Raw genomic sequence first — 184,395 nt, forward strand, 5'->3', positions numbered from 1 at the left:
ATGTCCGGCGCGCCTGTAGCGGCACAGGTGTACGATTGCGTGATCGATCCATCAGAAACAGTGGACGTCGCTGGTCAGTCAGGCGGCGTCGTTACAGAAGTCTTTTTTGATCCGGGGGAACAGGTCAAGAAAGGCCAAGTGCTGGCGCGGCTTGAGGCGACGATTCAATATGCAACCGTTCAGATGCTGGAAATTCGAGCCGAGGACACTTCGGAGATCGAAGCCCAGCGAACCCAGTTACAGTTTTTGGAGGGACGCCTAGAACGAACCCAGAAATTGCTGGACCGCGGGGTCGTGTCCAAAGGCGTTTTGGAGGAGATCCAATCCTCTGTAGATGCAAACAGGTCATTGCTGGTTCGGGCTGAACTCGCCCGCCGCGTTGCCTTGGGTGAACTCACAAGAGCAAAAGCCGCTCTTTCTTTGCTGGAGATTCGCAGCCCCATCGACGGAGTCGTCCTAAAGCGACACTACGACGAGGGTGAGTATCTGCCCTTGGAAGGCAGTATTGCAACAATTGTTCAGCTTGATCCTTTGGAAATTGTCTCCTTCTTGCCGGTGCGAGAATACAATTCAGTTCACGTGGGAGAAATTGCACAGGTGGAACCCGCAGCCCCGTTGGACGGAAGCTATCCTGCGGAGATTTCCCGTATTGATCGTGTCTTTGACGTTGCAAGCGGGACATTCGGTTTACAGTTGAAATTGGAAAACCCGGATCTGGAGATCCCGGCCGGGCACCGGTGCAAAGTCACTTTTGGGACTGGATTTCACGTTGAACAGCAAAGCAACTGAGACGATAGATTGATCTCTTCTCGGTCGTACGTGTGACGGCAAGACCCCCTGCAGCATCTGACACACAGGGCTTTACCCGTCGCTGTCGGGTTCAACAGCAAGGCAGTCGTGCGGCGCGATCTTGGGCGGGACTGTCGGCTACCAAGCCCGCACGTGGCCAAATCTATTCCCCTCCGTCGTTGACGGGTTCAGTGATGAAACTGTCTTTCAATGCCAAATCTTCCAACAAAAACCCGGAGGTCTGTTGCGGTCTACAGTCTTGGCCCTCCAGGGATTCAGATCAAGAGAACACGCTGACCATCACCGACAAATAGGTCACAACACCTAAGCATTCTTTTAAACCGGTGAAGATCCTGGCCGCATTTCAAGGTAGGGTATGTATCGTCATCCCGATTGACCGTACATCCTGTTTCTGACAGCGAACAGGTTTGATCACGGCGCTTTTTCTTCGATTTGTTCCGCCAAAGCGCCCTCCCCTGAGGCTTTCAGCTATGTCCAATAATACTGACCAGAAACTGGATCTACAGCTGCTGCGCAGAAGTTATTAAATTGGCTTTCTCTGGCCCTAACAGGAGCCGGACCGGCAATCTCTATTCAAAGCTTTGAGCCTGTCGGACTGCCGATCCAACCTAATCACCTTTCGCCAAATGGATCGGGTGTCATTGTTCAGATCCTGCCGCACCGCATAAGTATTCAAGCTGCGCTGTGCAAACCAGAGTAACGGAAAAAATTAGGTACATCACGGGTGCCCATCCGATATCGTGATGCCCACCCGTCATTCGAATTGGCGGCAAATTTCTTTCAGAATACTCTCCAGATCTCCGACGCTAACCTCCCTGCCCCGCAGTTCTATGCGCATTCCGTCGGCCGACATTTCGGCACTCAGAACGCCGCCGTTCTCCAGTTCCCGGTTTGGCAAACGTGTTATTTTCTGGGGCCGACCTCCGCGTGTCTTGTCACGTGGTATGCTTGCCCGACTGGTCAGCGCCGACTGAATAATATTCCATTCCGCAGTTGGGTCAGCCGCATCACCGTTCCCCAACGCTGCACGCAAATGTGGCTGCGCCCCATCCCGCAATGCTGCCGCCAATTGCAAACCGCCCTTTTCAGTCAATGCAGTCGGATATTTGAGAAGATCGCCCAACGCCTCATGAACTGTGGCAAAGCTTCTCACTTTGGAGCGCTTGGCCTTGGACGCGGCGGCAAACAACACATCCACCGCTGCAGCAACGTCGGGAAATACCCCCTGCCCCGCTGCGAGCACAGCAATGCGACCACGTTCATAGTGCGTCAGGTCTGCGCGCACTTCGTTCTCTTCGACCATGGAAACATACGCCGCTTCGCCGGCATTGCCACTGCGAACAAAGGCGGGAATATCACCAAAGGCACCGATTGATTTCGACAATTCGGTAAAGGCCCGAAGCCGCCGGAACCCTGAAATCAAACCATAGCCGTCGTCGGTTCGGGCAACTTCGATCGGTGCGCGCAAACCATTGGACAAAATTGAACTGCGCAGTTCGTGCATTGCCTCGTCGTCTTCGACCAGACGGTCCCGGCGAATAAAGTCCTGATCAATCTCGGCGACCGGGATCATCTGTGCAACCAGACCTGCCTGATCGGCGTTGCGCCACTTGCTCGCGTCCCCCTGATCCTGAGCCAAAGCAACGCGGTCTGTGACGGACGCCATACCGTTGAGCGACGCAGCCTCTCCTGCGACCTTTGCTATGGGTGGTGCCGCCGCTGTTGCCTCAAACGGATTGAGCGCCGGTTTCGCGGCGAAACCTTCTTCGAGTTCCTGCAGTTCATGTTCGTCTGGGGCTGTCAGCCGTCTGCGTTTAGCCATTGCCTGTATCTCCCATCTGCGCGTCGCGCCACCAACAACCGATTAGCAGTTCCTTGAACTCGGCGTATGTCCGATCAAAGGTCTCCCGACCCCGCACATATGTATCCCGATTAAAATCGCGGTAATCTGCCTCATAAATTCCGTTGACCTGTTCACCGGCCTGACCGACCAGAGCTGTATAATCCTGGCGATACGCATTCATGAAATCGCCGAAATAGGCCTGGATCACATTTGCCATATCGGTTTGCTGGCTAGCATCGAACCGCGTCACAATTGCCCGGACCACATCCCACTCGAACTTGATTTCGGGCAACCCCGCAGCCCGCTGCGCAGCGTTTTCTCCGTCTTCGATGCTGGCAAATGTCGTGTATAGCATGTCAAAGAACCGGCCCGTGGAATCAAATTCCAAAAACGAAGCACCGAGCGGGACCAACAATATGTCGGCCGCGGCCAAAGCGTTGATCGTCAGATATCCAAGAGCGGGCGGCGTATCCAGAAAGACGATGTCATATTGCTCCAGGATGTTTTCATCCTCGAGAAAGTTGGTCAGCCCATCCCAAAGCGGCCAGCTGCGCAATCCCATGCGCCAAACTGGTATCTGGAATTCCGCCCAGTACAGGTTCAATTGGGCCCCAATCAAATCAATATTCGGCCAATGAGTGCTCTGGATCACATCTGAGGGCGTTGTTTTTAGCGCCTCTTGCAGAGTTTCATCCAACGGAATTTCCGGTTGGCCGGCGGCAGCACGAACCTGATTTTCCTGCAATACCGCCTTGGCATAATCCTTGGCCACCAACGGAAAAACTGTTTTCCACTCATCTGCTACTTTGCCGCCCAAAATGGATGTCATTGATCCTTGGGAATCCAAATCAATCACCAGCACCTTGTAGCCGTCCAGCGCCGCCGACATTGCCAAATGTGCCGCGGTTGACGTTTTCCCTACACCGCCTTTGAAGTTTGCGACCGATACAACCTTGGCAGGGAGTCCTTTGGGTCGATAGGGCAGGTATTCTTTTGTGCTGACCCCCTCACTGTCGAAATACTGGCGCAAGGAGAGAACCTCTTCGAGCGTGAACCACTTTGATCCGCCATCTCCTTCACCCTGGGGTAATTCGGGGTTGGACTTCAGGACACGTCTCAAATGTGCTGGGGCAATGGGGATAAGGTATTTGGTGATTTCCCAGGTCGAAAACTTACGTAGTCTCTTTTCTCCGTCCGGCGCGTATCCGCGTCGCGCAAGATCCTCTCGGCCTTTGGCGCAGAACGCGGCGGCTTTTGCGAATCGCTGTGTTCCAATAGGGTCTGGCAATCGGGATGCTGCCGCTTTGGGATCGAGATTCAAGTAGGGCGGTGGGGTAGGGGACGTTGGTTTGCTCATTTTTGCGCCTCGGGTTATGTTCGCCTTTTCAGCGTATGTTTCCGAAACTATAGAACATCGTCTCTTCAATCCAGCACAAGTCTTAGGAAGATGCAGAATTTCGGCTGAGTTGTCGGTTTCGCGACGAAACCAATAGGTTAGAATGAAAGAGAACACGACATAGGTTTATTATCTTTAAGAACTTTAGAATATTTCGGGTCATAAAATGAAATAAATTCAATGCCTTGTAGGTGTTTTAGTACCCACTTACAGGATGAAAGGGTACCGTACACAGGACGAAAGGTACCAGAATACGGGATCAACGGTGCCAAGCAACGGTATTTTCGGTACCGATTCTCAGGATGCTGCCTTGGGCCCCACTTGCGCTCTAATGTGGGCGTTTAGGCTCTAATTCGACTCGGGTCCAGCATTGTGAAGTGCCCCATCTGAGGGGGCACTCAGGCGGTGTGCGTGCATTTCGCCGTCGAAGTGGATATCTGTCTGCCTGGTGCCTTCCTGCAAACGGGTACCTTTGAAACCTGGATAGGGAACCTGCTAGTGATTGATCCGCAGGTACCTATTGGTTAGAATGGGTTCAAAAAGAGCAGGCATACTCAATGGACGATTCACGAATTGACATGGACAAACTGTCGGGCGCACTTCGCCGTGAGACAGTCAAAAAGAACGTAGCCGCAATCCACATCAGTGGGAAGCTGAGCTTGCTGCAACGGAAGTTGTCCAATGTTCTGTTGCTGAACGCCTATGACGCGTTGACCACTGCACAGTCCCATACCATCGATGCCCGAACGCTAGCGACCATTGTTGGGTATAACTCTAATGATTTTGACACTCTGCGTGCCAGCCTACGGGCATTAGCCGAAACCGTAGCGGAGTGGGATATGCTGGACGAACAGGGCAAACAGGAATGGGGGGTCTCTTCGCTGTTGTCTTTTGCAAAGCTCAAGGGCGGCGTATGCGAATATGCCTATTCTCCGGCGTTGGCACAAAAGCTGCATGACCCTAAAATATATGCCCTCATCAATGTGCATATCCAACGCAATTTCAGCTCGGGACATGGGTTGGCGCTTTACGAAAACTGCTATCGATTTGTGCGTACAGGGTCGACTGGCTGGTGGAACCTCGAGACGTTCCGCAAGTTGATGGGGGTCGACGGGTCCAGCTATTATGAAAGCTTCAAGCATTTGAATGCCAAGATTATCAAGCCATCGGTCGCCGAAGTGAACAAGAGCTCTGATATTTTGATCGAACCGGGGTTTCGTAAAAAGGGTAGGGCGGTCACCGACATTCGGTTTCTGGTCCGAGAGAACCCCCAAATGGCAATGTTCCAGATCGACGACGGCGATGGTGTGCGCAATCTCAAGACCTATAAATTGCTGCGGGGGCAGGGGGTGTCGGACCGGTTGGCGCGGCAATGGATTGCGGAACATGGCGAAGATTACGTTCAGGAGAAACTGAACTATATGTCTGGGCAGGACCAGATCAAAAGTTCGGTTGGCTATTTGTCGGCAGCATTGCGTGATGATTATAAGCCGACAACACGGGTCGAACCCACCCAGATCAGCCCGGAAGCCATGGAAGCCCGCATGCTACGAGACGCACAGCGGTCGCGGGAAGATGCTGACTTTGAGGCGCGACAGGCCGAACGGGCGGAACGTGCAAACCAATTGAACATTGTCGAAATGCTGGTTTCGCGGCGAAACCCAACGCAACGAGATGCAGACAAACAATTGTTTATGACGGGCCTGACAGATGACCTTGATCGCGAGAGCTTTCGAAGCCAGGGATGGCGGTCTGGGTTGAATGCAAACGCCATAATTGCCTTTTGGAAAGATCTTGAACCCGAAGCATTTGATGGCGAACCTGAATAGCCCCAGGAATCAAAGGGGGACACTGCGCGTCGATTTGTAGAGAAATGGCGCAGAACACAGAAAGTTGCCCAACGGCAGTCTGCGACGCGCGTTTCGCAAACTCCGCTCCCTGCGTTGTCCAAGGCTGTGCATTTGATCGACTATTAAGAGGGCGGATGTCTGGAATTTCGTTTCACACGGTCTTTAGTTCATTCAAGAACCCATTGACCAACGGACCCTTGGACAAAGAACGTCTGGATGCCTGACCGTGCTGCTGTGGGGTGATCGCATAAAACGAATAGGGCAGGGGCAATCCCACCATGCTGGGCAAAACCACATGATCCCCCATTGGCAAATCGCGAAATAGCCTTTTGGGTATCAGGGCAATCCCGGCGTTATTGAGGACCAGTGCCGATGCCACCGCGGCACCGCCCACGCGCAACCCTTTGCGCATGTCCGGAGTCCTGGCAATGCCTGCAGTGCGAAACCATGCCGCCCATGTCGGAAAGGACGCGTAGTTTTCACCCCAATCGGTATGGATCAGTGCGGAATCCGGAAGCGACTGAAACCCATCCTGGGCAAGGTATTTGTCAGCAAACGAGTGTGTGCACGTTGGAAACACAGTATCGTCAAACAATTGCGTTGTTGCGTGTTGAGGGTAGAGATGGCTTTCGTTCGTCAATCTGATGTCGACCAGGGCCCGTTCCAGATCAATTGGGTCTGCTTCAATCCTCAGCTCGATGCCAACATCGGGACAGGCTCTCCTAAATCTCGCAATGGCGGGTGAAACCCATTGAACTGCCAAAGATTGGATTGTGCTAATAACCAGATTGGACCGGGCCTCGTTTTCAAGAAGATGATCGGAGATGGTCGACAATTCGATCAGCGCCGCAGATACGGATGGATACAGTTGACGCCCAGCATCTGTCAGGTGAAGCGCATTATGAGAGCGCCGGAATAATTTTTTCCCATAATATTCCTCGGCTTTGCGAACCTGCATGCTGACAGCAGGCGGGGACACACCCAATTCCACCGACGCAGCGGTGAAACCGCCCAGCCGCACCGTGGCTTCAAAGGCTTTGAGCGGATTGAGCGGCGGCAGGCGCATCATGGCGCTCCCTTCTTGCATAAGAAAAACTGTGCCTAGTTATAGTATTTGTGGGTTTGAAATGCCAGATCCCAGCGGCCAACCTGTATGCAACGGAGGATGGCATTTATGGCAAAAATGGAAATCGAATATCTGGGAAAGCCAGAGATTGATCGTTTGGCGTTGACCAATGACGAAATCCTCGGCGCTGTTGAGCAAGGGTTGATAGCAGCGGGCCGCGGGCACACAGTGATTGAACCGCGAATGCATTTGACACCTGATCCGGCCTTCAACGGTCATTTCAATGTTTTGCGCGGCTATGTCGAACCCTTGGGGTATGCCGGGGTCAAGGTCGTCGGGGATTTTGTCGACAACTATAAACGGGGTTTGCCGTCCGAGCTGGCGCTGCTGAATTTGTTTTGCCCCAGAACCGGCGCACCTTTGGCCGTGATTGATGCCGCGGGGATCACCGACATGCGCACCGGGGCGCTGACCGCATTGGGTGCCAAATGGCTGGGGCCCCAAAACCCCCGGGTGTTGGGGCATCTGGGTGCGCGGGGAACGTCCTATTGGAATGTAAGATTGCTTGACCACCTGTTTGACTTTGATGAAATTCGGGTTCATTCGCGCCGTCCCGAAAGCCGCAATGCCTTTGGCGAACGGCTCAGTGCTGATCTGGGAAAAAAGGTCGTCGTCACCGAGGATTGGGAAAGCTGCCTATCCGGTGCGGATATCATGATCGAGGCGACACGTTTGAACCAGCCAACCCCGCTATTTGATCGCTCCTGGGTGAAAAAGGGCAGCTTTGTTGTGCCGTATGGCACCATGAGTGCGCTGCCGCTGGATTTTGTCGATGGGTTTGACAAATTCGTCATGGACGATCTGGGGCAGATGCGGGCCGGGCATCTTGGGGCGCTGCGCCCGCATATTGATGCAGGAAAGATCAACGAAGACAGTTTTTACGCCGAAATCGGTGAAATTGCCTGTGGTGCCAAACCTGGGCGGGAATCCGACGATGAAACGATCTTGTTCTGGCACCGGGGCATGTCCACCGGGGACATCGCGTTGGGGGCGCGGATCCTGGACAAGGCACGCGATATGGGCATTGTCCAGAACCTGTTGTATCGCGATGAGTGACCCTGTTCTGCGGCTGGATGGGACTGCGCTGACCGTTGAGGATCTGCATCGGGCGTCGCATAGGGTCCCACGGATCGACCTGGATCCCGATGCGTTACGGGCGATGGCTGCCAGCCATGCGCTGGTACAACAGGCGATCCGCGAAAAGGTGGCCGTCTACGGTGTGACAACTGGGTTGGGTGCGCGATCGACTGAGGTTCTGGATACTGATGCATTGTCCGAATTTTCAGTTCAAACACTTCGGGGTCGAGCGCATGCCATTGGACCAGAAGAACAGCGCGAGGTCATTCGGGCCGGAATGATTGTGCGGCTCAATACGTTGCTATGTGGTCATAGCGGTGCTCGTCCCGAACTGGCGCAGCATCTGGCTGACTGCCTCGAGGCAGATTTGACGCCGGTATGTGGCCAGATTGGGTCTATCGGTGCCGCGGATCTGGTTTTGAATGCAACTGTTGGTTTGGCATTGATTGGCGAAGGCGAAATGCGTCAAGCAAATGGCGAGGTCAGTTCCAGCGCCGAACTCATGCGGGCTCATGGCATCGAGCCCTTTGTTCTTGCGCCGCGAGAAGGGCTGGCATTGGCCAATCATACCGGGTCTGTTGCGGGTGCGGCGGCGCTGGCTCTGTATGAGGCACAAACAGCCTTTGAAGCGGCGCAAACGGCTGTTGCCTTGTCGATGGTGGGGTTTCGCGCCAATCTGGGCCCACTGGATCCAACCATTCTGGCGGTAAAGCCACATCCCGGTCAAATTTCGGTCGCAGCCGGTTTGAGCCACCGATTGGATGGAAGCGCATTGATGGACCCCGCGCAGGCACGCCGATTGCAGGATCCTCTGTGCTTTCGAAATGTCGTGCAGATTCACGGTACGACCCAGACCGCGCTGACCCAGGCCATTGAATGCCTGAGGATTGAGATCAACAGCGCCAGCGACAATCCCGTGGCCCTGGTCGACAGCAGAAAAATCATATCGAGCGGAGCCTTTTTCACGTCCGAAGTTACCAGCGTGATTGAGACCCTAAACCGCAGTATTGTGCCGCTGGTCTTTGCTCAACTGGCCCGGATCAGCAAGCTGTTGAACCCTGTGTTCAGCGATCTTCCCAGTTTTCTGGCCAAACCGAACAGCGCGTCAAATGGCTTTGCACCGATTATGAAACCAGCCGAGGCCCTTGCCAGCGAAATTGCGCATCAGGCTCAACCGGTGCCGATCTGGCCCAGTCTGAATGCCAATGGTGTCGAAGATTGCATGACGGGGTCGCCAACCGCGGTCAAAGCTCTGCGGCAGATCATCGACAGGCTACGACGACTGACGGCAATTGAATTGATGGTGGCTGGCCAAGCTGTGGATCTGCACGGTGTCAACGGCGCATTGTCGCCGGCGTTGATAGATGTATTGACCAATCTGCGTAAAATATCCGAGCCGTTGGGCGCGGATCGTCCTCTTGGACTGGATATCGAGACGATCGCGGAGGCGATAGGTGAGAATGGGTTTGCGGGTGGTGTGATGTCGCGCGGGTAGGGGGCTTTCAGATCCTAACAGCGCAGATCGCTCCGTTTGATTTCGACATTCAGGCCTGCGGCGTCACATCAGGTGGACCTGCTTGTCTTGTGAAAACACAAGGTTATGTACCGCATAAGAGGGGCACACGATCACGTCGTTGACGCCTCAGTCGGCACGATCCTTCGACCATTGATGTAGGTTTTCAGAAATCGCACCCCCTGTGAGCCGGCAGTCAATTCCGAGTAGAGGTGTTATTGACCTTTGGCGTGCATCTCACGTTTGCGGGCCCGGGTAATGCGCGTCGCCTCTTCGGAACCGTCATGGTATGTGCCGAACCACTTGTCCCACGGCATTTCGGCATTGCCATAGTTGCATTCATAATACCGGTGGTGCAGCTGATGGAAAAAGGCTCCGATCAACAAGGCCTGGCGGTTTCTGGCCCATATAGCTTCGTATCCCGAATGTGATGACGCCGCACCCAACATCAGCCAATAGCCTAGGAATACCATGTGTACAGGATGGCTGGGCAGCACGAGCACGATCAGGATTGCGCTGAGATACCCAATGGCCTCGACTGGGTGCATCGACATTCCCGACCAAGGGCCGGTATTGACGTTCCGATGGTGTACCGCATGGACGTATTTGTAGACAGCGGGTTGGTGCAGGGCCAGATGCACAACATAGAAGTGAAAGCTTTGCCAGATCGCAAGAAGCGGGAATAGCGCCAGGAACCAGATCGGATGAGCGGTAAAGGAGAGCGTTGCGATGAAATCGTTGGCATAGCTCCACCGCAGGGCGGTTTCGAAGCCGGACAGGCACGTCGCGCCAAAGACCATAGAGTAATAAATGTTGTCCCAGGTCTGATAGCCGAATTTATACAGCGCGTTCTTGCGCTTCATATAGGGTCGAGGGTCATATTTCAGCAACTTGCCCTGCCCGTCGATCCCGTAGAACCAAAGGTGAAGGCCTCCTGCCACAACCAGCAGCAAGACCCAGTTGCGCACAAAAACCCACGCGACCCAATCAAAGGCAAAAACCATTTGCTCTGGGCCAACCGGTTGCAGCCAGTAGGCAACAACAAAGGCCAGTGCTACATAGATCGAACGATCCGATACCTGCAAATAGTTCTGCCAGACCCATTTTGCCAGCGTTCCGAATTTCGGAGGCCAGTTCCAATAGGGGGCGAAACTGACCGGCAAATTTGGGTGCCAATGCCATTCGCGGCTCATGGGGGCGGAGGTGGTTCGGGTCTTGGTCTTGTCCGTGGATGGGGTGTCGATGCTCGTCATGTCCTGTCCTTTCCTGAAATGGTTGTGGGTTTCAGGTTGGCGGGGGAGGGGGCTCGTATGGGTATTTTCGGGATGCTTTGCCGGTCATGGCCGAGCCTACTGGTGAAACGGGCGACGTTTGTCCAACGCTTCGCGCAGTTTTTCATGTTCGCCCGGTTTCATTGCGACACTGGTGGTGCAGTCCGGGTAGCTGCCGTTCAGAACGGCAGCGCGAAAGGCGGTCAGGCCTTTCATCCGCTCGACTTCCATTGCTGCGCGGGCCGAGGCCATATCAGCAAATGCTCTGGCGTGACGGGGCGCGTTTGGAGTGTCGCCACAGGCATCGTCCTGGAACAGGAAAATCACATCCGCGGCCCCGCCGGATCCGATCGAGTGGGTAATCAGTCTGGTGCGTGGGCTGATCTCGGCAATGGCTTCGTCTGCGACGCATTCCAATTCAACCGCATAGGCGCCTGCATCCTCCAGTCGGCGTAGATCTTCGGCCAGGCTCATCGCTTCATCGGCGGTGCGCCCATACGCGCGTAACCCCCCGATCCTGGTCGATAAGCGGGGCACCAGACCCAGATGCCCCTGAACGGCCAGCCCTTCGTCGGCCAACAGTTCTACGGCCTTCAAACTCCGCATGGTGTAAACCGCGTCGGCTCCGGCCGTAGCGGCGCGGATACCAGCTCGCAGTATATCCTGATGTGTTTCATAGTCGGAGGCCATCAAAGCCGCAGTGGTAAATGTGTTGGGTGCGCCTGCACGCACCTCGGCCAGGTCGTGGTCGACGATCGATAGGTGGTCGATCGCCGCCGCTTCGGCCGCTGCTGCCTCGGTTCGGTTGACGGCAGTTGTCTGCACGAGTTTGCGCAGCCCCTTTCCGGCCACAATGTCCGCTACCGTCAGGTTGCGCGCGGCGGGAACCCCTCCAAAGGTGTAGATCCGTTTCATGGCTGCTACCCTTCGGTCTTATTCAGCGGCTTTCAGGGGACGGCCCTGCGGGATGACTTCGTATCCGGGTTCCTCCGGTTCATCGTCCAGCATTTCCGGCGGAAAACCCGGCGCGCGGATGTCCAGTCCAGTGGCCTCTTCCAGGCGTTTGATGATGTTGGGCGAATAACAGCGTTCGCCAAAACGGTTGATGCCGTCATCAAAGATATCGACCAGCTTGGGTGAGATTTCCAACGGTACATTGTGACGGTCGGCAACCTGCTGGAACAGGCCAGCGTCCTTCTTTACCAAATCCATGGTGAATGAGATGTCTCGGGATCCATTCAGGATCACCTGGCTTTCGGTTTCATGCACAAACGACGTGCCCGAGCTGATCTTCATCGCCTCATAGGTGGTGTTCAGATCCATGCCAGCCGCCTTGGCCGTCACTAGTGCCTCGCAGCAGGTCACCAGGTTGGCAGTGGCCAGATAATTGGTGACTACCTTCAGAACCGAAGCCGACCCGAGGTCGCCGGTATGAAGGATCCGGCGGCCCATTGTTTTCAGAAAGGGGGCGATTTGTTCAAATGTGGCCCGGTCGCACCCGGCAAAAATCGAGATATTTCCAGTGGCTGCCCGGTGGCACCCGCCTGAAACCGGGCAATCTACTGCCGCGCCGCCGCGGCCCATGACCATCGCGCCGAGACGTTTGACTTCTTCTTCGTCGGTGGTGGACATCTCCATCCAGATCTTGCCAGCCGTTACTTCGGGCAGCATCTGCTGCATGACCGCATCGGATGCAGTGGGCGATGGCAGGCAGGTGATAACCGCGTCGCAATCGCGCATCAGCTGCGCCGGACCATCGGCCTGTTTTGCCCCGCGGCTGACAAAATCGGTGACCAGTTCGGGGTTTAGGTCATGAACGGTTAGGTCGATGCCATTGCGGAGCAGCGAACCCGAAAGCTTGCCTCCGACATTACCCAGACCGATAAATCCAACTTTCATACGCCCGTTCCTTGTTCAACTTTGGCCAGACCAGCCAAAGAAGTTTCTGACTGGTCTGTTGATTTACGAAGATTGCAATCTGAAAGTAAAACGAATAAAAAGAGCAAAAATCACCAAAAATAATTGGTTGTAATATGCCCAAGTTCCCCAATCTGATCTGGCTGCGGTCCTTTGAATGCGCTGCACGGCATATGAATTTCACTGCCGCGGCTGCCGAACTGGGCATCACTCAAACAGCCCTGAGCCTGCATGTACGGTCGTTGGAAGCAGAGCTGGGGTGCCAGCTGTTTACCCGCGCTGCGCGCCATCTGACCCTGACCGAGGTAGGACAGGCTTATGCTTTTTCGCTGCGCCGTTCTTTGGGGGATATCGCGCTTTCGACGACGAGCCTGTTTGGGAGCTCCAACGCACAAGTTTTGACAGTCCGAGCTCCGATTTCCACAGCAGCCTTTTGTCTTGCACATAGGTTGCCGGACTTCATGAATTCTCATCCTGGCGTCTCTATTCGAATGGTTTCGAACATTTGGGCCGAATCCGCCGGGCGTGAGAATGTGGATGTCGAGCTGCGTTTGGGGATCGGAGGATGGGATGACGTCCCGGCGCGGAAAATTTCTAAGGAACGGATTGTTCCGATCTCCAGCCGGACCACTGGCTCCAAAACCCTTTCCGTCCAGACATTGCAGCAGGGATCTTTGGTTGCGATCCTGGGATTCGAGGATATGTGGCATCGATATCTGACGGCTTTTGGTCTGCAACCGACGGATGACACACCGCCCTATGCCGTGGATACAACGGTGGCTGCCGTCGACATCGTCGCTGCAGGTGGTGGACATGCCCTGGTGCTGGAACGGTTTGCGGCCTCGGCCATTGCGGCCGGTCGATCAATCTCTATCGTTGGGGATCCGGTCCCGATTGAGCAGAGCCATTTTATTCTCGATGGTTCCATGCCGGACGCAAGTGGCCCAGCGAAACAACTGTTTGAAGCGTGGTTGGAAGCGGAGTTTGCATAGGCCAATGTCCCTTGTCGCCATTTGTGCAATTCGCGCTATTGTGGAATGGAATTGTTGCTGAACATTCATGGAGCATTCTGAAGTGACTGAGCGATTGAAATTTACAGATTCTCGATGGATGGCGCGCCGGCTGAGGGCCGCCAGGGCCTTGTTGGGTGCAACCCGCGAAGAACTTGCCTTGGGTGCAGGTCTGGCAACGAAAATCATTGAAGAAGCCGAAACCGAAGTATCGTTTCCAACAGCGCCGGAATGGTCAAGAATACTCAATCACTTGAATGAAAACGGTGTCCGGGCAACGGAATATGGTGTTGAATTTGATCCTGCCATAGTTGAACGCCCGGAACGTGCCGCTCTTATCTGGTCACCCAAAGTCATCAAGGATCCGTTGTTTCCGGGGTGATATGTTCAGCACCGGGACGACCGCGAACCAATCAGGCCTGATACCCTTCCGGGTTGCGGCTTTGCCAGTTCCAATGGTCGCGGCACATGGTGTCGATGTCACGCCACGCGCGCCATCCGAGCAACTCCAACGCTTTTGACGCGTCTGCAAAGCAGCTGGCCGCATCGCCTGCGCGACGGTTCTGATGTTCTACGGGAATGTCGCGACCCGAGGCGCGGGCAAAGGCATCGACCATCTCCAGAACTGTTGAACAATTGCCTGTGCCAAGATTGACTTCGAACAGCGTCGGGGCCTCCAGCACCTTGAGCGCAGCAATGTGACCCTCTGCCAGATCGACCACATGCAAGTAATCCCTTTCGCCCGTGCCATCGAGCGTTGGGTAATCGTCTCCAAAAACTTTCAGAGATGAACGCAGACCACTGGCAACTTGGGCGATATAGGGCATCAGATTGGTTGGGACACCCTTGGGGTCTTCACCGATTTCGCCGCTACTATGGGCACCGACCGGATTGAAATACCGCAGGATTCCGATGGACCACGACGGATCTGATGCATAGAGGTCCCGTAGAACGTCTTCGATCATCAGTTTGGTCCGCCCATAGGGGTTCAGGGCGCGCAGCGGGTGGTTTTCGGTGATCGGCAGCCACCGGGGATCGCCATAGACCGTCGCCGACGAGCTAAAGACCAACCTGCGAACATTGCAGTCTTCCATAGCATCCAATAGCGAGATCGTCCCAAATACGTTGTTGTTGTAGAAAGACAGCGGGTTCGAGACGGAGTCTCCCACCGCCTTGAGGCCCGCGAAGTGAATGACGCCGCCGCACCTGTGCTCTTGCAATGTCTTGCGTACCAGATTCCCGTCCTGGATATCGCCCCGAACAATATCCAACGTCCGTCCAGCCAGGCGTTGAACCCGGCGCAGCGCTTCGACATGACCGTTTGAAAAATTGTCGTAGACCACAACCTCATATCCCTGCTCCAGCAAGGCGAGACAGGTATGCGCGCCGATGTATCCGGCACCGCCCGTTACAAGGATCTTCATTTGAACCTTACTTCCACCGGCAACCCTTCGACCCAGAATTCAGGTTCTTCATCAAGGGCTACCACCACTTTTATCGCACGTTTTGAACCTTCAAACGGCCCGGCCAGTGCTGCGGGAATGGTCTCTGTAATCTGTGGAGGTTCCTTGACCACTCCGTCATAGCGGACCCGATCCGGAAAAATGACGACGACCGGGTTGCCGACCCTAGCGCGCCCAATACCTTCAGGCTGGAGGAACACATTGACCACTGGCGTATCGTAATTTGATAACTCGATCAGCAGATCGCCTTCGGTGACATATTCGCCTTCTTTGACAAAAATTCGATTTACCACGCCATCTTCGTTCGCGCGGGTATCCAACTGCTGTTGCTGAACTTCGGCGACAGCGATTTCCAGTTCAATAGCGCGGATTTCATCGGCCAGATCATGGGTGTAACGCAGGCTTTCCAGCCGCTCGAGGTCGACAATATGTTGGCGTTCATCATGCGACAGCGCCCGGCGCATTTCATTCAGTTGCATTTGATCGGATAATTTGAACAGGCCCTTGTCCGCCAGCTGCTGATAACGGGCTGCGATCTTGTCCTGCTTGCGGCGGGATTCTTCCAGTCGTTTTGTATAGGCGTCCAACGTGACCCGGAGGCTGGCAATCATTTGGTCCTGATAGGTTGTCAACACTTCAAGGTTGTTGCTCCAATGTTGGATCTTGCGATCGACTTCGGGCGAAGTCAGATCAAGCAGCTTTTGCCCAATCGAAACATTGTCGCCGGGTGCCACAGGGATCGAGGTGACAAATCCCGGGTTCGAGGCGCTCAGTCGAATGGGTTCTGTGGTCAATATACCATCGGCGCGAACCAGGATTTCTTCTTGCAACACCAACCAGCCCCAAATCAGGATCGGGCTGATTACCAGCAGGACCATGAAACGCCAACGCCACCGAAACCCGGCGCGCTTGGGTGCAGCGTAGTTGACTTGAAATCCTTCGTGGTTGGTAGGGTCTGTTTTCTTGACACCGTCGAACCGCACTTCCATCAGAACCTTCGCCCCCGTTTTAGAACCCACCAGGGGGCCATGTTGGATTCCTCGTGTCCGCGTCTGAGCACTTCGTTCAATGTGGCAAACGCGGCGAACACCCGCAGTATAAAGGTATAGAGTGGATAGGCCGGCAACCAAGTCCAGGCGATGCTGTCCTTGGTCATGCGTTCGGATACACCAACCCAGAACACTCCGAACAGCAGCGCTGCAAACACCAAATACATTGAATATTGAAGGGCAAAAATGGCGACTACGAACTCCAGCGGATAGATCGCCAGTATCCAGATATTGAAGGCAACGATCAGCACCGGGAACAGCACGTTTTGCAGCACTCCGTAGACAAAGGTGAACACCAATGTCTTGATGCCCAACAGGCGCGGCGAAAACGCATTCCGATGTTTGCGCAAATACAGGAAAACCAGATCTCCGTCCCAGCGCAGCCTTTGGTTCAGCAGTTGTTTGAAGGTTTCAGGCGCGTCTGTGTGCCCGATTGCGCGCCCGGCAAACGGGATCCGCATATTCGGGTGACGCCCGAAATACTGTTTGATCCGAACCGTCAGGTCCAGGTCCTCGGCTGTATGTGTGTCCCAGCCGCCTATCTGCTTGAGAAATTCACGTCGAAAGGCTCCAAAGGCCCCGGAAATATTGTTCAACAGGTTCCATTCACCCAGTCCGGTCTTTCCGCCTTGAATCGAAATCATGTATTCGAACGCCTGCATCCGGGTCACCAGGCTAACGCGGTCGTTGCGTACCCGCAGCGCACCCCCAACCGCAGGTACATTTGGATCGTCAAATTCGCGAATGATTTCGACCATCATGTTGTTGTCAAAGGATGTGTCGCCATCGGCATTCATGACAATATCTCCGGTGGCCGCGTACAGGCCGGCGTTCAGCGTCGACACCCGTCCACCGCGTTGCCATTTTGGCAATACGACCAACTTGCGCTTGGGGTATCGCTGAACTACGTCTTCACAGTCCAGAGCCGCCTGATAGGTGTCACCATTCTGTACTGCGCCATCAATCACCGCGATGATTTCGATGTTACCGGGATAGGTTTGTTCACACAGGGTCAGGATGGTTTTTATAATTGCGTCCCCTTCGCCGTAGCAGGTTATTATGCAGGACACATCTGGATGAGAGGCCAGAGGTGGCCGTCTGTCGTATCGCCAGCGCCATTTTAACATGCCCGCCAGAACCACCAAGGTCAGTGGTGCCTCGACCAGGATGATCAGCGGCACCAGAATATACAGCATCACCGGATCCGAAACGATGGCACCAAGAATACCCCAGACCGTGTCAAATATGGCTGACAGGTCCAGTGTCATGTTCAATTCGCCTTGTCGGCAAAACGATCCAACCAGCCGCGCGCATCCGGTCCGATCCGGGGCTGGGGCAGTGTTATGGCATCAACGGTCAGTTTGAGCGGGCTGTTCTTTTGGGCTTCGCCAATCGACTTGATCCGCTGCACGAACTCTTTGGTCTGATCCTGACCTTGTTCCGGAAACAGAACCATTATTGTGTTGAGGTCTCGGTAATGCAGAACCGCTGTTTCAGGTAGCAGAGATCCAATCTGGTCGCGCAACGATTGGGTGCGGGCGCGGTCTTGATCGCTGACCTCTGGTTGGTCCTGAATGTCGATCCGGGCCACGACCGAGTTCGAACGCGCCATAGAGTTCAACCAACTGAGTGTCCACAGGAATTGCTCTGGTCCGACGGCTTCGCCAAAGGCGCGTATTTGATCTTCGGGGCTGCGCCCCCTTTCAACAGCGCTTCTCCGGCTGGACCCAGCCCGTAGGAACGAAATGTGTGTGTCTGCAAATCAGCTTGTGCATTGATTGTTCCGCATTCCAAACAGGTTGCTTTGATCCGAGGGTCGTTGAACCTTTCGCCACATCCACAGCAGCGCATGCGTTCGATGGGGCGGTCGTAATCGGTTCCAATGTGTTTCAGGGCGGTGTCGCACTTTGGACAGATCAATCGTTCTGCGCGCCGAAACACGCCCTGTTCGCCAACAAATCCGCAGGTGAAACAATGAATGGCCTGTTCGCGTTTGATGTCCAGCGCATCGCAATAGGGACAACGATCTACATAATTCAGATGAGCGCTGGCGCAGGTTGCACAATTTCGGGTCCTGTCGATGACAGAAATGGGAATGGTCAACTCCCGTTGGCACGCCCGGACCAACCAGGTGTTGGCAGCTTCGCCTCCCAACATGTCGAGAACGGGATAGCGGTAGATTTCAGGCCTGCTCAGATCTATCACCGGCGCAATCATGCGCGTATCAAGATGCCAGAGCCAGCTCAGGACCACGGCTTCGCTGGATTGGTCCTGGAGCAGTGCGTTCTTGTCTTGTCGTGCACGGGCTTTTGTCAGAACCGTAGCCAAATCATCCGGCAGGCCACCATCCGCCAAGGGATGATCTTTTGTGTCCTGAGAGTTCAAGAAAATGGGCGTGGTTTGGTCGTCTGGCGCGGACCTGAGAAGAGCCAAGTCTGTCACACGGGGGTCATCCACGACAATGGCGTCAAACGCTTGCCGCGAAACCGGATCATTCAGGTCACAGGCGTCTAAGGTGGTCACGGAATACTCCGGGCCAAGAACCCAAATCGGCATTGGCCCGAATGTGGAGAATTCCAAAAACTGTCATTAACCAGACCTCGATAACCAAATTTCAGACAAAAATCTTTCTGATTTGATTTCACATAACTTTGAGGCCAAGTGTCAAGCTGCAAGCGCTGATTGGGCAGGTTTGCCCAGAACGGCCTCTTCGACCCGTTTGACCGACGGGGCCGGAACATTGGCCGGAACATCGGTGGGAACCAGAACCAAACTGGCGACCTGTGAGCCCGCGTCCGAGGCGGGAGCGACACGCGCGACAACGCGCCACAGAACGTCGGGGAGGGGGCTGTTGGTGTTGCTCTGAACCCGCAGCAAAGACCCGGTATCCAGAACGGGTGCCATCCCAAAGGGAGCCGGAACCACTGCGCTGTACCCATTGAAGGCACCTGCATCGACGGGTAAAACCCATGTTCCATCGGAAGCCTGAAAGAGGTGGCGAAAGCTGGTGTCTTGAAAGGTCATCTTGTGTCTCCATCTGTTGAACCGGGAGACTGTTTCAGTCGGGTTGTGGGCAGATTGTCTGACCCCGTTGCGTCATCCGGTTAATACAAAGATTGGGAGTGTCCGTCATTTTCGCATGTGATTTATGGACAAGTTCATTCGGCTTCTTGCCAATACGCCATTATCGGGAAAATGCGCGCGAAAGCCGTGACACACACCAACTCTCCCTGTTGGGCTATCGCGCGCGCTCCGGTATTGAGCCGGAGATCTGTTATGGGACATCAAAAGACCAATGGCTATTCACCGGCTGTGCTCGCTCTGCGCGGTGTGAGTGTCACGGGACGCAAAGCGTTTTTGCACAGTGTGATCATTTAGGGGGCCGCATGCGGCTTAGCCGACTGATCGGGCCGCGCACCACCGTATAGGGGAGTGCGCACAGGATAAGTGCTGCCAAGACGGCAATGGTCAATTTGATCGACCCGAAAGAGACATATTGGTAGAGGCAATCCAGGATGATGGCGACAAGAAACACTTTGCCGATTGCCTCCCAGGCACTTTTGATCCGAGTGCGGCGTTGGCCTGGTCGCGACAGCAGGGCCCACAAATAGGGTGGCTCGCCTGTCGCTGCGTCCTTGCGGCCGTCAATCACCGCAAACACCAGCGCCATTGTCGGTTGCAGCAAGAGGCGCAGGTGAAAAGCGCCATCCGAGCGAGCAATCAGACCGTTCAGGATTTCATGTTCCATGTCTCTCTCCCTGTTTAAATTCTGTGGATCAGCCGTTGGCGTTACGCTGTTGACGTTCGCCTTGTTTGCAATTGCGTTTGTCGTTTCCGACCAGCCCGTTGTCCTGGCGGCAGTCCTGGCGATCGAACCGGCGATCCTGGCGATCGTCGCGGCGATCAGTGCGACGGTCCTGGCGGCGATCCATGCCAACGGTCTGGGCCAGTTCATAGCTTTCGAATTGTGCATTGGTCTGAGCGGTGGTGCCGGTATCAGCGAAGGAAGCGGTGGCCAATGTCAAGGCGGTTGCGGCGAAGGCAGTTGCTTTTGCGAAGGTGTAGAACATTTTATTTTCCTCTGGGTGTGTGTTGTGTGTCTGGTTGTGGTGCCTGACACCCTAAAAACTAGGTTTGTTCTACACTCGCCGCTTTTGATGATGGGACGGAGGTGTGCGATTATGGGACATCGAACCTTTTGCTCACACGCGTTCGTGGCGGGCATTTCAAACAGGGATGGCCGTTCTGAAGGGCAGAGGAGCAGGTAATTTCCGGGCTATGGTAACAGGCGGCGGGTGGAGAGCGTTTGCACAATGGGTTGGCCCAAAATCACAAACAACCGACCCAAATTCAAAATTTATCCGTTTGCCGCCTCCCTAAATTGAATGACAGAAGGCGGCCACATCGGACGCCATTGTCAGAAAAGGTTGGACCCATGACAAATACTCGCAAAAACACGCTGCTTTCTTCTCTTGTTGCGGCTCTGGTTTTGGCAATGCCGATGTCGGCCCACGCCAATTATGTTGCTGAAAAAGCCGTCAAGGGTGCTGTTGCCGGGGCTGTCGTAGCGGAAGCCACCGGTGGAGACGCGGCCCAAGGTGCCGCTGCCGGAGCTGCCCTCGGTGCCGTTGCCGGTGCCGTTCAAAAGGACAATTTTGAAGATCACCGTGCCCATCACCAAAACAACGGCCATCGCAAGCACCGCTAAGCGATCCCGAAACACCCGGAACGGGTTCTCCCTTCCAACCGAGGCCAATTTTCCGTTGGCCCTCTGCTTCAAACCCGATTGGCAAATTGCTGGTCGGGTTTGTTGCGGTTTGGGAGCGGGCGACCGACAGAGGTTCAAATGTCCTTCTGATACGCACGCGGGCTTTGGCCGGACCATCGACGAAAGGCTGTGGAGAAGGCTGCGTGATCCCCATAACCAAGGTAAAAGGCGATCTCTGAAATGCTCAGACCGTCCCTGAGGTAGGTTTTGGCCAAATCATATCGCAGGCTTTCAACGATATCCCGGAACGTCAGGTTTTCCGGTTTCAGATGGCGGGTTAGAGTGCGGCGGCTCATGCCGAGATCGGCGGCTACTTCGTCGGCCGTCAGGATTCGACCGGGCAGCTTGGCGATCAGAAGGGCTTCGACCTTTGCTCTTACGCTTTGTCGACGCAACCCTGCCTGTTTCATCTGGGTATCGGCCAAGTCGCTGAGATAGGAAACAAGTTCCGGGTCATGGGTTCGAAGCGGCAGATCCAAAGCACCGGGTTTGAACTGCAACCCGCTATAACTGGATTGGGTTTGGATCGGGCACCCGACCAATTTTTCAAACACGCGCTGGTCACCCCCGAATTCGTGCTGCAAACATAGATGGTCGGGGTGAAATTCGACTCCGGCAATTGCCCGCAACCGGGCAAGCATTCCAAACAGGCGGAATTCCTGGAACCTGTGATGGCGCAGGAGTGCACCGTCCGGCGTTACGATTTCCAGGGTGTCGTGACCGTTCTTGGTCATTAGGCGGAATTCTGTTGATGTGTCCGTCAAACCATAGGCCCGTGTGCCGTTTACAATGGCCTGACGCAGAGTGGCCGAACTGCGTGCGATATAGGCGGTCAACGTGTTGGCCTGACGAAATGCCAGTCCGGCACGCGCAGCAAAAGTAATGTCCCCAGCAGCACGACTGGCTTCTCGCAAAAATGTGGCTTCTTGCTGGGGGGAGAAGTCGGCCTCGGATTGTGTGCCCGGTTCAACTCCGATCCGGCGCAGCAATCTGTTCAGCTCTTCATCACCCAATTCGCGCCCGACAAAGGTGCAGATGTGCAGAATACGTCCGTTTTTTGCGGTACTTTTCCCTGCGTTTCCCTTGGGGATCATTGCGCCCTCGCGTTCCATCTGATGCTCAAACTTTAGGGACTTGTGAATTTGAGACAACCAAAATGTCGAAACCATAAACCAATTCCAACCTGAACAACGCGGAATTTTTCGCAGCTCAAACTTGGCCTGCTCCCCGACTTTTGCGGAAAACATTGTCGCATCCAGCGTTGTAGAAATTGTATGGCAGGACATTTTGGGCTCTTCTTGGCTTGCAACGGCCTGAAAAAGTGTCCGAAACTGCCTTTTACGATGCCGCGACAATGCGCCGGGCCAAATTGTCGGACTTAGGTGTTGTCCTGGGGTCGTGGGTTAAGGCGGAACGTGACATCAGGGCCGTGGCTCTGGTTGCCCTTTGGGGATCGATTTGAACGTGGGCACACCGGGAAAACAGGTTGGGTGTTTCCATCTGGATCTACCCGGGGCCCACCCCCGATTGAATAACGTAGTAAGTTTCTGCGATTGGGCAGCAACGTGAAGTTGGGAGGAGACGGCAACATGACGAACGCAACTTCGGCGATTATTACCGGCGCGGCGTCCGGAATCGGCGCTGCCGTGGCCATGAAACTGGCGCGACCGGGTGCTTGTTTGACCTTGCACACACGTCAGTCGGCCGCTCGCTTGGAAGACGTGGCCCGACAAGCGCGTGCACGCGGCGCTGAGGTGGAAGTTGTTTTGGGCGACCTGTCTGAAATCGGAACCGGGAAGGAAGTGGTAGATGTGCATCAGGCCCGCTTTGGCATGTTGGATGCGTTGATCGCCAATGCAGGTTTTCCGTTGTTCAAATCGCTGGAGGACATGCAGCCCGAGGAAGTCGAGTATGCTTTTCGGGGAAACAGTCAAAGCCTGTTTGAGCTGGCCCAGACAGGTCTGCCATTGCTGCGCAAATCGCAGCATGCGCGGATTGTTGCGGTCAGTAGTTTTACCGCGCATGTGTTTCGCACCGATATGCCGCAATTCCCAGCATCCGCCGCGTCCAAAGGCGCAGTCGAAGTTGCTGCGCGAAGCCTGGCTCTGGCTTTGGCGAAGGATGGGGTTACAGTCAACTGCGTCGTTCCCGGATATATCCGCAAGGATTCCGAAACGTCGGCTGGTTTGGGTCAGGATGCTCTGCGCGAGATTGAAACCCGTATCCCATTGGGCCGCCTGGGCACCCCCGACGATGTGGCCGCGTGTATCTGTTTCCTCACTGGTCAAGGCGCTGCCTATGTAACCGGGCAGGTCTTTCATGTGAATGGTGGATTGATCTGATCCAGGACCTGCTAGGTTGAAAGGGTGTCGCATTGATCGAATCCCGGTCGCCATCCAATGTGGTTTTACGTCGATCCTGCGCTATCTCTTTCGAAACAAGTTGGAATTAAATGATTGTAATTACCCCGGATGCGGATCGGTTCGTTATTGCACCAAGAGGCAATGAACACTGGGCACAGGAGGAATAAAATGACACGGATTTTGATTTTCGTTGGAATGGCAATTGGCGTGGCATTGGTCGTGTTGGCGTTGGTTCCCGAAGAAGAGCCAACCGTTCAGGACAAGCTGGAACAAGCCCGGGAAAACCTCTCTGAAGCGGCAGAATTGGCAAAAGAGGCGGCCGAAGAAAAAGCCGACGCTTTGGCGTCAGAAATTGAAAACAAGGCAGACGAAGCGGCGCAATCCGTTGGTGCAACTCTGGAAGGTTTGCAAAAACAGGCCGAAGATTTTGCAGCTGGAGTCACCACGTCGATGGGGGATCGGTCGGAGGAACTCGCCGATTTTACGCTGCAGTTCGAACAGGCCCTGGCCCAGGGCGGTGCGCTGCATCACACCGGTTTTGACCCGGCAAACGCAAGCAAGACATTGGAACAGATGGGGCTGGACCGCTCCGAGGCGGACCGGTTGTCAGCGTGGCTGGCCGATGTGTATGCGACCCCGGGTAACATCGAAGAGACATTGGACGAGTTGCTTGAAAAACTGAAAGACCTCTGAGGGTAAGCGATTTTGCTGACACAGGCTTTGTCTTGGATGGCCGCACTCGCGTTATGTCACAGTGCACGGACAGATCGAACCCTGTGCCATTACGGCACGAACGATAGAGATCAGTCATTGGGTCTAGTTTGTCGACAATGAGTCGAAACCTGAATGACGCGGCGAAGCCGAATGATATTGATGCGGATATGCTAAGGTACTTTTATTTATCACAGTGAATTTTCGCGGTGATCTCGGTACAATACCGCACGACAATTTGGGTGACATGTACACCCGGTGCAAGAACATCAAAAAGGGAGCGCCCAGAATGGCCGCAAACTTCCATAAGTTATTTCGCCACTGGGCATTTATTCTGCTTGGGTTTATTTTCTTTTGTCTTGTGGCGGTTGTGACGCCTGCGTTGGCAACATCGGATCAATTGTCGGAAAGGGCTTCGGTCAAGGACGTCAGCGCCGAAGATCTGGAATTGTTCGTGGTGCCCATGACCGTCGAAAAATTGGCCGATCTGGCTGTGGTTTGGCAGAACCATGTCTCCAATAGCATCGAAGATTACGTACTTTTGAATCTTGGGATCCAGTCGGCTTCTGATGAACAGGCCAGCGCTCTGCGCGAACAGGTTGCCGACAAGGTTGCCGCCAACGCATTGCGGGAACAGAATTACCAGATTGTGCTGGATGCATGGACCCGCAAGGGCGGCAAACCCGAAGAGATTGCCGTCCATAAAAACTATTTGAAAGCGGTGGATACAGCCGCCCTTCAGGCCAGTGATCCGCGAACGATATTGTCGCTTGGCTGGGACTGGCTGACGTCCAGAGAAGGAGGCTTGGGTATTGTCGTCAAGGTCGTGTTCTTCGTCGTCGCCCTGATGGTTCTGTTGTTTGTCGCCCGTTTTGTTCAACGCTTGACGGAACGCGGTTTAAAGAAGATTCCGTCGATGTCTCGGCTGCTCAGAAACTTTGTGATGATGGTGGTCTATTGGGCCACGATCGCGATTGGTTTGATGGTGGCGCTGGGGATTGCCGGGGTCAATGTGACACCGTTGTTCGCGGTATTTGGCGGGCTCAGCTTTATCTTGGGTTTTGCGTTGCAGGACACTTTGGGGAATTTGGCCAGCGGGTTGATGATCATGGTGTTGAAACCCTTTGACACAGGCGACTTCATCGAAGTTGGTGGTATCGGCGGAACGGTCGATACAATGACGGTCGTGTCGACGCAGATCAGAACTTTTGACAATCAGATCATTGTGGTTCCAAATTCAAAGATCTGGGGCGATGTCATAACCAATGTCAGCGCGGCAGAAACGCGACGGGTGGATCTGGTTTTCGGGATTGCATATACGGACAGCGCGGCTCACGCGATCAAGGTTCTGACGGCCATTGTTGCGGCCGACGAACGGTGTTTGAGTGAACCGGCTGCCGAAATTTTTGTCGGTGAATTGGGTGACAGTTCCGTGAACATCTTTTGCAGGCCCTGGGTGGCGACAGATGATTATTGGGGCGTGTATTGGGGGATCATGGCCAAGGCAAAAGAGCAATTTGACGCCGAAGGCATTTCAATTCCGTTCCCGCAGCGCGATGTACATCTGATCACAACGCCCCAAGAGGCCTAGCGGCAGGGACGAAAACCGGACGCAGCCGAAACAGACTAGCCGCTCGGCGTTCAAAAAACGGGCGGCTTGTTTGACCAGATCTGGGTGCTGGTCTTCAGATCTTCGATATTTGTCGCGCCAACTTGGGCCATCGTCAGGCTGACATCCTGGCTTAGAATGTTCCAAACGGTCCGCAGCCCATCCATCCCTGCAGCGGCAATCGCAAACAGGAGAACCCGCCCCAGGAAGACAAAATCAGCGCCCATTGCATAGGCTTTGACAATATCTTCGCCGGAACGAATACCTGAATCATAAAACAATGGAAAATCCGGGCCTACGGCTGTGCGAATGGCGCGTAGGGCCAGAATAGCGGGCGGCGCGCTATCCAACTGGCGGTTGCCATGACTGGACACTTGAATCGCATCCGCGCCCGCATCCCGCAGACGCAAGGCGTCTTCTGGGTGCAAGACGCCCTTGACCACCAGTTTGCCAGGCCAGGCCGCGCGCAGTGTGTCGAAATAGCTCCAATCCGCGGCGGCACGGCTTTCGGTGCGATCAAAGACATAGTCCGTGCCGTCAAAGTTGGCCATCTTTGGACTGCCTTTGGCCAATGTCGTCAGTGACCAACGGGGATGCAGAGCAAAATCCACAAACTGGCGCGGACCGATGCGAAACGGCATTTTGAACCCGTGGCGCAGTTCGCGTGGACGACGGCCGACTTCGGGGACGTCCAGAGTGAGGACCAGGGTGCCATATCCGGTCCGTTTGGCCCGGTCGACCAGCTTCAGCGTGCCGCTGCCATCGCCGCTGAAGTACAGCTGAAACCATGCCGTGCCCCCTGACGCTTTCAACAGCGTTTCCATGTCTGTGGAGGCCACGGTTGACACGCCATGTGGAACGCGGGTTTCTCGTGCAATCTTTGCCAGCATCAAATCTGCACCGGGCGCGGCGAGATTGCACATCCCCATCGGACTGATGCCAAAGGGGCTGAGGCTCAGCCGGTCAAACAGGGTCACCGACAGATCACGGGTGCTGACATTGCGCAAAACCCGCGGCGTCATGCGGATGTCCTGAAGGGCGCGGCGGTTCAATTCGGCACCGTACTCTGTGCCCGCCGCCCCATCAATATAGTCGAACACCATCCAGGGCAGACGTTTGCGCGCCAGACAGCGCGCATCGGCACAGGAATGGATGCCGGTTCCAAATTGCATTGTCACGGCCTATGCTAGGACGGATTTCATGAATCGATCACGAATGACGACCGGATCCATGGTGATCACGGACACCGGGATATTACCACTTTCACATTTGGCCACGATGATGGTCATCTGATCGCCGTCAATCGCATCCTGGAGCGCCTTGCCGGTCTCCTCGGCCTGAACCTCGACGACATTCTCGCACCCACAGGCCCGTGCCACGGCGGCCAGCGAAGTTTTTTGCCCGGCATAGGTCGGCTGGTCTCCGGTCGAGCCATAGCTGCCGTTGTCGATGATCAGAAGAATGAAATTGTCGGCCACATTGTTTGCAATGGTCGGCAAGGTTCCGAAATTGGTCAGAACCGATCCATCCCCGTCAATCGAGATCACTTTTTTGTCCTGTGCCAGCGCCAAGCCAAAGCCAATTGAAGATGACAGACCCATTGTTCCCAGCATGTAAAAATTGCTCGGCTGGTCGTCGATCATATACAACTCCTGGCTGGGCAGACCGATGTTACAGACCACCAGTTGGTCCCGCAGGAGGGGTGCGATGTCTTTCAAAATATCAGAACGGATCATTGGTCGCCGTAGCCTCCCCAGAAGTTGGCATCGGTCAGGATTGCGACCGGTTTGTTGCACATGAATGTGTATTTGAGGATCATGTCGAGCTCATCCGCGTCCGACTGTTTGTGGAAGTGATATGTGGGGATGTTCATCTGCGCTAACAGCGCCTTGGTATGAATAGCCATTTCCACCTGACAGGCGACGGGTTCGCGCAATTCCCCCCGATAGGAGATCAACATGGGCAGGGGCATCCGATAGTATTGGATCAACGTAGCCAGCGTGTTGATAGTCACCCCAATTGCGGTGTTCTGCATGATGATCGCAGGGCGTTTCCCACCCATCCAGGCTCCGGCACACAGGCCCATGCCTTCGTCTTCTTTGTTGGACGGGATGTGCAGAACACCGGGGCGTTGATCAATTTCATCGATGACACCGGCCAATTGTTTGCAAGGCACGGTGGTGACGAACTGGATGTCATTGGCAACCAGGTCATCAACGATCTTTGTGTTGATAGACAAAAAGGGAGCTCCTTTTGGGAATGAAGTTTCAGCGCAGGACAACGACCGCGCAATGGGCATGGCGGATGATCCGGGCGGCTGTTGTGCCCAGGAAATAGTCGCGTAAACCGGGTTTGTGGGATCCGACGACGATGGCGTCAGCACCGATCGTTGTGGCGTATTCGGTGATCGTACGGCTGGAATGGCCTTTAAGGATCACGGGCTTGACCTCCGGTGCATTGTCAAAACGTGCCCGAAGCGCAATCTTGGCGTCATCATACGCTTTTTGTACCAGCTCCTCGTCCAGATAGGCGCTGACCGATCCGCTGGGTGGTTCATAAACGTGCACGGCAATGATTTCGGCGGTGTCGCCGCCCAATCGCCGCGCGGTTTCCAACGCCTGTGCCGCAATGCCATGTTCAAGCGATAGGGCGAGAATAATCTTGTCATACATCGGTCAGGTCCTTTCCGGCGCGGTTTCGGGTTGCAGCAAGATCTTGGGGGCGGCAACGACCCCATTGCGTATGTCACGGAACGCATTGGCCCCGTCAGAAAGCGGGCGGAATTCAACCCAATCCAGCGGTCCCAGACGTCCGTCAAAGATCGCCTGCGCTGTCTGTGCAAAGTCATGGGCCGTGTAGGTGTAGGTACCGATGAACGTGATTTCCTGCAGCGTCAGGCGGCGGATATCGAGCCCCCCGGCGTCTTCGCCTAACCCGATGTGTCCGATCACTCCGCCAGGGCGCGCACAGGCCGAGGCCGAGGCCCGTGTTGCGGCATAGCCAACGCCGTCTATGACCAGATCAAACAATGTATGATCTGGTGGTTCGGGCACCGCATTCTGGGCGCAATGTTCAACCAGGTGGGCGCGTCGGGCCGGGTTTGGTTCAACAACTGTGACATCACTCACCCCCTGTGCTTTCAGGCTGAGGGCTGCGCCCAGACCAATGGCACCGCCACCCAGAACCAATGCGGTGTCCCGCGTGCCGTTTAGAGCCTCCAGTGCGACGCGTACCGTATGCCACCCGCAGGCGATCGGTTCGGCCAACGCCGCCTGGGCCAGAGGAATGTCGTCCGGGACTGTGATCAGGTTGGTTTCGGGCATGGCGACCAGTTCGGCAAACCCGCCTTCGCGCGGGGGCATCGAGATGATCTGGCGTGTTGGGCACAGGTTGTCGCGTCCTTGGCGGCACGCCGGGCAGGTGCCACAGGTGACCAGAGGATTGATGGTGACGCGATGCCCATCACGCGGGCCACCTTCGATCACACCTGCGGCTTCGTGGCCCAGGATCAGCGGGGCAGGGCGGCGATCATCATGACCCAGATAGGCGTGCATGTCCGACCCGCAGATCCCGACCTGGGCAATGCGGATCAAATGTTCGCCTGTCCCGGCGACCGGGTCAGGCGCATCCACATAGTCCAGGGCCTCGGGCCCGATGTAAACCAATGCTTTCATTTGGCGGTATATCCTCCATCCACCATCAGGGTTTGACCGGTGACATAGGCGCTGGCGTCCGAGCACAGGAACAACAGCGGCCCATCCAGATCCTGGGGGGTGCCATTGCGCCCGATACAGGTCTGCGCCGCATTGCGGTTGGCGCGATTGGGGTCGTCAAACACCGCAGCGGTCAGTTCAGTGGGGAAAAAACCCGGGCCGATGGCATTGGCGGTGATCCCATGGGGAGACCATGCCTCGGCCATGGCGCGTGTCAGCTGGGCAATGCCGGCCTTGGTCGCGCCATAGGCGATGCCACCGGGAAAGGCGCGCGTGGTCTGTAGCGAGGCGAAATTGACGATCCTCCCCCAACCTTTTGCCTTCATCGCGGGAACCAGATGCTGACTCAGGAAAAACGGTGCCGAAAGGTTCAGGTCCATTGTGCGGTCCCAGCCTTCTGGGGTGACATCATCCGCCGCCTGCCGGGTATTGATACCGGCCGCGTGGATCACGATGTCCGGCGGGCCAAAGGGTTTGGCGACCTCTTGCGCCAGATCCCCCAATGCATTGCGGTCCGAGATGTCAAAAACCACAGCGTGGGCGTTGTCACCAATGGTCGCCTGCCAGTCCGACAGGGCAACGGCCCGGCGGGCAACGCCGACAACCTGGGCCCCGGCCTGTGCCAAGACGGTCGCCGCCCGTTGACCCAGACCAGAACTGGCCCCGGTGACACAGGCGACTTTGCCGCGCACAGAAAACAGATCGCGCGGCTCAACCATTGGCGGTCAGATCAAAGGTTTCGTCGGGGAAGTATTTGGCCAGCCGCACATCGGCGGCGCGGGCGTGCCCTTCCATCCCTTCGAGACGGGAAATGCGGGCGGTGGCCTCGGCCACGGGTTTAGAGCCCTCGCGGGTGGCGCGCTGCCAGGTGACGATCTTCATATATTTATGCACCGACAGCCCGCCGGTATAGTTGGCGGCACCAGAGGTCGGCAGCACATGGTTGGTGCCCGCCGCCTTGTCTCCATATGACACAGTGGTTTCTTCGCCCAGAAACAGTGACCCGTAACAGGTCAGGCGGTTCAGCCACCAATCAAGATCTTCGGCCTGAACGGTCAGATGTTCGGGGGCATATTCGTCCGATGTCGCAGCCATTTCTTCACGGTCTGCACAGACGATGACTTCGGCATAATCGCGCCAGGCAGCAAAGGCGTTGTCCCGGTTCACGTCAGGCAGATCATCAATCAACGCAGGAATACGCGCCATGACATCCTGGGCCAATGCGCGATCATTCGTAACCAGCCAGACCGGGGAATTGTACCCGTGTTCCGCCTGACTGACGAGATCGGTCGCAACGATATGCGGATCAGCCGTGCTGTCAGCCAGGATCAGGCTGTCGGTGGGGCCCGCAATCATGTCGATACCGACACGGCCAAACAGAATGCGTTTGGCTTCGGCAACAAACTGGTTGCCGGGGCCAACCAGAATATTGGCTTTGGGCAGACCAAACAGACCAAAGGTCATCGCGGCGACGCCCTGGACCCCCCCCATGGCCATGATCTTGTCCGCGCCACTGATGTGGGCGGCATAGATGATCGCCGGGGCAACCCCAACATCTGGACGAGGCGGCGAACAAGCGGTGATGTGTTTGCACCCGGCCACCTTGGCGGTGGTGACGGTCATGATGGCGCTGGCCACGTGGCTATATCGTCCGCCGGGCGCGTAACAGCCTGCAGCATCCACCGGGATCGCCTTTTGACCAGCAGTCAGGCCTGGGACGACTTCGTATTCGACGTCCGCCACAGTCGACTTCTGCATCTGGGCAAAGCGTTTGACGTTGTCATGGGCAAACTGGATGTCTGTCTTCAACTTTTCCGGAACCAGGGCACAAGCGGCTTCGATCTCTTCGGGTGTCAGCAGTACGTTGCCGTCATAATTGTCGAACTTTGCCGCATATTCCAAGGCCGCGGCGTCCCCACCCGCTTCGATATCAGCCAGAATCTTGACCACAGTGTCATGCACATCCGAGGCATCGGATTTGGATGTCAGCGTAGCCTTCTTTAAGTATTCACGAGCCATTTTATTTTGGTCCTATTTGTAGATATCGGGGAGCAGGGAGGTCGAAATTGCAGGCACATAGGCGATCAGCAAAACAACCATCAACATGAAGAAAACAAAGGGTACGGCACGGGCGGCGATCTTGAGGATAGATTCACCGGTGATACCGGAGACAACAAACAGATTCAGCCCGAGCGGCGGGGTGATAAATCCAACACCCAGCGCGGTGATCATCATAATGCAGAACTGGATCTCGTTCATGCCGATGTTATCGGCCAGTGGCTTCAGGATCGGGGCCAGGATCACGATATTGGGCGTTGTTTCCATGACGCAACCGGCCGCGATCAGAATCCCGATCATCAACAGGATCAGCACATAAGGATCTTCGGTCAGGGATGTAACGGCGGTGACAAACCCCTGGGGCACCCCCATGATAGCCAGCGCTTCGGCCAATGGTGCCGAAAAGGCGATGATGGGCAGGATGATCCCGTTCACTTTGGCCGAACTGATCAGCATTGCCGGGAAGTCGGCCAGCTTTAGCGTACCTAGAATGAAGCCCATGATGATAGTGACGACAACAGCAGTGGCACCGGCTTCGGTTGGTGTCAGACGACCGGAAAAGATGCCGTAAAAGATGATGCCGGGGACGATGAAGGCATACCAATCCGACGCCAGCGCCCGTCGCAGGTTGGCAAACCATTCCCCAAACGTCATGAGCCCGCCGCCCTCGTAGGCGTAGATCCGGTTCATCACGATATTGGTAATCAGAATGGAGACAAGTATGGCCAGACCGGGGATCAATGCGGCCAGAAACAGCGTGGACGCAGAAATACCCAATACGAGACCAATGATGATATAGGCGATTGAAGGCGGGATCAGAATGCCGGTACAGGCCCCCGCGGCCACCAGGGCACAGGCATAGGGGCGGGGGTATCCGCTTTCGACCAACCGGTCGATGGTCATCCGCCCAACAGCCGCAGCACCTGCCGCGTCCGAACCCGAGATCGCGGCAAACATCCCGCAAACCAGAACTGTTGCCGAGCCAAACCCGCCCTTGGCCCAACAGGTCAGTGCTTCGGCCACATTCAGAAACTTGCGGCTGAGCCCGGTTCGCACCAACACGTCGCCGGTCAAAATGAACAGAGGCACCGCAGTCAGCGCAAAGGCATCAATCCCGGCAAACAGGCTCTCGCCCACCAGGCTGAGCGGCAGATCGCCTGACATGATCAGCATCAGGATGGCCGCAGATCCGATTGAAGCCCAAACGGGCACCGCCATCGCAATGAGACCAACGAACAGGATTACCGGCAGATAGAAGTCCCAGCCGAGTTCGACAGTCTGTTGAAGATTATTCCAAAGCATTGTGTGGTTCCTCAATCAAACAGCTTGTCGCCTTCGTAGACAGGGGTACCCTGACGAAGGGATCGGAAATCGCGCAAAAAGGATTGTCCGAGACGAAAAATCATCAGCGCAAACCCCAAGGGGACGGCGGCAAGAAACCAGACTTTGGAAATGCGCAGGCCATCCGTCACAGATCCGAATTTCGCTGAAACCAAAACAGTTTCGAAAGACCAGTAGAGCGCGACCAGAGCGACGGCGAACATCACCAGATCACCAAAGATGTAAACCAATGCTTTGGCTTTGGGTCCGAGATAGTGGAGTAGAACATCAATGCGGATATGTGCGCGTTCCTTGACGGCTGCTGCTGCGCCGATCCATGCCAGATAGATAAAGGAATAGCGGACGATTTCCTCGCCCCAGATCGAAGAGTATGAAAACACCTCGCGGCGCAATACCTCGATGGCCATGGTGATGACCAGCATCACATAGAATACCAGCAGCAACCAACGTTCGGCATTCCGGTCGATTTTTCGTAGGAAATTCATCATGCGCCCCGATGTTCAAGGATTAAGGGAACGGCGTCTTGCCGACCCGAAAACAAGCGAAAAGCGGGTGCCCCAAAGGGCACCCATAGCGCGCGATCTATGCGTCGTGGACGTAGTATTTTCCTTGTGTGCCGGCCGCTTCTTCGAGCTTGGCAAAGGCATCCAGCGATCCCGCCAGCTCTTTCTTGAAGGGTTCCCATTCAGCGCGCTGGTACCCGCCTGCTGACTGCCATTCAGCGAGCTGATCATTGCTGAGCGAATGGAATTCAACACCGGATTTGGCCAGTTCTGACATGGCATAGGCGCGGGCCGATGGTACTTTGGACAGGTTTTGGTGGGCGGTCATTTCCGATCCCCACATCACACCCTCCTGCACGTCTGCGGGCAGGCTGTTGAACCATTCCAGATTGCAGGAATAGACCTGACTGTCTGGCACCGCCTGGGTAAAGGTCACATGGCTGAGAATATCCTTGAACCCAAAGACATACAGCGCGCCTACGGAGGGATCGAGAGCATCGGCAACACCCTGTTTGATCGCGGATGGTGTTTCACCCCAGGCGACGGGGGTCGGGTTTGCACCCACCAGACGATAATACTGTTGCAGCATTTTTGATCCCGGCACGCGGAATTTGACGCCTGACAGATCCGATGGGCTCAGCACGGCCCCGGCACCACCTTTGCGAACCGCGACGACGCGGGGGTCAATGTTGACATAAAACAGCGCTTTGAATCCGGCTGCTTCAACCTTGGGATGGACTTCGGATTTCCAATGATCCGAGTTTACAAGATTGGTAAATCTTTGGTTGGACCCACAGAGGTATGGCATGTTGATCAGGTCAACAGTCGACGCAAAGGGCGCAAAATTCGACAGCGAATGCTGTGCTGCCTGAATGGTGCCACCTTGTACCTTTTGCACCAATCCGCCGCCTGCACCCAATTGACCGCCAGGGGCCAGTTTGACGTAGACTTTGCCGTTCGTAGCATTCTGAATGTTCTCTTTCAGATCCAACTGCATGATTGGATAGCTGCGCGACGCGCCCAACACATAAGCCGTTGCCAATGTCATGATATGGTCGGCGGCTTTCTCGCGGTCGCGTTCTTCCTTGTTGGTTTGCGCGGCGGCTTCGCTGGACCACAGAGTTCCCGCTGCGCCTGCGACCAAGGCGGCCGTAAAGCTGCCGGTTCCGGCCAGTTTCAGAAAGTTCCGGCGTTCGGCCGAGGCAAGTTTTTTGTGGTTTCGGTCCATTTTTTCCTCCCGATGGACAGATTTCAGCGATGCTATTTGTTTGATTTTTTCTCAGCTGCTTCTTTTTGCAGAATGGCCGCTACGAACACGATCGAGGCGGCAAGTAGAACCAGCATTTCGGATACATCGCCCAGGTAACCACCCACTCCCATGGACCCCAAAACCACATTGGCACCGAAAGCGGCAAACAACAGCAAGGCTAGGGTCAGAAGCATTGAATTCTCCGGAGAATTGGGTGGACGTCTGATTCGCACCACTAATGTAAGCGCTTACATGTCTTTCATGCAAGCGCTTACATTAGTGATATCGACCAAGAGCCGGTGTGGTTTCGAAAATGAAGTGCAGGAAAATGAAAAACCGGATAAAGACACATCAATGAACAAAGAAGACTCACCAACGGGCCGGACGCCTACACTGGCCGATGTCGCGCGCGTTGCAGGCGTGTCAACTGCAACCGTGTCCCGTTTCCTGAATTCGCCTGACCGGGTCATCGAAGAAACCCGTAACAGGGTGCGCGCCGCTGTGTCAGAGTTGGGATATGCGCCGAACTTCAATGCCCGTGCACTGGCGGCCAAGCGGACCAATACGATCGGTGCGATTATCCCGACTATGGAAAACGCAATCTTTGCACGAGGGTTGCAAGCGTTTCAGGAAGAGTTGGGACACAACGGAATAACTCTTCTTGTTGCGTCTTCGTCCTACCAGATGAATGTCGAAGAAGAGCAGATCCGCACGATGGTTTCCCGCGGGGCGGATGCCCTATTGCTGATCGGGTATCGGCGCGACCCCGAGATCTATGAATTTCTTCGGCGGCGGGGTGTTCCCGTTGTGACAACTTGGGTGTTTGATCCTGACGCCGGGATTCCGACCGTTGGATTTGACAACTTTCAGGCCATGAAGGCGTTGGCTGACAAAGTGATCAGCCTGGGGCATCGTCGGATCGCCACAATCATGGCCACGACCGAGGGGAATGATCGGGCCAGTGAACGACTAAAGGGCATTGTGGCCGCAATGGCGGATGCCGGACTTCCTGAAACCGATTTGTCGATCATTGAAACGACCTATGGAATTGACGAAGGGGGGGCCGCGTTGGAACAGCTTCTGGCTCTGCCAACCCGCCCATCAGTCGTAATGTGTGGCAACGATGTTTTGGCGGTCGGAGTGATCGCGCGCGCCAAAGAGATGGGGTTGAACGTTCCCGAGGACCTGTCGGTGACAGGGTTTGATGACATCGAAATCGCCAAGATTTCTTCGCCGCCCTTGACCACGGTGCATGTCCCGCACCGGCGAATGGGCAAGGAGGCCGCCAGGATGTTAATCAATCTGGTGGGCTCCAATACAAGACGCGAGAATATCCAGATTGAGACGTCGCTTCAAATGCGGGGTTCGCTGGCTGGATGTGTGAACCGCCCAAGTGTTGCTGATGGTTCTTGATGTCTGTGCAGATTTGGACATCGACCAGGGTATAACCCTTGATCGATACCAGAACTCTGGCAATCGGTCTGGTAACCCAGATCAGCCAAACCCGAATAGCGACGCTTCAAAACGAACGGATATCCTGGGTCTGGCGACCAGGCGTGGTCACAGAGTAAGCCAAGTATGACACATGTCTTCCATGACGCAACAGCCTGGCCAACGTCGACAGAGTCCTAGGCTTTCGACAGAACCAAAGATTTGTGAGGCCAAGTCACGTCTCGGTGTCGCGAATGACAAAGTGTTTGGTCGTGGTTTCGACGACGTCCCAGAACCCTCGAAACCCATCCGGAATCAAAAAGGAGCTGCCCGGTCCAAATTCTGTGCGGGTACCATCCTCGTGGATCAATGCACAAAGGCCGGAGACAATGTAACAGTATTCGTCCTTGTCGGTGAAGACATGCCATGTTCCGGGCGTTGATGTCCAAACGCCTGCGGACACACGCCCATCCGGGCTGGTAAAATGCATACCGATTTCGTGGTGCGGATCTCCGCTGACAACCCGGTCGGGCATATCCGCCAATCGACGTGATGTTTTGACTGCGGGGGCGTCATTCAGGTTGATAACATGGGTGGCCATCAAGAAGGTCCTTTCGAAGTAGTCAGGGCTGCCTTTGTGGGCCGCCCAGTAAAGAATTGCCTGTCCCAGGTGTGCGTTAATGGCCCAAAAGGGTAACGCCCAACAGGACAAACAAGGCAATGAACAGGGTCTCGGCAACGATCAGAGCGATGGCCTGACCGCCAACATCCAGAATGCGTTTTAGCGACGTTTTCATGCCTACAGCGGCAATTGAAATCAGCAACGCCCAACGGCTCAGGCTGGACATGGCATCAACAACCGCAACAGGGATCAATCCTAGCGAATTCAATGTGGCAAAAATCAGAAAGCCAACAACGAACATCGGTAGAATTGGCGGTCGCTTGCCTTCGCTCGCTCCCTCTTCCACGTGTCGCCGTACCAGGATTGAGATGATCAATACCACAGGGGCCAGCATGGCCACTCGGATCAGCTTTACCAGGGTGGCGACTTCGCCGGTTTCATTGGACACGGAAAAGCCGGCTCCAACCACCTGGGCCACATCATGGATGGTTCCGCCCAGAAATACGCCCGACACTTCATCATTGAAATCAAAGGCTTCAGTTAGGATCGGATAGGCGATCATCGCAACTGTCGACAGAACCGTGACGCTCAGAACAGTAAAGATCAGGTTGCGTTCCGAGTGTTCGTTCTTGGGCAACACTGCGGAAATCGCCATTGCGGCCGAAGCGCCACAGATCGCAACCGAACCACCAGTCAAAAGACCAAATCGCCAGCCGCGGCCCAACAGGCGCGCACCCAGCAGGCCGAACAGAATGGTCAGGATCACCCCGGCAACCACCACGGCGATCAACCGTGGACCCAAACCGATCATCAGTTCGACACTGATCCGGGCACCAAGCAGCGCAACACCAAAGCGTAGGACTGTACGGGCGGTGAATTCGATTCCGGCCTTGCAACTGCCGTGCTCTTCTTCGGCCAGGAAGTGGAACGCAATGCCCAATAGCAGTGCCATCAGCATGGCTGGCGCACCATAATGTTCGGACAGGAACTGCGCCGCTGCTGCGACGACAACCGACACCAGAAAGCCATGGCCGTTCAGGTGAGCAAAAGCCTTGAAGCCGGAAAGGGAAAATTTTGACGCTGCTGTCGCCTGCATCTTCTGAAACCTTGAATAGAGGGCGCCCTCCCGTTGGAAATGGGAAGGCGCCGGGAGTACCGGACGAATGTCCGGCAGGGGTGGGAAGAAACCGCTTATTGCGGTTTCATGTCGTTTTTGCTGATACCAGCGACTGCGACGGGTTTTTTCATTGCGTCGCGGCGGAAGGGTTCACCGAGTTCCTGGTTGATCATGGCTTCGATCAGGGTGGTGATGCCTTTTTTCTGGTCTTCGCAGGCCTGGCGCAGGGCGTCGGTCAATTCGTCCATGGTGCGCGCGATCACGCCTTTGAGACCACAGGCATTGGCGATGCCGGCATAAGACACCTGGGTGTCCAACTCGGTGCCGACAAAGTTGTCGTCAAACCACAGGGTCGAGTTGCGCTTTTCCGCGCCCCACTGATAGTTGCGGAACACAACCTGGGTCACGGCGGGCCATTCTTCGCGGCCAATCGCGGTCAGTTCGGTCACGGCGATGCCAAATGCGCCATCCCCCGAGAAGCCGACAACCGGAACGTCCGGGCAGCCGATTTTCGCACCAACAACCGCAGGCAGACCATAGCCACAGGGACCGAACAGGCCCGGGGCCAGGTATTTGCGGCCGTCTTCGAAGCTGGGATAGGCGTTGCCGATGGCACAGTTGTTGCCGATGTCCGAAGAGATGATCGCATCGCCCGGCAGAGCGGCCTGGATCGCCCGCCATGCGCGGCGCGGGGACAGCCAGTCGGGTTTGGCATCGCGGGCGCGCTGGTTCCAGGTGGTGCCTGGATCGTCCTGCTCGCTGTCCATCGACGACAGTTCCTGGGCCCAGGCCGATTTGGTGGTGGCGATCAGGTCCTTGCGCGCGGCGCGGCCTTCGTCACCGGCCGTGTCAGCCAGCTTTTCCAGGATGGTGTTGGCCACGGCCTTGGCGTCGCCCACGATGCCGACGCTGACTTTCTTGGTCAGGCCGATACGGTCGGGGTTGATGTCGACCTGGATGATTTTGGCATCCGTCGGCCAATAGTCGATGCCATAGCCGGGCAGGGTCGAGAACGGGTTCAGACGGGTGCCCAGAGCCAGCACGACGTCCGCCTTGGAGATCAGCTCCATTCCGGCCTTGGAGCCGTTATAGCCCAGCGGACCGGCAAACAGCGGGTGCGACCCGGGGAAGGCGTCGTTGTGCTGATAGCCAACACAGACCGGCGCATCCAGGCGTTCGGCCAGAGCCATCGAGGCCGGGATCGCGCCGCCGATGACAACACCAGCACCGTTCAGGATGACCGGGAATTTGGCACCTGACAGCAGCTCGGCCGCCTGGCTCACGGCATCGGCACCGCCTGCGGGCAGTTCAAAGTCGACAACTGCGGGCAGGTCAATGTCGACCACTTGGGTGAAATAATCGCGCGGCACGTTGATCTGGGCGGGGGCGGAATTGCGTTTCGCCTGCATGATCACGCGGTTCAGGACTTCGGCCATGCGGGTCGGGTCGCGGACCTCTTCCTGATAGCAGACGCAGTCGGCGAACATGCGCATCTGTTCCATTTCCTGGAAACCACCCTGACCCATGGTCTTGTTGGCGGCCTGCGGGGTGACCAGCAGCAGCGGTGTGTGGTTCCAATAGGCGGTTTTGACGGCGGTCACAAAGTTGGTGATGCCGGGGCCGTTCTGGGCGATCATCATCGACATCTTGCCGGTGGCGCGCGTATAGCCATCCGCCATCATCCCACCGGACCCTTCGTGGGCACAATCCCAAAAAGTGATACCCGCAGGCTCAAAAATATCAGAAATCGGCATCATCGCAGAACCGATGATCCCAAAGGCATGTTCAATGCCATGCAGCTGCAACGTTTTGACAAACGCCTCTTCAGTGGTCATTTTCATGTGGGTATTCCTTGGGTGAGTGTTAGACACTTGTGTTTGTTAGAGAACTTCGTCTTTCAGGGCGTACCAGATATACGCAAACCGTTGTCCTAAACGCCGGAAAGGCGTCAACAGACCGTGACTGGGCAAAGGTGAGGTAAAGATCGGCAGCTCAAAGGCCTGGTCACTCTTGTCGCCAGCAACCAGTTGGGCCATGCGGCGCCCGGCCTGGGCCGAATACATCACCCCGTTGCCGCCATATCCCATGGCATAATAGATTTTTTCGCTGGGGTTCGGCTGGAAGATCCTAGGCATCATGTCGTGGCTGACATCGACCCATCCCCACCAGGAATAATCCAGGTTGATGTCTTCGAGCGCCGGGAACTTGCGAGCTAACCCTTTTTTCAACAGCTCCAGATGTTTGCCGTTTTCCGCATCCCGCCCTGTCAGCGCCGATCGGCTGCCGATCTGCACCCGGTTGTCTGGCAGCAGGCGGTAGTAGTGCCGCAGCGTGCGGGTGTCGGTCAGTGGCGATTTCGTCTGGATACCGCATTCTTCGAGTTCGCTATCCGTTAGCGGTCGGGTCACCAACGAATTCGACAGGATCGGCATCAACCGGTGTTTGGTCTTGGTGTTCAGACCGGGTGGGGTGTAGCCTGCGGTGGCGAGAGCGACTGATTTGGCTTTGACGATACCTCCGGGAGTACGCAGGTGATGCACCCCGTTTTTGGTTTCCCAACCCAAAACCGGGCTGGCCGTGTGTATCTTGGCACCCAGACGTCGTGCCATGTTGACATAGCCGAAGGCCAGCTTGCCCGCGTGAATACAGGTGCCATCCGGCTCCCATAGGGCACCAGCAGCCTCCTGATCGCGCACATGGTCTTCATGCAACTCTTCGCGGCTGAGAATGCGCGAACCATAGCCAAAGGTTTTGTTCAGCAGTTCGCATTCGCTTTGCAGCCCTGCCATGATCTTGTCGCGATGGGCGATATAGTAGTGTCCACCCGGCTGCGGATCACAGTCTATATCGTCCTGTGCGATCAGATCTTCGAACATCTCGAAAGCCTCGGAGACTTCGCGATGCATGCCCTTGGCCACATCCACACCCCAACGCTGAATCCATTGGGACCGTTTGAGCCGCCCTGATGAAATCTGGGCCTGACCGCCGTTCCGGGTCGAGCAGCCCCAGGCCACGGTATTGGCTTCGAGTACCACAGCCTGGATTCCGTGTTCCTTTGCCAGATGGATTGCCGTCGACAGCCCGGTGTAGCCCGATCCGATGATGACGACATCGGCCGTCATGTCACCGGACACGGGTCCATCATCCTGAGGCGGAGTGCCAGCGGTTCCGATCCAATAGGTCGGTGCATGGTCACGGTTGTGGCCCGGCCCGGCATCGATGATCGGGTCGTATTTCGGGTCATAGCTGGACTTGGGCCAGTGACGGGGAATGGTAGTGTCAACCATGAGGGGACCTGCCGAAACGTTGGAGGGTGAAGGGGATCAGGCCTTGAACATGGGCCGGGTTTTGCGCAGCGCCTGTTTCACGACCAGCTTGCCGTCGCGAACGGTGAACAGATCGGCGCCTTCGGCCTCGACCCGCATGCCATTGGCATCAGTGCCGGAAAAGGTCCATTCGCTGACGGCCCGGTCGCCGTGAACAAAGTGGCTATGGTGATCCCAATGGGCATCTTTCATGCCAGCCCAAACGCCAGAAAATGCGGCGGCAATGGCTTCGGCCCCTTCGACCTTGTTGCCGTATTTTTCGTCGCCAGCCACGGTGTAGAATACACAGTCATCGGCAAAATGGGTCATCACGCCGTCGATGTCGTGACGGTTGAAGGCGTCAAAAGTGTCGGCCAGATCCTGAGCGGTCAGAGTTTTTGTCATTGTCTTGGTCTTTCTTGGTCAGTTGGATTGCGTGGTGTCTAGATAGGGGACAACCAGTGTTGGAATTTCCGAACGGCGCAGAACGCGTTTGGCGACGCTCCCCAGAAATGTGTGGGAAAAGCCGTGATCATGGGCACCCAGCACAATCAGATCACAGCCAAGTTCCTTGGATCGACGCAGGATTGCCTCGGCTGGGTACCCGTCGATGATCTCGATGGTTTCGACCTGATCCTGTATGTGTCGGTCGGCCTTGGGCATTGCTGCCCAAAAGTTTTTTTGCCGTTCTGTCAGCACCGCTTTGACATGTTCGTGCCGGGCTTTCAGGGCCTCAGCCCGTGATCCGGCGTCGTGCATGAACATCCGCATGGTGATCAGAGCGTCATCGCTGAGCGGTTCAGACACGTGCAGCACATGCAACTTGGCACCGGTGGATTGGGCCAGGGTGGCCGCATGACGCAGCGCGTGGGTTGAATTGCGCGATAGATCGGTTGCAAACAATATGTGAGTGATCAGTTGTTTCATGGGGTTGCTCCCTTTTCCTTTCAGCTGGGCCTAGTAACCGAACACACGCGGTAGCCAGAGTGAGATTTCAGGGAAGAAGGCGATGATGAAGATCGCGATCGTGTTGATAAAGGCAAAGGGCAGCGCCCGTAGCGAGATCTCTTCGATCGAGATTTTTGAAATCCCCGAGGCGATGAACAGGTTTTCACCCAGCGGCGGTGTCTGGAAACCAATGCCCAGGGTACAGACCATCACCACACCAAAGTGGATCGGGTCGATGCCCACGCTATACGCAACCGGCAACATCACAGGAACCAGGATCAGGATGGTGGCCAGGGTCTCCATGAACATGCCGACGAACAGCAGGAAGAAAATGACCAGTGTCCAGATCACATAGATGTTGTCGGTGAATGACAGCATGCCTTCGGCAATCACGGCAGGAATCTGGTTTTCGACCAACAGGCGCCCGAACACGGTTGCAGTAAACATGATCAACAGCACACGGCCGGTCAGCCAGGTCGTGGTTTCCAGCGCTTCGAACAGCTTTTTCCAGGACAGTTCGCGATAGATGAGCGCCCCGACGATCAACGTGTAAAAGATCGCCACAATTGCGGCTTCGGTTGGGGTGAAGAAACCCGAATAGATACCGCCCAGGATCACGATCGGGGCCATCAGTGCCCAGAAACCGCGATATAATTCACACCAGATCTGGCGCGCAGACCAACCTTCGGTGGTGCCTCTGTAGTTGTTCTTTTTTGACAGGATATAATTCATGAACAACAGGCTGCCAGCGATCAGAAAGGCGGGCATGAAACCGGCGATGAATAGTTTGGGGATCGAAACGGTCTGGAACTGACCGTGTTCGGCAACCGCTTCGGGCGGAGCAGGCATACCCAAGGCCGCGATGCCAAAGATGATCAGCGGGATCGACGGCGGGATTACAATGCCCAGACCACCGGATGAGGCGGTAATTGCCGAGGCATAGCCGCGGGAGTAACCACGTTCAATCATCGCCGGGATCATCAGCATCCCGACAGCAGCGGTGGTCGCCGGACCCGAGCCCGAGATCGCGCCAAAGAATAGACACGCCATGACAGTTGCGGCGGACATGCCACCGGTGAACGGCCCGGCAAAGCTTTCGGCGACACTGATCAGGCGGCGCGACAGGCCCGAGGCCTCCATTAGCGCCCCGGCCAGAATGAACGCAGGCAGCGCCATCAGCGGGAAAGAGCCAACTGAAGTAAAGGCGATCTGGACAAATTTGATTGGGTTTTCATCCAGAAAGATGAAGGTGATCAGGGTCGAAACCCCCAGCGCCACGGTGATCGGGGCGCCTATGAACAACAGCAGCAGAAAGCCGCCAAACAGCAGTGGGATGATTTCGGAGCCCATTATTTCTCTCCCTTGGCGTCGTCGGTTTCGGCCTTGACGGCGTCCAGATCGATGGAGTCCGGATCAACCATTTGTTCGTCGAGAATGATCTTGCGATAGTTCACCTGCAGCACCCGGATGGTCATCAGGGTGAAAGCGATGGGCAGCACGATATAGACCCAGCTGAGGTGGAACCCCATGGTTTGGGACGACTGAAAGCGGTTCATCTTGTTAAAGATGAAATCGACCGACAAATAGACGAAATAGACGTTGAAAAAGATCCAGAACAGATCTGCAAAAGCTTCGATGTATTTGATCGCCCGCGGCGGCAGAAATTTGAACTGGAACGTCACACGGTTGTGGGCTCCCATCTTGGCCGCATAGCTCGCGCCAAAGAAAACGAACCAGACGAACATGTAGATGGACAGTTCTTCGACCCAGGAAAACGAGAACGAAAACAACGTTCTTACGATCACCTGGAGAAACAGCAAGCAAACAAAAATCGCCAACAATGTGCGGCAGATGTAGCTTTCGATATTATCAATTATTCCCCAAAATTTGGACATTTACCCCTCCCTCCTTTGATAGGGGAGAGCCGCCGGCTCTCCCCTGTTTCATTCAATTCGGGATCACTGGGAAACCGGGTCGCGGCCAATGGCGGCCAGAACGGCGTTCAGTTTTTCAACACCGCCGATGCTTTCGTAGAACTTGGGCCAGACAGCTGCAGTCGCCAGGTCTATGAATTCCTGTTCATTGTTCTCAGGAACAGAGATTGTCATGCCTTTTTCGACCAGAAGCTCTTTGATTTCAGCTTCTTTGTCCCGCAGGAACTGAGCAGACGCCGCTGTCGCAGCCTTGCCTGCTTCCAGAATGATTTCCTGGTCAGCCGCAGACAGCTCCTGGAAAACCTGCTCGGAAACGATGAGAGGTTCGATCGAGAAGATGTAACGGATCTCAGTTACATAGTTCTGAACTTCGTAGAATTTCATCGCATTGATGGTGGTGTAGGGGTTGTCCTGACCGTCGACAACTTTGGTTTGCAGGCCGGCAAAGGTTTCCGACCACGCCATTGGGGTCGGGCTGATGCCCCAGGATTTGTAGGTGTCGATCATGATTTCGTTCTTGGGAACGCGGATCACGAGACCCTGCAGGTCTGCCACCGATTCAACCGGCTTTTTCGAATTGGTCAGAACCCGGAAGCCTGTGTAAGTCCATGCGATGATGCGGACGCCCGCGTCATTGATGGTGTTTTCGGTCAATTCGGCACCAATTGGGCCTTGGGTCAGCGTTTCTGCATCTTCCAGGCTGAGGATCACATAGGGCAGCGAAAACACACCGACCGTGGGCGAGAAAGGGGTAACATTGTTGATTGCCAGCAACGACATGTCCAGCGTGCCGATGGCTGCGTCATTGACGGTATCCTGTTCGGAACCCAGCTGACCGTTCAGGAACAAGGTCGCCGTGTGTTTGCCGCCGGACAGCTCTTCGAGGGCTGCTTTGAAACCCAAACCCGTGGCTTCCTGGCTGGAGCCGCCGCTGTCACCAACTGCGATTTTGAAGTTTTTTGCTTGTGCAGCTCCGGTAGCGAGCATGGCAGTGACGGAAACGGCTGCGGTCAGGGTGCAGACCTTCTTGAGAAATGACATGGATATCCTCCCTGGTTGTCATTTTTGAAATCTCAAGGTGCGCGCCGGCGCGCCCTCCAGTTGCGCATCTGCCGGTCCGATTCTGCCTCGGTGGACGTGCTTTACCTTGCGAAATACGTTTCAAGAATGTAAATTTGTGCGCATAAGGTTTCATAAAATGCGAACATAGTCATGGCACAGAAACAACTGGTTACAAACATCGGGGACGCGGATCTAAGACTGTTACGGATTTTCAGATCGGTGGTTGAAAGTGGGGGGCTGTCGGCCGCTGAAACCGAGCTAAATATCGGTAAGTCAACGATATCAAAGCATTTGGCAGACCTGGAATACCGGCTGGACCTGAAGCTGTGCAATCGCGGTCCCGCGGGGTTTTCGTTGACTGTAGACGGTGAAAAGGTTCTGAAGTCTGCGGAAACCCTTTTGGATTCAGTCCAAAGTTTTCGGGCCGAGGTGAACGAAATTAAACAGGAACTGGTTGGGACGATCCGCGTCTCTCAGTTTGACCTCTGCGCATCCAATCCCGACGCGAGGCTTGCGTCAGCAATCAACGCGTTCAACACGCTGGCACCCGAGGTCGAAATTGATCTCTCGGTCGAACCGCCGAATGTCATTGAAACAATGGTTTTCAACGGTGATATCGACATTGGGATCATCGCCAAACACCGGGTTTCGTCCAGCCTCAGCTATGTTCCGATTTATGACGAGAACATGTTCTTGTACTGCGGGCGGCTGCACCCGTTTTTTGACCGAGACCAATCCAACCTTGCCTTGGACGAAGTTCGTGCGACCAACTACGCGGGGATCAGCGTCAATTCACCGAACTTATTGGTGGGGCAGACGTTGAAATTGCGCCGGTCAGCCAAGGTGCAATCCGAACATGCGTTGACCATTCTGATCCTGTCCGGGCGATATATCGGTTTCTTGCCTGATCATCTGGCCAGCGGTTTTGAAGCTCAGGGTCTGATGCGGGCCATTCTACCCGAGCAATTGCACTACAGGGCCGAATTCTCAGCCATTACCAGGCGCAACCCGGATCCAAACAGGATCACCAAGCTGTTTTTGGAAACATTGGAACGCGAGCACGCGTGTTGACGAGCAGGCGGGTGATTCCGCCAGCCCTCCGATATTTGGGACATTGTGTTCTCTGACCAGTCAGGCCAGCAGGATCAGGCAGGCGGTGCCGAATAGCAAAACCGGCGCTCTGAGCCGGTTTTTGACGGCGGCCATCAACACGGCTGCGATACTGTCTTAGCTCCCGCGGCCAACTGATCTAAATTCTCTGACGATGGGCAATTGGCGCAACCGAGAACTTGTGCCGCGCCTCAAATTCGGACGCGGTCCATCTTGGGATCGTAACGGGATTGCAGGCTGCCAGAAGCTGGTACAGGGCGTCCGTTGACCATCACTGTATAGGATTCAGCTGCAAGGTCTTTTGCGGTCATTCCCTGTGGCAGGGATACGTAACCCATTCCAACCGCTCCACCAACCGTCCAGCCAAAGCTGGCCGAGGTCATACGCCCGACAATTTCACCATCCCTTAGAATTGGCTCCTTGCCAAAGATCAACGCTTCAGGATCGTCCAGCCGGAATAGCAGCAGCCGGGACTTGGCACCGCTACTGCGCATGGCTTGGATCGCGGCTTTGCCAGTGAACTCGGTGTCAAAATCGCACGCGAAGGTGAGCCCGCTTTCAACAGGACCATCAAAGGGCCCGATGTCGTGCCCCCAATGTCTGAAGCCCTTTTCGATACGACAGGAATCCACGGACATGCCACCACAAAGGCGCGGCGCATCAGGCGCGGCCATCACAGTTTCGTACACCTGCTGAGCAAATTCCGCAGGCACGTGCAGCTCCCAGCCCAGTTCACCGACATAGGTGATCCGCTGCGCCCGTACAGGTGCGTGGCCGACGTGAATTTCCTGCCAACTGGCAAAAGGAAAGGCATCGTTCGACAGGTCTGCGTCGGTCAACGTGCTCAGGAAATCGCGGGCGCGTGGCCCCATTATGGCCAGCGAGGCCTCGGAGGATGTGACGTTTACGACGCTGACGCCAGTGCCTTCCAGCTGGGATTTCAGCCAGCTTTCGCACTGTGGTTCTGCGCCTGCAGATGCCATCACCAGATAGCGTGTGTCGGATTGGCGGGCGACGGTGATATCAGCTTCGATCCCGCCTTGTTCATTGAACATATGGGTGTAGATCAATGCGCCCATAGGCACTGCCATATTGGCCCCGCAAAGGCGCTGCATCTGCGCCTCGGCCTCGGTACCATCAACAATAAATCGTCCAAAGGTCAGGTCGATCATACCCAGATCACTGCGTATGGCGATGTGTTCATCGCGCCAGTCATCGAACCACGGCTGACGGTCGAACCCATCAGTCATCTCGCGGCCAAAGTACAACGGGCGTTCCCACCCGTTCGCACTGCCAAATTGCGCACCGGCGGCCTGAAGGTGGCCATAGTAGGGCGTGCGCCGAAGCCCACGGGCCTGTTCCTTGCGCAGATAAGGCCAATGCATGCCATAGGCATGGCTCAGCGTCTCAGCGGCTTTTTCGGATGTGTAACTGCGGGCGTTTAACCCTGGCACGATGCGGCGCGAGTCCACATCGGTCAGGTCCATCGTCATATGGCCCGACATGATCCATTCTGCCAGCGCCTTGCCTGCGCCGGGTCCGTTTTGGATGCCGGTAGAATTAAATCCTGCTGCCACCCACAGGCTTTTCACATCCGCGATCGGTCCAAGATAGTGCTTGGCGTCGGGAGTAAAGCATTCTGGTCCGTTAAAGAACTTGCGAATGCCGGATTCGGCCAAGGCTGGAACGCGTTCCATCGCGGCTTCTAGGATCGGATAAAGATGTTCTTCATCACACGGCAACTCGTCAAATTCGAAGTGCGCGGGCAGGCCATTTTCCGGCAACCATGGAGTCGCATGAGGTTCAGAGCAACCGATCAACAGCTTGCCAGCGTCCTCTTTGTAATAGGCGTATTCATCCATCACCCGCAGGATCGGCAGATCACCGGTGACGCCTGCTATTGGATCAGTCACCACGTAGTAGTGATTGGTATAGTGCAGCGGGATGTTCACACCATGTGACAGCCCGAATTCACGGGCCCACATGCCTGTTGCATTGACCACATGTTCAGCACGTACCAGTCCGGTTTCGGTTTCCACGCCCACGGCACGCCCGCCTTCGATGACGACCTGTTCAACCTTGGTGTCTTCAAAGATTTGTGCACCGTTCATACGGGCACCTTTGGCCAATGCCATGGTGGTATCGATGGGGTTGGTATAGCCATCGCCGGGGAACCAGAACGCGCCTTTGGCACCGTCTGTGGACAGCAACGGCCAGCGATCTTGCGCCTCGGTTGTACTGATTTCTTCGGCGCGAATGCCGCAACCATGGGCATAGTCGACCTTGCGGCGCAACTCCTCCATACGGGCATGGTTCAGCGCGACAGTCAGCGATCCGTTGCGTTTGAACCCGGTGTTTTGACCTGTTTCATCTTCAAGGCTTTCCATCAGATCAAGGCCATATTTGGCCAACGCTGACATGACTGGCACGCCTTGGGTTTCAGAGACCAATCCAGCGGCGTGCCATGTGGTGCCGCTGGTGAGTTTTTTGCGTTCGAACAGTGCGACGGACCATCCTGCCTTGGCGAGGTGATAGGCGGTGGCGCAGCCAACGATGCCGCCGCCGATGATGGCGACCTGCACGTCTGTCGGAAGAGTTTTTGCCATTGGATTACCCTCTCAGCTGATCGTTTTCAGGATCATAGAACGGCAAGCTGGCAACCGTGGCGCGTACGGGTTGGCCCAGGATTTCGATGTGGAACACATCGCCGGGGGTCGCAGGCACTGTAAGATATCCCAGAGCAATACGCTTGCCGACCCGAAACCCGGTGCCGCCCGAGCTGACATAGCCCACAGGGGTACCATCGCGACAGATCGGGTCCGACGACAGCGCATCCGCGCCGTGGCCGTCCAACACGAACGCAGTGAAATGATAGTCTTTGGGTTGGTTCGCTTGCGCAAGAAAGGCGTCGCGCCCGACAAAGCTGTCCTTCTTCTTGCTGACAAAACGATCCAGGCTGGCATCAAAAGCGGTATATTCGATGCCGAAATCAGCCCCCCAACCGTGATAGCCTTTTTCCAGACGCATCGCGTTCAACGCATAAGAGCCGAATTCGACCATGCCCTTGTCGGCACCTTGTTCCATGATCGCCGAATAGACAGTAACGAGGTCTTCATTGCGCATGTGCAATTCCCAACCCAACTCGCCGACATAGGAGACGCGCAACGCAATGACAGGTGCGCCTGCGATGGTGATCTCACGGACGGACATCCAAGGTGCGTTTGCCTTGGACAGATCGTCGGTTGTAAGCGGCTGCAGAACATCGCGTGATTTGGGGCCCATGACCATCAAAGCTGCGTCGAAATCTGAGCCTCTGCGCAGGGTGACGCCGGTCTCCGGCAGGAATTGGGACATCCAATCGTGGTCACGTTGATCGGCCAGCGTTGGCCCGCACAGCAGGTACTTGTTGTCGTCCAAACGGGCAATCGTGGCTTCGGACCAGATCTTGCCCTTGGGGGTCAACATATAGCTAAGTTTGACCCGGCCCACTGAGGGCATCGCGCCACAGAACACGGTATTCAGGAAATCGGTCGCACCCGGTCCTTCGACCTCGTATCGGGTGAAACCACCGTGATCCATCACACCGACATTGTCGCGTACGGCCTGACATTCGGTGGCCACAGCATCATGCCAACACTCGTGATGAAAGCTAAGTGCGCTGTCGTTTTTGATTGTGTCCGTTTCGAACCAGAACGCCCGTTCCCAACCAGCGACCTGTCCGAACACAGCGCCTTTGGATTTGAGCGTGTCGTAGAGTGGCGTGGTTTGCACTGGCCGCGCAGATTCCCACAGGCGATGCGGGTAGGGGATCGAGTACTGGTTTTCGTAGAGTTCGCTGGCACGGTTTGCGGTATAGTCGAACGTGGCCCAGTTCTCGTCGAAACGACGCGGGTCCCACATCGACATGTCCCACTCTGTTTCGCCTTCGGTTATCCATTCCGTGAGCGTTTTGGCCGCCGCGGCAGAATGCGTAATGCCGACCGGGAAACAGCAGGCATGATAGAAGTTTGGCAACCCAAAAGCAGGACCACAAAGCGGAGCGCCATCGGGACTATATGGGATGGGGCCGTTGACGAAACGCCCGACACCGGCCTCGCCCAAAATCGGCACATGGGTCAATGCCGCGTCCAGAACTTCGGCAATGTCATCTACGCTGTCCGGGTAAAGCTGATTGGCAAAACAATCGGGCATTCCATCCAGCCATGCGGGGCGCCCCGCGTGACCGTAGGAGCCCAACAGCAACCCATTCCGTTCGCGGCGCAGGTAATACATGATGTCCGGGTCGCGCACGAGCGGGAAGTTGTCTGGGTTGGCCTCCAGTTCCGGCAAGGCCTCGGTCACCAGATACTGATGTTCCAACGTCACAACAGGCAGTTTTTGCCCAACCATTTCGCCAACAACACGACCGTAATAACCGCCTGCGTTGATAACGATGTCGGCGATCACGTCGCCTTTGTCAGTGGTCACCTGCCATTCGCCAGAGGATCGGCGGCTGATGCCCGTGACTTGGGTAAAACGCGCGACCTGAGCACCCAGATCCCGCGCACCCTTGGCCAGGGCTTGGGTCAGCTGGCTGGGGTCCACATCGCCTTCGTAGGGGTCGTAAATGCCGCCGATGATGCTATCGCCCGAGCTGAAATAGGGGTGCATATCGTCCATTTCCTTGGGCGACAGCATGGCCATTTCATAGCCCAACCCCTTGGAAATCCCTGTTAGGTGACGAAAGAAATCCATCCTTTCGGGGGTGTGCGCGGGCCAGAATGCGCCCGTGTGGCGATACGTGATCGGATAATCGACCTCTTTGTCCAAATCCTTGTAGAGCCGCCAGGCATAGTTGCCGGCGCGCATGCCGCCCCAGCTGTTGGCATAGGTCGGAATGTTGCCCGCCGCGTGCCATGTCGATCCCGAGGTCAGTTCGTTCTTTTCGATTAGCAGCGTATCGGTCACGCCCGCCTTGGCCAGATGATACAGGGTCGACACGCCAACCGCGCCGCCACCAATGATCACTACTTTTGCTTGGGTCTTCATGAGTTCAGGCTTTCAGATGAATAGGCAAACGCGCGCGCAACGCGGCTTCGATTTCTGCAGAAAGATGGTCAGGGGCGGGCAGGGCGTCGATTTCGGCGGCCCGGATGATCGCTTTGTCCCAGATGGTCTGAGCGCCACTTTCCAACCAATCATTAACGCTTTGGCGATCGCCTATGGACGGATAAACATATTCCTTGGTCATCAAGTCCAACGTTTGCGCAGTCCCAAGAAAGTGACCTTCGCCGGTGACGACCTGTTCAATCATATCCAGATCAATGGCACCGTCGAACATTTCGACCCCGCGTACGGATCGAAGGATCGCGCCGCACATATCGTCGTCGATCACCAAAGCCTCTTTGCTGGCGGCCATGATGGAGCCCAACATCCCAACGCTGAGATTGATCATATCCGCCCCGGCCTGGGCGGCCAAAGCGATGGTATAGCCCTTTTCATAGCCTGATTGGGCGTCTGCGGTTTTGGCGTCGGTCATACCAGCCGAAACGGTTGATGGAATGCCAAGGTTCAACAGCAATTGTGCCGCTGCGGCATTGGCCACTGCAGCCTCGCCCGAGCCACCCGTCATCGCGCCAGTGCGCAAATCCGAGATGAACGGCAGAAACGCCAAAATGCACGGGAAACCGGGTTTCATCATGTTGACCAGCACAAGGCCCGCCAGTGATTCGGCCAATCCTTGGGCCAAAGCACCTGCCAGGGCGGCAGGGCTGGTTGCGCCTGCTTGGGCAGCCGAGCAGATTTGCAACGGCATTCCCAGACGCACGCATTCGCGCATCACACCACAGGCTTCCTCCGCCAATGTCAGCGGCGGGACGACGTGACAGATCGAAGCAAAGCAAAACGGTTGTTTGGCAAAAGCCCCTTCGCCGCCCAAAGCCTCGTCAAACATTTCGACCACTGGGGTCACGTTCTCCGGTTCGAAAAAGCTGGTGCCAATGGGTTTAGAAGTGGCTTTCATCGCCGTAAAGGCTGTGTTGATGTCCAGCGTCAGAGGGTCTTCGAGGTCGCGCGCTACAACGGGGCGCAGCGAGTAATGGATGTTGTCGCAGGTGTCGACGATGCGCATTAAATCATAGAGATCGGACAGTTTGCTGTCGCGGAATTTCCCTGTGCTGGATTCCAGAACCTGAACGGCTGCTCCGCCGGTGCCGATGTGCACGCGGCCGCCGCCGACTTCGATCCCGCGGTCCCGAATGAAGCCGGGCAATTCAACCCGCTTGCAGGATTTGGCGATCATGTCTTCGACCAAAACCCGCGAGAAGAGCAACCGCCCATCCGCGCGTTCTGTTGCTCCGTTGTCCAGCGCCAGCGCGCGAATATCAGCAGGGGCGTTTGAAATGCCAATCCGTTCAAGGATCTCAAATGCTGTATCAGTGATGTTTTTCAGAGATTCCGGGCCCAGCGGCATAAAGCGACCGCCGATTGGTGGTGTGGCGGAAATCTGGGGTTGGCGGGGGGTCCCGCGCTTTGTTCTGGTGCGCCGCATCAGCGTCCTCATCCTTTGGTGTTACCGCATCTTAGGAACGCATATTGATTAGCTCAATTTCATAAGTTTCCAACTTTTGTGAAAATTTTTCATCCTAAACTTCGCGAACTGACAAAAAACCCGGAACAGTCACTGTTCCGGGTTCCAATTCATCCAGCCGCGCGTTGCGCGAGTGTTCGGTTCAACCAATTGGGATCCATTTCCGGAACTGACGACAAAAGCAATTCGGTGTATGGCGCGTGTGGCGGGGCGAAGATTGAATCCTTTGCCCCCTGTTCCACAATCTTACCATGCTGCATCACCACCACTTCGTCTGCGATCGCACGGACCGTCGAAATGTCGTGGGTGATGAACATATAAGCCAAGTCGTGTTCTTTCTGGAGCTTGTCCAGCAGACGAAGAATGCCTTCGGCCACCAGCTGATCCAAGGCGCTGGTGACCTCGTCACAGATCACCAGTTGCGGAGAAGCCGCCAAGGCTCGGGCAATTCCAATACGCTGCTTTTGCCCCCCCGAAAGTTCTGACGGCAGCCGGTTCAAATATTGGTCCGGCTCCAATTCAATCGCATCCAACAGAGCACGGATTTCTTCGGTTAACTGTTTGCCCCGCAACCCTTTATAGTAGGTCATGGGGCGACCGATGATATCACGAATCCGCTGTTTCGGGTTCAGCGCAGTATCGGCCATCTGATAAATCATCTGCACTGCTTGCAGCTGTTTCTTGCTCCGCTTACGGAACTCATGCGGCAACGCTTCTCCATTCAACAGGATATCCCCGTTCAGCGGAGGTAACAGTCCCATGACCGACCGTGCGGTGGTTGATTTTCCAGACCCGCTTTCCCCTACAACAGCCACAGTGCGACCTGCGTGGAAATCAATCGAGATGTCGTCGAGCACCGGACTGGACATTCCGGGATATTGGGCCGTGACATTGCGGAGGGTTATGACGGGTGATTTTTTCGTGTCGATCGGTGGCTTCTCTGACGCTCTGAACGCGCGTACAGCCCAAAGCGACTTTGTATACTCTTCGCGTGGGGCGTCTAGCATGGTTTTGGTGTCAGAAACTTCGACCTCGTTCCCATGACGCAGGACCATAATCCGGTCCGCCATCTGGGCCACGACGGCCAGATCATGAGTGATGTAGATCGCCGATGTACCAAACTGATCGACAATATCACGGATTGCAGACAGCACCTCGATCTGGGTGGTGACATCCAGCGCAGTTGTCGGTTCGTCAAAGATGATCAAGTCAGGTCGACAAGCCATCGCCATGGCTGTCATTGCCCGCTGGAGCTGTCCGCCGGACACCTGATGCGGATAGCGAAATCCGATCTCGTCCGGGTTAGGCAGTTGCAATTTACCATACAGGTCAATGGCATCCTTGCGCGCCTCATCCCTGTTCATAATGCCGCGTCGCACCGGGAACTCAGTATGTTGGTTGATCAGCTTGAAAGCCGGGTTAAAACTGGCGGCAGCTGATTGTGCGACATAGGCAATCCGGGTCGACCGCAAGTTGCGGCGGGTTTCACGGTCTGCGCCGGTCAATTCTACACCGTCAAAATGTACAGTACCCCCGGAGAACCGGCACCCATCCCTTACATATCCCATGGCGGCTAGGCCGATAGTTGATTTCCCGGCGCCACTCTCACCAATCAAGCCAAGAACTTCACCCTTGGCGAGCGTCAGATCGATGCCTTTGACAATAGGTTTCCATTTGTCCTCGGACAGGCCTTCGATCTTCAGGCCCTCTACGGTCAACAGCGGTGTGTTTTCTTGCGTCATGTTCATGGCCTCAGGTCTTTAGTCCACTGGCTTTGTGCAGCATCCAGTCCACGATAAAATTGATCGACACGGTCAAAAGGCCGATGGCGGCGGCTGGGATCAGTGGGGTCAGATCGCCAAAGGTGATCAGCGATGCATTCTCTCGCACCATTGATCCCCAATCCGCGGCGGGCGGTTGAATCCCCAACCCCAGAAAGGACAGACCCGAGATGGTCAGGAAGACAAAACAGAACCGCAACCCGAACTCTGCGACCAGCGGCGGTGCGGCATTTGGCAGGATCTCTTTGCGCATGATCCACCACAGGCCTTCGCCGCGGATCTGGGCGGCTTCGACGTAATCCATCACCACAATCCCCATCGCGACCGCGCGGGCAATCCGGTAGACAAAGGTGGCATAAATCAATGCAATCACGCCGATCAAGCTGGCCACAGACGCACCAAAAATGGTCAGCAGCAGCAGCGCAAAAATCAGTGTTGGGATCGAAATCACCACATCGACAGCACGCGACAGCAACTGGTCCACCCATCCCTGCAAGATGGCGGCAAAAAAGCCAGCCGCGCTGCCGACAACAAAGGCGATAATAGTGGTCACCAGCGCAATGCAGATGGTGTTGCGCGCGCCATAGATCATCCGCGTTGCCATATCCCGGCCCAGGCTGTCAGTGCCCAACCAATTGACCGATGACCAGGGTTCGTATTCGTAGCCAACGATCTCGCTCTCGCCAAAGGGGGCGAGGACCGGCGCAAACAGAGCCACAAGGATATACATCAGGATCACAATAACCCCGAATTTGGCCGTCAGGGGCGCCTTGTGCAGTTCATACATCACAGCGTTCATCGGATCACTTCCTGTGCAAGAGACGGGGGTTCGAGGCGATCGAGATCAGATCAGACGCCAGGTTGAACAGGATGTAGGTGGCGGCAAATAACAAGCATGCAGTCTGCACCACGGTAAAGTCCCGCTTGGCCACACTGTCGACCAGCAACTGTCCCATGCCGGGATAGACAAACACCACTTCGACAATCACGACCCCGACGATTAAATACGCCAGGTTGATGGCGACAACGGTTACAATCGGTGCAATCGCATTGGGCAGCGCGTGGATCACAATCAGGCGGCGCTGGCTGGCACCTTTCAATTGGGCCATTTCGACGTACGGCAAGGCCAGCAGATTGATCAGCGATGCCCGCGTCATGCGCATCATATGGGCCGTCACGATCAAAGTCAGAGTCAACGCAGGCAGGAACGTACGATAAATCCGATCGGTAAAGGGCGCGTCTTCGGACAGGTTGGCAATCGATGGAAACATCGAAAGTTCGACCGCAAAGATCCAGACCAGGATATAGCCGACAAAGAACTCAGGCACCGAAATGGCGGTCAGCGTGGCGACGTTGATGGATTTGTCCAGCAGCGTATCGCGGTGCAATGCGGCTACGACACCCAGGATCAACGCCAGCGGTACTGAAATCAGGGCAGCGAACCCAGCCAGAAAAAAGGTGTTATACAGCCGCTCGGAAATCAGGTCGGAAATCGGGATACCTGAAATCAGCGAAGTCCCCAAATCCCCCTGCAGAAACCCACCAAGCCAGTCCAGATAACGGGTGTGCGCAGGCAGATCTAGCCCCAACTCACGTCGGAACGCTGCGAGGTTTTCCGGTGTTGCGGATTGCCCCAGAACTTGTTGGGCCACGTCACCGGGTAGTAACTCGATGGACAGAAAAATGACGAGAGACACTGCGAACAGTGTCAACAGTCCAAGCGCCAGTCGTTGAACGAAAAGCCTGAGAAGGTGTTGCATGCCGGATTATCGGAACCCTTGAATGTGAGAAATGGCGGGGCCAATGGGCCCCACCAACAGATTTTTTCTGAAAGACTTAGACTTTCCACCAGCGTTCGATGGCCTTGTAACCATCCAAAGCCCAATTGGAGGCCACGTCTTCGGAATGGCTCACATCAGCGCGACGGGCATAGACAAAGTTACGGAAGAACGGGATCACCGACCCGCCCTCATCTTTCAGAATTGCCTGCATGTCGCCGTACATCTGACCCCGTTTGGCTTCATCCAGTTCAGAGCGGGCTGCCAGCATCAGCTGCTGGAACGTATCGTTGCTGAATTCACTTTCGTTCCAGTCGCCACCCTTGGAATAGGCTGTGGCGAAAATCATGTCCGGCACCGGGCGCGCGCCCCACGAGCTGGTAAAGAAGGGCTTCTTCATCCAGACGTCGGACCAGTAGCCATCACCGGGTTCGCGTGCGACCTGTACATCGATGCCACCGGGGGCTGCGTGTTCACGGAACAGCGTGACGGAATCGACCGCGCCCGCGAACAATGAATCTGATACACTCAGCGATACGCTGAGACTGTCCAGGCCAGCTTCTTTGAGGTGGAATTTGGCTTTGTCCGGATCATAAGCGCGTTGTTCCAGCAATGCGTCGAAGTAAGGCATCGAAGGTGCAACCGGGTGGTCGTTGGCCACGGTTCCATGCCCGCGCAACACCTTCTTCACCAAGGCCTCACGGTCCACCCCGTACTTCAGCGCAAGACGCACGTTGTTGTCGTTAAACGGTGCCTGAGAGCTTTGCATGGCAAAGGTTGGGTGGAACCCGCCCGAGATCGATTCAATGGCAACGTTTTTGTCGCGGCCCAACAAGCCCAATGTCTTGTATTCCGCAGATTGAACTGCGTCGATTTCGCCGGTGACCAGCGCTGTTGTGGCCGCCCCAGAATCCGAGATCAGCAGCAATTCGACAGTGTCAAAGTTTGCCGCGCCCTCTTTCCAGTAGTTTGGATTGCGTTTCAAAACGGTTTTTACACCGGGTTTCCAGCTTTCCAGAGTGTAACCGCCGGTACCTGTGCCTGACAGATCCAATTCTCCATCTGCGCCAACCGGCATGATCTGGAAGTGGTAATCTGACAAGATGAAGGGGAAGTCGGCATTTGGGGCAGACAGGGTTATTTTGATCCCGTCGCTGCCCTCGGCTGTGATGTCATCAACACCTGCCAACAGAGACTTTGCGCCTGACGTTGAATCCTCGCCACGGTGCAGGTTCAACGAGGCGATAACGTCCTCGGTACCCAGGGTCTTTCCATTATGGAAGGTCACGCCTTGGCGCAGTTTGAATACCCAAGTCTGCGCATCATCAGACGACCAGTTGGTGGCCAACTCAGGCTTCAACTTGTTGTCTGATCCGATTTCCGTGAGGTTGTTGCGCAGTGCCCAACCCACCATGATCTGCTGTGAACCGCTGGCTTCGGCGGGGTTCAGAGTGTCGCTGGTTCCACCTTGGTTGACCGAGACACGGAATGTTCCGCCCTTGGTAGGCGCGGCAACTGCCGGGCGCGGCAATTGCGACAAGCCCAATACCGCAGCCGAGCCCGTCAGGAACCCGCGGCGGCCGATTTGCAGGCCAGATGTGTATTTTTTCATGTCTTGTTCCTCCCAAGAAGTGTATTGGTTCAGCCCGATTGGGCGAGCTGTTCGTCGCGTGCGAAGTGATCCGGGTGCGCTTCGCCCCAGATTCTAATGGCCTTGTCCGATGTGGTGATGTCGGTCGGGTTGGTTACGTAGCTGAGCAAGAGACTTTGACGTTCACTGCCTTGCGGTGCAGTGACCCGGTGCAACGTGTACCCGCCTCGGAACAATTGCAGATCACCCGGGCGCAATTTCAAAGTGCGCAGGTTTGTGCGATCTCCGTCCAGCACCTGTTTCACCGCGTCGTAGTTTTCGTTCTCGCGGCTACGCAGGTTGGGCACATATTCAAGGTCCCCACCCCGATCCGACTGTTTCAATCCGAAGGAAACGGTGAAGTCGTTGTTGTCGAAATGCCAGGCAAATTCGCAGCCATCGGGCTGGACGTTCACATTGGTGCAGGCGTAAGGGTCGCGGTAGGTATAGAGTTTTTCATACCAAAGTGCCTGAGCCACGAACCGGCATAGATCCGGGTTTTGAAACACTGCCCATATCACCCCATCGCGGGCAAATTTGTCGCCGCGCACCATGCCATGGCGCCGTGGGGAAAAACGGTTCAGCGGATGATCTTCTGGGGTGTCTTCGGGCGGATTCGAGAAATAGGGGTTCAAATTCGCCTCGTGGAACACCGCCCCATCAGCCAGCTCTGCTGCTTCGCGTTGCATGGCTTCGACGATTTCAGGCCGTATGAAATTGGGCAACTGCGCACAGCTGACAGTATCAAGACCTGTGATCGCCTGCTCGAGCATGATGCCGTAGGCGTCGCTATCGGGCTGGTTCAAAGGATAGGTTTCGACGTCAAACAGCGTACTTGTCGAAAACTCAGTGGTGCTCAAGTCTGTGGTAAAATCGGCCATTGGCATCCTCCCTTTGCGCAATTCTCTCCCGGGCTCTGAAAGCAGTGGCTTTCAAAGGGATTCGAGACTTCGGACGTGATAGGTCTGCGTTAAGTTTCGGCCATAATTGCGCTGCTTAAGATTATTTCAATTTAATAATAATCTGATTTTGATGAAAAGAATTCATCCAGGATGGTGGGGGCCTTCGAAAAGCCCTGCTGGGACGCACATCTTCCGAAGGTGCCAGAGGTGCGAATTTTTCAGAAATTCCATTCGGTCCAACTCGAGCAGCACGCGTCAGACCTTACGCACTTCAAAGCGTATCCGATTGAAATTAAGCCATTAACTCACTGGTCTTGAGCGTTCAGCCAAAAGCGGCATACCCTGACAGTTGGAATTCCTTCAAGGGCATGCCGTAGCACCTGTGAATTCTCTCAGCGTCAACGTGTTCAGAAGACACGACACCGACGATCACGTAGACCAAAATTGCAAAATTTGACTGAATTTTTTTTTCATCACCACCTGATATTGTAGGGTGCGCACGTCAAATCTGGCCATTTCACGCAACGAAAATGGACTCCTCCTCTACATGCTGTGAAAGCCCGAATCCGGCATGTCGCACCACTCTGCCAGTAACTCGGCAACCAGCATGATCGGGTCATCCTCGACCATGTCTTCTGATCTTAGGACTGCGCACCAAGGCACGGTAATCCCCTCTTGAGTGACCTGTGCGCCCACGATTCTCTGTTCCTTCAAGGCTGCCTGCAGCGCCCAGCTGGACAGAACACTGGTGCCAAGATCCGACGCCACCAATTCGACGATCGCCTCTGGCAGTTCCACGGTCGCTGCCCATTGCGGATAGCTGTCAGTGGGGCGGAACAGACGGGCAAATTCCCGATCTGGTTCTGGAACTTTGGTATAGGTGATAAAGGGTTCCCCCTCGATATCAGTACCTTCGACGAACGCCCTGTCTGCCAGCCGATGCGTCGGTGCCATGATATACAGCAGAGGATCATCAAACAGGGCCAGGCTGCCCAGACCCGCCTGAGCGATATTGCCAGACACCACGGCAATGTCGATGTGCCGGTTGAGCACTCCGGTCAGGGGATCGCCTCGGGCACCGGCCATGATCTGAATATCGATCCCCTCGGTCCGGGTTTTTAGAAATTTGATAAACGAAGGAAGCCAGCGATAGTTGCTATAGGCTTCGACCGACAATCTCACCACGTGCTGAATGCCACGGTTCATGCGCCGCACGTCTTCTTCAGCGCGACTCAGGTCCGACAGGACACGTTCAGCGACCACCGCTAGATAATCCGCAGCCGGTGTCTTGCGGAGCTTTTTGTGCATCCGGGTGAACAGGGGCACGTCAAGACGTCGCTCGGCCTCGCGCAAGCGGTGTGACAAAGCCGAAGGGGTAACCCCCAAAACCTTGGCCGCATCAGTGATGCGACCAGTTTCGATGATCGCCTGAATAAGTTGCAAATGGCGTAGGTCGAGAAGGGGTTTCATGAGGTTGCCTGAATTTGATTCATTAAAATGAGAAAACTTCGAGATTGATCCTCAGTCAAGATGAATGTGAAATCGCCACAACGAATTTCTCTGGAGCCCGCGAAATGAACGTCGACGCCACCCATACGATTGCCTTAGACAAGGCGCACCACGTCCACCCTCAGTCTAACCTGCGCCAACATGCTGAAAACGGTCCTACCATGATCACTCATGGCAAGGGCGTTTACGTCTATGACGATCAGGGCAACGAAATCATGGACGGGTTTTCCGGTCTGGGCTGTATGTCATTGGGTTATCACAATGAACGACTGGCAAATGCTGCCGTGCGCCAGATGAATACGCTGCCTTTTGCGCCGACCTTTTACAACCGATCGCACCCGCGTGTGGCGGAACTGTGTGGGCGTTTGACCAAACTGGCCCCCGGCGACATGACCCGCGCACTGATCCAGTGTTCCGGTTCGGAAGCAAACGACACCGCGATCAAACTCTTGTGGTACACCAACACGGCCAAGGGTCAGCCCGAACGTCGCAAGGTGATCGGACGTATTCGCGGCTATCACGGCAACACTGTGGCAACTGCATCGTTGTCGGGTCAGCCGCACATGCATGCCAAGTTCGGCCTGCCCCTGCCCGAGTTCAAGCACACGGAATTGCCCAACTATTACCGCTTTCACATTGATGGCGAGACCGAGGAAGAATTTTCGGCCCGGATGGCAAAGTCGTTTGAGGATTTGATCCTTGCCGAAGGCCCCGACACAATCGCCGCATTCTTTGCTGAGCCAGCAATTTCGGGTGGTGGTGCCTTGATGCCGCCTAAAGGTTATTGGGAGGAGATGCAGGCGGTGATCCGCAAGTACAACATCACCTTCCTGGTCGATGAAGTTGTGACCGGCTTTGGTCGTACGGGCAATCGTTGGGGATCTGAAACCTGGAACCTCAAGCCTGATATGGTCACCTGCGCCAAAGCCCTGTCAGCGGCATTCTTCCCTGTGTCTGCTCTGATGTTCCGGGATGATTTCTATGCCGATATGATGAAAAACTCGGACGAAATGGGCACCTTTGGGCATGGGTATACCTACGCCGGGCACCCAGTGGGAGCCGCGGTTTCGCTTGAAGCGCTGGACATCTATGACGAGATTGATCTGGTAGGCCACGTCCGCAAAGTTTCTAAGGGTTTCCTTGAGAAATGTTATGCGATGCAAGATCACCCGCTGGTCGCCGAAGTGCGCGGTGTTGGTCTGTTCTGTGGCTTTGAGCTGATGAAAGATGTCAAAACGCGCGAGCCTTTTGATCCGTCATGGAAAGTTGGCGAGCTGGTGCAGAACTTTGCTCATGATCGCGGGCTGTATCTGCGCGCGATCGGCGACCGGATGAGCTTTATGCCGCCACTGATCATCAACGATGACGAGATTGAAATCGCAACCGAACGGTTCAAGGGCGCTCTGGATGATGCCTGGGCCGTGGTTCGCGGCAAAATCTGATCTCGACGGGTTCAGATCCCGCTCTCATCTGAATCCAGCGCTGCTCCCATTCTCCCCGGGGGCAGCGTATCTTTATTAAACACCGACACGCGCTGAGGAAGACAAAATGACTACGTTGCTGGAGCCGAAACTGCCCGAGGCTGGACTGGCCGGAAACTACATCAACGGCGCTTGGCATTGGCCTGCCAATGGTCAGACGCTGACGATTGAAAACCCGTCGCGTCGCGTTGACATATGTGCTGTCGGACGTGGCACCGCGACAGAAGTTGATCTGGCTGTCGATGCGGCTCGCGCTGCGCTGCCCGGATGGCGCGCCATGGCTGCCGCCGATCGGGGTAAGCTGTTGAGCGAACTCGGCCGACGGCTCGAAGAAAACGCCGAAGAAGTCGCCCGTGTTCTGGCCGCTGAATCCGGCAATGCGATCAAGACCCAATCGCGCGGCGAAGCGATGGGCGCGGCTGGTGTGTTGAAATATTATGGTGGGGTCGCTGTCGAACAAAAGGGTGAAACCCTGCCGTTGGGCCCCGGCATCTTCAGCTATTCCACCCGGGAACCGCATGGGATTGTTGGCTCGATTATCCCGTGGAACTCGCCCTTGCAATTGGGAGCGGTCAAAATCTCGATGGCGTTGGCCACTGGCAACTGCCTGATCCTGAAAGCCGCCGAAGACGCGCCACTTGCGATCTTGAAGCTGGTCGAATTGGCGGACGGTCTGTTCCCACCCGGTGTGTTCAATGTCGTCACTGGTTTTGGTGAAGATGCGGGTGCCGCCATCGCCAACCATCCGGGCATCAACAAGGTGTCCTTTACTGGCTCGTCCGAAGTAGGCAAGCTGATCGCACATTCCGCCGCCGACCGCATTGCCAAGGTAACTCTGGAACTGGGTGGCAAATCTCCGACAATCGTTTTCCCGGATGCAATTGAAAACGGACGTCTGGAAACAACGGCGCAACAGGTTGCCAACGCGATGCGATTTGCACGTCAGGGTCAAAGCTGCACCGCCGGATCACGCCTGTTCATTCACAAAGATATTTGGGACACATTGCTGCCCAAGGTGGCAGAGAAATCCGCGGCCCTCAAAGTCGGCGATGCGCTTGACCCGGATGTTGATATGGGCGCTGTGGTGAATGCCGAGCGCTATGGTGAAATCCGCGCTTTTGTAGCCGAGGCTGAAGCCCAAGGTGCCGAATTCCTTATCGGAGGAACGCCGGCGGAAGATCCAGCAGGTTTTACCCCAAACCCGACCATCATCACAGGCGTCGACAACACGTGGCGCATCGCGCGCGAAGAGGTTTTTGGCCCTGTCATGGTCGCGATCCCCTTTGACTCCGAAGCCGAAGTCATCGAAATGGCCAATGATACCCATTACGGGCTGGCGGCATTCATCTTTACGCATGATGTCAGTCGCATCACCCGTCTGACACGCAGCATCGACGCAGGTTGGATTCAGGTGAACCAAGGTGGCGGGCAAATTCCTGGCATGTCTTATGGCGGGACAAAACAGTCCGGCATGGGCAGCGAGTATTCGATCGAAGGCGCGCTCGAAGCCTATACCTATCGTAAAAGCGTAACCATCAATGTGGAAGCTGGCGAATGAGCGTTGATCGCTTTGGAAATACCATTGACCCTAGCGTGGGCTTTGCCCGCGGCGCGGTGTTGACAGGCTCAGCAGACGAGGTGCGGCGCTTGGCCCAGGCGGGGCGCGTGGCGGCGGATTTCGTCGCGCGCGAGGGCATCGACAAGGTCGCGATCTGCACCGGGAACCTTCGGTTCTATCCGGCGACTGCTCAGGATTTGGCAGAAAACTGCGAAGAGTGGGTCGGTCCCGGTCTGTTCAGTGAAGAATTGAGGCAGGCTGCGATTGCACATTTAGGTGGGGACGGCAGTGAATCTGTTGCCGTTGTCAATCGGACCAGTGCCGGCATTGTGGCGACGGTTCTCGCTCATTCAAACGGGCGTTCGGTTGTGTCTCTGGTACCCCGTGGCGATCGCTCACATGCGTCGGTTACTCGAGGTGCGCGGTTGGCCAATGTACCTGTTCACGAAGGTTACGACCTGGAAGACATCAAGGCCCTGATTGCCGAGCATCAACCAACACTGGTTGTGATTACGCCCGTGACTTCGGAATTGGCTTTGCTGGACGACGAGCTCATCGGCGGAGCCGTGCGTTTGGCTCAGCAAGCGGGCAGCGTCGTTCTGCTGGACGAAGCCTATGGTGCGCGGTTTCGGCCAGTCCTGAAAAACGGAGCACCTTCGCTGTCTTTTGGTGCTGATCTGGTGATTACCAATGCGGATAAAGCTGGTCTGACTGGCCCACGTGCAGGTGTGCTTTGTGGCAATGCAGATGCCTTGGTTCCGGTACAAGCCAAAGCAAGTGAGCTCGGGATGGAGGCGCGCGCACCTATCGCTGTAGGGGCCATGCGAAGCCTGCAGGGTTTTACGCCCGAACTGTTGATCCAAGAGGCGCAGGACGGTCAGGATCTGGCCGCCGGTCTGGAAGCCGTCTTGGGAGCTGGCCGCGTTACGCGGTCGGCGCTTGGGCCCAAGGTCGACGAGCAGGATACGTTGGATCTCGTGTTGGCGATGGCCGGACAAAAGCAAACTGATCGTGTTCCTGCCGAAGTCACCGCCGCCATCGGTATGCTGATGCTGCGTGACAAGGGGATCGTGACTGTGAACACTCACGGCCAACCCGGTGGGCGTGTATCGATCCGATTAAAACCGACTTCGGGCGCAGTGGCCCGTGCCGGTGGCGCGACCGCTGTGGCGACCTGTCTGGTTGCTGCCATGCAGGAGACCGCCGCGCATCTGGACGATGCGGATTGGTTTGCCACCCTATTGTTTGGAGACGTATGAATGACCGATCCCAATCTGATCACGCGGCTCGACAATCGGCTGGATCAACTGGTGAACATCGACATGGGCGAACGCGGTGTCGAACACTTGTTCGAAGCCGCGCGTGCCTTGCAGGGTGGATCGCTGGTCGGCGCTGCTGCGGATGCGCTGATGGCTGTTCCCGAAGGGGGCACAGTAATTCTGACCACGGGGTCCGTCTCTCGGGCCTGGATCACGCCTGAGTTGGGGGAGAATGACGGACCGTCAGGGGCCGCAGCGATTGCACGGGCGTTGGTTCTAGAACGTAATGCGACCTGTGTGATGCTGTGCGAAGACACCTTGCTGCCTGCGATCCAGAACGTGATGCAGGCGGCAGGACTGTTCCCTGTAACTCTGCAGCAAGCCGCAATTGCACGTGCAGACCATAGCCTCGCGACCATTGTGATGTTGCCCTATGCAACCGAGGATGACGCAGGACAGGCTCAGGCCACTGAGATGCTGGACAAGCTACAGCCGGACCTTTTGTTCTCAACCGAACGGGTGGGACGCAACGAGTCCGGCGTGTACCACTCGATGCGCGGAATTGACTATGGAATGGGTCGCGCACGTGTGGACTTTCTGTTCGATCTCGCCCTTGAACGCGGTATCCCCGTGGTCGCTGTTGGCGATGGGGGCAACGAGATCGGTATGGGCAAAGTAGCAGACCACGTCACATCCCACGTGCCCTATGGTGATGTTTGCCAATGTGGCTGTGGCGGAGGCATCGGTGCCGTGACCGGATGCGATGTTCTGGTCACCGCCGCCTGTTCCAATTGGGGATGTACCGCCATCGCTGCGGCCATGGCTGCGCGAACAGGCAACGCCAAATTGTTGCATACCCCCGACCGCGAGGCCTTGTTACTGGACACAATGGTCACCAATGGTCTGATCAACTCCACCCACGGGATCGTCGATGACAGCGTCGACGGTTTCCCCCGCCAAAGCCATATCGGTGTCGCCGAACTCTGCCGCACCATCGTGAGCCGTGCGCTCTGAGATTTCTGACAGGACAAACAGATGATCCAAAACAATCCCGCCCTTATCGCCGCAATCCGTGATCGGTTTGCCCATGTGGACACCTGCCCCTATCAGGGCGAGCGTGTCTTCTTTGAAAACGCTGGTGGAGCGCTGACGCTGAAATCGGTGGCCGAAACCTCGGCGTTTTATGCGGCAATTCCGGATAACCCCGGGCGTATAAATCCCGCCGGTCAGGGCACCCAGAATGTTATCAACAAAGCCAAAGCGGATTTGGCGATGTTTATGAATGCTGCGTCAGGTCAGTTCTTCGCCGGCGAAAGTGGGACCGAGCTGCTGTTCCGCATGATCCGTACTGCCTGCGTGAATGCGCCCAAAGGGGCCAAGGTCATCGGTTCGTCGATCGAACATCCCGCCACCCGCAGCGCGGCACGCCGTTGGGCGGGTATTGTTGGGCAGGAGTATGTGAACGTCCCCCATGACGACGCTACAGGTATGGTCACAGCAGATGACTATGCTGCGCTCATGACACCGGACGTGGCGGTAGCAACAATCCTGCATGCTTCGCCTGTGACAGGCATGGGTATGGATGTCGCTGCGATTTCGAAAGCCATCCGGGCAGTATCTCCTGACTGCGTGATTATCGTCGATGGAATCCAGCACGCGGCCCACGGCCAACTGGATTTGAAGGCTTACAATGTTGATGGCTATGCGATCTCGCCTTACAAAGTTTTCTCGCGCCACGGCTATGGCATCGCCTGGATTTCCGACAGGTTCAGTGCGGCACCACATGATATGCTGATCGACGCGCCAGCGACAGGCTGGGAGTTCGGCACCCGTGATACTGGCTCTTATGCGACCGTATCGGACGTTGTCAGCTACTTCGATTGGTTGGGAAGTGAGGTTTCGGACGAAACAGATCCACGTGCCCGGATCGAGGCTGCAGGGCGCGCAATTCATGCCTATGAAACCCATCTGACAAACACGATGATCAACGGCACGGGCAACCTACCTGGTCTGCGCGACATGGATCACATCACCATCCTGGCAGGGGAAGACAACCCAGCCCGCGAAGGGTTGGTGTCTGTCGTCGTCAAAGGCAAGGAGTCACCCGATGTGGTGGAAATCCTGAACGCGCAGGGCATTCGCACCCACACCCGCAAAGCGGACCACTATAGCGGCAATGTTCTGGAACCACTTGGCTTGCCGGACTGCATCCGAATTTCGCTGTGCCACTATAACACTGAACAGGAAGTCGCCCAACTGCTTGGCGCGCTCAAGGCTCTTGGCGAACAGCTGAGTTGATTCAAACGCCAGGTAGAGGTCTGTGCAACAGGCTTCTACCTGGGTGTGAGCGATGCTTGAACCGCGCTCTTGTTGTTGTCAGGGTGGGGGCTTTGCCGCATTTCCTTCAGCATCTTTTCAGGAAAGAACTCAGCTGGTGCCTACCATCCCAGGCACTTGCGGGGGAACCAACGTCAGGCGCGTCGGTTGGTGTTCTCTGTGATCCGCAGTTGTGTGTAAGCGGCTCCGATACCGGTTCTCTTGCTGTGTAAACATTTGCTTTATAATGGAAATTAAAGTTAACGTTAACGCCCGCTTGGTTATACGTCAGTGTAAACGCCATTCAGAAATGTCACCGGTTGTGCAAAGCAGAAGTGTCACCACGGGCGCTGAAGGTAGCAAAGCCTGACAGGGCGTAGACCTCAGATATCGGAGCTCTGGCAGGCTTTGCGGGGATCAGTGGAAGAGCTGCCGTTTCTCTTTTTTGGTGAGGAACGCGGCCAAGCCTTCTTCATTCATGGTCTTTTCGAATTGCTGCCAGGCGAGACCATCCGCCAAGAACGGATCATCGAAGACTGTCGATGTGCCGAACTCGTTTATGACTTCCAGAATCCAGCCGGGATCGACATCGCTCCTGTAGATGTCGACAGTCAAGAAGTGCCCGTCGATCTCAACGTCGGCGCACAGATCGGACATGATGATCTCTGGTTCTTCTTCAGCATCCATGGGCCGAGCTTGGGGTCATTCCGCGGCGTGTGCAATCTTCTTCTTTGCCCGTGACCCCGAGGGCCTGCCTTGCTTCCGGCCGTTTGGCTTATAGCCCATCTTCTCTGAGTTTGTCCGCACCTTCGGCTTGGGTGGCGCGGCATCTTGCAGTTCTTTGATATGTTCCAGCACAGCCCCTAGACGTTTGTTGTCGGTGATTGCTGCGTGGGTCACGCGCTGATCCATGTCGAAGATTTTGTAGGGCAGGGACCGGCCTTTGTGGCGCACCTCAAACCTGCCATCTACAAAGGCATAGGTGTCGACGTATTTGCCGACCAGACCGCGCGTGATGTCATTCTCCTCAAGCATGATCCGTTTACGATCATACGAGAAGGTCAGCTGCTTGCCGACGTACCTGTTCTCGCGCCAGCACAGCACGTCTGCCAGCCGATCCGGCTCGACATTGAGCGCGCGGTGCAGGTTGTCAGGCTTGGTCGGTGCTTTGGCGAACTGCGCGTTGTGGCGTTCTTTAAAGCCTTGCAGATAGGCGTTCCCAGCTTCCATGTCCGAGATACCCGCGATCCGCAGTTCCTTTACCAGCCGGTCCTGAAGTGTCCGGTTGGCACGCTCAACGCGCCCCTTGGCCTGACTGGAATTGGCGCACAAAATCTCGACGTTCAACTGATTCAAGGCACGCCCAAACTGGGTCATACCCGCGCCAGCCTTGGCGTCTTCCTTGGCCACGCGGAACACTGTGTGTTTGTCGCTGTAGAATGCAACGGGGCGTCCGTGTTCGAGCAAATAGCTTTCCAATGCTTCGAAGTAGCTGAATGTGCTCTCGGATTTGACAAACCGCAATTCCATCAAGGTACTGGTGGCGTCATCAATGAAGACGAGCAGGGTGCAGGGGTTAGCACGATCCTCGAACCAACGGTGATCCGACCCGTCGATCTGGATCAGTTCGCCGAAACATTCTCGGCGTAGACGCGGCTGGTGAAACCGGCGGCGCTGTTTGCGCGAAAGCCAGATGCCATCTTCAACCATCCATTTGCGTAGCGTCTCTCGGGAAACCTTAAACCCGTGATGTTGGGCCAGCATTTCTGCCGCCAGGGTTGGGCCAAAATCCGGGTAGTTCTCCTTGATGAGGCTCAGCGCATAGTCGCGTTTGGCTTTGTGGATCTGATTGTTTGGAATTTTGCCACGCGATTTGTGCCGGATCGACGCTGCACCATCCTGACGGTATCGCTTGCGCAGCCGGAAAACCTGCCGACGTGTCAGGCCCAACATGTTCGCTGCATTATCGACGCTCAGCCGTCCATCATCGACCTGCGCCAAAACCTCCACGCGGTTCATCTCGCGCTCGCTCATAACCACCCATCCCATGTCCGCTCATCCTCACATCGCTTTGCGAGGAGAGTGACACTTCTGCTTTGCTCATGGGTGACATTATCGCTTTGCGTGTGGACTCAAGTTAGGTTGCGACATTTCTCTATCCTAGTTTTCTAAGTTCTTCGGCGAATGCCTCTGTTGGTGTTCGCCACCCAAGACATTTCCTTGGTGTTCCGTTCAGGCGGTCACAAATCGCCTTCATGTCGCGATTTGAGAGCGCCGCGATCGGGGTATCGCGTGGCAAATACCTTCGAGCCCGTTTGTTCAGGTTCTCAACCGAGCCTTTTTGCCATGGGGCCTGCGGATCACAGAACCAGGCGCTCGTTCCAATTCCTGATTCCAGCTTTCGCCATCCCGAGAACTCAATTCCGCGATCAAAAGTAATAGACCGGCGCGCGATCTGGGGCAGGGGTTCCATTACGTTCATGAGTTTCGCCATGAAGTGTTTCGAACTGCGATCATTGTTGCGGAACAAGACTGCAAAGCGGGTCTTCCGTTCGACCAACGATGCGACGTTTGCTTTCCCGTGCTCTCGCCGGAAAATCATAAGATCACCTTCCCACTCCCCAAAAGTTGAACGTTCTTTTATGTACTCAGGCCTGTTGTGGATCGATCGTTCAAGTGGGAACATCATGCCGCGAGGTGTGCGAGAATAGCGCGGTTTTCGCTTCTTCCGCCGTTCTGGAAGGTAACGTGCCAACGCCTGTGATTGACCGTCTGGGCTGTAGACATAGGCGTAAATCGTCTCATGACTGACGGTCGTTGCATGACCTTCAAGCTTTAGACGCCCTGCAATCTGTTCCGGTGACCAACCTTCTTGGAGCCGTCCTATCACAGCTTCCCGGAGTTCAGGAATTCGCACCAGTTTGCGACGTCTTGCACGGCGATCAGCCGCCGATTTCTGTGCAAGCATCCCGTAATAGCCATTGAGCTGAGGCAACTCTTCATCCTTGAAGAAATTGCGTTTGATCTCACGATAGACAGTCGCACGGTGGCGATTGATCTGGCGCGCAATCTCGGCGACTTTTACCTTCCTATGCAAAAGGTCCTCGATTTTGCGCCGTTCGGCTAGATTCAACTCGGTTCGTTTCATAAACTGTTCTCCTGACTTTCCAGTAGGATAGAGGAAAAGTCGCTTCCCAGTTTAGAATGTGCCGCGGTTGCAGTCAGCAAGCCGATAATCATAGTTATGTTAATTAATGAGTATTTCCGCAGCAATTCCGGGATCCCTCTGGCATGGGCTATCTTGAAAAACCTGTTGCTTTGCGCTTTTCGAATTTTCAATTGCCTCGGTTCCTGCCGCTTTATGTGTGATACCCGAATTGTGTTTTGGTGAACGGGCCTCTAATCGGACAGCGGTCGATCACATAACTCCACTCCATCAGCATTGGAGCGAGAGACATGAAAGACATCCAGGACACAACCGGAATTCAGGCCGCGATCATCGAAGCGTTCAATTTCCGTCATGCCTGCAAGGTATTTGATCCCGAGCGCAAGATCAGCGAGCCAGAGTTTGCGACCATTCTTGAAGCGGCGCGTCTGTCGCCGACCTCGTTCGGGCATGAGCCCTTCAAGATTCTCATGATTCAGACGCCGGAAAAACGAGAACTGTTGCGCGAGTTTTCCTGGGGTGCGAATGGCATGATGAACGGCACCACCGGACAGTTGGGAACCGCAAGCCATTTCGGCATCATCCTTGCCAGCACGGCGCAAACCATGACCGCCGGCTCCGATTACCTGCAGGACTTCTATCGTCAGGTGAAGCAGTTGCCAGACGAGGTGATCGAGATCTTCAACGGCGCCTATGGTAATTTCCAGCAGTCGGACCACAAGATCACCACCGACCGCGAAATCAGCGACTGGGCGGGGAAACAGGCCTATATCGTGCTGGCCAACATGATGACCACCGGTGCGCTGATGGGCATCGATTCCTGCCCCATCGAGGGGTTCCAGATGGACGCGACCTCGCAGGCGTTGGAAGAGCAATTCGGGGTTGATCCGAAACTCTACAAGCCTGCCGTGATGTTCGCCTTTGGGTATCGCGCAGCTGACCCGGAATTCCCCAAGACTCGCCGTTCCATGAAAGACACTGTCAGCTGGTTCTAAGCTTTGCCAGCCGGGGCAGGTATTGACCTTGTCCCGGCGGGTCTCAGCTTTGCTCCCAAGCGGGATTCCTGCCGATGTGTTCAAGCAGGAAATCTATGAACACCCTCACCTTTGCGGACAGGACATTGGCTTTGGGGTAAACCAGCCACAGCACTGAATCGTCCGCAACGTGGTAGTCCGGCAAAACGCGGATCAAACGGCCCGCCAAGAGGTCCTGATGGACGCTCCAGATCGAGTTTATCGAAATGCCTGCGCTTGCGATCGTTGCGATCTTTTGACTTAACCCATCATCCATGATGAGCTGGCTGCGCGCATCTCGCGGGCTGTACACCCCGCTGGGACCTGTCGGCCCCGTCAGCGGGCGCGGTTCCTGATCCGCAAATGCGATTAGATCGTGTTGGTTCAGATCTTTTGGGTGTAGCGGTGTGCCGTGTTCGGCGAGGTAATCCGGCGAAGCACAGAGAATGCGACGGTCGCTGGCCAGCTTGCGCCCTTTGAGGCTGGTGTCTTCCAGTGCAGCGTTTCTGAGAGCCAGATCAAAGCTTCCCTCGATCAGATCGAACCGGCTGTCCGAGAGACGCAAGTCCAGCGTGATGCCGGGATATTGCTTCAGGAACACTGGCAGGATCGGAGCGATATAGAGCTGCGCAAAGGTGCTGGGTGCAGTGAAGCGCAATTTGCCAGAGGGGGCTGCTTGCCCCTGTCCCAGAGCGGCGCGACCAGCCTCTTCTTGGGCAAGTATCTCGCGGGCAAAAGGCAGGAATTCGGCACCCTCCAGCGACAGCGCGACTTTGCGAGTCGAGCGGTGTAACAGGTCCGCCCCAAGTGAATGCTCCAGCTTTGCAAGCCGCGCACTGGACACGGCAGGCGCAAGCCCAAGCTCACGCCCCGCAGCGCTGATGTTGAGCTTTTCCGCGGCCATTACGAACAGGCGAAGGCTGTCAGTATCCATCTCTTTATATCCATAATCCGAATTATCTATCCTGAAATGGACGCTTTTTATCTGATTTTCAACATGTACTTTAATGGAAAGCCACTTTGGTGGCCCTGTTTCCCAAAGAGGCTGTCATGCCCCAAACTGTCATGGTCAACTATCACGTCCACAGCCCCCGTCGTCAGGCGTTTCATATTGATGCGGGTGGTGTCGTGGGCACGGTTGTCTCGCCGGAACTTGGGGAAACCGAGGTGCCGTTGCGCAACCTGCGCGGTCCCGAGACGGATCTGACATTTGCCAGGGACGGCGTTGCCTTTATCTCGGCACCGACCAGGGTTCGGTCCTTTGTGACCGTCCAGGAGTGGCAGACAGATTATGATGCCGAACTGACAGCGCCGCTGACCCGCGGGGTTGGCACCAAAGAGGTGGCGGTATTTAACATTACGACAATAAGGGCTGCCGTTGGATGGGTGCAGTACCGTCGATCGGATGGAGAACCCCGGCCTCATTTCGATCCGCAAGAGCCTCGAAAGCCGCACATCGGGTCGGCTTTGAGATGACCTCGCAAGGACTATGACAATGCTTGATACACTTGAGGCCCAAGGATTTGCCACGATCAACCGCGCTTATAATACGGTCTTTCGACCGGAGCGGCTGAGCCTTGGTCTGGTCATGCCGCTCGAAGCCTATCCCAATAGCGCTGTTCCGGCGATGGATCGCCATATCGAACGGGTTCAGCTGGCCGAAAAGCTGGGGTTCGCATCCGTGTGGCTGCGCGACGTGCCGTTCAATGTGCCGTCCTTTGGTGATGCGGGTCAGATTTTTGATCCCTTCGTTTACCTTGGTGCCTTGTCCATGACGACCAGCCAGATCGCGCTTGGCGTGGCCAGCATTGTGCTGCCACTGCGCCATCCGGCGCATGTGGCCAAGGCGGCGGCTTCGGTCGATGCTTTGTCAGGTGGGCGTCTGTTGCTGGGTGTTGCCTCGGGAGATCGGCGCGAAGAATACCCGGCAATGGGCATGAGCTTTACCGATCGCGGTAAGAGGTTCCGGGACAGCATGGACTATATCCGCGCGATGGGCGAAGGTTATCCAAGCCTGAATAACGGCCAAGGGGCGCTATCCGGCGGCATGGATATGCTGCCGAAACCCGCCGGTAGTCGCCTGCCGGTCCTGATCACCGGCGGGAGCCAGCAATCCCCCGATTGGGTGGCTCAGAACGGCGACGGCTGGATGACCTATCCCCGTGACGCGACCTCTCAGGGGCGCGTTGTCGCCGACTATCGCGCGCGGATCGCAGAGACCGGAGGTCAGAATAAACCGGTGATGCAATCCCTGTACGTGGATCTGGTGGCAGATGCGGACGCAACCCCGCGCCCAATCCATCTGGGGTTCCAGTCCGGCGTGAATTTCCTGCGCGGCTACCTGCAAGAGGTACAGGCACTGGGAATCAATCACGTTGCCCTCAATCTGCGCTTCAACCACGCTGATATCGAAACCACGTTGCGGTGCCTGTCTGACGAATTGCTGCCCGACTTCTCTGTTTAAGGAACCATTCATGTCCCAGATCATTCTCATCACCGGATCGACCGATGGCATCGGCTTGCTGACCGCCAAAACACTGGCCGAACGGGGCCACACGATCCTGTTGCATGGCCGCAACCAAGCCAAGTTGGACAAGGCCGTGGCCGAAGTGGGTGGCACGACCGAGGCCTATGTCGCCGACCTGTCGAAATTGGCGGATGTCGAGGCCTTGGCGACGGCGATCCTTGAGCGACACGACCGGCTGGACGTGCTGATCAACAATGCAGGCGTCTACAAGGTGCCACAAACCAGAACGCCCGAAGGATTGGACGTGCGCTTTGTGGTAAACACTTTTGCGCCCTGGGTGCTGACGCAGCGCCTATTGCCGATCATCCCACAGAAGGGTCGCATCGTGAACCTGTCCTCGGCCGCGCAGGCCGCTGTTGATGTCAAAGCTATGGCTGGGCAAGGCGCGCTTGACGACTTCAGCGCATATGCCCAAAGCAAGCTGGCAATCACAATATGGACACAGGAACTGGCGCGTGACTTGTCCGAGGGTCCCGTAGTTCTGGCCGTGAACCCGGGGTCTCTGTTGGCCTCGAAAATGGTCAAGGAAGGGTTCGGCGTGGCCGGCAACGACCTGAGTATCGGTGCCGATATCCTGAGCCGAGCCGCGCTGGCCCCCGAATTTGCGACCGCCTCCGGTCAATACTTCGATAACGACTCCGGCGGTTTTGCGCGCCCCCATGCTGCGGCGCTGGATGCACAGCATGCAAATGCGGTGATGCAGGGAATCAATCAGACGATTGCGCTTATGCGGTGATATTTCGCTCTTCAATCAGCTAAATTCTCGGTCGCGATGGTGTCGTTCCTTGTCGCGACCGTTATTTATTCCGGGCAACAAGCATGGGTTGTTGCGGCGGGCAATTGACGTCTCGCATGGGCCAACCCGTAAACGACAGAAGAACTTTGGCCGGTTCGAAGCGTCCAGGCAGGCTCAGAGGTTTCTTTCTGCGCACGATCAGATCAATCTGTTCTGGCATCCCCGCTGCTCTCAGCTCATTGAAAGATCCTTCCTCAAATCAAATTACAAAACAGCCAACAGGGCCTGTGCCTGTGCTGCCGCGTTTTTTGTGGTCAGGGACCCAGGCGTACTGCCCAGAAGGTTGTGCAAACCCTCACAGGTCTCAGGGGTGTAGATGATCGTGCCATCCTCCGTGACGCTTTTGATCCCGTCCCATGCCAGCGACTGTTCATTGACCGCAATTGCCTGGTCCAAGCTCCACTCTAGCGGCAAGTCCAGAACAATCCCGGACGTGCTGGCCTGGACCGGATACCCGCCCAGCAACGCCCCAATCCCGGGCAAGTGGATCGATTGCGGTGACTCGGACGTAAGCGCCTGAAGGGCTCGGATCCCTGCCGAGGCCGTTACCCGGTTGAAATGCAGGTCATAGGGAAACGGAAACGGGGCCCACAGTGCTTGGCTGGCGATCGGGCTGACGTCTTCCCCGTGCACGGTTGCCTTGATCAAATGTGGGGGCAGTTCCTTTGGAGTGGGTGCGTTCAGAACATAGTATTCAAACGCGTGCTGCGCCACCAACTGCACCCGCACCTCGTTGGGGCTGCAGCCTTTGATCCGCGCCACGTAGGATTGGATTTTTGCGATAGGTTCCTGCACATTTCCAATGCCGCACGTCGGCCCATAACCCGTGCGATTTAGCACGGCATTGATTACATCTGGATAAGAGGCACCGATCCAGACCCCGTTGAAATTCGCCTCGGTCATCTGATCCCGCAGGGCAACCATCAAAGCCAGATGTAATGCCGTATATCCGGCAAACGGTAGGCTGGCAGCGGCCTCGTCCAGCTTCCACCAGGGTAACATGCTGGGTGCAGTAAATAGATAATCGGGCGCGATTTGATCCAGCTTTGCACCAAACCCCGGTGCGTTGAAATCCAGTTCTTCGGCAATGATGTTGGGGAAAAACCCTTCGATCCCGGCCCCGATCACGGCATTGTTGGCGCGAGCCTGGGCTTTGGCCTTGTCCCGGCTGGCCACGATGATCGTATCGAACAACTGAGACCGGGCCGCGGCTTCCAGCAAATGTGTGCCCAGCTCTCCCAAGGAAAGTACCATCAAGGTTGGCTTCGCCATGGTGGCTCCTTTTCGATGATGAGCGCCGAGATCGAATCAAATCTTGTAAATGTCTATCGGAAAACGGCGTCGTTTCAAATATGAAACGATTCCAGGTCACAGGACCACCCGCCAGAGAGACTGGTAAACCGCCCAAACGCCCGTAATATCCGTGCAGACAATCATGCAATGATCCGGACATCCGAAAAATGCCGCCAACCGACACGCATAAACCCGACGCTGGGGATCCAGGTCAGATGAATATCGGAGAAACGCTTCGTCAAATGCGTGCAACCCGCGGCGTATCGCTGAGCCGCCTGGCGGAGAGAGCCAATGTCTCAAAATCCAACCTGTCAAAGATTGAAAACAACGTAATTTCACCAACCTTTGACATGATGGGCAAGATCTCTCAGGGGTTGGGAGTGACCACATCCGAATTGCTGTCGCAGGGCAGGCTAACCACCGATATGCTGTCTTTTACCGATGCAGGAGAAGGAGGGAAATCTTCCAGCGGGCATTACGAGTTCGAATTTCTGTTTTCCGAACTCAGCAACCGGAAAATGATCCCGATCGTCACAACAATTCAGCCACATAAATCCGAAATGATTTCATCCCCATCTTCTCATGGAGGCGAAGAATTTTTCTATGTGATCGACGGGATCGTAGACTTCCTGAGCGACGGCAAAGTGATAAAAACCATGAAGAAAGGTGACGCTGTCTATTTCAGCAGCGGATTGCAACATCTTGCTGTAAATCAACAGCCTCACCCGGCCCAACTGCTGTGGGTCTGGCTTGCTTGAGCATCACACGGGTCTGAACGCTGGTCGGTCCTGAACCCCTTACCACGTATGTGTTCACAGGTCAGGGCCGCGTTAACCAATGGGCTAACCCTCAAACTCTTGGTATGAATGAGGGAGCCTCGGGGGCAGGTCAGGCAAACTTTGGTCCGCCCAATATGTTTCTAGTACAAACACACCCAAAGGAGAGAATCCAAGCATGCGTAATCTCGAACTCCCCGGCCGGTCTCCTGTGATTGCCACAACTGCTGTCGCGGCAACGTCACACCATCTGGCCACTCAGACCGCGATTGCGATCTTGCAAAAAGGCGGCAATGCCATGGACGCCGCCATCGCTGCCTGCGCTGTTCAATGTGTTGTCGAACCCCAGTCGACCGGGATTGGTGGAGATTGCTTTTGCATGTATGCACCCAAAGGCAGCGACGACTATGTCGCCTTCAATGGGTCAGGTCGTGCTCCCGCAGCTGCGACTCCCGAATGGTTTGCCGAACAGGGTATCACCAGAATCCAGCAACAAAGCGCCCATGCGGTCACTATTCCTGGTGCTGTTGATGCCTGGGATACACTGCACCGTGACCACGGCGTCCTGCCTTTTGCCGATGTCCTGCAACCTGCAATCGATTATGCCCAAAACGGATATCCGATCGCCTCGCGGGTCAGCGTAGATTTTGCGCGCAACCTTGGCCTGCTGCAAGGTTGCGAACATGCGTCTCGGGTGTTTTTGCCGGGTGGTCAATCTGTGCCAGAGGGACATGTTCACAAACAGCCTGATCTTGGTCGAACGCTGGAAAAGATTGCGACCCAGGGTCGTGACGGCTTTTACACCAGCGACGTAGCCGAGGACATGGTGACCTTTCTGCAGGGTCATGGTGGTTTGCACACAATGGAGGATTTCGCCAACGTCCAAGGCGATTATGTAACTCCGATCAAAGCACGCTACCACGGCTATGACGTCTACCAATGTCCACCGAACGGACAGGGTGTCATTGCGCTGATGTTGCTCAAACTGATGGAACGATTCGAGAAAGAAGGTGATACCCCGATCAACCTGAATCGGATTCACCAGGAGATCGAAGCGGGCCGTCTGACCTACCATCAGAGGGATTGCTACGTCGCAGATCCTGAACACGCGCAGGTTCCGGTTGAGTGGCTGTTATCCGATGAAAACATCGACAATCTTTACAACACGATCCAGGCAGATCAGGCACTCACCGAGATGCCGGATTTCACCCCTCCCGTTCATCACGATACGGTCTATATAACCGTCGTCGACAAGGACAGGAACGCCTGTAGCTTCATCAACACCTTGTTCCACAATTTCGGGACGGGTTTGATGGCCCCTAGGTCTGGCGTCTTGTTGCACTGCCGTGGCATGGGGTTTTCACTCGACTCCGAACATCCCAATTGTATCGCCCCGAACAAACGCCCGCTGCATACCATCATTCCCGGAATGGTGGCCAAAGATGGAAAAACAGTCATGTCCTATGGTGTGATGGGCGGTGCCTATCAGGCCTTTGGGCACATGCAATTCCTGTCCCGCTTCCTGCAATACGGGTTCGACATACAGGAAGCTCAGGATTTGCCCCGTTTCTTTCCAAACCCCATCACAGGGAACATCGATTGCGAAGGAACACTGCCTGACGATATTACGGAGGATCTCAGAGCTCGTGGGCATCGGATTGACGCTGCCAAGGTCCCAATCGGGGGATCACAAGCCATCTGGATCGACTGGGACAAAGGCACTTTGACCGGCGGATCGGACCCTCGCAAAGACGGCTGTGCCGCCGGGTATTGACGCGCCACTAAGACCTGAACCGGCGCACGCTGTATCAGCCTCGCCATTCCTTGAGCCCCTAAAGGCGCGCGTTCCAAATCGGGGCGGCGTGGCTTGACGTCGCAAACCCTTGCCCGCGTGTCGAAAGGAAACGGGGGCGGTTGCAGATGTATGTAAGTCCTCTGTGAAAACAGGAGTCTGGTGTTTCGCGCCGGACGGTGCGTTTCCAGGGGCAATCGGGATGCCCGCGTGTCTTTAGGTAGGCTCCCGCCCCTGGTCCACCATTGCGGCCCAGGGGCGGGATCAGTTCGTTAGGCAGACCAGGCCCATTTGTAGTGGTGGTCTTCGTGGGCAAGATGTTTGTCCACGCCTGTCAGACCCTCGACATGGTGGCGATAAAGCGACCGCCAATAGGGCTGGATGGTGACCGCCTCTTCCTGGATCAAGGCTTCGATTTTTGCCATGACGTCGCTGCGTTTGGCGGCGTCGGCAATGCCCAACGCTTCGTCAAGCAGCGCATCAAATTCGGCGTTTTCCCAACCGAATTCATTCCAGGCTGCCCCACTGCGATAGGCCAACGCGTGGATCTGAACACCCAGAGGGCGCGGGTTCCAGTTGGTCGAGCTGAACGGATATTTGGTCCAGTCGTTCCAGAAAGTTGCCCCAGGTAGAACGGTACGCTTAACCTTGAACCCAGCATCACGCAATTGCGCAGCCACCGCGTCAGTGGTGTTCCGACGCCAGTCATCGTCGATGGAGTGGATTTCCATTTCGAAATCTTCCATCCCGGCTTCCTTCAACAGCTCCAGCGCCTTGGCTGGGTTGTATTCGGTGTCGCCGATGTCGCGGTATTCCGGGTGCACCGGACCGACGTGGTGATCCTGTGCGGGCTGGCCACGGCCAGCTGCACCCAGTTCCAGCAGAACCGCGTTGTCGGTCGCCAGTTGGATCGCCTTGCGGACGCGTTTGTCGGCATAGGGGCGGATGCCTTCGACTTCGGCCAGTTGATTGGGACGGATTACGATGGTCGCCATGGTCACCACTTCGGATTTCACGAAACCCAGACCGTCCATCACGTCGATATATTCACCAACCGATTCATACAGCATATCGACTTCGCCGGAATCCAGCGCCGCCAGATAAGCCGACGGATCGGTACCAAAATCGATGTATTTGATGGTGTCGAGATAAGGGCCGCCATAGATCTCGGTGCCCCACCAGGTGTGGTTTGTATTGCGTTCCAGCGTGGCCTTGATGCCCACTTCCAACTCGGTGATCACAAACGGGCCGGTGCCCACAGCGTTCATGGTATCCGCCGGATCATAGCTGGAATGCACGATTGCCGCAGGATAGTCGGTCATACCGGCGATCAGCGAAATATCCGGCTTGACCAGGTTCAACACCACGGTGTGACTGTCGACGACTTCGACCACCCCGTCTTTCAGCTTCTTGGTGTCAGGGTCGACCATGCTCGACATGCGGCCCGCCATCGAGTTGCCCTCGACCCCGCTGTCGCACCAGCGTTCGACATTGTTGGCAATGTCCTGAGCGGTGAAATCGTCGCCATTGTTCCATTTGACGCCCTTGCGGACATTCAATGTGTATTTGGTGGCGTCGTCGCTGACTTCCCAGCTTTCCAGCAGCATGGGGCGGATGGTGCCGTCATTGTTGAATTCGACACAGTATTCCAGCGTCCCACGGGTCACACAGCCGATTTCGGCCCAATCCATGGTACGTACGTCCTTGAGACCCTTGATCTGCATCTGCACCCGAAGGGTTCCGCCGTCTTTGGGCGTTCCGGCCGCCATCGCAGGGCTGGGTTCGCCAATCAGGCCATAGGCTGCAGCTGCAGTCACGCCGAACCCTGTCGCACGTGTCAGGAATTCGCGGCGGTCCATCAGACCGGCCTTGTATTCATCGACGTACATTTCCACCGCTGGGTGTTTTGCAGTGTTCACACCTTGATCAGTTTGCATCTTTAACTTTCCTTGCTGGTCTTCTGTTTCGGCGAAATTAGTCTTGTTTGCCTGAAGCTCGACCCAGTGCATAAACAACACATCTGTGCCAACTATCCTGTTCGCGTAAAGCGAGTAGTGCGTGGCAGGTCCAGTTCACTCAAACGAATTTTTCGATGGCATAGACCTTCTTTTTATTTTGAGCATGCAATTGCCTAGTATGCCCACGGTGTCGCAGATGAAGAAGTTGGTAAAATTGACGCTCTGGAATGCGGGCGGGAACGTCTCATACCTGTTGGTGGTGCGAGAAAGCCATAATACGATCGGACTGACCGCTGGAAATACCCAGTACACCCACTTGGTCAAAGCCGGTCCAGCTCCACCTTGTTCATGACCACCAACAGCCTGATTACAGACAGAAGCCAAACGAAAGCCTGAAACATGACCACATCCGACACGCTCACTCTTTTGGCCTGCCAAATCTGTATTCCGCCGATGGCGACAACGGCCGAACGCGACGCCCATTTAACAGCCTCCACGACCAAAGTTCGCGCCGAACTGGACCGTGCTCAACGACCCGTCGATCTGGTTGTTCTTCCCGAATTGTCGAGCCTTGACTATGCGCGTGAAACCTTTGCGCAGCTGGACGATATTGCCGAGCCTTTGGATGGCGCATCTTTTCGGGCCTGGCGTCAGGTCGCGATGGATTTGAACGTTTTCGTGTCCTACGGATTTGCCCGCGCTGGTGACGGTGGTCCTTTTATCTCGATCGGGGTGGTTGGTCCGGATGGGGTGCTGGTCGGGTATTACGACAAACTTCACCTGGCACAATACGGTGCCTCGATGGAAAAAGAGTATTTCAACCGCGGCAACCATTTGTTTGTATTCGAAGTCAAAGGGTTCCGCCTTGCGCCGATTATTTGTTACGACATCCGCATTCCTGAATTGGCGCGTACTTTGGTCTTGGATCACGATGCAGATGCTATCCTGCATTGCGGGGCCTATTTCCGGGACGAGAGCTTTCACACATGGCACCCGTTTGCCATGACCCGCGCATTGGAGAACCAAGTGTTTTTCCTGTCACTAAACCGCGCAGGAACCAGCTATGGCAATTCACTGTTTTGCCCGCCATGGCTCGATGAGAACACGCCACCGCTCAGATTTCCGCAGACAGATGAAGCCTTCCGCATCATTACCCTGGATCGCGAAAAACTCGACACCGCGCGGCGAGAGTATACGTTCCTCAAGGACAAGTTGGGGACCTACAATATCTCCCTTCATGCACCATAGCGGTCAGGCACCTGAATATAGTGTTCTGAGTGAACCAGTATTTGGGCTAGGATGCGAAGAGACCGTTGTTTTGTGGCGGGCCGTGACACGCAGTTTTTTGACCAGTACTTGGCGCGGGTGATCAGGTGATACCCCGGTGCAGCCAAGGCACGCACCATCGTAATCGGCGCATCGTCGATCCAAGTGGTTCGCCCCATAACAAAGAGCGTTTCATCGACGTCTGTTTCCAGCAACTCGGCTTCTCGGTCATGGGTTGGCCCGTGCGAGACGTCGATTGCGTTATGTTGGTCTCTGTGGGCGCGATGGTCGACCTGAGACGCCCGCGCATCAAGCGTCTTTGCGGTTTTCCAGGTTTGACCCGACTGTCGAGAACATCGCCGTCTGCCGGGAGCGCCTGCCAAAGCAGGCGAACCTGTGCAGATTGGGCTCAGTTCGATTCCAGTACCGCATTGAGGAACTGCTGGGTTCGCTCGTTCTTTGGCGCACCAAACAGTTCCACGGGGCTGCCCTGTTCCGCAATGGCACCGCTGTGAAAGAAGCAAACCCGGTCCGAGATATCGCGCGCAAATCCCATTTGGTGCGTCACCATCAGCATGGTCAGACTGTGCGCATCGACCAGCTTGCGGATGACGTTGGTCACCTCGCCGATCACTTCGGGATCAAGCGCCGAGGTGACTTCGTCGAACAGCATCACCTTGGGCCGCATCGCCAGGGCGCGGGCGATGGCGACACGCTGTTGCTGGCCACCGGACAGGCGCGACGGGTATTGGCCCGCCTTGTCGGCCATCCCCACCATGTCGAGCAATTCCAGAGACCGCTCCTGCGCTTCTTTCTTGGACATGCCCAGCACCTGTACAGGCCCTTCCATGCAGTTCTGCAGCGCGGTCATATGCGGGAACAGGTTGAAGTGTTGGAAACACATCCCGATCTTGGAACGGATGCGGCGGATGTGAGCGGCGTTGGCCGGTACCAGCACACCGTTTTTTTCCATATGGGTCAGCGGTTCGCCATCCACATAGATCACCCCACCGTTGATTGTCTCCAGCGTCATCAGCATCCGCAGCACGGTGGTCTTGCCGGACCCCGACGGGCCGATGATCGTGACCATCTCACCCATGTCGATATCCAGGTTCAGGTGATCCAGAACGGTCAGCGACCCATAGCTTTTGCGCACATTGGCAAACCGTACCATCGGAATGTTGTCCCCCTCCAGACGCAGGGGGTATTGGCTCATGTCTTCGGTGGTCATTGGTTACATTCCCATTCTACGGCGCACCCATTTTTCGAAACGGGCGATGAAAAACGCGGTCGGCAGTGAGATCGCAAGGAACAGCACTCCGACCAACGTGTAAGGTTCCAGATAGCGATAGCTTTGCGCGCCTACGGCATTTGCCGTGTGCATCAGCTCGGCGACACCGATCACCGACAGCATCGGCGTATCCTTGAAAATGCCGACCAGATAATTGCCCATCCCCGAAATCGCAGGCGGCAAGGCCTGGGGAATGATCAGCCGCCGATAGGTCTGCACCGTCGACATGTTGATCGCGGTCGCGGCCTCCCACTGGCCTTTCGGCACGCTTTCAATGCCGCCGCGATAGACTTCGGACAGATAGGCGGCGTAGTGGACGCCAATCGCGATCAGACCCGAGGTCCAGGGCGACAAGTTGATGCCGAATTGTGGTCCTACATAAAAGACAAAGAACACCTGCAGCAGTAGCGGGGTCGACCTGACGAACTCTACCACCTCGCGCACGCAGAAGGTTAGCGGACGCCATGGGGTACGCTGCGCCAGCACCAGTACCAGCCCCAGAACAACCGCAATCAGATATCCGCCACCGGCCGCCAGCAAGGTCTTGCCTGCGGCCTCGATAAACCGGGGGAGAAGCTCCCACGTCCAATCCCAACGCCATTCCATGGCTCAGGCCCTCCCGATCTTGAACGCCATCTTGCGTTCGAATGCGCGCATGAATGGCGTCACGCAAAAGCGTGCGAAAACGTAGTAGATGATCAATGCAGTGCCAAAGGTTTCAATCGACAGGAAGGTCGAGATGTTGATTTGGCGGGCGTGGAACATCAGGTCGGTTACCGAAATCAGCGCCACCAGCGCGGTGCCTTTCAGGATCTCGATCACCAGGTTGCCCCAGGGTGGCAGCATGATGACCAGCGCCTGCGGCAGGATGATCCGGCGCATCCGCTGAGCGGTCGTCATGTTTATGGCCATGGCGGCCTCCCATTGCCCTTTTGGCACGGCAAGGATGGCACCCCGGACCAGTTCGGCACCATAGGCGCCCATGTTCAGACCGACGGCGATGAAACCGGCGGTGAATTTATCCATGGTGATCCCAAACAGGGGCAACACAAAGAAGATCCAGAACAGTTGGACCAGCAACGAGGTGCCGCGAAAGATTTCGATATAGACGGTGGCGGCCCCTTTGATCGCGGGGTTCGACGCAAGGCGCATCAGGCCAAAGGTCAGCGCGATGGCGACCGAAACAACGGTGGCCAGCACGAACTGCACCAGCGTGATCAGAGACCCGTCGACCATGCGGCCGCCATAGTCTTGGAGGAATTCAAAGTAGGACAAGACAGGCGTTCTCCGCTTCTGTCCCGATGAGGGGAGTTGAGGGGGGGCGGTGCCCAGGAACCGGGGCACCGGGTCTTGATTGCGAGAGAGAGGCGCGCCCTAGCGGTTGGCGCAGGCCCATTCCATGGACGCGTCGTCACCGGGTACGTTCGACGGCAGGTAGTCCCACTGTTCGACCTTGGACAGCATGTCGTCGGATCCGATGTACCCCGGCATCGCTGCGTTGAAGTCGGCGCGGAACTGATCGTCTTCGGGGTGGAAGCCGACGGCGACCCAGTTAAAGGTCCACTGTGGCAGCGCATTTGTGTCGGTATGGCCGATCCCGTCGGTTTTTGCCGCCAGATCATAGGCTTCGACCGCCGTCATGGCGCCAATCTCGGCGCGCCCAGCCTTGACCGCCGCCAGCACTTCGGTGGTGCCGGGCAGCTGCATGATCTTGCTTTCCGGGATGCCGACCTTCAGCGCTTCTTCGACATTCACATAGCCCGCAACGGCCGCCATGGTGACACCAGCGTTCTTGATGTCCTCGTAGGTCTGCAGGCCGCCCGGATTTCCATCGGGCACGATAAAGGCGTTGCCGAACTGGCCGATCGGCTCGGAAAAGTCGATATTGGCGCAGCGCGACCCCAGAATGTACATGCCGCCGGTGATCACATCAACGCGGCCCGCCATCAGGCTGGGGATTAGACCGGCCCAGTCGGTGACAACTGGTTCGATTTCGGTGTGACCCATTCTGGCCAACAGATCGAGCGTGATCTGGTTCACAAAGCCCAGCGGTTCATTGTTTTCGCCCGGATGCGCCCAGGGCGCGGCAGCGGCAAAGCCGAGGCGGATCGGTTCACCCGCAGCGATGCGATCTTCGAGCGGCCCGGCGAGCGTGGCGCTGGCCGTCAGGGCCAGGGTGGCGGAAACGATGCTTCCCAGAAGTTTGGATTTCATTGGTGGTTCTCCTTGCTGTTGGACATGACTCACCCGGTCCGGCGACTGGATCGCCAGAAGGTGGGCCGGATTTCCCGACGCACGGTTTTCCGCATCTTTTCGGGAGAGAGAGGGCCGGTGGTCACCTCACGAGGGCGCAGTCACCGGCGAGAATTGGTTTGGGTTCAGTAGGGCGCTTGGACACCTCCCATTTCGACATAAACGGATTTGATCTGACTGTAGTGATCCAGCGCCGCACGCGAGTTTTCGCGGCCAACACCGGATTTCTTGACCCCGCCAAATGGCATTTCGACGGGCATGATATTATGGGTGTTGATCCAGCAGGTGCCCGCATGAATGCGGTCGATCACCCGGTGGGCGCGCTGCAGGTCGCGGGTAAACACGCTGGCGGCCAGCCCCAGGTCAGTGTCATTGGCGCGGGCGATCACCTCGTCCTCGGTGCTGAATTCCAGGATGGACAGGACCGGGCCAAAGATCTCTTCGCGGGCGATCCGCATGTCGTCGGTCACCCCCGTGAACACGGTGGGCAGCACATAAGCGCCCCGTGCCAGCCCATCGCCTTTGGCCCGGCCTCCGCCACACAGCAACCGGGCCCCCTCTTCTCGCCCAAGCTGCATGTATGACAGCACTCTTTCCATATGCGCCTGCGAAATCAGCGGCCCCATCTGGGTTTCGGGGTCCAATGGGTCGCCCAGACGGATGGCGCGCACGCGTTCGACAAGGCGGGTTTCGAATTCCGCACGGATGTTGCGATGCACGAATACCCGCGTTCCATTGGAACAGATCTGCCCGGCGGAATAGAAATTCGCCAGGATGGCACCGCTGACCGCTGCGTCCAGATCCGCGTCGTCAAAAACGATCAGGGGGGATTTACCGCCCAGCTCCATCGTCACATGTTTGATATCCGCGCCCGCCGCTGCCATCACCCGCGCGCCGGTTTGCACCGACCCGGTGAGAGAGACCTTTTCGATGTCCGGATGCGCCACCAGGGTGCTGCCCACTTCGCCATATCCCTGTACCACATTATACAGCCCTTTGGGCAACCCGGCTTCGGTCAGGATCTCGGCGACCTTGAGCGCACAAAGCGGCGTGACCTCGGACGGTTTGAACACCACAGCATTGCCACAGGCCAGCGCTGCGGCACCCTTGTAGGCCGCGATCTGGGTGGGGTAATTCCAGGCACCGATGCCCAGACACACCCCCAATGCGATGCGTTTGGTATAGACAAAACTGTCGCCCAGCGGGATGCATTCACCATTGATCGTACTGGCAATACCGCCATAAAATTCAAAGGCTTCTGCGCCCGACAGCGCATCCGCGACGATGGTTTCTTGATAGGGTTTACCGGTGTCGAGCGTTTCCAGCACCGACAGATCATGATTGCGGTCGCGCATGATATCGGCGGCCCGGCGCAGGATGCGGCCACGGTCCGCCGGCAGGGTGCGTTCCCATTCCACTTGCGCGCGTTTGGCGCTGGCCACTGCACGTTCGATCAGCGCCGGTGTGGCGGAATGCAGACGGGCGACGATCTCACCCGTCGCGGGGTAAACGCATTCGATCAGCGCGCCGGACGCGTCTTCGACATAGGCGCCGTCAATGTAATGAGAGGCGACCGGCTGGGCGCGCAGATCCACCGAGGAGTCGCCTGCGGCAGTTCTGGTTGGATGGTCCAGTGTGACTTGCATAGAAGCTCCCCTCCAAGCGGAGAATCATAGACGGTTCGCGTCGCCTGATTCGTGGCTGGTCTTGGAAAAGGTTACGCCTGAAAAAACGTATTACGCAATACACTTTTCGGATAAATCATTTTTTTGCCCGTAACTCCCACTTTTAGTACGAAATTCGAAAACTAGCCTCATAAATGGCGCACATCACGCAATATCGCGAATCCCAGCGCTAGCCCCAGTTGCTTTTCAGCAGGAACTGATTCTTGAAATTCTTGAGCCCCGTCATCACGTCGCTTGACCCGATATCGGGGCTATTGTGGACATGTTCGCTGAGGACCGCCAAAAAACCCGCGCGATCCTCGCTGACGATCTCGATCAGCAAGTCATAAGCACCGCTGACCCAGACCACATAGACGATCTCATCCAGCTGCGCCAAACGGGTCGCGACGTCCTCGGGCCGGTGGCCCGGTGCGACTTTCAGACCGATCATCGCTTCGGTCCGGTATTCGGAAACCCCGGGATCGGTGATCGCCACAATGCGCAGCGCGCCGCCGGACTTCATCGCTCCGACCCGGTTGCGCACGGTGCCTTCGGACACGCCCAACTGCTGAGCGATCTCAGAAAACGCCATACGCCCGTCGCGCTGCAACCGGTCGATGATTTCGCGGTTCAGTCGGTCGTCCAACAATGCCAGCCCGGCGCTGCGAGCCCCGCCCTCTGTTGCCAGGTTACGTTTTCGCACATTCGGGTCGCTTTGACGGGTCTGATCACTCATGGGAGGCTCCAAAATTTCGAATATCGAATTTATAGATCGGAAAACGTAGAATTTTGAAGCGTATTTTCGGTTGACGCAGACGATTTCGCAATCAACCTTCGAATTACAGTTTTTGCGGCAGCCTCGGCCACCGCCATACAGACCCCAAACAAGGAGGTAGCGACCCATGACAACCGCAACCCAAAAGCCCGAAGTCAGCACTTTTGCAGGTAATTTTCAGGGCTATGCCCAATCTCAACCAGCTGAAATTGATGAAGAAATCTCTCGCGTTGGTCCCGGCACGCCGGCCGGCGAATATCTGCGCCGCTTCTGGCACCCGGTTCACCTGACCGACGATCTGGGTGAATTGCCCAAGGCAATCACCATTCTGGGCGAAGAACTGGTTCTGTTCCGCTATGGCGACGGTACGAAAATCGGATTGGTGCACAAATACTGCCCGCACCGCCGCGCTTCGTTGGAATATGGCAAATGCGAAACCCGCGGCATCCGCTGTTGTTACCACGGCTGGCTGTTCGCGCCCGATGGCGAAATCCTCGAAGCTCCGGCCGAGGATTCAACCGCCCGCGCTGTGGAAATGGTCAAGGAACGCACCCGCCTGGGCGCCTATCCGGTGATCGAATATCGCGGACTGATTTTTGCCTATATGGGCCCGTCGGACAAACAGCCGGACTTCCCGATCTATGACGCCTTTGAACACGAAGGCATGACCAGTGCGCCTTACAAGGCACCCTATACCTGCAACTGGATTCAGGTGCAGGACGCGATCATGGACCCGACCCACACCACTTTCCTGCACAGCCAGAATAGCCACCCGCAGTTCTCCGAAGGGATGATGGCCAGCGGTCAGCTGAAATTCTACGAGCGTCACGAAAACCACTTCCTTGGCACATCGACCCGCCGCATTGGCGATAATGCCTGGGTGCGCCTGAACGAATTGATCCTGCCGAACTTTACCCAGGCCGGATCCGCCTATGCCGCCGACGGCACCGAACAGCGTTACTTTGGCCGGTCGTGCTTTACCCGTTGGGTGGTGCCGGTCGATGATGAAAACACCATGGTCTATGCTTGGGCCAACTTTGGCGACCGCTGGGATCCGCATGAATACAACACCCGCGAAGGTCACGAAAAGATGGAGCAGGGCGAGGTGCTGGACCGCACCCCCGAAGAAAAGCAGCGCTATCCCGCTGACTCCGAAGCGGTTGAAGGCATGGGCGCGATTTCCACCCACAAGGGCGAAAACCTAATGCCGACCGACCGTGGCATCTCGCTTTATCGGCGCCGGGTGCGCAAGGCGATCCGCGATCTGGCAAATGACAACATCGAACCACCCCAGCCCAAGACCTTTGAAGGCCATTCGGTACGCACTTACGGCCAGGACACGGTGCTAACCATGCCCGCGATCGAAGGCCGCGATGACGGGGAATACCTGATGTCGATCGGCGCCGCCGTCATGGATATGCAGTTCGATCACGAAGACTGGTGTGACGAAAACCGCGACACATCAATCATCGCAAAGCTCAAAGAGATCGAAGCCAATGGCATCGGCTAAATCCGGCTGCGTCTCCTGCCCCAATGCGGGGCAGGGTGGCTGCTCTCAATTCGCGCGAACGACAAAGGACAAAACCGATGACCGTGAAGGTTCACGTCAAAAATAACCGCTGGGCCGAAGGCTCATTCCCGAACACGCCCGAAGGCGAAGAGGTATTCACCGTCACCCGTGAACGGTTTGAAAGTGCGCTGGCTGAGTTTCCTGGCGTGCAGGGTCAGCTTGATCCGTTTGTCGATTGGGACACAGACAATTGGGCGAGCTCCATGGCCGAGGCTGAGGTTCTGCTGACCTGGGACATGCCAACCGAAAATCTGGCCGAAGTGGCACCAAACCTGAAATGGATCCACTGCATTGGTGCAGGCGTGGAACACATGCTGCCAATGGACTGGCTGCCGGATCACGTGACGCTGACCAACAACAAAGGCGTGCATGCGGCCAAAGCCGGCGAGTTTGGGTTGATGGCCGTGTTGATGCTGCATTCCCATATACCCGCCATCGTCACCAACCAGCGCAGCGCCGTCTACGACTCGCTCTATTGTTCGCCCATCGCGGGCAAAACGCTGGTGGTGCTGGGCACCGGATCGCTGGGCGGTTCCGGCGCGGCGATGGTAAAACCGCTGGGCGTCAATGTGATCGGGGTGAACCGGTCGGGCCGCGACGTGGAAGGTTGCGACCGCTGTGTCACCACCGAACAGCTGGACGATGTGCTGCCGCTGGCCGACTACTTGCTGATCGCCACGCCTGACACGCCGGAAACCCGTGGGCTGATGGATCGCCGCAGGCTGGACCTGATGAAACCGACCGCCGGCATCGTCAACATCGGGCGCGAGGCGGTGATGGATTACGACGCGCTCTGCGACAAACTGGAAGAAGGCTCACTGGGCGGCACCATCCTCGATGTGTTCGACCCGGAACCCATCGCGGCAGAGTCGCGCCTGTGGAACACCAAGAACCTGATCATCACGCCGCATGTGTCGGCGGATGATGGTGACGCCTATGTGCCGCTGACTCTGGGGCTGTTTTTCCGCAATATGGAGCTGTTTCTGAAAGGCGAACCCTTGCTGAACCCCATCGACCCCAAACTTGGATACTAAAGCGTTTCGATTTTCAGCTGAAACACCGGGCATCACTCAACGCGTTGAAATCTATGTTTTCAAGTAGCGTTGAGTGATCCGAGTTATATTGAAAACGCTCTAAGGAGATACTTATGAATATCGGATTTATCGGCCTCGGCGTCATGGGTGCCCCAATGGCGGGGCACCTGGCGGATGCGGGCCACACGATCTTTACCTGCCTCAATCGCTCTCCCCTGCCGGATGAACTGTCGGGCAAGGCGGTCGAGGTCGTCGGTTCTCCGGCCGAAGTTGCAGCCCATTGCGACACCGTCATCGTTATGGTGCCGGATACCCCTGATGTGGAACGGGTCATCACCGGTGAAAACGGTGTTCTGATCAATGTACACGAAGGGTCACTGGTGATCGACATGTCATCGATCAGCCCGATTGCGACGCAGGAACTGGCTGCCCAGGTGACCGCCAAGGGCGGATTGTACATCGACGCGCCGGTATCAGGTGGCGAGGTCGGCGCCAAGGCCGCCAGCCTCACCATTATGTGTGGCGGCCCGCAGGCGGCGTTTGACCAAGCGAAACCGCTGTTCGAAGTGATGGGCAAGAACATCACACTGATCAGCGAAAGCAACGGCACAGGACAGACTTGCAAGATCGCCAATCAGATCATTGTTGCGCTGAATATCGAAGCGGTGGCCGAGGCGCTGGTCTTTGCCTCCAAAGCCGGCTGCGATCCGGCCAAAGTGCGCGAGGCGCTGATGGGCGGGCTGGCCACATCACGCATTCTGGAGGTGCATGGTGAGCGAATGATCAAACGGACCATGGATCCGGGATTCCGCATCAACCTGCATCAGAAAGACCTGAACCTGGCGCTGAGTTCCGCCAAGGCGCTGGGGGTGTCGCTGCCCAACACCGCGACGGCGCAGGAACTGTTCAATTCCTGCGCGGCCCATGGCGGCGCGAATGACGATCATTCCGGTATGGTCAAAGCGCTGGAGCGGATGGCGAACCATCCGGTCGCCGAGTAAACTCAAAATCCGATCGCGGTCCCGCATGACGGGGCCGCGATATCAGAAAATTCTGCGAATTTTCTAGCCCGCCTGGACGTCAGGTTCCGGATTTTCCTAACAGCCAATCCATGAAACGCACCGCGTTGGGGGTCGGGTTGTCCACCTGGTTCTGCACCACGAAATAGCCATCTCGACCAGGAATCCGGATGTCGAAGGGCACGACAAGCTCTCCCCGCTCGATCATCCGGTCAACCAGCGTGCCGTGGCTCATTGACACCCCCTGCCCTTCGCGCGCCAGGTTCAGTGCCAGCACATAGGTGCTGAAATAGTGCCGGTTCGACAGTGAAATGCTGCGCAGGCCCGCCTGTTGCAACCAGTAGTCCCAGGCATCGCCAATCCCGGTCAGATCCAGAATGCGTTCCCCCGCCAGATCCTGTGGATCGCGCAGACGGTCGGCCACTGACGGCGCGCAGACGGGAAAGAGGAACTCCGCCCTCAGCGCATGGGTACGCCCGTCGAACCGGTCTTCCTTGCCATATTGGATTTCAATATCGGCGTTGCTCTCTAGAAAATCCTGTTCCCACAGCGCGGTTGAAATCGTCATTTCGACATCCGGATTTGCCTCCATGAATTCATGGATATGCGGCGTCAACCAGAAGGTGGCAAAAGCGTAGTTCGATTTGATGTGCAAATTGCGATCTGACGAATAGCCCAGAAAGCTGCGCGTCCCTTCCTCGAGCGCGTTGAACGCGCGCACCACGGTGGGCAAATAATTCCGCCCAGCGTCGGTCAGGCGAAGACCGCGATACCCGCGCAGGAACAGCGGTTGATTCAGGTGTTGCTCTAACAGGCGCACCTGTTTGCTGACCGCTGATTGCGTGATCAGCAGCTCCTCTGCGGCATCCGTAAAGGATAAATATCTGGCCGAAACCGCAAAGGCGCGCAACCAATGCAACGGGGGCGTCGCGATTTTTCGTTCATTTGCAGACATTTACCAGACTCAAAACAGGTATTCCATTTCGTCGTATCATGCCCCGAAATTGGTCGTTTGAAAAGACGCGCGTAAATTGCCCTTATCGAAATCAGCAACATACTCTGCCGGTTCAACGGTCAGACCCCAGCACCCCAGCAAGGAGACAAAGGTTTGAAAATCGCCTTTACCGATTTCGTTCAGCCCGATCTTGACCTAGAAACCGCGCTCATCACTGAGGCCGGGTTCGAGATGGTCGTCGCCGAACCGCATTGCACCACCGAAGATCAGGTGGTCGAGCTGGTCAAATCCAGCGGTGCCGATGCCATCGTGTCGCTCTATGCGCCGATCACCGAAAAGGTGTTTGCCGCCCTGCCCAACCTTCGCATCGTCAGCGTGCCGCTGGTCGGCGTCGATGCCATCGACATGGAAGCGGCAGGCAAACACGGTGTCTGGATCGCCCATATCCCCGACGCCTGGGTGTCCGAGGTCGGCGTGCATGCAGCCGCCATGGCCCTGTCGCTGGTCCGCCATCTGCCCTTCTATGACCGCTCGGTGCGCGAACGTCGCTGGGACTACGAAGAGCCCGGCGTGCTGCACCGCACCCATGACATGACCTTCGGCCTGATGGGCTGTGGCCGCATCGGCCAGCAGGCCGCGCGCAGTGCTGCGCCCAGTTTCGGCAAGGTCATCGCCTATGACCCCTATATGCCCGCCGACGCCTGCCCCGATTGGATCGAACAGGTCGCCACGATCGAAGAGCTGTTCGAACGCGCCCATGTGGTGTCGCTGCATTCGCCGCTGACTGCGGAGACGAAACACATCGTCAACGCCGATCTGCTGGGCCAGATGCAAAAGGGCAGCTTTCTCGTCAACGCCTCGCGCGGGGCGTTGATCGACCCAGACGCGCTGCTGGCGGCACTGGATAGTGGTCAGCTGGGCGGCGTAGGGCTGGATGTGTTCGAGGTCGAACCGCCCAACCCGGATGATCCGCTGCTGCATCACCCGCGGACGGTCGTGTCGCCGCACGCTGCCTATTACTCGGTCGAAGCCGACGAAGAGGGCCGCTCCCGCGCCATCAAGAACGTCATCACTTACGCCAACACAGGCGCCCCGGATCACTACGTCGTCAAAGGCGAGAAATAGGACATGCGCGATATGCCCCCTGAAAATCAAACCGATACAACCGAAATGACCTGCGGCGAGGCGTTGCTGCATCTACTCAAGGCCTACGGGATCGACACCGCCTTTGGCATCCCCGGCTATCACACCGTCGAATTTTACCGGAACTTTGACAAGATGGGCATCCGCCAGGTGACGCCCCGCCACGAACAGGGCTCGGCCTATGGTGCTTATGGCTATGCCGCGGCGACTGGCAAGCCGGGCGTCTGTTTCCTGGTCACCGGTGCCGGCGTCACCAACGGCGCCACCGCGATTGGCGAGGCTTATTCCAATTCGATCCCGATGCTGGTGTTCACCACCATGAACAACGTGCATGAACTGGGCATGAACGGGGGGCGAATGCACGAACTGCGCTCGCAAGAGGACATCCTGGGTCAGGTTTCGGCGTTCACCCACACCCTGCTCGACGCCAAGAACCTGCCCGAAGTTCTGGCGCGTGCCTTTACCGTTTTCAACTCGGGCCGTCCGCGCCCTGTCAGCATTCAGATCCCGCAGGACGTGCTGGCAGGCCCGGCAGGCTTTGACATCGACGCCTGGCCCACAGCGCCGCGGGCAGGTCCCGACCCGGAAGAAACCGTGCGGATCACCGATATGCTGGCCGATTCCAAAACACCGATGATCGTCGTGGGCGGTGGCGCAATCCGGGCTTCGGACGAAGTGTTGAAACTGGCCGAACGGCTGGACGCGCCGGTGGTCAACAGCTGCGCGGGCAAGGGCGTCATCCCCGAAGATCACCCCCTGTGTCTGGGGTTCACCCAGGCATTCGACCCGGTGCGCGACATGTTGAGGGATGCAGATGTGGTGCTGGCCGTGGGCACAGAATTTGCCGAACCCGACCGCTATTTCACCGCTGATTACCCGATCAATGGCCAATTGATCCGCATCGACATCGACCCCGGTCAGCTGATGCATTATTCCAAACCCAGCGCTGCGCTGCTGAGCGACAGCAAATCCGCGCTGACTGCGATCCTGTCGGGGCTGGAACACCGCAACGGTCCGCAGGTGACCACCGCCGGCGCGACACGCGTGGTCGAAGCAAGCGCCCAGTTCAACGGCGATCTGTGCAAGGAATCCCCGAAACACAAAAAAGCGCTGGAGATCATCCACGACGTGCTGCCGGATAATACTATCATCAGCTCCGATGCCTCGCAGATCTGCTACACGGGGCTGTACCACTATCCCATGAAGCATCCGAACCTGTTCCACTTCCCCAATGGCTATGCCGCCATGGGGTTCGGGATGCCAGTCGCCATTGGCATGAAGGTCGGCGCGGGTGACCGCCCTGTGGCCTGCATCACCGGCGACGGGTCCTTCCAGATGACGATAGAGGAACTGGCCGCAGCCGTCGAACAGAACCTGTCGATCCCCATCGTGGTCTGGTCCAACGGCGGCTATCAGGAGATCCGCGAATACATGGACAGCAAGGGCCTGCCCACCATCGGCTGCAACATCTACAACCCCGATTTCACCAAAATCGCCGAGGCGTTCGGTGCCCGCGGCTTCCACCCGCAAAGCGGGGATGAACTGCGCGCCGCGCTGGAAACCGCGTTGGTTTCCGAAGGGCCGACGATCATCGAAATCGATGAAACCGACGTCTGGCTGCAATAGCAGCCGGGCCCCGGGTTGGAGGACGCGATATGATCACGAACGCAATAACGTCCAACATCAAAATGGACAAAAAACAGCTCAAGGCGCTGATGCGGCGCAGCGACCGGCCCGGGCTGATATATCTGATTTCCTGGGTCGCGCTGCTGGTGGTAACCGGCATTCCGGTCCTGCTCAGCGTCGGGAGCTGGGGGTTTGTTCCCGCCATCCTGCTCTATTCGGGATGTTTCGCTGTGTCGGCCTATGCGCTGTCCCATGAATGCGCCCACGGCACCGCCTTTCGCACCCGCTGGCTGAACGAGGCGGTGTTCTGGATCACCTCGCTGCTTTATTACGAGGAACCCCTGCACCGCCGCTACTCCCACGCCAGCCACCACACCCACACCTGGATCGAAGGCGAAGACAACCAGATGCCCTATGCCCCGATCCCGCTGACCTTTGCGGGCTGGGTAGAGGAGATCCTGGGCCTGGGTCTCTACTGGCATCAGACCAAGATGTTCGTGCTGCATTCGCTGGGGATATTTTCAGACAACGTCAAACGGGTGACGCCGGTCAGCGAATTGCCCCGGATGCAGCGCAACACCCAGATTTGCGTGGCAATCTATGTCGGGCTGGCAGTGGTCAGCATCTATGCAGGCTGGATGTGGCCGGTGTATCTGATCGTCCTCCCCCGTGTGCTGGGCGGCCCGATCATGAACGCCTTTATCCTGATGCAACATGTCGAAATGGCGGAAAACCAGCCCAATATCGTGCAGTCCACGCGCAGTTTCCGCACCAATTGGTTCTTTCAGTTTCTCTATTTCAACATGAACCACCACATCGAACATCACCTCTTTCCCACGGTGCCGTTCCATGCCCTGCCCGACCTCAGCGACAAACTGGGCGACCAGCTGCCCGCCCCCGATCCCGGCTTTCTCAGCACCCATTGGGAAGTTCTGAAAGTCACCATTCGCCGCTCGCTGGGCCGCAACGACCGGTCAGCCAAGATCCGCCAAGCCTTTTCCGACGACCTGACAGGAGCCGAAAATGACCGCTCAATGGCATGACGCCTGCGCCACCGATGATGTGGACGACGAAGACCTGATCACGATGAAACTCGCGGACAATGTTGTCGCTATCTACAATACGCCCGAAGGGTTCTTTGCCACCGCCGGCATGTGCACGCATGAGGATGAATCGCTCGACGGCGGGCTGGTAATGGACGGGGTGATCGAATGCCCGTTGCATCAGGGCCGGTTCTGCGTGCGAACAGGCCGTGCGCTCAGCGCACCTGCGGTGGAAAACCTGGTGACCTATGATCTCAAGATCGAAGATGACCGCGTCTGGGTAAAGGTCTAAGCGAATGCGCTTTGCCGACATGACCCTGACTCAGGCCGCCCGCACCACGCCGGTGGTCGAGATGACCGACACGCTGGAAATGATCGACCTGGCGAAGATGCGGGCGTACCGCCTGAACCGCCTGCGCGATGAGATGAAACGCCAAGACGTGGGCGGCTGCGTGCTGACCTCGGTCTTTTCGATCCGCTACGCCACCGGCATGCGCGACGCGGGCATTATGCAAAGCCATATTCCGCTGAGCTATCTGTTTGTCCCCGCCGAGGGGCCGACGGTCTATTTCGACGGTGAAACCGGCAAGCAGATTGCCCAAGGGCTGGAGACCATCGACGAACTGGGCGACGAGGCGATCCAGATCTCCTACATGTTCGCGGGTCAGCGCATGGACGAGATGATCGACCGCTGGGTCAACCAGATCGCAGCGCTGATGCAGCGCCATGGCGGCGGCAGCAAACGGCTGGGCGTGGAAAGCCCGGTGCCGCAGGTGGCGGCACTGTTCGCGAACAAGGGGCTGGAAGTCGTCCACGCCCACAAGGTCATTGAACCCGCCCGCGCCATCAAATCGGTCGAAGAAATCCTGTGCATGAACTACGCCATCGCCGTGGCCGAAGACGGCATGTGGCGAATGCGCGAAGAACTGCGCCCCGGCATGACCGAGATCGAACTGTGGTCACACCTGTGGAAGGCCAATGTGGAGGCCGGGGGCGACTGGATCGAAGGCCGCCTGCTCGCCGCCGGAGATCGCACAAACCCCTGGCTACAGGAGGCGTCGGGCCGGATCATTCGCCCCGGCGAACTGGTGGCGTTTGACACCGATATGGTCGGCCCGTTCGGCTATTCGGCGGATGTCTCGCGCACCTATTACTGCGGCTCGGGCCGTCCGACCGATTACCAGCGCGAACTCTACGGGCGGGCGTATGAGGAGATTCAGCACAATCTGGAACTCATGAAGCCCGGCATATCGTTCCGCGAGGTGACGGAAAAGGGCTTCAGACAGCCCGAACAATTCCGCGACCAGCATTATGCGGTAATGGCCCATGGCGTCGGCATGTCCGACGAATGGCCCTGCATCTACTACCCCCAGGACGAGGCCCTGATTTATGACGGCGAACTGCAACCTGGCATGGCCATGTGCGTCGAAAGCTACGTGGGCGAGATCGGCGGCGCCGAGGGCGTCAAGCTGGAGGAACAGGTGCTGATCACCGAAGACGGCTGTGAACTCCTGTCGAAATTCCCGTTCGAGGACAACCTGCTGGGCCATGAGGTCTGAACCCGCTAGCCTCTCCCACATCACGTCCCCGGGAAAGCGTAAGAGAAATGAAACTGAAACACGTCAGCCTGACTGTCCGGGACATCGACCGGTTGACCTGATTTTATATGGAGGTCTTCGGATGTGAGATCCGCCGCCCCCTCACCGTTCTGAGCGGCGCAGCGTTCAGCAAGGGCAACGGGCTGCACGGCGTGAAAATCCGTTCTGCCTGGCTCTCCCTGCCCGGGTCCGATTCGTTCCTTGAGTTGCTGGAATACAGCGAAACAGCGCCGCGTACCCGGCCCCGGGTCAATGAACCGGGCTGGGGGCATCTGTCTTTTGCCGTGCCCGACATCCACCAGACCTGCGTGCAGATCATCGGGCACGGCGGGGAGTGGCAGGGTGACATCACAAACCTCGGCTCAGACACGGCCCCCTTTCTGGCCATCTACATGCGCGACCCCGAAGGCAATATTCTGGAACTGGAGCAGAGCGCTTCCTAAGCCCGTCGGTCCGGCACTATGGTAAGACGGTTCATGCCGGTTGCAGCATTGCTGCCGTAACCGGCATGAACAGGGTCAGATCTGCTTTTCCGGCAGATGCACCACCAGACCATTCAGGTCGTCAGTCACTTTGATCTGACAGGTCAGACGCGACCGAACCGGATCCGGTTCCCAGGCAAAATCCAGCATGTCCCGTTCCATGTCGTCCATGCCCGGGATCCTGGCGGCCCAATCCGGGTCCACATAAACATGGCAGGTGGAACAGGCGCAGGCCCCACCACAATCGGCCTCGATCCCGGGTAGATTGTGGTCACGCGCACCTTCCATCACGGTCAGGCCGGCGGCCACTTCAACAACATGCTTGGTGCCGTCATGTTCGACATAGGTGATCTGAGCCATCAATGTCAGTCCTTTCTCATTCAGCCGGTATGGCGGTTTCATTGGGATTGTCGGTGAAATAGGCGATGCGTTCGTTCAGCACGCCGGTCTGGTCAAAGCGGATACAGGCGGCACCGCGAAATTCGGTTCCGGTGACGCGCCACCAGCACCAAGCAATCGCAGGGGCGACTGCGGGATTCGTATCCACAACCGTCAGATCCGAATACTGCAAGAACGGCACGGGCACCTTGCCGCCCGCCATTTCAGCACCTGCTGCGCGGAATTTCTCAAAGAACCGACGAAAACCGTCGCGCCTGATTCGTCCTGTGTCCGGGTCATCGTAGAAGAACGCAGGGGCGGTCGCCGACAGGCTCAGGTCCGCGTCCCCTGTGCGCCAGCCTTCCAGATAGAGGTCAAGCCATTCTCTTTGCTGCATTTTTTAAAACCACCTTAGCGAAATTGCAAAACCGCGGGCTACGCCAAACTGCGCTGGGGCTGCTCAGCTTGAGAGATTCGCAGACACCTGACCCTTAGCCTACTGGTTCAGCCGAAAACTGACCGAAAATCAAACAATAAATTCATATTAGAGAGGGCTGAATTGCGTATTAGGCAAAATAAAGGTTGCAATATTACTGATTCAGCATACCTTGATTCGTAATTCGCAAGCCACGCTGCCCATCATGCCCCAGATCGGGAGAGCGGCCCCAACAGGAGGGACCTTGTGACCGGAACAGTCAGCAATTCAACTTCTTCGGCAGGAATGCCGAAACCGAATACTCCAGTGCCACGGCAACGGTTCTTCGAATTCAAGAAGGATATCCCCGCCAGCTGGAGCGTGATCCTCGGCATCGCCGTCTGGATTTGTTTCTTTGGCTTTTGGGAATACGCGGTCTGGCAGCAATGGACCAACGAAATTCTGCTGCCTGGCCCGGTCAAGGTGCTGGACGCACTCTATACCATGTTCGCTGAAAACGGGTTTTTCAACGATGTTTTGATCAGCGTCTGGCGTGTCATGTTCAGTTTTGGGCTGGCCTGTGCCGTCGCCATCCCGCTGGGCATCCTGATGGGCACCTTTCGCACAGTCGAAGCCTTCTTCAGCCCCTTTGTGTCCGCTTGGCGCTATCTGCCTGCCCCGTCGTTCATCCCGCTGTTGCTGATGTGGTTCGGTGCCGGCGACACCCAGAAACTGGCGCTGCTGTTTATCGGGGTGATCTGGTTCCTGATCACGCTGATCTCGGATCACGTCAAGGCCGTGCCTGCGGATTTGATCCGGACCTCGGTGACCTTAGGCGGCAGCCGCTGGCAGGTGCTGCGCACCGTGGTGGTGCCCGCCTCGCTGCCCAATATCACGATTGCCATGCGTCAGATGCTGGCGGTCAGCTGGACCTATCTGGTGATTGCCGAAATCACCGCCGCAGATGCGGGTATCGGCGCCGTGATGATGCGCGCCAAACGGTTCCTGCATGTGGACGAAATCATGGCCGGGATCCTGGTGATCGGTGTGCTTGGCCTGTTCTTCGATTTCCTGCTGCGCCAGGTGTACCGCTTTGCATTCCCCTATCTGGAGGGCCGTAGCTGACCCCAAAGACATGACCCAACACGCCCATCAAGCGGACAAACCGCACAGGTCGAAACCTATGGGCTTTCCCAACAGGAAAAGGAGACAAACATGAACCGGACCCAATTGCGCAACACGACGGCAGCCCTGTTGCTTGCCTGTGCACCAACGTTCGCCACGGCAGCCGAAAAGGTCAAGATCTCAGGCTTCACTTGGCCCGGCTACGGCTTTTGGCACATTGCGATCGAAAAGGGCCTGGCCCCGGATCTGGACCTGCAATACCAGACCATCGAAGACCCCTATGAAAGCTTCAACCTGGTTGCAGCCGGGCAGATGGATGTGGTCAGCTCGACCGCGGAATTCACCCCTGTTGGCGTCGAAAGCGGCCTGCCGATCAAACTGGTGGCATTCGGAAACCTCTCCTATGGCACGGACAAGATCGTCGCCGGCCCAGGCATCAACAGCGCCCAGGATCTGGTCGGCAAGGAAGTCGCGGTTCTGGAAGGGGGACTGTCGCAGATCTTTGTCGCCATGTGGTTGGAGCAGAACGGGCTAGCCTATGATTCCGTCACCTATCGCAACATCATCGCCGATGACGCATTCGCCGCGATGATCGGCGGTGGCGTAGCCGCGTCCGAATTCTGGGAACCCTACGGTGCCAATACGCTCAAGGCGCTGGATGGCTCCAGCGTGCTGGCCCAGTCCAAGGAACCTTATTGGCTGCAACAGGGCGTGGTCGCCGACGGGCACTACATGACCGAAACCTTTGTGACCGAACGCCGCGACACCGCGCGCAAGACGCTCAAGGCAATGTATGACGCGATCTCCTGGTGGCAGGACAACCCAACCGAGGGCAACCAGATCATCGCCGACGGCATGAAGATGAGCGTCGCCGACGTGGAACTGGTGCTGGGCAAGGATGGGTCGCGCACCGATGGCGGGCTCTATGTCTACGACTTTGTCGAAGCTGCGCAATTCTGCGGCTCGGCCCCTGGCAATCCGCCCTTTGAGCAAACCAATGGTCAGATCAACGACCATTGGAACCTGGTCAGCGAATGGTGGGTCAAATTCAAACTGATCAAATCAGTTCAAGCCCCGGACAAAGGTATCGAATGCGACCTGCACCGCGAGCTTTATGACGCTGGCTATCGCGGCTGATCAGCTCTTTTGAATTGACCTCACCGGGGTCGGGCGGAATCCCTGTCTGCCCGGCCTCACCCCCCTCTCCTTACGACGCAAAGGGCCTGCCATGCCTCTGGACGATGTCATCCTGACCGCAACCAATGTTTCAAAAACCTTTGGGAAAAAGACCAACACTGTCGAGGCGCTGCGCGAGGTCTCATTCTCGGTCGCCCGGAACGAGCTGTGCATTCTTCTGGGTCCGTCAGGTTGCGGAAAATCCACCCTGCTAAACATTGTGGCCGGGCTCGAAGATCCCTCGGGCGGTGGCGTCAGTCTCGAAGGCAAACGCATCCATGGCCCGGCACGCGAACGCGGCATGGTGTTCCAAAGCTACACCTCATTTCCCTGGCTGACGGTGTTCGAAAACGTCGAATACGGGATGAAGCTGAATGGCGTACCCAAGGCGGAACGCCGCGAACGGGCCGAAAAGTTCATCGATCTGGTGCATCTGACCCGGTTTCGCGACGCCTATCCCAAAACGCTGTCGGGCGGCATGAAGCAGCGCGTTGCCATCGCACGCACCTTGGCCAATGAACCCGATATCTTGCTGATGGACGAACCCTTTGGCGCGCTGGATGCAGAAACCCGCTGGCACATGCAGGAAATGCTGCTCGAGATCGTCGAAACGACCCACACCACGATTCTGCTGGTCACACACGACATTCAGGAGGCGATCTTTCTTGCCGACAAGATCGTGTTTCTGTCAGCGAACCCCGGACGGCTGAAAACCATTCTCGAACTGGACTTCAAAAAGGGCAAAGAGCTGAAAAGCAAGGAAGATCTGATCGCCCTGCCCGGCTATCTCGAATGCGAACGCGAAATCACCGCGCTGATGCGGGCCGAGGCCGGAAAGAGCAAGGACGATTACTGATCCTGAGGGTCGGGATCCTCCCCTCATCACGCCAGGCGACATGCCTGGCAATCAACCTGCTAGCCGGACTCGCATGACCCCTCAGCAGCAGGCTTCAGCCCTGCTGCTGTTCCCAGTCCCGCTTCAGCAGGAACTGGTTCTTAAAGTTCTTCAGGCCCAGCATCACTTCGGCGTCGACAATGTCCTCAACACTGTGGATGTGATCTTCGAGGAACGAGGCCATATTGTCTGGCTCATCACAGACGATTTCGATCAGCAGGTCAAACCGCCCGGTCACCCACAAAATGTAAACAACGCTCGACACTTTGCTTAGCCGGTCAGCCACCGCCTTGGGCGTCACACCCGGGGCAACCTTGACGCAGACCATGGCGTCAGCCTTGTATTCGGTGGCGCGCGGATCGGCGATGGCGACAATGCGCAGCATCCCGGCCTCTTTCATACCGTTGACACGGTTACGAATGGTGCCTTCGGAGACTTTGAGCTTCTGGGCGATTTCAGAAAACGCCATGCGCCCGTCCTGTTCCAGCATTTTAACGATTTCGCTGTTCAGGCGCTCTTCGACGGAATGGGTGCCACGCTGGCGCGTGGGTTTGTCCGGATCGTTGCGTCGTATCGTGGAATTCAAAATGCGCCCCTGTTCACCTCAAACTGGCGCGCAGGCTGTCTGCGGCCCTTCTTTGCGATCAAACATAAGGTGGCGGACAGGCGATTGGCAAACGTATCCCGATTGAAAAGGGGCCACTGCGGCCTGTGGAACACGATTTTCTGCGAATTCGTTACCAAGATGCCGCATTTGTCTTCGGTATCGGCAGATGATCCCGTACTCCAGCGTTTTTCAAACGGGATTAACGCTATAGAAGCTCCTGAATGTTGGCATCAAGCTGCGCGGTGAATCCGGCGTCATTGCCAGGGTTGGCGGCGCAATGGCCAAAATCGGACGCATACGGCCGGAAGATCGCGCCAGGGATCAACGCGGCCTCGATCTCGTTATCTTCAGGCGGGAAGTAAAGATCACGGGTACAGGGCATCAGGATCGTGCGGGCCGTGATCGACCCCAGAGCTGTCTTGAAGTCCCCGTTGAACACTGGTCCGGCGCTGACATCGCCCGCCTGCCAGGTCGCCAGCTTGCACAGCAGATTGTTGGCATCCCAGTTTTCCGCGTGATCAGTGGCCCAGTCGTCCATCAGCGCGGCCGGATTGTCATATCCCAACTGTTGATACAGCCCATCGCGATAAAACGCCTGTGAAAACGCCCAACCCGCATAGACCCGGCCAAAGGCTTTCAACCCCTCAATCGGTTGGGTGTCATAATGCCCACCGTTCCACACAGGATCAGCGCACAGCGCGGCTTTGACCCCTTCGAGGAAAACGAAATTATGCGGCGAGGTGCGCGCCGAGGCGCAAAACGGCAGGATCGCGCGCACCATATCAGGGTATTGCACCGCCCATTGATAGGACTGGCACCCGGCCATCGACCAGCCGGTAACCAGCGCGATCTGCGTCACGCCCATTCGTTCGGTCAGCAACCGGTGCTGCGCGGCAATATTGTCGTGCAATGTGATGTGGGGAAAATTCCCCCCCGCTTGATCGCCTGTGGTGTTGCTGGGCGACGAAGACACACCGTTGCCGAACAGATTGACCGAAACGATGAAATGGCGCGCTGGATCCAGCGCCCGGCCGGGGCCAAAAAATCCTTCGTTGCGGTCATGGCTGCCGGTGTAAAAGGTCGGCATGACAACGACATTGTCACCCGCAGGAGACAAGGTGCCGTAGGTTTTATAAGCCAGCTGCGCCCCTTTGAGCACGCCACCACCAAGGAGCGGATGATCGCCAAGCTCAAAGATTTCATAATCGCGGGACATAGCTGGCCTTTCGAGGATAAAAGTAGGCAAACAACGCCCTTGTTGACGATGTTTGCCCAGGTGGAACAAGGCGGACGGGAGAGCGATGTCCGCGTTGCCAGGGATCTTTGATCGGATCAGTACAGCCGCAGATATTCCTGCACTTCCCAATCGGTAACCGACTGGTGATAACGTTCCCATTCGTCATTCTTGTACTCAAGGAACGAATGGCGCATCACTGGACCCATGACATGTTTGGCCATGTCGTCGTGGCGCAGGGCTTCGATCGCGGCATACAATGTGCGCGGCAGACGGCGGATGCCCAGCTCTTCCAGCTCAGCTTCGGTTTTGGCGTAGAGATCAAAGTCGGTGGGCTTGCCCGGGTCGACCTTGTTTTTGATCCCCTGCACCGCACAGGTCAGATGCATCGCCATCGCCAGATAGACGTTCATGGTCATATCGCAGGCGCGGTTTTCGATGCAGTGACGGCTTTGCGGCAACCGGAACTGGGCCGAGCGGTTGTTAAAGCCATAGGTAATGTTGGTCGGCGCCCAGGTTACAGTGCCGCCTTCGAACCCACCCACACGCGGCACCAGGCCGTTATAGGAGTTCACAGTCGGACAGGTGATCGCGGTGATCGCCTCGGCATGCTGCATCAGGCCACCCACGGCCCAGCGGCTTTCATCCGACCAATCGCTGCCATCGGGGGTTTCGAAGATGTTTTCACCCGGGCGGCTTTCGTGGTGCATCGACATGTTGATATGTGCGCCCGACCGCCAGTCGCCGACAGTGGGCTTGGGCATAAAGGTCACGAACATACCGTGTTTCTTGGCGACTTCTTTCAGCACGATCCGCAGGAACGCCAGACGGTCGGACATTTCCAGCATGTTGGTATAGTGGAAATCCAGTTCAAACTGGGAATAGGCCCCTTCGGCCACCACGTCATGCAGGTTCCAGCCCATGCCTTCGATGATGTCGATCATGTCCTTGAGAAAGGGCATCGAGTCGATCGAATATTCCACGTCATAGCCAAATGCCTGACGCCGCGGCGAGATGGCTTTGCCCAGATCATCGTCAAACGCTTTGACCGGCAAGCCATTTTCGTCATATTTCATGACGATAAATTCAGGCTCGACACCCGCATAACCGGTGTATCCGTCTTCCGCAGCTTCATGCATCGCACGCTTCAGCGCCTGACGCGAACAGACATTATACGGTGCATCTTCCCAATAGAGATCCGAGAAGATGATCGCCAACGAGGTGTCCCAGGGGCAGATATAGACCGCGTCCAAATCCGGAACCACGACCTGGTCGCTGTCGGCCGGGCTCAGCTCGGGCACGAATGAGATCGAGTGCACCGCAAACTGCGGTCCCTTGCCCAGGCAGAGCTGTTCAAAATCGCTCATCGGTACCGGTTTGGTCTTGGGAATGCCGTGCAGATCGATCCAGGCCGCCATGACGTATTTCACGCCGGCTTCTTCCAGGTACGCTTTGACTTCGGAAATGCGGGGGCGATTGCGTTCAACCGCGTCCTCGAAACGTTTGTAATAGATCTGCGATGCCGGATTCGACTTCAACATTCTGGAATACCTCCTGTTCGGCGCTGCCGCCTTTGCTTGTTCATTCCGTCAACCACGTGCCTGCTGTTCAGACAGCGCCATTCGGCGACGAAAACTCTCACGACACGTCCGATTTCCAGGGGTGAACCGCGTTCAAGACCGGAACCGTCGATTGTCGCTCTCACCTTTACTCAACTGCGAAAAACAAAATCTGTCCAGCAGTTTTTTGCGAAATCATCATGTTTTTGTGCTGGATACATAGGTTAATCGCTATTTAAGTTGATGATACAGCAAATCAAGCCGCTCGGTCTTTGCGATTCCGATAGCCTGAAACCGCTTTTTGAACGAATCCGCAGCGCTATGATTCGCCGCCGCATTCACAGGCCACCCCCCCGGACACCGGACGTGGAGGGGCCCGGAGCAGAATTGCCAATTTGTCTGATATGGGCTTGGAGAAATCGGAGGACTGTCTTTCAGCCGGCTCTCTCAGCGGCGCAATCCGCCCGCAGGAAGAATGCATCAGACTGCGCGTTGCGGTCGGAAGCTGCAGAAAGGTTTTGATCGTGCGGGATGCGGATCATTTGTAGGCAGCCCCGGTTTTGCCAGAGTATCCTGCAAGCCTCCGACTATCGTGTTGCCGGACGCCATCACGGATGGTCGGTTCCAGAAGACGGCTCAGCAGGCAGCCAATGCCATGCGTTTTGCCCGTCAGGGCCAAGGCTGTACCGCCGGATGTGATCAGGTGCCCAAGAGGCCCTTGCGGGATTTCTCGTGGCGGCCCATACACCTGTTCTGTCGATTGAGCCGGTTTTTCACTTTTTGCCGGATCAGGTCAGCCAGTGCCTGATCAGCCGAGGTTTTTGGGGCACCCTTTTGGGGTCCGGGCTGGACGGGGGCCTTTAGGCCAATCCGTTTGTCTAGCACAGAGAGCCCCGTGCCAGACCAATTTGGGCGTGTTACTTCATCGCCTGTGACAGCACACACATCAATTCGAACATCAGCGAAATGCCCAGCCAGGCAGTGTTGCCCGCGGCGTCAAAGGGGGGGGCAACTTCGACGAGATCGGCACCGATGAGGTTCACACCAGCCAATTCGCGGATCACCTGCTGGGCCTGAAAACTGTTGGGCCCACCAATTTCAGGGGTGCCAGTACCCGGAGCAAAGGTCGGGTCAACAAAGTCGATATCATAGGTGCAATAGGTTGGTTGATCGCCCACAATCTCGCGAACCTCGGCCATGACATGGGGGATGCCGCGGTCAAACAGTTCTTCGATCCGGATGATGCGCACTCCCTGTTCGATCCCCCAATCGATGTCTTCGGTATTGTAAGCCGTGCCGCGAATGCCAACTTGAACAAACCGCTGCGGATCAACAAACCCTTCTTCGATGGCCCGACGGAAAGGGGTGCCGTGGGTGAATTTGTTGCCACCAAAGTAGCTGTCGAACAGATCTGTGTGGCTGTCGAACTGAATCAGGCCGACCGGGGCCTCGCTGGCCATTGCGCGCAGGATAGGCAAGGTGATCAGGTGATCCCCACCTGCGGTCATCGGCGTGATGCCTTGGGATTTGAGATCACGATAGAACCGAGTGACTCGGTCCAAGCTGTCCAGAATGTCCACCGGGTTGGGGGGGACATCGCCCAAGTCCGCGCAATTGACGCTGGCAAAAGGGTTGACGCCTGTGGCCGGGTTCATCGCCCGGATCATCGTCGAATAGTCTCTTAACTGGCGGGGTCCATGACGCGCACCCGGTCGGTTGGTGGTTCCGCCATCCCACGGCACGCCGATCAATCCCATCTGAACTTCGCCGTACCGGGGATGGTCCGGTGTCAGGTTGGGCAGGCGCATGAAGGTGGGCACACCGGCGAACCGCGGCAGATCCATGGCTGAAACAGGTTGGAAAAATTCATTGATCTGATCACTCACGTCTGGGCCTCCTGCGCCACGTTTTCTGCCACCATCGAAATCATCTCGAACATGATCGCCGAAGCGGTCAGCGCGGTGATCTGGTTCGGGCTGTCCTTGGTCGGCATCATACAGACGATATCGCCGCCCACGATGTTCATTCCACGCACTGCACGCAACAGGGCAACAGCTTCGTCAATGTCGAACCCTTTTTCGCCTGGCTCCAAGTTGGACACACCCGGGGCAATTGTCGGATCAAGACAGTCGAGGTCAAAGGTGATATAGATCGGGCGGCCCGCCATGACCTGTTGAATCTGGGCTACCACATTTTCGACGCCGCGTTTGCGAAAATCCTTCATGGTCACCACATTATAACCATAGTCATAGGACGGCTGCAGCCAGTCCAAAGTACGGGCATGGCCCCGCAGGCCGATCTGCATCGAATGGGTCGGGTCGACCTTGCCCTGATCGGCCAGATAGGCCCCCCAATGGGCCGCCGATTTCCGCGCACCCAGAAAATGATCCACTTTGGTGAACACATCCGTATGGGCGTCGAAATGCAGGAAACAAACCGGCTCACCGTTGGTGATCTGGCCACAGCCGATGGCCTGTACGATGCCCCCAGTGATCGAATGATCCCCGCCTACCGAAATCGGACGTGCACCGGCGGCGTCAATTTCGGTATAGAAGCGGGTGATTTGCTCGATGCAGTCTTCGTTGTCATTGGCGCGGGGGAATGGCACGTCCCCTACATCGACGATATTGGCCGCTTCCCATGGGTTCAGCTGAAATTCACCGTGCACCCTGCGAGCAACGGATGATACATTTCGCAACGCACGGGGGCCCAGATGCTGGTCACGTTCAGTCGTGCCATTGCCCGTAGAATGAGGCACCCCGACCAAGGCGATGTCCTTGCCCTCGGGTCCTTCGTTCGGGCAACGGAACATGGTGGGAATGCCCCACCAGTACAGGTTTTCCATCATGGATTTCAGATGTTCGTCAGCCATGTCAGCCTCTTGTCGTAACGAAAAAAAGGCCCCGACACCAAAGAACGTGCCGGGGCGAGGGAGAAGGTTTACTTAGCTGCCGCCACCGACCTTGCGGCGGTACATGCCTTGGGCGATCCGATCGATGACCATGGCGCAGAACAGGATGGCGAGCCCGCCCAACAGACCCTGCCCTTTGGCAGCGTATTGCAAGGCTTCCAGGATCAGAGCACCCAGCCCTTCGGCACCAATCAGCGAGGCAATCACAACCATAGACAATGACATCAGGATGGTCTGATTGATGCCGGTCATGATCGACGGCAGCGCCAATGGCAGTTCCACATTGAACAGCAGTTGCCGTTTTGAGCATCCAAACGCGATAGCAGCCTCTTTGGTTGTTTCGGGCACACCACGCATTCCCAACGCGGTCAGCCTGATCACCGGTGGCATGGCAAAGACCAACGTGGCCAGGACTCCGGGTGGCTTACCAGTGCCAAAGAAGGCAATGATCGGGATCAGATAGACAAAGGCGGGCATGGTTTGCATGAAATCCAACACCGGTTCGGCAAACGCGTACGCGCGTTTTGATTTGCCAAACCAGATGCCCAACGGGATACCGATCACCACGCACAAAAAGGCCCCTGCGCCGATTAGCGCCACGGTGATCATCGCCAGCTCCCACAGGCCCATAAAGGCGAGATAAGCCAGCGAAGCAGCGGTAAAGATCGCCACACGCGGCCCGGCCAGACGCAGCGCCATCACCACGGTGACAAACATCACCACCGGCCAGGGAGTCTGGATCAACAGGACTTCCAGCCCATCCAGCACCCAGCGAATGGCCGCGGTCACCCCGTCAAAAACATCGCCAAAATTATTGGCCAACCAGTCAAATCCCGCGTCACCTTTTTTTGAAAGATAGGCAAAATATTCCCTGCCTACCGGAAATTCAGTGATCGGAATTCGATCCCCCAAGATCCCTCCGGTCAGGTTGGCGACCATGTCGTCAGGTTTGGCGACAGTGAACCGGATCAGGGTCAGAGGCCAGATGGCCATAATCCCGATCAGGCCAAAGACAACGCCGGACCGTTTGAGCCCACTTTGTTCATTCTGCGTGGCCCGCCAACGCAAATACTGCGCTTCATAGGCGTAATTGGCATAAAACCCTTCGGCCAGCTTGACCAGTGCGAGCAACACCAACCCGGAAATCAGAATGAATACAGTTTCGCTGGCTGCATCGTTGGCGGCCTGAAGCGCTTTGTCCGCCGCACCTTTCAGATTATTGGCAATCTTTAACTTGGCCTCGGCGCCGGCGGCATCGCCTGCGGCTGCCAGATCTGCAGCCTGGGATTCGCGTTTGGCAATATTGGCGAGCAGACGTTCGTGACGGGCCAGTTGGTCCGCTCCAAGTTCCCCCCACAATCCGCGCCCAATTTGCACCAAGGCAAACAGTTCGACCATCAGGAAGATCCAGAAAAATCCCCAAACGCCGCGCGCGGCACCCCAGATCGGGCCAAAAACGGCCGCGGGCCAGTTCCACGACCAGGAAAAACCGGTCTTGCCTTGGATGCGGGCGAATTCACGTTCATAGTAGGCGGCGTTCTCTTTGGCAAAGCTCGCAACATCGTGAGACCCGGTTTCCATGGATGAATCCTTCATGCCTTGCCTCCCTGAATACCTTTGAGCAGCGTGGCGCGATCGACCACGCCGATATCGGCCCCATCGTCTCCGGTAATGATAATTACGTTTTCAGTGGTGGTCGCGATGTCGATCAAATGGTCCAGATCGGTGCCGTGATGGGTTCGCGGACTTTCTTCGAAATTCACCGGCCGGGTGGGAGTGTATTCGCTGATCGGCACCATGATCGAATGGGCAAAAACCAATTTCAGCTTGGATATTCCGTCAACAAAGTCCCGCACATAATCATCGGCTGGCTGGGTTACGATCTCTTCGGGTGTGCCGATCTGTATGATACGACCATCTTTCATGATGGCTATACGGTTTCCGATACGGATCGCTTCGTCCAGATCGTGGGTGATAAAGACGGTGGTCTTGTGCAACTCCGCCGACAGCGCCATGAACTGATCCTGCAACTGCCGCCGGATCAGCGGATCAAGCGCAGAAAACGGCTCGTCCATCAGCAACACATCCGGGTCCGAAGCAAGCGCCCGGGCCAACCCGACCCGCTGCTGCATTCCGCCTGACAATTCGTTGGGAAACCGGTCTTCATAACCGGTCAGATTCACCCGCTCCAAACATTTTTGCGACACTTCCCAACGCCGCGACTTGGGCTCTCCGCGCACCTGAAGCGGAAATCCCACGTTGTCACGCACAGTGCGGTGCGGCAGCAGTGCCATATGCTGGAACACCATACCGATATTATTGGCCCGCATGTCGCGCAATCCTGCATCCGACAACGCCATCATGTCGTTACCCATCACGCTGATCTGGCCAGCGGTGGGTTCGATCAGCCGGTTAAGGTGGCGCACCATGGTGGACTTGCCCGACCCGGACAGCCCCATCACACAAAAGATTTCTCCCCGTTTCACTGAAAAAGACACATCGGCAATGCCGACGACACATCCGAACTCCTTCAACACTTCGGGTTTTCCCAGCCCACGGTCACGGATAGCAGCCATAGCCGCATCAGCATTCGTGCCGAATATCTTCCAGACTCCGTCTAGCGTGATTACATCTTCTGTCATTGTTTTCTCCCGGTCTGGCCGATCGGTTCCGGTTGGTGGGGGCAGCATCCGCCTCAAATGCTGCCCCAAGAGGTTCAGTTGAACCAGGAATCAACCAGGTCGCCATTTTCATTGACCCACTTGCGCGCGTATTCCGCCGGGTCGATACCATTGACCGACAGTTCGTATACGATGACATTGACTTGTTCCGTGGTCAGCTTGACCTGGGACAGCATGGCCGCCGCTTCGGGTTGGGAGTCATTCAGCGTTGCCGAATAAAACACGTGCAACTTGGCTGCGTCCCATGCGGTTGGTGCAGTCGAGTTCTCCAACCAATTCGGGTCATCCGTGGGCTGGCTGATCTTCCACTGCGCTGCATCATAAGCAGGTTCGGTCAACGGCACCAAATCGTAAAGCGAAAACATATGGTGCGGCGTGTAGCAATAGAACACGATATTTTCGCCCTGCGCCACGGCATTGTCGACCTGGGCCAACGCCAGGGCTTCGTCCATTTCCATCAGGTTCATGGTCTCGGCGTAGCCGTAGGATTTGGCGCGGATCTTTTCGACATTGGTCGATGCCCAACCGGCACCGCCAATCCAGATTTCGCCCCGGCCGTCGCCATCGGTGTCGAAATTTGCCGCCATATCCGGATCCGTCAAATCAGAGAGAGCCGAGATCCCTGTCCGTTCCTGCGTGTCCTTGGTCACACAGATCTGCTGATCCGACAGAACCGCATTGGGGTTCAGGGCGACGCTACCCTTGTCCGTGACAAAGGTGTCATGCAGGTTCTGCTGGTTGGGCAACCAGACCTCGGGATGCACATGCATCGCGCCGGAATCCATTGCTTCGAAAATGATCGGGTTGGTTCCATTCTGCAACTCGACTTCGAGCCCCAGGTTATCTTCCAGTGCCACCTTCAGAATATGCGCGGTACCACGGACCGAAGCCCAGTTGGGCACGCCGATGACAACGTCAGCGGCGAGTGTTGCAGTACCAAGAGACGCCGCCAGGGTCGCCACCGTCAGTGTTTTCCAGGTTTTCATTTTTTTCTCCTAAGCTGTTGGATCTTTGTTTTTCTTGGTTTTGCCGCCCTAGGCCGGTCGCTCCGGGACCAGGGCGGAATGGGTAGACAGCGTCAGCGCTGCCTGGAACAGGACATTGCAACCGGCAGCCAGGTGATCTGGCTCGGCCCATTCGGCCTCGTTATGGCTGAGCCCATCCTTGCACGGGACGAACACCATGGCGGTCGGCACTTTGCGCGCAACCTGACACGCATCATGCCCCGCGCCCGAGATCATCCGCCGATGCGGATATCCCAAGGCCCGAGTTGCGGTTTCAATGGCTTCAACACAACGGGAATCAAAGTGAACCGGCGGGTTGTGCCAGATCATGTCCAATTGCACCTCTGCATCGCGTTCCGCATCAGCCACAGCATGGATAGCTTCGTCCATTGCGCTTAGCGCATTGTCATCTGGGTGACGGAAATCGATGCTGAACCGAACCTCCCCGGGGATGGTATTGCGCGAATTGGGGCAAACGTGCAGTTCGCCCACCGTGCCGACCCCCTCGGGACCATGATCCAGCGCGATGGTTTGGACGGCCGCGATGATCCGGGCCGCCGCGATGAGCGCGTCGCGCCGTCCCGACATGGGGGTGGAACCCGAATGCGCATCGCACCCAAGCACCACGACGTCGTACCAACGTTGACCCTGTCCACCTGCAACCACGCCAATGATCTCGTCATGACGCTCCAATACCGGGCCCTGTTCGATATGGGCTTCCAGAAAAGCGCCCAGATCGTGGGCTCCGCACGGCTCTTTCCCGGCATAACCGATCCGGTCCAGTTCCTCCTTCAGGCACAGCCCATCCTTATCCACACGTGTCAGCGCAAACTCCAGATCAAATAGACCGGAATAGACACCCGAACATAACATTGCCGGCGCAAACCGCGCACCTTCCTCGTTGGTCCAGTTCACCACCTCGATTGCGGCATCTGTCTCGATACCATGGTCATTCAGGCTTCGAACGACTTCGAGCCCGGCCAATACTCCGTAAACCCCGTCGAACTTGCCGCCATGTGGCTGGGTGTCCAAATGGCTGCCCAAGGCAATCGGCAACAGGTCAGGATTGCGGCCCGGACGGCGCGCAAACATATTCCCCAAACGGTCAAAGGTGACCGTACACCCGGCCTCTTCACACCACTGGGTGAAGAGGTCACGGGCAATCTGGTCGTCATCGGTCAATGTCAACCGCCCGCACCCCCCGTTTGACAGGGCACCGATCTGCGCCATGTCCATCAGGCTGTGCCACAGGCGATCACCGTTGATGCGCACGTCAGAAATCATGCCGCCTCGCGGTGAAGCGCCTGAGACAGGCAATGTACGCCGCCACCGCCAAGGGTGAACATCGACATGTCAGGATCATAAACCTCGAATCCCAGCGCCCGCATCTTGGCATTCAGGTCAGTGGCCCCGGCCATGGACAGCACCTTGTTGTCGCCCAGAGCGACGAGATTCACGCCCAGGTTCTTGGCTTCGCGATAGTCCACATCGACAATCTCAATGCCCCAACCTTTGACGATATCCACCAGCCAGGGCTCCATTGCATCAATGCAGGCAACGGCCAGTTTGTCGGCAAGTGGTACGATCAGCCCGTCCATGTGTACGAACTCACGGCTGATAGGAGCAACCACAGCCTCCCACCCTTCGGACCGGACAAACTCAGCAACCTGTTCAGAGCCTTCCTGTTCCGAACGTTCACCGCAATATCCGATCAGTACCCGCCCCGGTTCAATGATGTTGAAATCACCACCTTCGAAATGACCAGCCGTAGCGAAATTCCAGATCGGGATGTTGTTTTCCTGATAGAATTTGATCGCTGTTACGTAATCAGCGCGACGGCATTTCAGCTGCATATGACAGATCAATGCCCCCCATGGGGTCATCGCCGAACTGTCTCGTGCAAAGAAATTGCGGTGCAGCACCTCGTCGCTATCCAGATAATGGCAGGTGACGCCGTTCTCTTCGTAGATCGACACCATTTCCGAGTGCTGTTTCATCGCCAGTTGCAGATCAAATTTGTGTCCGGTCTTTTCGGCGTTGGCAAGGGTTCGCCCGATCAACGGACCGGCTTCGACCCATTTGAAATACTCGGGCTTGCCCAGCAAAACGTCAGTCAACTTGGCATAGTCGTTGTCAATGCCCCAACGCTGCGAAACCCCGCCGTGTGATGTCATGATATTCGTTCCCTTTTTCGCGAATGGCTGATCTCGGGGCACGCTGTCACAGAAATTATATTGATTAAATTACAGATTAAGGGACTTAACTTTTATGGTTATACACGTATTGTGCCTCATGCTTCCTCCGTCCTTTTCCAAAGCCGACCTTCACTTGCTGCACGTCTTTTCCGCAGTCGTGGACGCACGCGGGTTTTCGGCGGCCCAGATTTCGCTGAACGTGTCTGCGTCGACCATTTCCCGCCAGATCACCGATTTGGAAACCCGATTGGGCATGCGGCTATGTCAACGTGGGCGAAAAGGGTTTCGGATGACGGACAAGGGGGAAATCGTCTATGCCGCATCCCGCAAGCTGTTTGCTGCCTTGGATCAATTCGGGGAAACCGTGGATGGCACACGGGGCAAACTGGTTGGACGGCTGTCTGTCGCTGCGATTGACAATTGGGTGTTCAACGACGAGGCGCCGATATTGGGGGCCTTGGGCGAACTGACCCGCATTGCTCCCGATGTTTCCATCGAAATCCACTCACTGGCCCCGGACGAGATCGAAATCGCGGTGCAGGACGGACAGATTGCCGTGGGCGTGGGCGTTTTTCACAAACACAAACCCGGATTGATTTACGAATTGTTGGGTGTGGAGAAAATCGGCCTCTATTGTGGCATCGACCACCCCTTGTTCCAGGCGGACACGCCCCAAGACGTGCAAAGATTGCTGCCACAGGCCAATTTCTGCAAACGCGCCTACTTGAACGAAGATGTCGTTGCACCTGTATCCAGAGGATTGAAATCGAATGCCAGCGCGCATCAGATCGAAGGTGTTGCGATGCTGGTACTGACGGGGCGCTATGTCGGCTATCTCCCCGAAAGCTTTGCTGATATTTGGGTACGTGACGGTCGATTGCGGACCGTCGGAGCAGGTGCCTACGATTTGAAGTCAGAAATCAAGATGGTTCGCAAACGCGGAGAAGAGCCCAACCTGGTGTGTAAAACGTTCATCAGGTTGTTAAAGGACGCCGCCCAGACGAGCACACATATGACGCCTTGAAACCTTGCTGTGCGACGTCCGGGGCATCGTGCCTTGTTGAACTTCACCACAGACTATGGGAGGATTTTAGGGTAACTTTTTCGACTCGTATCTAGCGGCCAACACTTGAATCGCTATTGGAGGACCCGGCTTTTGGGGCCCCAGGAAAGCCAGATTATGCTTCAACATCGCCTCTTTGGGCGTCTATTTCAGATGCTTTCCATATTGCTTGTGACTTTCTCCGCCTCCTGCAGCAGGCCACCGGATCTGGTAGGTGTGGACAATCCGGAAACCCCGGTTGCCAAGACCACATCAACCAAACGCAAAGTGTTTCTGGCCACCACCCGCGAAGCAAGCGAAGTCGTTGAGGTTTTCTTCACCTCTGAACGTGCGCCTGACCTCGGGCTTGCGTCTGTTGTTGTGTCGATTCCACCCAACCATGTCCCCGGACAGATCGAACGGCCCAAGCGCCTGCCACCAGATCCAACGACCGAATTCGCAGTCGTCGAGCCGACAGTGTACAAATCCGAGAACAGTTTTATTTCCGAAATCAATCGCGAGTTGGCCAAGAAACCTCCGAAAGACCGGAACCTGATGCTGTTCGTGCATGGTTACAACAACACGGCCAGTGACTCGATTCTCAGGATCGCCCAATTTGTCGAGGACACCGGCTTTAACGGCGTGCCAGTATTGTTTTCCTGGGCCTCGGCCGCCAAGGTTTCGCATTATGTTTACGATCTGAATAGTGCCCTCGCGGCACGTCCCTTGTTGTTGGAGGCGTCGGGTATTTTACAGCGAACAAATGCCCAGGGGTTCGACGTATTCGCCCATTCAATGGGGGGGATGCTGATGCTCGAGGCAATCGTTCATGCCGAGCTTTCCGGTAAATACAACATCGGAGGCCGTTTGGGGAACGTCATGTTGGCATCACCGGACATCGATCTTGATGTGTTCGAGTCGCAGCTGGCTTCTCTGGACCCAAAAGAACGGAATTTTACGATCTTTGTCGCGAATGACGACAAGGCGCTAAAGTTCTCGCGCTGGATTTCAGGAGGGGTGCCCCGGGTCGGCGCAGCCCATACTGAGGCCTTGGCGGAATTGGGAGTGACCGTAATAGATTTGAGCCAGGTCGATGATTCATCCTCTGGCACGCACTCCAAGTTTGCCGGCTCGCCCGAAGTCGTCCAGGTTATTGGAAACAGTCTCAAGGCTGACAATTACCAAAGCGGCAAGTCACAGCTGGTATTGCTGGAAATCCTGGGGTCAAGCGCTGTCCTGACTGTATTGCAATAACCCAACGCACACGGCCATGTTCAGGTCGCTGACCTGAACAGCGGCTCAACCCAAAACTCTACGATGCCAGCTTCGCATTGCGAACCGACAAAGCAGGCTGGAACAGATCTGAGACCCGATGCCTACCAAACGATGGGCCATTCACCTAAACGACCAAACCCGGCTTGATCGCTTAGTACTTTGTTAATTGGTGTCAATATTACCTTCCGGTACGTAGCTTTGGCACAACTTGACTAGCCGTCTCATTCATAAATCTATATGCTTGGTCCTGCTCGCCTTGGAGCCCGCACATTATGATTCCCTATTAGGAGACAATAGAAATGAACGTCACAAAATTTGCTGCCGCCGCCGTTATCGCCGCTGTTTCTTCAACAGCTGCATTCGCTGATACGTTTACAAAATACGGCGAAGTTGAAGGTTGGAAAGTATTCACCCACAACGAATGGTCCGCGTGCCTGATGGAGAAAAGCGACGACGCGGGAAATGTCGTCCAGATGGGGTATACCAAAGGCCATGACGCTGGGTATGTCGGTGTTTTCACAAAGGCGGAAACCGACATCAAACGCAACGCCAAGGAAGCAGTCGTGATTCAAATTGCCGACGATTTCTATTATGGTGACGCCACAGGTATGCGCGGAAACGTGACCGAGGGGTACACCGGCGGGTATGTGCTTTCAAACAATGCACAATTCTTTGATGATGTTGCGCGTCAGTACACCATGATTGTATTCCCCGAAAAAGAATATGCCTTTACCGTTGATCTGACCGGCACCCTGAAGGGTATCGAAATGGTCCGTGCGTGCCAGTCTGCCCAGTAAGTTAACGATCAATTTTGACTAAAGATGTTCTGGTGGCCGCCCGTTGTGGGTGGCCATTATCTTTTTGCCCCAGATATCCCACATAGATCCGTCTGCCGACACCAGCGACGATTCGATTTCTGTGATCCACCTCGACCTAGAAAAACACCAAAAACTCTACTTCACATCATCAGGGTATCGGGCGGGCTCAAGTTTACTCTGTTGGGAAAAAAACGGTCCTCATACCGTGGCGCAAATTCGGCACTTACCAAATCCTGATTTCGATAGCTCACTGTGACCCGCGAATTCTATCGTTGGTTCAGTCATTCGGTCCTGGATAGCAGGGAACCGGATTTCGCAAACTTTGGTCAACGTATTACAATGGCGGACAGGAGATGCACATTTTTTAATCATTTTGGCAAGTCATATGCACAATTTTTCCGCACATTTTGCCAATTCCAGAGCTCTCGGTGCAAATTTTAATTTGGCGTCGGAACACCCAGCCGAATTGCGTTGGAAAACTGAGGGTTCAATCCAATTGCCAAAGCTCGGGGTGCTATCCGACCCAACGCTCTGAGATCCCCCAAGGGGATTGTGGTGTTCAAAGCACCTTGATCATACCCGTAATCCGGAAGATATCCGTTTGCGATAATACGCCAGTCAAATCGGTACCCATTCCCGATTGCTTTCATCATTTTGAACACAACTGTCGTGCAATTGGTGGTCACCGAGTTATACCACTGCGGCACCCGGGCCAGCGCGTTAGCCTCTGACACATATTCCTCGAGCAAGGCGCGGGCCTGTTCCGGACGTGCATTCAATCGAAATAGCTGTACATCTTCGCCGCGCACGTTGGAGCGCACCCCAACAACGTCCTGTTCCGATGCCGCCACAATGACCAAGGTATTTTCCTTGAAAAAGTCAGCCACGGGAGAAAACCCACCATCGACTTCACGACGTACTTCCACTGACCAGGCCAGAAACTGTCCGTCCGAGAACCCAAAACTCAGAATGAAATGCGCCATCTCCGGCCCGGCCCAATAGGAGAGAAACATATCAACCGATGTTAGTCGGTCCAGATCATAGGTTCGGGTGGTCCACTGCTCGGTGAAATCTGTATTTGTACGCCATTCAAATTCCCGAACGTTGGTTAGAGTCAGGATGTTCTCGTCAATGTCCCCAGTCACCTGGCGTGAAACATCGGTCGCCCAATTTCCTGTTTCAGGTGGCTGAAACGTATTCCACCAAACCACTAGCCCCGCAAAAAACAACGCAAACAGCCCCATCGTCCGCCACCTGAACGGCCCGAAATAGGCAATCATCGTCGCCACGCTGCCCAGGCCCCAAAACCCGCTCACGACAAGTCGCGCCACCTCCGGCAGTGGAGCCCTGAACCAAATGGCCAAACCACCCCAAACCCCAACAAGAGTCAGACCCAAAACGACAGCGACAATTCCAAAAACCCGCAAAAGGCGTATCATTTTGGCCCCATTTTCCGATGAACTCATCAAGACGGGTTCCCGAAAATTGGTCAAGGGGCCTTCTCAATCCGCGATGTGTGAGATGTCCAGCTTTTTGATCCTACCCAAAGAACAGGACAAAGAGGTGAGTCGAGATTGTCACCAATGCTACCAACATATGTCAGGAGCGCGACAAATAGGTTGCGTCTGTCAAACCGGGAGTTGTTTACTGGCCTCAATAACAAAGCAGTTCGACCAGAAAGGACTGGAAAGTCCATTCCCAGCGATAGGCGCGTCTCGGGTCAGCCGAGAACCGGGGCAATTGAGATTGAAGCGGAACAGAACATATACGGCTGGGGTTACGGACCGGCGCGCAATTTTATGCGGGCTATTGGGCTTGGGGGTGACAGGCTGCACGGTTGGGGAGAATTTTGTCAAACCGACAATGAAACTCTCGCCCAGCTTTGGCCCTGGCAGTTCGGGGCCGGCACGCAAGAATGATGCCAAATGGTGGAGGGGTTTTGACGACCCGGTCATCAATCAGATTGTTGATCTGGGGCTGGAACAGAACTTGGATATTCGCCGCATTGCCGGCAAGATCGAACAATCCCGAGGGGCGTTAGCTGCCGCGGGATATCCGATTTCCGGCAATGCCCGCGTTGTAGAAGCCAAGGCAGATTCAGGTGGGGCTGTGGCGCCATTTCAGACTGGCGCGCTCAAAGCTGAAGCCACTTGGAAGCTGGATCTGTTCGGGTACCTCAAACGGGAGCGTGAGGCCGCATTTGCAGGTCTGGAGGCCGCCTATGCGGATTTGAATGTGTGGCGTCTGTTGTTCGTCGATGAAGTCGTCACCGCCTATATCGAAATGCGGTATGCACAGGAATTGATCCGTGTGAACCTGCGGGTTCTGGAGAGTCGAAAGGCAACATTGGAGGTCACCCAGGACCTGGCCAAACAAGGCAAAGCAACCGATCTGGAAATCGCCCAGGCCCATTCATTGGTACTGACCACACAGGCCAGCATTCCCGAAAGCCGGGTACTTTTCGTGACCATGCTCAACCGGATAATCGCCTTGGTCGGGGCCACCGAGATTCCGGACCGTGACAATTTCGACAAGCGTGCCCCGCAACCTGTGGCCAAATCTCATTTTGTTACCACAGGCATACCCGCTGATCTGGTCAGAAATCGGCCCGATGTTGTCCAGGCCGAACAACAGTTGGCCCAAGCCGTCGCCTTGGTTGGCGTGGCCGAGGCAGACTTGTACCCCAAGCTGACGCTGACCGGAAACATCAACGTGAACTACAGCGGCGAGGCGTTTTTGCCCGGTGCCGGGTTCCTGAGGGCCGCGCTGGATGTTCCAATCTTTGACCGCCCGGTCCGCAAGGCCAGGATCGAAACCGCAAAAGGGTTGGTCAAGGAACGGCAGGCCATCTGGGAAAAGGAAGTTGTCCTGGCAGTCGAAGAAGTTCGAAATTCCATCTATGCCCTGAATCAACATCAACTGGCTGTCAAGGCCGCCAAAAAAGCGGTCAAAGCATCGGAAACTGTCCTGGACATTGCCCGCACCCGGTTTGCGGACGGATCGGTTTCCTTCCTTCAGGTTCTGGATGCGGAACGGTCATTCCTGAATACCGAATACGCCTATGCTTTGGACATACGCAATCAAGCTATGGATTTTGTGAATTTAAACGTTGCGCTGGGGGGCAGCTTTGAAACAAGCTGAGACAGCCAGCAACGCATAAATCTGTCGTGAGACGGCTCCACATACAGGAAGGTCCCATGTCGCATTGGATAGCAAGAATATTAAAATGGGCAGCCATTCTTACCGTTCTTGCTGTCGTTCTGATCTGGCTGGTTCTGGCAGCACCATTTTTCAGCAGCATTCGCAAAGATTTTGTAGCCGGGATCATCACGGATCAGATTGGCCAACCCTTTGACGTAGAGGGGGATGTCCGGGTTGTTTTGGGTGCAACGACCAAGGTTCACGTCAGCGGCGCACGTATCCCAAGCACCAATATCAACGAAGTCGACCTTGCCACATTGAACTTGCTGGAGTGGGAGTTGAATTTGCTCGCTCTACTGGAGCGGCGGATCGACCTGGATAACCTCGTGATCGACGGGCTTCACGTGAACATGGTCACAACCCAAGACGGGACCACCTCCTGGATCAAGCGCACCCCAAAAGCCACTTCAGGTACCGAACCCACAGATAAGTCTAACGACCAGGAACAAGACCCCGGAACAGGAGGCGAAGGCCCGTCGATCCTCGGTTTTCTTCAGGACAGAACAGTCACATTTACTGACATCGGATTGATATCACGGGATGACCGTTCGGGGTTTGAGTTCATTTTCGACCTCCAATCCATCCTTTTGGAGCAACGCGACGGCGGGGATCTTGTGTCCGTAACCGGCAAAGGTTCTGTCAACGGCGAAGGGTTTACGCTGGATGGGAAATACCCCCCGGGCAAACCATTTACGACAACTGTGAATTTCGGGGATATCTCGGTGTCCTATAACGGATCTCCGATTCCGGGCGACCAGGGGGGCGGCCATATGGCCAAGCTGTTGGTCGACACCGGTGAAATCGGAAACGTCTTTGACGTTCTGGGATTGTCGCGCAGCCTGGAAGGGTCCGGAACATTGGGCGCGGACATCACGAGCCAACCGAACAAACTGACAATCCGGAATATCACGTCGACCTTTGATCTGAACAAGGGTCAGCAGGTCACCGTCACAGGAGGAGCCGAGAACCTGCGGCCAGTCGATGGATTGGATATAAAATTCACAGCCCGTCTCCACCCCAAAGATCAGCCCCCCGCCAAAGCAGAATCGCTAAAAGACCTAAAGTTGACCGACATCAATGCCCGGATCATCAGCCAGGACGGCAAGCTCGAGTTCCAAAAGCTGGTTATTGGTACGAACGCCTTTGATCAGGGATTGGACAGGGTTGGTCCGATTTCAATCGGACGTGTCTATCGGACAAAGAACAAGACGCTGGGATTGAAGGACGTACAACTTCAGGCGGGCCCTCGCGCTGCCCCCTATATCGTGGCACGTGGCAATGTCGGGGACATCTTTCAATTCAAGAATGTGGATCTGGAGGGAACTCTGGCGGGTGACTCCTCACTCCTTCTTAAGAGTCTGTCCAAAGAGGATGCGGCCAGATTTGGTAGCGTCTCAGCTGATTTCAGTGTTTCTGACCAAACCGGGCCTTTGAGCCTGACGCAGTTGAAGGCACGCACCAAAGGAACGGATCTGTGGTCTTTGGCTGCTGACATATCAGTCGAAAATGTGACGAGTCTGGAAGGTCTGGAAACTGACCTGAAACTGACAATCGCCGAACCGAAAGATTTTTTGACGGCTTTGGGAATTGAACCTGTCGATGTCGGAACGCTTGAGTTTGGTCTGAGCCTGAAGGGCGCGGCCGAGGCCGCGAAAATTGGCGTTGAATTCAAGGCGGGTGAAAGTGACCTCAGGACGGATCTGTCCTTTGATCTCAGCAAAGAGATAAATGTCATCCGTGGCGAGATCCTGAGCAACAGAATTCGCCTTGCCGATCTGCGGGACGGTACCAAAGCCATCATTCAGATCCGCAAGCAGAAAGATCCCACAGCTGCAGATCCCAAACCAAAGGATGACGGCAAACCGCCCATTCAGCCACTGGTCCTGGAAAAAAACAGCAAGATCCTGGATCTGGAACGTATTCTGACCCAGACCGACCTGGAAATTTCTCTGGTGCTGAAGGAATTCGTCGGCAACGCCGGGGTGTCGTCGATGAACAGCCAGTTCATTGCCAAAGAAGGGCAGATCGAAGCCGGACCGCTCGAATTGTTTTATGGTCCAGGGTTTTTCAAGGTTACGGCAGCAATGGACGCTATCGAAAACCCGACACTTTTGAAGGTTGTCGGATCAACCGGCGGTTGGAACTTTGGCAAAATTCTGGATGCTGTTGGCCTGAACATCGACGCAGCCGGTACGTTGAACGCCGCCTTTGACATCACGGGAAACATCACATCCGGCAAAACATTTATCAACTCGATGTATGGATCTGCATCCTTGAACATGGGCAAGGGATATATTGCCACCAGCCTGTTGGAACTGGCTGGACTGGGCATTTTCCCTTGGCTGTTTTCCGAAGAGCTTGCGGCCGGCAAGACAGAGATTAGTTGTGTCAAAGCACCAATTCGGATCAATGCAGGCCGTGTTAGATTTGATTCAATTGTTGCCGAAACCCGCAGTGTCCAGTTGGTCGCTCAGGGGGATGTCAATTGGCTCAAGGACACGATCGCCTTGAGAGCCGAACCCCGCCGGGTTGGAAAGCCGCTGGCGCGAAGTGCCTGGCCTTTTGAGGTAAGCGGCCAATTGTCAGACCCCAAATTCAAACTTATTGTCGGGGGTTCGCGCAGCAAACGGACGGACGGAGCCACCGAAATGCCAACAGACCGAGTTCCTTGTCGGCCCGATATTCAGCAACTCAAATAGCGCTTGCACCCCAGGGCGGCGACCTCTCGGCGCGAATTGCAAAGGAGATTGAAACATGTTCCACAAACTGCTGCTTGCGGCACTTTGCTTGGTTGAATTCACTTCGACAGCTTCTGCGCAGGAATACGCCACATCCGGAGATTGGGTCATCAACGTGAACCCGGACAATGGCAACGGTTGCTATATGCAGAAAATCTTTGAAACCGGCACCTTGATTCAGGTCGGTTTTGATCCCGCCCGCAAAGGTGCCTTTTTTGCAGCTTATAACGCAGCCTGGACAGATATCGCCGTTGGCGAGACCAGCGCGCCCCTGTTCGATTTCAATGACTCCAGATTCCAGGGAGAAGCCCTGGGCGTGGAATTGAATGGAGTACCCGGAGGGTATGCGTTCTTTGACAATCCAGAGTTTGCATCGGAATTTGGCAGACGGTTGTCGTTTACATTGCAAGGCGCCAAAGGCGGTTCCGAAGAATTTGATCTGGCTGGGAGTCAGCGAGCCATCTCAGTTGTCAAGGAATGTCAGACCGCACAAGAAGAGTGATTTTGCCATCGCACCGAAAACTCGCGCAGGTAAGACACAGGTAAATTGACGGGGAGACGGGATGCACGGAATTGGGTCAATCAGGATTGAATTGCCACGAGTCGCAGCGGGGCTCATTGCGTCACTTTGCTTGACCATGTTGCTCGTGACCACCAGCCTGGCCCAGGACGCGGCCAAACCCGGATCACCGCAACCTGAGTTGACGGAAGAAAACAACGAAATCTACGTCGCCCCAGTGGTCATAGATGGCGAGACGCTGTTTGTAGTCCGCGGATCCTCAGCCCTGCCAGCAACCGAAAGGGCCGAAAAGGTTCAAGAGCGCGTGCTGCGTGTGGCCGGAGCTTCGGAATCCGACACGGTTTTTGTCCAGCAACTGGATAATGAATTCGGGATCGAAATCCAGGTCGACGGCCGAATGGTGACTATTACTACCCAGGCAGACGCCGACTACGAAGATATCAAGCTGGAAGTCCTCGCCGGGTTACAGGCCCAAGCCCTGGAAGCGGCCGTTTTGACTTACCGGGCAAATCGAACAGACGCCGCCCGCGTCGGAAGTGCCTTTGCCGCGTTGGTCTGGTCCGCTCTGTTTTTTGCCCTGTCGTATCTATTTCTGGGCAAGCGCCGAAAACTGGTGGACATCGTTACCCTGGCCGTTCGCGAACGGTTCGATGCGGTCGAAGAGAAAACACAGGCGTTTGTCCGTGGGAAAGGTATTGCCGCGCTTATTGGATATGCCGTGAACGTTCTGATGTGGATCGGCTACCTGTTCTTGTTCTATTATTACCTATCTTTCGTGCTGCTGGCGTTTACGGAAACCCGGCCGATTGCTGAACTATTGCTCACCTATGTGAGTCAACCGTTGGCCAATTTTGCTTGGGCTGTCATTGAATACGTCCCCAATCTGATCGTTTTGGGGATCATCGCGGCAATCACGCGATTGATCCTTCAGGGATTGGCATTGTTTTTTTCCAATCTCGAACAGGGCGTTTTCAAACTTTCTGATTTTGAAGACCACTGGATCTCTCCGACGTATATGTTAGCGCGAGTGCTGGTCATCGTTGTGGCACTGGTGTTTGCCTATCCATATATACCGGGATCAGATTCACGAGCCTTTCAGGGGCTGACATTGTTGGCCGGGGTCATGTTGTCTTTGGGTTCCAACACGGTGGTCAGCAATATGATGGCCGGGCTGTTCGTCATCTACCGGCGCAGCACAAACATTGGTGACCGGGTTCGCGTGGGAGACAAAACCGGCGATGTGGTCGAGATCAAACTGATGGAAACGCTTATCAAATCGACAAAGAACGAAATGATCAGTATCCCAAACTCTCAGCTTTTGAATTCAGAGGTGGTCAATCTAACCCGCAAGATTGATGGCCGGGGACTGCTGGTTCACACCATGGTCGGTATTGGGTACGAAGAGCCACCGGCCAAGGTCGAAGCCATGCTGATAGAGGCGGCATTGCGCACAACCAGCCTGAAGAAGTCTCCCCCGCCTTTTGTTTTGTGGACAAAGCTGGCCGACTTTTCGATCAATTACGAAATCAACGCCTATACATCCCGAGGTGAATTCCTGCCAAAAATCCTGTCGGATCTGCACCGCAACATCGTCACCGTCTTCAACGAGAACAACACCCAGATCATGACGCCGTTCTACACTGGCGACCCGGACATTCCAAAGCTGCCAGAAGAACAATGGGATGGTGAACTGGCCCATACCCAGACCAGAAAATCAAAAGGATGATTTCAACATCAACGACGGCAGGTGTGTTTTCTCCGAAACCGCGGCGGGTGTGAAAAACCACGCCCATTAGAACTTGAACACTTGGGGTTGGCCCGTGCCATTCGGGATCCCCAACTTTGGAGGAATATTCATGAAGAATACGATGCTCAGAGGGCTGCTGTTTGTGATCCCGGTCGGCATCCTGCTGCTTGTCCTGGGTCAGGTATTCATGATTAGCATGAAAATCGCCGAAACCATGGACAGCTATATCCCAGCGGATCGGATTGCTGGGATTGCAATGTCGAACATTCTGGCCCTTTTGATTGTCCTTCTGACTTTGTTCGCTGCCGGGATGCTGTCCTATGTGTCCTACATCAATGACAAGGTCATTCTGTTCGATCGCGCATTGTCCCAGAATATGCCCGGCTATTTGCTGATCCGGGGTTTGATCGGCAGCCCTCACAACACCGAAGATCTGGTTGGGAACATCAAATCTGTCATAGTCACATCCGACAACTGGGACCGCATAGGGTTCGAGATCGAAAGGTTTGACGACCAAGTTATCGTGTTCTTTCCCAATCAACCTTCTGTCGTCTCGGGTGTTTCGGTCATCGTGAACCAAAACAAGGTCAGGTCACTGGATATTGCCCCGCGCCAATTGTTTGGCCTGCTGCAGGTGCATGGGCGCGGGTTGGGGCAGCAGGTCACCGACCAAAAGGACGACATATAGCCCCGACTGGCAGAACCTGGATTGAATCTAGGTCGACAAGGCATGATGGTCGGCGATGTGATATGAAACGTCTTAGTCTGACGTACTTGTAGTCAGTGCAACCAGCTTGATCCGCTGGATCTTGCCCGATGGTCCTTTGGGCAGATCATCCAGAACGTGAACAATATCCGGAGCTTTGAATGCCCCAACCTTGTGACGGCAAACAGCGATCAAATCATCTGGGCCAACCAATGACCCTTCGCTCAGCTTGACTGCTGCCTCAACGCGTTCCCCGTATACAGCGCACGGCCGCGCAAAGGCCGCGGCTTCAATCACATCGGGATGCGAATACAACGCTTCGTCGATCTCACGCGGTGCAATGTTCTCGCCCCCCTTGATGATTAGCTCCTTCAGGCGTCCGGTCACAAAGAAATAGCCATCTTCATCGACATGACCCAGATCGCCGGTGCGCAACCACCCGTCAGTGGTGAATGTGTCTTTGGTTGCTTGCGGGTTCTTGAGATACTCCCGCATGACATTTGGACCTCGCACCGCGATCTCACCCTGTACATTGGCAGGGAGTGGTTTCAGGTCGGGCGACAGAACGCACGCTTCGTTGCCAAAAGCCTTGCCAGGCGAGCCAATCTTGCGAACCCCCGGTGGCAAGGGGTTTGACAGAATCTGCGCCGCCGTTTCGGTCAAACCCATGGTTTCCACAATTGGAACGTCAAAGCGTGTTTCAAATGTTGTCTGAACGTCAGGAGACAACGCAGAAGACGCGGAACGGCCAAATCTGAGACGCGCCCGGGTCTGAGGATCTGGTGTCGCATTCGCGTGGAGAAGATGTGAGATGATTGTTGGCACAACGGAGAACCAGGTTGCGTGGCACTCTTTGCATTGGGCCCAGAATTGGCTGGCCGAGAATTTCCCGGCAATTGCCAACTGCCCGCCCGAGATCAATGTGCTCATGACAGAAACACACAGCCCATTGATATGATACAGTGGCAGAACACAAAGCCCACAATCCCGTTCAGACAATTCATGCGCCACCGTAGGCGTCCACCCACCGGCAAGTAAGCTGGATTGGCTGTGCACGACACCTTTGGGTCGACCGGTCGTACCCGATGTATACATAAGAAGCGCATCATCTTGCGGATCTACGCTGTGCAACCCAGGTGCTATGTTCGCAGTGTCTTCTTCCAGTTCCCGAAGATTTTCGGGGCGCACCCTGTCAAACTGCTCGGTGACCTCCGGGTTGACCAGGGCAACGCGGGCCTCGCTGTGCTCCAGTGCATAGCCGATTGCCTCATCCCCGGCGACGAGGTTGATGACCGTAGCCCGAAAGCCGCCATACAGAACACCAAAGAGAGATTCGACGGCCACCCGACCGTTCGGCTGCAAAATCGCGATGCTCTCTCCCTTGGCCAAACCTTTGCCTGTCAGGCGCAACGCCAGATCTCGGGCGCAGGTTCGTAGCTCGCCCCAGGTCAGCGGAGGACGCCCATCAAAGAACCGAAAGGCCACATCAGTGCCCGCTGTTTCCGCCCGATGGTCCAGCCAATCCCGAACGCTCCCCGGAGGCGGTGTATTCGGATCAAATTTCATTGTCCGGCCACCTTCCAATAGTCCGAGAAAATTTCATCCACTGCAGGTTCATTGGGCTCGATTTCGCGGATGACCTTGGTCGTTTGGAGAAAGTGTTTCCAATGCAGGTTATCGTCGATCGAATTGCCGCCCCAGCTGCCACAACCCATCGACAGCGAGAAAGGCATCCCGTTGTTAAACGATCCACCTGTTGCAAACGTGTGGGCCTGATTGACGATGACTCGGCAGGTCGGCAAAAATGTCCCCAGCGCAACGGCGCGGCTGTCTTGGGACGTGTGTATCCCGATAGAGTGCCCTGCCCCCTGATAGTTCAGAATACGCGAGGCGATTTCAGTCGCGTCGACGTAATCCCGGGCCCGGTACAATGCGGCAACACGGCTCAGCTTTTCACCGGACAGCGGGTGATCGGGGCCAATTCCAGACGTTTCGACCACCAGAAATTTTGTGCCCGCCGGCACGGCATCGGCCATCCCCAACGCATCAAGCATCTTGTCAGCATCCTGAGCAATCACAGCCCTGTTCAAATGCCCATCTGGCCACAGCTTGGACACGATCGCAGATTCATCCTGGACCAGCGCTCCCCCAACCTGGGCCAGCTCGGCCAGAAACTGGTCATAAACCGCATCGACAACAATCATCGAGTTCTCCGAAGAACAGGATGTTGCGTTGTCAAATGTCTTGGACGCGGTGATTTTCTGCGCCGCGGCTCTGAGGTCCGCAGTTTCATCAACAATTACCGTCACATTGCCGGCACCGACAGCAACCGCGGGCGTCCCAGCCGTCTGCGCACGATGCACGTTGTTCTGACTGCCCGTGCAGATAATTCGGTCAGATAACTCCATCATGGCCTGGGTTTTGGCCTTGGATCCTGGTGCGGGCAACATCAATACCAAGTCACGATCCAGCCCGATCTTGTCAAATTCGGCATGAATATAGGTCAACAGCAGATCACAGCTGGCGACCCCTTTGGGCGATGGGGCCACGACAACGGCATTGCCGCATTTCAGTGCATTGATGATATTGTTGGCAGGCGTTGCAGCCGGATTGGTCGATGGTACCACTGCGCCAACAACCCCCAACGGACGCGCAATTTCAGTGATTCCACTGGCCGGATCATCTCGGATCACCCCTTGGGTCTGGACCCCCTTGATGTCCCGCATCAATCCCAACGTCTTGCGGTGGTTCTTGGTGATTTTGTCGGGCACATTGCCCAGACCGGTTGTCTGGACAGCGAGTTCAGCAAGTGCCTTGTTTCGCGACGGCTCCATGATGGCCCAGGCCGCTGCTTGTGCAGCGCGGTCATATCGTTCCTGGGTCGCATCCCGCTCATAGGCTTGTTGAGCCGCGCGGGCCCGGGTCATGATCGTCTGAACCTGGGCAATGTCATCATCTGCGTTCATCTTTGAATTCCTTTTGGGTTGGACAGGGCGACAGATCGCCCTGTCCTGTTGGTGCGTGGGCTCAAAGACCGGCCAACAGCTCGGCCAGCGTTTCCTGACGGGCGGCCCACATTGCCTTGACCTCGTCCCGGGTCATGATGTGCATGGGTGAACCACCGGCCTGCATTTTCTTGGAAACCCTGCTGTTCTTGAACATTTCCGGAACCGTAGCGGCCAATTCATCGATGATGTTTTGGGGCGTTCCTTTGGGCGCCATGATACCGCGAAAGTTCACGCTGGCATTGTCGATGTCATAGCCCTGTTCTTTGAGCGTCGGGACGTCCGGCAAGAAGGCATTCCGCTCCAGATCAAACACACCAAGGATCTTGACGTTGCCCGCAGCCTGCGCCCGAAACGCATCAGAAAGGTTGTTCACCCCCCCTTTTACGTCACCGGCAATCACGGCCTTCATCGCTGCGGCACCGCCCCCCTTGGTCGGGATATAAGCCATTTTCACGCCAGCCGCCTTTTCCAGCTGAAGCGCTGCGATATGGTGGCCGACAAAAAGACCCGCGCCAGAGAATGTCAGCTTGCCCGGATTTTCCTTGGCGTAGGCCACAACGTCATCCATCGAATTCATTGGACTGTCAGCCGCTACAACAAAAACCGCTGGGTCAGCACCCCAGTTTGCGATCGGTTCAAAGCTGTCCGTGGAATATTCCACGCCGCCCTTGATCGATTGGGCAATGAAATGAGGTACATTATACGCGCCCAATGTATAGCCATCGGATTCGGCCTGGGTTGCAAACCAATTCCAACCGACCCGCCCACCGGCACCAGGTTTGTTGATGATGGCAATCGGCATGCCCAGGGCATCTTCGTTTCCTGCGGTCATGGTTACGATACGGGCCTGAAAATCAGTGGCCCCCCCTGCCCCATAGCTGACCATCAACATAACAGGCCGTTCCGGGTATTCCTCGGCCACAGCTGCCCCGGTCAACGCTGTGAGCGCCAGTGCTGCGCCAGCAATCAGTTTTTTCATTGTCGTCTTCTCCCTTGTTGTTGTGTTGTTGGTTTTTGTTCAGAAAAAAATCTCTCGGGGTGTGTAGACCTTCAACAATTTGGCAAAGAGCCCGTACATCACCAGCAGGAACCCGGCTGTAATAACCGCGCGCTTGATCCAGCTTCGCACCTCGTGGTGTGGGGCTGGATCATAGAACGACAACAGCACGAAAAACGCGATGGTTCCGGCCGTGTAGAATCCCAGCGCCTTGGCCGCCCAGAACACATAAACCAGAGCGATAACCAGGCCAGGAAGCAGGAACATCGTCTCTTTGGCGGTCAATCCATGGCCAACCTTGGTCCAACCCAACAGCGCCTTGACAAAGGTCCACAACGCCAGGACCACAAACACGGTCGAAATCAGCCTGGGAAACAGGAACGCCTCGGAAGGTTGCTGGGTGTAGCTAATCCAGGCAACCCAACCCCCGATGGCGGCAATGACTCCAGAAGCCAGTATGTGTTGCATGCGGGGCAAGTTCGGAATGCTCATCCCATGATCTCCTCTTTCGAGATGTAGCGACGCGACCGCAGTTCCATCCAGACCGAATAGAGAACCGAGGCAATCACAATCGCGATCAGAACAATGTTGAGAAGCCCGCCCAAGAAGTAGGTGGCCATACCATCGGTGGCACCAGCGATCATGCTGCCTTGAATAAAGTTGGCCTCGGCAATCGGCCCCAGGATGAGACCCAGCACCAACGGTGCCGCCGAAAATCCGAACCGTTCCAGAAAATACATCATCACGCCAAGCGTCGCCATGACATAGACATCGCCCATCGACGACTGGACCGAATAGCTGCCAAAAACAGCGAGACCCAGCACAACAGCGGCCATGACGCTTTGCGGCACCTGCGCAACCCGCGCGGCCAATCCGGCGACATACAAACCAAAGATACACATCAGGATCTGCCCGATCAGCATCGAATTGATAAAGGTCCAGGCGACGTCCGGGTGATTGTCAAACAGATCGGTGCCCGGGAATATCCCGTGGATCAGCAACCCACCCAACAACACGGCCGCCGTAGGGGAACCGGGAATCGACAAAGTCAACAATGGCACCAGACTGGGGCCAACCATGGCATTGTTGGCCGCCTCTGCGGCAATGACGCCTTCGGAATGACCTTTGCCGAACTTGTCACGTTCGGGGCTGAATTTCTTGGTCTGGTCGTAGGCAACCAAACCGGCGATCTGTCCGCCGACTCCGGGGACCAATCCGATGATCGACCCGGTGATCGTCCCAATGCTCAGGGCGCGGGGCCGACGCAGCAATTCGCGGATGGCATCCATGATCGAATGTTTTTCGACTTCGATAACTTCGGTACTATCAACCCGCCGCCCCTTGGCAAACATGGTCAACACCTGAGGTATGGCAAACAGTCCGATCAACGCAGCAATGATGTTGATGCCACCGCCAAGCGCAGGATGAAAGATGAACCGCTGTGCCCCCATGATGTCATCAAACCCGATGGTGGCCAGCCATAGCCCGATACACCCGGACAATAGCCCTTTGACGACCGAAGCACTGTCTAGCGACCCGATAACTGTGACCCCCAGGATCGCCAGCCAGAACAGATGGCTGGGCCCAAACGCCAACGCCCATTGCGCCAGCAAAGGTGTCAAAAAGATCAAAAGCAGCACACCAAACACGCCGCCCACAGCCGAAGCAAGGAAGCTAAGCTGCAGCGCTTTGGCACCCTTGCCCTGTTGCGCCATCGTATGCCCATCCAGCGTCGTGGCGATATTGGCGGGCGCTCCGGGGATCTTGAGGAGAATGGCGCTGACAGCGCCACCGGCCACTGTCGATGTATACGCCGCACCCAACAGGATCAGCCCCTGAACCGGTTGAAGATGAAAGGTGAACGGAATGAGCAGCGCGACAGCCATAGTCGGCGAAAGCCCCGGGGTCGCCCCCAAAATCAGCCCGCCAATTGTACCCAATAGCAGAAGGCCAAAAGATACCGGCGAGAACACATCTCCGAAGTAATATAGGAATTCCAAGCCATCACCCTGTTCGCAAATTCGGTTGACATAAAAAAGTAAGTCATGAAAATAGTTTTGCAAATGTTTTCATTTTTCATGTGAAACGCGGTGTTTTATGTCTAAAAAACAAAATGGTAACGCGGATATTGTGGATGTTGCCAGGGTTGCTGGCGTTTCAATTTCCACTGTGTCGCGCAGCTATAACCACCCAGATCTGGTCAAACCTGCGACTCGGAAAAAAATCGAAAAAGCCGTTCAGAAACTGGGCTACATTCGCAACCGTGCAGCACAGGTCATGCACGGTCGGCGCAGCGCCACCATTGGGTTGGTGGTGCCGACAATTGACAATGCGATCTTTGCCGAGGTCATCCAGTCCTTTTCGACCGAGCTCGACAATCACGGTTTTACAATGCTGATCGCCTCGCACGGATTCGATCTGGACCGAGAATATCAAATGCTGCGAAAGCTGCTGGAGCATCGGGTCGATGGTTTGGCGGTTATCGGTTTGGAACACTCCGAAGCGTCCTTTCAGCTTATAGAACAACAGGGGATACCGACCGTAGCAATCTGGAACTATGACGAAGCCGCCAATGTTTCCTGTGTCGGGGTCGACAACACCGAAGCCGGACGTCTGGCGGCACGCCATCTGATATCGCTGGGACACAGGGAAATCGGGTTGGTCTTTCCTTCGACCAAAGGGAACGACCGCGCTCAGGGCAGATTGAAGGGCGCTTTGGACGAATTGCACAGCGTTGGGCTCAGCATTCCAGACAATTGGCAGCTCGAGGCACCATACAGCGTAGCCGAGGCCAAACGGGCCTGCACCACACTGTTGCAACAGGATAAAATCCCAACTGCCATTTTATGTGGCAACGACATTATCGCCCAGGGCGCGTTGTATTCTGCCCAACAGCTGAAAATTGACGTCCCCAACGACCTGTCGGTGATGGGAATTGGAGACTTCAAAGGATCCGGAGAGATCGAACCATCCCTTTCAACCGTTCGCATCCCTGCCAAAAGCATTGGTGTCCAGGCGGCCGAGCTGATCGCCGAAGCTGTCATCGGCTCTCAGCCCACACGTCTCGCAAAAAAATGTGAACTTCGTGTCATGCCAAGACACTCAACGGCCGCTCGGGCTGGATAATCTTTTGACCAGCTATGACATCGGTTCCCAAAGGCCCAACCAAATCTATGGCCGTCAGAGGCTGACCGCGCATCCAAGCTGGGATCAAGACCATTTAGCGCTGAGACTTGGCTGCGTAAAAGGAACATCCGTTGGCATCGCGGCCTACAATGACCAGCTTCTGCTCTGCGACCGTGCCCCGAATTTTGACCCGGCCTACCAGAAACCCCCAGTCAATTTCGCCGGAAATTCTGCGATCGCTCAACCTGCCCGAAAACGTTCCATTGACGCCCTGAGAGGTCCGGGCACGCCCAACATATCGCCCGCCCTTTGTGTGGGCAATTGACAAGGCCCCGGTGACTTTCATCCAACCCAATCGGCTTTTGGATCCGCAGTTGGATGTAAATTGCCATGTTCCTGGCATGTTATCCGGCCCAATAGGCATCGGCGGAGGCGGGTTATAGGCAATCTCGTTGGCCGGATCCAAAAGCCAGGTTTCCAACGCCTCGTGGCTCTGGCCTTTCAACGTGTCCAGCAGTTCTTTGTTCAGAAATCCATTGGCTTGTGCGCCTTGCGATGCTTGCCAATCTTTCAACGCTGTTCTGGCACCGCGCCCAATCACCCCGTCAATACCCTTGGGATCAAATCCCAGAACAACCAACCTTGCCTGAATGTCCCGGATAGCAGGTTTATCCAGTTCCAGGTCTTCTTCGGTTTGGTCCGAAGAGGGCAGAAAAAGCGACCTAGGCGAGATCGGTTTAGCAGTCACATCCTGTCCTGCATCAGGCGTTTGTGCCGGAGTATGCAATACTTCGGCCCCAACAGAAGCGACCAGAGAGACCGAACCGTCAATGGCAATATCCGCATCAAACCGCCGACCCATCAGATTGATTGGATAGGGCGCGCATCCGTCTATCGCCGCAACGGACGCCAGGAAAAGGCTGCGCGCAAAGAAATCCGGTTCTTTGGGTTCTACCAGATCCGGAATCCCGGTGACGTGTCCTTCGGCGTTCAGTTCGACCCGAATTGTGATTGGCTGGGTCGGCAACAGACCGATGCCTGCCGCAATACATGTCCCGATGTTGGCCCGCGTTGCTTCGGTCGTCGGAAGATCAGCCTGGGACCCCGCCCGTTGCCCGATTCCAGATCCGGTCGTATTGCTGATCAACCGGTCGAATTCCGCCAGATCCACGCCGTCAATCGTATCCCGTAACAGGATCGCAACCGCCAGATCGGAGGTTGGGTATTGCTGCAGGATGCGATCCAGAAGCCGCTGCATTTCCTCGAGATCAGATCGGGGTGTTGCGCTGCCGGCGTGGATTGATTTGACCTGATCAAACAGTGTTTCCGCGGTTTCCTGTGCAATAGCTGGCCCCCCAAAAAATAGGCAGCCGAACAATGCTGCCAATATCGGGGCAAGGGCAGTTTTTTGCGTCCAATTTTGGCGCGCGTGAACGTTCGCCACCCCAACCACTTTACCCATCGTCTTTGCCTTCCACTTAAGCAACTTCGCCAAACGCGCTTATGTCGATACGCAGCGAGGCAAGTCAATCAAGTCCACCCGGTTGCAACACAGAGTGGAGCAAAGCTGCCCATTTTTTGGTATTCAAAGAGATCGTTGGTGATTTTGTCCAAAACTGATGTGCGCATTGGGCCCAACACCCATCGTGGGACACGCCATTCGAATCTGCACAGGCGGTTCACGTTGATTACCAGGAAATCCGAGCACCAACCAGAATGGCATCAGCGTCCTGATAGGCAACGGCCGTTCCGTCAACCGAATACCGGCGGTACGTTGCATAAAGTTCGAGATTTCGGGGATCGATACGTTGCACGACCGAGACCCCCCAGGATCGTGAATTGGTGGCCGCCTGGTGCGGGTTCCAACCAGTATAGTAATCGACCGAAAAGGCTGTTGTCCCCAACTGGGACAGCTGGCGAATGACACCCAGCTTTCCATACAAAAACCGACCATCTATATCGTTTGCCCCGGCAGCCACCGCAAAATTCAACCCACTTTCTTCATCCAGGCCCGCGACGGAACCAGACAAGAAAGCCGGTGAACTGTCGTTGTAGGCATAGGCAATACCCGCCTTCACACCAAATCCCCGCCAGCTTGTTTCATAACGAAGCGCAATATCGGCATAGGTATTGTCATCGTTTTCGATCAGCACTTCCTTGCCTATGGCAAAGGAAATGGAGGCGTTGCTGTGGGCCAGACTGTCATAACGAAACCTGAACCGGCGAGAGGCATCAAACACAGGGAAAAAGGTCTGCAGGTCGAGTGTGCTTTCTGTTCCGTCCAATTGACGGGCCGGGATACCTGAAATCGTGTCGCCGACACTGCTGTAAGAGACGACAGTAGTGCCCGAAAAGTCGAACCCTGTAATCCCGTCGCCGGCCATGCTGCCCTGGCCAAAGGAAAAATGCCCCAATTGCGGATTATACACTCGTGCTTCCAATTTGCGCAGCAGCGTTTTGTTCCAGGCATCGCTATTGCCGGATCCGACGCCGCCCCGAAAAATGCCGTCATAGGTGCTGCGGGCAAACGCCGATTCAATGTTCAGGAACAGATTTCCACCATTGTTGAAATCGGTGTCCAACCGGACACCAATACGGCTGGGTGCGTTGGGGTTGTCACGCAGGGTGTTGATCTCATTGAACCCGTCATCATAGTTCAACTGCCCCAGGTTGAATTGCCCATAGATCCGAACAAGCGTGTGATCAGATATCTGCCATTGTAAAAGTTTCTGCCAAAACGACTGACGCTTGGCCAAACTATCGCGCCAGCTTTCCTCCCAGTTCCTGGACCAGTTCTGGGAAGATTCCAAAGCGTTTTCTGCTTCTGACGCATCTGTTTGCTGGGCATTGGCAGGCATAGCAAAGGAGTGGGCAAAACTTACCAACCCTACGCCAACCATGCCCAAGATACGTTTATCCATTACTGAAAACCCTTAGATTCTCGCTCGCCCAATCTGTTCAATCCGCAGCGCATCTGCGACCGGAGGCCCGACCAATCTACGTCAACTCCCCTTAAAACGCCCCTCAAAAGAAATCCAATCTCGGACAGGACCGCCAGACACGGGCCGGGCATGGTCCGAAAAATCTTGCATCAAATAACACATATATTCTTTTCAGAGTATAAGGTGCAGGCCCGGGCCGTCACCTCATAATTTTGTCCGACCCAAGCGACACTTGGACTTTTCTCAGAAATCAACATCTGACGTCAAAGACGAGTCGCATTTCCAGCGACCTCCTCCTAAACTCCCTGAATATTGACAGGATGCAATCAACGCGATCAAAGTTGACTGTCCCCTATTTTGAAGGGCAAGCACCCGATCGACGTCACTGGCCACGGGCCAAGTTCGTATGCGGGTATCGAAAACCGGTCAGGTTTAAGGCCGGAAATGAGGTGATAGGTCAGATGCAACATTGGGGTAAACGGATTTTGGCTTTGACCCTTGGGCTCTCCATATTTTTGGTCGTTTTGGTTTGGTTGGTATTGTCTTCATCCATTCTGGCAGGTCCCAGAGGCCAGTTGACCGAATGGATCCTGAACAAGAAAATCGGTCAGAATGTACAGATTCAGGGCGGCGTTCTAATTGAATTGGGGCAGGTGTTGAACATATCAGCCCAGGGGGTGACGCTGCCAAGCCCGACTCTCGATGATATCAACCTTGCCGAGATATCCCAGTTGAACTTCAGCCTTGTTCTGGCCGACTTGCTCAAAGGCAAAATTGATTTGCTAAACCTTGGTGTCGATGGGGTTACCTTCAACCTCATCGCAAAGGAAGACGGCACAACATCCTGGGCACCGGCATCGAAGTCAGTCAAACCCAACGCGCCCAGCAAACCGAGACAAGTCACCGGAATATCCGGGCTCGTTTCTGACCACAAACTACAGATCACTAATGCGGAAATTGTCTATCGCGATGGGCGCAATGGTCTCGACCTTAACCTGCTCATGCCAGAACTTGCCATCACGCGGGAGGATACCAGTGAACCCGTTCAGTTGCGGGGCAACGGTGATCTGAACGGTCAGGGTTTCACGCTGTCCGGAGAATTCCACCCCGACGCCCCGTCTGGTCTTGAACTGGCATTCGACAGTATGCGTGTGAGAATAGACGCCAAACCAGACGACGGTGGATTCCTCGCAGGTTTTCAGGCCACGGCCGACGCCACGATTGACGACCTTGGCCAGCTGCAGGATGTTTTGAAACTCAACAAGGTGGTTTCAGGAACCGGCAAGGCAGGCGCAGAAATCATCCACAAAGACGGTAAAACCTTTGTTGGTGGTGCCGACTTGGTCGTGTCCTTGACCGGTGGGCAAAGCGTTGTTGTCAAACGGTCATTGGGTCCCACCGGAAACCCGGCGAATGCGGTTTTGGATACCACGATTAGATTGTACCCAGAAAATGCAGAACCGCCAAAGACGGCCTTGCGCCGTGATCTGAAGCTGGTCAGCGTTTTCATGCAACTCGCCAACCGCGACGGGGATATCCCGTTGCGCAAGATGGTGATTGAAACCAACGGGTTCGTCATGGACACCGGCGGAGAAGGGCCCCCACCAATCGCGGTATCTGATATCTCCAGAACGCCGGATGGGCTGTTGGCGATCGGCGACGCCACGCTGCGGCTGGGTCCCCCCGATGCTCCCCTTGTTGTGCTTCAGGGGGCCATCAGCGATGCATTGCAAGTCAAAGGCATTGATATCGGCGGAACCCTCTCCTTGCCAACGGCCAGCTTGCTATCGCCGGAATTATTCCAGACTTCGGATATCTTGGGCACAGTCACCGGTGGGTTTCGGCTGACGGGCAGCCTGGACGGGTTGATGCTGTCCGATCTTAATGCCGCAACGCAAGATACGGATCTGTGGCATCTCACCGCCAAAGGATCCGTTGGCGACATTCTGACATTGAACCAGATCGCTGTGGACCTTTCCGCAGACATCGTGTCGGGTGCCGAAACGCTCGGTGCCCTGGGTCTGGAGCCAATCGACACAGGCCCTTTGACGATCGCCGCAAAACTCAACAGCCAAGGCCCGGACTGGCAATCCAACGCCAGCGTTTCTGTTGCTGACTCTCAACTGGGGTTCAACGTGACACTGGATGCCGAGGATCCAAATGCAATTGTCCGTGGCAGGATCGAAAGCGAACTGATCCAGATGGCAGATATCAGAACGCTGATTGCGGCGGCAATGCAGGTTTCCAGGATCGCCAAACTGGAAGATGCCGCAAAGCAAAACAGCGCGCCGACAGACGACAAAACTGTTGACGAAGATGCTCCGAGCGAAACGCAACCTCCGCCAGGGCCATTCCGGGATCTCACTCTCTTGCCTTTGGGGCGGTCAATCCTGTTGTCAGGGATGGACTTGGAAGTGGCGATCGACCTGCAAGAAGTTGTTGGCGAAAGAGGAAAGTCCAGCCTGAAAAGCGATCTTGAGCTGAAGGGTGGGAAAATGCGCCTGGGACCGATGACATTCGACTATGCGGGTGGCAGCTTTGAAGTTACCGGCTCGATGGACCTGGATGAGAACCCCGATATCGTCAATGTTTCAGGGTCAACAGGTGGTTGGGATCTGGGCAAAATCATGCATGCCCTGCATTTCAAAAATGGTGTCAGCGGGGTTCTGAATGCCAGCTTTGACGTCTCCGGCAATCACGCCTCCGGTAAAGATTTTCTGAAGTCTCTCAAGGGATGGTCAACAATATCGCTTTCGAATGGCACCATTGATACGCAGCTCCTGGACATTGCCGGCCTTGGGGTCATTCCCTGGCTATTTACCAAGAACAAAGGGGACCGGGCCCCCATCGTGTGCATGAACGCCCCATTGCAGATATCAAATGGAACAATTTCCTCAAAAAGAATCGTGGTTGAAACGGATGACGTTCAGGTTGTTGTCTATGGCAGCGCAAATCTGAGCAACAAATCCTTGGACATTCACGGCCAACCACGCAAAATCGGCAAGCCGCTGTCCCGCAGCCCCTGGCCATTCTCGCTGTCGGGGGCGATGTCCAAACCAAAGGTCAAAGTAAAAGACGGCCCGCGCAAGTTACGCAGAAAAGATGGCGCTTCCACCATGCCAAAAAACAGAAAACGCTGTGTGCCTGATATTCTGCAGTTGCAGTAACATCCTGGAACGAGGGCGATAGGTCCGGCCTGCAAAAGCATCACAGTAAATGTGATATGCTGGTCATTGAACACGTTTGGCTGGCTCAGCCCTGCCAGATCCCAGCAGACGCGGAATTGGTCAGAACCCGCTGACGCGCTCGATCAGCCAAAAGGCGGAAATGGACCCGATGCAATAAGCAGGCAGCTGTTCCATCCATGTCGGCCAGTACCGCACGGCTTTTTTGAGCACCATAGTGACACCCAGCACACCCAAGACAAAAACAAGCTGCCCCAATTCGACACCAACATTGAACATCAGCAATGCCAGAGGAATTTCGTGGGGCGGCAGGCCAACGTCCGCCAATGCTCCGGCAAAACCAAAGCCGTGTAACAGCCCAAATGTAAACGCAACCAACCACGGCGACCTTGCGGTCAGGCTGGGTTTTCCCCGGACAACTTTCAACATCTCGCCAGCGAGGAACAATATCGACAAAGCGATGACGGCTTCAACCGGGGGACCGGGCACCCATACCAATCCCAATGTAGCGCCAGCCAATGTCAAACTATGTGCCCCGGTAAAGGCCGTAATGGCCCAGAACAACCGCCGGGACGGCCCGACAATCAGCAAAAGGGCCAAGACGAACAGCAGGTGGTCAAAGCCCTCCAGGATATGTTCAAACCCCAAAACCGTATAATCCCAGGTGATCTGGGCCGCGCTTCGAGGGCCTTGAACGATCATCCAGTTTTGCGATGGCTGCAACAAAGTCGTGGTCGCCACCCCGTTCGAAAACGCAACCCGGACCAACACATCGGTGTTGGTTTCCAACAAACCGTCAACCTCGATCCGGCTGCCAGCAAAACTGTTGGGAGCAACCTGGATCAGACGTCTTTCAACAATGGTTCTCGACATTGCCGTGGTTGTCGGCGCGGTCAGGTTCTGCACGGTATCCGGCAAGATCAGCGCCAGCGGAGTCTGCGCATTCGCCGCCTTTGGAATGCGCCAAAGTACGCTGAATCGTCCATCGGAAATTTCCGAAAACTCAAGATACCCAGGTTGCGAGTCGTCCGCCCGAGCTCCGGACCCAAAGAGCAAGAGGCAAGCCGAGACAATGACGGCAAACACAAGGCCATACCCTTTTATCATTGGGTCACCTGGCGTGCGGATTGATCGTCTTCTGTCGGCTCTATTATGATTTCATAGCCCGTGCGCAATGTCTGATAGGTCTTGTCCTCCAGATCTTGTTTCTGCGCCCGCAACCAATCTTGCGCAACTTTGGCGCGGATGTCATCGAGGTCCGGCAAACGCCCTTTGACCCGTTCACTGACAAAAACCAGATGCCCACCAAATCCGGACTGAACCGGCCCGCCCCAGTGCCCTAGCGGCACCCGGTCCAGCGCCCTGGCAAAACCGTCGCCAAATTCCCGGTCAATCTGGCTCAACGAAGCCCCTTCGACCGCAAGCGGCAACATGATGGTGTCTCCCAATTGCCAAGGGTCTTCGCCAGCCTCAACACGCGCCAGTATTGACAAGGCATCCGCCCCAATATCGTCGCGCTTTTCGGGACTGAGATAGATATGTTGAAACGACAGGCGCGGTTCCAGCCGGAATTTCTCGGCATTGTCTTCAAGGTACTGACGCAAATCATCATCCGTTGGCGGAACCAGCGCGGAAACATCTTCCAGAATGAATTCGAGTTTTTGCCGCAATCGGCGCCGGATCACCCCGTCTCCCTGATCCAATCCCAACTTGACGGCCTCTCGGTAGAACACTTCGCTGCGGATGTATTCAGAGATCAGCGCCTCGCGCTCCTGATCGGTCGGAGCCCGCGACCAGGACCGTTTGAATCCTGCTTCCAGCTGGTCAACATGACCGGCGGTAACCACAATCTGGTCCGATTGATCCTGTGTGGTATCGTTCCTCAGGTTGAAAACCGCAAACAAAACGGCCCCAATCACAAGGAAATGCAACATCGGTTCGCGAAACGCGTTGAGAACAATGGCTTTCATCAATGACACAAACAGCAGCTCGAACCAGATCAATTGCACATTCGGTTGCTGCCAGAGACTCCTAATTCAATTTCTGACATGAGGCGACAGATCTGCCCCTCTGTTTGGCGCTGTCAGATCACAACGCAATCAAAGTGTACCAGATTGATTTGGAATGGAAACCGCCAGATGAGCGCGCCATATGGCTCCCGCGGCCTGGACACTATGCCCTGGAGTGGCAGCAAATTTCGCAGATGTAGAATCCGACCCCAGTATCAAATCGCGAGCCGATCGCTCTGCCCCTTGAACACCCGCAGACACTTCCGCTCAGGCACCGGTCAAAACAGGCCTTCCTCTTGCCAGGATCGTCCACGGCCAAACGACAAGCGGCAGTTGGTTGCAGTCCTGATCACGATCCCGGGCATGAAGCATTCGCTGTGGCGGGCGATCGGCACAGACGGTGATATCCTCGACGGTTACATCAAATCCGACGAAATCCAAAGGTCTCGCAGCGTTTTCCGACGCTGGATCGCTCATTCATGACCGCCTTCATTGGCCATTGCGTCACGCAGCGCATCGCCAGCAAGGTTGATGGTGAGAACACAGATGACAACTGCAAACCCTGGCCAAATCATCTGTAGAGGGGTCGAGCGCATATGCACGCGCGCGTCCAATAACATCGCACCCCACTCGGGGTTCGGGGGTTGGACACCAAAGCCGAGAAACCCAAGCGCAGAGATGCCAAGGATCGCGCGGGCAAACATGCCGGTCCAGATAACGGCGAGCGATGGGATCAGCGACGGCAGGTAATGCCACAGCGCAATAGACCACCCGGGCAACCCGGCCAAACGGGCTTGCACCACATATCCGCGGCTTTGAACCGACAGACCGATGCCCCGGGCCACGCGGGCATAACGCATCCAGCCTGTGACGCTGAGGGCAAAGATCAGGCTCCAGGTCCCCGCACCCATAAGCCCCGCGATGACCACGGCCGCCACAAGTTCAGGAAATGCCAGGAAGGTATCGGTTGCGCGCATCAACGACCAATCCGCATACTTGCCGCCAAGCGCTGCCATAAGGCCGATTGACGTCCCAATGAAGAGGCTCAGAAGCGAGATCAAGAACGCCAGCCCCAAGGACCACCGCGCACCAAAAAGCAACCGCGACAGGACATCCCGCCCAAGCGCATCTGTACCCATCGGGAACGTCGCATTTGGGGGGGAAAGACGGTTTGGAATGTTGATCGCCGTGGGATCAAAAGGCGCAAACAGCGGGCCAAGAACCGCAAGAGCGACAAGACCAGTGGCAACGATCAAAACGCTACGCATCTTCGGTTCCGATCCGGGGATCGATGGCGCGATAGATGATGTCGGTCAGCAGATTTACCACGACAAAGACAAGAGCGGTCAAAACGACGACAGCCTGCACATGCGGGAAGTCCCGCGCAGTGATCGCGGTGACCAAAAAGGTGCCCAGACCCGGGCGGCCAAAGATGACCTCAACCAGCACCGCCCCTTCGAGCAAGAAGGCCAGTTCGAGCCCAAAGACTGTGACGACAGGTATTGCGGCATGGGGGGCAATGTGGTCTCGTGCCACTGCTTTGCTTCTGACGCCGCGCCGACGGATCGCAGGCAGAAAAGGCTGGCCTCTGGCTTCTAGGATGCTCGACCGGATGATCCGGGTCAGCGAGGCGGCGACACCAAGGCCCAGCGTGACCGCGGGCAGGACTGCATGGACCAGTGTCCGCGCACCCATGGCAGGAAGCCATCCGAGCTGAACAGCAAAAAGCAAGATCAGCAAAAGCCCAAGCCAATAGGCCGGGATCGCGGCACCAAGTGATGCGATCGCAACTGCGCCCCGATCCAACAGCCCGCCCGGACGTTTGGTGGCAAGGATCGCGAGCGGCAGCGAAGTTGCAAGACCGATCGCCAACCCGGCCAGGGCCAGCGGGAAGGTATAGGTTATGGCCGCCCAAAGGTCGGGCCAGACAGGACGACCCGTTACCGCAGAATAGCCGAAATCGAGCCTAATCAACGGGCCAAGCCATGCCCAAAAGGCTTGCCAAAAGCTCGTGTTCAATCCGACCTCCTCGCGGACCTGATCGATCACGTCTTCGGTCAAGAGCGCGTCGAAGCGGGCCATGGCAATGGTTTGTGCGAGGTCACCAGGCGCATTCCAAAGCAGCGCAAACGTCAGGATCGCTGTCCCCGACAATACGACGACTACGCGCAGAGCCAGGCCGCCAATTGCTTTGATCATGCCGCGTCCTCGAGCGCACCAAGCGAGATTGCGGCATCCCGCAAGGCGCGGGAATAGGGCGATCGCGGATTCAGTGCGAAGGTTTTGGCATTTGCAGTCTCTTCGACCCGCCCGGCCTTTAACACCACGACCTGATCCGCGTGGGCGATCGCATAGCCAATGTCATGGGTGACGATCAGTGCGGCAAATTCTTCTTCGCTTTGGAGACCTGAAATCAATTGCGCCGTGTGTTTCTGCGCCACCGCGTCGAGCGCTGAAAGGGGCTCATCAAATAACACAAGCCGTGGTGCGACAATCAGGGCGCGCAGAATGCCAGCCCTCTGCGCTTGACCAATGGAGACTTGATCGGGACGGCGCTCCAGCAGGTCGAGCGGCAGTTCCAACCCTGCACAAAGCCGCTCTAACCGGCCTTCTGTGAATGCAATCCCCTGCGCCACAACCGGCTCCATCACAGACCGTCGCAGGCTGAGCGCTGGATTGAAGGCGGCACGCGGCTCTTGCATGACCAATGCGGGGCGGGCGGCACGTATCGGTTTGTCGTGCCATGTGATCTCGCCCGCCGAGGGTTTCAACAGGTTCAAGATTGCGGCGATCAATGTGGATTTACCAGCTCCACTTTCGCCAACCACCGCGAGCGTTTCACCCTCATTCAAGGACAACGAGATGTCCTCCAACGTGACGTGCGATCCACGTTTCACCACAAGACCATTCACCTTCAACACGGCAGTGCCATCCAATTTCGATGCGCTGAAAGGGCTTTGGCTGCCCGCGTCTTTGGTCGTTCCAATATCTCCTTGGTCCGCCCTTGTTCGACCAAATGTCCAGAGTCCATCACCATCAGTCTTTCGACTCGCCGTGCAACAAGGCCAAGGTCATGGGTGATCAGGATCATTGCCGTGTCTTTACCATCCAGAAAACCGCCGAGGAGTTCCATCGTTGCAGCGGCCACAACTGGATCAAGCGCAGAGGTGGGTTCATCCAGCACAATCAGATCTGGGTTGCCGAGCAGGGCCATGGCGATGACGAACCGCTGTTGCATACCCCGGCTCCAGCTCCATGGACGTTTGCGCAGATCACCCCCTTCAATCTTCAGCGCGACAAACAGCGCTGCCTGATCCGCACGATCAGGCGCGAGCCCCAAGGCCACTTCCGCCTCGCGCCAATGAAACGCCATGGAACGCAACGGATCGAGCGCTTCCTCCGGGCTTTGCGGCACGTGGGCAACGCAGTGACCCTGCGCGCGCAGATCGTCGATCAGCGCGTGTCCGAGCGTAGTTTTTCCTGAGCCAGAGGACCCAACGAGACCGATGCGGTCCCGCAATGGGATATTCAGCGAAGTGGAATGGAGAATGGTCCGGCCCGAGCGCACTGCGGTCAGGCCGGTTACGGTCATTGTCATTCGCTCAGCTTCGTCTCGTGCGTGATCCAGTAGGTTTCGGTTGGATGCACCTGATAGCCGGTCAAGCCGGCGACGCCCACATTCGTCTGGCTTACGTGGAAAACGGGGATCAGGGCGGCCTCAGACGCAATGATCTCCTGCACCTCGTCATAGATCGCCTTGCGCTTTTCATGCTCGAAGGTCAGGCGACCTTGGTCCAGCAGCTCGTCAAGGCGCGTATTGGCAAAGCTTCCAGAATTGGAACCTCCGTCAGACTTCAACAAGGTTTCCAGCACTGCACCCGGGTCACCCTGGGGTGTCGTTACCCACGCTTGCAAGAAGAGATCAGCTTCGCCCGCCACAATCGCATCATTGCTCGCGCCCCATTCGCCCACCGTAATATTGGCCTTTACGCCGATTGCGGCAAGAAAAGCTTGGGTCAGCTCAGCCGTCGGCGGCAACGCCGCGCGCGACGAATAGGTGACGATGTCGATCTCCAACGGTGCGCCCTCCAGCATCCATGTGCTCCCTTCCTTGACCGCGCCCGCTTCGGTGAGCAGCGCTTCGGCTTTGGTCGGATCATAGGTGGCAGGAAGATCTGCGGCCCAAACTGTGCCCTTGGGGTAGATTGTCCCTGCTGGAACACCACCGACGCCGGACAGGGCCGCTTGAACGATACCCTGACGATCAATTGCATAGGACACAGCCTGACGGATCAGTGGGTTGACCATTGGCCCGCTTGTCGCGTTGACGGTGTAGAAGTAAAGCCGTGCCGTCGGTGCGGAAAAGCCCTGCGCTCCGGTTGCCCTGATCCGGTCAAAGTCCGTTTCGGGATAGTTGATGACCAGATCAACTTCGCCTGCCTCAAAGGCCAGTGCGGCCGTGGCCGGGTTCGCGGTGGCGACGACGCGAACTTGTTCCAAGCCGGGCATACCCTTCCAATAATTGGGGTTCGCTTGCACGCGGTAAAGCTGTTCTGGCACCGCCTCCTTGAACACATACGGTCCCGTGGCATTGATCGGAAACGCCTCAGACGGAGTGCCCAGGATCGCAATCGCAGGCTCGGACAGGGTCCAGGGGAAGGCGGCGTTCGGGCTGTTTGTCTCGAACACGACGATTGTGTCTCCGTCCGTCGACATGTCGGCCAGATCAAGCAGCTTTGCGACCCGAGCGTTGTGACCTGCGTGGGTTTTGTCCGAGATCGGTGCAATCGCATCAATGACCGCCTGCGCCGTCACCGGAGAGCCATCGTGGAAGGTCACACCCTTGCGCACAGTCACGCGCCATGTAGTGGGCGATGATTGGTCGATCGCTTCTGCCAGACGCGGGTAGAGGTTCATGTCATAGTCGATCCCCATTAGCGTTTCGGTCACGCCAGTCTGGTTTGACATCCAGCCGTTGTAGCTGGCACGCGGATCGGGAACTTCGGCTGTTGGCCCGAAGCCAACGGAGATGGTGAGGCTGCCCTCTTGAGCTGTAGCGGGCAGAGCCATGCCAAGAGCAAGCGCAGCGGCACAGGCGAGCCGTGAATAGAACGACATGAGCATTTCCTTCAGGTCATTGAGTTGAGTTTGAAAGCAGTGGATTGTCGATCACGGGCCAATGTACGGGCTTCGGCAAGGGTGAGCGATTGAAGCGCTTCTTCCGCTGACAACCCTTTGGCCCGCGACTTGGACCAAATGCGGCGAACGGAGGCAGGAGACCACGGCAAGGCCGCCCGAGCGACCCATTGGCGAACTGGTGCAGGCAATCCGTCAAAGGCATCCATAGGATCACCGGAACGCCTTTTGCGACGCAGGCTGCTTTGTCCGAGATTGCGGTTCATTCGGCCGTTTCCAGATCAAAGATCGGGTCAAGAACGAGCACAAGGCGGGTTTCACCCGTCCCCTCAATCGGAGGTGAGCGATGCAACAGACCCATCTCTGGTTTTGGCGGCCAACGCGTCCCGCGCAACAAAATGGGCGCGCCGGTTGGAACGGTGAAAATATGCTCAGGCTCTTTACCACTCACGGATGTTCCGTATTGCGTGCCCGTCCCGCGATAGGTGCACACCAGCCTGCCCATGATCGCATCAAGGTGGAACTTTCGGCAGGCGTTTGTTGCAACAGCCTCGAGCCTGAGTTGAAGATAGGCGGATTGCATGAGGTCGGAAAAGCGCTGAGCCAGACTGGCGATATCATCAATCAGCCAATCGCACTGTTGTCCCTTTGGCATTCCAGAGATATCGCAAAGATGCTGGGCCGTTTCGCCGACTGCGTTTGCCAGCACTACAACCCGCCCGCAGGGCAGAGTGTCCGCGTCCAGCCCGGCAAACCATGAAATGGCATCGGGCGACGCCGCACGATCCCAAAGCGTGGCTGCGCAGGCCGAATCACGAAAGCTCTCCAAGCCTCTTGCGTCGCGCACAACGCTGACGCCAGCAGGCTGATCAGCTGATATCGATGTCGCGATGTTCATGCGGCATCCTCGACGCGCCGCCAGCCCGGGAACGGGTCGGGCATATCGAGCGGCAAGGCACCGGGCCCGGCAGCCAACACAGATGGAACAAGGCAGGCGTCAAGTTTGGCCTTAAGAGCAGACCAATCGATGCCCGATCCAATGAACACCAGCTCCTGCCGACGGTCGCCCCATGGCTCCTGCCAATGCTGCTGCATGTACTCACGCGCGGACGCGTGATCAGGCCAACGCTCTTTGGGGAAACTGGCCCACCAGGTGCCAATCGGTTTGACGCTCGACAGTGATCCAGCAAGCGAGAACTCCGCGACCCAATCGGGGCGCGTGGCGATCCAGAAGTGGCCCTTGGCACGGATCACACCAGGCATATTGCCGTTCAGAACCGCCAGGATCTTCTCAGGGATAAAGGGCTGGCGTGCACGATAGACATGGGAGGTCACACCGTATTCTTCGGTCTCCGGCACGTGATCTGCAAAACCGTAAAGCTCTTTGGCCCACATCGGATGCTCATGCGCCTTGTCGAAATCGAAAAGACCTGTGTCGAGAATCTTCTCTGCCGCAACCTGTGAATGATTGGTCTCGATGATCTCGGCATCGGCGTTCAGGCTGCGTATGATCTTGCAGGCTGCATCCACCTGTGCCTCAGACGCATCAGCGACCTTATTCAGGATCACCACATCGGCAAATTCCATTTGGTCAGTCAGCAGATGTACCAGCGTCCGTTCATCCTCATCCCCCATGACTTCACCGCGGTCACGCAGGAAATCGTGGCTGGAAAAGTCCTTGAGCAGGTTCACCGCGTCGACGACCGTCACCATCGTGTCCAACCGGGCAACATCAGATAGGCTGTTGCCGAATTCGTCGCGGAAATCAAAGGTGGCAGCAACAGGCAATGGCTCGGAAATTCCGGTGCTTTCGATCAGCAAATAGTCAAACCGTCGTTCGGCCGCCAACCGACGTACCTCATCCAAAAGGTCGTCACGCAACGTGCAGCAGATGCAGCCGTTTGACATCTCGACCAACGTCTCATCCGTGCGGCTGAGTTCGGTGTCCGCGCGCACCAGGTCCGCATCGATGTTGACCTCGGACATGTCATTGACGATGACCGCAACGCGTCGTCCTTCACGATTGTTGAGCACGCGGTTCAGCAGGGTTGTTTTGCCCGCACCTAAAAATCCGGACAAGACGGTGACGGGAAGTCGAGTATCTGGCATCTATGATCTCCAACGCGTGCAATAACGATCACGCAACTTACGCAGTTACTAGACTAATGCAACTACAATTGTTACATATAGTCACGATATGGAGAAACTTTGCGCATGAAGCGGAACAGTCGCCTATCTCTCGCCCTGCACACGCTCAGCCACATGGCGGGTGATCCCGACCGCGTGCGAACTTCCGCAGATATTGCCGATCACGCCGGAACGAACCCCGTAGTCGTGCGCCGTGTTCTTGGGAAGCTCAGGGAAGCAGGTCTATTGGTGTCGGAAAAAGGACATGCGGGTGGGTGGCGTTTGGCCAAACCGGCCCGCGGCATCACGCTCGCAGATGTCTACCTGGCGTTGGATGAACGGCTTGTATCAGGAAGCGACAGTGACGCCGAGCCTTCGCATTGCAGCGTCGAAACAGACCTACAAACGCGCGTTGCCGAAGTCCTCGAAGAAATAGAAGAGAGCCTCGTGCAACGTTTGCGCGAAACGTCGATCACCGATGTTCATCCAAAGTCATGCAGCTATTGCGACAGTTGAGGGCCATTTGTGGGGCCGTCAACCCGTCTCCAATTCACACCGGACAGACACAGGTCCACCAAGGACCTGAGCAACTGCCGGAATAGACAACAAGTCTAAAGAACCCGCCGACACGTCGTTCTCAGGAACCTCTTTGCTTTTGTTCAAATTGGCCAACTTTGGTCTTTGTGTTCATTGGGATGGCGCCCGGTGCCGAACTCTGGTGGAAAGCGTTCATCACCGACGCCCATGTCAGTCCTTTTGAACTCAGTTGCCCGTGGTACCCGTTACCGACAGAGGATCATATGGGGACGCCTGTGAATTCCTCGCGATCAGTGCCTGTGCCCAGTCCTGCTGTGCGGTGACCTTGTCCTCATAAACGCCATGGACCCGACACAGGAACAACTCTGAATCATCCATTGCATTGGGCTGCGCAAACCAATCTTGCGGCTCAGCTTTGGTCAAATCGACCTTGGCCACGCGATAGTCCACCGGTTCACTGGATTGAGGAAGCTCGAGGGATGACTGATCATCCAGTATGTCGTCATACAGTGTTGGGCGGGCACCACCGGTGTCGATGGTAAAGGTGCGCAGCCATTGTTCTTTGTTTGAGGGCTCGAAACGGCCCACTTCTTCCACTGGATAGCGGATAGCTTCCCCAGGGTTTACGCCTTTCAAAACTTTGCTGTCGGAAACAACAATTGTGCCATGCACCAGAACATAAGGAATGCCAGTAGAGGGAAGACCGTTCTTGCCCTTTGAATAGGTGGCGTTTTCCGTAACATTTTCAGGATCAAATATGGTGATATCCGCGATCATGCCTTCTTGCATACGCCCACGCACGTCCATTGCCTGAATACCGGCGTCACCCAATTGTTTGGCTGCCCAATAGCTAAGCTGCGACAAAGAGAACATCAGCGGCACATCGTTTTCACGTGCCAACCGCAACAGAATAGCGTGTGAACCAGCCGAACGCGGGTGGCCTGCATAGTCTTCGAACGGGGAATCCCAATCAAGCCGCTCTCCTTTTTCATTCAACCCCGGCATACCGTCGCCCGAGACGACAAAATTGGGCACTTTGATCCAATCCTTGATCCACTGCTCGCGGGGGGGGCTAAAGGCAATTGCAGTGCGCCCGGGTTCGGAGTCTTTGAATTCGAGGAATTCTTCTTTGGTGACATATCTGTCAAGCTGAGGATCGAAAATGGTTTCCTCATACTTGTATCCCATCGAATCTTCCCAATTGTCAGGTGCGAGAATGGAAGCGCCATAGTTCCCCGACCCCGCGGTCCAAGGATACCAGGTTGACCAGACATTATGACCCTGTGCCCGGGCCAGTTGCATCTTTTCTTCAATCTCCCACCAGCCGTAGTCGTTGGTATGGTGAAGTTGAAGCGAGGCCCCCAGAACCATCGCATTCGTCAGCAACTCGTTTGCGCCGGTCGCGGTTTCGATCGGAGTCGATGCGCTGGGATGAAAGCGGTGGTGCGCGGCAGTCAGGCGACCGTACTTGGCTGCAATTTTCTGGGCCTCAAACATTTCATAGGTCGTGATACCTTCCCGTGCATATCCGATGGTCGATCCAACACCCAGCGCACCTTCACGCAAACCTTCATCAAGCGTCGCGGTGATTTCATTCATCTGATCCAGAGTACTACGTGTGACTGACCAGCCATCAACACCATCCTCGGCGGCATCAATTCGGTAGTCAAAGAAATAGGGCATCGAGACATTCGGCCCGTCGAGCGCCAGCCCATCATGCACCCGCATGCGGGCAAACTCCTGCCCCACGACAGTACCAAAATTTGCCTGGGTGTTGTTTTCCCGCTCAGCATACCATTCGGAAATATTGAGCGCGCCGACCTCAAAATCCATCTGCGTTGTCACACCATCGCGCAAATTCAGCTTGATCCCAAAAGGGCTGAGCCCGTGTTGTTCGAGGTCAATGAAGCCGGGTGCAACAACGTGACCGGTCGCATCAATGGTCTCGGCACCTTCGATGGTCTCTCCGGTAATCTTCGTGATCCAACCGTTGTTGATGCCTACATTTGCAACTTGGTCAAACCCGGTTTCGGGATCCATAACCCTGCCATTCAGAATGACGACATCAAAGTTCTGAGCAAAAACCTGAGTGGATAGGGCTGACGTAACAAAAAGTACTGAAAGTAATGTGTTCCGCGGTTTCATAACAACCTCACTGTGTGCGTTACTGATTGCAGCATAACCGAATAAATGGTGAACTCGATATTCATCACAGCAGGATCGGGACAGAAATTCTCCCGCCTAATGAATGCTATTGTCAAATATGCTGTTAAGGTGATCTATGCCTACTGAACCCACACAAAGCATTTTGTTTCTGCACCCATTTCTTGATGACTTAAAAGCAAAAGGCTGTGCCCCAGAAACTATGGCGCACCGCCTTGGCGTCAACCAGTCTGAACTGGATGATCCGTCAACGCTAATCCCAGCAAATACTGTTTATGGGTTTCTGCGATGGTCCACAGAATGGAGTGGCGAAAAAACATTATGCAGCCAATTGGGCATGCGGATGGCGCAAGGGGAATGGATGCCATTTCTGCCACTTCTTGCCGGTGGCCTAACAGTCTGGCAGTTCTTTTTGCGTTTCAGCTCATCTGCTCGAGACCAAGGGGGCTCTGCCATATACCGAATGGAGGCTGACGGCCAAGTCGCGCTTTGGAAGCTGACACGCCCCAGCAGTGCGTCCAGCAATGCGGAGTATGCAGATGCAACGGCTGTTGGATTTTTCGTTGGGGTTCTGAAAGGAGCGCTCGGAGAGATGTATGACAAAAGTGAACTCCTGGTGGTCACCTCAGACAAGACATTAATTGCAGATGAAGTTCTTCCCACGACTTCGGTCCTTGATGGGGCAAAGGGTACGGTGCTTCGTTTTCCTTCCCTGTGGTTGGAAGCAACGCTCAAAGCAGTGGATCCAAGACCGAACTCGCCTGCTGTGAGACTTCCGGATGTGGGTTTGGTGGATCTTGTCGAACGAACAAGGCGTGTTGTGCAAAGAAATATTGCTGTTGTTGATTTTGATCTGACCGACGTTGCTCAGTCATTGGGTATGCCGGTATGGAAACTGCAATCGGAGCTCAGGGCTACGGGCACCAGCGTTTCCGAAATCCGCAACGAAGTGAGAAAGAAAATAGCGATCGAAAGCATTGGAACGACTGACATTGACATCGCGCAGTTTGCAAGCTCACTAGGCTATACCAGTAGCTCCAATTTTGCCCGCGCCTTTCGCAAATGGACCGGCCTCAGCCCGAGCCAGTTTCGTCGTGGCCGAGTCACCTGAACCGGCCAAATATGGCTGCTCTATGTGTCGGTTATGGCAACCCTTGGCGCAAAGGATTTCCTGACAATCCATTTCGCAGGTTAGAGAGGAACTTATTCTGGTGTTCCTGTGAACGCGAGATTTTCAGCGAGTTGTTCGTCAAGATCCAGCAACTTTCTGCGCGCGCGGACGTGGGCCCGTTCGGCCCTCAATTGGGCATTAGTCAAGGCCGAGAGAGTTGCGCGCCCGCCAAATCGCGACAAGAACCTGATGTGAAGACTACCAAATTCTGTAAGCAACGAGTCTTCTGCCGAGAGTATTGCTTCGTTGCTTCCGGGATCGCCTTGCCGGCCAGCGCGACCAGCAAGCTGGCGGTCAATGCGCCGGGCGCTATGGCATTCAGTCATGATGACGTGCAATCCACCTGCCATGCGGGCCTGTTCATCCAAGAGAATATCGGTGCCACGACCGGCCATGTTCGTTGCGACCGTCACTGCGCCGGCGCGACCTGCGTCAGCTATGATGGCCGCCTCGTCCGCGTCCTGCGCGGCACTCAACACACGGTGAGTGACACCCTTTGCATCCAGTGCGGCACTGGCCGCTTCAGAAGCAGCAACAGTGCGTGTACCGATCAAAACCGGACGGCCTTGCGCCGACAGCTCCCCAGCGCGTTTTGCCACCCGCGCCCATTTTGTTGTTGCACGGGCAAAAACAAGAGGCCGCCAGGTTTTACGACGCGGGCGTTTGTGCGTCGGAATACAGACGACAGGCAATCTGAAAACAGTCCAGAACTCTCCCGCCGCCTCGGTTGCTGTGCCCGTCATTCCCCCAACGTGAATGTAACGGCGAAAAAAACGCTGAAATGTAATCTGAGCAAGCGTGACACGACGTGTGGTGATCTCCACACCTTCTTTCGCTTCCACGGCCTGATGCAGCCCAGCCGACCATGAACGATCCGGCATAACCCGCCCGGTGTATTCGTCTACAATCTCGACCTTGCCATCACGTAATATATAATGCTCATCACGGTTATGCAGATGAATGGCATTCAGCGCAGTGCGTATGATGTCTTGGCGGATTGGCGCAGGACGCCATCTTTCTGGCATCAGCTCGGCACATTCTTCTAGCCGGTCACACCCTTTTGGCGTCAATTCGATCTGACGGTGGAGCCGATCCAGACGATAATCCCGACCGTCTTGCATCTGCAGGGCAATTGCATGGGCCGCACGGGTCGCTTCTGCTTCGATCTCGGTATCAGGCGGTGGCACGGACAAGATCAACGGCGTGCGTGCCTCATCGATCATAACACTGTCTACTTCATCCACGATGGCAAATTGCAAACCTGGCAGGAGCAATCGGGTATTATCAAAGTAGGAACGAGCGCTCAGGCCGATGTCGCCGGTACGCCCCCCCATCGCCACGCGATCACGCAGAAAGGAAAAAGCGACCTCTTTGCCCGAAGCATAGACAATGTCAGCCCCAAAAACATCACTGCGTTCGTCATTGGAGCACTCGGGAATGACGGCTTTGCAGCTTAAACCCAAGCGCGCGTAAAGCCCTTGCATTGTTTCGGCGTCCCGCTCCGCAAGATAATCATTTGCTGTGATGACGTGCACGCGCCGCCCAGCCATCGCGGCGGTTCCCGCTGCAAGCGTAATAGCCAGCGTTTTCCCTTCACCCGTCTGCATTTCCGCAACCGCGCCATTCAATACCGCGCGAGCACCAAGGACCTGGGTTGCATAGTGGCGAAGACCAAGTTCCCGCCCGGCGCATTCGCGGATCAAGGCAAAACATTGAACAAGAAGTGCCTCGCGGGGCTTGCCCCTTGCGGCCCGCAACTGATGAGCAGCCACCTTTATCATCTGGTCAAGCGCGTCATCGGTGAGGGTCACGAGCTTGCGCCCCCGATAGAGCACCCGCCAGGCAAAGATACGGGATGGGCGTGCTTGGATGCGGCGGCGTGGCAACGTTGTGAACCTTTCGACCCACAGGTCGAGTTTCGACTTCTCGGGCTCGACAGGTGCCCGCGGGTAATACGCACCGCCAGAATGGGTTGGGAACGTCTCAGACATTGAGATCCCGCAAGAAAATCTGACGAACCGCGCGTAACAATTGTGCACCCAAGGGTGTTGGCCCATGGTCAAATCGAACCGAAACCCGCTCTCCCAATGCCCTAAGCGGGCGCCCATCTACTGGTCGAACATCAATGACAAAGATAGTACCAACCGGGGTCAACGGTTTATCTGCCGTTGGATCAATGGGAATGGGTCCCCCCGCTTCGGTGGCCAATGCCGCGCTTGGCAAAACAGGTACAGCAGCGGGTGTTCCTTGGCTCAGGCGGGCTGGTATTGCGTCCAAAGGCGCACTGGAGCGACGCATTTGAACCCCATCGATACGCCGCCGCAACAGGTCAATGTTCGCCTCTGGGATGACAACGCGAACGGTCCCCGGATCTTCCCCTATGACCCAAGCCAATGCTTCACCTTTTCGGACAAACCGCCCGACCAGGTCATCACCAGCGGGCAGCAGCAAACGGCCGGAAACCGGAGCCGTGACAATCTGTTGGCCGCGCCGCTCAACCGCCAGATGCCGTTCTTCTTCGGCCAACCCCAACTCCTGAGCAATCAGGTCGGCCTGTACCCGATCGTTTACCAAGGCGTCGAAGCGGCGCAGCCTCAACTCCTCGATCCGTGCGTCCAGCTGTTGTACATGCGCATCAAGAAGCGGATCAGCAATACGAAGAATGGGATCGCCCTGCGCAAGCGTTCGACCGGGACGCGTCAGCAGCTCTTCGACGAAGCCATCAGCACCACTTACAGCGCGAGATGCTTCGGGGGCCCGTACCACGCCGCGTGCAATTGTAGCCGACGGAACCGGCTGAACAAACAGGCCCCAGAATATGCCACCGACCAAAGCCCCGGTTACAATCAAAGCACGGGCACGGTGACCCTCCAGCCTGGGGCTACCCAGAACAAAACGAACCCCGCGAACCGCTGGCACGACCAGCAAAAGAACACCGGCCCAAAAAGCCAAAAGTAGGCCCACCTCAAAGAACATCCCCGCCACAAGCAGCATGATGGTGAGCATGATCAGATAACGGTAGATTAATGAAAGAACACCATATCCGGCGAACCACGCAGCCTCGCCCGGAGCCATAACAGGAGAAACCGCAGTACTTATTCCAAACAGATATCTCTGAGCGAGATATTGCAGGTATTGGGTGGAACGGGTGCCCAGGTTCGGAATCTCCACCAGATCCGCAAGCACATAGTAGCCGTCAAAACGCAGGAGCGGGTTACCGTTGAAGAACAGAGTTGAAACACCCGCCAAAAGCATGACGTTCATGACCGCGGCACGCAGCAGGCCGGGTTCCATCTGCACCCAAAGAAGCACAGCGGCTCCGGCCAGAAAAAGCTCAACCATGATACCCGCGGCGGCGACGGCAGCACGCCGCCATTTGGACCTAAACGCAGAAGAGGCCGAAGCATCAACATAGGGCACCGGCATAAAGACGAGAAACATAACGCCAATCTCGTGCACCTCGCCGCCCCAATGTCGAACGGCATAGGCATGGCCCAATTCGTGGACAGCTTTGACCAATGGGTATATCGCTAATATTATCAGCAAGTTACCTGCGGTCAACGCACGGTCTGCAACATTACTCTGAAGAGCTTCAAAGTTCTGGAGCGCTACAAAAATCCCGCCACCAACAACAGAAAACCAAAGCAATGCTCCGAACCAGGAAAACAACGGCCGCACCAGCCATGCCGTTGCCTGAATGAAGTTGTCTGGATCAATAACCGGGATCCGGATCGCAAGCGGGTTGCGGAAACCTGCCAGACGTTTTTTGCGATCTGCGTCGCGCCCGCGTTTTTGGATACGCTCCATATCCGGTGGAATGGCAGCATGCAGCACATCGGCACGGTGCAACCGGATCAACAGTTGAATGACATCGTGCTGCGTCGGGAGATCATCCCCCAAAACCTCGGCTGTGGAACGCCAGATTTCGTCCATCGTCCGGCGGCCGTTCATTAACCCGATAATGCGCCAGGCAGTCTCGGAAGCGCGGACATAGGCACCGCTGGCGTGGTCTTCTATCACATACCAGACCTGGCCGCGGAAAACCGACCGATGAACTTCTGCATGGGTCCGAAGCCTCGGCTTCAGGTCGGCCACCCGGTACCAGGATGGGCTATGGAGTCCCCCGGTCACGGAAGCCAGCGCCAGATTGCCATGCGCGCCCAATTGCGGAGGTCATGGGTCCAGATCAACGGCAGCGGTCTTTCATCAATGGTGATCTTTGCAATCCCCTCCATACCCGGACGCAATAGGTCGGTTTGCTGAGAAAGCTGGGCATCGACACGAAACACGTTGCGTCCGTCTTCAACCCCCGCAACCGACGTCACACGGCCTGTTTCCATTCCAAAAGTCTGGCCCGGGAGCGCCGTCAGGACAACTTCGCCGACCAGGCCTTCGGTTGCCAGTGCCAGGTCACGCTCGTCAACGGACAGAACAATCCGATAGGACTCCAACGGCGCGATTTCGTATAGAACCTGACCACGCGAAACCGGGGCTCCGACGGATTGGGCAAGATCACCGGACAATACCACGCCGTCAAAGGGGGCACGCATTTGCGTGCGTTCCAGACGTTCTTGCAACAGCGCAATTTCCGCTTCGGTCTGACTGATCTGAGTCGCAGAAATACCGATTGCCGCCCGATCCCGAACCGCCAGGGCCGTTTCATACTCTCGCTGACGTTGGGCGCGAACGGTATTCCACCGCGCGATTTCCAAACGCAAATCGCGATCATCGAGGGCAGCCAAAACATCTCCGGCGGCAACGACATCGCCCGGGATAGCAGCCGCAGAGGCAATATACCCGTCAAGCGGCGAGGCAACAACGCGGCGGATCTCGCCTTCGACGCGGGCATTGGCCGTGATGTGAAAGGTCGCAGTGGTGTTCCAAGCGAACCAGCCAACGACCATGACAAGCAATATGACCGCTTTCAAGCCGGCCTTGCGCGGGCCAAAAACAGCAACAACACCACGTCCGATTGAGGTAAAAACCTTGACTGGAAACGCGCGATCATTGAGCCGTTTCTCCTCAAGAACCGGACCAAGAATACCTGTAACCGCCTCGACCAATTCGATTTCTTCGTCGCGAAATGGGTTGTTCCCACCCCGCTCCAAAACCATGGCCCCTGTTACCTTACCGCTCCGACGCAGCGGGACAGTCAACACCGCCCGTGGAGATCCGGAATAGATCAACTCCTGATGCGCAGCCGTCAGTGTCAGGGAATCGTCCGCGTCCTGCGGCATAATGATTTGGCTGCCCTGATCAATCGCTTCGTCCATACAGTCTGCGATGCGCTGGACCAATTCGGAGGAGGACGAAAAGCTACCGCTGTGGGACAGTGACACAACTTTGGATCGGCGCAGACTTCGGCGACCCAAAGCAACGCGATCACACCCGAGGCGATCACAAAAATCGGTTATTGCTGTGGCTGCAGCCACAGACCACCGTGGCTCATCCAACGTATCAGCCAACAGTTCAACTGCGGCACGGGCCCGGGCCTGAGTCAGCGCGCCTTTGGCGAGGTCACGCGCCAAAAGACCAAGTTTAATCGCCGGTAGTGCCCATTTCACGTCCTCAACAACGCTACGAAGATCAAGGTCAGCCTTGACCGGCAATTGAACCGCTACCACCCCAAAGAGTGCCCCGTCACGAAGAACAGGTACACCAACGGCGCAACAGGTGTTGCCGCGTTCCTGATAGCCGCTTTTGACGATCGGTTTGCGTTGGGCGATCGTCAAATCCACCGCTGCGACCAGTCCCTCCCCGGGGTCCGTGGAGTCAGGTGCGCGGGCCGCAAGCTCGTAGGGACCAGTATCGCGCGGGCCGAGCACCAATATGACAACATCAGCACCAAGACGCTGGCGCAATTGGTCCGACCAGATCCCCCAGGCCAAACTTTCTTGGGACTCGGTGCTCAACGCCTGCGAGATCTCGCCTGCGCTGTCCACCGACCCGGCCTTTAGCTCTGGATCTGATCGTGTGTCCACCAATATCTCCCTACGGGCAGAATTTCGTCATTGCTCCACCAAGTCAACGATTTACATGTTTTTGCGGTGCATGACTGGCCTTGGTGCACAAGCACGACACTTGCGCAACCGCTCGGAAACAATGCCTAAGAATTCGGGGATTTGAGAAGCGTCCACGGCAATATGCCGTGGACCAAATCACAGGGTAAAGGACGGGCTGCTGGTTGCCCCGGCCGCCACGAAATTTCCGGTCTCATCGTCATAGACCAAATAGGTATCGGGGTTGGAATCAGATCGGTCATCCAGCAACCAAGGTACATAGATTTCAGACTGGGCAACAATATCCAGATAACTGGCACTTCGGCCATGTTGGTCCAGATCCGCACCCAATTCGTTCCACTGCACAAAGATATTCTTCTGCGAGTTTAGCGTTTTCTTGTGACCGTCGGCCAAAACCTCATTTGTCCAGGCAATGATCTGAGGCGCGCTTGCAGGGTATCCAACCTGTGTGCTGGTGGCGTTTAGAAGGGCCGCCACAGCATGGCGCATCAATGCGTTTTCGCCCCCTCCGTTGAGATCCAGAGCTTCAACCAATGTCAATTCGGACAGGCTTGAAAACTCAACCGGTACGTCGAAAACCGTTCCCACTGTCTGATCCGGCGCATAAATCAATTCCCCATCCGACGTTGCAGGCCAGGCCGACGCATTGTGTTGACTTGCGTTGTTTTTCCAGAATCCTGGCGTCAAACCTGCGCCTTGTCCTTGGTTCACCCCGTGGTGATGCGCCAGATCGGTATCCGTGATCAACCGATCTTGTCCTGCAAACACTGCGGCAGCGTTGCCATATGCGCCCGTCGAGGCCACGGCATCTCCAACACCCTCAGAGGTAAAGAGCCACGTTTCATCAACATCAAGCAAACCGTCGTTGTCAGCGTCGCCCCCAACATAGATGGCAGCGAAATCATCGCTTGTATCGTCAGGCGTACCGGCATCGTCGATAACCCCTGTCTGCTTGTCCAGATACACGTCGCGCGTTCCGTCATTGCTGACCAGATAGGTCCAGACGAGTGGCGTGCCCTCGACAAAAATCGGGCCGGGTGCGTTGTTGGCGTCTTCCAGTTCCGTGGGGGCATAGACATCGACAGCGTTAACCGCCTTGACCAAAGTGACCCCATCAACATGTCCGACGAGCCGGGCATTGTCAGTATCCATAGCCTGACGGCCCAGATTGTCGGTCGCGACAACCGTCGCGATGTTTTCATAGTCACCTTCGACCGCAGTCCCGATCGCGGCATAGAGCCATGTTTCACCGGGATCCAGAAGCCCATTTCCATCATCGCCGGACACAAAGACCGGCGTGAAGTCATCCGACGTATCGTCCGGAGTGCCCGCATCATCAGCCAGCATGCCGACGGTTACCGAAACTTCGCCCGTGTTGGACACCAGATATGTCCAGGTGACAGTGGAACCTGCGCTGACAGCGACCGGAACGACATCGGCGTCTTCGGCCTCGGACGGATTGAGCGGATCAATTGCGTTGACAGCCTTTTCCAATGTAACCGAGATAATGTCTTCGCTCGGGGTGCCGTGATAACGGGCCAGGTCGTTGGCCGTTACCTGGTAGCCAGTGGAATCTGAGGCGCTAACGACAGCGGTATTGACGTAGTCACCCATCGTGGCGACGCCCGCGGCCGAGAACAACCAAGTTTCGCCCACACCCAGAATTCCGTCACCATCGTCACCCGAAACATAAACAGGATCAAAGTCATCGGATGTATCACCTGGCGTGCCCGCGTCATCTGTCAGACTGTTGATCGTCACCGGAATGTCATGGGCATTGGAGACCAAATAGGTCCAAGTCACCGGTGCGCCGACCGTAACATCGACGGGCAAGATATTGGCGTCTTCGGCCTCCGTGGGATTCAGTGGATCAGCAGCATTGATGGCCTTCACGAGCGTCACAACCGGCACTTCTGGTTCCGCAATGCCCGTATAATGCGCCAAGTCGGTATCGTTCACCGCTGTTCCGACGGGATCAAGCGCCGTGACTGTAGCAACGTTCACATAACCGCCCAGAATGGCGTTCTCCGATGCGCTGAACAGCCAGGTTTCATTGGTGTCGAGCACACCATCGTTATTGGCATCACCCGAGACAAACACCGGATCGAAATCGTCGCTCGGGTCGGTCGGAGTTCCTGCGTCATCTGTCAGGACAACATTTGTCAATGCCGTGGTTCCCGTATTCTCGACCAGATATGTCCAAGTTACGGTATCACCCGCAACAACGGTTGGGCCTCCAGGTGTATTGGCGTCTTCGGCGTCGGTGGGGTTCAGCGGATCCGCTGCATTGACAGCCTTGGTCAACGTCACCTCAGGGGCAAGTTGAACACCGGTGTGGTGGTTGAGATCCGTGTCCGAGGCCGTACGCCCATAGATGTCACTGACAGTCGCCGAAGCTTCATTGACATATGCACCTTGCACAACCGTACCGAACAGTTCGGCCAACCAGGTTTCACCCGGATCAAGAAGGCCGTTGCCATCGTCACCAGACACATAGATCGGCGTTTCGTCATCGGTTGGGTCACTTGGTGTCCCCATGTCATCAGTCAATGCATCAAGGCTGACTGAAACAACGCCATTGTTGGTAACGAGGTAGGTCCAGCGGATCGGAGAACCGATGTCCAAAAGCGGGCCGGGACCGGTGTCAGCATCCTCGGCAGTTGTCGGGTTCAACGGGTCAGCGGCGTTGATGGCTTTTTCGACAACGACCGATGGTTCAGGATCGACGATGATCTGGCCAATATGATGGTTCTCATCCGAAGCGCTGATTGCCGGACCGCGGGTTCCGCGGGCTGTGACTGTTGCAGTGTTCGAGTAAGCCCCTGCCACCACTGTGTAATCTGCTACATCTTCCGACGTATAAAGCCAGACTTCGCCCTGATCGAGAAGCCCGTCGTTGTTTAAATCACCCTCAACAAAGACCGGATCAAAGCTGGACCCGTCAGAGCCGGTATCGCTCAGAGAGACATTTCGCAATGCTTCATCCCCCGAGTTGGAGACCAGATAGGTCCAAACCACATCGGTACCCACGGCGAGTTCGACTGCATCAATTTCCGAATCCGCGTCTTCAGCCGAAGTCGGGAACCACGGATCAACGGCATTGATTGCCTTCTCCAGCTGAATTCCCGGTGTGTCGCCACCAGGATTGCCACCACTGGGTTCTGCCGGTCCAGTCGGTGTCGACCCAGCGGCCGTCTGCAACGGGACGCGAACCGTATCGTCTTCGGGACCACCCGCGCTGTCATAAGCTCCGCGACCATTGCCAGGTTGCGGATCGCGCGGCGCGCCATGCTGGTCATTCCATGCCGGATCCTGTGGTGTGACCATCGCGATCACGTCATAAGCCTCAACCCTGCTGGTGGCGGCACCCGTGGCTTCGGACAGATCCAACAGGAACTCGACCACATGCGGCGATGGCAATCGGTTCACCGCCGGTGCCCCGAACCGTGAGAAAGGCACGATGAAGCTGTTGAACTCACCGGTCCAGTCAAACATTCGATCCGTACCAGAGTTGCCAATCAAAACATCCCGGCCGCCTCCGCCGAATGCAAAGTCAGCCGCGCCGCCGGTGCTTTCCGGAGTCACCGCGCTGTCTGACGTATCGTTCAACCCACCATTCGTTCCGAGATTATCGTCCAGTTGATGGTAATCGTCACCCCAGCCGCCGAACATCCGATCATGGCCAGTCCCCCCAAACAGCACATCATTGCCATAGCCGCCAAAGATCGCATCCTTGCCGTCTTCGATCAGTACGGCATTGGCGTCAAACGTCAGGAAATTGAGGAAATAATTCTCGATGATGGGACGGGGATTTTCCGGATCGTAGAACGTTTGATACGTGCCAGTCACACGGTCATAGAAGTCGGTCAGAATGCCCGTCGCGCTGTCATGGAGCATCGGCGCATTCGCGATAGCGCGAGTATCCTGATGGAAGATCGCCAAAGCCTCGGCCCCCGAGGCTGCATCGTCACCAGCACCAGCGTGGATGAAATCATCACCCAGACCACCGTAGATGATATCGGCCCCGCCTTCTTCGGGCAAAATCGCATCGACCGTCACTTTGAGGTAACCAGCCAGATCCACCTCGGCACCAATCCAAGGACCCGGAATCGAAAGGGTCTGTTGTGCCTCTGCCGAGATGCCGTTCAGGGGCTCTGCAACACCGTTTCTGCTGACACGGATTACACCATCATCGCCAACAAGACCGTCTTCGCCAGTGCCACCAAAGATCCGATCATCTCCTGTTCCACCCTGAATCTGATCATCGTGACCATTGCCATAAACCACATCATTTCCTGTCATGGCGTGGATTACATCATCACCATCCTCGCCATAGATGAGATCGCTTGCACCCAGGCTGCCGGTGTCCGTTCCAGGCGTATAGTCCAACAAAACCGTTGCCCGCGGGATCAGCCTGATGTCACCGCGCGGATGCGGCTGCGACGGATCTGAGATATCGTTCCCGATATCTGACGTTGTGTCATAGGCATAGGTGAGCCAGCCGTTGGCATCGTCAACGAGATCAAAGATGTTGCCGTTGTCACCCAATATGACATCCGCATCGCGCCCGTGGTTTGATGGCTCACCCAGGAGGCTATCGGCATCAGACCCCAGAATGTCCATCGTGATTTGAGTCCCGGCACCGCCGAAAATCGTATCCTCACCGTCAGGTCTCAGATCTGGCGTAACCAATGTATAAAGCGATGAGCTGCCACCGATCAGGTCGTCCTGACCCAGACCACCAAAGATCAGGTCGTTGCCACCGCCGCCTTCGATGTAGTCATCGCCGTCGGTTTCCTCCTCAAAGGACGGCACCAGAACAAGCGTTCCGCCAAGCGCGCGGACAGCCGAGACTGGCGTCGGCAGGATTGCTCCGTCTCCCTGAACGGAATCGTCGCCAAGCTGCGCAAAGATCTTGTCGTGCGAGGCCCCGCCAGCGATGTCGTCATTGCCGAATTGACCATCGTTACGCGCCTCATAGCCAAAGCTGTGGTACAGTTCCGTTATCTCAAAATTAACCCAGGGTGCTTCTGCATGACGGGGATCGGAAAACAACGTGACGTTATCGACATTGGCCGACCCATCACGGTTGTAAATTGTCGGGTCTGTTAGCTGAACGATACGCGCGTCCTGGGATTGGAACGGACCGATCGGGCGCTGAACCAAAGTGACGTTGTCGCCAAAAATCAGATCCTGATGGGCACCGCCGTCGATCCGGTCGGTACCCGGGACGCCGCCAGCGACACGGTTGGCCCCGCCAATCAGAATGTCCCGGCCAGTGTTGCCAAAGATCTGATCATCGCCGCCGTTGTCAATTTCCAAGCTCGCAATCTCGACGATCACGTCATAGGCGGTGGTGCGGATACGCAGCGGCGGTTCAATCACGTTGATCCGGCCATGATCGCCGAACACCACGTCATCATCGGCACCGGCCACGATCAAATCGTCGCCAACAATCATTCTGTCACCCGCATCGGACAACAGCGCGCCTGCAACGGGAACAGTCAGAACCGGGCCAGCCAAAGCGCGTTTTTGATCGATGGTCAGCGTGTCATCATTGTAAACGGTAATGTCGCCAAAAATATCGACATTAAAGCCGCTGTCGCCCCAGATCTGATCAATTCCAGCTCGACCAAAGATAGCATCATTGCCACCGCCGCCGGCCAGATGATCGCCTTGGAGGCTGCCCATTATCAGGTCATCATTGGCACCACCATAGGCCGTGATCTTGCCCGCGTTGCTGCCTGCAGTAACAACACCATCAAAAGTGCCATCTGGCAGACCAGCACCGTCTTCGAGCAAAAGTGTTAGCCCATCGGTCGAAATCGACGCGATACGGAAGCTGCCGGTTGCGCCGTTTTCCAGTTCCAGTTCAATAGCACGCCCCGCACGGAAACCCGCATCGACCCAGCTGGATGACGACGCAATGGTCATGGCCGTTGCGTCCAGCGTCAGCGCTCCAACCAGTTCAGCATAAACAAGGATCTCGTCCTGGCCTGCGATCAAGAACGGATCGGCAAGCGGCATTACAAAGCTGGACCGGATATCGGCCAGTTCTGCGTTTGTGAAGGGCGGGAAGGGTTTCTCGCCAAAGTTGCGACCCACATTGTCGTCGCCTTCGCCCGAATAGAACACACCATCTTGCGACGTATCGCCATAAATCACGAGCAGCGATTCTGAACCGCCGCCGCCATCAACAATGATCGAGTCACCGTCACCAGCATCGCGGTTTCCGCCGCCATGGATCATGGTGAGGCCACCGTAGATTGCGGTTTCATCATTCTGGCCAGCGGTTGTGGGCTGCAACGTTCCATCAATGCGCAAATTGTCGTTGCCCTTGCCCATCATGATGTTGAGAATCTCGATGCTGGACAGCAGCGGATCAGTTCTGAAATTGCCTTCTGAATCGACCACCTGTGTACCAAAGGAGATACCGCCCGGCACCGTAGCGGGTTCGCCGAAGTCGGCCTCGGGGAAGCTCAGATCAACCGCCATGCCAAAGCCGGTCAGACCAGTGGACGTCAGAACACCATTTTTGTCCTCCTGCGAGGCATCGTCAAAGATGTTCAAAACATCAATTTGCGCCTCTTCGTCAGGCTGCGGGCCGATATCGACAGCTTCGCCCGGTGTCTCACCCGGCAGGATGATTGCCTGGATCAGTGTCCGGTCAGCACCTGTCGCGCCACCTTCGACCGAAAGTGGTCCCTGAATATTGGTCAGGCGGTGCACCGATGAAAACGACATCTTGTTCCGCAAATCGGGCGGAAGCGTGTAGTCATCATTGAATTCGACGGTGATTTCGACTTCGGTTGCCCAGTTCGTGTCATCAAACTGGATAGCATCTGCGACACGAACCACACGCACCGTGCCAGTGTCAGCCGTCAGCGCAGCGGAAGGAGTCAACCGCAGGAATTCCCGGTCAAGTACATCCAACTCCAGCAGGGCAATCTGATACAGACCGGCATTGGGTCCTCCGGTAATGCGGATCTCATGGCCCGGCAGGAACCCATCAGCAAACCAGCTACCGCCGTCAGTCCGTGTGATTGTATCTCCGTCGATAGTGACACCATCTTCGACAATGGTTTCATCGCCAAAGATCACCTGACCATTAAACAGTGCATCAATCGTCACCTGACCAAGCGACACCTCGGTGTCGGAGCCAACATCAAAACTGGCACCTGCAAAGGTGATCGCCGTATCGGTAACTGCTGTCACTTCATAAGATTCTTCGGTGCCCGTGTCATTCGCAGCGCTATTGGAAATCGCGATGCGGTCTCCGACATTGACAAACGCATCGAGGAACGACCCTAGGTCGGTGCGGGTCACGGTATCACCCAGGAATGAAACGGGACCTTCAAAGAATTCTGCAACCTCGAATTTACCCACATCTACGTTATCAAGAAGCCGGTCGCTATTGTCCGATGTGTCAATCGCACCGACAATGGATGCCTGCCCGTCGGTCAACAGTGGAATGGTTACGATCTCGCCCGGATTGGGCGCAGAGGTCAGACGCAGCGTATAGTCGTCAGTCTCGAGCGGGGTCACCAAAGTGTTCCCTGCACTTTCTGTGATAACAACGCCCGGTGTGTCATTGTCGAGCACCTTGACCGGCAACAGCTGGCTCGCGACACCGTCAAAGGTCCCGCCCGTGGACATTACGGTTGCCTCGATCTGCAGACCACGCGGATCTTCGGGGCGTGTGTCATCAATCGCTGTAAGGGTAACATATTTGACTGTATCCCAGTCCGACGCGTTGAATGAGACCGTCGGCGTGTCAAAGGACAGCTGAGCATCGGTTTCCGGTGCAAAGATCTCTGCCAGCGACACAGTCACGGTTTCGCCGGCGTCAGGCGCACGGGTAAGCGTTACGCCAACCCGATCCGTGAACCCTTCGGGCCCTTCCAGAACGCGGGTGTCAAACCCATCATGGGACAGAATCACATCGGCCCGATCATTGTCCTGCACTGTGACCTGAACATTTCGAACCGCCAGCCCGTCATACAGATCTACTGCATCCTGATCGCTGCCACTGTCATTCACCGCTTGGACAGAATGGCTGATGACGACCTTGCGTTCGCCTTCTGCCAGTGTGTCGTCCGACGCCGCCACCCAAATGGTCTGAGCATCCGACCAATTGGTCGAATCAAAGACAAGTACCGTATCTCGGGTTGGCACGATTTCGTCCACTCCGTTAACCGGAATCGTATCGTCAAAATCGCCATCAGCGGTGCCTAGCAGAATGGAATCTCCGCCATCCGGCACGCCATCACCATTCCGATCCAGGAAAATCCGTGGTGCTTCGGTTGGATCCCACGCGTCTTCGTCATCCGAAGACCGAGCCGCAGAAACCGTAATGTAGACGCGCGTTCCCGCCGCAATGGCTTCGTTCAGAGAAATCTCGTACCGATCCCCGAAGTCGCCTTCGCGCACCACAGAGTAGCCGTCCTCTGTACCGTCATCCGCAACTTCACGGATCCGAACCGGGCCGCTGCTGTCTCCGGCTACAGTCATCTCCACACCTTCGACCGCGAGGCCGGCAAAACGGCCGTCGCTGAGGATGCTATGATTGATAACCGAGCTTTGCCCTTCCAATCCGGCACTGCTGATCGATTTGGTAACATCGCCAGCGACATTGACCACGTCACTGCCCAGATTGCCGATGATCCGCACCGCGACACCAATGGGTGTAGACAACACAAAGAATTCGTCGTCACCTTCCAGGCCATCAACCTCGAGAACTTCGATATTTTCGAAGTTCACGTTGAGACCGCCACCAAATATTCCATCCTCGCGTATCACAAAGGCGTCGCCGAATTCGGTCCCCAGAATGACCACTTTGTCATACCCGGCCCCGCCATCGATCGATACTGGCGCATTCAGGTTATAGGTTACCTGATCCTCGCCGGTGCCAGTGTTGATGATGTTGCGTCCGGCTACTGAATACTGGTCGATAATCGGATTGAAATTTTCATCCGCCAGCGCAAAAGCACGCACAACGAATAGATCATTGCCCGCGTCCCCTTCGAGCCGGATTTCAGCCTTGTTGGAATAGACCGTGAATGTATCGCCGCCGTCGCCACCTTTGGCCACCAATGCCTGGGACGGGCCAGCCGTGATATAGCCACGGGTTGTTCGGATAATATTTGACGGTTCGTCACCCGGAACGGCCCCAAGATGGAAGGTAGCGCCTTCGGGGGTGTCGGCATCCAGAACGCCATGGAATTGGCCGATCTGGAATCGGTCTGCGCCGGGACCGGCGTCCAGAGTCGTAATCGTGCTGTTGCCATCGACAGCAAACAGATCGGACCCACCAAGGCCAAAGACTGACAGGCGGCCATTGACGGCACGGTCGTAGTTAACCCGCTGTACATCAGCGGGCCTGTCAGAGGTCGTTTGTGCCTGATCAATGGCATTGTCCAGCGAAACGTCTGTGCCATCTGCATCAGCATGAAGCAGAGTCACAAAAGACGGCCGGTCGGACGTGCGGTTTTCGATAGATGTGATTTCCCGCATCAAGAAAAGGTCGGCTCCATCAGACCCGGTGATCGCAAGCGTATCGGTCCCGTCGTTCCGGGCTCCGGTGTCGAGCACATTGATAACGTAATCGCGCTGTTCGCCGTAGGTCCCCGTTGTATTGACGACGTAAACGTCGGTGTCTTCTTGACCATCAAGATCCAACGTGTCCCGCACACCGCTATCGCGATAAGTATTCATCGTCATCAACGTGTTGACGGTGATCTCGTCTTCCTGTCCGGCTGTCTGAATGTAACCCTGAGTATCGAGCTGAAGCGAATTGACCGTGACGAGGTCGACATCACCACCCGATTGCAAGAGGAACTGATCGCCAGTCTGATCGCCACGCGTCACAATGCGGCCAGTCAATTCGGCGCTGCTGCCATAATCCGGATCATTGTCAGTGCCCGCGCGGGCAGACCCGGTGCGCGTGGTGTCAAGCTGGGCGGTAATCGTTGTCCCAGCGATAATCAGGCTGTTTGATTCCATCGACAGATTGTCGCCAACCCACAATGCAACCGACGTGCTGGCATCAACTGTGGTGCTGGCAAAAGTTTCCACCGCGTTTTGCACCACAAGCCGCGAGCCGTCGGGGAGCAGGTAAAGATCTTCTGCCGGAGCCAGGATGTCCCGCGGTAAAATGCGTGGCACTTCGGCATGTGCATAAGGCGATGCCGGCAGAGTCGGTACCGCGGGTGTATCCGGAATGGTCAAACGCACGGCACCGCCAGTTGAAAGAGCATAAAGCAAATTCAACTCGTTCGCTGTTTCGGTCAAATACACGCCCACATCGGCGTCCGCCGTGACGATGCCCGAGAAGTCTCCCAAAATACCGGAATCTATATCAAAATCATCCGCAGACAGACCAATCGTTCCAAAATCAGCAAGCAAATGAACATTTCGGCCGCTGACGTTGTCACCTTCGTTTGCACCCGAGTTCGAGTCCAGAATAGACCCGGCCCGCGCCGTCAAGGTGACGTCTCCCAGGGCAGAGGCCACGCTATTCACCCGCATGGAGCCAGCGGTTTCCGTGATCCGGGCGGTTTGTTCGGCGGTGGCGGTCAGAACGCCAGATTGCGTCGCGCCCAGCACGTCATCAACAAGGTTTGTTTCAAGGAAGTCGGCATCGGTACCGATACCGCCAGCATTGGCGGTCAACGTGATATCCACGCCTCCCACATCCCACGGGTCGACCGTACCATCGGTCGGATCCGAATCCAGAATATTACGCGGTGCCTCAAGTGTAACATGGCCCGCCGAGGAATTGATGCGACCGACACGCAGATCATCCAGATCATTGGACAGAACAGCGTCAATCTCAGTTAGCGTAATGTCGTCATTTGTCGCGGCATCAATATAATGCGCGCCGTCCCCATCAAGGTCGCCTTGAAGGATGTTTGTGTTCGACACAATGCGAAGATCATTGTCACCGGCACCGCGTATGGTGGAACCATCAGAATTTGTTCCATTCACAGTAATCCGACTTCCGGCTTCGACCAGATCAATGTCCCATGTTGTGGTGGTCAGTTCAGTCGCATTGGCTGAATACCCCGCTCCTGGCCCCAAATCCGCGTCAGGTGCCGGCGAGGTCGGATCATCGTAAAAGAATTCAAAGTAGGTTCCATCGTCATCCGTGTCTCCGTCGACCAAAACGCCTGCGCCTTGCCCATTGACGTTTTCGCGGACTGCGGACCGGAGCGAAAGCGTTGCCTCGGTGGCGGCGGCTACAACTCCGATTGCGACAGTGGTTGTTGCGGCGGTTGTGTTCCCGGTGCGCAGGCGCATACCAAGATCCAACCAGATATTGTCTCCGGACGTGCCATATAATGACTCGTCTTCAGTGGCGAGGCGGGTCAAATCTACTCGGATTGCATCAGCCGCGGTGCCTATGTCACCCGACGTGGCTTCAATCCCATGGAACAGGGACACAATTTGGGTCGAGGTACCCGCGGCAACCGTAGACGCCCGTGTCAGGGTCAACGTATCGCCGTTGAAAGTGGCAATTTGGTGCACGGTATCACCAACACGGATCAGCCCACGCTGCGAAACCCCAAGTTCAGACCAATCCCGACCATCTGTTCGGACCAGTTCAACAGCACCGGCAGCGCCAACCTGAGCAGTGATTTGCAATTCGGCAACCGTGTTGCTCATGAACTCCGTGTCACGATAGCTGCGATCAAAATCCGCGTCCCCAAGCGTGTTGGTTCGGATCACAGCGCCTTCGGTTAGGATGTCACCCCCTGTGTTGAGTATGCGGGTTTCTCCCAACGGGTTCTCCAGCGACGCACCATTGACGTTGCTGCCGGCCAACACAATGTTCCCTGCCCCCAGGTTACGGATATCAATCAGGCCGCCGCTCAACGTTTCCTTGATCGAGAACTGCATCGCGCTTGCAGAAGAATCCAGGTCGACCAGTTTAACGCGCGCCTGCCCTGTTTGACCAACCATGTCGATCCGGTTCACGACGAGGTCGAAATCAGACTGGTTCGTCAGACGAACCTCGGCAAACCCACGCAAAACACGCAGTTCAGTCCAATGTTTGCCACCGACAACACCATTCTCCTGCGAGATATACCCGCCGGGCGCGTTGAACACGACAGACCCAAGGTTCGAAGCAATAATGTCTTCGACTTCTATCCGGTCACTGCCGTTGAAATCATTGAAAGCGTCCGTTCCAATCTCTGGCAGGATAAAGTTGCCGCTATCGTCCATTAGTCGGACGTTATAAGCGCGCACCACTTCACCGCTGGCATCAACCACCAGTTCTGGAGATGGCCCGGCGCTGATCTCGATATCGGAGTCCCATTCGACTGACGACCCAACGTCATCGACGCTGACATAGACCGCAAGATCATTGTAGCCCGGATAAGTATTCAGGGCACTGGGTGGAACGTCATTGATATGGACATTCACGTCCCCAATCAAACGTGGCGCTGCAAAGATCGTGGCACCGGCGTCACCGTCCAAAATGACACTTGTACTGTTGCCACTGGGAGAGGTCCCAGTCCCAAGGCCAATGCCCCAGAACACAGCCCGATGATCGTTGTCATAGCTATAACCTGGCCGCTTGACTTCAAAATCAACACCACGACGGCCCTGAACCAAAGTGCCATCAACCAATGGATCGTGACCGGTGCCCAAATGCCCTTCGATCCGAACGGAAGAGTCATAGTCAAAGGTACTGTAAGATTCGGCCCGCGTGCCGCCAAACAGTCCCCCGGCTTCGGCGCGTGCATAGCTGTCCATCGTCAGGTTACCCGACAATACGCTGGAAGTCGGGCCACCAAGAATGCCGAGATTGGCGCTGACATCAACAGTTTCGGCGTCAATCGCGGCTCCATCGCCGATGACCGAATTCGAGCGCGCCGTCAGGTTGTTGTCAAGATAGGCACCCGCGCCGGCAATCAACCCGCCACCGTCGGCAATGACCTCGGCTGTGTGGTTAAAGTCGAGCTGCGAATACTGACGGAAATTGCCTGCGGCTTCGATTGTGACGCCTGTGGCCTGAACTTCGGATGCGTCTGTATCTGCTGCTCCGCCATTCAAACCAGTGGCAGCTGTACCGCCAACTGTAACACCGGTAATGCTGGACAATTTACCCAGCGCAGTCGTCGAATAGCTGGTCGCATTCTGATCGCCATCCGAATTCTGCACATTCAGCACACCACCGGAAATATTGCTGACAACGAGGTCAAGATTTGAATCGGTCAGTGAATACAGCGTAACATCACCGCCCGCCTGAACGAGATCGGCATTGATAAAGGCCTGTGCCTTCACATCGGTGCGTGAATCTGCGTTGGGGATCGAAAATGCTCCGAGACCGCCACCGCCGCCGCGGGCTTCGGATTTAGTCTGTCCATCAAAGGACACGAAAACTGCCTCACGGATATTGCGGCCCTCTATTGTTTGCAGACCCATCCCCGAGGCATCCGTCGGATCTCCTGCAAGAGCTTCCAGGTTGACACGGAATTCGTGACGACCCTCAGTTGGAGCACCCAAGTTGACTTCGACCCGTTCCAGACGCTGGATACCGCCAAGCGTTTGATGAACAACCGTTGTTTCATCAGACAGGGTGATCGGAACCGAACCGGAGAACGACGCGATATTACCCGTGCCATCCACCAACAGGAAGCCATCCGCGACTGGGCCACCATTGCTTGTCACCGTGTAAGTGGGCCCGGCTTCCAACCTGGAAACTGGCAAATCCGAGGCTTTGGTCAGGGTATGGACAGTTTTGTCACTCGCCGAACGCGAAATCGGAATCTCGGTGATCGCGATGTCATTGCTCGGGTCGCCCGGGTCGGTATAACCGACTGCTTCCAAATAGGTTTCGGCCAACTGGATACGATACGCATCGACACGAATGACATAGTACCCCCGGTCCGGAGACAATTCGGGAATGGCATTCAAATCCGGATCAGGGGTGCCTCCTGGTTCGATTGAGTAAACGACCAGATCTCCGCTGTTAAAACCATGGCCCTCATAAATACCATCCCTATTAACGTCTGTACCCAGATAAATCGTGTCGTTGTCCTGAGTGATCAAATCGCCTGCAGTCGTCGCATCTGGCGTACTGCTAGTGCCCTGCAAATCAACAAAAGCAGCCTCAAAGCTGCGCGGTGACCCAGTGTTGGAATACGTCACCTTGTCGCCTGCCACAAAGGGCATGGCACCAGGGTCGATGACACCGGTGGTAATTTCTCCGCCGCCAAAGGTCAGGCGGTCGGTGCTCGCGTTAAAATCTGACGTCGCAAGGCGAATGGTGAAGTCGTCCACCACACGCACCTTATAGGTTGCACCTGCGGTCAGACCCGAGATCGGATCGCCTGTCGGCTGATAAATGATTTCGACATCGTCTTCAAAATTATGCGCATTGGCAAACCGAATTGTGTCGCTGCTGGCATCGACCTGCGCTGACCCTTCGGGGGCCGCCTGATAAATTCGGTGCGTCCCCGACGAATACATAAGATCCACTGGGGTACCGGTGCCATTCTCGGCATCAGACTGATCGCTATACAGTTCGATCGCGTTCAAATTCACATCGACAACACGAACGTAAAAGGTCTGCCCTGTCGGAGCGATCGGAATCGCGGTGCCCGGATCATAGCCAACTAATTGACCAGTATAGAGATCCGAGGATGCGCCCAAATAGATCCGATCTTGCATGGCATCGACGCCAGCTGGGACCTCCACATCAATCAGGCCGTTCTGGGACGCCGTATCCGTGGCCTGTGCTTCTGTCGCATAAAGTTCGATTACAAAATCATTGATTGCCCGGACATAAGCAGTTCCTCCAACTGCCGCAGCGCTGGAAACCGTGTCCCCAGTGGCAAGACCATGCACCGAGCCAAAGCTGATCTGGTCCTGAGCCGGGTCAATACCCGTGATCGGGGCAGCGACACCCGTTAGCGGCAGTACCGCAGCGGAACTATCAAAACTCTGCGACGTTTCAACAGAAAGCGCGGAACCGAACCGGAAGGTATTAGCCGGGTCGAGCGCATTTTCCTGATAATCCAGAACCGTGTAAGTGCCATTGGCTGACCCAGCCCCTGTCAGAACAATTCCATCGCCTTCCTGCAAACCGTGGCGCTCAAAACTGATGGTGTCGGTGGTGCCATCCATGGTCAAAAGATCTGAAGGCGGATTGGTATCCCCATCATCGGCAACGGCACCCACGGTTACGTCGTCCGCGCGAATTGTACTATTTTCGCTGATAAAGGCTTCTACATCATTGTTGGACCGGGCATCCGATACCGAAGCAAGAACAGTAATGCCGCCTCCGCCATAGGCGCTGGCCTTGCCCTTGGCTTCTCCGACAATGTTTCTTGCGGTGACAATCAAATCACCTGTCAGATCCAGGTCCGCGCCATCGCCTGCGTAAGCAGCAGTATCAGTGTATGTGTATGCGTTGGTTTGCGACCCACCGCCTGCGATCAACGCACCGGTCCCGACCAAAACATCCGAGAATGTACCTGCCTGACTGGTCGCATCGACGGTCACATTGCGACCTGTAACCTGAACATTATCGCCAAGCCACGCGAAGGACGTGGCGCTCAGGTCCGAATCTGAGAGCAGGACCGAGACCGCAATCCCACCGCCCGAACCGACATCACCATCAACCGATGCAAAATCGTTGTTCGTATTGCTCTGGACAACAAGATCGCCGGTCAGATCAATAACCGCGCCATTGCCGATCCAGGCTTCGGCCGTCGAATAGGTGCTGTTGTCTGCAGAACCGACATAGGCGGTTCCGGTGCTACCTGCACCGCCAGCGATGCTGACGGACACAACCAGCAGGTCCACATCTGCCTTGCGCTGTTGCGCGTCCGCCCAAACCGTGACGTTGTCAGCGGTGATGCTGGTCCCCGCCCCGACATAGGCTTCCATCGTTGTGGTCACGGTTGCCGTCGGGATCAAAGCCGTGATGGCGATCGCACCGCCCGACCCGCCATGCACATAGGCATAACTGTTGCTGTCCTCGATAGCCGTGATTGTGACATCCCCGCCATTGATCATTGATGTCGCTGCCGCGCTTCCGGCAAGCGAAGTCCCATCACCCAAACCAAAACTGGCAGATGTCAGGCCCGAGATATGGCTGTCGGCAGACCCGCCAGTGCCGGTAATTGCGGCGACCCCAGCCGCGAGAATTTCACTATCGGCGTCACGAAGCGCGTCCGCAGTCACCGTAAGCCCGCCTCCATCGATCTGAGTGCTTTGCCCCACATTGGCAATCACGTCGTTTTCGATGGTCGACGTGGCCAACAGCGCGGTAATCGACAAACCGCCCCCTGATCCACCATCAGACAACGTGTCAGCAAAAGCGTCGGATTCAGCCACGACAGTCGTCCCGCCGGCACCAATTGTCAGACTGGTGGCTGAGCTAGACACGCCCCGGTCGCGATCGGACCCGATGGTGGCCCGGGTTTCACCACCAATTGTCGCCGTCGCATTGGACCCCGCGCCCGCCAGGAGGCCCACGGCAGCACCAGTGATTTCGGTGTATGCGTCCAGAAACGAGGTGGCTTGAACGTTCAGGGTCCGCGCAGCAATAATCGCGCCTTCGTCGATGATGGCCCGGATGTTACCAGTGATCTGAGCCCCCGACAAAGAGGCCGAAATTGCGCCACCGCCGACTGTCACAGCGGTTGCATCGACATTGGCGTAGTGGGTCGCTTCGGCGTCGACTTCAATTTCACCCGAATCTTCGGCGGTTCCGGTCGCGGTTACCGTCTGGCGGCTACTGTTGCTCTCGAGCCCAATAAGCGCCTCGACATCACGTGTAACCAGAATGTTCCCGCTGGCTCCCTCTTCGGCATCCGGAGCCGCACCGATCCCTGCACCGGTCAAAAGACCGACCCCCACGGAAATCAGATCCGAACTTGCAGTCGCGGTGCTGCCAGATGTGACGTGCACATTTTGACCTGTCACTGTCGAAGTACCACGGATCAAACTGCGAACCCGCCCGGTCACTTCGGCGCTGGCAAGCATGACCGAAATTGAAACGGCACCAAAGGATCCGCCTTGCGCGGTCGCAAAGGCCAATGTGTCAATCTGAGCGTCGACAACAACGTCCCCGTCGGTTGCTGTGACAGTCGAGCCCTGAATTTTTGCCGTCACGTTGCTCATCACCAGCGCCTCGGCGGAAACACCCGCACCCGAGATCGAAATGGGCGAAACCGCAATGGACGCCGCAGTCCCCGTTGATTTGAGAATGTTGTGAACAGCGCTGGCCATGACATCAACGTCATCTGCTGCTGTAACTGTGCTGGTGCCGACAATCTCGGCCTTCACGTCTCGATCAATCTTGTTCTCGATTGCCACACCAGCACCGGCAAGCCCGGCCATGCTGATCGACACCGTTACACCCACGGCTTCGCTGTCGAGCGTCGTTAGATCCTCGGCGTCGACAATAACGTCACCGGTGGCCTCTATCGTGCTGCCACTGATCGTTGCATCGACATTGCCCAATGCCTGGTTTTCCACGATGACAACGGCTGCGTTGAGCGTGATGGAGATCAGCGAAATTGCGCCCGAGATAGAGACCGCAACGGTCGTATCGTCAAAGTCCACGTCGGAAAAGGCCTGTACGCGCACATCGCCCGAGGGATCCAGGGCACCAGAGGAATCAACGCCGGTTGCTTCGACATGCGAACTGGTGATGTTCGCGTCCAGTGTAGAACTCAATGTGTTGTAAACACCGGCACCGGCACCAGAAACAGAAACCGATACACCATCCTTAAGGTTGGTGGCGACGCTAAAGGCGATCGATGCAGCAACCGCGATGCCATCCATGCTCGACGTATCTTCGGCGTAGACATCTATTCCACCGCCCGAGACGCGCGGGTTCCCTGACGCATCCTCAGCGTCCACGATTTCGGCGATGATGGTGTTGCCAATGGAATTGTCGACGTACCCGCCTGCACCGCTGATCGAGACGGCTGTGTTCTGGCCGATCGAGATTGCGACCGCCGCCCCGACCGAAATTGTTTCAATGACCGCACTCGCCTTGGCATGGACCGAGATCGTGTCACTGGCCTGAACGGATGAATCCGAAATACGCGCCGTCACCTCGTTTGAAATATCATTGATTGAAACAAATGCGGCGAGCGCAATGGAAACCGCCGGATCACCAAACGAAAGGCTGATCGCAGCACCATCTGCGCTGGCGAACATATTGGCCTGGTCAAAGGCAAGAACATCGACCTTCCCAACTTTTTCAGTGGCGTTTACACCTGCGATAACACTGTCCGAAGTAATCTCGGCGGTGATCGTGTTGTCGATGTCATTGAAAGCAAAACCACCCGCCAGGCTGGCAGTGATAGATGGGTTGCCGGGCGAAATGGCCACGGCACCAGCGACACCGATTGCAATGGCATTGATCGTGGCATCTTCGGTCGCGACATGGTCGAAATCTGCAACACCCGCAAGCTGATCCTGGGCGTTCTGAGATGTGGTTGGTATTGTGCTGGCTTTGACCAGGACATCGCCACCTGTGGTATAGATGTCGGAATCCTGTACACGTGCAACAACGCTGTTTGCAATCTCGTTGACGGAAACCGAGGCCGCGATGCTCGCGGCGACGGCCGTACCACCGCTACCGACAGCAAGCGTAAACGATCCGGCCAGGGCGAATGTATCAATCGTTGACCCATCCTGCGCCAAAAGGGCAACATCGCCGCCCCCGGTGCTGGTAAACGAAGAATTCGTCAACGACGCTTCGGTGTCGAAACCTATTTTGCTGATGGCGACACTGCCCGACCCGGAAAACCCGATGGCGTTGCTATCCGTCAGGCCAACGTCTGCAGTGACTGCCACGCCCAGAACAAAGGTATCAATATCCGCGCCGGAAATTGCCCCAATCGAAAGGCCACCATCTGCGGTTTCAAGCGTGGACGTGTCGACCGTGGCACCAACGTCAGGCGTGTTGCCCCCTTCCAAGCCGTTGATATCGTTCACTGCAACAGCGATACCCAAGGAAACAGACGCCGTAGAACTGAGCCCGATTGCAATGCCAACCCCACCCGCATCGGCTTTGATCTCCGACTCGTCACCAAGGCCGCCTTCGATCAAAATCCCCTTGTTCCCGCCTGTAATCGTGGCACCATCAACATCGGCAAGGGCACGAATTCTGAGCCGGTTTCCGGATCCGGTGCCAGCAAGCGCCAGAGCTGCGTCACCTTGCGAAGCGGTCCCTGCCCCGGCAATGGTCAGCGCAGTGATCTTGGCCGTCAGATCCGCCCGAACAACGACATCGCTGTCCGCGCTGTTGGCAACAGTTCCGGCGGTGATTTCGGCTCCATTCACGATTGCCATCGTGTCTGTGGTGAGGTTGTTGATCCCGATTGAAAGGCCAAGGCCACCCGCAAACCCGCCGCCACCGCTGCCTGCAAGCGCAAGAGCCAGAGCAAACCCGCCTGCATCGGCATCTATCGTTGCATTTTCCTTGGCAATGACCGAGATGGCCCCATTGGTTGCGGTAAGCTCAGTATCACCATCGACTTCGGTCGCCACAGCATGAACGACGGTGTTCAGATTGTTTACCGATACTGATCCCACACCGCTAAAGGCATAAGAGCTACCGCTTGAGCTGTTGGATACAGCAAGCGCGACACCATACGTATAGTTTTCAATCTCCGAGAGATCGTCGGCTTTGATGGTTATTGAACCATCCATAACTTCGATATTGGAATCACTGACGCGGGCAACCACGTCAAAGGACGCGTCTTCGGTGCCGACTTCATTGACGCTGATTGCGATACCAACGGCCGCAGCGGTGCTGCGACCCAGCCCGCTGGCAACCGAGAAGGTCAGTGCCCCGGAAATCGAAAGAATATCTGGTTTCGCTGTTGCAAGGATCTGAGAGGAACCCTGGTACAGGGTGACAGTTGAGTCTGAAACATACGAACGGACCTTGCCGGACAGCAAATTGACGCCAACTGAAATGGCAACGCCCACCGAAATGGTGTCGTTGCTTTGCGATGTTGTTACGGCTCCACCCAGGCTACCCGCGAGCGAAAAGATGTCGCCAACGCGAAAGGCGTCAATGATCATGCCGCCGTCACCGGTGGCATTCAAATTCGGATCATTGGGGAACGGGTCCGCGGCAATATCAAAATTGGTCCCCAGGACCAATGCGTCTGTATCTCCGCTGACGTCGTTTACACTGACAGCGCCCGCGACGCCAATGCCGGTCTGGGTGCCACTACCCCCGGTCTGGCCACGCGAAATGGCAATGGCGAAAGAACCCGAAACCGCAACGATCTGGGTTTCGTTGTTCGACGTGACTTCGAGAGATCCTGCGTTGACAGTTCCGGCGTCCGTGATGGACGCCCGAGTCGTGTCATCCACAAAGTTAAGCACAACAGACCCGGAAACACCCACACCGGTATTGACCTGGTTCTCAAGCGGTTTGTCACCAAACAGAATGCCCAGAGACTCTCCGTCCAACGGGTCGTCCGATTGGTCAGGGTGTTGTTCATTGGATTGAATGGCTCCAGCGATAGAGAAACCCCAAATCGCCCCGTCGTTGATCGCACGCACCGAAAGTGCACCGTCCAGATCCAGATAATTTGTGGAAACGGCACTATATGAACCGTCAGCATCCGGCAGTTCCGGCCCAATAACAGCGCGGGTGTTCCGCGTGACGTCATTGACCGCAATCGACACACCGACGCCAACGGATTCCCCCAGGAACAATCCACCAGTTATGCCAACATGCGTATCCAATGACCCCGCATAAAGCCGGGCATCTTCACCGGTGACATATGCGCGATTGCCAAGCTGGACCAGCGTGTCGCTATCCTGATAGATCACCGAAACCGTACCGCCAACAGCAAATCCCGAAGACGAGGCCGCGCCCGATTGGGCAAAGCCCAGATTGAACAATGCCTCTTCGGCCTTCATGTTGAATCCACCAGAGCGACCGGTAAAGATCCTTGCGTTGTCTTCGACAACAGCCTGCGTCGTATTATCGACCAACTTTACATAAAGCGTGGCTCCGATACCGCCCTTGCCACCACTGTTTCCGGCCACGCTTGGCCCTTCGGTATCAAACGCCTCACCGCCGTCAAAAGATGCGCCACTATTCGACACATACAAATCATTCAGACCAACCGATCCCAAAGACCACCCAAAGATCCCAGCCATGTCAATCTGCTGCATGTAGGATGTCGCTTCGACCGAAACGGTTTCCTGCCCATAGTAAGGGTCTGAGACATCTGCATTAAATGATGCATCCTGATTGATCAGGGCACCGTCTTTTACGGTTGCTTTGGCAGTCGTGTTCTGGACCTGGAAGTTGACCGACCCGGCCACCGAAACATTATCACCCTTGGACGTAGACGAGGCCCAGCTGTTCAGGAAACCTGCCAGACCAAATGTGTTATCAACATACTGAGTAATCGCACCATAGCCCTCGGTCTTGAACAGATCGACAACTTCACCAGCAGTCGTCGGCAGAAACTGATCCAAGGTCTGGGCAAACGGATAGGTCACGCCACCAATCACCCGCGTCGCCCGCTTGGCATTCAACTCGGATCCGCCGTGAACCGTGGCCTCTGCATTATTGTCGGTGATATTCAGGATAACTGCGGCGCTGATTGTATTGGGTGCGCTTTGTTGGCCCGTATCATTTTCTTCCTGAGGTTCGGTGCTGGACTGGGCAAAAGCCTTGCTCAGATGTTCGATCTCAGCCTTGACTTCCAGATCTTCACCCGAGGTTAGAACCGCGGTGGAATGGACTTCGGTTGAAACGTCGTGATCATTGAAAGCAAAGGCAAGGGCCACAGCCGCATTAAGACTGTTGGGGTCGGCACCTGCTTCGGACATCGCCTGATTTGTCGTGGCTTCGTCCGATATGCGACCCATGAGATTTGAAAAGATATTGCCGAGGATCGAGTCGTTGACGTTGTAACCATCGGGAGAATTCGACCCATCAGAGCTCGCAGAGCTGAGACCTGCACCAGCTTCGGAGGTGGTTTCGACGGCAAGATTGGCACCAACGCCTACGCCGGTGGCAAAACCAGGATCCAAGATATGCGCCGCGCTCAGCGTAAAGTCATTCCCGGTTACGGTTCCAAGATCAATTGCAACACCCGCGAGTGCCTCATTTTCCGTCTCGGCAAGCATGATCGTCTGGCCGTCAGCACCAAACCCGGTGCGGGCACCACCGTCCAGATTGAATTCGTTGGTCCCCATAATGACGTAGTAGGTATTGCCATCGACCAGCCCGCCAATCGACGATCCGGCACCTGCCTGATAGATCACCGACTGTCCCAGAGGATAGGTTTGGTCCACCAAAGAGAACCCTACACCGGTTCCTGTCAGCGCCCCATTGGGTAGCGTGATCTCATTCCCGACAACGTCGACTGATGAGAAAGACTTGTTGTTTGTATCCGGATAGATTGGGCTGGTCGCGGTGCCATTGAATTCGACTAGGTCGACAGCTTCACCACGGAATACACTGTCCTCGAAAAGAGCAAGCTGAATATAATCCGGGTCGGAAGAATCCTTGAGAACAAAGTAGGATTTGCCATCAATCAGGCCACCGATATTCGCGCCGCGGCTGGATGTATAGGTCACCACATCTTCGGTTGCCAGCGCATTTGGTCCAACATAGATCCTGTCGTTAACCAGATCGACATAACCGCGTTCACCGACCCCTGCCCGCGGGTCGAATTCCAGTTTGACCACCGCACCAGGTTCACCGCGGCTGATGACGGTTCCGTGGATATCTGTGTGGACGTCGGCGTCAGAAAGTTCGATCGCCAGAGACGCCCCGACGGCGCCCGACGAATAGAGACCCGAGGAGGCCGACGCCTGAGAGTCGACTTCACCACCGGCCAGCAGATTCGCGGTCAGCCCCGCCTCTACAACCGCGTTTTCAGCTAAAGTCAGCGTAGATGACAACGTTGAACGCGCAACTGCGAGCGACAAGGAAACCTGCGAGTTCGGACCGGTTGGCACATCGCCAAGGCCTGTGTTGGTTTCGGCGGTCATATTCGCCGTCGAAGACGCATCAGATGTGATGACGACAAAGCCGTCAGAATAGATGTCCGCAAACTCTCCGATGTCCACAGTGGCAATTGCCGTGGAGTCGGCCCAGCCCAAACTCGCCAATGCAAATCCGGCCGCACCTGAGGCATTGGTCACTGAATTGGCATAAATGCCGACGCCACTGTGACCGGTGATCTCAGCCCGCTGTCCCACGGTAACGCTGGCTTCGGTTTTCTTGACCAAAACCTGGAACGGAAATGTCAGAATATCCGCGACCTGACTCAGCAACGGGCCGACAAGATTGTTGTTCAATGCCGACGAAATTTCGAGCTGCTCGGCAAAGGTGCGCTCTTCGGCCTGTGCAATCAGATACACACCGCCGGCTTCAATTCTGGTATCGTCCCCAATATCGATTGTCGCTTCTTTTGACGACGGAAAGATCGGGGCAAGGTTCTCCAGTTCGGCAGTGCCGATGCGACGACTGCGAAATTCGATAAAGCCATCTTCGGAGGTGTCCCCCACGATCGAGACGGAATCATTCACTGTAATCTCTTCGGCAATCACCTGCATTGAACCGCTGTCGCCGAGATCAATGCTGCCCGAAAAGACAACAGAATCCTCACCCCCATCAGCGGCAAAGGTCTCGGCACCGTCAAATTCACCATAGATATTCAGGGATGCATCCCAATTTGCCGAGAGGCTCTGAACATCCAGAGAATCTGACCCCGAGCCCAGATTGATCGTCAGCGAGGAAGTCGGGTTTGCAAATGTGATATTTTCAAAAGTCGGAATCAACCCACCGGTCGTTCCGATATACATGTCGTCCGCACCCGAGGCGCGCAGGACCGCAGTGTCAGCATGCGCCGACAAATCGATCACAAGATCATCTGTGGCATTGTTCTGGGTAATCGGTTCCAATCCGCGATAGACCAGATCGGTACCGTCCAATGTTATGTGACCGTCGTTGGCGTTCTCGGCCGCATAAACAATGCTGGAAAAAGACCCATCAAGTATCAGACTGTCAAATTCCCCGTCACCCCCATCAATCTCGATTGACTTGGCCAATTCGTCGGCTGCGACGGTAAAGGTGTCATCACCGTGCGTTCCCACGAGGCTTTCAAAGCCTGTGAAATCGATCGTAAAGAACGCGGCCTCATCCCCGTTGGCGTCTTCGAGTTTGACCGTCGCGCTCCCCGAGGCACCTTCGTCGGTTACATCTTCGATCAGCCAGTCGGTCGACGTACTCAGAACGTCATCCCCTGCCCCGCCGAATATCTCAAGACGGTCAACCCCACCACCGCCCGTAATGGTGAATACGGGAAGCTTTGCAGTCTCTCGAACCAGCTCAAAGAACGAGACTGCATCTATTTGGATATGGTTAAGGTTGACGTTCGTTCCCGAAGGCCCAGATCGCGCATCTATGTGAATTTCGGATCTCAAGGGCGCGGTATGGGACCCACCGAATGCCTGGGCAATTTGAGATCCACTTGAATTGAGCGCCCGGATCGCGTTGCCACTTTCGTAATCGAAAGCGTCGATCCTCAGGGTGCCTTCGTCGGCTAGGAGGGCATCAGCCATTGATATCGTAAAGTCGGCAGCCAGCAGAAGCCTGGGCTCAAGTTGCTCGACAACAGCTTGTTTGCCACGGGATTCTGAGGCCCGAGAATTTCTGATAAAACGGCGTCGCTTGGAAGAAAGAAACTTTCGACCCGGCAAAAACGGGAATGACACTTATCGGCCCCCCTTGAGGAGTGAGCTAACGCTCCCTCTGCTCAACGGGGGCGGTTGGGTAAAATCATGATTTGTCTGTCGCGCAATCTTTTTCCTAAAAGCTTAGACAGTTCAAAGCCTTTTGACTACTCTTTCTTTCTAGGCACCCAAATCGCCCGAATAAGAAAACAATTTCAACAATGAAAAGGCTACTGTTTATGCCCGTGCAACAATTGTTCTACAATACCGCTGTACCTGTCAGCGCACAGCGACATGGTGACCTGTCAATCAGCATGGGGAAGTCCTATTCATTCGCCAGCAAAACCAACTCTATTCCTGTTACAGCATTGGAATTCGGCCCCGCCGCCAGCGACCACCCGATCGTCTTTGCAGGTGTGGGAGACGACGCAGTTCCGGCAATAATCGTCGGTACACGCAACGATGAAAATTTGGCTGTCGACAGCGACGGCCAGTGGAGTGGCACATATATTCCGGCCTTTGCCAGACGGTATCCCTTCATCTTCTCCCTAGATGAAGAAAAACAACAGTTCACGTTGTTGCTGGACGAAGAGTACGAGGGCGCGAACAGGGAAGGTCGCGGCGAACGCCTATTCGATTCCGAAGGCGAACAGACTGTGTATTTGAAATCCTTGCTAAAGTTCCTGCAAGAATATCAGGCTGGCTTCGCGCGCACTCAGGCATTTTGCAAACGCCTGATCGAATTGGACCTACTTACACCGATGCAGGCACAGTTTTCCCTGCCCGCAGGAGAAAATCGGACGTTGGGCGGATTCAAGGTTGTTGACCGTGAAAAACTGAAGGCGTTGCCAGGTGACACTCTCGCTGAGCTCTGTAGTAAGGATGAACTGGAATGCATTTACCTACATCTGGCGTCACTGCGTCATTTCCGAAACATGTTGGAACGGACCCAACCCGTCGCGACGCAAGACCCCATGGAACCCGCAACAGACGACGTGGAACCAGAAGCCGACAGCTGAGGTCCCTGTCCGTTCTCATCGCACTGACCCTGTCATTCGCG

The 184,395-nt window shown here is 56.0% G+C and carries 143 protein-coding genes and 1 pseudogene; 49 read left to right on the forward strand and 95 right to left on the reverse strand.

All coding sequences use genetic code 11. The annotated features are described in order from the left end of the window. Nucleotides 1-789, forward strand: a complete 789-nt coding sequence (locus QEZ52_RS21855; RefSeq protein WP_343211607.1) for an efflux RND transporter periplasmic adaptor subunit — start codon at nt 1-3, stop codon at nt 787-789. A gap of 775 nt (nt 790-1,564) precedes the next feature. Here the strand turns inward: QEZ52_RS21855 and QEZ52_RS21860 are convergent. Together QEZ52_RS21860 and QEZ52_RS21865 are read right to left on the reverse strand one after the other, a co-directional pair. Then, entirely contained in the window at nt 1,565-2,632 is a 1,068-nt protein-coding gene (locus QEZ52_RS21860) for a ParB N-terminal domain-containing protein (RefSeq protein ID WP_343211608.1), read from the reverse strand. After that, complete coding sequence (locus QEZ52_RS21865) at nt 2,625-4,010, reverse strand: AAA family ATPase (protein ID WP_343211609.1); 1,386 nt, start codon at nt 4,008-4,010, stop codon at nt 2,625-2,627. The genes QEZ52_RS21860 and QEZ52_RS21865 overlap by 8 nt, the downstream gene beginning before the upstream one ends. A gap of 596 nt (nt 4,011-4,606) precedes the next feature. Here QEZ52_RS21865 and QEZ52_RS21870 point away from each other — a divergent pair. Beyond that, nucleotides 4,607-5,878: a replication initiation protein gene (locus tag QEZ52_RS21870; RefSeq protein WP_343211610.1), complete on the forward strand. Its 1,272-nt coding sequence runs from the start codon at nt 4,607-4,609 to the stop codon at nt 5,876-5,878. 172 nt (nt 5,879-6,050) lie between these two features. Here the strand turns inward: QEZ52_RS21870 and QEZ52_RS21875 are convergent, their stop codons facing one another. Then, on the reverse strand, nt 6,051-6,968 hold the full coding sequence (locus QEZ52_RS21875) for a LysR substrate-binding domain-containing protein (protein WP_406651354.1): 918 nt from the start codon (nt 6,966-6,968) through the stop codon (nt 6,051-6,053). A gap of 105 nt (nt 6,969-7,073) precedes the next feature. Between QEZ52_RS21875 and QEZ52_RS21880 the strand changes: the two genes are divergently transcribed. Both QEZ52_RS21880 and hutH read left to right on the forward strand, forming a co-directional pair. Further along, nucleotides 7,074-8,081 carry an ornithine cyclodeaminase family protein gene (locus tag QEZ52_RS21880; protein WP_343211690.1) on the forward strand — a complete coding sequence of 336 codons (1,008 nt, stop codon included), beginning with the start codon at nt 7,074-7,076 and terminating at the stop codon, nt 8,079-8,081. Then, nucleotides 8,074-9,597: an aromatic amino acid lyase gene (hutH, locus tag QEZ52_RS21885; protein WP_343211612.1), complete on the forward strand. Its 1,524-nt coding sequence runs from the start codon at nt 8,074-8,076 to the stop codon at nt 9,595-9,597. Before QEZ52_RS21880 ends, hutH begins: the two co-directional genes overlap by 8 nt. A 233-nt stretch (nt 9,598-9,830) precedes the next feature. On the opposite strand, the gene QEZ52_RS21890 is transcribed toward hutH, so the two are convergent. The 3 genes from QEZ52_RS21890 to QEZ52_RS21900 all read right to left on the reverse strand — a co-directional run bounded on the left by QEZ52_RS21890 (nt 9,831) and on the right by QEZ52_RS21900 (nt 12,785). Next, complete coding sequence (locus QEZ52_RS21890; RefSeq protein WP_406651357.1) at nt 9,831-10,868, reverse strand: sterol desaturase family protein; 1,038 nt, start codon at nt 10,866-10,868, stop codon at nt 9,831-9,833. A gap of 96 nt (nt 10,869-10,964) precedes the next feature. Next, on the reverse strand, nt 10,965-11,801 hold the full coding sequence (locus QEZ52_RS21895; protein ID WP_343211614.1) for a 3-methyl-2-oxobutanoate hydroxymethyltransferase: 837 nt from the start codon (nt 11,799-11,801) through the stop codon (nt 10,965-10,967). 18 nt (nt 11,802-11,819) lie between these two features. Next, nucleotides 11,820-12,785 (reverse strand): NAD(P)-dependent oxidoreductase, encoded by a 966-nt coding sequence (locus tag QEZ52_RS21900; RefSeq protein ID WP_343211615.1) that lies wholly within the window; start codon nt 12,783-12,785, stop codon nt 11,820-11,822. Nucleotides 12,786-12,919: 134 nt separating this feature from the next. Between QEZ52_RS21900 and QEZ52_RS21905 the strand changes: the two genes are divergently transcribed. Both QEZ52_RS21905 and QEZ52_RS21910 read left to right on the forward strand, forming a co-directional pair. After that, a complete protein-coding gene (locus tag QEZ52_RS21905) occupies nt 12,920-13,795 on the forward strand; it encodes a LysR family transcriptional regulator (protein ID WP_343211616.1) in 876 nt (291 codons plus the stop codon). A gap of 67 nt (nt 13,796-13,862) precedes the next feature. Further along, on the forward strand, nt 13,863-14,195 hold the full coding sequence (locus QEZ52_RS21910; protein WP_343211617.1) for a hypothetical protein: 333 nt from the start codon (nt 13,863-13,865) through the stop codon (nt 14,193-14,195). 31 nt (nt 14,196-14,226) lie between these two features. Here the strand turns inward: QEZ52_RS21910 and galE are convergent, their stop codons facing one another. The 8 genes from galE to QEZ52_RS21950 all read right to left on the reverse strand — a co-directional run bounded on the left by galE (nt 14,227) and on the right by QEZ52_RS21950 (nt 20,395). Beyond that, the gene (galE, locus tag QEZ52_RS21915) at nt 14,227-15,237 is read right to left on the reverse strand and encodes a UDP-glucose 4-epimerase GalE (RefSeq protein ID WP_343211619.1); all 1,011 of its coding nucleotides are present in this window, start codon (nt 15,235-15,237) and stop codon (nt 14,227-14,229) included. Next, entirely contained in the window at nt 15,234-16,265 is a 1,032-nt protein-coding gene (locus tag QEZ52_RS21920) for an efflux RND transporter periplasmic adaptor subunit (RefSeq protein ID WP_343211620.1), read from the reverse strand. The genes galE and QEZ52_RS21920 overlap by 4 nt, the downstream gene beginning before the upstream one ends. Then, nucleotides 16,265-17,593, reverse strand: coding sequence for a glycosyltransferase family 2 protein (locus QEZ52_RS21925; RefSeq protein WP_343211621.1), 1,329 nt, complete (start codon nt 17,591-17,593; stop codon nt 16,265-16,267). Before QEZ52_RS21925 ends, QEZ52_RS21920 begins: the two co-directional genes overlap by 1 nt. A gap of 2 nt (nt 17,594-17,595) precedes the next feature. Then, nucleotides 17,596-17,937: a hypothetical protein gene (locus QEZ52_RS21930; protein WP_343211622.1), complete on the reverse strand. Its 342-nt coding sequence runs from the start codon at nt 17,935-17,937 to the stop codon at nt 17,596-17,598. A gap of 5 nt (nt 17,938-17,942) precedes the next feature. Further along, nucleotides 17,943-18,848 (reverse strand): hypothetical protein, encoded by a 906-nt coding sequence (locus QEZ52_RS21935; protein ID WP_406651362.1) that lies wholly within the window; start codon nt 18,846-18,848, stop codon nt 17,943-17,945. A 141-nt stretch (nt 18,849-18,989) separates the two neighbouring features. Next, a complete protein-coding gene (locus QEZ52_RS21940; RefSeq protein WP_343211624.1) occupies nt 18,990-19,349 on the reverse strand; it encodes a hypothetical protein in 360 nt (119 codons plus the stop codon). Nucleotides 19,350-19,695: 346 nt separating this feature from the next. Further along, nucleotides 19,696-20,073, reverse strand: coding sequence for a hypothetical protein (locus tag QEZ52_RS21945; protein WP_343211625.1), 378 nt, complete (start codon nt 20,071-20,073; stop codon nt 19,696-19,698). A gap of 28 nt (nt 20,074-20,101) precedes the next feature. Continuing rightward, nucleotides 20,102-20,395, reverse strand: coding sequence for a hypothetical protein (locus QEZ52_RS21950; RefSeq protein ID WP_343211626.1), 294 nt, complete (start codon nt 20,393-20,395; stop codon nt 20,102-20,104). A 365-nt stretch (nt 20,396-20,760) separates the two neighbouring features. Between QEZ52_RS21950 and QEZ52_RS21955 the strand changes: the two genes are divergently transcribed. Then, nucleotides 20,761-21,033: a glycine zipper domain-containing protein gene (locus QEZ52_RS21955; protein ID WP_406651365.1), complete on the forward strand. Its 273-nt coding sequence runs from the start codon at nt 20,761-20,763 to the stop codon at nt 21,031-21,033. A gap of 134 nt (nt 21,034-21,167) precedes the next feature. Here QEZ52_RS21955 and QEZ52_RS21960 read toward each other — a convergent pair whose 3' ends face one another. After that, on the reverse strand, nt 21,168-22,262 hold the full coding sequence (locus QEZ52_RS21960) for an AraC family transcriptional regulator ligand-binding domain-containing protein (protein WP_406651367.1): 1,095 nt from the start codon (nt 22,260-22,262) through the stop codon (nt 21,168-21,170). Between the two features lie 420 nt (nt 22,263-22,682). Here QEZ52_RS21960 and QEZ52_RS21965 point away from each other — a divergent pair, with 420 nt between their 5' ends. The 3 genes from QEZ52_RS21965 (at nt 22,683) to QEZ52_RS21975 (ending at nt 25,758) form a co-directional block, all read left to right on the forward strand. Then, on the forward strand, nt 22,683-23,435 hold the full coding sequence (locus QEZ52_RS21965; RefSeq protein ID WP_406651369.1) for an SDR family NAD(P)-dependent oxidoreductase: 753 nt from the start codon (nt 22,683-22,685) through the stop codon (nt 23,433-23,435). A 189-nt stretch (nt 23,436-23,624) separates the two neighbouring features. Then, nucleotides 23,625-24,149: a hypothetical protein gene (locus QEZ52_RS21970; protein WP_343211630.1), complete on the forward strand. Its 525-nt coding sequence runs from the start codon at nt 23,625-23,627 to the stop codon at nt 24,147-24,149. 307 nt (nt 24,150-24,456) lie between these two features. Further along, nucleotides 24,457-25,758 (forward strand): mechanosensitive ion channel family protein, encoded by a 1,302-nt coding sequence (locus QEZ52_RS21975; protein ID WP_343211631.1) that lies wholly within the window; start codon nt 24,457-24,459, stop codon nt 25,756-25,758. Between the two features lie 50 nt (nt 25,759-25,808). Here QEZ52_RS21975 and QEZ52_RS21980 read toward each other — a convergent pair whose 3' ends face one another. The 11 genes from QEZ52_RS21980 to QEZ52_RS22030 all read right to left on the reverse strand — a co-directional run bounded on the left by QEZ52_RS21980 (nt 25,809) and on the right by QEZ52_RS22030 (nt 34,834). Beyond that, a complete protein-coding gene (locus QEZ52_RS21980; protein ID WP_343211632.1) occupies nt 25,809-26,948 on the reverse strand; it encodes an alpha-hydroxy acid oxidase in 1,140 nt (379 codons plus the stop codon). A gap of 9 nt (nt 26,949-26,957) precedes the next feature. Next, complete coding sequence (gene comE / locus QEZ52_RS21985; protein WP_343211633.1) at nt 26,958-27,512, reverse strand: sulfopyruvate decarboxylase subunit beta; 555 nt, start codon at nt 27,510-27,512, stop codon at nt 26,958-26,960. Continuing rightward, complete coding sequence (locus QEZ52_RS21990; RefSeq protein ID WP_343211634.1) at nt 27,509-28,015, reverse strand: sulfopyruvate decarboxylase subunit alpha; 507 nt, start codon at nt 28,013-28,015, stop codon at nt 27,509-27,511. The genes comE and QEZ52_RS21990 overlap by 4 nt, the downstream gene beginning before the upstream one ends. A 28-nt stretch (nt 28,016-28,043) precedes the next feature. Further along, the gene (locus QEZ52_RS21995; RefSeq protein WP_343211635.1) at nt 28,044-28,448 is read right to left on the reverse strand and encodes a universal stress protein; all 405 of its coding nucleotides are present in this window, start codon (nt 28,446-28,448) and stop codon (nt 28,044-28,046) included. Nucleotides 28,449-28,451: 3 nt separating this feature from the next. After that, entirely contained in the window at nt 28,452-29,450 is a 999-nt protein-coding gene (locus QEZ52_RS22000) for an alcohol dehydrogenase catalytic domain-containing protein (protein ID WP_343211636.1), read from the reverse strand. Then, nucleotides 29,447-30,208: an SDR family oxidoreductase gene (locus QEZ52_RS22005; RefSeq protein WP_343211637.1), complete on the reverse strand. Its 762-nt coding sequence runs from the start codon at nt 30,206-30,208 to the stop codon at nt 29,447-29,449. The genes QEZ52_RS22000 and QEZ52_RS22005 overlap by 4 nt, the downstream gene beginning before the upstream one ends. Next, nucleotides 30,201-31,508 (reverse strand): histidinol dehydrogenase, encoded by a 1,308-nt coding sequence (gene hisD, locus QEZ52_RS22010; protein WP_343211638.1) that lies wholly within the window; start codon nt 31,506-31,508, stop codon nt 30,201-30,203. Before hisD ends, QEZ52_RS22005 begins: the two co-directional genes overlap by 8 nt. Nucleotides 31,509-31,520: 12 nt before the next feature. Beyond that, nucleotides 31,521-32,849: a TRAP transporter large permease gene (locus QEZ52_RS22015; RefSeq protein ID WP_343211639.1), complete on the reverse strand. Its 1,329-nt coding sequence runs from the start codon at nt 32,847-32,849 to the stop codon at nt 31,521-31,523. A gap of 11 nt (nt 32,850-32,860) precedes the next feature. Further along, nucleotides 32,861-33,373 (reverse strand): TRAP transporter small permease, encoded by a 513-nt coding sequence (locus QEZ52_RS22020; RefSeq protein WP_343211692.1) that lies wholly within the window; start codon nt 33,371-33,373, stop codon nt 32,861-32,863. Between the two features lie 97 nt (nt 33,374-33,470). Then, nucleotides 33,471-34,619, reverse strand: coding sequence for a TRAP transporter substrate-binding protein (locus QEZ52_RS22025; RefSeq protein WP_343211640.1), 1,149 nt, complete (start codon nt 34,617-34,619; stop codon nt 33,471-33,473). A 32-nt stretch (nt 34,620-34,651) separates the two neighbouring features. Further along, a complete protein-coding gene (locus QEZ52_RS22030) occupies nt 34,652-34,834 on the reverse strand; it encodes a hypothetical protein (RefSeq protein WP_343211641.1) in 183 nt (60 codons plus the stop codon). Nucleotides 34,835-34,994: 160 nt separating this feature from the next. On the opposite strand from QEZ52_RS22030, the gene QEZ52_RS22035 reads away from it, so the two are divergent. Next, entirely contained in the window at nt 34,995-36,053 is a 1,059-nt protein-coding gene (locus QEZ52_RS22035) for a LacI family DNA-binding transcriptional regulator (protein WP_343211642.1), read from the forward strand. 253 nt (nt 36,054-36,306) lie between these two features. On the opposite strand, the gene QEZ52_RS22040 is transcribed toward QEZ52_RS22035, so the two are convergent. The 9 genes from QEZ52_RS22040 to QEZ52_RS22080 form a co-directional block, all read right to left on the reverse strand. Continuing rightward, nucleotides 36,307-36,672, reverse strand: a complete 366-nt coding sequence (locus QEZ52_RS22040; RefSeq protein WP_343211643.1) for a cupin domain-containing protein — start codon at nt 36,670-36,672, stop codon at nt 36,307-36,309. Between the two features lie 76 nt (nt 36,673-36,748). Then, nucleotides 36,749-37,789 (reverse strand): YeiH family protein, encoded by a 1,041-nt coding sequence (locus QEZ52_RS22045; protein ID WP_343211644.1) that lies wholly within the window; start codon nt 37,787-37,789, stop codon nt 36,749-36,751. A gap of 95 nt (nt 37,790-37,884) precedes the next feature. Further along, complete coding sequence (xsc, locus tag QEZ52_RS22050; protein ID WP_343211645.1) at nt 37,885-39,651, reverse strand: sulfoacetaldehyde acetyltransferase; 1,767 nt, start codon at nt 39,649-39,651, stop codon at nt 37,885-37,887. Nucleotides 39,652-39,690: 39 nt separating this feature from the next. After that, complete coding sequence (locus tag QEZ52_RS22055) at nt 39,691-41,097, reverse strand: FAD-binding oxidoreductase (protein ID WP_343211646.1); 1,407 nt, start codon at nt 41,095-41,097, stop codon at nt 39,691-39,693. A 36-nt stretch (nt 41,098-41,133) separates the two neighbouring features. Next, nucleotides 41,134-41,520: a nuclear transport factor 2 family protein gene (locus QEZ52_RS22060; RefSeq protein ID WP_343211647.1), complete on the reverse strand. Its 387-nt coding sequence runs from the start codon at nt 41,518-41,520 to the stop codon at nt 41,134-41,136. A gap of 18 nt (nt 41,521-41,538) precedes the next feature. Further along, nucleotides 41,539-42,042, reverse strand: a complete 504-nt coding sequence (locus QEZ52_RS22065; protein WP_343211648.1) for a universal stress protein — start codon at nt 42,040-42,042, stop codon at nt 41,539-41,541. Between the two features lie 30 nt (nt 42,043-42,072). Next, the gene (locus tag QEZ52_RS22070) at nt 42,073-43,413 is read right to left on the reverse strand and encodes a TRAP transporter large permease (protein WP_343211649.1); all 1,341 of its coding nucleotides are present in this window, start codon (nt 43,411-43,413) and stop codon (nt 42,073-42,075) included. Next, a complete protein-coding gene (locus QEZ52_RS22075; protein WP_343211650.1) occupies nt 43,413-43,958 on the reverse strand; it encodes a TRAP transporter small permease in 546 nt (181 codons plus the stop codon). Before QEZ52_RS22075 ends, QEZ52_RS22070 begins: the two co-directional genes overlap by 1 nt. A 63-nt stretch (nt 43,959-44,021) precedes the next feature. Continuing rightward, the gene (locus tag QEZ52_RS22080; protein WP_343211651.1) at nt 44,022-45,038 is read right to left on the reverse strand and encodes a TRAP transporter substrate-binding protein; all 1,017 of its coding nucleotides are present in this window, start codon (nt 45,036-45,038) and stop codon (nt 44,022-44,024) included. Nucleotides 45,039-45,209: 171 nt separating this feature from the next. Between QEZ52_RS22080 and QEZ52_RS22085 the strand changes: the two genes are divergently transcribed. Next, nucleotides 45,210-46,130 (forward strand): LysR family transcriptional regulator, encoded by a 921-nt coding sequence (locus QEZ52_RS22085; RefSeq protein WP_343211652.1) that lies wholly within the window; start codon nt 45,210-45,212, stop codon nt 46,128-46,130. A gap of 230 nt (nt 46,131-46,360) precedes the next feature. Here the strand turns inward: QEZ52_RS22085 and QEZ52_RS22090 are convergent, their stop codons facing one another. The 9 genes from QEZ52_RS22090 to QEZ52_RS22130 all read right to left on the reverse strand — a co-directional run bounded on the left by QEZ52_RS22090 (nt 46,361) and on the right by QEZ52_RS22130 (nt 60,298). Further along, on the reverse strand, nt 46,361-48,775 hold the full coding sequence (locus QEZ52_RS22090) for an FAD-dependent oxidoreductase (RefSeq protein WP_343211653.1): 2,415 nt from the start codon (nt 48,773-48,775) through the stop codon (nt 46,361-46,363). A gap of 4 nt (nt 48,776-48,779) precedes the next feature. Beyond that, a complete protein-coding gene (locus tag QEZ52_RS22095; RefSeq protein WP_343211654.1) occupies nt 48,780-51,197 on the reverse strand; it encodes an FAD-dependent oxidoreductase in 2,418 nt (805 codons plus the stop codon). 4 nt (nt 51,198-51,201) lie between these two features. Beyond that, the gene (locus QEZ52_RS22100; protein WP_406651379.1) at nt 51,202-52,698 is read right to left on the reverse strand and encodes a trimethylamine methyltransferase family protein; all 1,497 of its coding nucleotides are present in this window, start codon (nt 52,696-52,698) and stop codon (nt 51,202-51,204) included. A gap of 149 nt (nt 52,699-52,847) precedes the next feature. Next, nucleotides 52,848-54,485 (reverse strand): ABC transporter ATP-binding protein, encoded by a 1,638-nt coding sequence (locus tag QEZ52_RS22105; RefSeq protein WP_343211656.1) that lies wholly within the window; start codon nt 54,483-54,485, stop codon nt 52,848-52,850. Between the two features lie 4 nt (nt 54,486-54,489). After that, entirely contained in the window at nt 54,490-55,317 is an 828-nt protein-coding gene (locus QEZ52_RS22110; RefSeq protein WP_343211657.1) for an ABC transporter permease, read from the reverse strand. A 4-nt stretch (nt 55,318-55,321) separates the two neighbouring features. After that, complete coding sequence (locus QEZ52_RS22115) at nt 55,322-56,278, reverse strand: ABC transporter permease (RefSeq protein WP_343211658.1); 957 nt, start codon at nt 56,276-56,278, stop codon at nt 55,322-55,324. A 76-nt stretch (nt 56,279-56,354) separates the two neighbouring features. Beyond that, nucleotides 56,355-57,908, reverse strand: coding sequence for an ABC transporter substrate-binding protein (locus tag QEZ52_RS22120; protein ID WP_343211659.1), 1,554 nt, complete (start codon nt 57,906-57,908; stop codon nt 56,355-56,357). Nucleotides 57,909-57,937: 29 nt separating this feature from the next. After that, complete coding sequence (locus QEZ52_RS22125) at nt 57,938-58,807, reverse strand: hypothetical protein (RefSeq protein WP_343211660.1); 870 nt, start codon at nt 58,805-58,807, stop codon at nt 57,938-57,940. Nucleotides 58,808-59,371: 564 nt separating this feature from the next. Beyond that, a complete protein-coding gene (locus tag QEZ52_RS22130; RefSeq protein ID WP_343211661.1) occupies nt 59,372-60,298 on the reverse strand; it encodes a LysR family transcriptional regulator in 927 nt (308 codons plus the stop codon). A gap of 104 nt (nt 60,299-60,402) precedes the next feature. Between QEZ52_RS22130 and QEZ52_RS22135 the strand changes: the two genes are divergently transcribed. The 5 genes from QEZ52_RS22135 (at nt 60,403) to QEZ52_RS22155 (ending at nt 66,933) form a co-directional block, all read left to right on the forward strand. Then, a complete protein-coding gene (locus tag QEZ52_RS22135) occupies nt 60,403-61,779 on the forward strand; it encodes an aminotransferase (RefSeq protein ID WP_406651383.1) in 1,377 nt (458 codons plus the stop codon). A gap of 106 nt (nt 61,780-61,885) precedes the next feature. Then, on the forward strand, nt 61,886-63,376 hold the full coding sequence (locus tag QEZ52_RS22140) for an aldehyde dehydrogenase family protein (protein ID WP_343211663.1): 1,491 nt from the start codon (nt 61,886-61,888) through the stop codon (nt 63,374-63,376). Continuing rightward, nucleotides 63,373-64,635: a hypothetical protein gene (locus QEZ52_RS22145; protein ID WP_343211664.1), complete on the forward strand. Its 1,263-nt coding sequence runs from the start codon at nt 63,373-63,375 to the stop codon at nt 64,633-64,635. Before QEZ52_RS22140 ends, QEZ52_RS22145 begins: the two co-directional genes overlap by 4 nt. Next, complete coding sequence (locus tag QEZ52_RS22150) at nt 64,636-65,649, forward strand: glutamate cyclase domain-containing protein (RefSeq protein WP_343211665.1); 1,014 nt, start codon at nt 64,636-64,638, stop codon at nt 65,647-65,649. A 21-nt stretch (nt 65,650-65,670) separates the two neighbouring features. Further along, entirely contained in the window at nt 65,671-66,933 is a 1,263-nt protein-coding gene (locus QEZ52_RS22155; protein WP_343211666.1) for an aminotransferase class V-fold PLP-dependent enzyme, read from the forward strand. 435 nt (nt 66,934-67,368) lie between these two features. Here QEZ52_RS22155 and QEZ52_RS22160 read toward each other — a convergent pair whose 3' ends face one another. The 3 genes from QEZ52_RS22160 to QEZ52_RS22170 all read right to left on the reverse strand — a co-directional run bounded on the left by QEZ52_RS22160 (nt 67,369) and on the right by QEZ52_RS22170 (nt 70,099). Next, complete coding sequence (locus QEZ52_RS22160; protein ID WP_343211667.1) at nt 67,369-67,638, reverse strand: hypothetical protein; 270 nt, start codon at nt 67,636-67,638, stop codon at nt 67,369-67,371. Between the two features lie 15 nt (nt 67,639-67,653). Continuing rightward, a complete protein-coding gene (locus QEZ52_RS22165; RefSeq protein WP_343211668.1) occupies nt 67,654-69,000 on the reverse strand; it encodes an ISNCY family transposase in 1,347 nt (448 codons plus the stop codon). A 106-nt stretch (nt 69,001-69,106) separates the two neighbouring features. Beyond that, entirely contained in the window at nt 69,107-70,099 is a 993-nt protein-coding gene (locus QEZ52_RS22170; protein ID WP_343211669.1) for an IS30 family transposase, read from the reverse strand. 308 nt (nt 70,100-70,407) lie between these two features. On the opposite strand from QEZ52_RS22170, the gene QEZ52_RS22175 reads away from it, so the two are divergent. Then, on the forward strand, nt 70,408-71,112 hold the full coding sequence (locus QEZ52_RS22175) for an NAD(P)H-dependent oxidoreductase (RefSeq protein WP_343211670.1): 705 nt from the start codon (nt 70,408-70,410) through the stop codon (nt 71,110-71,112). Nucleotides 71,113-71,155: 43 nt separating this feature from the next. Here QEZ52_RS22175 and QEZ52_RS22180 read toward each other — a convergent pair whose 3' ends face one another. Further along, on the reverse strand, nt 71,156-72,064 hold the full coding sequence (locus QEZ52_RS22180) for a LysR family transcriptional regulator (RefSeq protein ID WP_343211671.1): 909 nt from the start codon (nt 72,062-72,064) through the stop codon (nt 71,156-71,158). Between the two features lie 116 nt (nt 72,065-72,180). Between QEZ52_RS22180 and QEZ52_RS22185 the strand changes: the two genes are divergently transcribed. The 3 genes from QEZ52_RS22185 to QEZ52_RS22195 are packed head-to-tail and all read left to right on the forward strand — an operon-like array spanning nt 72,181 to nt 74,393. Continuing rightward, complete coding sequence (locus tag QEZ52_RS22185; RefSeq protein WP_343211672.1) at nt 72,181-72,606, forward strand: hypothetical protein; 426 nt, start codon at nt 72,181-72,183, stop codon at nt 72,604-72,606. 19 nt (nt 72,607-72,625) lie between these two features. Next, the gene (locus QEZ52_RS22190; RefSeq protein WP_343211673.1) at nt 72,626-73,594 is read left to right on the forward strand and encodes an LLM class oxidoreductase; all 969 of its coding nucleotides are present in this window, start codon (nt 72,626-72,628) and stop codon (nt 73,592-73,594) included. 10 nt (nt 73,595-73,604) lie between these two features. Next, the gene (locus QEZ52_RS22195; RefSeq protein ID WP_343211674.1) at nt 73,605-74,393 is read left to right on the forward strand and encodes an SDR family NAD(P)-dependent oxidoreductase; all 789 of its coding nucleotides are present in this window, start codon (nt 73,605-73,607) and stop codon (nt 74,391-74,393) included. 264 nt (nt 74,394-74,657) lie between these two features. On the opposite strand, the gene QEZ52_RS22200 is transcribed toward QEZ52_RS22195, so the two are convergent. Continuing rightward, nucleotides 74,658-75,725, reverse strand: coding sequence for a hypothetical protein (locus QEZ52_RS22200; RefSeq protein WP_343211675.1), 1,068 nt, complete (start codon nt 75,723-75,725; stop codon nt 74,658-74,660). A 236-nt stretch (nt 75,726-75,961) separates the two neighbouring features. On the opposite strand from QEZ52_RS22200, the gene QEZ52_RS22205 reads away from it, so the two are divergent. Next, a complete protein-coding gene (locus tag QEZ52_RS22205; protein WP_406651390.1) occupies nt 75,962-76,504 on the forward strand; it encodes a helix-turn-helix domain-containing protein in 543 nt (180 codons plus the stop codon). Nucleotides 76,505-76,700: 196 nt separating this feature from the next. Continuing rightward, complete coding sequence (ggt, locus tag QEZ52_RS22210) at nt 76,701-78,296, forward strand: gamma-glutamyltransferase (RefSeq protein ID WP_343211677.1); 1,596 nt, start codon at nt 76,701-76,703, stop codon at nt 78,294-78,296. 290 nt (nt 78,297-78,586) lie between these two features. Here the strand turns inward: ggt and QEZ52_RS22215 are convergent, their stop codons facing one another. Continuing rightward, nucleotides 78,587-80,251 (reverse strand): ABC transporter substrate-binding protein, encoded by a 1,665-nt coding sequence (locus tag QEZ52_RS22215; RefSeq protein WP_343211678.1) that lies wholly within the window; start codon nt 80,249-80,251, stop codon nt 78,587-78,589. 420 nt (nt 80,252-80,671) lie between these two features. Between QEZ52_RS22215 and QEZ52_RS22220 the strand changes: the two genes are divergently transcribed. Next, nucleotides 80,672-81,520 carry a carbon-nitrogen hydrolase family protein gene (locus QEZ52_RS22220; RefSeq protein WP_343211679.1) on the forward strand — a complete coding sequence of 283 codons (849 nt, stop codon included), beginning with the start codon at nt 80,672-80,674 and terminating at the stop codon, nt 81,518-81,520. On the opposite strand, the gene QEZ52_RS22225 is transcribed toward QEZ52_RS22220, so the two are convergent. The 7 genes from QEZ52_RS22225 to QEZ52_RS22255 all read right to left on the reverse strand — a co-directional run bounded on the left by QEZ52_RS22225 (nt 81,508) and on the right by QEZ52_RS22255 (nt 87,482). After that, nucleotides 81,508-81,753 carry a hypothetical protein gene (locus tag QEZ52_RS22225; RefSeq protein WP_343211680.1) on the reverse strand — a complete coding sequence of 82 codons (246 nt, stop codon included), beginning with the start codon at nt 81,751-81,753 and terminating at the stop codon, nt 81,508-81,510. The two genes, QEZ52_RS22220 and QEZ52_RS22225, sit on opposite strands and share 13 nt — an antisense overlap. Nucleotides 81,754-81,947: 194 nt before the next feature. Beyond that, entirely contained in the window at nt 81,948-82,769 is an 822-nt protein-coding gene (gene ehuA, locus QEZ52_RS22230; RefSeq protein WP_343211681.1) for an ectoine/hydroxyectoine ABC transporter ATP-binding protein EhuA, read from the reverse strand. A gap of 3 nt (nt 82,770-82,772) precedes the next feature. Next, the gene (ehuD, locus tag QEZ52_RS22235) at nt 82,773-83,435 is read right to left on the reverse strand and encodes an ectoine/hydroxyectoine ABC transporter permease subunit EhuD (RefSeq protein WP_343211682.1); all 663 of its coding nucleotides are present in this window, start codon (nt 83,433-83,435) and stop codon (nt 82,773-82,775) included. 3 nt (nt 83,436-83,438) lie between these two features. Next, nucleotides 83,439-84,104: an ectoine/hydroxyectoine ABC transporter permease subunit EhuC gene (ehuC, locus tag QEZ52_RS22240; protein ID WP_343211683.1), complete on the reverse strand. Its 666-nt coding sequence runs from the start codon at nt 84,102-84,104 to the stop codon at nt 83,439-83,441. Nucleotides 84,105-84,203: 99 nt separating this feature from the next. Continuing rightward, the gene (locus QEZ52_RS22245) at nt 84,204-85,043 is read right to left on the reverse strand and encodes a transporter substrate-binding domain-containing protein (protein WP_343211684.1); all 840 of its coding nucleotides are present in this window, start codon (nt 85,041-85,043) and stop codon (nt 84,204-84,206) included. A gap of 164 nt (nt 85,044-85,207) precedes the next feature. Then, on the reverse strand, nt 85,208-86,671 hold the full coding sequence (gene betB / locus QEZ52_RS22250) for a betaine-aldehyde dehydrogenase (RefSeq protein ID WP_343211693.1): 1,464 nt from the start codon (nt 86,669-86,671) through the stop codon (nt 85,208-85,210). Nucleotides 86,672-86,936: 265 nt separating this feature from the next. Next, nucleotides 86,937-87,482, reverse strand: a complete 546-nt coding sequence (locus tag QEZ52_RS22255; RefSeq protein WP_343211685.1) for an AsnC family transcriptional regulator — start codon at nt 87,480-87,482, stop codon at nt 86,937-86,939. Between the two features lie 166 nt (nt 87,483-87,648). On the opposite strand from QEZ52_RS22255, the gene QEZ52_RS22260 reads away from it, so the two are divergent. The 3 genes from QEZ52_RS22260 (at nt 87,649) to QEZ52_RS22270 (ending at nt 91,126) form a co-directional block, all read left to right on the forward strand. Further along, the gene (locus QEZ52_RS22260; RefSeq protein ID WP_343211686.1) at nt 87,649-89,031 is read left to right on the forward strand and encodes an aromatic ring-hydroxylating dioxygenase subunit alpha; all 1,383 of its coding nucleotides are present in this window, start codon (nt 87,649-87,651) and stop codon (nt 89,029-89,031) included. A gap of 77 nt (nt 89,032-89,108) precedes the next feature. Next, nucleotides 89,109-90,125: a D-2-hydroxyacid dehydrogenase gene (locus tag QEZ52_RS22265; protein WP_343211687.1), complete on the forward strand. Its 1,017-nt coding sequence runs from the start codon at nt 89,109-89,111 to the stop codon at nt 90,123-90,125. A gap of 113 nt (nt 90,126-90,238) precedes the next feature. Then, nucleotides 90,239-91,126, forward strand: coding sequence for a 2-hydroxy-3-oxopropionate reductase (locus QEZ52_RS22270; protein ID WP_343211688.1), 888 nt, complete (start codon nt 90,239-90,241; stop codon nt 91,124-91,126). Nucleotides 91,127-91,205: 79 nt separating this feature from the next. Here the strand turns inward: QEZ52_RS22270 and QEZ52_RS22275 are convergent, their stop codons facing one another. Beyond that, nucleotides 91,206-92,099: a LysR substrate-binding domain-containing protein gene (locus tag QEZ52_RS22275; protein ID WP_343211689.1), complete on the reverse strand. Its 894-nt coding sequence runs from the start codon at nt 92,097-92,099 to the stop codon at nt 91,206-91,208. Between the two features lie 153 nt (nt 92,100-92,252). On the opposite strand from QEZ52_RS22275, the gene QEZ52_RS22280 reads away from it, so the two are divergent. The 6 genes from QEZ52_RS22280 (at nt 92,253) to QEZ52_RS22305 (ending at nt 97,952) form a co-directional block, all read left to right on the forward strand. After that, nucleotides 92,253-93,224 (forward strand): C-terminal binding protein, encoded by a 972-nt coding sequence (locus QEZ52_RS22280; protein ID WP_343211551.1) that lies wholly within the window; start codon nt 92,253-92,255, stop codon nt 93,222-93,224. 12 nt (nt 93,225-93,236) lie between these two features. After that, nucleotides 93,237-94,868, forward strand: a complete 1,632-nt coding sequence (locus tag QEZ52_RS22285) for a 5-guanidino-2-oxopentanoate decarboxylase (protein WP_406651317.1) — start codon at nt 93,237-93,239, stop codon at nt 94,866-94,868. Between the two features lie 29 nt (nt 94,869-94,897). Further along, nucleotides 94,898-95,911 carry a fatty acid desaturase gene (locus QEZ52_RS22290; RefSeq protein WP_343211553.1) on the forward strand — a complete coding sequence of 338 codons (1,014 nt, stop codon included), beginning with the start codon at nt 94,898-94,900 and terminating at the stop codon, nt 95,909-95,911. Then, the gene (locus tag QEZ52_RS22295) at nt 95,892-96,203 is read left to right on the forward strand and encodes a non-heme iron oxygenase ferredoxin subunit (RefSeq protein ID WP_343211554.1); all 312 of its coding nucleotides are present in this window, start codon (nt 95,892-95,894) and stop codon (nt 96,201-96,203) included. Before QEZ52_RS22290 ends, QEZ52_RS22295 begins: the two co-directional genes overlap by 20 nt. Before the next feature lie 4 nt (nt 96,204-96,207). Next, on the forward strand, nt 96,208-97,470 hold the full coding sequence (locus QEZ52_RS22300; RefSeq protein ID WP_343211555.1) for a Xaa-Pro peptidase family protein: 1,263 nt from the start codon (nt 96,208-96,210) through the stop codon (nt 97,468-97,470). A 107-nt stretch (nt 97,471-97,577) separates the two neighbouring features. Continuing rightward, nucleotides 97,578-97,952, forward strand: a complete 375-nt coding sequence (locus QEZ52_RS22305; RefSeq protein WP_343211556.1) for a glyoxalase/bleomycin resistance/dioxygenase family protein — start codon at nt 97,578-97,580, stop codon at nt 97,950-97,952. Between the two features lie 75 nt (nt 97,953-98,027). Here QEZ52_RS22305 and QEZ52_RS22310 read toward each other — a convergent pair whose 3' ends face one another. Both QEZ52_RS22310 and QEZ52_RS22315 read right to left on the reverse strand, forming a co-directional pair. Further along, on the reverse strand, nt 98,028-98,351 hold the full coding sequence (locus QEZ52_RS22310) for a 2Fe-2S iron-sulfur cluster-binding protein (protein WP_343211694.1): 324 nt from the start codon (nt 98,349-98,351) through the stop codon (nt 98,028-98,030). Between the two features lie 16 nt (nt 98,352-98,367). Continuing rightward, on the reverse strand, nt 98,368-98,766 hold the full coding sequence (locus tag QEZ52_RS22315) for a hypothetical protein (RefSeq protein WP_343211557.1): 399 nt from the start codon (nt 98,764-98,766) through the stop codon (nt 98,368-98,370). Nucleotides 98,767-99,051: 285 nt separating this feature from the next. Here QEZ52_RS22315 and QEZ52_RS22320 point away from each other — a divergent pair, with 285 nt between their 5' ends. The 3 genes from QEZ52_RS22320 (at nt 99,052) to QEZ52_RS22330 (ending at nt 101,941) form a co-directional block, all read left to right on the forward strand. After that, complete coding sequence (locus QEZ52_RS22320) at nt 99,052-99,909, forward strand: ABC transporter permease (protein WP_406651321.1); 858 nt, start codon at nt 99,052-99,054, stop codon at nt 99,907-99,909. Between the two features lie 90 nt (nt 99,910-99,999). Next, a complete protein-coding gene (locus tag QEZ52_RS22325; protein WP_343211559.1) occupies nt 100,000-101,046 on the forward strand; it encodes an ABC transporter substrate-binding protein in 1,047 nt (348 codons plus the stop codon). A 91-nt stretch (nt 101,047-101,137) separates the two neighbouring features. Next, nucleotides 101,138-101,941 carry an ABC transporter ATP-binding protein gene (locus tag QEZ52_RS22330; RefSeq protein WP_343211560.1) on the forward strand — a complete coding sequence of 268 codons (804 nt, stop codon included), beginning with the start codon at nt 101,138-101,140 and terminating at the stop codon, nt 101,939-101,941. Nucleotides 101,942-102,035: 94 nt separating this feature from the next. On the opposite strand, the gene QEZ52_RS22335 is transcribed toward QEZ52_RS22330, so the two are convergent. The 10 genes from QEZ52_RS22335 to QEZ52_RS22380 all read right to left on the reverse strand — a co-directional run bounded on the left by QEZ52_RS22335 (nt 102,036) and on the right by QEZ52_RS22380 (nt 114,150). Continuing rightward, nucleotides 102,036-102,566 carry an Lrp/AsnC family transcriptional regulator gene (locus tag QEZ52_RS22335; RefSeq protein ID WP_343211561.1) on the reverse strand — a complete coding sequence of 177 codons (531 nt, stop codon included), beginning with the start codon at nt 102,564-102,566 and terminating at the stop codon, nt 102,036-102,038. Between the two features lie 226 nt (nt 102,567-102,792). Then, nucleotides 102,793-103,803, reverse strand: a complete 1,011-nt coding sequence (locus tag QEZ52_RS22340; RefSeq protein WP_343211562.1) for an alpha/beta fold hydrolase — start codon at nt 103,801-103,803, stop codon at nt 102,793-102,795. A 116-nt stretch (nt 103,804-103,919) separates the two neighbouring features. Next, nucleotides 103,920-105,362, reverse strand: a complete 1,443-nt coding sequence (locus QEZ52_RS22345; RefSeq protein ID WP_343211563.1) for a glutamine synthetase family protein — start codon at nt 105,360-105,362, stop codon at nt 103,920-103,922. A gap of 935 nt (nt 105,363-106,297) precedes the next feature. Then, entirely contained in the window at nt 106,298-107,224 is a 927-nt protein-coding gene (gene speB / locus QEZ52_RS22350; protein ID WP_406651398.1) for an agmatinase, read from the reverse strand. A gap of 38 nt (nt 107,225-107,262) precedes the next feature. Beyond that, nucleotides 107,263-108,252, reverse strand: coding sequence for an arginase family protein (locus QEZ52_RS22355; protein WP_343211565.1), 990 nt, complete (start codon nt 108,250-108,252; stop codon nt 107,263-107,265). Nucleotides 108,253-108,324: 72 nt separating this feature from the next. Continuing rightward, nucleotides 108,325-109,887, reverse strand: a complete 1,563-nt coding sequence (locus tag QEZ52_RS22360) for a proline/glycine betaine ABC transporter permease (protein WP_343211566.1) — start codon at nt 109,885-109,887, stop codon at nt 108,325-108,327. Beyond that, complete coding sequence (locus tag QEZ52_RS22365) at nt 109,884-110,933, reverse strand: glycine betaine/L-proline ABC transporter ATP-binding protein (RefSeq protein WP_343211567.1); 1,050 nt, start codon at nt 110,931-110,933, stop codon at nt 109,884-109,886. The genes QEZ52_RS22360 and QEZ52_RS22365 overlap by 4 nt, the downstream gene beginning before the upstream one ends. Before the next feature lie 74 nt (nt 110,934-111,007). Then, nucleotides 111,008-111,958 (reverse strand): glycine betaine ABC transporter substrate-binding protein, encoded by a 951-nt coding sequence (locus QEZ52_RS22370; protein ID WP_343211568.1) that lies wholly within the window; start codon nt 111,956-111,958, stop codon nt 111,008-111,010. 48 nt (nt 111,959-112,006) lie between these two features. Continuing rightward, nucleotides 112,007-113,260 carry a Zn-dependent hydrolase gene (locus QEZ52_RS22375; RefSeq protein ID WP_343211569.1) on the reverse strand — a complete coding sequence of 418 codons (1,254 nt, stop codon included), beginning with the start codon at nt 113,258-113,260 and terminating at the stop codon, nt 112,007-112,009. Beyond that, nucleotides 113,257-114,150 carry an arginine deiminase family protein gene (locus tag QEZ52_RS22380; RefSeq protein ID WP_343211570.1) on the reverse strand — a complete coding sequence of 298 codons (894 nt, stop codon included), beginning with the start codon at nt 114,148-114,150 and terminating at the stop codon, nt 113,257-113,259. Before QEZ52_RS22380 ends, QEZ52_RS22375 begins: the two co-directional genes overlap by 4 nt. Nucleotides 114,151-114,244: 94 nt before the next feature. Here QEZ52_RS22380 and QEZ52_RS22385 point away from each other — a divergent pair, with 94 nt between their 5' ends. The 3 genes from QEZ52_RS22385 to QEZ52_RS22395 all read left to right on the forward strand — a co-directional run bounded on the left by QEZ52_RS22385 (nt 114,245) and on the right by QEZ52_RS22395 (nt 117,285). After that, nucleotides 114,245-115,195, forward strand: coding sequence for a LysR family transcriptional regulator (locus QEZ52_RS22385; protein ID WP_406651327.1), 951 nt, complete (start codon nt 114,245-114,247; stop codon nt 115,193-115,195). Nucleotides 115,196-115,450: 255 nt separating this feature from the next. After that, nucleotides 115,451-116,467, forward strand: a complete 1,017-nt coding sequence (locus QEZ52_RS22390) for an alpha/beta hydrolase (protein ID WP_406651329.1) — start codon at nt 115,451-115,453, stop codon at nt 116,465-116,467. A gap of 320 nt (nt 116,468-116,787) precedes the next feature. Then, entirely contained in the window at nt 116,788-117,285 is a 498-nt protein-coding gene (locus QEZ52_RS22395) for a hypothetical protein (protein ID WP_343211573.1), read from the forward strand. 458 nt (nt 117,286-117,743) lie between these two features. On the opposite strand, the gene QEZ52_RS22400 is transcribed toward QEZ52_RS22395, so the two are convergent. Then, on the reverse strand, nt 117,744-118,745 hold the full coding sequence (locus QEZ52_RS22400; protein ID WP_343211574.1) for a DUF4105 domain-containing protein: 1,002 nt from the start codon (nt 118,743-118,745) through the stop codon (nt 117,744-117,746). Nucleotides 118,746-118,902: 157 nt separating this feature from the next. Here QEZ52_RS22400 and QEZ52_RS22405 point away from each other — a divergent pair, with 157 nt between their 5' ends. The 5 genes from QEZ52_RS22405 to QEZ52_RS22425 all read left to right on the forward strand — a co-directional run bounded on the left by QEZ52_RS22405 (nt 118,903) and on the right by QEZ52_RS22425 (nt 126,200). Next, on the forward strand, nt 118,903-120,447 hold the full coding sequence (locus QEZ52_RS22405; protein WP_343211575.1) for an efflux transporter outer membrane subunit: 1,545 nt from the start codon (nt 118,903-118,905) through the stop codon (nt 120,445-120,447). 56 nt (nt 120,448-120,503) lie between these two features. Further along, nucleotides 120,504-123,206, forward strand: a complete 2,703-nt coding sequence (locus QEZ52_RS22410) for an AsmA family protein (RefSeq protein ID WP_343211576.1) — start codon at nt 120,504-120,506, stop codon at nt 123,204-123,206. Between the two features lie 55 nt (nt 123,207-123,261). Continuing rightward, nucleotides 123,262-123,747: a hypothetical protein gene (locus tag QEZ52_RS22415; RefSeq protein ID WP_343211577.1), complete on the forward strand. Its 486-nt coding sequence runs from the start codon at nt 123,262-123,264 to the stop codon at nt 123,745-123,747. A 136-nt stretch (nt 123,748-123,883) separates the two neighbouring features. Continuing rightward, nucleotides 123,884-125,491 (forward strand): mechanosensitive ion channel domain-containing protein, encoded by a 1,608-nt coding sequence (locus tag QEZ52_RS22420; protein WP_343211578.1) that lies wholly within the window; start codon nt 123,884-123,886, stop codon nt 125,489-125,491. Nucleotides 125,492-125,621: 130 nt separating this feature from the next. Continuing rightward, nucleotides 125,622-126,200 (forward strand): hypothetical protein, encoded by a 579-nt coding sequence (locus QEZ52_RS22425; RefSeq protein WP_343211579.1) that lies wholly within the window; start codon nt 125,622-125,624, stop codon nt 126,198-126,200. A gap of 72 nt (nt 126,201-126,272) precedes the next feature. Here the strand turns inward: QEZ52_RS22425 and QEZ52_RS22430 are convergent, their stop codons facing one another. From QEZ52_RS22430 to QEZ52_RS22450, 5 genes are all read right to left on the reverse strand, one after another. After that, complete coding sequence (locus QEZ52_RS22430; RefSeq protein WP_343211580.1) at nt 126,273-127,784, reverse strand: AMP-binding protein; 1,512 nt, start codon at nt 127,782-127,784, stop codon at nt 126,273-126,275. Next, a complete protein-coding gene (gene sauS, locus QEZ52_RS22435; protein ID WP_343211582.1) occupies nt 127,781-129,184 on the reverse strand; it encodes an acylating sulfoacetaldehyde dehydrogenase in 1,404 nt (467 codons plus the stop codon). The genes QEZ52_RS22430 and sauS overlap by 4 nt, the downstream gene beginning before the upstream one ends. A gap of 61 nt (nt 129,185-129,245) precedes the next feature. Next, nucleotides 129,246-130,205, reverse strand: a complete 960-nt coding sequence (locus QEZ52_RS22440; RefSeq protein ID WP_343211583.1) for a tripartite tricarboxylate transporter substrate binding protein — start codon at nt 130,203-130,205, stop codon at nt 129,246-129,248. Between the two features lie 39 nt (nt 130,206-130,244). After that, nucleotides 130,245-130,715, reverse strand: coding sequence for a tripartite tricarboxylate transporter TctB family protein (locus tag QEZ52_RS22445; RefSeq protein ID WP_343211584.1), 471 nt, complete (start codon nt 130,713-130,715; stop codon nt 130,245-130,247). Further along, nucleotides 130,712-132,223, reverse strand: a complete 1,512-nt coding sequence (locus QEZ52_RS22450; protein WP_343211585.1) for a tripartite tricarboxylate transporter permease — start codon at nt 132,221-132,223, stop codon at nt 130,712-130,714. The genes QEZ52_RS22445 and QEZ52_RS22450 overlap by 4 nt, the downstream gene beginning before the upstream one ends. Nucleotides 132,224-132,320: 97 nt before the next feature. Between QEZ52_RS22450 and QEZ52_RS22455 the strand changes: the two genes are divergently transcribed. Next, nucleotides 132,321-133,349 (forward strand): LacI family DNA-binding transcriptional regulator, encoded by a 1,029-nt coding sequence (locus QEZ52_RS22455; protein ID WP_343211586.1) that lies wholly within the window; start codon nt 132,321-132,323, stop codon nt 133,347-133,349. A gap of 94 nt (nt 133,350-133,443) precedes the next feature. Here QEZ52_RS22455 and QEZ52_RS22460 read toward each other — a convergent pair whose 3' ends face one another. Both QEZ52_RS22460 and QEZ52_RS22465 read right to left on the reverse strand, forming a co-directional pair. Beyond that, entirely contained in the window at nt 133,444-134,607 is a 1,164-nt protein-coding gene (locus QEZ52_RS22460) for a peptidoglycan-binding protein (protein ID WP_406651334.1), read from the reverse strand. Nucleotides 134,608-135,037: 430 nt separating this feature from the next. Beyond that, nucleotides 135,038-136,270 carry a porin gene (locus tag QEZ52_RS22465; RefSeq protein ID WP_343211588.1) on the reverse strand — a complete coding sequence of 411 codons (1,233 nt, stop codon included), beginning with the start codon at nt 136,268-136,270 and terminating at the stop codon, nt 135,038-135,040. Nucleotides 136,271-136,752: 482 nt separating this feature from the next. Here QEZ52_RS22465 and QEZ52_RS22470 point away from each other — a divergent pair, with 482 nt between their 5' ends. Then, nucleotides 136,753-139,458 carry an AsmA family protein gene (locus QEZ52_RS22470; RefSeq protein ID WP_343211589.1) on the forward strand — a complete coding sequence of 902 codons (2,706 nt, stop codon included), beginning with the start codon at nt 136,753-136,755 and terminating at the stop codon, nt 139,456-139,458. A gap of 120 nt (nt 139,459-139,578) precedes the next feature. Here the strand turns inward: QEZ52_RS22470 and QEZ52_RS22475 are convergent, their stop codons facing one another. The 11 genes from QEZ52_RS22475 to QEZ52_RS22525 form a co-directional block, all read right to left on the reverse strand. Continuing rightward, entirely contained in the window at nt 139,579-140,583 is a 1,005-nt protein-coding gene (locus tag QEZ52_RS22475) for a HupE/UreJ family protein (RefSeq protein WP_343211590.1), read from the reverse strand. Continuing rightward, entirely contained in the window at nt 140,580-141,485 is a 906-nt protein-coding gene (locus tag QEZ52_RS22480) for a peptidylprolyl isomerase (RefSeq protein WP_343211591.1), read from the reverse strand. Before QEZ52_RS22480 ends, QEZ52_RS22475 begins: the two co-directional genes overlap by 4 nt. A gap of 267 nt (nt 141,486-141,752) precedes the next feature. Further along, on the reverse strand, nt 141,753-141,962 hold the full coding sequence (locus QEZ52_RS22485; protein WP_406651337.1) for a hypothetical protein: 210 nt from the start codon (nt 141,960-141,962) through the stop codon (nt 141,753-141,755). Then, a complete protein-coding gene (locus QEZ52_RS22490) occupies nt 141,959-142,753 on the reverse strand; it encodes an ABC transporter permease (RefSeq protein WP_343211592.1) in 795 nt (264 codons plus the stop codon). The genes QEZ52_RS22485 and QEZ52_RS22490 overlap by 4 nt, the downstream gene beginning before the upstream one ends. Next, nucleotides 142,746-143,684, reverse strand: a complete 939-nt coding sequence (locus tag QEZ52_RS22495) for an ABC transporter permease (RefSeq protein ID WP_343211593.1) — start codon at nt 143,682-143,684, stop codon at nt 142,746-142,748. Before QEZ52_RS22495 ends, QEZ52_RS22490 begins: the two co-directional genes overlap by 8 nt. Then, nucleotides 143,681-144,406 (reverse strand): ABC transporter ATP-binding protein, encoded by a 726-nt coding sequence (locus tag QEZ52_RS22500; RefSeq protein WP_406651340.1) that lies wholly within the window; start codon nt 144,404-144,406, stop codon nt 143,681-143,683. The genes QEZ52_RS22495 and QEZ52_RS22500 overlap by 4 nt, the downstream gene beginning before the upstream one ends. Continuing rightward, nucleotides 144,400-145,083 carry an ATP-binding cassette domain-containing protein gene (locus QEZ52_RS22505; RefSeq protein ID WP_406651342.1) on the reverse strand — a complete coding sequence of 228 codons (684 nt, stop codon included), beginning with the start codon at nt 145,081-145,083 and terminating at the stop codon, nt 144,400-144,402. The genes QEZ52_RS22500 and QEZ52_RS22505 overlap by 7 nt, the downstream gene beginning before the upstream one ends. Then, the gene (locus QEZ52_RS22510; protein WP_406651344.1) at nt 145,080-146,603 is read right to left on the reverse strand and encodes an ABC transporter substrate-binding protein; all 1,524 of its coding nucleotides are present in this window, start codon (nt 146,601-146,603) and stop codon (nt 145,080-145,082) included. The genes QEZ52_RS22505 and QEZ52_RS22510 overlap by 4 nt, the downstream gene beginning before the upstream one ends. Before the next feature lie 11 nt (nt 146,604-146,614). After that, nucleotides 146,615-146,887 (reverse strand): DUF6525 family protein, encoded by a 273-nt coding sequence (locus QEZ52_RS22515; protein WP_343211597.1) that lies wholly within the window; start codon nt 146,885-146,887, stop codon nt 146,615-146,617. Continuing rightward, nucleotides 146,884-147,519 (reverse strand): DUF1826 domain-containing protein, encoded by a 636-nt coding sequence (locus QEZ52_RS22520; RefSeq protein WP_343211598.1) that lies wholly within the window; start codon nt 147,517-147,519, stop codon nt 146,884-146,886. The genes QEZ52_RS22515 and QEZ52_RS22520 overlap by 4 nt, the downstream gene beginning before the upstream one ends. Beyond that, on the reverse strand, nt 147,516-148,730 hold the full coding sequence (locus QEZ52_RS22525; RefSeq protein ID WP_343211599.1) for a GTP-binding protein: 1,215 nt from the start codon (nt 148,728-148,730) through the stop codon (nt 147,516-147,518). The genes QEZ52_RS22520 and QEZ52_RS22525 overlap by 4 nt, the downstream gene beginning before the upstream one ends. Before the next feature lie 105 nt (nt 148,731-148,835). On the opposite strand from QEZ52_RS22525, the gene QEZ52_RS22530 reads away from it, so the two are divergent. Further along, the gene (locus QEZ52_RS22530) at nt 148,836-149,264 is read left to right on the forward strand and encodes an Rrf2 family transcriptional regulator (protein WP_343211600.1); all 429 of its coding nucleotides are present in this window, start codon (nt 148,836-148,838) and stop codon (nt 149,262-149,264) included. A gap of 246 nt (nt 149,265-149,510) precedes the next feature. Here the strand turns inward: QEZ52_RS22530 and QEZ52_RS22535 are convergent, their stop codons facing one another. Beyond that, nucleotides 149,511-151,430 carry an amidohydrolase family protein gene (locus QEZ52_RS22535; RefSeq protein WP_343211601.1) on the reverse strand — a complete coding sequence of 640 codons (1,920 nt, stop codon included), beginning with the start codon at nt 151,428-151,430 and terminating at the stop codon, nt 149,511-149,513. Between the two features lie 136 nt (nt 151,431-151,566). Between QEZ52_RS22535 and QEZ52_RS22540 the strand changes: the two genes are divergently transcribed. Then, complete coding sequence (locus tag QEZ52_RS22540) at nt 151,567-152,559, forward strand: AraC family transcriptional regulator (RefSeq protein WP_343211602.1); 993 nt, start codon at nt 151,567-151,569, stop codon at nt 152,557-152,559. 92 nt (nt 152,560-152,651) lie between these two features. Here QEZ52_RS22540 and QEZ52_RS22545 read toward each other — a convergent pair whose 3' ends face one another. The 5 genes and pseudogenes from QEZ52_RS22545 to QEZ52_RS22565 form a co-directional block, all read right to left on the reverse strand. Then, on the reverse strand, nt 152,652-154,430 hold the full coding sequence (locus QEZ52_RS22545; RefSeq protein ID WP_406651348.1) for a preprotein translocase subunit SecA: 1,779 nt from the start codon (nt 154,428-154,430) through the stop codon (nt 152,652-152,654). Between the two features lie 172 nt (nt 154,431-154,602). After that, nucleotides 154,603-156,750 (reverse strand): peptidase M50, encoded by a 2,148-nt coding sequence (locus QEZ52_RS22550; protein ID WP_406651350.1) that lies wholly within the window; start codon nt 156,748-156,750, stop codon nt 154,603-154,605. Then, a complete protein-coding gene (locus tag QEZ52_RS22555) occupies nt 156,747-158,600 on the reverse strand; it encodes a GAF domain-containing protein (RefSeq protein ID WP_343211695.1) in 1,854 nt (617 codons plus the stop codon). The genes QEZ52_RS22550 and QEZ52_RS22555 overlap by 4 nt, the downstream gene beginning before the upstream one ends. A gap of 177 nt (nt 158,601-158,777) precedes the next feature. Then, complete coding sequence (locus tag QEZ52_RS22560) at nt 158,778-183,224, reverse strand: calcium-binding protein (RefSeq protein WP_343211605.1); 24,447 nt, start codon at nt 183,222-183,224, stop codon at nt 158,778-158,780. A gap of 18 nt (nt 183,225-183,242) precedes the next feature. Continuing rightward, nucleotides 183,243-183,377 (reverse strand): annotated as a pseudogene (locus QEZ52_RS22565) (LEPR-XLL domain-containing protein); the annotation flags it as partial. Nucleotides 183,378-183,556: 179 nt separating this feature from the next. Here QEZ52_RS22565 and QEZ52_RS22570 point away from each other — a divergent pair. After that, nucleotides 183,557-184,354 (forward strand): SapC family protein, encoded by a 798-nt coding sequence (locus QEZ52_RS22570; RefSeq protein WP_343211606.1) that lies wholly within the window; start codon nt 183,557-183,559, stop codon nt 184,352-184,354. The last annotated feature ends 41 nt before the right edge of the window (nt 184,355-184,395 follow it).

It is taken from the genome of Aliisedimentitalea scapharcae, from assembly GCF_045277565.1.
GTDB lineage: Bacteria > Pseudomonadota > Alphaproteobacteria > Rhodobacterales > Rhodobacteraceae > Aliisedimentitalea > Aliisedimentitalea scapharcae.

Bases quoted from the DNA above. Each gene is read 5' to 3' on its own strand.
- QEZ52_RS21855 (WP_343211607.1), top strand. From the start codon at position 1: ATGTCCGGCGCGCCTGTAGCGGCACAGGTGTACGATTGCGTGATCGAT.
- QEZ52_RS21860 (WP_343211608.1), bottom strand. From the start codon at position 2,632: ATGGCTAAACGCAGACGGCTGACAGCCCCAGACGAACATGAACTGCAG.
- QEZ52_RS21865 (WP_343211609.1), bottom strand. From the start codon at position 4,010: ATGAGCAAACCAACGTCCCCTACCCCACCGCCCTACTTGAATCTCGAT.
- QEZ52_RS21870 (WP_343211610.1), top strand. From the start codon at position 4,607: ATGGACGATTCACGAATTGACATGGACAAACTGTCGGGCGCACTTCGC.
- QEZ52_RS21875 (WP_406651354.1), bottom strand. From the start codon at position 6,968: ATGATGCGCCTGCCGCCGCTCAATCCGCTCAAAGCCTTTGAAGCCACG.
- QEZ52_RS21880 (WP_343211690.1), top strand. From the start codon at position 7,074: ATGGCAAAAATGGAAATCGAATATCTGGGAAAGCCAGAGATTGATCGT.
- hutH (WP_343211612.1), top strand. From the start codon at position 8,074: ATGAGTGACCCTGTTCTGCGGCTGGATGGGACTGCGCTGACCGTTGAG.
- QEZ52_RS21890 (WP_406651357.1), bottom strand. From the start codon at position 10,868: ATGACGAGCATCGACACCCCATCCACGGACAAGACCAAGACCCGAACC.
- QEZ52_RS21895 (WP_343211614.1), bottom strand. From the start codon at position 11,801: ATGAAACGGATCTACACCTTTGGAGGGGTTCCCGCCGCGCGCAACCTG.
- QEZ52_RS21900 (WP_343211615.1), bottom strand. From the start codon at position 12,785: ATGAAAGTTGGATTTATCGGTCTGGGTAATGTCGGAGGCAAGCTTTCG.
- QEZ52_RS21905 (WP_343211616.1), top strand. From the start codon at position 12,920: ATGCCCAAGTTCCCCAATCTGATCTGGCTGCGGTCCTTTGAATGCGCT.
- QEZ52_RS21910 (WP_343211617.1), top strand. From the start codon at position 13,863: ATGGAGCATTCTGAAGTGACTGAGCGATTGAAATTTACAGATTCTCGA.
- galE (WP_343211619.1), bottom strand. From the start codon at position 15,237: ATGAAGATCCTTGTAACGGGCGGTGCCGGATACATCGGCGCGCATACC.
- QEZ52_RS21920 (WP_343211620.1), bottom strand. From the start codon at position 16,265: ATGGAAGTGCGGTTCGACGGTGTCAAGAAAACAGACCCTACCAACCAC.
- QEZ52_RS21925 (WP_343211621.1), bottom strand. From the start codon at position 17,593: ATGACACTGGACCTGTCAGCCATATTTGACACGGTCTGGGGTATTCTT.
- QEZ52_RS21930 (WP_343211622.1), bottom strand. From the start codon at position 17,937: ATGGCGCGTTCGAACTCGGTCGTGGCCCGGATCGACATTCAGGACCAA.
- QEZ52_RS21940 (WP_343211624.1), bottom strand. From the start codon at position 19,349: ATGACCTTTCAAGACACCAGCTTTCGCCACCTCTTTCAGGCTTCCGAT.
- QEZ52_RS21945 (WP_343211625.1), bottom strand. From the start codon at position 20,073: ATGGAACATGAAATCCTGAACGGTCTGATTGCTCGCTCGGATGGCGCT.
- QEZ52_RS21950 (WP_343211626.1), bottom strand. From the start codon at position 20,395: ATGTTCTACACCTTCGCAAAAGCAACTGCCTTCGCCGCAACCGCCTTG.
- QEZ52_RS21955 (WP_406651365.1), top strand. From the start codon at position 20,761: ATGACAAATACTCGCAAAAACACGCTGCTTTCTTCTCTTGTTGCGGCT.
- QEZ52_RS21960 (WP_406651367.1), bottom strand. From the start codon at position 22,262: ATGGTTTCGACATTTTGGTTGTCTCAAATTCACAAGTCCCTAAAGTTT.
- QEZ52_RS21965 (WP_406651369.1), top strand. From the start codon at position 22,683: ATGACGAACGCAACTTCGGCGATTATTACCGGCGCGGCGTCCGGAATC.
- QEZ52_RS21970 (WP_343211630.1), top strand. From the start codon at position 23,625: ATGACACGGATTTTGATTTTCGTTGGAATGGCAATTGGCGTGGCATTG.
- QEZ52_RS21975 (WP_343211631.1), top strand. From the start codon at position 24,457: ATGGCCGCAAACTTCCATAAGTTATTTCGCCACTGGGCATTTATTCTG.
- QEZ52_RS21980 (WP_343211632.1), bottom strand. From the start codon at position 26,948: ATGCAATTTGGAACCGGCATCCATTCCTGTGCCGATGCGCGCTGTCTG.
- comE (WP_343211633.1), bottom strand. From the start codon at position 27,512: ATGATCCGTTCTGATATTTTGAAAGACATCGCACCCCTCCTGCGGGAC.
- QEZ52_RS21995 (WP_343211635.1), bottom strand. From the start codon at position 28,448: ATGTATGACAAGATTATTCTCGCCCTATCGCTTGAACATGGCATTGCG.
- QEZ52_RS22000 (WP_343211636.1), bottom strand. From the start codon at position 29,450: ATGAAAGCATTGGTTTACATCGGGCCCGAGGCCCTGGACTATGTGGAT.
- QEZ52_RS22005 (WP_343211637.1), bottom strand. From the start codon at position 30,208: ATGGTTGAGCCGCGCGATCTGTTTTCTGTGCGCGGCAAAGTCGCCTGT.
- hisD (WP_343211638.1), bottom strand. From the start codon at position 31,508: ATGGCTCGTGAATACTTAAAGAAGGCTACGCTGACATCCAAATCCGAT.
- QEZ52_RS22015 (WP_343211639.1), bottom strand. From the start codon at position 32,849: ATGCTTTGGAATAATCTTCAACAGACTGTCGAACTCGGCTGGGACTTC.
- QEZ52_RS22020 (WP_343211692.1), bottom strand. From the start codon at position 33,373: ATGAATTTCCTACGAAAAATCGACCGGAATGCCGAACGTTGGTTGCTG.
- QEZ52_RS22025 (WP_343211640.1), bottom strand. From the start codon at position 34,619: ATGGACCGAAACCACAAAAAACTTGCCTCGGCCGAACGCCGGAACTTT.
- QEZ52_RS22030 (WP_343211641.1), bottom strand. From the start codon at position 34,834: ATGCTTCTGACCCTAGCCTTGCTGTTGTTTGCCGCTTTCGGTGCCAAT.
- QEZ52_RS22035 (WP_343211642.1), top strand. From the start codon at position 34,995: ATGAACAAAGAAGACTCACCAACGGGCCGGACGCCTACACTGGCCGAT.
- QEZ52_RS22040 (WP_343211643.1), bottom strand. From the start codon at position 36,672: ATGGCCACCCATGTTATCAACCTGAATGACGCCCCCGCAGTCAAAACA.
- QEZ52_RS22045 (WP_343211644.1), bottom strand. From the start codon at position 37,789: ATGCAGGCGACAGCAGCGTCAAAATTTTCCCTTTCCGGCTTCAAGGCT.
- xsc (WP_343211645.1), bottom strand. From the start codon at position 39,651: ATGAAAATGACCACTGAAGAGGCGTTTGTCAAAACGTTGCAGCTGCAT.
- QEZ52_RS22055 (WP_343211646.1), bottom strand. From the start codon at position 41,097: ATGGTTGACACTACCATTCCCCGTCACTGGCCCAAGTCCAGCTATGAC.
- QEZ52_RS22060 (WP_343211647.1), bottom strand. From the start codon at position 41,520: ATGACAAAAACTCTGACCGCTCAGGATCTGGCCGACACTTTTGACGCC.
- QEZ52_RS22065 (WP_343211648.1), bottom strand. From the start codon at position 42,042: ATGAAACAACTGATCACTCACATATTGTTTGCAACCGATCTATCGCGC.
- QEZ52_RS22070 (WP_343211649.1), bottom strand. From the start codon at position 43,413: ATGGGCTCCGAAATCATCCCACTGCTGTTTGGCGGCTTTCTGCTGCTG.
- QEZ52_RS22075 (WP_343211650.1), bottom strand. From the start codon at position 43,958: ATGTCCAAATTTTGGGGAATAATTGATAATATCGAAAGCTACATCTGC.
- QEZ52_RS22080 (WP_343211651.1), bottom strand. From the start codon at position 45,038: ATGTCATTTCTCAAGAAGGTCTGCACCCTGACCGCAGCCGTTTCCGTC.
- QEZ52_RS22085 (WP_343211652.1), top strand. From the start codon at position 45,210: ATGGCACAGAAACAACTGGTTACAAACATCGGGGACGCGGATCTAAGA.
- QEZ52_RS22090 (WP_343211653.1), bottom strand. From the start codon at position 48,775: ATGGCAAAAACTCTTCCGACAGACGTGCAGGTCGCCATCATCGGCGGC.
- QEZ52_RS22095 (WP_343211654.1), bottom strand. From the start codon at position 51,197: ATGAAGACCCAAGCAAAAGTAGTGATCATTGGTGGCGGCGCGGTTGGC.
- QEZ52_RS22100 (WP_406651379.1), bottom strand. From the start codon at position 52,698: ATGCGGCGCACCAGAACAAAGCGCGGGACCCCCCGCCAACCCCAGATT.
- QEZ52_RS22105 (WP_343211656.1), bottom strand. From the start codon at position 54,485: ATGAACATGACGCAAGAAAACACACCGCTGTTGACCGTAGAGGGCCTG.
- QEZ52_RS22110 (WP_343211657.1), bottom strand. From the start codon at position 55,317: ATGAACGCTGTGATGTATGAACTGCACAAGGCGCCCCTGACGGCCAAA.
- QEZ52_RS22115 (WP_343211658.1), bottom strand. From the start codon at position 56,278: ATGCAACACCTTCTCAGGCTTTTCGTTCAACGACTGGCGCTTGGACTG.
- QEZ52_RS22120 (WP_343211659.1), bottom strand. From the start codon at position 57,908: ATGAAAAAATACACATCTGGCCTGCAAATCGGCCGCCGCGGGTTCCTG.
- QEZ52_RS22125 (WP_343211660.1), bottom strand. From the start codon at position 58,807: ATGGCCGATTTTACCACAGACTTGAGCACCACTGAGTTTTCGACAAGT.
- QEZ52_RS22130 (WP_343211661.1), bottom strand. From the start codon at position 60,298: ATGAAACCCCTTCTCGACCTACGCCATTTGCAACTTATTCAGGCGATC.
- QEZ52_RS22135 (WP_406651383.1), top strand. From the start codon at position 60,403: ATGAACGTCGACGCCACCCATACGATTGCCTTAGACAAGGCGCACCAC.
- QEZ52_RS22140 (WP_343211663.1), top strand. From the start codon at position 61,886: ATGACTACGTTGCTGGAGCCGAAACTGCCCGAGGCTGGACTGGCCGGA.
- QEZ52_RS22145 (WP_343211664.1), top strand. From the start codon at position 63,373: ATGAGCGTTGATCGCTTTGGAAATACCATTGACCCTAGCGTGGGCTTT.
- QEZ52_RS22150 (WP_343211665.1), top strand. From the start codon at position 64,636: ATGACCGATCCCAATCTGATCACGCGGCTCGACAATCGGCTGGATCAA.
- QEZ52_RS22155 (WP_343211666.1), top strand. From the start codon at position 65,671: ATGATCCAAAACAATCCCGCCCTTATCGCCGCAATCCGTGATCGGTTT.
- QEZ52_RS22160 (WP_343211667.1), bottom strand. From the start codon at position 67,638: ATGGATGCTGAAGAAGAACCAGAGATCATCATGTCCGATCTGTGCGCC.
- QEZ52_RS22165 (WP_343211668.1), bottom strand. From the start codon at position 69,000: ATGGGATGGGTGGTTATGAGCGAGCGCGAGATGAACCGCGTGGAGGTT.
- QEZ52_RS22170 (WP_343211669.1), bottom strand. From the start codon at position 70,099: ATGAAACGAACCGAGTTGAATCTAGCCGAACGGCGCAAAATCGAGGAC.
- QEZ52_RS22175 (WP_343211670.1), top strand. From the start codon at position 70,408: ATGAAAGACATCCAGGACACAACCGGAATTCAGGCCGCGATCATCGAA.
- QEZ52_RS22180 (WP_343211671.1), bottom strand. From the start codon at position 72,064: ATGGATACTGACAGCCTTCGCCTGTTCGTAATGGCCGCGGAAAAGCTC.
- QEZ52_RS22185 (WP_343211672.1), top strand. From the start codon at position 72,181: ATGCCCCAAACTGTCATGGTCAACTATCACGTCCACAGCCCCCGTCGT.
- QEZ52_RS22190 (WP_343211673.1), top strand. From the start codon at position 72,626: ATGCTTGATACACTTGAGGCCCAAGGATTTGCCACGATCAACCGCGCT.
- QEZ52_RS22195 (WP_343211674.1), top strand. From the start codon at position 73,605: ATGTCCCAGATCATTCTCATCACCGGATCGACCGATGGCATCGGCTTG.
- QEZ52_RS22200 (WP_343211675.1), bottom strand. From the start codon at position 75,725: ATGGCGAAGCCAACCTTGATGGTACTTTCCTTGGGAGAGCTGGGCACA.
- QEZ52_RS22205 (WP_406651390.1), top strand. From the start codon at position 75,962: ATGAATATCGGAGAAACGCTTCGTCAAATGCGTGCAACCCGCGGCGTA.
- ggt (WP_343211677.1), top strand. From the start codon at position 76,701: ATGCGTAATCTCGAACTCCCCGGCCGGTCTCCTGTGATTGCCACAACT.
- QEZ52_RS22215 (WP_343211678.1), bottom strand. From the start codon at position 80,251: ATGCAAACTGATCAAGGTGTGAACACTGCAAAACACCCAGCGGTGGAA.
- QEZ52_RS22220 (WP_343211679.1), top strand. From the start codon at position 80,672: ATGACCACATCCGACACGCTCACTCTTTTGGCCTGCCAAATCTGTATT.
- ehuA (WP_343211681.1), bottom strand. From the start codon at position 82,769: ATGACCACCGAAGACATGAGCCAATACCCCCTGCGTCTGGAGGGGGAC.
- ehuD (WP_343211682.1), bottom strand. From the start codon at position 83,435: ATGGAATGGCGTTGGGATTGGACGTGGGAGCTTCTCCCCCGGTTTATC.
- QEZ52_RS22245 (WP_343211684.1), bottom strand. From the start codon at position 85,043: ATGAAATCCAAACTTCTGGGAAGCATCGTTTCCGCCACCCTGGCCCTG.
- QEZ52_RS22255 (WP_343211685.1), bottom strand. From the start codon at position 87,482: ATGAGTGATCAGACCCGTCAAAGCGACCCGAATGTGCGAAAACGTAAC.
- QEZ52_RS22260 (WP_343211686.1), top strand. From the start codon at position 87,649: ATGACAACCGCAACCCAAAAGCCCGAAGTCAGCACTTTTGCAGGTAAT.
- QEZ52_RS22265 (WP_343211687.1), top strand. From the start codon at position 89,109: ATGACCGTGAAGGTTCACGTCAAAAATAACCGCTGGGCCGAAGGCTCA.
- QEZ52_RS22270 (WP_343211688.1), top strand. From the start codon at position 90,239: ATGAATATCGGATTTATCGGCCTCGGCGTCATGGGTGCCCCAATGGCG.
- QEZ52_RS22275 (WP_343211689.1), bottom strand. From the start codon at position 92,099: ATGTCTGCAAATGAACGAAAAATCGCGACGCCCCCGTTGCATTGGTTG.
- QEZ52_RS22285 (WP_406651317.1), top strand. From the start codon at position 93,237: ATGCCCCCTGAAAATCAAACCGATACAACCGAAATGACCTGCGGCGAG.
- QEZ52_RS22290 (WP_343211553.1), top strand. From the start codon at position 94,898: ATGATCACGAACGCAATAACGTCCAACATCAAAATGGACAAAAAACAG.
- QEZ52_RS22295 (WP_343211554.1), top strand. From the start codon at position 95,892: ATGACCGCTCAATGGCATGACGCCTGCGCCACCGATGATGTGGACGAC.
- QEZ52_RS22300 (WP_343211555.1), top strand. From the start codon at position 96,208: ATGCGCTTTGCCGACATGACCCTGACTCAGGCCGCCCGCACCACGCCG.
- QEZ52_RS22305 (WP_343211556.1), top strand. From the start codon at position 97,578: ATGGAGGTCTTCGGATGTGAGATCCGCCGCCCCCTCACCGTTCTGAGC.
- QEZ52_RS22310 (WP_343211694.1), bottom strand. From the start codon at position 98,351: ATGGCTCAGATCACCTATGTCGAACATGACGGCACCAAGCATGTTGTT.
- QEZ52_RS22315 (WP_343211557.1), bottom strand. From the start codon at position 98,766: ATGCAGCAAAGAGAATGGCTTGACCTCTATCTGGAAGGCTGGCGCACA.
- QEZ52_RS22325 (WP_343211559.1), top strand. From the start codon at position 100,000: ATGAACCGGACCCAATTGCGCAACACGACGGCAGCCCTGTTGCTTGCC.
- QEZ52_RS22330 (WP_343211560.1), top strand. From the start codon at position 101,138: ATGCCTCTGGACGATGTCATCCTGACCGCAACCAATGTTTCAAAAACC.
- QEZ52_RS22340 (WP_343211562.1), bottom strand. From the start codon at position 103,803: ATGTCCCGCGATTATGAAATCTTTGAGCTTGGCGATCATCCGCTCCTT.
- QEZ52_RS22345 (WP_343211563.1), bottom strand. From the start codon at position 105,362: ATGTTGAAGTCGAATCCGGCATCGCAGATCTATTACAAACGTTTCGAG.
- speB (WP_406651398.1), bottom strand. From the start codon at position 107,224: ATGGATCTGCCGCGGTTCGCCGGTGTGCCCACCTTCATGCGCCTGCCC.
- QEZ52_RS22355 (WP_343211565.1), bottom strand. From the start codon at position 108,252: ATGGCTGACGAACATCTGAAATCCATGATGGAAAACCTGTACTGGTGG.
- QEZ52_RS22360 (WP_343211566.1), bottom strand. From the start codon at position 109,887: ATGAAGGATTCATCCATGGAAACCGGGTCTCACGATGTTGCGAGCTTT.
- QEZ52_RS22365 (WP_343211567.1), bottom strand. From the start codon at position 110,933: ATGACAGAAGATGTAATCACGCTAGACGGAGTCTGGAAGATATTCGGC.
- QEZ52_RS22370 (WP_343211568.1), bottom strand. From the start codon at position 111,958: ATGAAAACCTGGAAAACACTGACGGTGGCGACCCTGGCGGCGTCTCTT.
- QEZ52_RS22375 (WP_343211569.1), bottom strand. From the start codon at position 113,260: ATGATTTCTGACGTGCGCATCAACGGTGATCGCCTGTGGCACAGCCTG.
- QEZ52_RS22380 (WP_343211570.1), bottom strand. From the start codon at position 114,150: ATGACATCACACGGCGGGGTTTCGCAGCGTTGGGGCATTGACAACGAC.
- QEZ52_RS22385 (WP_406651327.1), top strand. From the start codon at position 114,245: ATGGTTATACACGTATTGTGCCTCATGCTTCCTCCGTCCTTTTCCAAA.
- QEZ52_RS22395 (WP_343211573.1), top strand. From the start codon at position 116,788: ATGAACGTCACAAAATTTGCTGCCGCCGCCGTTATCGCCGCTGTTTCT.
- QEZ52_RS22400 (WP_343211574.1), bottom strand. From the start codon at position 118,745: ATGATACGCCTTTTGCGGGTTTTTGGAATTGTCGCTGTCGTTTTGGGT.
- QEZ52_RS22405 (WP_343211575.1), top strand. From the start codon at position 118,903: ATGTCAGGAGCGCGACAAATAGGTTGCGTCTGTCAAACCGGGAGTTGT.
- QEZ52_RS22410 (WP_343211576.1), top strand. From the start codon at position 120,504: ATGTCGCATTGGATAGCAAGAATATTAAAATGGGCAGCCATTCTTACC.
- QEZ52_RS22415 (WP_343211577.1), top strand. From the start codon at position 123,262: ATGTTCCACAAACTGCTGCTTGCGGCACTTTGCTTGGTTGAATTCACT.
- QEZ52_RS22420 (WP_343211578.1), top strand. From the start codon at position 123,884: ATGTTGCTCGTGACCACCAGCCTGGCCCAGGACGCGGCCAAACCCGGA.
- QEZ52_RS22425 (WP_343211579.1), top strand. From the start codon at position 125,622: ATGAAGAATACGATGCTCAGAGGGCTGCTGTTTGTGATCCCGGTCGGC.
- QEZ52_RS22430 (WP_343211580.1), bottom strand. From the start codon at position 127,784: ATGAAATTTGATCCGAATACACCGCCTCCGGGGAGCGTTCGGGATTGG.
- sauS (WP_343211582.1), bottom strand. From the start codon at position 129,184: ATGAACGCAGATGATGACATTGCCCAGGTTCAGACGATCATGACCCGG.
- QEZ52_RS22440 (WP_343211583.1), bottom strand. From the start codon at position 130,205: ATGAAAAAACTGATTGCTGGCGCAGCACTGGCGCTCACAGCGTTGACC.
- QEZ52_RS22445 (WP_343211584.1), bottom strand. From the start codon at position 130,715: ATGAGCATTCCGAACTTGCCCCGCATGCAACACATACTGGCTTCTGGA.
- QEZ52_RS22455 (WP_343211586.1), top strand. From the start codon at position 132,321: ATGTCTAAAAAACAAAATGGTAACGCGGATATTGTGGATGTTGCCAGG.
- QEZ52_RS22460 (WP_406651334.1), bottom strand. From the start codon at position 134,607: ATGCAGCGGCTTCTGGATCGCATCCTGCAGCAATACCCAACCTCCGAT.
- QEZ52_RS22465 (WP_343211588.1), bottom strand. From the start codon at position 136,270: ATGGATAAACGTATCTTGGGCATGGTTGGCGTAGGGTTGGTAAGTTTT.
- QEZ52_RS22470 (WP_343211589.1), top strand. From the start codon at position 136,753: ATGCAACATTGGGGTAAACGGATTTTGGCTTTGACCCTTGGGCTCTCC.
- QEZ52_RS22475 (WP_343211590.1), bottom strand. From the start codon at position 140,583: ATGATAAAAGGGTATGGCCTTGTGTTTGCCGTCATTGTCTCGGCTTGC.
- QEZ52_RS22485 (WP_406651337.1), bottom strand. From the start codon at position 141,962: ATGAGCGATCCAGCGTCGGAAAACGCTGCGAGACCTTTGGATTTCGTC.
- QEZ52_RS22490 (WP_343211592.1), bottom strand. From the start codon at position 142,753: ATGCGTAGCGTTTTGATCGTTGCCACTGGTCTTGTCGCTCTTGCGGTT.
- QEZ52_RS22495 (WP_343211593.1), bottom strand. From the start codon at position 143,684: ATGATCAAAGCAATTGGCGGCCTGGCTCTGCGCGTAGTCGTCGTATTG.
- QEZ52_RS22505 (WP_406651342.1), bottom strand. From the start codon at position 145,083: ATGACAATGACCGTAACCGGCCTGACCGCAGTGCGCTCGGGCCGGACC.
- QEZ52_RS22510 (WP_406651344.1), bottom strand. From the start codon at position 146,603: ATGTCGTTCTATTCACGGCTCGCCTGTGCCGCTGCGCTTGCTCTTGGC.
- QEZ52_RS22515 (WP_343211597.1), bottom strand. From the start codon at position 146,887: ATGAACCGCAATCTCGGACAAAGCAGCCTGCGTCGCAAAAGGCGTTCC.
- QEZ52_RS22520 (WP_343211598.1), bottom strand. From the start codon at position 147,519: ATGAACATCGCGACATCGATATCAGCTGATCAGCCTGCTGGCGTCAGC.
- QEZ52_RS22525 (WP_343211599.1), bottom strand. From the start codon at position 148,730: ATGCCAGATACTCGACTTCCCGTCACCGTCTTGTCCGGATTTTTAGGT.
- QEZ52_RS22530 (WP_343211600.1), top strand. From the start codon at position 148,836: ATGAAGCGGAACAGTCGCCTATCTCTCGCCCTGCACACGCTCAGCCAC.
- QEZ52_RS22535 (WP_343211601.1), bottom strand. From the start codon at position 151,430: ATGAAACCGCGGAACACATTACTTTCAGTACTTTTTGTTACGTCAGCC.
- QEZ52_RS22540 (WP_343211602.1), top strand. From the start codon at position 151,567: ATGCCTACTGAACCCACACAAAGCATTTTGTTTCTGCACCCATTTCTT.
- QEZ52_RS22560 (WP_343211605.1), bottom strand. From the start codon at position 183,224: ATGGCTGATGCCCTCCTAGCCGACGAAGGCACCCTGAGGATCGACGCT.
- QEZ52_RS22570 (WP_343211606.1), top strand. From the start codon at position 183,557: ATGAAAAGGCTACTGTTTATGCCCGTGCAACAATTGTTCTACAATACC.